Source organism: Leeuwenhoekiella nanhaiensis (assembly GCF_002744755.1).
Lineage (GTDB): Bacteria > Bacteroidota > Bacteroidia > Flavobacteriales > Flavobacteriaceae > Leeuwenhoekiella > Leeuwenhoekiella nanhaiensis.
This window is the reverse complement of sequence record NZ_KZ319289.1, coordinates 1-230,686: the sequence shown is the minus strand read 5'-3', so window position 1 is coordinate 230,686 and position 230,686 is coordinate 1. Positions and strand designations below refer to the sequence as shown.

General features: G+C 42.6%; 219 protein-coding genes and 1 pseudogene (1 of these 220 cut by a window edge). 88 read left to right on the top strand and 132 right to left on the bottom strand.

Annotated elements, in window-relative coordinates; all coding sequences use genetic code 11:
* The 5 genes from CJ305_RS07715 to CJ305_RS07695 form a co-directional block, all read right to left on the bottom strand.
* Positions 1-879, bottom strand: the 5' portion of a protein-coding gene (locus CJ305_RS07715; RefSeq protein ID WP_099645684.1) for a SusD/RagB family nutrient-binding outer membrane lipoprotein. It extends 549 nt beyond the left edge of the window; the window shows 879 of its 1,428 coding nt (coding positions 1-879); its start codon is at positions 877-879; its stop codon lies off the left edge, out of view.
* A gap of 12 nt (positions 880-891) precedes the next feature.
* The gene (locus CJ305_RS07710) at positions 892-4,392 is read right to left on the bottom strand and encodes a SusC/RagA family TonB-linked outer membrane protein (RefSeq protein ID WP_099645683.1); all 3,501 of its coding nucleotides are present in this window, start codon (positions 4,390-4,392) and stop codon (positions 892-894) included.
* An 81-nt stretch (positions 4,393-4,473) separates the two neighbouring features.
* A complete protein-coding gene (locus CJ305_RS07705; protein WP_099645682.1) occupies positions 4,474-5,409 on the bottom strand; it encodes a FecR family protein in 936 nt (311 codons plus the stop codon).
* A gap of 100 nt (positions 5,410-5,509) precedes the next feature.
* Positions 5,510-6,073, bottom strand: a complete 564-nt coding sequence (locus CJ305_RS07700; protein ID WP_099645681.1) for an RNA polymerase sigma-70 factor — start codon at positions 6,071-6,073, stop codon at positions 5,510-5,512.
* A 120-nt stretch (positions 6,074-6,193) separates the two neighbouring features.
* Complete coding sequence (locus CJ305_RS07695; RefSeq protein WP_099645680.1) at positions 6,194-7,033, bottom strand: SdiA-regulated domain-containing protein; 840 nt, start codon at positions 7,031-7,033, stop codon at positions 6,194-6,196.
* Between the two features lie 241 nt (positions 7,034-7,274).
* Here CJ305_RS07695 and CJ305_RS07690 point away from each other — a divergent pair, with 241 nt between their 5' ends.
* A complete protein-coding gene (locus CJ305_RS07690) occupies positions 7,275-8,492 on the top strand; it encodes an MFS transporter (protein WP_099645679.1) in 1,218 nt (405 codons plus the stop codon).
* Here the strand turns inward: CJ305_RS07690 and CJ305_RS07685 are convergent.
* Positions 8,482-11,778 (bottom strand): VCBS repeat-containing protein, encoded by a 3,297-nt coding sequence (locus CJ305_RS07685; RefSeq protein ID WP_099645678.1) that lies wholly within the window; start codon positions 11,776-11,778, stop codon positions 8,482-8,484. The two genes, CJ305_RS07690 and CJ305_RS07685, sit on opposite strands and share 11 nt — an antisense overlap.
* A 197-nt stretch (positions 11,779-11,975) precedes the next feature.
* On the opposite strand from CJ305_RS07685, the gene CJ305_RS07680 reads away from it, so the two are divergent.
* From CJ305_RS07680 to CJ305_RS07625, 12 genes are all read left to right on the top strand, one after another.
* Positions 11,976-14,681 (top strand): helix-turn-helix and ligand-binding sensor domain-containing protein, encoded by a 2,706-nt coding sequence (locus CJ305_RS07680; protein WP_099645677.1) that lies wholly within the window; start codon positions 11,976-11,978, stop codon positions 14,679-14,681.
* 225 nt (positions 14,682-14,906) lie between these two features.
* The gene (locus CJ305_RS07675) at positions 14,907-18,020 is read left to right on the top strand and encodes a SusC/RagA family TonB-linked outer membrane protein (RefSeq protein ID WP_099645676.1); all 3,114 of its coding nucleotides are present in this window, start codon (positions 14,907-14,909) and stop codon (positions 18,018-18,020) included.
* A gap of 11 nt (positions 18,021-18,031) precedes the next feature.
* Positions 18,032-19,453: a RagB/SusD family nutrient uptake outer membrane protein gene (locus CJ305_RS07670; protein ID WP_099645675.1), complete on the top strand. Its 1,422-nt coding sequence runs from the start codon at positions 18,032-18,034 to the stop codon at positions 19,451-19,453.
* The gene (locus CJ305_RS07665; RefSeq protein ID WP_394340046.1) at positions 19,453-20,829 is read left to right on the top strand and encodes a glucoamylase family protein; all 1,377 of its coding nucleotides are present in this window, start codon (positions 19,453-19,455) and stop codon (positions 20,827-20,829) included. Before CJ305_RS07670 ends, CJ305_RS07665 begins: the two co-directional genes overlap by 1 nt.
* Before the next feature lie 2 nt (positions 20,830-20,831).
* Positions 20,832-22,232, top strand: a complete 1,401-nt coding sequence (locus CJ305_RS07660) for a glucoamylase family protein (protein ID WP_099645674.1) — start codon at positions 20,832-20,834, stop codon at positions 22,230-22,232.
* A gap of 8 nt (positions 22,233-22,240) precedes the next feature.
* Positions 22,241-23,011: a carboxylesterase family protein gene (locus CJ305_RS07655; RefSeq protein ID WP_223248828.1), complete on the top strand. Its 771-nt coding sequence runs from the start codon at positions 22,241-22,243 to the stop codon at positions 23,009-23,011.
* 92 nt (positions 23,012-23,103) lie between these two features.
* Entirely contained in the window at positions 23,104-25,380 is a 2,277-nt protein-coding gene (gene bglX / locus CJ305_RS07650) for a beta-glucosidase BglX (RefSeq protein ID WP_099645672.1), read from the top strand.
* Between the two features lie 11 nt (positions 25,381-25,391).
* On the top strand, positions 25,392-26,297 hold the full coding sequence (locus tag CJ305_RS07645) for an alpha/beta hydrolase (protein ID WP_099645671.1): 906 nt from the start codon (positions 25,392-25,394) through the stop codon (positions 26,295-26,297).
* Positions 26,298-26,300: 3 nt separating this feature from the next.
* Positions 26,301-27,944 carry a sulfatase family protein gene (locus CJ305_RS07640; RefSeq protein WP_099645670.1) on the top strand — a complete coding sequence of 548 codons (1,644 nt, stop codon included), beginning with the start codon at positions 26,301-26,303 and terminating at the stop codon, positions 27,942-27,944.
* A gap of 78 nt (positions 27,945-28,022) precedes the next feature.
* A complete protein-coding gene (locus CJ305_RS07635; protein WP_099645669.1) occupies positions 28,023-28,862 on the top strand; it encodes an endonuclease/exonuclease/phosphatase family protein in 840 nt (279 codons plus the stop codon).
* Positions 28,863-29,073: 211 nt separating this feature from the next.
* A complete protein-coding gene (locus CJ305_RS07630; RefSeq protein WP_099645668.1) occupies positions 29,074-29,544 on the top strand; it encodes a hypothetical protein in 471 nt (156 codons plus the stop codon).
* Positions 29,545-29,628: 84 nt separating this feature from the next.
* Positions 29,629-32,004, top strand: a complete 2,376-nt coding sequence (locus tag CJ305_RS07625; protein WP_099645667.1) for a S9 family peptidase — start codon at positions 29,629-29,631, stop codon at positions 32,002-32,004.
* A 4-nt stretch (positions 32,005-32,008) separates the two neighbouring features.
* Here the strand turns inward: CJ305_RS07625 and CJ305_RS07620 are convergent, their stop codons facing one another.
* The gene (locus CJ305_RS07620) at positions 32,009-32,821 is read right to left on the bottom strand and encodes a DUF1206 domain-containing protein (protein ID WP_099645666.1); all 813 of its coding nucleotides are present in this window, start codon (positions 32,819-32,821) and stop codon (positions 32,009-32,011) included.
* Between the two features lie 116 nt (positions 32,822-32,937).
* The gene (locus tag CJ305_RS07615) at positions 32,938-33,762 is read right to left on the bottom strand and encodes a DUF6252 domain-containing protein (RefSeq protein WP_099645665.1); all 825 of its coding nucleotides are present in this window, start codon (positions 33,760-33,762) and stop codon (positions 32,938-32,940) included.
* Positions 33,763-33,937: 175 nt separating this feature from the next.
* Between CJ305_RS07615 and CJ305_RS07610 the strand changes: the two genes are divergently transcribed.
* The 8 genes from CJ305_RS07610 (at position 33,938) to CJ305_RS07575 (ending at position 40,089) form a co-directional block, all read left to right on the top strand.
* Positions 33,938-34,477, top strand: coding sequence for a 30S ribosomal protein S16 (locus CJ305_RS07610; RefSeq protein WP_099645664.1), 540 nt, complete (start codon positions 33,938-33,940; stop codon positions 34,475-34,477).
* A gap of 12 nt (positions 34,478-34,489) precedes the next feature.
* Positions 34,490-35,014, top strand: coding sequence for a ribosome maturation factor RimM (gene rimM, locus CJ305_RS07605; protein WP_099645663.1), 525 nt, complete (start codon positions 34,490-34,492; stop codon positions 35,012-35,014).
* 41 nt (positions 35,015-35,055) lie between these two features.
* Entirely contained in the window at positions 35,056-35,325 is a 270-nt protein-coding gene (locus CJ305_RS07600) for a hypothetical protein (RefSeq protein WP_099645662.1), read from the top strand.
* A gap of 203 nt (positions 35,326-35,528) precedes the next feature.
* Complete coding sequence (locus tag CJ305_RS07595) at positions 35,529-36,200, top strand: tRNA1(Val) (adenine(37)-N6)-methyltransferase (protein WP_099645897.1); 672 nt, start codon at positions 35,529-35,531, stop codon at positions 36,198-36,200.
* Between the two features lie 139 nt (positions 36,201-36,339).
* On the top strand, positions 36,340-37,518 hold the full coding sequence (locus tag CJ305_RS07590) for an acyl-CoA dehydrogenase family protein (RefSeq protein WP_099645661.1): 1,179 nt from the start codon (positions 36,340-36,342) through the stop codon (positions 37,516-37,518).
* Between the two features lie 78 nt (positions 37,519-37,596).
* Positions 37,597-38,373: a DUF3050 domain-containing protein gene (locus tag CJ305_RS07585; RefSeq protein WP_189319405.1), complete on the top strand. Its 777-nt coding sequence runs from the start codon at positions 37,597-37,599 to the stop codon at positions 38,371-38,373.
* A gap of 41 nt (positions 38,374-38,414) precedes the next feature.
* Complete coding sequence (locus tag CJ305_RS07580) at positions 38,415-39,311, top strand: metallophosphoesterase (RefSeq protein ID WP_099645659.1); 897 nt, start codon at positions 38,415-38,417, stop codon at positions 39,309-39,311.
* A gap of 22 nt (positions 39,312-39,333) precedes the next feature.
* Positions 39,334-40,089: an SGNH/GDSL hydrolase family protein gene (locus tag CJ305_RS07575; protein ID WP_099645658.1), complete on the top strand. Its 756-nt coding sequence runs from the start codon at positions 39,334-39,336 to the stop codon at positions 40,087-40,089.
* A gap of 23 nt (positions 40,090-40,112) precedes the next feature.
* Here CJ305_RS07575 and CJ305_RS07570 read toward each other — a convergent pair whose 3' ends face one another.
* The 7 genes from CJ305_RS07570 to trmB form a co-directional block, all read right to left on the bottom strand.
* Positions 40,113-40,433 carry a 2Fe-2S iron-sulfur cluster-binding protein gene (locus tag CJ305_RS07570; protein WP_099645657.1) on the bottom strand — a complete coding sequence of 107 codons (321 nt, stop codon included), beginning with the start codon at positions 40,431-40,433 and terminating at the stop codon, positions 40,113-40,115.
* Between the two features lie 121 nt (positions 40,434-40,554).
* Positions 40,555-41,469 carry a hydroxypyruvate isomerase family protein gene (locus CJ305_RS07565; protein WP_099645656.1) on the bottom strand — a complete coding sequence of 305 codons (915 nt, stop codon included), beginning with the start codon at positions 41,467-41,469 and terminating at the stop codon, positions 40,555-40,557.
* 117 nt (positions 41,470-41,586) lie between these two features.
* Positions 41,587-41,829: a NifU family protein gene (locus tag CJ305_RS07560; protein WP_099645655.1), complete on the bottom strand. Its 243-nt coding sequence runs from the start codon at positions 41,827-41,829 to the stop codon at positions 41,587-41,589.
* Positions 41,830-41,833: 4 nt separating this feature from the next.
* Positions 41,834-42,970, bottom strand: a complete 1,137-nt coding sequence (locus CJ305_RS07555; RefSeq protein WP_099645654.1) for an Mrp/NBP35 family ATP-binding protein — start codon at positions 42,968-42,970, stop codon at positions 41,834-41,836.
* A 114-nt stretch (positions 42,971-43,084) separates the two neighbouring features.
* Entirely contained in the window at positions 43,085-43,429 is a 345-nt protein-coding gene (locus CJ305_RS07550) for an MGMT family protein (protein WP_099645653.1), read from the bottom strand.
* Position 43,430: 1 nt separating this feature from the next.
* A complete protein-coding gene (locus tag CJ305_RS07545) occupies positions 43,431-44,048 on the bottom strand; it encodes a LysE family translocator (protein WP_099645652.1) in 618 nt (205 codons plus the stop codon).
* A 6-nt stretch (positions 44,049-44,054) separates the two neighbouring features.
* The gene (gene trmB, locus CJ305_RS07540; protein WP_099645651.1) at positions 44,055-44,729 is read right to left on the bottom strand and encodes a tRNA (guanosine(46)-N7)-methyltransferase TrmB; all 675 of its coding nucleotides are present in this window, start codon (positions 44,727-44,729) and stop codon (positions 44,055-44,057) included.
* Positions 44,730-45,202: 473 nt separating this feature from the next.
* Here trmB and CJ305_RS19780 point away from each other — a divergent pair.
* Positions 45,203-45,892: pseudogene (locus CJ305_RS19780) on the top strand (glycosyltransferase); the annotation flags it as partial.
* A gap of 87 nt (positions 45,893-45,979) precedes the next feature.
* Here the strand turns inward: CJ305_RS19780 and CJ305_RS07530 are convergent.
* The gene (locus CJ305_RS07530) at positions 45,980-47,065 is read right to left on the bottom strand and encodes a sensor histidine kinase (RefSeq protein ID WP_099645650.1); all 1,086 of its coding nucleotides are present in this window, start codon (positions 47,063-47,065) and stop codon (positions 45,980-45,982) included.
* Complete coding sequence (locus CJ305_RS07525; RefSeq protein WP_099645649.1) at positions 47,066-47,749, bottom strand: response regulator transcription factor; 684 nt, start codon at positions 47,747-47,749, stop codon at positions 47,066-47,068.
* Positions 47,750-47,910: 161 nt separating this feature from the next.
* Here CJ305_RS07525 and CJ305_RS07520 point away from each other — a divergent pair, with 161 nt between their 5' ends.
* A complete protein-coding gene (locus CJ305_RS07520) occupies positions 47,911-48,888 on the top strand; it encodes a LuxE/PaaK family acyltransferase (RefSeq protein ID WP_099645648.1) in 978 nt (325 codons plus the stop codon).
* A gap of 119 nt (positions 48,889-49,007) precedes the next feature.
* Here CJ305_RS07520 and CJ305_RS07515 read toward each other — a convergent pair whose 3' ends face one another.
* From CJ305_RS07515 to CJ305_RS07505, 3 genes are all read right to left on the bottom strand, one after another.
* Positions 49,008-49,421 carry a hypothetical protein gene (locus tag CJ305_RS07515; RefSeq protein WP_099645647.1) on the bottom strand — a complete coding sequence of 138 codons (414 nt, stop codon included), beginning with the start codon at positions 49,419-49,421 and terminating at the stop codon, positions 49,008-49,010.
* Positions 49,418-49,888 carry an Lrp/AsnC ligand binding domain-containing protein gene (locus tag CJ305_RS07510; RefSeq protein WP_099645646.1) on the bottom strand — a complete coding sequence of 157 codons (471 nt, stop codon included), beginning with the start codon at positions 49,886-49,888 and terminating at the stop codon, positions 49,418-49,420. The genes CJ305_RS07515 and CJ305_RS07510 overlap by 4 nt, the downstream gene beginning before the upstream one ends.
* A gap of 98 nt (positions 49,889-49,986) precedes the next feature.
* Positions 49,987-51,351 (bottom strand): saccharopine dehydrogenase family protein, encoded by a 1,365-nt coding sequence (locus CJ305_RS07505; protein ID WP_099645645.1) that lies wholly within the window; start codon positions 51,349-51,351, stop codon positions 49,987-49,989.
* 151 nt (positions 51,352-51,502) lie between these two features.
* Between CJ305_RS07505 and CJ305_RS07500 the strand changes: the two genes are divergently transcribed.
* Positions 51,503-51,889, top strand: coding sequence for a DUF423 domain-containing protein (locus CJ305_RS07500; RefSeq protein WP_099645644.1), 387 nt, complete (start codon positions 51,503-51,505; stop codon positions 51,887-51,889).
* A gap of 71 nt (positions 51,890-51,960) precedes the next feature.
* Positions 51,961-53,571, top strand: coding sequence for a phosphoenolpyruvate carboxykinase (ATP) (pckA, locus tag CJ305_RS07495; RefSeq protein WP_099645643.1), 1,611 nt, complete (start codon positions 51,961-51,963; stop codon positions 53,569-53,571).
* A gap of 74 nt (positions 53,572-53,645) precedes the next feature.
* On the opposite strand, the gene CJ305_RS07490 is transcribed toward pckA, so the two are convergent.
* Both CJ305_RS07490 and CJ305_RS07485 read right to left on the bottom strand, forming a co-directional pair.
* Positions 53,646-54,395 (bottom strand): uroporphyrinogen-III synthase, encoded by a 750-nt coding sequence (locus CJ305_RS07490; protein ID WP_099645896.1) that lies wholly within the window; start codon positions 54,393-54,395, stop codon positions 53,646-53,648.
* Between the two features lie 17 nt (positions 54,396-54,412).
* Positions 54,413-55,078, bottom strand: a complete 666-nt coding sequence (locus CJ305_RS07485) for a DUF4271 domain-containing protein (RefSeq protein ID WP_099645642.1) — start codon at positions 55,076-55,078, stop codon at positions 54,413-54,415.
* 105 nt (positions 55,079-55,183) lie between these two features.
* Here CJ305_RS07485 and CJ305_RS07480 point away from each other — a divergent pair, with 105 nt between their 5' ends.
* From CJ305_RS07480 to CJ305_RS07470, 3 genes are read left to right on the top strand one after another with little or no spacing between them, the layout of a single operon-like run.
* Positions 55,184-55,915, top strand: a complete 732-nt coding sequence (locus CJ305_RS07480; protein ID WP_099645641.1) for a polyprenol monophosphomannose synthase — start codon at positions 55,184-55,186, stop codon at positions 55,913-55,915.
* A 3-nt stretch (positions 55,916-55,918) separates the two neighbouring features.
* The gene (locus tag CJ305_RS07475; RefSeq protein WP_099645640.1) at positions 55,919-57,259 is read left to right on the top strand and encodes a dihydroorotase; all 1,341 of its coding nucleotides are present in this window, start codon (positions 55,919-55,921) and stop codon (positions 57,257-57,259) included.
* Entirely contained in the window at positions 57,259-57,735 is a 477-nt protein-coding gene (locus CJ305_RS07470; protein ID WP_099645639.1) for a DUF4296 domain-containing protein, read from the top strand. The genes CJ305_RS07475 and CJ305_RS07470 overlap by 1 nt, the downstream gene beginning before the upstream one ends.
* Here the strand turns inward: CJ305_RS07470 and CJ305_RS07465 are convergent.
* On the bottom strand, positions 57,725-58,729 hold the full coding sequence (locus CJ305_RS07465; protein WP_189319404.1) for an NAD-dependent epimerase/dehydratase family protein: 1,005 nt from the start codon (positions 58,727-58,729) through the stop codon (positions 57,725-57,727). The genes CJ305_RS07470 and CJ305_RS07465 overlap by 11 nt on opposite strands.
* A gap of 192 nt (positions 58,730-58,921) precedes the next feature.
* Here CJ305_RS07465 and tyrS point away from each other — a divergent pair, with 192 nt between their 5' ends.
* Positions 58,922-60,247, top strand: coding sequence for a tyrosine--tRNA ligase (gene tyrS / locus CJ305_RS07460; RefSeq protein ID WP_099645638.1), 1,326 nt, complete (start codon positions 58,922-58,924; stop codon positions 60,245-60,247).
* Between the two features lie 19 nt (positions 60,248-60,266).
* Here the strand turns inward: tyrS and CJ305_RS07455 are convergent, their stop codons facing one another.
* From CJ305_RS07455 to CJ305_RS07435, 5 genes are all read right to left on the bottom strand, one after another.
* Positions 60,267-60,566, bottom strand: coding sequence for a type II toxin-antitoxin system RelE/ParE family toxin (locus CJ305_RS07455; RefSeq protein ID WP_099645637.1), 300 nt, complete (start codon positions 60,564-60,566; stop codon positions 60,267-60,269).
* Positions 60,554-60,736 (bottom strand): hypothetical protein, encoded by a 183-nt coding sequence (locus tag CJ305_RS07450; RefSeq protein WP_099645636.1) that lies wholly within the window; start codon positions 60,734-60,736, stop codon positions 60,554-60,556. Before CJ305_RS07450 ends, CJ305_RS07455 begins: the two co-directional genes overlap by 13 nt.
* A 90-nt stretch (positions 60,737-60,826) precedes the next feature.
* Positions 60,827-61,537, bottom strand: a complete 711-nt coding sequence (locus tag CJ305_RS07445) for a zinc metallopeptidase (protein ID WP_099645635.1) — start codon at positions 61,535-61,537, stop codon at positions 60,827-60,829.
* Between the two features lie 282 nt (positions 61,538-61,819).
* Positions 61,820-65,308 carry a leucine--tRNA ligase gene (locus CJ305_RS07440; RefSeq protein WP_099645634.1) on the bottom strand — a complete coding sequence of 1,163 codons (3,489 nt, stop codon included), beginning with the start codon at positions 65,306-65,308 and terminating at the stop codon, positions 61,820-61,822.
* 85 nt (positions 65,309-65,393) lie between these two features.
* Positions 65,394-65,957, bottom strand: coding sequence for a hypothetical protein (locus CJ305_RS07435; protein WP_099645633.1), 564 nt, complete (start codon positions 65,955-65,957; stop codon positions 65,394-65,396).
* Positions 65,958-66,201: 244 nt separating this feature from the next.
* Between CJ305_RS07435 and CJ305_RS07430 the strand changes: the two genes are divergently transcribed.
* The 3 genes from CJ305_RS07430 to CJ305_RS07420 are packed head-to-tail and all read left to right on the top strand — an operon-like array spanning position 66,202 to position 68,237.
* Positions 66,202-67,080: a cell division protein FtsX gene (locus tag CJ305_RS07430; RefSeq protein ID WP_099645632.1), complete on the top strand. Its 879-nt coding sequence runs from the start codon at positions 66,202-66,204 to the stop codon at positions 67,078-67,080.
* A gap of 53 nt (positions 67,081-67,133) precedes the next feature.
* Complete coding sequence (locus tag CJ305_RS07425) at positions 67,134-67,439, top strand: DUF3098 domain-containing protein (RefSeq protein ID WP_099645631.1); 306 nt, start codon at positions 67,134-67,136, stop codon at positions 67,437-67,439.
* Entirely contained in the window at positions 67,440-68,237 is a 798-nt protein-coding gene (locus CJ305_RS07420) for an undecaprenyl-diphosphate phosphatase (protein ID WP_099645630.1), read from the top strand.
* Positions 68,238-68,254: 17 nt separating this feature from the next.
* On the opposite strand, the gene CJ305_RS07415 is transcribed toward CJ305_RS07420, so the two are convergent.
* Positions 68,255-70,495: an ATP-binding protein gene (locus tag CJ305_RS07415; RefSeq protein WP_099645629.1), complete on the bottom strand. Its 2,241-nt coding sequence runs from the start codon at positions 70,493-70,495 to the stop codon at positions 68,255-68,257.
* Between the two features lie 162 nt (positions 70,496-70,657).
* On the opposite strand from CJ305_RS07415, the gene truB reads away from it, so the two are divergent.
* Together truB and CJ305_RS07405 are read left to right on the top strand one after the other, a co-directional pair.
* Positions 70,658-71,365: a tRNA pseudouridine(55) synthase TruB gene (truB, locus tag CJ305_RS07410; RefSeq protein ID WP_099645628.1), complete on the top strand. Its 708-nt coding sequence runs from the start codon at positions 70,658-70,660 to the stop codon at positions 71,363-71,365.
* Positions 71,366-71,436: 71 nt separating this feature from the next.
* On the top strand, positions 71,437-72,174 hold the full coding sequence (locus CJ305_RS07405) for a hypothetical protein (protein ID WP_099645627.1): 738 nt from the start codon (positions 71,437-71,439) through the stop codon (positions 72,172-72,174).
* Here CJ305_RS07405 and CJ305_RS07400 read toward each other — a convergent pair.
* The gene (locus CJ305_RS07400) at positions 72,152-72,808 is read right to left on the bottom strand and encodes a thioredoxin family protein (RefSeq protein WP_223248827.1); all 657 of its coding nucleotides are present in this window, start codon (positions 72,806-72,808) and stop codon (positions 72,152-72,154) included. The genes CJ305_RS07405 and CJ305_RS07400 overlap by 23 nt on opposite strands.
* 75 nt (positions 72,809-72,883) lie before the next feature.
* Between CJ305_RS07400 and CJ305_RS07395 the strand changes: the two genes are divergently transcribed.
* Genes CJ305_RS07395 through CJ305_RS07385 form a run of 3 tightly spaced genes read left to right on the top strand, consistent with a single transcriptional unit; the run spans position 72,884 to position 74,668 of the window.
* The gene (locus tag CJ305_RS07395; protein WP_099645625.1) at positions 72,884-73,462 is read left to right on the top strand and encodes a DNA-3-methyladenine glycosylase I; all 579 of its coding nucleotides are present in this window, start codon (positions 72,884-72,886) and stop codon (positions 73,460-73,462) included.
* Positions 73,459-74,013, top strand: coding sequence for a hypothetical protein (locus CJ305_RS07390; RefSeq protein WP_099645624.1), 555 nt, complete (start codon positions 73,459-73,461; stop codon positions 74,011-74,013). The genes CJ305_RS07395 and CJ305_RS07390 overlap by 4 nt, the downstream gene beginning before the upstream one ends.
* The gene (locus CJ305_RS07385) at positions 73,994-74,668 is read left to right on the top strand and encodes a DUF2490 domain-containing protein (protein WP_099645623.1); all 675 of its coding nucleotides are present in this window, start codon (positions 73,994-73,996) and stop codon (positions 74,666-74,668) included. Before CJ305_RS07390 ends, CJ305_RS07385 begins: the two co-directional genes overlap by 20 nt.
* On the opposite strand, the gene CJ305_RS07380 is transcribed toward CJ305_RS07385, so the two are convergent.
* The 4 genes from CJ305_RS07380 to CJ305_RS07365 form a co-directional block, all read right to left on the bottom strand.
* Positions 74,665-75,096: a hypothetical protein gene (locus CJ305_RS07380; RefSeq protein WP_099645622.1), complete on the bottom strand. Its 432-nt coding sequence runs from the start codon at positions 75,094-75,096 to the stop codon at positions 74,665-74,667. The two genes, CJ305_RS07385 and CJ305_RS07380, sit on opposite strands and share 4 nt — an antisense overlap.
* Positions 75,097-75,141: 45 nt before the next feature.
* Positions 75,142-75,780 carry a leucyl/phenylalanyl-tRNA--protein transferase gene (gene aat / locus CJ305_RS07375; protein ID WP_099645621.1) on the bottom strand — a complete coding sequence of 213 codons (639 nt, stop codon included), beginning with the start codon at positions 75,778-75,780 and terminating at the stop codon, positions 75,142-75,144.
* 83 nt (positions 75,781-75,863) lie between these two features.
* Positions 75,864-76,238 (bottom strand): DUF3127 domain-containing protein, encoded by a 375-nt coding sequence (locus tag CJ305_RS07370; RefSeq protein WP_099645620.1) that lies wholly within the window; start codon positions 76,236-76,238, stop codon positions 75,864-75,866.
* A gap of 31 nt (positions 76,239-76,269) precedes the next feature.
* A complete protein-coding gene (locus CJ305_RS07365) occupies positions 76,270-77,151 on the bottom strand; it encodes a flavin reductase family protein (RefSeq protein ID WP_099645619.1) in 882 nt (293 codons plus the stop codon).
* A 97-nt stretch (positions 77,152-77,248) separates the two neighbouring features.
* Here CJ305_RS07365 and CJ305_RS07360 point away from each other — a divergent pair, with 97 nt between their 5' ends.
* From CJ305_RS07360 to CJ305_RS07345, 4 genes are all read left to right on the top strand, one after another.
* On the top strand, positions 77,249-77,851 hold the full coding sequence (locus CJ305_RS07360; protein ID WP_099645618.1) for a hypothetical protein: 603 nt from the start codon (positions 77,249-77,251) through the stop codon (positions 77,849-77,851).
* 74 nt (positions 77,852-77,925) lie between these two features.
* A complete protein-coding gene (locus CJ305_RS07355) occupies positions 77,926-79,077 on the top strand; it encodes a sensor histidine kinase (RefSeq protein WP_099645617.1) in 1,152 nt (383 codons plus the stop codon).
* Positions 79,077-79,664: an NUDIX domain-containing protein gene (locus CJ305_RS07350; RefSeq protein WP_099645616.1), complete on the top strand. Its 588-nt coding sequence runs from the start codon at positions 79,077-79,079 to the stop codon at positions 79,662-79,664. Before CJ305_RS07355 ends, CJ305_RS07350 begins: the two co-directional genes overlap by 1 nt.
* 33 nt (positions 79,665-79,697) lie before the next feature.
* Positions 79,698-80,051 carry a hypothetical protein gene (locus CJ305_RS07345; RefSeq protein WP_099645615.1) on the top strand — a complete coding sequence of 118 codons (354 nt, stop codon included), beginning with the start codon at positions 79,698-79,700 and terminating at the stop codon, positions 80,049-80,051.
* On the opposite strand, the gene CJ305_RS07340 is transcribed toward CJ305_RS07345, so the two are convergent.
* Together CJ305_RS07340 and greA are read right to left on the bottom strand one after the other, a co-directional pair.
* Positions 80,044-80,433, bottom strand: coding sequence for an HIT family protein (locus tag CJ305_RS07340; protein ID WP_099645614.1), 390 nt, complete (start codon positions 80,431-80,433; stop codon positions 80,044-80,046). The genes CJ305_RS07345 and CJ305_RS07340 overlap by 8 nt on opposite strands.
* A gap of 57 nt (positions 80,434-80,490) precedes the next feature.
* Positions 80,491-80,967 carry a transcription elongation factor GreA gene (gene greA, locus CJ305_RS07335; protein WP_099645613.1) on the bottom strand — a complete coding sequence of 159 codons (477 nt, stop codon included), beginning with the start codon at positions 80,965-80,967 and terminating at the stop codon, positions 80,491-80,493.
* A gap of 167 nt (positions 80,968-81,134) precedes the next feature.
* Between greA and CJ305_RS07330 the strand changes: the two genes are divergently transcribed.
* Positions 81,135-81,584, top strand: coding sequence for a Rieske (2Fe-2S) protein (locus CJ305_RS07330; RefSeq protein WP_189319403.1), 450 nt, complete (start codon positions 81,135-81,137; stop codon positions 81,582-81,584).
* A gap of 75 nt (positions 81,585-81,659) precedes the next feature.
* Here CJ305_RS07330 and CJ305_RS07325 read toward each other — a convergent pair whose 3' ends face one another.
* The 7 genes from CJ305_RS07325 to CJ305_RS07295 all read right to left on the bottom strand — a co-directional run bounded on the left by CJ305_RS07325 (position 81,660) and on the right by CJ305_RS07295 (position 88,590).
* Entirely contained in the window at positions 81,660-83,882 is a 2,223-nt protein-coding gene (locus CJ305_RS07325) for a TonB-dependent receptor (RefSeq protein WP_099645611.1), read from the bottom strand.
* 248 nt (positions 83,883-84,130) lie between these two features.
* A complete protein-coding gene (gene arfB / locus CJ305_RS07320) occupies positions 84,131-84,532 on the bottom strand; it encodes an alternative ribosome rescue aminoacyl-tRNA hydrolase ArfB (protein ID WP_099645610.1) in 402 nt (133 codons plus the stop codon).
* A complete protein-coding gene (locus CJ305_RS07315; protein WP_099645609.1) occupies positions 84,532-86,076 on the bottom strand; it encodes a DUF4301 family protein in 1,545 nt (514 codons plus the stop codon). The genes arfB and CJ305_RS07315 overlap by 1 nt, the downstream gene beginning before the upstream one ends.
* A complete protein-coding gene (locus CJ305_RS07310; RefSeq protein WP_099645608.1) occupies positions 86,073-86,633 on the bottom strand; it encodes an AAA family ATPase in 561 nt (186 codons plus the stop codon). The genes CJ305_RS07315 and CJ305_RS07310 overlap by 4 nt, the downstream gene beginning before the upstream one ends.
* On the bottom strand, positions 86,594-87,226 hold the full coding sequence (gene pnuC, locus CJ305_RS07305) for a nicotinamide riboside transporter PnuC (RefSeq protein WP_099645607.1): 633 nt from the start codon (positions 87,224-87,226) through the stop codon (positions 86,594-86,596). The genes CJ305_RS07310 and pnuC overlap by 40 nt, the downstream gene beginning before the upstream one ends.
* A 3-nt stretch (positions 87,227-87,229) precedes the next feature.
* Positions 87,230-87,961, bottom strand: coding sequence for a phosphoglycerol geranylgeranyltransferase (locus tag CJ305_RS07300; RefSeq protein WP_099645606.1), 732 nt, complete (start codon positions 87,959-87,961; stop codon positions 87,230-87,232).
* Entirely contained in the window at positions 87,958-88,590 is a 633-nt protein-coding gene (locus tag CJ305_RS07295; protein WP_099645605.1) for a 4'-phosphopantetheinyl transferase family protein, read from the bottom strand. Before CJ305_RS07295 ends, CJ305_RS07300 begins: the two co-directional genes overlap by 4 nt.
* Positions 88,591-88,647: 57 nt before the next feature.
* Here CJ305_RS07295 and ahcY point away from each other — a divergent pair, with 57 nt between their 5' ends.
* The gene (gene ahcY / locus CJ305_RS07290) at positions 88,648-89,964 is read left to right on the top strand and encodes an adenosylhomocysteinase (RefSeq protein ID WP_099645604.1); all 1,317 of its coding nucleotides are present in this window, start codon (positions 88,648-88,650) and stop codon (positions 89,962-89,964) included.
* Between the two features lie 61 nt (positions 89,965-90,025).
* On the opposite strand, the gene CJ305_RS07285 is transcribed toward ahcY, so the two are convergent.
* Positions 90,026-90,907 (bottom strand): hypothetical protein, encoded by an 882-nt coding sequence (locus tag CJ305_RS07285; protein ID WP_223248825.1) that lies wholly within the window; start codon positions 90,905-90,907, stop codon positions 90,026-90,028.
* A gap of 96 nt (positions 90,908-91,003) precedes the next feature.
* Here CJ305_RS07285 and CJ305_RS07280 point away from each other — a divergent pair, with 96 nt between their 5' ends.
* The gene (locus CJ305_RS07280; protein WP_223248824.1) at positions 91,004-91,288 is read left to right on the top strand and encodes a TM2 domain-containing protein; all 285 of its coding nucleotides are present in this window, start codon (positions 91,004-91,006) and stop codon (positions 91,286-91,288) included.
* A gap of 239 nt (positions 91,289-91,527) precedes the next feature.
* Here CJ305_RS07280 and rpmA read toward each other — a convergent pair whose 3' ends face one another.
* From rpmA to mutY, 8 genes are all read right to left on the bottom strand, one after another.
* A complete protein-coding gene (gene rpmA, locus CJ305_RS07275; RefSeq protein WP_099645602.1) occupies positions 91,528-91,791 on the bottom strand; it encodes a 50S ribosomal protein L27 in 264 nt (87 codons plus the stop codon).
* 34 nt (positions 91,792-91,825) lie between these two features.
* Positions 91,826-92,485, bottom strand: coding sequence for a 50S ribosomal protein L21 (gene rplU / locus CJ305_RS07270; RefSeq protein WP_099645893.1), 660 nt, complete (start codon positions 92,483-92,485; stop codon positions 91,826-91,828).
* Positions 92,486-92,585: 100 nt separating this feature from the next.
* On the bottom strand, positions 92,586-93,053 hold the full coding sequence (locus tag CJ305_RS07265; RefSeq protein ID WP_099645601.1) for a DUF4199 domain-containing protein: 468 nt from the start codon (positions 93,051-93,053) through the stop codon (positions 92,586-92,588).
* 115 nt (positions 93,054-93,168) lie between these two features.
* Positions 93,169-94,059, bottom strand: coding sequence for a DMT family transporter (locus CJ305_RS07260; protein WP_099645600.1), 891 nt, complete (start codon positions 94,057-94,059; stop codon positions 93,169-93,171).
* A gap of 61 nt (positions 94,060-94,120) precedes the next feature.
* Positions 94,121-94,687: a gliding motility lipoprotein GldD gene (gldD, locus tag CJ305_RS07255; protein ID WP_099645599.1), complete on the bottom strand. Its 567-nt coding sequence runs from the start codon at positions 94,685-94,687 to the stop codon at positions 94,121-94,123.
* A 16-nt stretch (positions 94,688-94,703) separates the two neighbouring features.
* Positions 94,704-96,032 (bottom strand): gliding motility-associated protein GldE, encoded by a 1,329-nt coding sequence (locus tag CJ305_RS07250; protein WP_099645598.1) that lies wholly within the window; start codon positions 96,030-96,032, stop codon positions 94,704-94,706.
* Positions 96,033-96,076: 44 nt separating this feature from the next.
* Positions 96,077-96,541: a single-stranded DNA-binding protein gene (ssb, locus tag CJ305_RS07245; protein WP_099645597.1), complete on the bottom strand. Its 465-nt coding sequence runs from the start codon at positions 96,539-96,541 to the stop codon at positions 96,077-96,079.
* Positions 96,542-96,633: 92 nt separating this feature from the next.
* Positions 96,634-97,719, bottom strand: coding sequence for an A/G-specific adenine glycosylase (mutY, locus tag CJ305_RS07240; RefSeq protein ID WP_099645596.1), 1,086 nt, complete (start codon positions 97,717-97,719; stop codon positions 96,634-96,636).
* A gap of 125 nt (positions 97,720-97,844) precedes the next feature.
* Between mutY and CJ305_RS07235 the strand changes: the two genes are divergently transcribed.
* The 3 genes from CJ305_RS07235 (at position 97,845) to CJ305_RS07225 (ending at position 100,631) form a co-directional block, all read left to right on the top strand.
* Complete coding sequence (locus CJ305_RS07235) at positions 97,845-98,141, top strand: HU family DNA-binding protein (protein WP_099645595.1); 297 nt, start codon at positions 97,845-97,847, stop codon at positions 98,139-98,141.
* 308 nt (positions 98,142-98,449) lie between these two features.
* Positions 98,450-99,988 carry an Rne/Rng family ribonuclease gene (locus CJ305_RS07230; RefSeq protein ID WP_099645594.1) on the top strand — a complete coding sequence of 513 codons (1,539 nt, stop codon included), beginning with the start codon at positions 98,450-98,452 and terminating at the stop codon, positions 99,986-99,988.
* Positions 99,989-100,148: 160 nt separating this feature from the next.
* Entirely contained in the window at positions 100,149-100,631 is a 483-nt protein-coding gene (locus CJ305_RS07225; protein WP_099645593.1) for a regulatory protein RecX, read from the top strand.
* Here the strand turns inward: CJ305_RS07225 and CJ305_RS07220 are convergent.
* From CJ305_RS07220 to CJ305_RS07210, 3 genes are all read right to left on the bottom strand, one after another.
* A complete protein-coding gene (locus tag CJ305_RS07220; protein WP_099645592.1) occupies positions 100,628-101,494 on the bottom strand; it encodes a cupin-like domain-containing protein in 867 nt (288 codons plus the stop codon). The two genes, CJ305_RS07225 and CJ305_RS07220, sit on opposite strands and share 4 nt — an antisense overlap.
* An 18-nt stretch (positions 101,495-101,512) precedes the next feature.
* On the bottom strand, positions 101,513-102,592 hold the full coding sequence (bioB, locus tag CJ305_RS07215) for a biotin synthase BioB (RefSeq protein ID WP_099645591.1): 1,080 nt from the start codon (positions 102,590-102,592) through the stop codon (positions 101,513-101,515).
* A 104-nt stretch (positions 102,593-102,696) separates the two neighbouring features.
* Entirely contained in the window at positions 102,697-103,881 is a 1,185-nt protein-coding gene (locus tag CJ305_RS07210; RefSeq protein ID WP_223248823.1) for a beta-ketoacyl synthase N-terminal-like domain-containing protein, read from the bottom strand.
* Positions 103,882-104,087: 206 nt separating this feature from the next.
* On the opposite strand from CJ305_RS07210, the gene CJ305_RS07205 reads away from it, so the two are divergent.
* Entirely contained in the window at positions 104,088-104,528 is a 441-nt protein-coding gene (locus tag CJ305_RS07205) for a cytochrome c oxidase assembly factor Coa1 family protein (protein WP_099645589.1), read from the top strand.
* Here the strand turns inward: CJ305_RS07205 and bioA are convergent.
* Genes bioA through CJ305_RS07185 form a run of 4 tightly spaced genes read right to left on the bottom strand, consistent with a single transcriptional unit; the run spans position 104,525 to position 108,131 of the window.
* The gene (gene bioA / locus CJ305_RS07200) at positions 104,525-105,790 is read right to left on the bottom strand and encodes an adenosylmethionine--8-amino-7-oxononanoate transaminase (RefSeq protein ID WP_099645588.1); all 1,266 of its coding nucleotides are present in this window, start codon (positions 105,788-105,790) and stop codon (positions 104,525-104,527) included. The two genes, CJ305_RS07205 and bioA, sit on opposite strands and share 4 nt — an antisense overlap.
* Before the next feature lie 52 nt (positions 105,791-105,842).
* Complete coding sequence (bioD, locus tag CJ305_RS07195) at positions 105,843-106,463, bottom strand: dethiobiotin synthase (RefSeq protein WP_099645587.1); 621 nt, start codon at positions 106,461-106,463, stop codon at positions 105,843-105,845.
* A complete protein-coding gene (locus CJ305_RS07190) occupies positions 106,456-106,872 on the bottom strand; it encodes a putative signal transducing protein (RefSeq protein ID WP_099645892.1) in 417 nt (138 codons plus the stop codon). Before CJ305_RS07190 ends, bioD begins: the two co-directional genes overlap by 8 nt.
* 26 nt (positions 106,873-106,898) lie before the next feature.
* Positions 106,899-108,131: an aminotransferase class I/II-fold pyridoxal phosphate-dependent enzyme gene (locus tag CJ305_RS07185; RefSeq protein WP_099645586.1), complete on the bottom strand. Its 1,233-nt coding sequence runs from the start codon at positions 108,129-108,131 to the stop codon at positions 106,899-106,901.
* 354 nt (positions 108,132-108,485) lie between these two features.
* On the opposite strand from CJ305_RS07185, the gene CJ305_RS07180 reads away from it, so the two are divergent.
* The 4 genes from CJ305_RS07180 to CJ305_RS07165 all read left to right on the top strand — a co-directional run bounded on the left by CJ305_RS07180 (position 108,486) and on the right by CJ305_RS07165 (position 111,757).
* Positions 108,486-109,001, top strand: coding sequence for a DUF2975 domain-containing protein (locus CJ305_RS07180; RefSeq protein ID WP_099645585.1), 516 nt, complete (start codon positions 108,486-108,488; stop codon positions 108,999-109,001).
* Positions 109,002-109,003: 2 nt separating this feature from the next.
* Positions 109,004-109,231, top strand: a complete 228-nt coding sequence (locus tag CJ305_RS07175) for a helix-turn-helix domain-containing protein (RefSeq protein ID WP_099645584.1) — start codon at positions 109,004-109,006, stop codon at positions 109,229-109,231.
* Between the two features lie 64 nt (positions 109,232-109,295).
* Positions 109,296-111,068, top strand: a complete 1,773-nt coding sequence (locus CJ305_RS07170) for a M61 family metallopeptidase (RefSeq protein WP_099645583.1) — start codon at positions 109,296-109,298, stop codon at positions 111,066-111,068.
* Entirely contained in the window at positions 111,050-111,757 is a 708-nt protein-coding gene (locus tag CJ305_RS07165; RefSeq protein WP_223248822.1) for a cyclase family protein, read from the top strand. The genes CJ305_RS07170 and CJ305_RS07165 overlap by 19 nt, the downstream gene beginning before the upstream one ends.
* Here the strand turns inward: CJ305_RS07165 and CJ305_RS07160 are convergent, their stop codons facing one another.
* From CJ305_RS07160 to CJ305_RS07135, 6 genes are all read right to left on the bottom strand, one after another.
* Positions 111,758-112,300, bottom strand: a complete 543-nt coding sequence (locus CJ305_RS07160) for a hypothetical protein (RefSeq protein ID WP_099645582.1) — start codon at positions 112,298-112,300, stop codon at positions 111,758-111,760.
* Between the two features lie 69 nt (positions 112,301-112,369).
* On the bottom strand, positions 112,370-112,648 hold the full coding sequence (locus CJ305_RS07155) for a F0F1 ATP synthase subunit delta/epsilon (RefSeq protein ID WP_099645581.1): 279 nt from the start codon (positions 112,646-112,648) through the stop codon (positions 112,370-112,372).
* Between the two features lie 73 nt (positions 112,649-112,721).
* Positions 112,722-114,230 (bottom strand): F0F1 ATP synthase subunit beta, encoded by a 1,509-nt coding sequence (atpD, locus tag CJ305_RS07150; protein WP_099645580.1) that lies wholly within the window; start codon positions 114,228-114,230, stop codon positions 112,722-112,724.
* A gap of 219 nt (positions 114,231-114,449) precedes the next feature.
* The gene (gene glmS / locus CJ305_RS07145) at positions 114,450-116,300 is read right to left on the bottom strand and encodes a glutamine--fructose-6-phosphate transaminase (isomerizing) (protein WP_099645579.1); all 1,851 of its coding nucleotides are present in this window, start codon (positions 116,298-116,300) and stop codon (positions 114,450-114,452) included.
* A gap of 3 nt (positions 116,301-116,303) precedes the next feature.
* Positions 116,304-117,902, bottom strand: a complete 1,599-nt coding sequence (locus CJ305_RS07140; protein WP_099645578.1) for a DUF4270 domain-containing protein — start codon at positions 117,900-117,902, stop codon at positions 116,304-116,306.
* 11 nt (positions 117,903-117,913) lie between these two features.
* A complete protein-coding gene (locus tag CJ305_RS07135) occupies positions 117,914-118,723 on the bottom strand; it encodes a glycogen/starch synthase (protein ID WP_099645577.1) in 810 nt (269 codons plus the stop codon).
* A gap of 107 nt (positions 118,724-118,830) precedes the next feature.
* Between CJ305_RS07135 and panC the strand changes: the two genes are divergently transcribed.
* From panC to radA, 5 genes are all read left to right on the top strand, one after another.
* Positions 118,831-119,679 (top strand): pantoate--beta-alanine ligase, encoded by an 849-nt coding sequence (gene panC, locus CJ305_RS07130; RefSeq protein WP_223248821.1) that lies wholly within the window; start codon positions 118,831-118,833, stop codon positions 119,677-119,679.
* Between the two features lie 18 nt (positions 119,680-119,697).
* Positions 119,698-120,048: an aspartate 1-decarboxylase gene (gene panD, locus CJ305_RS07125; protein WP_099645575.1), complete on the top strand. Its 351-nt coding sequence runs from the start codon at positions 119,698-119,700 to the stop codon at positions 120,046-120,048.
* Positions 120,049-120,065: 17 nt separating this feature from the next.
* Entirely contained in the window at positions 120,066-121,034 is a 969-nt protein-coding gene (locus CJ305_RS07120; protein ID WP_099645574.1) for a lysylphosphatidylglycerol synthase transmembrane domain-containing protein, read from the top strand.
* A 74-nt stretch (positions 121,035-121,108) separates the two neighbouring features.
* Positions 121,109-122,245 carry an alpha/beta hydrolase gene (locus tag CJ305_RS07115; RefSeq protein WP_099645573.1) on the top strand — a complete coding sequence of 379 codons (1,137 nt, stop codon included), beginning with the start codon at positions 121,109-121,111 and terminating at the stop codon, positions 122,243-122,245.
* On the top strand, positions 122,245-123,606 hold the full coding sequence (gene radA / locus CJ305_RS07110; protein ID WP_099645572.1) for a DNA repair protein RadA: 1,362 nt from the start codon (positions 122,245-122,247) through the stop codon (positions 123,604-123,606). The genes CJ305_RS07115 and radA overlap by 1 nt, the downstream gene beginning before the upstream one ends.
* Positions 123,607-123,665: 59 nt before the next feature.
* Here radA and CJ305_RS07105 read toward each other — a convergent pair whose 3' ends face one another.
* The 8 genes from CJ305_RS07105 to CJ305_RS07070 form a co-directional block, all read right to left on the bottom strand.
* Positions 123,666-124,082 carry a hypothetical protein gene (locus CJ305_RS07105; RefSeq protein ID WP_099645571.1) on the bottom strand — a complete coding sequence of 139 codons (417 nt, stop codon included), beginning with the start codon at positions 124,080-124,082 and terminating at the stop codon, positions 123,666-123,668.
* Positions 124,083-124,192: 110 nt separating this feature from the next.
* A complete protein-coding gene (locus CJ305_RS07100; RefSeq protein WP_099645570.1) occupies positions 124,193-124,939 on the bottom strand; it encodes a succinate dehydrogenase/fumarate reductase iron-sulfur subunit in 747 nt (248 codons plus the stop codon).
* Positions 124,940-124,965: 26 nt separating this feature from the next.
* Positions 124,966-125,337, bottom strand: coding sequence for a four helix bundle protein (locus CJ305_RS07095; RefSeq protein ID WP_099645569.1), 372 nt, complete (start codon positions 125,335-125,337; stop codon positions 124,966-124,968).
* A gap of 34 nt (positions 125,338-125,371) precedes the next feature.
* On the bottom strand, positions 125,372-127,375 hold the full coding sequence (locus CJ305_RS07090; RefSeq protein ID WP_099645568.1) for a fumarate reductase/succinate dehydrogenase flavoprotein subunit: 2,004 nt from the start codon (positions 127,373-127,375) through the stop codon (positions 125,372-125,374).
* Positions 127,376-127,378: 3 nt separating this feature from the next.
* The gene (locus tag CJ305_RS07085) at positions 127,379-128,035 is read right to left on the bottom strand and encodes a succinate dehydrogenase cytochrome b subunit (RefSeq protein WP_099645567.1); all 657 of its coding nucleotides are present in this window, start codon (positions 128,033-128,035) and stop codon (positions 127,379-127,381) included.
* A 248-nt stretch (positions 128,036-128,283) separates the two neighbouring features.
* A complete protein-coding gene (locus tag CJ305_RS07080; protein WP_099645566.1) occupies positions 128,284-128,673 on the bottom strand; it encodes a DUF2721 domain-containing protein in 390 nt (129 codons plus the stop codon).
* Between the two features lie 10 nt (positions 128,674-128,683).
* The gene (locus CJ305_RS07075) at positions 128,684-131,527 is read right to left on the bottom strand and encodes a WD40/YVTN/BNR-like repeat-containing protein (RefSeq protein WP_099645565.1); all 2,844 of its coding nucleotides are present in this window, start codon (positions 131,525-131,527) and stop codon (positions 128,684-128,686) included.
* Positions 131,528-131,656: 129 nt separating this feature from the next.
* The gene (locus CJ305_RS07070; protein WP_099645890.1) at positions 131,657-132,019 is read right to left on the bottom strand and encodes an endonuclease domain-containing protein; all 363 of its coding nucleotides are present in this window, start codon (positions 132,017-132,019) and stop codon (positions 131,657-131,659) included.
* 148 nt (positions 132,020-132,167) lie between these two features.
* On the opposite strand from CJ305_RS07070, the gene CJ305_RS07065 reads away from it, so the two are divergent.
* Complete coding sequence (locus CJ305_RS07065; protein WP_099645564.1) at positions 132,168-133,460, top strand: aminopeptidase P family protein; 1,293 nt, start codon at positions 132,168-132,170, stop codon at positions 133,458-133,460.
* A 111-nt stretch (positions 133,461-133,571) separates the two neighbouring features.
* On the opposite strand, the gene CJ305_RS07060 is transcribed toward CJ305_RS07065, so the two are convergent.
* The 12 genes from CJ305_RS07060 to uvrC all read right to left on the bottom strand — a co-directional run bounded on the left by CJ305_RS07060 (position 133,572) and on the right by uvrC (position 151,821).
* The gene (locus CJ305_RS07060; RefSeq protein WP_099645563.1) at positions 133,572-134,012 is read right to left on the bottom strand and encodes a hypothetical protein; all 441 of its coding nucleotides are present in this window, start codon (positions 134,010-134,012) and stop codon (positions 133,572-133,574) included.
* A gap of 118 nt (positions 134,013-134,130) precedes the next feature.
* Positions 134,131-135,783, bottom strand: a complete 1,653-nt coding sequence (locus tag CJ305_RS07055; protein ID WP_099645562.1) for an Ig-like domain-containing protein — start codon at positions 135,781-135,783, stop codon at positions 134,131-134,133.
* A 74-nt stretch (positions 135,784-135,857) separates the two neighbouring features.
* A complete protein-coding gene (locus tag CJ305_RS07050; RefSeq protein WP_099645561.1) occupies positions 135,858-137,576 on the bottom strand; it encodes a hypothetical protein in 1,719 nt (572 codons plus the stop codon).
* Positions 137,577-137,587: 11 nt separating this feature from the next.
* Positions 137,588-140,158, bottom strand: coding sequence for a TonB-dependent receptor (locus CJ305_RS07045; RefSeq protein ID WP_099645560.1), 2,571 nt, complete (start codon positions 140,156-140,158; stop codon positions 137,588-137,590).
* Positions 140,159-140,333: 175 nt separating this feature from the next.
* Positions 140,334-141,977 (bottom strand): glucose-6-phosphate isomerase, encoded by a 1,644-nt coding sequence (pgi, locus tag CJ305_RS07040; RefSeq protein ID WP_099645559.1) that lies wholly within the window; start codon positions 141,975-141,977, stop codon positions 140,334-140,336.
* 2 nt (positions 141,978-141,979) lie between these two features.
* Complete coding sequence (locus tag CJ305_RS07035; protein WP_223248820.1) at positions 141,980-143,218, bottom strand: M23 family metallopeptidase; 1,239 nt, start codon at positions 143,216-143,218, stop codon at positions 141,980-141,982.
* Positions 143,219-143,248: 30 nt separating this feature from the next.
* Complete coding sequence (locus CJ305_RS07030; protein ID WP_099645558.1) at positions 143,249-144,202, bottom strand: tryptophan 2,3-dioxygenase family protein; 954 nt, start codon at positions 144,200-144,202, stop codon at positions 143,249-143,251.
* Entirely contained in the window at positions 144,202-144,978 is a 777-nt protein-coding gene (locus tag CJ305_RS07025; protein ID WP_099645557.1) for a DUF3108 domain-containing protein, read from the bottom strand. Before CJ305_RS07025 ends, CJ305_RS07030 begins: the two co-directional genes overlap by 1 nt.
* A 150-nt stretch (positions 144,979-145,128) precedes the next feature.
* On the bottom strand, positions 145,129-146,289 hold the full coding sequence (hppD, locus tag CJ305_RS07020; protein ID WP_099645556.1) for a 4-hydroxyphenylpyruvate dioxygenase: 1,161 nt from the start codon (positions 146,287-146,289) through the stop codon (positions 145,129-145,131).
* A gap of 238 nt (positions 146,290-146,527) precedes the next feature.
* Positions 146,528-147,688 carry a homogentisate 1,2-dioxygenase gene (locus tag CJ305_RS07015; RefSeq protein ID WP_099645555.1) on the bottom strand — a complete coding sequence of 387 codons (1,161 nt, stop codon included), beginning with the start codon at positions 147,686-147,688 and terminating at the stop codon, positions 146,528-146,530.
* A 78-nt stretch (positions 147,689-147,766) separates the two neighbouring features.
* Positions 147,767-150,028: a patatin-like phospholipase family protein gene (locus CJ305_RS07010; protein ID WP_099645554.1), complete on the bottom strand. Its 2,262-nt coding sequence runs from the start codon at positions 150,026-150,028 to the stop codon at positions 147,767-147,769.
* The gene (gene uvrC / locus CJ305_RS07005; protein ID WP_099645553.1) at positions 150,025-151,821 is read right to left on the bottom strand and encodes an excinuclease ABC subunit UvrC; all 1,797 of its coding nucleotides are present in this window, start codon (positions 151,819-151,821) and stop codon (positions 150,025-150,027) included. Before uvrC ends, CJ305_RS07010 begins: the two co-directional genes overlap by 4 nt.
* Before the next feature lie 162 nt (positions 151,822-151,983).
* Between uvrC and CJ305_RS07000 the strand changes: the two genes are divergently transcribed.
* From CJ305_RS07000 to CJ305_RS06980, 5 genes are read left to right on the top strand one after another with little or no spacing between them, the layout of a single operon-like run.
* The gene (locus CJ305_RS07000; protein ID WP_099645888.1) at positions 151,984-152,409 is read left to right on the top strand and encodes an ATP-dependent zinc protease family protein; all 426 of its coding nucleotides are present in this window, start codon (positions 151,984-151,986) and stop codon (positions 152,407-152,409) included.
* Complete coding sequence (gene rimK, locus CJ305_RS06995; RefSeq protein WP_099645552.1) at positions 152,406-153,278, top strand: 30S ribosomal protein S6--L-glutamate ligase; 873 nt, start codon at positions 152,406-152,408, stop codon at positions 153,276-153,278. The genes CJ305_RS07000 and rimK overlap by 4 nt, the downstream gene beginning before the upstream one ends.
* A 3-nt stretch (positions 153,279-153,281) precedes the next feature.
* Positions 153,282-154,271, top strand: a complete 990-nt coding sequence (locus tag CJ305_RS06990) for a succinylglutamate desuccinylase/aspartoacylase family protein (RefSeq protein ID WP_099645551.1) — start codon at positions 153,282-153,284, stop codon at positions 154,269-154,271.
* Positions 154,261-154,824 carry a 5-formyltetrahydrofolate cyclo-ligase gene (locus tag CJ305_RS06985; RefSeq protein ID WP_099645550.1) on the top strand — a complete coding sequence of 188 codons (564 nt, stop codon included), beginning with the start codon at positions 154,261-154,263 and terminating at the stop codon, positions 154,822-154,824. Before CJ305_RS06990 ends, CJ305_RS06985 begins: the two co-directional genes overlap by 11 nt.
* Before the next feature lie 52 nt (positions 154,825-154,876).
* Entirely contained in the window at positions 154,877-156,019 is a 1,143-nt protein-coding gene (locus tag CJ305_RS06980; RefSeq protein ID WP_099645549.1) for an ATP-binding protein, read from the top strand.
* Here the strand turns inward: CJ305_RS06980 and CJ305_RS06975 are convergent.
* The 14 genes from CJ305_RS06975 to gdhA form a co-directional block, all read right to left on the bottom strand.
* The gene (locus tag CJ305_RS06975) at positions 156,009-156,635 is read right to left on the bottom strand and encodes a lipoprotein signal peptidase (RefSeq protein WP_099645548.1); all 627 of its coding nucleotides are present in this window, start codon (positions 156,633-156,635) and stop codon (positions 156,009-156,011) included. The genes CJ305_RS06980 and CJ305_RS06975 overlap by 11 nt on opposite strands.
* Before the next feature lie 116 nt (positions 156,636-156,751).
* A complete protein-coding gene (locus tag CJ305_RS06970; RefSeq protein WP_099645547.1) occupies positions 156,752-157,378 on the bottom strand; it encodes a hypothetical protein in 627 nt (208 codons plus the stop codon).
* Between the two features lie 69 nt (positions 157,379-157,447).
* Positions 157,448-157,831: a TraR/DksA family transcriptional regulator gene (locus CJ305_RS06965; protein WP_099645546.1), complete on the bottom strand. Its 384-nt coding sequence runs from the start codon at positions 157,829-157,831 to the stop codon at positions 157,448-157,450.
* A gap of 6 nt (positions 157,832-157,837) precedes the next feature.
* A complete protein-coding gene (gene ileS / locus CJ305_RS06960; protein WP_099645545.1) occupies positions 157,838-161,248 on the bottom strand; it encodes an isoleucine--tRNA ligase in 3,411 nt (1,136 codons plus the stop codon).
* Between the two features lie 373 nt (positions 161,249-161,621).
* Positions 161,622-163,322: a hypothetical protein gene (locus tag CJ305_RS06955; protein WP_143469356.1), complete on the bottom strand. Its 1,701-nt coding sequence runs from the start codon at positions 163,320-163,322 to the stop codon at positions 161,622-161,624.
* A 23-nt stretch (positions 163,323-163,345) separates the two neighbouring features.
* Positions 163,346-164,548: a DUF4249 domain-containing protein gene (locus tag CJ305_RS06950; protein WP_099645543.1), complete on the bottom strand. Its 1,203-nt coding sequence runs from the start codon at positions 164,546-164,548 to the stop codon at positions 163,346-163,348.
* A 9-nt stretch (positions 164,549-164,557) separates the two neighbouring features.
* A complete protein-coding gene (locus tag CJ305_RS06945) occupies positions 164,558-167,320 on the bottom strand; it encodes a TonB-dependent receptor (protein ID WP_099645542.1) in 2,763 nt (920 codons plus the stop codon).
* Positions 167,321-167,968: a hypothetical protein gene (locus CJ305_RS06940; protein WP_099645541.1), complete on the bottom strand. Its 648-nt coding sequence runs from the start codon at positions 167,966-167,968 to the stop codon at positions 167,321-167,323.
* Between the two features lie 565 nt (positions 167,969-168,533).
* Positions 168,534-169,091, bottom strand: coding sequence for a hypothetical protein (locus CJ305_RS06935; protein ID WP_099645540.1), 558 nt, complete (start codon positions 169,089-169,091; stop codon positions 168,534-168,536).
* Positions 169,082-170,881 (bottom strand): hypothetical protein, encoded by a 1,800-nt coding sequence (locus CJ305_RS19450; RefSeq protein WP_189319402.1) that lies wholly within the window; start codon positions 170,879-170,881, stop codon positions 169,082-169,084. Before CJ305_RS19450 ends, CJ305_RS06935 begins: the two co-directional genes overlap by 10 nt.
* Before the next feature lie 97 nt (positions 170,882-170,978).
* On the bottom strand, positions 170,979-173,384 hold the full coding sequence (locus CJ305_RS06925) for a TonB-dependent receptor (protein WP_099645539.1): 2,406 nt from the start codon (positions 173,382-173,384) through the stop codon (positions 170,979-170,981).
* 9 nt (positions 173,385-173,393) lie between these two features.
* On the bottom strand, positions 173,394-174,110 hold the full coding sequence (recO, locus tag CJ305_RS06920) for a DNA repair protein RecO (RefSeq protein ID WP_099645538.1): 717 nt from the start codon (positions 174,108-174,110) through the stop codon (positions 173,394-173,396).
* Positions 174,110-176,377, bottom strand: coding sequence for a type IX secretion system anionic LPS delivery protein PorZ (gene porZ / locus CJ305_RS06915; RefSeq protein WP_099645537.1), 2,268 nt, complete (start codon positions 176,375-176,377; stop codon positions 174,110-174,112). The genes recO and porZ overlap by 1 nt, the downstream gene beginning before the upstream one ends.
* A gap of 95 nt (positions 176,378-176,472) precedes the next feature.
* The gene (gdhA, locus tag CJ305_RS06910; protein WP_099645536.1) at positions 176,473-177,816 is read right to left on the bottom strand and encodes an NADP-specific glutamate dehydrogenase; all 1,344 of its coding nucleotides are present in this window, start codon (positions 177,814-177,816) and stop codon (positions 176,473-176,475) included.
* A gap of 209 nt (positions 177,817-178,025) precedes the next feature.
* Here gdhA and CJ305_RS06905 point away from each other — a divergent pair, with 209 nt between their 5' ends.
* Positions 178,026-178,832 carry a THC0290_0291 family protein gene (locus CJ305_RS06905; protein ID WP_099645535.1) on the top strand — a complete coding sequence of 269 codons (807 nt, stop codon included), beginning with the start codon at positions 178,026-178,028 and terminating at the stop codon, positions 178,830-178,832.
* 10 nt (positions 178,833-178,842) lie between these two features.
* On the opposite strand, the gene CJ305_RS06900 is transcribed toward CJ305_RS06905, so the two are convergent.
* Entirely contained in the window at positions 178,843-179,985 is a 1,143-nt protein-coding gene (locus tag CJ305_RS06900) for a cystathionine gamma-synthase (protein ID WP_099645534.1), read from the bottom strand.
* Between the two features lie 105 nt (positions 179,986-180,090).
* Between CJ305_RS06900 and CJ305_RS06895 the strand changes: the two genes are divergently transcribed.
* On the top strand, positions 180,091-180,849 hold the full coding sequence (locus CJ305_RS06895) for a DUF3298 and DUF4163 domain-containing protein (RefSeq protein WP_099645533.1): 759 nt from the start codon (positions 180,091-180,093) through the stop codon (positions 180,847-180,849).
* Here the strand turns inward: CJ305_RS06895 and CJ305_RS06890 are convergent.
* Positions 180,833-181,309, bottom strand: coding sequence for a DinB family protein (locus CJ305_RS06890; RefSeq protein ID WP_099645532.1), 477 nt, complete (start codon positions 181,307-181,309; stop codon positions 180,833-180,835). The genes CJ305_RS06895 and CJ305_RS06890 overlap by 17 nt on opposite strands.
* A gap of 174 nt (positions 181,310-181,483) precedes the next feature.
* Here CJ305_RS06890 and CJ305_RS06885 point away from each other — a divergent pair, with 174 nt between their 5' ends.
* Positions 181,484-181,837 (top strand): arsenate reductase family protein, encoded by a 354-nt coding sequence (locus CJ305_RS06885; RefSeq protein WP_189319401.1) that lies wholly within the window; start codon positions 181,484-181,486, stop codon positions 181,835-181,837.
* Positions 181,838-181,846: 9 nt separating this feature from the next.
* Entirely contained in the window at positions 181,847-182,746 is a 900-nt protein-coding gene (locus CJ305_RS06880; protein ID WP_099645531.1) for a DMT family transporter, read from the top strand.
* Here the strand turns inward: CJ305_RS06880 and CJ305_RS06875 are convergent.
* Positions 182,739-183,215, bottom strand: a complete 477-nt coding sequence (locus CJ305_RS06875; protein WP_099645530.1) for an acyl-CoA thioesterase — start codon at positions 183,213-183,215, stop codon at positions 182,739-182,741. The genes CJ305_RS06880 and CJ305_RS06875 overlap by 8 nt on opposite strands.
* A gap of 141 nt (positions 183,216-183,356) precedes the next feature.
* Here CJ305_RS06875 and CJ305_RS06870 point away from each other — a divergent pair, with 141 nt between their 5' ends.
* The 3 genes from CJ305_RS06870 to treF all read left to right on the top strand — a co-directional run bounded on the left by CJ305_RS06870 (position 183,357) and on the right by treF (position 186,596).
* On the top strand, positions 183,357-184,325 hold the full coding sequence (locus CJ305_RS06870) for a YheT family hydrolase (RefSeq protein WP_099645529.1): 969 nt from the start codon (positions 183,357-183,359) through the stop codon (positions 184,323-184,325).
* A gap of 55 nt (positions 184,326-184,380) precedes the next feature.
* Entirely contained in the window at positions 184,381-184,893 is a 513-nt protein-coding gene (locus CJ305_RS06865) for a plastocyanin/azurin family copper-binding protein (RefSeq protein WP_099645528.1), read from the top strand.
* Positions 184,894-184,982: 89 nt separating this feature from the next.
* Positions 184,983-186,596, top strand: coding sequence for an alpha,alpha-trehalase TreF (gene treF, locus CJ305_RS06860; RefSeq protein ID WP_099645527.1), 1,614 nt, complete (start codon positions 184,983-184,985; stop codon positions 186,594-186,596).
* A 62-nt stretch (positions 186,597-186,658) separates the two neighbouring features.
* On the opposite strand, the gene CJ305_RS06855 is transcribed toward treF, so the two are convergent.
* The 3 genes from CJ305_RS06855 to CJ305_RS06845 are packed head-to-tail and all read right to left on the bottom strand — an operon-like array spanning position 186,659 to position 189,914.
* A complete protein-coding gene (locus CJ305_RS06855) occupies positions 186,659-187,588 on the bottom strand; it encodes a hydroxypyruvate isomerase family protein (RefSeq protein ID WP_099645526.1) in 930 nt (309 codons plus the stop codon).
* Positions 187,588-188,226 carry a gluconate 2-dehydrogenase subunit 3 family protein gene (locus CJ305_RS06850; protein WP_099645525.1) on the bottom strand — a complete coding sequence of 213 codons (639 nt, stop codon included), beginning with the start codon at positions 188,224-188,226 and terminating at the stop codon, positions 187,588-187,590. Before CJ305_RS06850 ends, CJ305_RS06855 begins: the two co-directional genes overlap by 1 nt.
* Positions 188,227-188,228: 2 nt before the next feature.
* Complete coding sequence (locus CJ305_RS06845) at positions 188,229-189,914, bottom strand: GMC oxidoreductase (RefSeq protein ID WP_099645524.1); 1,686 nt, start codon at positions 189,912-189,914, stop codon at positions 188,229-188,231.
* Between the two features lie 191 nt (positions 189,915-190,105).
* Between CJ305_RS06845 and CJ305_RS06840 the strand changes: the two genes are divergently transcribed.
* The 6 genes from CJ305_RS06840 (at position 190,106) to CJ305_RS06815 (ending at position 196,177) form a co-directional block, all read left to right on the top strand.
* A complete protein-coding gene (locus CJ305_RS06840; RefSeq protein WP_099645523.1) occupies positions 190,106-191,083 on the top strand; it encodes a sugar phosphate isomerase/epimerase family protein in 978 nt (325 codons plus the stop codon).
* A 6-nt stretch (positions 191,084-191,089) separates the two neighbouring features.
* Positions 191,090-192,319, top strand: a complete 1,230-nt coding sequence (locus CJ305_RS06835) for a nucleoside permease (RefSeq protein WP_099645522.1) — start codon at positions 191,090-191,092, stop codon at positions 192,317-192,319.
* Positions 192,320-192,387: 68 nt separating this feature from the next.
* Positions 192,388-193,542, top strand: a complete 1,155-nt coding sequence (locus tag CJ305_RS06830) for a Gfo/Idh/MocA family protein (RefSeq protein WP_099645521.1) — start codon at positions 192,388-192,390, stop codon at positions 193,540-193,542.
* 25 nt (positions 193,543-193,567) lie between these two features.
* Positions 193,568-194,623: a sugar phosphate isomerase/epimerase family protein gene (locus CJ305_RS06825; RefSeq protein WP_099645520.1), complete on the top strand. Its 1,056-nt coding sequence runs from the start codon at positions 193,568-193,570 to the stop codon at positions 194,621-194,623.
* A 7-nt stretch (positions 194,624-194,630) separates the two neighbouring features.
* Positions 194,631-195,371, top strand: a complete 741-nt coding sequence (locus tag CJ305_RS06820) for a 3-keto-disaccharide hydrolase (protein WP_099645519.1) — start codon at positions 194,631-194,633, stop codon at positions 195,369-195,371.
* 2 nt (positions 195,372-195,373) lie between these two features.
* Entirely contained in the window at positions 195,374-196,177 is an 804-nt protein-coding gene (locus CJ305_RS06815) for a 3-keto-disaccharide hydrolase (RefSeq protein WP_099645518.1), read from the top strand.
* 77 nt (positions 196,178-196,254) lie between these two features.
* Here the strand turns inward: CJ305_RS06815 and CJ305_RS06810 are convergent, their stop codons facing one another.
* Positions 196,255-196,665 (bottom strand): hypothetical protein, encoded by a 411-nt coding sequence (locus CJ305_RS06810; protein WP_099645517.1) that lies wholly within the window; start codon positions 196,663-196,665, stop codon positions 196,255-196,257.
* Between the two features lie 79 nt (positions 196,666-196,744).
* Positions 196,745-197,836 (bottom strand): zinc metalloprotease, encoded by a 1,092-nt coding sequence (locus tag CJ305_RS06805; protein WP_099645516.1) that lies wholly within the window; start codon positions 197,834-197,836, stop codon positions 196,745-196,747.
* Positions 197,837-198,012: 176 nt separating this feature from the next.
* Between CJ305_RS06805 and CJ305_RS06800 the strand changes: the two genes are divergently transcribed.
* The 3 genes from CJ305_RS06800 to nadD are packed head-to-tail and all read left to right on the top strand — an operon-like array spanning position 198,013 to position 200,038.
* Positions 198,013-198,873, top strand: a complete 861-nt coding sequence (locus CJ305_RS06800; protein ID WP_099645515.1) for a YicC/YloC family endoribonuclease — start codon at positions 198,013-198,015, stop codon at positions 198,871-198,873.
* Positions 198,873-199,448, top strand: coding sequence for a guanylate kinase (gene gmk / locus CJ305_RS06795; RefSeq protein ID WP_099645514.1), 576 nt, complete (start codon positions 198,873-198,875; stop codon positions 199,446-199,448). Before CJ305_RS06800 ends, gmk begins: the two co-directional genes overlap by 1 nt.
* A 2-nt stretch (positions 199,449-199,450) precedes the next feature.
* Entirely contained in the window at positions 199,451-200,038 is a 588-nt protein-coding gene (gene nadD / locus CJ305_RS06790; protein ID WP_099645513.1) for a nicotinate (nicotinamide) nucleotide adenylyltransferase, read from the top strand.
* Here the strand turns inward: nadD and CJ305_RS06785 are convergent.
* The 3 genes from CJ305_RS06785 to CJ305_RS06775 form a co-directional block, all read right to left on the bottom strand.
* Entirely contained in the window at positions 200,035-200,631 is a 597-nt protein-coding gene (locus CJ305_RS06785) for a hypothetical protein (RefSeq protein ID WP_099645512.1), read from the bottom strand. The genes nadD and CJ305_RS06785 overlap by 4 nt on opposite strands.
* Positions 200,632-200,799: 168 nt before the next feature.
* Positions 200,800-201,294, bottom strand: a complete 495-nt coding sequence (gene lysM, locus CJ305_RS06780) for a peptidoglycan-binding protein LysM (RefSeq protein WP_099645511.1) — start codon at positions 201,292-201,294, stop codon at positions 200,800-200,802.
* Between the two features lie 214 nt (positions 201,295-201,508).
* On the bottom strand, positions 201,509-202,432 hold the full coding sequence (locus CJ305_RS06775; RefSeq protein ID WP_099645510.1) for a nicotinic acid mononucleotide adenyltransferase: 924 nt from the start codon (positions 202,430-202,432) through the stop codon (positions 201,509-201,511).
* A 287-nt stretch (positions 202,433-202,719) separates the two neighbouring features.
* On the opposite strand from CJ305_RS06775, the gene CJ305_RS06770 reads away from it, so the two are divergent.
* Positions 202,720-203,709, top strand: a complete 990-nt coding sequence (locus tag CJ305_RS06770) for an NAD(P)H-dependent glycerol-3-phosphate dehydrogenase (protein WP_099645509.1) — start codon at positions 202,720-202,722, stop codon at positions 203,707-203,709.
* Between the two features lie 2 nt (positions 203,710-203,711).
* On the opposite strand, the gene CJ305_RS06765 is transcribed toward CJ305_RS06770, so the two are convergent.
* From CJ305_RS06765 to CJ305_RS06740, 7 genes are all read right to left on the bottom strand, one after another.
* Positions 203,712-204,143, bottom strand: coding sequence for a DUF6036 family nucleotidyltransferase (locus CJ305_RS06765; RefSeq protein ID WP_223248819.1), 432 nt, complete (start codon positions 204,141-204,143; stop codon positions 203,712-203,714).
* A 44-nt stretch (positions 204,144-204,187) separates the two neighbouring features.
* Positions 204,188-204,373 (bottom strand): hypothetical protein, encoded by a 186-nt coding sequence (locus tag CJ305_RS06760; protein WP_099645507.1) that lies wholly within the window; start codon positions 204,371-204,373, stop codon positions 204,188-204,190.
* Positions 204,374-204,395: 22 nt separating this feature from the next.
* Complete coding sequence (locus CJ305_RS06755; protein ID WP_099645506.1) at positions 204,396-204,791, bottom strand: hypothetical protein; 396 nt, start codon at positions 204,789-204,791, stop codon at positions 204,396-204,398.
* A gap of 2 nt (positions 204,792-204,793) precedes the next feature.
* The gene (locus CJ305_RS19445; RefSeq protein WP_189319400.1) at positions 204,794-204,961 is read right to left on the bottom strand and encodes a hypothetical protein; all 168 of its coding nucleotides are present in this window, start codon (positions 204,959-204,961) and stop codon (positions 204,794-204,796) included.
* A gap of 46 nt (positions 204,962-205,007) precedes the next feature.
* Positions 205,008-206,024 carry a phenylalanine--tRNA ligase subunit alpha gene (gene pheS, locus CJ305_RS06750; RefSeq protein ID WP_099645505.1) on the bottom strand — a complete coding sequence of 339 codons (1,017 nt, stop codon included), beginning with the start codon at positions 206,022-206,024 and terminating at the stop codon, positions 205,008-205,010.
* 99 nt (positions 206,025-206,123) lie between these two features.
* Positions 206,124-206,822, bottom strand: a complete 699-nt coding sequence (locus CJ305_RS06745) for a hypothetical protein (protein WP_223248818.1) — start codon at positions 206,820-206,822, stop codon at positions 206,124-206,126.
* A gap of 10 nt (positions 206,823-206,832) precedes the next feature.
* The gene (locus CJ305_RS06740) at positions 206,833-207,189 is read right to left on the bottom strand and encodes a hypothetical protein (RefSeq protein ID WP_099645504.1); all 357 of its coding nucleotides are present in this window, start codon (positions 207,187-207,189) and stop codon (positions 206,833-206,835) included.
* Positions 207,190-207,303: 114 nt separating this feature from the next.
* On the opposite strand from CJ305_RS06740, the gene CJ305_RS06735 reads away from it, so the two are divergent.
* Positions 207,304-207,852, top strand: a complete 549-nt coding sequence (locus CJ305_RS06735) for a CvpA family protein (RefSeq protein WP_099645503.1) — start codon at positions 207,304-207,306, stop codon at positions 207,850-207,852.
* Positions 207,853-208,020: 168 nt separating this feature from the next.
* Here the strand turns inward: CJ305_RS06735 and CJ305_RS06730 are convergent, their stop codons facing one another.
* The 12 genes from CJ305_RS06730 to CJ305_RS06675 all read right to left on the bottom strand — a co-directional run bounded on the left by CJ305_RS06730 (position 208,021) and on the right by CJ305_RS06675 (position 221,078).
* Positions 208,021-209,619 carry a SulP family inorganic anion transporter gene (locus CJ305_RS06730; protein ID WP_099645502.1) on the bottom strand — a complete coding sequence of 533 codons (1,599 nt, stop codon included), beginning with the start codon at positions 209,617-209,619 and terminating at the stop codon, positions 208,021-208,023.
* A gap of 57 nt (positions 209,620-209,676) precedes the next feature.
* Positions 209,677-210,309: a carbonic anhydrase gene (locus CJ305_RS06725; protein ID WP_099645501.1), complete on the bottom strand. Its 633-nt coding sequence runs from the start codon at positions 210,307-210,309 to the stop codon at positions 209,677-209,679.
* A 106-nt stretch (positions 210,310-210,415) separates the two neighbouring features.
* Complete coding sequence (locus CJ305_RS06720; RefSeq protein WP_099645500.1) at positions 210,416-210,706, bottom strand: hypothetical protein; 291 nt, start codon at positions 210,704-210,706, stop codon at positions 210,416-210,418.
* Between the two features lie 72 nt (positions 210,707-210,778).
* Positions 210,779-211,507 carry an SH3 domain-containing protein gene (locus CJ305_RS06715; RefSeq protein WP_223248817.1) on the bottom strand — a complete coding sequence of 243 codons (729 nt, stop codon included), beginning with the start codon at positions 211,505-211,507 and terminating at the stop codon, positions 210,779-210,781.
* A 100-nt stretch (positions 211,508-211,607) separates the two neighbouring features.
* The gene (locus tag CJ305_RS06710) at positions 211,608-213,350 is read right to left on the bottom strand and encodes a BatD family protein (RefSeq protein WP_099645885.1); all 1,743 of its coding nucleotides are present in this window, start codon (positions 213,348-213,350) and stop codon (positions 211,608-211,610) included.
* Between the two features lie 29 nt (positions 213,351-213,379).
* Entirely contained in the window at positions 213,380-214,225 is an 846-nt protein-coding gene (locus CJ305_RS06705) for a tetratricopeptide repeat protein (protein ID WP_099645498.1), read from the bottom strand.
* A gap of 10 nt (positions 214,226-214,235) precedes the next feature.
* Positions 214,236-215,285, bottom strand: a complete 1,050-nt coding sequence (locus CJ305_RS06700) for a vWA domain-containing protein (protein ID WP_099645497.1) — start codon at positions 215,283-215,285, stop codon at positions 214,236-214,238.
* 104 nt (positions 215,286-215,389) lie between these two features.
* Complete coding sequence (locus CJ305_RS06695) at positions 215,390-216,394, bottom strand: vWA domain-containing protein (RefSeq protein ID WP_099645496.1); 1,005 nt, start codon at positions 216,392-216,394, stop codon at positions 215,390-215,392.
* Positions 216,384-218,069, bottom strand: coding sequence for a hypothetical protein (locus CJ305_RS06690; RefSeq protein WP_099645495.1), 1,686 nt, complete (start codon positions 218,067-218,069; stop codon positions 216,384-216,386). Before CJ305_RS06690 ends, CJ305_RS06695 begins: the two co-directional genes overlap by 11 nt.
* Before the next feature lie 7 nt (positions 218,070-218,076).
* A complete protein-coding gene (locus CJ305_RS06685) occupies positions 218,077-218,943 on the bottom strand; it encodes a DUF58 domain-containing protein (RefSeq protein WP_099645494.1) in 867 nt (288 codons plus the stop codon).
* A gap of 82 nt (positions 218,944-219,025) precedes the next feature.
* Complete coding sequence (locus CJ305_RS06680) at positions 219,026-220,030, bottom strand: AAA family ATPase (RefSeq protein ID WP_099645493.1); 1,005 nt, start codon at positions 220,028-220,030, stop codon at positions 219,026-219,028.
* A 208-nt stretch (positions 220,031-220,238) separates the two neighbouring features.
* Positions 220,239-221,078 carry a DUF4382 domain-containing protein gene (locus tag CJ305_RS06675; protein ID WP_223248816.1) on the bottom strand — a complete coding sequence of 280 codons (840 nt, stop codon included), beginning with the start codon at positions 221,076-221,078 and terminating at the stop codon, positions 220,239-220,241.
* A gap of 150 nt (positions 221,079-221,228) precedes the next feature.
* Between CJ305_RS06675 and CJ305_RS06670 the strand changes: the two genes are divergently transcribed.
* Genes CJ305_RS06670 through CJ305_RS06655 form a run of 4 tightly spaced genes read left to right on the top strand, consistent with a single transcriptional unit; the run spans position 221,229 to position 224,331 of the window.
* Positions 221,229-221,984: an SDR family NAD(P)-dependent oxidoreductase gene (locus CJ305_RS06670; RefSeq protein WP_099645491.1), complete on the top strand. Its 756-nt coding sequence runs from the start codon at positions 221,229-221,231 to the stop codon at positions 221,982-221,984.
* A gap of 53 nt (positions 221,985-222,037) precedes the next feature.
* Positions 222,038-222,427, top strand: a complete 390-nt coding sequence (locus tag CJ305_RS06665; RefSeq protein ID WP_099645490.1) for a four helix bundle protein — start codon at positions 222,038-222,040, stop codon at positions 222,425-222,427.
* Between the two features lie 36 nt (positions 222,428-222,463).
* On the top strand, positions 222,464-223,600 hold the full coding sequence (locus tag CJ305_RS06660) for an ATP-binding protein (protein WP_099645489.1): 1,137 nt from the start codon (positions 222,464-222,466) through the stop codon (positions 223,598-223,600).
* Positions 223,600-224,331: a metallophosphoesterase family protein gene (locus tag CJ305_RS06655; RefSeq protein WP_099645488.1), complete on the top strand. Its 732-nt coding sequence runs from the start codon at positions 223,600-223,602 to the stop codon at positions 224,329-224,331. Before CJ305_RS06660 ends, CJ305_RS06655 begins: the two co-directional genes overlap by 1 nt.
* A 50-nt stretch (positions 224,332-224,381) precedes the next feature.
* On the opposite strand, the gene CJ305_RS06650 is transcribed toward CJ305_RS06655, so the two are convergent.
* The gene (locus CJ305_RS06650; protein ID WP_099645487.1) at positions 224,382-224,984 is read right to left on the bottom strand and encodes a hypothetical protein; all 603 of its coding nucleotides are present in this window, start codon (positions 224,982-224,984) and stop codon (positions 224,382-224,384) included.
* Positions 224,985-225,303: 319 nt separating this feature from the next.
* Here CJ305_RS06650 and CJ305_RS06645 point away from each other — a divergent pair, with 319 nt between their 5' ends.
* The 3 genes from CJ305_RS06645 to CJ305_RS19595 all read left to right on the top strand — a co-directional run bounded on the left by CJ305_RS06645 (position 225,304) and on the right by CJ305_RS19595 (position 228,278).
* Positions 225,304-226,428: an SPFH domain-containing protein gene (locus tag CJ305_RS06645; RefSeq protein WP_099645486.1), complete on the top strand. Its 1,125-nt coding sequence runs from the start codon at positions 225,304-225,306 to the stop codon at positions 226,426-226,428.
* A gap of 18 nt (positions 226,429-226,446) precedes the next feature.
* Entirely contained in the window at positions 226,447-227,538 is a 1,092-nt protein-coding gene (locus CJ305_RS06640) for a TFIIB-type zinc ribbon-containing protein (RefSeq protein WP_099645485.1), read from the top strand.
* A gap of 92 nt (positions 227,539-227,630) precedes the next feature.
* Positions 227,631-228,278, top strand: a complete 648-nt coding sequence (locus tag CJ305_RS19595) for a collagen-like protein (RefSeq protein ID WP_143469354.1) — start codon at positions 227,631-227,633, stop codon at positions 228,276-228,278.
* A 79-nt stretch (positions 228,279-228,357) separates the two neighbouring features.
* Here the strand turns inward: CJ305_RS19595 and amaB are convergent, their stop codons facing one another.
* The gene (gene amaB, locus CJ305_RS06630; RefSeq protein ID WP_099645484.1) at positions 228,358-229,911 is read right to left on the bottom strand and encodes an L-piperidine-6-carboxylate dehydrogenase; all 1,554 of its coding nucleotides are present in this window, start codon (positions 229,909-229,911) and stop codon (positions 228,358-228,360) included.
* A 141-nt stretch (positions 229,912-230,052) separates the two neighbouring features.
* Positions 230,053-230,589: a 3-hydroxyanthranilate 3,4-dioxygenase gene (locus tag CJ305_RS06625; protein WP_099645483.1), complete on the bottom strand. Its 537-nt coding sequence runs from the start codon at positions 230,587-230,589 to the stop codon at positions 230,053-230,055.
* Positions 230,590-230,686: the final 97 nt, after the last annotated feature.

Genomic DNA, 230,686 nt, shown 5'->3' with positions numbered 1-230,686 from the left:
CGCTTCGGTTGCAAAAACCGGAAGTCTGGGGTCTTCAAATTCCTTGAGATGGTCAATAAAAAAGGCGTTATACACCCTAAACGTATTGAAATCCTGAGGTCTGCTCCATGGTGAAAGCAAGGGAGCTTCCCCTGAGATTTGTAAAACTGCGTGATCGTCATTCCCGGTAAAAACAGGGTATGTCGCCGGGTTATTTGCTATAGCAGCCAACTCAGTATAAGCTGATGCATTGCGATTTACCGTACGCAAAAGCAAACGCATATGAAGCGAGTTAGTAAACTTCTGCCATTTGGCCACATCATTGTGAAACAGTATATCACTCACGTAAGGCATAGCCTGATCGGTATCGTATAAACTATTTGCACGTTCCAGATCTTCCAGGATTTGGGTATAAATCGTTTCCTGCTCTGTAAATTCAGGAAACCAGTCTCCCTCTTCCGCGCTACCGGCTTCAAGCATCGGTACATCTCCAAAACAATCTGTAAGTATGGAAAAGGCATAGGCCTTTAGTGTAAGCGCAATTGCCTCGTAATTAGGCAGCTCATCCCGTACGGCTGCCTTTTCCATCTCTTTGATATTCGTGAGCTCAGAATAGTAGGTATTCCAGGTAGATCCTCCTATATTTTGTACAAAATCGTAGTAAAACACAGCATTGGTATTATCCTCATTTGGAATAAACATCTGCATAAGCTGCGCACCTATATTGCGATGTTGCAGGGCATTGTGCGTACTCAATTCATAGAGGATAGGGTTGAGGGCACTTCCCGCCGTGATTTGTTCAAGATTGTTAGGGTCTGTGTTTATTTCCTCAAAGTTGGTTGAGCAGGAAGAAAGCACACACACTAAAAATCCGGCTATTAAGAATTTTAAAGTTTTCATATCTGTATTTATTTAAAAGCCTACTTTAACATTAATACCAAATTCTGAAGGCGATGGCATCTGCCCTACTTCAGCACCGGGATGAAAATTGGTGCCACCGGCAAGCCCTGCCACTTCAGGATCATAGATGGGGAAGTCTGAAATCACTGCCAGGTTTCTGCCATACAGCGACACTGCCGCTTCACTTAAAAAGCTACCGGCCAGCAATTTTTTACTGAAGTTATACTCCAGAGTAACCTCGCGCAGTTTTACAAACGAAGCATCAAATGAATTGGCTTCGGTATTGGCCAGGGGATACATCTCATTATAATAATCTGCAATAGGGATTGCCGTGGTATTGGGACTATACGTGCCATCATCATTTAAAACCACACCTTTACCCACACGCACCCCTTCTTCACGACCGATGAGGGTATGTTTCAATTTACCCTGCTGGGTAAGTTTGTGATGCGTGTGCGAGTAGATAACCCCGCCATACTTACCATCAATAACTACATTTAATCTCAGATTTTTATACTGAAACGAGTTGATAAAGCCCGCTACCCACTTGGGTTGGGTGTCGCCTATAAAAATGATATCATCAGTCATAAGCGGGAATCCATCCGCATCAAAAATGATTTCGCCCTGCGGATTTCTTTCATATCCTCTTCCAAAAAGCGCTGCCGGTGAACCTCCTTCAACAGCAACCAGACGCGCACCAGATGAACTCAACATCTCAAACCTGCCTTCTTCTGCATTTTCGTGAAGCGACAATACCTTCCCTTCATTTTTAGACCAGTTGAGCGTAGTATTCCAGCTAAAAGATGGCGTGTTTATCACTTTAGCATTGAGTAACAGCTCAATCCCGCGGTTACGCACAGAACCGGCGTTGATTAAGGCGCTGCTGTACCCTGAAGAGTTGGGTAACGGCGAGCTAAAAATCTGGTTTTTTGAGGTGGTTTGATAAACAGCGGCGTCCAGTTTCAACCTGCTCTTAAACATGCGTATATCGAACCCCAGTTCGGTACTGGTCGTGATCTCCGGTTTAAAATCGGTGTTGTAAAGTGAATGTGGAGCCACGGCAGAACCGGGGAAATCGCTGCGACTAAAGTACTTACTGGTACTGTAGCGGTTGCCGTATTGCCCGGCACCTCCTACCTGCGCCACAGAACCTCTAAGCTTGAGAAAATCTATAGATTTAGGCAATTCTGCAAGTTCGCTTACCACAAACGACGCACTCGCTGAGGGAAAGAAGTAGGACATATTCTGTTTAGGAAGCATACTGTTCCAGTCATTACGCCCGGTAAAATCTACAAATAAGAAATCTTTCAGCCCCAGAGAAACCAGACTATACAGACTGTTTACTTTATTATAACCTTCAAACTTACTCGTAAAAAGCTGAGAGCCATTTACCAGATTGTACACCCCGGGAATTTCCAGACCTTCAGTCCAGGAATCCTGTCTTAAATATTCGTAATCCAGACTGTTTCCACCCACATTTGCTGTAAGGTCGAGATCCCCAAATTTATTGGTGTAGGTTAACAGGAAATCGGTATTGATTTCATTTTTAAACACATTGGTCTTGCGGTAATAACCCCGTGCATACCGGTTGATGTCATAGGGTCTGCGCTGATCCATATTTTTGTTGTACATATTCAGCGCTCCTCGAAGCATCAGGCTCAGGTTGGTATGCAACTCGATATCTATCTGAAAATTACCGGTTATCGCGTGTTGATTGAGGCTGTTTTCAATTTCGTAAGCCATCGCATAGGGGTTGTCGATAAAGCTGCTGTACGGCCGTATCATATCGATCTGTTCCTGACCCTCTTTCCAGATAGGACGGTACCAGTCGAGGTCCACATTGGGGTTTTGAAAAATCATAAAATAAGCGATGGAGTGGTTGTTGTAACCCTGACCCGGCAGGTTATCACTCATTCTTTTGGAATAGTTTACGATAGACGACAGGTTTATTCTTTTAGAAATCTGATGTTTGGCATTAACAGAAAGGGACATTTGCTCAAAACCGGTGTTTGGCATAATCCACTCATTCTTGGTGTGAGTAACCGAAGCACGCATCGATCCTTTTTCGCTTCCTCCCTGAAGAGCGATGTTGTTTGTGAGCGTAAGTCCTTTACGCCAAAAACCTTTGCGGTTGTCTTTATAAGGCCGCCAAAGCTGGCGTTCTGCCGATTGCCCTTCAAGCTCCGGATCGTACTGAAAATAAAATTGCCCATTAAAACGAGGTCCGAAGGCGCTGCTGCTTCCGGCAGTACTCCTTCCATCTTCTGAAGCGCCATAGGTATAATACAAACGGTCTTCGTAAGCTACCGGGTTGCCTTCAGAGTCTGTGGCAGGCTTTAAGTAACTGCCTCTACCACTACCCTGACCGTACTCGTATTGCCAGTCTGGCCAGCGGGTAATGACATCCATCTTAGCGTTTGACGTAATGGTAACCCCCAGACCGGTCTGCTTTTGGCCTTTTTTGGTTGTAATCAGAATAGCTCCGTTTGCAGCCTGATATCCATAAAGCGCAGATGCCGCAGGACCTTTTAATACTGAAATGCTCTCAATATCCTCTGGATTTAAATTGGCTATGGCATTACCAAAATCTACCGGTGTGTCTGTACTTGCAGACCCTCCCATATAGGCATTTGAAGCACCTGAACCCGGAAATTCATTTTGAACAGGGATACCGTCAATAACGATCAGTGCGCCATTATTACCGGGATCAAGAGAGCTGTTTCCTCTCAGAATTATTTGCTGGGAACCAATAGGACCTCCCAGACCGTTAATGGTAAGCCCGGGCACTTTACCGCGTAAGGCTTCAGACCAGTTATTGGGACGGGCATTTAAAAGCTCTTCGGAAGATACAGTCTGCTGGGCATAACCCAGTTTTTTCTCTTCCCGCTTAATCCCCAGAGCAGTCACTACCACCTCGTTCAAGGCATTTACATTTTCTTCCAGTGTAATGCTGAGGTCTTCTCCGGGTGATGCATTTACAGTTTTTGTAATAAAGCCCAGATAGGAAACTTCCAGAACTACAGCATTGCCCGCATTGATGGTAAATACTCCATCAAAATCTGTTGTAACTCCGGTTGATGAACCCTGAATTTTTACCGTAGCACCGGGTAGCGGAAGACCATCCTTGTCAAAAACCCGCCCTTTTATTTGCTGCTGGATTTCGTTACGTACTACCGTAATGGTGTGATTAATCTGGGTGAAAGAAAGACGGGTCTGTGCAGCGATCTTGTTGAGAACAAGGTCAAGGCTTTCGTTACGTACATTAAGATTTACCGCTTTGGTAGTCTCCAGAAGTTTGCTGTCAAAAACAAAGGTGAATTTGGTTTGTTTTTCAAGATTGGCAAAAACATCGGCCAGTTGCGTATTCTTAAAATTTGTGGTTACATATACAGATTTCAGATTTTGATTAGGGTTGGCCGAAGCCTGTAAAGTCACTATAGAAAAAAGGACAAGCGTCAAATACCTCAATTTCCAAAGGGTAAACGTTTGTAAAATTTGTAGTTTAGTTTTCATGTTGATAATGGCTATAATTTCAGTTGTAGTCTTATTTATTCCGGCCCACTTGTGTTGCAGCAGAAGTGGGTCTCTTTTGTTTTAGGGGGCGTTTTTCCGAATCATAAAGTGGTTTTGAGAGAGAGTATCTATTTTTAAGTGGTTAATAAGCGCTATACTTTGAAGGACCGTTTCTAAAGGTTCATCGTGAAATTTCCCTGTTATGCGAAGCTCCTTTATTGAAGGATCGGCAAAATCAATCTTTACGTCATACGAGTTTTCTAAAACTGTGGCTGTTTTGAGCAGACTTGTATTGTTTAGAACAATCGTTTTTTGCATCCACAGCATAATATCCTGAAGATTTCCGGTCGTTGTAACCGGACTATTTGCATTTTCAAAAACCAGCTCCTGGTTTTTAACCAGATACACTTTTGCGCCGGTGTTTGTATGTTCTACCTTAACCTTTCCACTGCGGACGCTGACCACAGGACTGGCCGGGTCATACGAGTTGATGTTAAAGCTGGTTCCCAATACGGTGGTTCGCACCGCTCCGGTTTTAATAGTAAAGGGGTGCTGCTCGTCACGGAAGACTTCAAAAAAGGCTTCACCGGTCAATTGAAGATTTCGGTTTTCATTAAAATTTACAGGATAGGTAAGGCTGGAATTGGCATTTAACCAAATTTTTGAACCGTCACTCATAACCAGACTGCGCTGTTCGCCCTTTCCTGTGGTAACACTTGTATATTCAACTGAAAAATACCGGAAGGCAAAAAAGCTTATGCAAAGCACAGCGGCTATACCCGAAACATAGGCAAGCACCTTGCTATTCAACAGACGCCGTTGATGCCTATGCGCATCAATAGCCTGATCAATTTGTTTCCGAATACGCTTTTTATGATCATCGCCCGGATCAATACGTCTGTGCTTCTGGTTTTGCTGAAGTCTGTTTACAAATTCTTCAAGCAGGTTTTCTTCGGCTTTGTTGAGTGATCCCTGCCGTTGTTTTTCCAGTAATTTCTGAAATTCTTTCTGTGTCAAAATTGAACCCTTTTATAGGTAAGTCACAGGAAGCGGGGTTTGCACGTAGCGCGTTTTGCGCATTTAATGATTTGTTTAAATACGGGGAATGGTGTTTACATTACTGAAACAATAAGGTAATAATCAGGGACAATTCACCTGCCGGAAGCGAAGTTCTCAGGTGTTTTAAAGCATCGCTAATGTGCTTCTCAACCGTGCGTATAGAAATATTGAGTTGCTGTGCAATTTCTGCATTGGGTACATCCTCAAAGCGGCTCAAAACAAACACCCTTTTGCATTTAGGCGGAAGTTTATCAATCTCATAATGAATTAAAGCTTCTACATCATCGCAAACCAGAAGCTGATCTGCCTTTGCTGGAACACAGAGCTCATTTAAAACCTCCTGATGCTCACGGGTAAATTTTAAGTCCCGCAAGTGATTGATGACTTTAAATTTTACAGCCCTTAGTAAATAGGCCTCGAGGTTGAAGATTTTCTGCGTTTTTGACTTTTCCCAGAGACTGATAAAAACTTCCTGAACAATATCTTCGCAAATACGCTCCTCAGCATAAATAGTATTGGCATAGCGGTAGAGTCGCTTCCAGTAACGCTCAAAAATCAGATCAAAGCCCAACTTTTGATGCTTATCTAAAAGCGCCAATAATTCCTGATCTGAATAATTCATAGGGATATTTGTTTACTCACGTACTTGGCAAATAAACCAAATAGCCTCTATTCCTGCCTTATTCCGGGTTTATGTTTTGGTTAAGAAAAGGTTTTGTAATGAACACAAAGCGCTAAAAGTCTATTCAGAAACCCTGATTTCGACTACGGTTGCCGGTTGCCCATGACCTTCATTGGAAATAAACAACCTGCCATCAGGACTAAAGGTAATGCCTTCAGGTTGGGGAAAGTGTTTTTCGTCCAAATCAATAACCCGTTTGATGTCACCTTTAATGCTTAAGATAAGTAGTTTGGGGTGCACACCTTCCAAAATATAAAACTCGCCGGTGCGCGGATGCACTGCTAAATCTGAAGGTCTGAATGTGCGTTCGGTCTTCTTTTCTTTATAGTCTTTGAGCGCGCGGTCAAGCATATCAATTTTAAAAAGCTGCTCAGGCTGCATTTTACGGGTATCCAGATCAAAACTATAAATACCTTTGACCTGATCATCGTTAGGATCTTCGTCTTTTGGGGCAAAAAGCAGTTGGTGATTTTGTGTATCTATCGCGAGGGTTTCTACGTTGTTTTTATGCGAAAGGGCAGACCGGTAGTTTTTTACTTTCGGGTTTTCGTCTAAATACTGCTGAATTTCAAACAGCATGCCATCACTGCGCATCGCAAAAGCGGTGTTTCCGTCCAAAGCAACGCCTTCAAAATCTCCGTTTTCACCAAAAGCAATCTCTCTTTCCAGTTTTTCAGCTTCCAAATCATAGAGGTAAAGCGTTGCGTGCTCATCTTCAACCATCAGAATCTGGTCATTTCCCGCCCAGCTTAGACCGGATACTTCATCCAAAACTCCCGGTAAATCCCAGGTTTTGACAATGGTATAGGGCTTCGGCTTTTCGGCTATAGATTGAAATGAAAGCATCATGCCCGCAAGGATTAATATTATGAAGATTGAAATATCTTGTATTCGTTTCATAGCTTATTATTTTGGTCCAAATCTTTTACCGGAAATCCCATTATAAACGGGTGATAAAATGAGCAAAACCTATGCCCTTTGAAAAACTAAACATCTAAAGTTTCTTTAAAATAAAGCTGCTAACCCACACCCATTCAAAAACAGATCACGCCTCTCAGGCTTAAACTCAGCTAATACCTTACGTAAAACCGGTTTAAACCGGTTCGGGTTTAGTACTTTTGCGCTCCAGAAAAAGTCCGTTTTGAAGAACCTGCTCCTCTTTCTCAAAAATCATTTTAAATCCGCGAGTTTTGGCTGGGTGCTTACTTTTTTATCCAGTTTTGGGCAGACGTTTTTAATCTCGCTTTACGTGCCCGAAGTACTCAAAACCTTCCGTATTTCTGAAGGTACTTTTGGCAGTATTTACGCTTTGGGAACCGTTATTGCCTCAGTAATTCTGATAACCGTAGGCCACACCATAGATCACAAACCGGTTAAAAAAGTAGTGTTTTTCAATATTATTGGACTCATACTTTCCTGCCTGTTACTTAGTTTTTCGCCCTACCACATCAGCCTGCTCATTTTAGCGATGATCGGGTTGCGGCTTACCGGACAGGGAATGATGAGTCACATCAGCCAGACGGTGATGTCGCGGTATTTTGGCGAAAACCGGGGTAAAGCCTTAAGCATTGCCTCGCTGGGCTTCCCAATGGGCGAAGCTATATTTCCCATAATTATTACTTCAATAATCCTTGCCTACGGCTTTGAGGTTGCGGCCCAGGCCAGCGCAGGTATGTTATTGATTTATCTGGGATTTCTGTGGTTTAAAGGCCTCAGTTATTTTGACCGAAAAGAACAGGTATCCAAACGACCTTCTTTTAAAGTACTGGCTAAAGATTTTGGCGGAATTCTTAAAGACAAACGCTTTATGATCCTGATGCCTTCTACCTTTGCCCTGGCATTTACCTCAACAGCGATTTTCTTTTACCAGTATGTTTTTGTGGAGGAAAAGGGCTGGTCGGTTTCGCTCTACGCGGCATTTTTTACCGGTTATGCCGCTACCCGGTTTGTGATGTCTATCGTAGGTGGACTATGGGTTGATCGGTTTACGGCCAAACGCCTCTACCGGTATTTTCTGATCCCACAGGCGGTTGGACTTTTGCCTTTTGCTTTTATGGACAGTATTGCCGGCGCGCTGATTTTTCTCATTCTCACCGGAGTGACTACCGGTCTGGCCGGGACTGTGAAATCTGCTGTACTGGCTGAAGTCTACGGCACCGAAAAACTGGGCGCAGTAAACAGCCTGTTCTCGATGTCTATGATCCTGAGCACCGCTTTGGCACCTTTGCTTATAGGCTATCTCATTGATCAGGGTGTGGCCTTCACGTATCTGATTTTGGTTCTTTTTGGCGTTGTGGTACTGGCAACCTTAAATGCGCAGCGGTTGAGAAAAATCCCGAAGAAGACGGTTAGCGTTTAGGTTTTTGCCAAAGTGCAATACTGTCGTTGTTTACGCTGAAAAGAAACCGCTCAGTACCCAACCGTTCTTTAATTTTTAGAAGATCGCGCACCTCACCATATACTTTTGCAGGCACGGGTGAATCCTGAAAACGACCCTTGCCGGTATTGAGCAACAGATTGCCGGTTGAAGCATCAAGCCTGCCTAACCTGAGATTCAGCTGGTAAAAATTTCCCCCGGTAATCAGATCGGTATAGCCGTCATTATTTACATCATCTGCCAGAATAGCGTGTATGCTCGAAGCCTGAGCTTCTGCCGGAAGTTGGTATTTCACAAAGCCTTTTTCGGTATTTATAAAATAACAACTGGCAAGCGTATTTACTTCAAGTTTCAGGGCTGAATTTAATTTTTCGGCTCCAAAAATATCTGTAACCGAAGCTTTTGCAAAGTCCTGAAAGGACAGGTACTTCTTATTGATCTGCGGAATCTGTTTGACGAGTTCATTCTTGCTATTAAAAGGCGTTTCGGTATCATTATGGAAATACGTCACCACCGGAAGCGTTGCGCCATTGCCACTAAAATCCTGCAAATAAAGCCTTATGGGTTGCTCAGCATCTGCCTGCCAAAGGGAGTTGAGGCCCCAGTTCCCCGCAATAATATCCGGGCGACCGTCATTATTGAGGTCGGCAATCTCGAGACAATTCCAAAAACCGGTGCTACCTGTGAGCTCCTCGTCCTTCAAAAGCTGAAATCCTTCCGGTTTGTTCCGGTAAATTTGTATTCCTGTCCAGTAACCGGCAGTAATCAGATCGGGTCTGTTGTCGCCGTCAACATCGGTCCATTTCGCATCCATCAGCTGACCGGCCTGCTGCAAAAATTCAGTCCTTTCCGCTTCCTGAAAATTACCTGTTCCATCATTTTTAAACAGATAGTGTTTTGGCGTAAAGCCAAATTTCCCCGGCACAGCAGCCGCTGCTACAAAAAGATCGGTGTCTCCATCCCCGTCATAATCTGCTGCCGCAATCGCCGAAGCATTCAGACTAATCCCTTTAAAATTGAGCGTGTCGCGGGTAAATTTTCCTTTGGTATTTCTAAAATACAACAAAGGTCTTGATATGTTATAGGCGTCAGCCTCATTACCGCCATAGCCTACAATCAGGTCTGCGTCTCCATCAGCATCGGTATCTGTTAGAACAGGCACAATTCCTTCAATACTCGAGAAGCGTTCCAGACCCGGTTGCGCATCCTGAGTAAAGCTTCCGTCCTCCTGTTGCAGATAGACTTTAGTGCTTTGACCTTTACCTCCTGCTATCACGAGATCTTTGAGGCCGTCCCCATTTATATCTGCACTAGACATTTTGGGTCCCTGATTGGTAAGCATAAAAGGAATGAGTGGTTCAAAATCAAAAGCATTAAACCAATTTTCCTGATGTTTAAAATCAACCGGACTTTTGCCGTTTACCAGTAAACCAGGATTTTTTCTGACTTTACGTGTGTAAAAATCCCCTGATGCTTCCCGCTGATCGAGCGTAAGCGTTTGGTTTGCTGCAACATCAGTCAACGTCTGATAGGTTTTATCGGGATACACCACAACAAGTGAGTCTAGTTTGGACTGAGATCCCAGGCCTAAATGCAGGCCGGGTGCTATACCCGAAATATATCCCCGGCTCAGAAAGTGCTCCTGACGCAGCTTCAAGTCTTGTGCGTAGGCAAAAACTTTAGCTCCTATTCCCAACGTATTTTTGTCTTTTCCCTTAAACTGTAATTTTAAATAGTGCGTGCCGTCTGCAGACGCGGTATTTATCAAAATTTCTGCAGATTCATTTACCTTGTTAATAACCAGGTCGAGATCGCCATCATTATCCAGGTCGCTGTAAACTGCCCCGCTACTAAACGAATTCGTTTTCTCATACCAATCGCCTGACATCTCCTCAAAGCCAATTCCGCTTTGGTTTTTATAGATGTAATCAGGTGTTTTCTTTTGAGGCAAACGGTCTACAAAACGTAAATCTTCGGGCTTCATATTTTCAGAAATAATTCCCGGACTGATATCGGTATTCAGAAAATTGACAAAATCCTTATCGTTTGTAGCGCCGTAAATTCCACTGGTGATAAAAATATCTTTGAGTCCATCGTTGTCAAGGTCGGCAATCAAACCCGCCCAGGACCAGTCGGTTGCCGCTACGCCGGCCATAAACGATAAATCTTTAAAATGCATCGTGCCATCATTGTAGTGCAATCCGTTTCTGATAAACTGGGGATGGTAATTCATATCCAGAAAAGACTTATACTGCCGGTAACCGATGTCACTCTCAGAGGTGATGCGGGTCTCGAGATCATCGGGCAACATATCCAGAGTTAAAATATCGAGATGAAGATCGTTATTGAGGTCTGCAATATCATTCCCCATCGAAAAATTTGAGGTATGCGGAAAAGCTTCCGGATGGGTTTGAAAATAATCTTTAAACGTACCATCCTGCTGATTGATGTAGAAGTAGTCGTTTTCAAAAAAATCATTGCTCACATACAAATCAGGCCAGCCGTCATCATTTACATCGCTTACGGCTACACCCAGACCAAAACCTATCGCGCTGCTGTAGATACCGGCGCTTTCGCTCACATCTACAAATTGCATTTCATCATTACGATATAAACGCCCACCCGCAAGACTATCACGCTCCAGTCGCTTTTTAGAATCCACATAAATAGATGAAGGGTCAACGGAATACTGCAGGATATAGGCATCCAGATCTCCGTCCAGATCATAATCAAAGAATGCAGCCTGATGGTTAAAGCCTATCAGGTCGAGCCCAAAAGCTGCTGCCTGCTCTTTAAATATTGGGATTCCCGAGTCATTCGCACCTTGATTTACGTACAGCAAATTGGTGCCACGCATACTCATATGCTTTCCCAGTCGGGAGACATAAATATCCAGAAGTCCGTCAGCATTGATATCTACGGTTGTAACCCCGGTAGACCAACCCTGGGAAGCTTCTATTCCAGACACAGCTGCAGTATTTTCAAATTGTAAATTACCCTTGTTAATGTAGAGGTGGTCTTCTTCCTGATTGCTTACGAAATAGAGATCTTCAAGTCCGTCATTGTTAAAATCCCCGGCAGCAACACCGCTACCGGTATAGAAATACAAATAATTGAGTGCGTTCCATTCCGGTTTATTGGTCAGCATATTCTTAAACGTAATCCCACTTTGTTCTGAAGAAAGACTTTTGAAACGGTAATTCAACTCCGGATCTTTAGAACACGAAAGAAGCAAAAACAAACAGAGGATGGTGCTTAGAAATTTCATAGGGAAAACATTCTTAAGGAAGACAAAATGCAAGTAACCCAATTTAAGGGAATTATATCATTTTTCAGGGGGTTAGAATAAAAAGCTAATCATACTGCACTGCTTTCCTGTAATTTTACGGTTGAAACTTGTAAAAGCATTAATTACCTTTCCATATGCTGTCAAAACATAAAATACATTGGGTATGCTGCTTTTTTTTGATCTTAACCACACTGGGTTATGGTCAGAATTTCTTTCCGCCGGTAACCAATTACAGCACCCGCGATTATAACGCAGCGAGTCAAAACTGGGGCCTCAGCACCAATAAAGATGGTGTATTGTTTGTCGCTAACAATGAAGGTTTACTGCGCTTTGACGGTCAGCGCTGGGAAGTCTTTACGCTGCCCAACCACACTACCATACGCTCTGTGTACTGCCAGGGTGATCGTGTCTATACGGGTTCTTACGAAGAATTTGGATACTGGACCACTACAGAAACCGGTGATTTGCAGTACACCTCACTTACGCATCTTATAGACGCAACTTTTGAGAATGAAGAGTTCTGGCAAATAGGCTCCATAGGAGACACGGTTTATTTCAGATCTTTCGGAAAATTCTATGATTATGATGGCAAAAAAATTGAAGCGCACGAGCCCGGTTTTGTAATAACCGCGATGGACCAGCACGATGATGACCTGTATTTGGGTTCTAATGGTGGAAAGTTATATCGCTTTAGAAATAACCAAATAGACACCTTAACCACTGCTACAGTTAATCCAAGCGCAATCATTGAACTCAGCAGTTTCAATGGAAAAATTCTTGCCGGAACCCGTAGAACCGGAATTTTTATTTTTGAAAATACGAGTTTAAAACCCTGGGGAAATGCTGCGCTCACACAGTTCCTGGAAACCAATGAACTCAATAAAATACAGCCGGTAAATGACGAACTTTTAATTCTTGGCACTGTAAAGGGCGGAATCGCCTACTACAACACCCGAACCGGAAATCTAAAGAATCATTTCAGACAAAACGGGCTGCAAAACAATACGGTGCTCTCCCTGCACAAAGCCGGTTCTAAAATCTGGATTGGGCTTGATAATGGCATTGACCTGGTTCTACCCGATACTGCGGTGCAGTACTTTCTTGATAATACGGGTGAGCTAGGCGCTGTTTATGATCTGGTTTTCTTTAATGGAGCCACCTATGCCGGTACAAATACGGGCGTTCATAAAATTACCGATGCAGGCATCCGTTTCATCCCAGGCTCTCAGGGTCAGGTGTGGAAGTTTACTACTATTAAAAACAGGCTTTTTATCAATCACAATCTCGGCTTATTTGAACTTAAAAACGATCAGCTTGATCTGGTTACGGGAAGCTCGGGAAGCTATGGTCTTGTCTCCATCCCAAAAACCAATCAATTCCTCAATTATACCTACAACGGCTTACGCCGGTTTCATTTTGAGCAAAATGAGTTCAAAATACTCCCTCTGGATGAAACCAAACCCGGACCGGTAGAAAAAGTTTTGTTTGAAAACAGTCAAAACTTCTGGGCGGCACATCCCTACAAAGGTTTTTACAGAGCAGCGCTTGACTTACCAAGACAGAAAATAACCAATTCTGAATCGTATGATGACCTCGGGGGCCTTTCAGCCTATAAAACACATATCTATGAAATAGAGGGGCAAATCGCTTTTTACAATGCGGGAGACTGGTACCGTTACAACAGTATTAACGACACGCTCGAGGACTTTAAAGACCTCAAAAATTATCAATCGTACGCCTTATTAAATGATCAGGATAACTTTTACTGGTTTAAAAATCGAAAAGGCAATGGCCTGATCTATACTGATTTTAAAAAGGACAGCCTGCATATCGTAGAACCCTTATTAGAAAGCCGCATAGTTAAAAACTACGAAACGGTTATTCAGCAAAACGACAGCATTTTTTACATCACCCTAAATGAAGGTTTTGGTCGTATCAATCTGAACCGTCTGCGGGCAGATCACGATCAGAGCAGCGTGCAACCCCCACTGCTTACCGGCCTTGAAACCGCAGATAACATACGATCAATTACTTCAAAAACATTTGAGATTGCCTACAAAGATGCCGTAAACCTCACGATAGCCGTTGCTGCACCTTCCCTGCATGATCCCAGCTTTGTTTATGAACTGTCTAATGGTATGAAAGGCACCTTAAGTAGAAACCTGTCCTTTCAGAATCTAACTGCGGGTAATTACACCCTAAATATCTGGTCTTTCAACAAGGGAGCCAAAAGTGAACAGCCTCTTACCTTAAACTTTACTGTTTTAAGACCCTGGTATTTATCAAACCTGATGCTCTGTGTGTATGTAATCTTATTGTTGGGCGTGGTTATGCTCATCGCTTATATAAACAGGCAAAAGCTTAACAAACACCGCAGAGAACTCGAACTCAAGCTCATTAAGGAGCAAGACCGAAAAAACCAGATCGCAGAGCGTAATAAGCTGTTGCAAGAAATTAACGCAAAGCGGAAAGAACTTGCGAATACTACCTATTTGGCTGCAAAACGAAATAGCAGCCTCATCGATATTAAAAATGAACTGGAAGAGGTAAAAGAAAAGGGGGGCAATCCCAAGAAGGTCTCAAACATTCAAAACAAGATCAATCACATCATTGACGCTAAAGATAACTGGAAAGTTTTTGAAACTACATTTAAAGAAATCAATGACGAATTCTTCCAAAAGCTACTGGAAGATCATCCCGGTTTGAGCTCTAAAGATTTGAAACTTTGTGCCTATTTAAAAATGAATCTGGCTACGAAAGAGATTGCTCCTTTAATGGCGATTTCGGTAAGAGGAGTTGAAATACACCGCTACCGTCTACGTAAAAAATTGGGATTAAAAAGCGGTAAGAATCTTTCAAAATTTCTTATCAAAAATTATTAATTTCTCATACATCAAAAGCTCATTTTTAGCTTTTAGACTTTCTCAATACTACATCAAACGTATTTCGCAAACGTTGTATATTTTTCTTTTTAAACACTAACTAACTGTTAATCAACAACTTTATTTCAATTAACAGTTTGATGTATTTTTTATGTAGTTCGATTGGATTTTTAGTCTCCTATATTCACACCAGAATTTTAAAAACCAATTCAAAAACTAATGTATATGAAGTGTAAAATTAGCTTTTTGCTTTTTCTGGGTCTGTTTTCATTCTCCCTTTCAGCTCAGGAAACCAAGACCATTACGGGTACTATTACAGACACCCGCAATGTGCCTTTACCCGGCGCCGAATTAAAGGTGGTTGATAAAGACACCTACACCGTAACCGATTTTGACGGTAACTTTTCTTTAGAAGCTAGCGTGGGTGACCAAATACGTATTACTTATTTGGGTTTCCAATCGCAAACGTTTTCTGTAACTAATGACGATGTATATACCCTCGCGTTGCAGGATCAAACCAGTGAACTGGACGAAGTCGTTGTCGTAGGTTATGGTAATCAAAAACGTTCTGATATCACCGGAGCTATTGTTTCGGTTGATAGTGAAGAAATCACCAAACAACCGGCCACTACTGCGATTCAATCCGTTCAGGGTAAGGTTGCCGGTGTGAACATTATTGCAAACGATGCGCCGGGTTCTACACCTACTGTATTGATGCGTGGTTTAGGCACTGCTGAAGGTGGGCGGTCTCCGCTTTATATTGTAGACGGTCAGCCACTAAGTGATATTCGCAGTATCAACCCAAACGATATTGAATCTATCGACTTCCTCAAAGGTGCTTCGTATGCAAACATTTATGGTATACGTGCTGCAAACGGGGTTATTCTAATTACTACCAAACGAGGTAAAAGTGGTAAGCCTGTATTTTCGTTTGAATCTTATTATGGAGCAAAGACCATCTTAAATCAGGTAAAAATGGCCAACGCAGACCAGTATATTCAATACTTCAATGAGGAAAGCGCCGCAAATGACGGCTTTTTACTTCAGGAAAATCAGCGTTATGACACAGACTGGTACGATGAATTGCTTCAAACCGGTCTCATCAATAACAACAGCTTCTCGGTTTCAGGAGCTTCAGATAATATCGATTACTTTTTGAGTTATAACCTTTTTGAAGAAAAAGGTATTCTAGACGGTCAAAAATTCCGTAGAGGAACTATACGTAGTAACAATACGTACCATTTATTCAATGACAATTTCAGAATTATTCAAAACCTGAATATTGCCTATACCAACGAAACTCCTAAACCTTTCGGAGCATTCAGTAGTGCTTACAGACAATCACCTCTGGTACCCGTACGATATGATAATGGTCTATTTGGACAGTCTTTCGTAAACGAAGCTACAGGTATAGTAACGTTTGAAAGTGAGCCCGGTCAGCGCGTAGGACGATTAAATACACACGCCAACCCGGTATCTCAGGTATTTTTTGAAGACACCTATATAAATACCACCAGTCTTCAGGGTCAAATAGCAGCAGAACTGGATATTACAGACGACCTGATGCTCACCACTCGTTTTGCGGCAACAAAATTCTACTCTACAAACCACAGTTTTTCAGACATCAGAGCCCAGTGGCTTAACGCAGACCCAAGAAGATCTGAAGCCACTTTTGACACAGAAAGAGATGACCCTAATGGAGACGGCATTGTTTCAACAGAATTCGCAAACAACTCCTACAGCGTAAGTCGCACCGAATCATACCGATGGAACGTGGAAGGCTTTTTGACTTACACTAAAGAAATTGACAAGCACAACATAAGCGCTACCGTAGGCTTAAGCCGTGAAAACTATCAGGGCGGTGAGTTTACCTCCTCACAGGGGTACGATGTTAGACCTGAGCGCAACCTGCGTAATTTCAACTTAAGAACAGATCGTTTATTTGACGATAGTGTAGGTGGTGATACATTCCAAAGTACCAATTTACAGTCGTATTTTGGTCGGGTTGAGTACAACTACGATTCCCGCTATTACCTTCGTGCTGTGTTACGCCGGGATGGAACCAGTGACTTTGTTACCGGTGATGATAACTTCTTTGGCTACTTTCCGGCATTCAGTTTAGGATGGACGCTTACTAATGAATCCTTTATGGAAGATAACGGGGTTCTGGATAATTTTAAACTATTTGCAGGTTGGGGTAAACTGGGAAATCAGGCCATTCCTTTCAACGTACAGTCAATCAATTCGGGTGACGGAAGCCGAAACACCAACTACGTTTTTGGCCCTGCTCAAAGCTTAATCATTGGTGCTGCATTGGGAACACCTGCTATTCCGTTATCCTGGGAGGTGACGGAAGAATTTGAAGTAGGTTTCGATTTTGCAATGCTTAACAGACGTCTTAGTGGTACCATTGACTACTACAACAGACTAAACACAAATGCTATTCTTAATGTTAGACCTATTCTCAATTCAGAATTCAGTTCTAATTTCTTCGATGAAGCGGCAGAAATCTCCAACTCCGGTTTTGAATTTTTAGTAAACTGGAGAGACCAGATTGGTTCTGATTTTTCATACAATATTGGCGTAAACTTTTCTACAAACGAAAACCGTGTTCAGAATGTAAAGCCTGCTTACGATGGCGCTATTGGTGGAAGTTTAGGAAATGGTCGTATTACCAAACGGCTTGCAGAAGGTCAACCCATTTTTGCATGGTGGATGTACGAGGCAGACGGGGTATGGCAAACTCAGGAAGAGATTGACAATAATACTTCGCTTGGAAATGCCAGACCCGGACACCTGCGCTATGTAGACCAAAATGAAGACGGTGTTATTGACGACCGCGATAAAAAGTACTTCGGTTCGTACATCCCAACTTATAACTACGGTGTGAATATTGGCGCAAACTACAAGAGCTTTGACCTAAGCGTTTCCGGTTTTGGAGTAGGCGGTAACAAAGTGTACAACGGACTATACAACACCCGTATTGGTGGTGAGAACATTTCTGCCGAACAGTTCAACAAACGATGGACCGGTCCCGGCTCAACAAATGTAAATCCCGGTGCAGAACGTGACGTAGAAGCTTCTTCATACTATCTGGAAGACGGTTCGTATTTCCGAATCAATAACATTACACTGGGATATACGCTGCCCGAATTGAGCAATTTTATCAATAGCGCCAGGGTATATGTAACTCTGCAAAACCCGTTTATGTTTACAAAATATACCGGTTTTACTCCTGAACTAAACCAGAATGGAGATCCTACGGGAACTACCGGTATTGAACTTTCTGCATACCCAAATACACGTTCGTTTATACTGGGCGCCAATTTCAAACTCTAAAAAATAAAGCGATGAATAAAACATTAAAACATATAATACTCACGCTTTTTGCAGGCTTTATGCTTGTTAACTGCGACAATTTTGTGGAAGAAGTAGAGGTTGTAGATCCTGTCGCTGAAGACAGTGATGACTTTGAACCTGTAGATTTCTTGACTGGTGTGTATGGAATGCATACTGACTTTTCCTATGCCTTTTCCTATTTAGGAATGACCGATATGATTTCTGATAATTCCGATAAGGGAAGTTCTCCTACAGACACCGGAACAGACAAACGGGAGCTTGACAATCTTAACCATACCACCTCATCGGTATCTGTACGGGCCATGTGGACCCAATGGTACAAAACTATTGGCCGTGCCAGACAGGCAATCGAACTCACCGAGCTCTATGAGGGACCGACAAGTGCTCCTAAAGAGCGCATCATTGCAGAAGCTAAATTTTTGCGTGCGCTCAATTACTTTTGGCTGGTACGCTCATTTGGTGACGTCCCTATTCAAAGTGTAGATCTGGTTGAACGCGCTCCGGTTGAAGAGGTATATGCCTATATTGAGCAGGATCTTACTGAAGCCATTGCTGACCTGCCTTTAAAAAATGACTATGCATCTTCAGATATAGGTCGTGCAACAAAAGGTTCAGCACAGGGGCTACTGGCTAAAGTTTACCTGTATCAGGGTAAATGGCAGCAGGCAGCAGATATGGCAAATAATCTAATTACGTCAAATCAATACGATCTGGAACCTGATTATGCTACCATCTGGAGAGAATCTACCGAAAACGGTCCCGAATCCGTTTTTGAAATTCAGGCTCGTGGTGAAATCCCACAACACGGGGTGCAGCAGTATTCTCAAACTCAGGGAGCTCGTGGTCCCAGCGGCTGGGGATGGGGCTTTAACTCTCCATCACAAAACCTGGAAGATGCTTTCAATGCCGAAGGTGATGCCATACGTCGTGATGCTACCATTATTTTTGCAGGCGAAACCTTATGGGATGGCAGAGTAGTAAGTACCAGTGTTGAAAACCCACGCTATAGCGAGAAGGCCTACTCTTCTGCAAATGCAGGGCAAAGTGACGGGGATAAAAACATCCGCGTTTTACGTTTTGCGGAAATTCTGCTTATACGTGCCGAAGCCTTAAACGAGCTGGGGCAATCTGCCGCTGCTCTAACTCCGTTAAACCGGGTGCGTAGCCGTGTAAATTTACCTGCTATTACCACTACAGATCAGGCTCAGCTTAGACGCGCCATCTGGAAAGAGCGTCGTCTGGAACTCGCGATGGAACACGACCGCTGGTTTGATCTTATTCGTACAGGACAAGCTAAAGAAGCCATGGCTGCAGACGGAAAAACATTTATAGAAGGTAAGCACGAGTTGTTCCCCATTCCTAATGATCAACTTGTTCAAACACCATCAATGAGACAAAACCCGGGATGGTAATGATAACAAAGCATATACGTTTATTTTTAGTTGGATTGATTCTTCTATCCCTGCCAGGATGTAAAGAATCGCAAACAGAGAATCAGAATCAGGAGGTCGCTAACGCGACTTCCGATTCGATTTCTGATGAAGTCCTATTAGATTCGGTACAAAAACAAACCATCAATTATTTTTGGGATGGCGCCAACCCAGACTCAGGTCTTGCTCCTGAGCGCATTCATATGGATGGTATTTACCCGTCTAATGATAAAAACGTGGTGACCATAGGAGGTACCGGTTTTGGTTTTATGGCCTTACTGGCAGGAGTCGAGCGGGGTTTTATCCCAAAAGATTCTGCATTTGTACGTTTTCAAAAAATGGTCAACTTTCTGGAGCAGGCAGATCGTTTTCACGGTGCCTGGCCACATTGGCTTGATGGCACTACCGGAAAGGTTAAACCTTTCAGCAAAAACGATGACGGAGGTGACCTGGTAGAAACCGCTTTTTTGGTACAGGGAATGTTAGCTGTAGCTGAGTACTATCGTGACGGTAATGAGGCCGAACAGGCTCTAGCAAACCAGATCGATACGCTTTGGCAGGAAGTAGAATGGGATTGGTACACGCAGGGCAAAGATGTGTTGTACTGGCACTGGTCTCCTAATGTAGGCTGGAAGATGGACTTCCCAGTAGGTGGTTACAATGAGGCTTTAATTATGTATGTTCTTGCGGCCGCATCGCCCACGCATCCCATTTCTAAAACTGTTTACGAAAAGGGCTGGGCACTTGACGGCGGTATTGCAAAAGACACCTCGATGTACGGCATGCGAACGGTGCTTAATCATTACGAGCATAACGACGAGGCCATTGTTGGCCCTTTATTCTGGGCACATTATTCCTATTTGGGATTAGACCCTAAAGGTCTCACAGATCAATATGGTGATTATTGGAAACTCAATGTAAACCACGCAAAAATTCAATATGAATATGCTGTCGAAAACCCCGAAAACTACAAGGGCTACGGTCCTGATTTATGGGGTCTGACATCCAGCTATTCTATAAAAGGTTATGCAGGTCACCGCCCCGGCGAAGACCTGGGCGTTATTTCCCCGACGGCCGCTTTATCTTCGATGCCTTACACCCCTAAAGAAAGTCAGGCATTTTTGCGTCATCTCTATACCGATCTTCCGCAATACATTGGGGAGTACGGTCCTTATGATGCATTCAGCTTACAGGACGACTGGTACCTACCGCGCTATCTGGCGATTGATCAGGGCCCCATTCCTGTAATGATTGAAAATTACCGAAGCGGCCTGCTCTGGGAGTTGTTTATGAAAAATGAAGATGTTCTCAACGGACTAAAAAAACTCGGATTTGAAACTCCGTATCTAAAATCTTAAAAATGATCAGGCACGTAATTTTAATTCTAAGTACCGTACTTGTTATGAGCTGTTCTAGTGACAGCCCAGACCCTGTAACTGAACCACAGGAGGAAAATCCTGATGGAGGCAATGGGGGCGAAAATCCGGACTCAGAACCCCAACTTACCGATGCCGAATTATTAGATCTTACGCAAAGCGAAACCTTTAAATACTTTTGGGATTATGCCAATACCGAATCTGGGGCCGCAAAAGAGCGCTACATTCCTGCAAATCCTACCCGGGATCAGCAAATAGTTGCTACCGGGGGTACCGGTTTTGGATTGATGGGAATTCTTGTAGGGATTGAACGCAATTTTGTTTCAAGAGCAGAAGGCTTTAACCGACTTTCAAAAATCATCAATTTCCTCGAAACAGCAGACCGCTTTCACGGCGCCTGGCCACATTGGATGAATGGTGCTACCGGAGATGTAATTCCTTTCAGTACGCTTGATGACGGGGCCGACCTGGTAGAAACTTCATTTGTAGCTCAGGGGCTTATCACCGTAGGCGAATATTTTAAAAACGGCTCTGCCGAAGAACAGGCTCTTGCTCAAAAAGCTTTTAAACTGATTGATGGCATAGAATGGAACTGGTTTACCAAAGGTGAAAATGTACTGTACTGGCATTGGAGCCCGGAGAATGAATTTGCGATCAACCTGAGACTGCAGGGTTACAATGAAACCTTGATCACTTATGTTATGGCAGCGGCTTCCAAAGACTATTCTATTGATCCTGAAGTTTACAATCAGGGTTGGGCGCAAAATGGCGGTATTAAATCTTCAGCAGTGGCCTATGGCTACCCACTTGAAGTAAGACACGCGGGCGAAGAGCAAACCGGTGGTCCCCTTTTTTGGGCACATTACTCCTATTTAGGTCTTAATCCATTTGGCTTATCTGATGCCTTTGTAAATTATGAGACCGCAACCGTTAATCACGCGTTGAGCAATTATGCATATTGCGTTGAGAATCCCAAGAACTGGCCGGGTTATGCTTCCAATCTCTGGGGTTTAACGGCCAGTTATACCATTAATTCAGATGGAAGTCTGGGATATACCGCCCACAGTCCGGGTAATGATACCGGTGTCATTACGCCAACAGCAGCATTGAGTTCGTTCCCCTACACTCCTGAAAAATCAATGGCTGCTTTGCGCAGATTTTATGAACTGAAGAATATTTTGCTGGGTCCGGCAGGCTTCTATGATGCCTTCAGCCCGGTTCAAAACTATGAAGTGGCCGAAGCCTATCTGGCGATTGATCAAGGTCCCATTCTCGTTATGATTGAAAATTACCGAAGCGGTCTGCTGTGGAAACTGTTTATGCAAAATGAGCGCGTACAGGCCGGTCTTGACAAACTTAATATTACCTACACTATTCCTCAATAACAATGAATATGCGTTTATCACTATTTGTCCTCATTCTTTTTACCTCAGCCACAATGCTGGCACAGGAAACTTTTGAACGTGCTGTTTACCACAAAGCTGATGACAGTTTGCAGTACCGTATACAGTATCCGGTCAATTACGACGCTGGAAAAAAGTATCCTTTAGTATTGTTTCTACACGGTGCAGGTGAGCGGGGTTCAGATAATGAAAGTCAGCTGGTACACGGCTCAAAAGTATTTGCAGATTCAGGTAACCGCAATGCGTTTCCGGCTATTGTAATTTTTCCGCAGTGTCCTAAAGATTCGTATTGGGCCAATGTTGATGTAGACCGAAGTACGTATCCTATCGGGATTACCTTTCACCCGGATCAAAAGCCTACACCGCATTTGCAAATGGCCGCAGATTTGGTCAATTCGTTTATTAAAGACGGAAAAGCAGATCCTTCACGAGTGTATATCTCGGGGCTCTCTATGGGCGGAATGGGCACTTACGAAATGGTGCAACGTCACCCGGAAACATTTGCTGCAGCAATCGCGATCTGCGGCGCCGGAAGCACTAGCGAAGTACCAAACTATGCTCTAAATACACCGTTTTGGGTTATTCATGGTGCCGAAGACAATGTGGTAAATCCCATTCATTCGCTAGAGCTGGCACAGGCTATGCTTGAAGCGGGAGCCAAACCCCGTGTTACTATTTATGAAGATGCCAATCACAACAGCTGGGACCCGGCTTTTGCCGAACCCGATTTTCTTTTGTGGCTTTTTAGTCACACCAAATAAAAACTGAAGTTAAAAGCCTGTAACGGGCAATTAAGTCAAAACCCACGACACTACTAAAACAAAGATTTTCGGTGGGTAACAAAATTCTAAATATGAAAAGTATTCGTTCCAGATTTCTAATTATAGGTCTGCTTTGTCTTGCCACTACCGCATTTGCCCAAAAAAGACAGGCTATTCCTGAAGTAGAAGCCCTTTTAAAAAAAATGACCCTTGAAGAAAAAATAGGTCAGCTTAACTTACTTACTCCCGGTGGTGGTGTCGCAACCGGCTCGGTGGTGAGTAAAAATGTAGAAGATAAAATCAAGGCCGGCAACGTGGGCGGTTTGTTTGGGGTTGCAGGTCCTGAAAAAATAAGACAGGCGCAGGAATTGGCGGTAAAAAATACCCGTCTGGGTATTCCGCTGCTTATAGGTTCTGATGTTATTCACGGGTATAAAACCACATTTCCTATTCCGTTAGGACTTTCAAGCAGCTGGGATATGGAGCTGATAAAGAAAACAGCTCAGATTGCTGCTCAGGAAGCCACTGCAGACGGCATCAACTGGAACTTTTCACCGATGGTAGACATAGCGCGTGACCCGCGCTGGGGCCGTATTGCCGAAGGTGCCGGGGAAGACCCGTATCTGGGTTCTCAAATCGCAAAAGCAATGGTGCAAGGTTACCAGCAGGAAGATCTTACCGCCGAAAATACGATGATTGCCACCGTAAAACACTTTGCACTCTATGGCGCTTCAGAAGGTGGCCGTGATTACAACACCACCGATATGAGCCGGGTAAAAATGTTTAATGACTACCTGCCTCCATATAAAGCCGCAATTGATGCAGGTGCCGAGAGTGTCATGAGTTCATTTAACGACGTTGATGGTGTGCCCGCAAGTGGAAACAAATGGTTACTCACTACACTACTTCGCGATCGCTGGGGCTTTGACGGTTTTGTAGTTTCAGATTATACTTCGGTGAACGAAATGATCGCGCACGGTATGGGCGATTTACAGGCCGTATCTGCGCTTTCCATCAATGCGGGGCTGGATATGGATATGGTAGGCGAAGGCTTTTTAACCACCCTTAAAAAGTCAGTTGAAGAAGGTAAGGTCACCGAAGAAACCATCACTCAGGCCTGTCGACGCATTCTGGAGGCCAAATACCGACTGGGTCTGTTTGAAGATCCCTATAAATATTCCGATTCTAAAAGACCGCAACGCGATATTCTAACCGATGCAAACAAGGCTATTGCCCGCGAAGCAGCACGTAAGTCTTTCGTTTTACTTAAGAATGAAAACAATACGCTTCCGCTAGCTAAAAATGCTAAAATCGCACTTGTTGGTCCGCTGGCAGACAGTAAAAACAATATGCTGGGTACCTGGGCACCTACCGGTAACCCTCAACTTTCAGTTTCTATCTTAACCGGATTCAAAAATGTAGCCCCACAGGCGGAGATTACCTATGCTAAAGGTGCCAACATCTCTAATGATTCCGCATTCGCGAAAAAAGTAAACGTCTTTGGTCCGCGAATTGAAATCTCAGAGGAAAGTCCGGAAGCTTTGTTGGAAGGAGCGCTAGCCGCTACAACTGAGGCCGATGTAATTGTTGCTGTGGTAGGTGAAGCCACCGAAATGAGTGGTGAAGCCGGAAGCCGCACCGACATCAGCATCCCTAACAGTCAAAAGCAATTAATACGCGAACTCGTAAAAACCGGAAAACCGGTAGTGCTTGTTTTGATGAGTGGCCGCCCTCTGGTCATCACCGAAGAAATGGACCTTCCCATAAGTATTTTACAGGTTTGGCATCCCGGTATTGAGGCCGGTAATGCCGTTGCCGATGTGGTTTTTGGAGATTACAATCCTTCAGGAAAACTTACCGCAAGCTGGCCGCGTAGCGTAGGACAAATCCCTGTATATCACAGTATGAAAAACACCGGCCGTCCTGCTCCTTCTGCTGAATTTGAGAAGTTTAAATCACAATATCTGGATTCGCCCAATGCGCCTTTGCTTCCGTTTGGTTATGGCTTAAGCTATACTTCTTTTGAGTATGGAAAACTTTCGTTAGCTAAAAAAGAAATCAATTTCGGTGAATCTCTGGAGGTACAGGTTGATGTGACCAACACCGGAGACCACGACGGTGAGGAAGTGGTGCAATTATACCTGCACGATGTAGTACGCAGCCTTACGCCACCGGTACGCACACTTAAAGGCTTTGAAAAAGTGTTTTTAAAGAAGGGAGAAACCAAAACGGTTACATTAACTTTAGAACCCGACGATCTCAAATTTTACAACGGAGCACTTGAGTTTGTAGCTGAGCCGGGCCAATTTGAAATCTTTGTGGGTGGAAACAGCAATGCTTCCCTTAAAGAAACCTTTACGCTTAACTAAAATTAGCCGGGATGATACGCCAAATCTGCATATTCGCGACACTTGTTTTTTCAGTCTTTACTCTGGGAGCCCAAAAAAAATACGTGGGTCAGGTCTATGCAGATTTGGTAAAATCTACACATACCTATGCCGATACCTTAAAGCTTGATTTTTATACGGCAACGCAAAATCGAAACGACAACTCACGTCCTTTGATTGTGCTGGTTCACGGTGGTGGTTTTTCGGGAGGGAAACGCGATAACGCTCAGGAAACCGAATTTTCACAAACTATGGCCACTAAGGGATACGCCGTAGCATCCATAAGCTATCACCTTACCCGCAAGGGCAAAGCGACGGGTTTTGGTTGTGATTGCCCGGCTTCCGAAAAACTGGAAACCTTTAAACAAACAACGTCCGATATTCTGGATGCGTTAGGTTATCTTAAATCAAATCCGGATTTTAGTTTTGATCCCGAAAAAATCATTCTTACCGGGAGCAGCGCCGGTGCAGAAGGTATTTTAAACACCGCGTATATGGCGCAGCATCCTGATTTTAAGGATTTGGGCAATTACCCGAAAATAGCTGCCGTGGTATCTTTTGCAGGAGCTGTGGTAGATGCCCGCTACCTTACTTCAGAAAATGCAGTTCCGGGTTTCTTTATTCACGGCGATGCAGATAATTTGGTCCCTTATTCCAGTGACCCGCATCATTTTTGTCCTTATGAAAGTCCGGGTTTTTTACCGCTTGACGGCGATGCGTTTATCGCAGCAAAGCTGAAAGAGCTCAATGCATCCTACACTTTGCTTAGCGCACCGGGAGGCAATCACGACTGGGCCGGTCTGGGTTATGAGTATACGACCGAAATAGCTGCGTTTTTAAATGCGGTAGTAAATGAACAACAGCTTATGCAGCACGAGGAATCTGTTGAAAAAAAATAGCCAATGAAAACCGCTTTTCCCATTTTACTCGTGATACTCGCATTCCTTTCCTGCAAGGAGGAAAACGAAAAAGCAGAGGTCGCTGAGGTACAGCCTAAAAAACCCAACATTATTTTCATTATGTCTGATGATCACGCGTTTCAGGCAATAAGTGCATACGGACATCCCGTGAGTCAGTTAGCTCCTACTCCTAACATTGATCGCATTGCCACTAACGGCATGCGTATGGATCGGGCCTATGTGACCAATTCTATTTGTGGCCCCAGCCGGGCGGTGATTTTGACCGGTAAACACAGCCACATCAATGGTTTTCGGCAAAACGGGGATCGCTTTGATGGCGACCAGCCTACCTTGCCCAAAAAGTTACAGGAACTGGGATACACCACCGCGATTCTGGGCAAATGGCATTTGCACGGCTATCCGCAGGGATTTGATTACTGGAATATTATTAAAGACCAGGGCAATTACTACAATCCGGACTTTATAAAAGAAGGGGACACAACTCGAGTCACGGGTTATGCTACAGACCTCATTACGCAAGATGCATTAAACTGGCTCGATACCCAGCGTGACACTACAAAGCCGTTCTTTATGATGGTGCATCACAAGGCACCGCACCGCAACTGGATGCCGGCATTAAGACACACAACAAAGTACGATTCGATTACTTTCCCCTTGCCAGACACCTATTTTACAGATCACGCCGGTTCGCAGGCTTCTCAGGAGCAATTGCAAACGGTTTATAAAGATATGTATGAAGGTCATGATCTGAAAATGACCAAAGAATTAGGCAGCCCTGAATTGGCTCATAATCCCTGGACTACCGATTTTGAACGGATGACCCCTCAACAGCGCGAGGCCTGGGATGCCGCTTACCAACCCAAAAACGATGCTTTTCATAAAGCCAATCTGCACGGCAAAGCACTTGATGAGTGGAAAGGTCAGCGCTATTTACGCGATTATATGGCGACTATTGCTGCTGTAGATGAAGGCGTAGGCCAAATTCTTGACTATCTCGAAGCTCATAATCTGGACGAAAACACTATTGTGGTTTATACTTCAGATCAGGGATTTTATCTGGGCGAAAAGGGATTTTTTGACAAGCGGTTTATGTATGAAGAGTCGTATCGCACTCCGCTTCTGGTACAATACCCCAAAGCAATCAAAGCCGGTAGCCACAGTGAAGCTCTGGTACAAAACCTGGATTTTGCGCAAACCTTTTTAGATTACGCTCAGGGTGATTCTCTAACTGTGGACATGCAGGGGCAATCACTTCGGCCGGTACTAGAACAAAGAATACCGGATACCGATTTTAGAGAGGTCTTGTACTATCATTATTACGATTTTCCCGCGTTTCATATGGTCAAAAAGCACTATGGCATAAGTACTAGGCGCTACAAACTGATGCATTTTTACGATGACATAGACGCATGGGAATTTTACGATTTACAAAGTGATCCGCAGGAAATTCAGAATAAAATTGATGACCCTGTATACTCTGAAATCATTGCAGGTTTGCACAAAAAGCTAGACTCAATTCAGGGAGCCTACGGTGTTACAGCAAAAGAATTTGAGCAGGCTCCACAAAAGCAGGTGGAGCAAGCCTATAAAAACTTTGAGCGTCTTCGCGGTACGCCGATGCAATAGCTTAATATGAACTTAACCCAAGATCGTAATGCCATTTTCCAGCTTTGACTTAATTTTCGATTTTAAAAACACCTAAATATGAAGTTTACAGCTCTCCTTCTTTTTGCACTTTTTGGCCTTAATCTTTTACCGGCTCAGGAACTCAGTCTAATGACCTACAACATCAGGATGGCTACAGAATCTGACGGGGACGACGCCTGGAGTAAGCGCAAGGAATTTCTGACCGCTCAGGTACTTTTTTATGCTCCCGATGTAATGGGCGTACAGGAAGCCTTACCCGAACAAATGCAGTATTTGGGCGAAAATCTTACCGGGTACAAACACGTGGGAGTTGGTCGTGAAGGTGAAAACAAAGGCGAATTTTCCGCGATTTTTTACAAAGCGGAAAAACTGGAACTCATAGCAAGTGATACCTTTTGGCTCTCAACTACGCCGAAAGAAATCTCTACCGGCTGGGACGCTGCGCTACCCCGAATTTGCACCTATGCCTTGTTTGAAATCAAAGAAACCGATGCCCGCTTTTATGTCTTCAATACGCATTTTGATCACGTAGGAGTTGAAGCCCGTAAATACAGCGCCCAATTAATACTTGACCAGATACGCGAAATCAACAGCCTGAATTATCCGGTTTTTGTCACCGGCGACTTTAATCTGGAACCCGACTCTGAACCTGTTGCAGTTTTGGAAACACAATTAAAAGACACCTTTAAAGCGAGCTTAAGCGGTTCTTTTGGACCGGAAGGCACTTTTAATGGTTTTGATTTTGACCAACCGGTAACCCGCCGCATCGACTATATTTTTGTGGGTAAAACGAGTCCGGTTAAAGTATTGAAACACGCCACACTAAGCGATTCTAAAAATCTGCACTACGCTTCAGACCATTTGCCGGTTTATACTTTAGTAGAAATTCAACCCTAAAAATGGAGATTACAGCATAAAAATTAAAAAAGTAATGCTATTTTTGTGCTTTATTCAGAAAACAATCCGGCGCTGCCGGTCCTTATAAAGAAGTTGTGTTGTCTTCCGGCAACGGAAGACTGGTTTTGTAGTGAAACCTTTGAGAAGCTTTTCCACCTTAGGCGGAGAGGCTTTTTTGTTTTTAACTATATTTAGGCTATTGTACAACTTAATGAGACGTAAACTTTACAAAATTCATTTTACCCTTTTTGTTCTGGCGCTTGCCAATTTTACAGCTAAAAATATCTTTGAGATTAGCCTTAATTATCAATTAGCGTATGCAATAATTTTAGGAGTTTACCTGTCAGGATTAATTTTATTCTTTTCATATATCCACCCTTTTAAAAAGGTTGCTATTTATTTTTCCGCTTACCTCTTAACACCGCTCTTGTTTCTCTCAATGTTTCTTTTTGGTGGAATTTTTCTTGGAATCATAAATTCTATTACGCTATATCCTGTCTATCCAAATAGAATTGAGTACCAAAATGAAGAATACACAGTTTATAAAAAATTTAATGGATTCTTAGGCAAATGCTGTACTTATGAAATTACAGAACGGCACTTTTTCATCTTTGAAGAGAAAATAAAAGACTCTATTCTAGAAGGCGAAGAGTTTGATGCGGAAAATTTTAATCCAAAATAAAAGCAGCTATTGAATTCGACTCAATTTTATTATTTAAGTATTCAGTAACTTTCCGCAAGTTGGCTAATTCTTTAATTTTTGTTTATGACTAAATCGTTCTGGAGCCTGGCGCTTCTTGTACTTTTTGCTTTCAATACTTCGGCTTTTGCCCAAACCTCAAGCCTTTCCGTAGAAAAAATAATGCAGGACCCGAAGTGGATGGGTACGTTCCCCGAAAATGTAAACTGGGATACGCAAAGCAAAAACATCTATTTTGACTACAACCCCGAAGGAAATCCTGCTGACAGTCTTTATAAAATAAACATCAGTGATCTGGATAAGATTAAAAAAGTAAGTCTGGCCGAGCGCAAAGCGATGCCGGGCCGATATGGTACCTGGAATTCCAATCAGACCAAAAAATTATATACTGAAGATGGTGCGCTTTGGGTTTACGAACTTAAGAACGACCGCTCCAAAGAACTTATTGATCTGGGAAGCCGCATTGGCAATTACACGTTTCTGGCAGACGAAAGTCAAATTGCTTTTGAATACGATAACAATGCCTATGTTTTGGATACCGAAACGGGAATGCTAAGCAAAATCACCAACATCAGGGAAGGCAAGGCTCCTGAGGACAGGTCCAAAAAACTATCGGAAAAAGACCAGTGGCTTAAAGATGAAAATTTAAGCCTGCTGCAAATTGTACGCGAACGGGAAGAGCAGGATTCGATCTCTAAAGCCTACCGCGAAATGACGGCAGATCCTAATCCCTATACCTTTTACGCCGGGGATGAGTCGGTTAGCGGATTGCAGGTGAGTCCGAAAGCCGATTTTGTAACGATTATGCTGATGCAGCGTGATCGGGGCGAAAGCACCAACGTACCCAATTATGTAGATGCCAGCGGCTATACGCAGGATTTACGGGCGCGCAGCAAAGTGGGTAAGGATAACACCGAAAATTCCCTTGCCATTTACAACGTTAAAAAAGACACGGTTTATAAGGTAGACACCTCAAAACTCCTTGGAATCACAGACCTGCCCGATTATACTAGCGATTATCCCGATCGCGAGTGGGAAGAAAAAGAACGCGATGTCATCATCTCGCAGGCTGTATTTTCAGACGACGGCAGCAAGGCTATTGTGAACATTCGATCTAAAGACAACAAAGACCGGTGGATTGCTTTACTCAATCTCGAAGACGGAAGCCTCGAAACCCTGGATCGCCAGCGTGACGAAGCCTGGATTGCCGGACCCGGAATCGGCTGGTCTTTTGGCGGCGGAACTCTGGGTTGGTTGCCTGATAATAAGCACATTTACTTTCAGTCTGAGGCCAGCGGCTATTCGCACCTCTACCTGCTTGACGTTACTACCGGAACCAAAAAAGCCCTGACCGAAGGGGAATACGAGGTTTTTGATCCGTTTTTGTCTAAGGATAAAAAATCCTGGTTTTTGACCACTTCAGAAGTAGATCCCGGCGAACGCCATTTCTACACCATGCCGGTTATGGGCGGAAAGATGGAAAAACTCACATCAATGCCCGGTAACAACGAAGTAAGCCTTTCACCAGACGAAAAGTATATGGCGATTCGTCATTCGTATAGCAACAAGCCATGGGAATTATATTTTAAGAAAACCGGTTCAAAAGCTGAAGCCCAACAACTTACCTCAGGCCAGTCTGAAGCTTTTAAAAGTTACAACTGGCGCGTACCGCAAAACATCAGATTTGAAGCTGAAGACGGAGCGATGGTTCCTGCAAGACTGTATGTTCCGGATGCTTCGGTAAAAAACAATGCTGCTGTGGTGTTTGTGCACGGAGCCGGCTATCTCCAAAACGCTCACAAATGGTGGTCCAGCTATTTCAGAGAATACATGTTCAACAATATGCTCACCGATTTGGGATATACGGTGATTGATATCGATTACCGCGCCAGCTCAGGTTATGGTCGCGATTGGAGGACCGGTATTTACCGTCATATGGGCGGAAAAGATTTGTCTGATCAGGTTGATGGCGTGAAATACCTTATCGAAAACTACGATATTGATCCTGATAAAGTGGGGATTTACGGTGGAAGCTACGGCGGTTTTATTACACTTATGGCCTTATTTACGGAAGCTGATACCTTTAAAGCCGGTGCTGCTTTGCGTTCGGTGACAGACTGGGCGCATTACAACCACGGCTATACATCAAATATTCTTAACGAACCCACTCACGACCCCATCGCGTACAAACGCTCCTCGCCTATTTATTTCGCCGAAGGCTTAAAAGGTGATTTACTCATTGAGCACGGAATGGTAGACACCAACGTACATTTTCAGGATGTCGTAAGGCTTACGCAACGCCTGATCGAATTAGGTAAAGACAACTGGGAGCTGGCAGTGTACCCGGTAGAAGATCACAGTTTTGTAGAGCCCAGCAGCTGGACCGATGAGTACAAACGTATTCTGAAGCTTTTTAATGAGAGTCTTTTGGGTATAGAATAAAAACCTATAACCCCGGGCTAGTGTCTGGGTTTTTTCTAAAGGTCTGGAGATTTCGATAGCGTACTTCAACAAAAACGTAGCATGAATAAGTAATGAAACCAAGGGCAATTACACCAAGCGTCCAGTTGCCAAATAAATATTCCATAACCGAGAAAGCGGCTTCTTTATTGGTGTCTTCCAGATCCCGATTGGTAAAAGCCGAATCCCACAATAAAAACGAAGCGATACCCAGCGTGATGCCACGGGAGGCATAACCTATCATTCCGCTGGTTAAAATCAGCTTTTTGTAAAACGGCTTTACGCTCTCAATCGCAATGGTTCTGGAAAACTTTCTGGAAATGGCGATGTAAAACTCATTCAAAGTGGCGCCCAGCATACCAACTGCTATCGCCATGACTGTGTACTTACCCAGATCGGTTTGGATAAGTTGCTGCATATCGGTCTCCTTGAGCCAGGATGATGTTTGCGGATTTAGAGCTACAAGCAACGCACTCACAGCCAGAAAGGCGTAAACCAAGCCCCCAAAACCGAAACCGATACGCTCTGCAATACCGGTAAGATCGTTTCCGAATTCGCGCTTATCTGCGATACTTTCATAAACCCGCCAAAACACATAGCCTGACAAGGCTACTGCCCACAAAATTAACAGAGCTCTGCCCGCAGCTTTCTCGGCCAGAAAATTCATCAGCGTAAAACTTCCCGTCTTAAATCCGCCCAAATTGAATGCGGCCATAGTAGTAAGAACTCCAATAGCCAAAAAAAGCACAGCCTTTGCAAAAAGACCTGCCCGGGCATAAAATAGAAATTTGGTATTCAAATGATTGTTGGGTGTAATGCAATTAAAAAGCTAAACTACTCAACCCGAATACAAAAGACTGATAAAGAAGTGTTATTTAAGAAAGGGAAACGTGTAAAAACCAAAAATAACAGGCCTTAATAATTGAAACCAAAGAAACCTTCGGTAACCTGAATGGTTCCTGCGCCCTGAGCGGTAAACTCAAAAGTTCCTCCTACCGATTTTTGATTGATGTTATTGGAAATAATCGTCACCGTACCCGACTGCACCTGAGGATTAAATGCTCCCGAAATATAAGACGCCTGGTAGGGGCTGTTCACATTAAAATCAGTCAGATCGTAAACTCCAGGTTGTATATTCCGTGGAAAACGCAAACGAACAATCACCGAGTTTGTACTGCCCACCCCGGTAATGATCCCGTTACCTTCAGAAGAATAGGTCACTTCGGGTCTAAACATGTTTCCCTGTATTTTGCAACCAAAAGCGCTTTCCACAACGGGTATTATAACTGGCGGGGGCGGCTCTTTAAAAAAGGGCACCTCGTAAAAATAACCACGTGTAAAATATACTTCGGTTGTATCTGCCGGTGCTACAGCCCTAAACCGAAACGAACCTGTATACAGGCTGTCATCAACCCGCTCTACCACAACTTCACCTTCCCCGTCAAAGCGGGTACTGTATTGTTTGCCGTCTGCCTCATAGAAATCTGCCATTGCCAAAGAACCTGCGCTCAGGTCAAAAACTCCGGTACCGTAAGCCGGTAACTTAAGGTCTACGCGCTCTCCGTTTAGACTTCCGGAGATGATCACCTCATTGGCATCGGTTAATTGAGCACGGGTGCCCGCAGCCTTAAAAAAAAGGGTGTCTTTAATACCTTGAAATGCGGGTGTATTGAAGGTGACATCATCTGCACACGACACCAACAACAGACTCAAAATAACGAAAAGAAAAGGCCTGATCATCAACAGTGTAATTAAGGGACTGCAAATTACTAATTTTACAAGCTTTAAACGCATTGATAAACAGAAAATTGTAGTATATTTGCGCCCTCAATAAAGACAGCAGTCTGCTTAACGTTAAGCAGAGGGCTTATTTTTAAATTATAACCGGGGTCGGGTACCCCAAAAATTAATTTTTATGCCAGTAAAAATCAGATTACAAAGACACGGTAAAAAAGGAAAACCTTTTTACTGGGTAGTAGCCGCAGACACGCGTGCTAAACGTGATGGTAAATTCTTAGAAAAACTAGGAACTTACAATCCAAACACCAATCCTGCGACTATTGACCTGGACGTAGATTCATCTGTAAAATGGTTGCAAAACGGGGCTCAGCCTACCGAAACTGCAAAACGTTTACTTTCTTACACTGGGGTATTGCTTAAAAATCACCTTGCCGGTGGTGTGCGTAAAGGCGCATTAACCGAAGAGCAGGCTGAAGAAAAGTTCAATGCCTGGGTTGAAGAAAAAGCATCTAAAATTGATGCTAAAAAAGAAAACCTTTCTAAGGAACAGGAAAAAGCACGTAAAGAGGCTTTAGCTGCTGAAAAAGCTGCTAATGAAGCTCGTATCGCTGCTGCTCAGCCTCAAGAGGAAGAAATAGAAGAAGCTCCAGAAGCTGAAGCTGCTACTGAAGAAGCTCCTGCTGCTGAAGAGAACAACGAAGAAGAAGCTAAGTAATACTCGCTCACGATGCGCAAAGAAGAATGTTTCTATCTGGGCAAAATCGTGCGAAAATTCAGCTTTAAAGGGGAGTTACTGGCTAAGCTAGATACAGACGAACCTGAGGTTTACGAAGAATTGGAATCAGTTTTTGTCGAATTTAATGGCAATCTGGTTCCTTTTTTTATTCGTAGTGCTCAACTGCACAAATCTACCCTGCTCCGCATCGATTTTGAAGACGTGAATACCGAAGAAGATGCAGACGATCTGGTCAATGCAGAACTCTATCTTCCGCTTTCTATGTTACCCAAACTCGAAGGCAATAAATTTTACTACCACGAGGTCATCGGCTTTACCGTAAAAGACGTGTACTATGGCGAAGTAGGTACCATTACCGGGATCAACGACAACACCGCACAGGCTTTATTTGAAATTGACCATCAGGGAAAAGAAGTCCTTATTCCTATAAATGATGACTTTATCAAAAAAGTAGATCGCAGTACCAAAACCATTACGCTTGATACGCCTGAAGGATTGATTGCTATTTATTTGTAACGTTTCAGCGTTCTGAGTACTTATAAGTAAAGTACCAGATTATGAATGGCAGTTTAGATCAATTTAAGGCCACGCTTCAAAGACGGCGTGAGCGCCAGGAAAAGCACAGCGGCCACCGCAGGGATGCTTCTGGGTACAAGATTGCCAACTCCGGTTTTAAATTTGATTCTAAAAAATTAAAACCTGCCGAACTGGAGAAATACAGGCAGACCCTAAAACTGCGGAAACAAAACCGAATTATAAAACAGTGGGTGATTTTTATTGCCATCTGTATTCTCCTAACGCTTATCGCTTTCATTTATAATCTATAAATTCCGCTATTGAATGAAGCGTGAGGGATAGCAGCGAAAAGCCCACAGTCCCGGCAAATGGGGACGAGGACTTGTAGCGAATAGCCCGCCTCTGCCGGCAGGCAGGCACGCCCAAATACCCAAACGACAAAATTTCTAAATCTATTTCTGTGTCAAAACCTTTCAAATTCAAACAATTTACGGTTAATCAGGATCGCTGTGCGATGAAGATTGGCACAGACGGGGTTCTACTGGGAGCCTGGGTGCCTGTACATCAAAACCCGTATTCTATACTCGATATCGGTACCGGAACGGGAGTCATCGCATTGATGCTCGCACAACGCTCAGATGCCGAAGTGATTGATGCTCTCGAACTGGATGAAGATGCTTACGAGCAGGCTGTTGACAATTTTGAAGCCTCACCCTGGGGTGATCGTCTGTTTTGTTATCACGCCCATCTCTATGAATTTGCTACCGAAATTGAAGACACCTACGACCTCATCGTATGCAATCCTCCCTATTTTGAGGGCAGTACTCAGTTAGAAGAACAACAGGGCTCAGCCCGTGAGCAGGCCCGTTTTGAAGACGCGATGCCTTTTGAACTTTTGGTCGCTTCTGTGAACCAGCTTCTGGAGGAAACAGGTGTTTTTTGCGTGATTATTCCGCAGATGCGGGAAGAGGAGTTCATAAGCCTGGCGGCGAAAGCAAATCTGTATCCTTTTAAGATCACAAGCATTCAGGGAAATCCTGAGGTTCCGGCTAAGCGCGTGCTTATCGCCTTTTCACGCAAGCCCGAAGCATCCCTAGAGAAAGACGATCTGATTATCGAAACTACACGGCATCAGTACACCGAAGCCTACCAAAACCTGGTCAGGGATTTTTACCTTAAAATGTAGCAAAATTACCCTGCCGAAATTTCCCTATTTGAGTAGCATAGGTTTTAGCATTTTTCTAAATTTAGCACACTTATAAGTGCCTTCATTACATCATTTTTAGTGAAAGCGCACAAAACTTTAGAGATTAACAACAGTGCTTATGAAACCTGATCTTTTTGAATCACCCGACTACTATAACATTGACGACCTGCTAACCGATGAACACAAACTCGTACGCAGCGCAGCACGCGACTGGGTAAAGCGGGAAGTATCGCCAATTATTGAAGAAGCGGCTCAAAAAGCAGAATTTCCTAAACAAATCATAGGTGGTCTGGCTGAAATAGGCGCTTTTGGTCCCTACATTCCTGAAGAATACGGTGGTGCCGGTCTAGACCAGATCGCGTATGGTCTCATCATGCAGGAAATTGAACGCGGAGACAGCGGGGTGCGCTCTACAGCTTCGGTACAGTCTTCTCTGGTGATGTATCCTATTTATAAATTTGGCTCTGAAGAGCAGCGTAAAAAATACTTACATAAACTCGCCAGCGGAGAATTTATGGGATGCTTTGGCCTCACCGAACCCGATCACGGCTCCAATCCCGGCGGGATGGTGACCAATTTTAAAGATGCCGGTGACCATTATGTCCTGAACGGTGCAAAAATGTGGATTTCCAATTCGCCCTTTGCCGACATCGCTGTGGTCTGGGCAAAAAGTGAAGAAGGCCGCATTCATGGTCTCATCGTTGAGCGTGGGATGGAAGGCTTTTCAACCCCCGAAACCCATAACAAATGGTCGTTGCGGGCAAGTGCTACCGGCGAACTCATTTTCGATAATGTAAAGGTCCCAAAAGAAAACCTGTTGCCCAACAAATCGGGACTGGGCGCTCCTTTAATGTGTTTAGATTCGGCACGCTTCGGGATTGCCTGGGGTGCAATAGGGGCTGCGATGGACTGCTATGATACCGCTCTGCGCTACGCGAAAGAGCGCCAGCAATTTGGGAAGCCCATTGGTGCCTTCCAGCTTCAGCAGAAAAAGCTGGCCGAAATGATTACCGAAATCACCAAGGCCCAACTCCTCGCCTGGCGACTGGGAACTTTACGTAATGAAGGCAAAGCTACTTCGGCTCAAATCTCAATGGCTAAACGCAACAATGTGGATATGGCTTTGAAAATTGCACGCGATGCCCGTCAAATCCTTGGCGGAATGGGCATTACCGGCGAGTACAGCATTATGCGTCATATGATGAATCTGGAAAGTGTGGTTACTTATGAAGGTACACACGACATCCACCTGCTGATTACCGGCCTGGACATTACCGGCCTAAATGCTTTTAAGTAATTGCTTCATAGATATTATCTAATTGAAATGTATAGGCGTATTGCTGACGTTTATTAATTTTGCAAAAAATTAATTGCGATGATACAGGATATTGAAAAAGCGATTGCTCCGTTTCAGGAGGAGCTTCTTAATCACAGCCTCTATAAAAAACTCAAAACTCCTGAAGATCTGAAGATTTTTATGCAGCATCATGTCTTTGCTGTATGGGATTTTATGTCGCTGCTTAAGTCATTGCAATACGATCTTACTAAAGTTTCAACGCCCTGGTATCCTTTGGGAAATCCCGAGGTGCGCTACCTCATCAACGAGATTGTTTTGGCTGAGGAAACCGACGTAAATATGGACGGAAAGCGCCAGAGTCATTTTGAGATGTATCTGGATGCTATGAAAAAGTCGGAAGCCTCTCTAGATCAGATCAATGCATTTTTAAACCACATCATACACGGCACCGATATATTTTTGGTAATCGCCGTCAGTGAAATTCCGGATAGCGTTAAAGAATTTTTGCGCTTTACCTTTGAAACCATTTCTGAAGGGAAACCGCATAAAATAGCTGCTGCCTTTACCTTTGGCCGTGAAGACCTCATCCCCGATATGTTTACTCAGATTATTGGAAACATCATCAAAAATTTCCCACAGGAAGATCTCACGCTATTTAAATACTACTTTGACCGTCATATAGAACTTGACGGCGACGAGCACGGCCCTATGGCTCTTAAAATGATTGAAGAACTTTGTGGTACTGACCTGATGAAGTGGGAAGAAGCCCGTCATACTGCGGTTACGGCACTTAAAAAGCGTATCATTTTGTGGAATGGCATCGAGAAGGAAATCAACTCTAAAATAACCGCATAAACCAGCTTATCGTATCTTTAAAGGATTGTATACGATAGCAAATGTCTTCAAGAAGCCGTTTTAACCGGGCGTTTCAGGATGCCAAAGTAATTCCGTTTAACGATACGGATAAGTTTATACTTTTTAGCGATTGCCATCGCGGGGACAACAGCGGTGCAGACGATTTTGCAAACAACCGCAACATCTACTTTCATGCCCTCCAGCAGTATTATAAAAACGGGTTTACCTATTGTGAACTGGGAGATGGCGATGAGCTTTGGGAAAATCTGCATTTTTCTACCCTATACGAGTCCCATCAAAATGTCTACGAACTGATGCGTAAGTTTTATCTGGAAAACAGACTGCATCTGGTCTGGGGCAACCACGATATGATTTACAAAAACCCGTCGCAGGTCAAAAAAAATCTGCATTCGCATTTTGATCGAAGAACAGGTGAGGAAAGACCGCTTTTTCCTGGGATTGAAGTACACGAGTCATTAATTCTGAAAAACGAACAAAGTGGGCAGGAACTCTTTTTGTGTCATGGGCATCAGGCAGACTGGATGAATTATGTGGGCTGGCGTTTTAACCGCTTTATGGTTAGGGTCCTGTGGCGGCCATTACAGGGAGCGGGTATTTCTGACCCTACCAGCCCGGCTAAAAATTATCTCGAACTCAAAAAAGTGGAACGCCGCACCAAAAAATGGATTATTGAGCGCAACAACCAGTTTACGATTACCGGTCATACACACCGGCCCCGTTTTCCAGAACCGGGTGATATTGCCTATTTTAATGACGGAAGCTGTGTACACCCCCGAAGCATTACCGGTCTGGAAATTGAAAACGGCTTTATCTCGCTCATCAAATGGCAAATAGCGACCACCGATGACGGGGTCCTTAAGATTGTTCGCATTTTGCTGGAAGGTCCGCAGAAACTCATCGATTATAAAACCAATTGAGCCCCCAACTCGTAGATTTAGTATGAAAGCTCTAGCATTTTACTTTTCACTTGCATTCCTGCTACTAGGTTGTGGCGCAGCAGACGACCCCATTACCTTTCAGGAGCCGGAATCAGAACTACCTTCCGAAAATCCTGAACCCAACCCATCTGATGCCGAACTAAGCGGAACGTATAATTATCTGGCTTTGGGAGATAGTTATACCATTGGTGAAAGCGTATGCGCGACCTGCAATTACCCGATGCAGCTTAAAGCCGCATTTGAAAATGAAACAGAAGCCGACCTGTCTGTCAAAATCATTGCCCGAACGGGTTGGCGTACCGAAAGCCTTATTCAAGCAATTAAAGGGGAAAACCCGGCACAAAATCAGGATTTGGTAACCCTGCTCATTGGAGTAAATAATCAGTATCAGGGTGGAAGCCTGGAAACCTATAAAACCGAGTTTAAAGAATTACTGGAAACAGCTGTGAAGCTGGCCAAAGGAGACCGGGATCGGGTTGTGGTACTTTCCATACCTGATTATGCGTTTACGCCTTTTGGCCAAAGCACTACAAACCCGGAAGAAATAACAGCCGAAATCAACGCGTTTAACGACGCAGCTAAAAGCATCACAATAGCTTCTGACGTGAGCTTTTTGAATATTACAGACATCACCCGAAAGGGTCTTGAAGACCCGGAACTGGTAGCTATAGACAACTTGCATCCTTCCGAAAAGGCTTATGCAGAATTTGTAGAACGCTTACTTCCTGTAGCACTAGAAATTCTTAAAACGAATTAGGCCGATACCCTTAAAGTTTTGGCTTAACTCTCGGGCGCCAGTTTTACTTCGAGGCCGTTAAGATCTGGAGTAATGGGAATCTGACAACCCAGACGGCTGTTATCTTCTACGTGAAAAGCTTCCGAAAGCATAGCTTCCTCATCGTAACCCATTTCATTCAGCTTATGATCGGAGAGTACATAGCACTGGCAGGAAGCGCACATCGCCATACCACCACAGGTACCTTCAACCGGAAGTTCGTACATCTTGCACACTTCCATAAGGTTTAAATTCATATCTGTTGGAGCTTCAAGCGCGTGAGCAACTCCTTCCCGGTCAATTACGGTGATTGTGATGTCTTGCATGACAAATACGATTATGCCCTTAGGCGATTAAGAGACTCCCCGATAAGGTAAGCCATTTCAGAGCGCAAAATTAAGAAAAACTACGGATTAAGCCCTTCTAAAGTCTAGTGATTTAATAGGATTAGTACTGTACATCGCAAATACGCACACCTTCCCGTAAAGCGGCGAGCTTATCGTCGTATGTAGGTATAAATTCCTGAGCCACATAACCGGTATAGCCAGTATCCAGAATGGCCTTCATAATGGCAGGGTAATTCAATTCCTGGCTGTCATTGATCTCGTTTCTGCCGGGTACACCTCCGGTATGGTAGTGCGCGATGTACTGGTTGTAATCCCTTATGGTACGTATCACATCCCCTTCCATAATTTGCATATGGTAAATATCATAAAGCAATTTAAAATGCTCTGAACCGATGCGTTCGCACAGTTGGGCTCCCCAGGCGGTATGATCGCATTGGTAATCTTTATGGTCAACCTTGCTGTTAAGCAATTCCATAATCAAAATGACGCCTTTTTCCTCGGCTTGCTTTACAAGTGGCTGAAGACCTTCAGCACAATTGGCGATTCCCTCTTCGTCAGACAACTCCCTTCGGTTTCCTGAAAAAACAATAACGTTTTTAATTCCTTTGGCCGCTGCCTTATCAATAAGCCCGGCATATTTAGCCTGAAGATCTGCGTGATTGGCAGGATCGTTAAATCCATTTTCAATATTCGCAAACGTATCTGTAGCTACCGAGCATTTGAGTCCATACTGCTCAACCGTATCCCACTCTTCGGGTTTGAGTAAGTCAATGCCTTTAAGCCCAATCGCTGCCGCTCCCTGTGCAAAACTCTCAAGTGGCATACTCCCATAGCACCAGTAGCAGGCCGCGTGGTTGATGTTACCTTTTAATGCTATTGCTTCCTCTCTCAAAAGCTCCTCTGGCTCTTCTTTAGTTTCGGTCTTACAGCTAAGTGCGGTAAGCCCAAGGCTTGCCCCTGATGTTGCCAATGCGATATTTTTTAAGGCAGTACGCCTTCCGTTAGAGTGACCCATAATCTGAATTTTAAACCTCTAAATATATTATTAAATGTTCATATTACGCTTAAAACAAGACAAAAAAAACTGCCCGGAAAAATACCGGACAGTTGTATAGATTATTGAATATGGGTCTTAAGCGGTAATATTAATCACCTCTTCTATTTGTGGCGCGTGTTTTTTAATGGTCATTTCAACGCCGCTTTTTAGAGTCATTTGATTAACGCTACATCCTACGCAAGCCCCTTCAAGCTGTACTTTAACGGTGCGCCCGTCTTCAATGGCCAGCAAAGCAATGTCACCCCCGTCACTTTGTAAAAAAGGACGTATTTCTTCGAGAGCTGCCTCTACCTTACCTTTTAATTCTAAATCTGTCATAGCATTATTTTTTAACTGCGGCACAACCCGCCATTGTGGTGATTTTAACCGCCTCGGTAGGTGGCAAATCGGTATTGCGTTTAACAAGCTGTTCTACGCTGTTGCGAGTCATTTCTTCAAAAGCTTCGGCTAATATAGTATTTTCCTGCAATGCAGCGGGTCTTCCCACATCACCGGCTTCGCGAATGCTTTGTACCAAAGGAATCTGCGCCAAAAGCGGCACATTTAAGTCTTCGGCCAGATTACGGGCGCCTTCTTTTCCGAAGATGAAATATTTATTATCTGGTAATTCTTCGGGAGTAAACCAGGCCATATTTTCAACAATTCCAAGAACCGGAACGTTTATACTTTCCTGCTGAAACATCGCCACACCTTTTTTGGCATCTGCCAAAGCTACATTCTGCGGCGTACTCACCACAACAGCACCGGTAATGGGCATCGCCTGTACGATACTCAGGTGAATGTCACCGGTACCTGGAGGCAGGTCAACCAGAAGAAAGTCAAGTTCACCCCAGGCTGCGTCAAAAATCATTTGATTTAAAGCTTTTGAAGCCATAGGTCCGCGCCATACCACTGCCTGATCGGGACGGGTAAAAAATCCTATTGAAAGCACTTTTACGCCGTAACTCTCCACAGGTTTCATTTTTTGCTTCCCGTCTACTTTAACAGAAAGAGGTTTCTCTTCCTGCACATCAAACATCATCGGGATAGATGGCCCGTAGATATCAGCATCAAGGATACCTACTTTAAAGCCCATTTTTTGCAGGCTTACAGCCAGGTTTGCGGTGATCGTAGATTTACCAACCCCACCTTTACCGGAAGCTACTGCAATAATATTTTGTATGCCGGGAATGGGCTTCCCTTTAATTTCGTTTTTCTGCTGCTTTTCAGGAGCGTCAACCCGTACGTTTACCTTTACTTTAGCCTTCTGATGCACTTCGGCATGAATGGCTTTCATAATCTCCACTTCGGTTTTCTTCTTGGCCTGCAGACTTGGGTTTTTTATAGTTACATCTACGATGACCTCATCGCCAAAAGTAACCACATTAGTCACGGCACCACTGCTCACCATATCCTCACCTTCACCGGGTACGCTGATGGTTTTTAAAGCTTCTAAAAGGGCTTGTTTTTCTAATTTCACAACTTCTTAATTAGATTAATTCTAAAATGCAAATATAGGCCGAAAACTTCAGAAACTAAAAGACTTCCTGGTCTTTACTGAAGGTATAAAATAAGTCTGGAAACGTGATAAATTTCAGGAAAAACCAAGCTCCGTCACAGGGTCCCAAAACTTGTCTTCAAAGTTTTGCAGTTTATCCTCTTTAACCTCGTGACCTTCACTCTCGAGTAACTGCTGCATCAGATTGGTCCCCGAAAAATGATGCTTGCCGGTAAGCAGGCCATTGCGATTAAGTACCCGGTGCGCAGGCACATCGTCGCGGTTTACCGAACCATTTAGCGCATAACCCACCATACGCGAACTGCGGGCTGCCCCCAGATAACGTGCAATCGCTCCGTAAGAAGTCACCCTGCCGTACGGAATACGCTTTGTCACCTCATAAACCCGGTTAAAAAAGTTAAGTGTTTCGGGCTTTGGCATATTACATTCTGAATAAGGTGATGAGCACCAGAATAATCATAAGCCCCGCCATAAAATAATTAGAATATTTAGCGAAGTTGCGCGGCTCGTGCTGAATACGGTTAAATCCTACCACGTAGACATACAGGGAGGTAAAAGTGCCCGCCGCTGCGGCCAGTACAAACAGGCCCACTTCTAGAATACCTGCCTGTCCTTTGCTCGTGATGTTTAAAGCTGCACTAATGGCACAAAAATACGGTAGCGGCAATACATTTATGGTTGCCACGAAAACACCCTTCCAGAAACTGCGCCTTCCGCTATGCTTAGGAATTTTTACTTCTTTGACTTTATTTTTTTTGGCCTTGATAAAGAAATACACCGCGAGAATACCAAAAATCACAATCCCGGTTCGAAACAGTGTATTGCGCACGGCTTCATTGCTAAAGATATAACGAGCCAGCAATACTGCAAAAAACGCCTGAATCATCACTACTACCGAAGCTCCTATGGCCACCAATACCCCATTGCGCATACCCCGATGCACGCAGGTTTTTGCGACAGACATATTGACCAGTCCAGGGGGCAATACGCCCAGCAAGGCCGCAAAATAGGTGATAAAGAAAAGTTTGGTTATTTCCAAAGGCGGTTAATTGATCTTAAACTTGATATAGGTAATCGCTTTATCCTGTTCAAGATACTGTTTTTCGTAAAAAGTCTGAATGCCAACCACTTCTTTTGGTGCCATGTGATTGCTGTAAATATCATGATGCGCATAAAGCACCTCGTGACCCAGACCGTGAAGCAATCCCAGCGTGTAGCCGTGCATGAACTCAGAGTCGGTTTTGAGATGCATAAGCCCGTCTGGCTTAAGAATGGTTTTGTAGCGCTCCAGAAATTCGAAGTTCGTCATTCGATGTTTGGTGCGCTTGTATTTGATTTGAGGATCGGGAAAGGTGATCCAGATTTCAGAAACCTCGTTTGCCGCAAAAGCCTGATCTACCAATTCAATCTGCGTGCGTAGAAAACCCGCATTATCAATTTGCTCTTCCAAAGCGGTTTTGGCTCCGCGCCAAAAACGGGCACCTTTGATGTCAATGCCTAAAAAGTTTTTATCGGGAAATCGCTGCGCCAGGCCCACCGTATATTCTCCTTTTCCGCATCCCAACTCGAGAACCAGAGGTTTGTCGCTTTTAAAGAAATCACGGTTCCAGTTGCCTTTAAGTTTGAAGTTCCCATTGGTGATCTCTTCGCGGGTAGGTTGAACCACGTTGCTAAACGTTTCATTTTCCCTGAAACGCTTCAGTTTATTTTTGCTTCCCAAAGCCTTAGTATTAAAATTTAAAACGGCCTCAAATATACGGGTACTCCTGCAAATGCCGTTATTAAGCTAAAGCTATTCTCACGGATATTCAGTCTGTATCGTTTTTAGGACTGAAAAATATTCGGCTAGACCGGCTTTTAATCCCTTAAAATTTAGAATTCGGTTAAAAACGCTCTATATTTTAATGGTTTGATAATCTAGCGGAAACATTTAAGTATCAGTGAAGTTTCATTTTTGTACCTGTGAAAACTCAAAAAAACATACTCGTTGCACCGCTTAACTGGGGACTGGGTCACGCCACGCGCTGTATCCTGCTCATCTACGCTTTACTCGAAGATGGTTTTAACGTCATTCTGGGTAGTGATGGCGCAGCTTTGCAGTTATTGCAAAAAGAGTTTCCACAGCTTCAAAGCATCGAGTTGCCGTCTTACGATATCAAATATGCCAAAAACGGGAAAAGCTTTAAATGGAAAATGCTTTTACGCAGTCCAAAAGTCCTAAAGGCGATTCGAAAAGAGCGCGAGCAACTCAAAGTATTGGTCAAAAATGGGCAGGTAGATGGCGTGCTGTCAGACAATAGACTGGGATTATATCATACTGATATACCTACGGTCTTTATGACGCACCAGCTTCAGGTGTTGAGCGGAAAAACAACCCGAATTACTTCTGCCCTACATAGAAATTACATCCGAAAATTTGATGAATGCTGGGTGCCAGATTTTGATGGAAAACTCAATCTGAGTGGAAAGCTGGGACACCCAAAAAACTTCGACATTCCCGTAAAATACATTGGCGCTTTATCCCGTCTTGAAAAAGAGGAAGCAACTTCTTCTTACGATGTTATGGTCTTGCTTAGCGGACCCGAACCGCAACGCACCGAACTGGAAGAAATTTTACTTCATGAGCTGAAACATTACAACGGGCAGGTTCTTTTTGTACGTGGCGTTGTTGAATCAGAACAACGCGTAGAACGCCAGGGGCAGATCAAGCTCGTTAATTTTATGGAGACTCAGGATTTGCAAAAAGCCATTTGTGCCAGCGACATCATCATAAGCCGTTCGGGCTATACTACGATTATGGACTTGCTGAAATTGGGCAAAAAAGCCTTCTTCATTCCCACACCCGGGCAAACCGAACAGGAATATCTGGCGCGCAGACTTGAGGCTAAAGGCATCATTCCGTTTGCAGAGCAGGAACGCTTCAGTCTAAAAGATTTAAGCAAAGTAAAGCTGTATTCCGGTTTTGGAAATCTATTCCCCGCCTACCACGTCGACAACGGGCTTTTTAGGGAGCTCTTCGGCCTTTTCAAGGGTGAACGAAAACTCAGACCCTACTCCAAAGTCGCTTTCAACATAAATCTTTTCGTCATGGGCTTCAATAATATGTTTGACGATAGAAAGACCGAGTCCTGAACCACCCTCACGACGCGAACCACTCTTATCAACCCGGTAAAAGCGCTCAAACAAACGCGGAATGTGTTCTGAGGCGATACCTTCACCATTGTCTGTAACCCTTACAATTACTTTATTCTGAATCAGGTTCTCAATAGTTACTTCGGTGGTGCCGTCCTGTTTTCCGTATTTGATGGAGTTTACAATGAGATTAGTAAGCAACTGCTGTATGCGTTCGCGGTCTGCATTAACCATTACCGGCTTATTGTCTGCCCGCTCAAAAGCGAGTGTGATATTCTTTTTTGAGGCTTTCATCTCCAGCAACTCAAAGGTATGCTGCACGAGCTCTACCATATCAAAATATTCATAGCGCAGGTTAAGGTCGCCAACCTCCAGCTTAGCGATCATATCCAGATCGCTTACCAGGTAAACCAGACGCTCTACAGCAGCTGCGGCACGCTTGAGGTATTTTTTAAGAATGGTTTTATCTTTCATCGCCCCATCCAGCAGCGTAAGAATATAACCCTGAGTAGTAAAAAGAGGCGTTTTGAGTTCATGAGCCACGTTGCCCATAAACTCCTTCCGGTATTCCTCTCTTATTTTTAAGGATTCTATTTCCAGCTTTTTACTGGCTGCAAATCGTTCTACCTCCTTAGTAAGTGTAGACATATCTGTAGTGATTTGCCCGCGTTTAAGCGTCGTCACATCAAGCAGGGAGACGTCATCATAGATTTTTTTGACGCGTTTGTAAATAAAACGCTCAACCCGCACCTGAATCAGAAAAACAGACAGCACAAAACATACGGGGATAAAGCACAGCAGAAAAACCCAGTCAAATGCATCGTTTATATAGAAAAAAACGCTCACAAAGAGCGTTAGACAGACCGTTATATACATCGATGAGAAAATCGCAAAACGGTATGATTTTTTAAAACTGGCTGCCATTTACACTACAAATTTATAGCCTACTCCTTTAATGGTTTTAAACTTTTTGTTGCCTATTTTTTCGCGCAGCTTACGTATGTGAACGTCAATGGTTCTGCCGCCTACCACAACTTCATTACCCCAAACCTTGTCCAGAATATCCTCGCGCTTAAACACCTTACCGGGTTTTGAAGCCAGCAGCGAGAGCAATTCAAACTCCTTGCGGGGCAAGATCATCTCTTTCTTGTCTTTGATGATTTTATATTCTTCGCGGTTGATGATAAGGTCTCCAATTTTTAAGGAAGCGTCAGTCTCTTCCTCTTCCTTAAGTCTACGCAGCAAAGCCTTTACTTTACTCACTAAAACTTTAGGCTTTATGGGCTTGGTGATGTAATCATCTGCCCCGGCATCGTAGCCGGCTACCTGAGAATAATCTTCGCCACGAGCCGTTAAAAAGGTAATGATGGTTTCTTCCTGGCCGGGTAGCTTCCGTATTTGTTCGCAGGCTTCAATCCCATCCATCTCGGGCATCATCACGTCAAGAATGATCAGATGTGGGTTGTGCTTTTTGGTCATTTTAACACCTTCCTTGCCATTTGAAGCGGTAAGCACCTGGTAACCCTCGTTGCTCAGGTTGTAACCTATGATCTCCAGGATATCCGGTTCATCGTCAACGAGCAAAATCTTTATCTCTTTTTTCTTCATCAGTATAAAAGATTTAATGTAGCCGTAAAGATAAGTTTTAAATCGGGCTGCACGCGGCTTGTAAAATTTGGTAACATTAAAATAAAATAACAGTTTGTTTAAAAATAATAAATGTTCGAATGCTTTTCAATTTAAATACCTTTGCAGTCCTATTTTAGCCTATGCTGCCCCAACGCATTTTTGACATAAAAACCCCTGCGCAATTTAATCTGGCTGCGCTTCAATCCTTCCAGTATCAATGGGAGCACAACCCGGTTTACCGTCAGTTTTGCGAGCATCTCAACGTCAAACCGGAAGCGGTTACGCGGCCGGAAGATATTCCGTTTTTACCTATTCAGTTTTTTAAAGAATTTACCATTACGGCTTCAGAAAACCCGGTACAAACTATTTTTACCAGCAGTGGCACCACCGGCAGCATCACCAGTAAACATCATGTGGTTGATCTCAAACTTTACGAGCAAAGCTTTCGCGAAAGCTTTAAACTGCATTACGGCGATGTAAAAGATTATACCATTCTTGCCCTGCTGCCTGCATACCTGGAGCGCACCGGTTCTTCGCTTATTTATATGGTTGACCGGCTTATTCAGGACAGTAACAAGCCCAATAGCGGATTTTACCTCAATAATTATGAAGCTTTAAGCGAAAAGCTTAGCGTTTTAGACGCCGCCGGCGAAAAAGTGCTGCTTATAGGAGTCTCTTTTGCACTGCTTGATCTGGTGGAGCAATATGATTTTAAGCTGAAGCATAGCATTGTTATGGAAACCGGAGGGATGAAAGGCCGCCGAAAAGAACTCATACGCGAAGAATTACACGCCATTTTGAAGGAAGGTTTTGGTGTAGATGCCATACACAGTGAGTATGGGATGACCGAGCTGCTTTCTCAGGGCTACTCTGCCGGAAACGGGATTTTTACCCTGCCTCCCTGGATGCAGATTTATATGCGCGATACCGAAGATGCGCTGCAACTGGTTGAACCCGGAAAAACCGGCGGCATAAACGTGATCGACCTTGCCAATCACTACTCCTGCCCCTTTATCGCTACGCAGGATTTAGGAAAAAAAACAGACGATACTCACTTCGAAATCCTGGGTCGTTTTGACGCTTCAGACGTGCGCGGCTGCAATCTGATGGTGCTGTAAAAAATTTTGAAAAATCGTGTAAGTAAAAAAGTATATAACCGACTTAATGAGTGTTCATAATTGGTTGGTTAGTTAAGTTGGAAAACCCGGATGCTTTTGGTTAGGAAGCACCGGGTTTTTTAGTTTTTAAAAATGGGCATTACCTCATTTTCGATAAATGCATTTAATTCTTCAAAGGGTTTTTCGCTCCAGTAACCGACTTCGATTCCAGATTTATAATTATGAATAGAAATTTGAGGTGTCTCAGGATCTAACCCAATTACGAGCGCAAAATTTTTAAATAAAAAGTGAGCATAGCTGTCTTTAGTATTAGCTATATTCATAATTCCCGAACATTTCCCTGTAGGCCTTACTGCCTTATAAAATCGCAAGCAGTGGAAAATTAAAGGATACTTGATGGATAGAAATTGATAAAAATCAGACCCAAAACCTTCGTATCGAAGCTTAAATTCTTCAAATGATTCTTCCTCTACCTCAACACACTCGTAATCGAACAAGTTTTGAATCTCTTCAGGAGTTAAGCTTTCAATCATACCTGAATCTGCCTTTCGATCTGCTGATTCAGTGAAATAAAAGTTTCTGTACGGGAAACCCCATCAATCGCCTGAATTTTCTTGTTGAGCAGGTGCATCAAATGCTCGTTATTTTTACACAGAATCTTGATAAAAATAGACCAGTTACCGGTGGTGTAATGGCATTCTATAACTTCTGGAATTTCTTCGAGTTGCTTTACCGCTTTGGGGTTGCTCACCGCGCGGTCCAGGTAAATGCCAATAAACGCCATCGTGTTGTAGCCTAATATTTTCGGATCGATGATAAAACGCGAACCCGTGATGAGTTTGGCCTTTTCAAGCTTGCGCAGGCGTTGATGAATTGCCGCTCCCGATATTCCTACTTTACGGGCGATTTCCAGAATGGGCTTACGGGCATCGGTCATCAGCTCACGCAAAATGATTTTATCAATACCGTCTATCGCGATTTCTTCGTTTACAACTTTCATCTGATGATTTTAAATTGATATTTGAAACTAAAATAGACAATAAACTAACTAAATAACATCTTAAGACCCAAAAACACTTCAGTCATTAAGCCATAAACCTACTGATGATGCGGATTGTAACCTAAATACGGAACCTCGTATTCTTTAAAATGAATCCCGTATTGGGTGAGTTCGTCAAGAATGGGTTCGTAAACTTCACGGTCAATAGGCAGTTGTACACCGGGTTTGGTGATTTTCCCATCCAAAATTTTAAGCGCCGCAATGCCCACCGGTAAACCCACCGTTTTAGCCATAGCGGTGTAGGTTTGATTTTCACCCTCCAGAACCATTGTAGCATCTATCTGTTTTTTCTCTCCGTTGAGTTCGTACCCAAACTTGTGGTACATCACGATCATGTCTTTATCCTCGGGAGCGAGCGTCCACTGGTCTTCGAGAATGCGCTGCAGGCATTGCGCGGGGCTCGCATTCTTCAATCCCAACTGTTTATGATCGTTAAACAGATCGAGTTCGAGCAATTTATCCCACAACAAATCGTCCTGGTCTATCTTCAGGCCATGTCTTAGTTTCAGCTCAACGGAATCGGTAGGTGAATACGGCAGAAAAAGATTGGTAAACTCGCGGTACGACATGGTTTCGGTATCCTGAAGCGTGTAGCTGTCATCCGTCATCCCAAGTTGAACAAACAGATTCCAGGCACGTGAGAAACCAACCCGTCGAATGGTGCCGCGGTATAAAGTCAAAATAGCATCCAGCCCATAAATGCTTCGGTATTTAAGCGAATTGCGATTGGCATAGGCTTCAAATCTCCCGTAGCCTTCCACATCCAGAAATTCGGTGCGTCTAAACAGACGGTGATACGGGATGTATTTGTAGGTTCCTTCCTGAATAAATTCCGCAGCGCCACCCTGCCCCGCAAGCACTACATTTCGCGGGTTCCAGGTAAATTTGTAATTCCACAGGTTGGTATCGCTTTGGGGAGCGACCAGACCGCCACAAAAAGATTCAAAAAGTAACATCCTGCCACCGGCATCGCGTATGCGGTCTATCACCTGCATCGCGCTCATATGATCAATACCCGGGTCAAGACCTATCTCATTCATAAAAATTAGGCCTTTGGCTTTTACCTCGGCATCCAAACTCAGCATCGCATCACTTATATAGGAAGCGGTAACCATGTTTTTACCAAATTTCAGGCAATCGCGGGCAACCTCAATGTGCAGGGCCGCGGGCAACATACTAATGACCAGATGCGCTTCCAGAATAAACTGTTGCCGTGCTGCCGCATCGTCAATATTGAGCTCTACCGCCTCGGTATTGGGGTGTGACGCGCAGGCTTTAGTCGCCTGTTGCAAATCGCGATCTGCTACTACCAGGTGTAATTGCTGCTCCTGAGATTTATGGGAAAGGTATTTTATGAGTTGGGCGGTTGACTTTCCGGCACCGATTATTAAGATTTTTCGCATAGGAATGTAGTATTTTTGCCAAAGTTTAATTTACACAATTGCACTGCATAAAATGGATGTTTCATAAGCATTCTGTGAAGCTTTAAATCAGGTTTTTGAATAAGTATCTTCAGTAGTATTCAGCTGCAATTGCATTAACGCTTTGTGATACATGAAAAAGAATATGCTCATTACCGGTTCTATCTTAGGTCTTCTTGCTGTCATCTTTGGTGCCTTTGGTGCTCACGGACTAAAAGAAAGCCTAACTCCCGAGGCTCTAAACTCGTTTGAAACCGGTGTGCGCTACCAGATGTATCACGCCCTACTCATGCTTCTTGCGGCTGCAAGCTTTTCACTATCGCAGAAAGCTTTAAAAGCACTTTTTTACCTGTTGCTAAGTGGTATTTTGCTCTTCAGCGGTTCCATCTATTTGCTCACCACAAGACCACTTACCGGTATCGATATTAGTGCTATTGCATGGGTGACTCCCATAGGCGGAGCCTTGCTAATTGCGGGCTGGGCATTACTGGTGTTCAACTTTATCAGATTCACAAAATAATTAGTTAAAATTAGAAAATTGAATTTATTATTACCGTAGTTTTGCGGTGTATTTATCAAAAATTCAATTTTATGGCTTTATCTGCCCTATTTACGAAAACGATTTCGTTGTCGCAATACGGAATCAAAAATGCAACAATCGCTTATCAACTTGACCCCGAAGAGCTACACGCTATTTGTGTAGAAAATGGTCAGGGAACAACCACCTCAACCGGTGCACTTGCGATCAATACCGGTACTTTTACCGGAAGGTCTCCAAAAGACCGATTTATCGTCATTGATGAGCATACCCGGGATCAGGTTTGGTGGGGAGAAATCAACATCCCATTTGATAAGACCAAATTTGAGCAGCTGCGTAAGCGGATGCTCACCTACCTTTCAGACCGAAATCTTTTTGTGCGCGACGCATTTGCCTGCGCTGATGCCCGTTACCGCATAGGTATTCGTGTAATCAACGAGAATGCCTGGTCAAATTTATTTGCTTATAATATGTTTCTGCGTCCTACCGAAGCAGAACTCGATAACTTCAAAGAAGACTGGCTCATTCTTAATGCTCCCGGATTTAAAGCAAATCCTGAGCTTGACGGCACGCGTCAGGAAAATTTTGCCATCATCAGCTTTGAAGAGAAGACCGTTTTGATAGGCGGTACCGGCTATACAGGCGAAATCAAAAAAAGTATCTTTTCGGTACTTAACTTTCTATTGCCGGTAACACAGGAAACCCTACCCATGCACTGCTCGGCTAATGTGGGTGAAAATGGGGAAACCGCGGTCTTTTTCGGACTTTCGGGCACCGGAAAAACCACACTGAGCGCAGATCCCGATCGCAAGCTTATAGGCGATGACGAGCACGGCTGGACACCAGACAATACCATATTCAATTTCGAAGGCGGTTGTTATGCCAAAGTGATAAACCTTTCTGAAGAGCAGGAACCAGACATATTTAATGCGATTACAGCCGGTGCCCTGCTTGAAAATGTAGTGTTAGATGCTGATGGCGAAGTAGATTTTAGCGACACGTCAATCACACAAAATACACGGGTCAGTTATCCCATTCACCACATCAGCAACATTCAGTCACCTTCAATCGGTAAAAACCCAAAGAATATCTTTTTCCTGACTGCCGATGCCTTTGGCGTTCTGCCTCCTATTTCCAAATTGACTCCGGGACAGGCTGCTTATCATTTTATAAGCGGTTACACCGCAAAAGTGGCAGGTACCGAAGCCGGAGTCAACGAACCCGTGCCTTCGTTTTCAGCTTGTTTTGGCGCTCCCTTTATGCCGCTCCATCCTACCGTTTATGCTGAAATGCTCAGCGATAAGATGAAAGAAGCCGGTGTAAATGTTTGGCTCATCAATACCGGCTGGACCGGCGGGCCTTACGGAATAGGCAAGCGTATGGCTTTAAAATATACCCGGGCGATGATTAATGCCGCTTTGAGCGGAGCTTTAGGCGAAGTAACCCACGAGAATTATCACATTCACTCCGTTTTTGGAGTTGCGCAGCCTCGCACCTGCCCAGGAGTTCCTAATAGTGTTTTGAGTCCGCGACAAACCTGGAATAACGATGAGGGTTATTATAAAACAGCCCACAAACTCGCTGCAGCATTTAAGAATAACTTTAAAAAATTTGAAGCTTACGCCAGTGAAGAGATTATGGCAGGGCAACCACCCTTGGGCTAGACAGCGTAGACAAACAAAAAAAAGACCGTTCAGAAATTCTGAACGGTCTTTTTTATTTTAGGATGTTGAGTTCCCTATTTTTTATTGTTTACCTCGTCTATATACTTTTCTAAAGCCATAGTCATGGAAGGCGTTTCTGGTGTAGGGGCCATAATGTTTACTTTAAGACCGGCTTCTTCAACGGCACGAACGGTAGAATTCCCAAAAACCGCGATCCGAGTATCGTTTTGCTTAAAGTCCGGGAAATTTTCAAATAAAGATTTGATACCACTTGGACTAAAGAAAACCAGAATATCATAAGTCACATCTTTAAGGTGCGACAAATCACTGGTAACGGTTCGGTAAAAAATACCCCGTTCCCAATTCAGATTCAATTCTTCAAGTACTTTAGGAACTTCGGGTTTTAATATGTCTGAAGATGGAAGCAAAAACTTCTCATTCTTATACTTCTTAAGCGTAGGCCCAAGTTCTGTAAAGGTGCGTTTCCCTACATAGATTTTTCGCTTGCGATACACCACATATTTTTGCAGGTAATAGGCCACGGCCTCACTCTGACAGAAATACTTCAGGGTATCGGGCACTTTATAGCGCATTTCTTCTGCAATCCTGAAAAAATTGTCTACCGCATTACGGCTGGTAAGTATAATCGCCGTGTATTTATTCAGGTCTATTTTTTGATGTCTAACTTCTTTGCCTGAGACCCCTTCGACGTGGATGAAAGGAATAAAATCAACTTTTACCTTTTTCTTTTCCTGTAACTCAAAGTAGGGAGAATTTTCAACCTTTGGTTCTGGTTGTGAAACCAAAATAGTTTTCACTTTCATAGACATTCTAATAGTTTTTAGCGCACCATTTCACTAAATAGCTTATATAAAATGAAGTAGGGTGCGATTTCAAGAGCGCAAAGGTACAAAATAAAATAAAACAGGTTATTTAAAATCAACTTTTCATACCTCCGCAACGTATTGAAAAGACTGATTAAGTTAAGTATTAAAAACACACTTATAATGATTTGAAGAACCAAAAGAGAAGGTTCCAGGGCATAAACAAAAAGTGCATTTATGGGGATTAATAAAAGGGCAAAATAACTGCGGTAACTCAGCTTGTAAAACTGATAGGCATTAAGATGATCTTCGCCTTTAAAAAGAACGCCCAGAGTACGCTCTGTAAAAAACTTAAGCGACACAAAAACGACATATACTAAAGCGATCCTGATGTACCCCACCAGCGGACTTACTGAATTAAGCATTTCATATTTCTGAGCCACCAGAAAAAGAAAAAGCGACACAGATAAGAATTGTATAGTAAATAAGATCAGATTAAACGGGTGCTCAAACTGAATGTCTTTACTGGATTTAAGCAGGTATTTCTCGTTGAGAGGCAGTTCGCTGAAATCTACAAATTTTGATTCGTAGGCCACTCGGGCAGCAGCAATCAGCACCAGGCAACCCACCAATACCAGGGTGATCCAATCGTTACTTACTAAGCTTCGCTCTATTGCCTGCACGTCGCGTTTTTTGAGAGGTTAAAATTAGCATAAAACACAGAGTTTGGCCTCAGACCTCCATTATTAATATTCAAAATAAGTACATTTGCGCTTAAATCACTTTAGATGGCAAGTTCGCTCGTCATAATCCCCACCTATAACGAAGCAGAAAATATTGAGAAGCTGGTGCGCAACATATTTGCGCAACAAAGAGCTTTTGAAGTTTTGGTAGTTGACGACAACTCACCAGATGGTACCGCGACTTTAGTTAAAAGTCTGCAGCAAGAGTTTATAGATCGCTTACACCTTTTAGAACGACCCGGTAAAAATGGCCTGGGTACGGCCTATATTGCCGGCTTTAAGTGGGCATTAGAGCGCAAGTACTCGTATATATTTGAAATGGATGCAGATTTCTCCCACGCCCCTAATGATTTAGTACGGCTTTACAATGCCTGTGCCAAGGGAGATGCAGATCTGGCAATTGGTTCGCGCTATATAACCGGTGTGAATGTAGTCAACTGGCCTATGGGTAGGGTCTTGATGTCTTATATCGCATCTAAATATGTGCGGTTTATAACAGGAATGGATGTGGCCGATACAACAGCCGGATTTATATGTTATAAACGCAGGGTTTTGGAAAAAATCAATCTGGATAAAATCAAATTTGTGGGCTATGCCTTTCAGATTGAAATGAAATTTAAAGCCTATCTTCTGGGTTTTAAGATTACCGAAGTTCCTGTTATTTTTGTAGACCGTACTAAAGGTACCAGCAAAATGAGCAGCAGCATTTTTAGCGAAGCGGTTTTTGGAGTAATTACTATGAAAATGAAAAGTCTTTTTAAACGTTACGATATCTAAGAAATGGAAAAAGTTTTAATAAAAGATGCACATATCGTAAATGAAGGAAGCATCACGCATGGGGATGTTTATATTGAAGATGGCATCATCAAAGAAATTAACAGCAGCATCAGTGTAAAATCACCCGATGTGCACATTTTTGATGCTGAAGGGCGGCATTTGTTACCCGGGGTGATTGATGACCAGGTGCATTTTAGAGAGCCTGGGCTTACCCATAAGGCAGATATAGGTTCAGAATCTGCAGCAGCAGTAGCCGGGGGCATCACTTCTTTTATTGAAATGCCTAATACCAATCCGCAGACCACGACTATAGAGAAGCTGGAGGAGAAGTTTGCCATCGCGGCAAAAAGCTCCTATGCTAACTATTCATTTATGTTTGGGGGTACAAACGATAACCTCGACGAAATCAAGAGGCTCGATAAAAAAGCCTGCGCCGGTCTGAAATTATTTCTAGGAAGCTCCACCGGAAATATGCTGGTAGATGACGAGCACGTACTGCGTGAAATCTTCAAAAGCACAGACCTAGTGATCTCGGTGCATTGCGAAGATGAAGAAACCATACGTAAGAATATGGAAATCTACACCGGTCGCTACGGTGATGACATTCCTATCAATATGCACCCCATTATTCGCAGTGAGGAAGCCTGTTACCTGTCTTCTTCAAAAGCCATTGCTCTGGCAAAAGAAACCGGTGCACGTTTACACGTTTTCCATCTTTCTACCGCGAAAGAGATGGAACTGTTTACCAATAAAATTCCACTGAAAGACAAAAAAATCACGGCTGAGGTATGCATTCACCATCTTTGGTTTTCTGATGCAGATTACGATGAGAAAGGAACTTTAATTAAATGGAATCCTGCTGTTAAGACACAGAGCGATCAGGATGCGCTTTGGGAAGCTCTACTCGATGGCCGTCTGGATGTGATTGCCACAGATCACGCCCCTCATACGCTTAAAGAGAAGCAAAATGTATACACCAAAGCTCCCAGTGGCGGGCCACTGGTTCAGCACGCGCTTCCGGCGATGTTAGAGATGTATCACGAAGAAAAAATAAGCCTGGAGAAAATCGTCGAAAAAATGTGCCATAACCCGGCCATCCTTTTTGATGTGGAAAAACGCGGTTTTATAAGACCCGGCTATCATGCAGATTTGGTTCTGGTTGACCTTAACAATCCGTGGACGGTGACTAAAGAAAACATTTTGTATAAATGCAAATGGTCTCCTTTTGAAGGAAGCACCTTTAAATCGCGTATTTCGCACACCTTTGTAAACGGAAAACTGGCTTACAAAAACTTTAAGGTATACGATGAGCGTTACGGCCAGCGTTTAACTTTTGACCGATAATGCGCAAACTAAGTCTCCTGATACTCGTTTTCTTATCTATTTTGTCCTGCACAAATGTGGAGCGGCCCGAAAAGCCCGACGCATTTATTGATGAAAACAAAATGATCGATATTCTTTACGATATCAGCATCATACGCTCTCTAAAAACCTATAACATCAACGAGATGCGTACCTTAGACATCAGGCCCGAGAGTTACATCTACGAAAAGTACGATATAGACAGCACCCAGCTTGCCGAGAACATCAGCTACTACGCGGTTGACTTTAATGAATATGCTGAACTTTGGGAAAAAGTGCGCGAGCGTCTTGCTGCCAAACAGGAAGAAGTGGAGGCCGAAATTGCCAAAGGCGACAGTCTACAGCGTGTAAAATCAAAACCCATTCCTGATTCTTTAAAATCAAGAGAATTGCAGAATAAGGATAGACCAAAAGCTCTTCAGGTAAATGATTCTCTCGTGGAGCCGGTTAGCGGTTAAGGTGACGGGCTACCCGCTTCAACGTTTCAGAAAGCGGTGTGTATTCAAAATTCAATTCCTCTTTCAGCTTTGCTGAATTGTAAACACTTTCTGAATACGCAGACCGCGCGGTGCTTCTAAAGAGTTTTCGTCTTTTACCAAATAAACCGGCCAGCCAGTCTAACCGCCAGGCCAGTTCGAGTTGCCATTTTTTGAGCATTTTTGAAGGCGGCTGCACCCCAAGAGCTTCAGCAATTTTTTGAAAAAGATCCTCAAATTTCAGGTTATAGCCTACTAAAATGTAACGCTGGTTTTTGATTTCGCTTTGCATAAGCTGAAGCAAAGCTTTTACCACATCCTGTACATCTACAAAACCGGAAGCTCCGGGAACATTATAACGCAATCCTTTTTTCACCTGCCTGAAAAACGCTCCGCTACCTGAACTGTAAAAACCTTCTCCTAAAATCACTCCGGGATTGACGATCACCGCATCAAGGCCTTCCTCTGTACCGCGCCATACCTCAAGTTCTGAGGCAAATTTAGAAATGCTGTAAACGCTGTTGTCTTTATTGGCTTCCCAATGCGTTTCTTCGGTAATTGCTTTTTTAGACTCACCTAGTGCCGCCACCGAACTCACATAGCCGAATTTCTTGACCCCAAACTCCAGACTCAGATTGACCATATTTGCGGTACCTTCCACATTGATTTTCTGAAGCCGGTTAAAGCGCTTTGGGTTAAACGAAATGAGCGCAGCGCAATGATACACATAGTCCACGCCCTGAAAAGCTTCAGTCAGCGCAGGAATATCAGTCACGTCTGCTTCCACCCACTCAATGGTTTCAAAAGCAGCAGGAGTTGCCTGAACCTGCTCATTTTTCCACCGAAACAAATCGGCTACCGCATCGATACTTTTAGGAGTTCTGTAGGTGGCACGTATATTTTTTTCGCCTTGCGCGATCAATGCATACAACAGATGCGAACCCACTAAACCGGTACCTCCCGTGACTAAAATCATAGCGGCTAAGTTAACGATATTCTTGCGTTCTTGCCGTGATGCTTTGGGCATTATATTTATCTTTGCAGCCTTAAAATAGTCACGAGATGACTGGCTGCAGCTGTTTCAAAAAGATATTTTTTATCATCGATAGGAATCAGGCAGCATTAAGAACAAACTTTTAAATCGCGTGTAACGCGAAAACTAGCAATTATGATTACCAATTTTGTTGAAGAACTGCAATGGCGTGGGATGATTCACGATGTGATGCCCGGTACCGAAGAACACCTTATGGAACAAATGCGATCTGCTTATGTAGGTATTGATCCAACTGCAGATTCGCTTCATATAGGTCACCTCGTAGGCGTTATGATGCTGAAACATTTTCAGGCAAGCGGCCACAGACCTATAGCTCTTGTAGGTGGTGCGACCGGGATGATAGGTGATCCTTCGGGCAAATCTGATGAACGCAATCTGCTTGATGAAGAAACCCTGCGTCATAATCAGGAAGCCATAAAAGAGCAGTTATCGCGCTTTCTTGATTTTGACTCTGATGAAGAAAACGCAGCCATCCTGGTGAACAACTACGACTGGATGAAGGACTTCAGCTTTCTGAGTTTTATACGCGATGTGGGTAAACACATCACGGTAAACTATATGATGGCTAAAGATTCGGTTAAAAAACGTTTGTCTGCTGAGTCTGCCGAAGGAATGAGTTTTACCGAGTTTACCTATCAACTTGTTCAGGGTTATGACTTTTTACACCTCTACCGCGAGAAAGATTTAACATTGCAAATGGGCGGAAGTGACCAGTGGGGGAACATCACCACCGGGACCGAATTGGTGCGTAGAATAGGCGGCGGCAAGGCTTATGCTATGACCTGCCCGCTGATTACCAAAGCTGACGGGACCAAATTCGGAAAAACTGCCGGTGGCAATATCTGGTTAGATGCCGAACGCACCTCGCCTTATAAATTTTACCAGTATTGGCTGAACACCAGCGATGAAGATGCGGCTAAATACATTAAGATTTTCACCTTTTTAGGAAAAGAGGAAATCGAAAATCTGATTGCCGAGCATCAGGAAGCGCCACATCAGCGTGCCCTGCAAAAACGCCTGGCCGAAGAAGTGACCATAAGCACACACGGTTTAGAAAACTACGAGAATGCGGTTAAAGCTTCAGAGATTCTCTTCGGAAAATCTACAGCTGCAAACCTTAAGGCACTTAATGAAAAAACCTTTTTAGATATTTTTGAAGGGGTTCCGCAAGCGGAAGTAAGGCGCGGTGAGATTGAAGCCGGTCTGGATATCGTAGCCGCTTTGGCCGAAAAAACTGGTTTTCTGCAATCTAACGGGGAAGCGAGACGTGCCCTGAAACAGAACTCCATTTCAGTGAATCAGGACAAGGTAGCAGACGGCTATACCATTACTACTGAAGATTTGATCAACCACCGCTTTGTATTGTTACAGCGCGGAAAGAAAAATTACTTTGTGATCCGGGTAGTAGATGAAGATAGCGGAATTAAAAAGGGCGATTAAACCACACTTTAATCGCCCTTTATTCTAAGTATCTTCTTTTTAAATCCCTCGAACTATGGTGAATGGTTAGAATATCTATTCGGGAGGATGTAACGATTTTATAGATTATTCGATAATTACCTTCAATGAGCTCCCTTAAATCGTCTCGATCCAATTCAACAAGTTTTTTACCTGAATATGGTAATTTCTTAAGAATTCGCGTACGACTCACGATCTTAAAAATCTGAAATCGAGCATATTTGACTGAATCTTTGGAAATATAATCGGCAATATCCTCTAAATCAGTCCGGCTTTGATAGGTCCAATTTATTTGAACCAACTCTCCATATTTTTGAGTAATTCATCTTCAGAAATCACTTCATTCCGTTCAGATTGTAATTCTGCCTTTTCAATTTTTTCAATTAATATAAGGCGATCTACCAATTCATCAATGCTAAATGATTCCGGAAACATATCCAAATGTTTTTTAAGGGCTACTTTAGTCAACATAATCGTTTCTTTAAGATCATAAGTTACGTAAAAAACCCATTCAGCAGAGGCTGTCGAATGGGTTTCATTTTTTAAAAGAATTTAAAATCCCTAGCGTCGGCTTCCCAAAATCTGAAGCGCAAAGTACAGCAAGGTTGCCAGCGAACCAATCGCTGCAACCACATAGGTACGGGCAGCCCATTTAAGTGCATCTTTAGCACCATCGTGTTCCTGTCTTGTCAACATATTTGCCGATTCTAACCAGGCCAGGGCGCGGTTACTGGCGTCGTATTCCACCGGCAGGGTAATAAATGCGAAAATCGTACCCATCGCAAACAATCCAAGTCCAATGAGTGCCACAGTCATTCCCAGACCGCTACCTATAATGGACATCAGCACCACACCTCCAATGATTACAAACATTGACATACGTGAAGCCACACTGACCACAGGCACGAGCTTAGAACGCATCGTTAACCAACTGTAGGCTTTAGCATGTTGCACAGCGTGACCGCATTCGTGGGCGGCTACTGCAGCGGCAGCGGCGTTACGCTCATTATAAACAGGCTCACTCAGGTTTACGGTTTTATTCGCAGGGTTATAATGGTCTGTCAACTGACCCTGCACTGAAATGACCTTGACGTCATTAATTCCATTATCACTAAGCATTTTACGGGCAATCTCAGCACCGCTCATCCCATTTTGCAAGTGTATTTGTGAATACTCTTTAAACTTACTTTTCAATTTGTTACTAACAGCCCAACTTACCAATGCGATAAGCCCCACCAAAATGTAGTAACCCATATATCCTCCTGTTATCATCTTTTTTAAAATTTAGTGTATTAAAACTAAAGAATATTCAGCAATAAATACACCGAAAATCACTTCTGCCGTTTTGGCTGTCGCTTCGAGTAATTTTTGAGAGCCACAAGGTCGAAAAAATTGTATCGAGAAGCCCGGTGAACTAGAAACATCCTAACTAAGCAGACTTCTCGATACAAATGAAATCCAGCTGAGGCTGGTTTTCATTTACTCGAAGTGACAATTTGTACTTCTTCTAACAACCACCTCCTATTTCCAATTCCCCATTGCGGGTTAAGGGCCTTAGCCTACAAAATTCACGATCTTACCGGGCACAACGATGACCTTTTTAGGTTCGCGGCCACCCAGATACTCCTGCGTTTTCTCGTGTGCACGTACAGCTTTTTCGATTTCTTCTTTAGAAAGATCAAGCGGAAGCTCCATCGTAAAACGCATCTTTCCGTTAAAGGAGATGGGGTATTCCTTACTGCTTTCTACCAAATGCTTTTGATCAAACTTCGGAAACGCCGCGGTTGCTATCGAACCTTCGTGACCCAGCAAACTCCACAATTCTTCTGCGATGTGTGGCGCGTAGGGCGAAATCAATACAGCCAATGGCTCCAGTACCTCGCGGTTGTTGCATTTTAAAGCTGAAAGTTCATTGACCGCAATCATAAAGGTTGATACCGAAGTATTGAAACTGAAGTTCTCAATATCTTCCTGTACTTTCTTGATGGTTTTGTGCAGGGTTTTCATAGCCTCTTTAGAAGCCGGCTCGTCTGAAACTTCAAAGTCCCCTAAATTCCCGGCTTTATCTACCTGATGGTACAGCTTCCAGAGTTTCTTCAGGAAGTTGTGTACACCCGTGATCCCTGCAGTATTCCAGGGTTTTGCCTGCTCTAACGGACCTAAAAACATCTCGTACATACGCAAAGTATCGGCGCCGTACTCCTCACAAATATCATCGGGATTAACCACGTTGTATTTGGATTTGGACATTTTTTCGACTTCGCGGCTAACTAAAAAAATATCATTTTTCTCTTGACTAACCTCAAACTCACCGAATTCAAAAATATCACCGTTTTCGAGAATGAAATATGACTCTTTAAACTCACTATATCTGTTATCCTTTAAGAAAGCTTCTAAATCTAATTCATTAGTAGTTCCTTTAAGTAACGAGACATCAACATGACTTTTCTGAATTTGACGGAAATTAAATTCACCACTTATTTCTTCACCAAATTTATCTTTTACTTTAAGCTTAAATTTTTCATTCAACTCATTAAAAAAATCAGAGTAATTAGAATTGCTCTTTAAATCTGAATATTGTTGATTAGAAATAAAGACGGGATTACTCTTAACATATTCCAAAAGTCCCTCGATAGGATTTCCGTCATGCTCATATTCATATTCGAAATAAGCTTTAAACACAAAAGCACTTTCCCCCAAAATCATCCCCTGATTGATCAGCTTTTTAAAGGGTTCTTCAACCGGGGCATACCCGCGGTCTTTAAGGAATTTCACCCAAAAACGGCTGTACAATAAGTGCCCGGTAGCGTGCTCGCTACCGCCAATATAGAGGTCCACATTTTGCCAGTAGTCCATCGCTTCTTTTGAGGCAAAAGCCTCATCGCGCAGGGCTTTCTCCATATATCTGAAGAAATACCAGCTGCTTCCGGCCCAACCCGGCATCGTATTCAATTCTAAAGGAAAAACCGTCTGGTGATCTATTTTGTCATTGCTCACCACCTTATTTTGATTGGTATCCCAGGCCCAAACATCGGCACGACCTAATGGCGGTTCACCTTCTTCGGTGGGTAAATATTTTTCTACTTCCGGCAGATGAATCGGTAAATGTGCAGCATCAATCATTTGAGGCATTCCGTCTACATAATAGACCGGGAAAGGTTCGCCCCAGTAGCGCTGACGGCTAAAGACCGCGTCGCGCAAACGGTAATTGACTTTGCCTTTACCGGCACCCAATTTTTCAAGCTCCTCAATCGCTTTGGGAAGCGCTTCCTTGTACGAAAGCCCGTTTAAGAAGTCAGAATCTTTAAGCGGAGTTGCGTCCTTTTCGGGGTAAGCCTGCTCACTGATATCAACGCCTTCAAATATATTTTTAATCGGAATGTTAAAATGCTTCGCAAAATCCCAGTCACGCTGATCGCCGCAAGGCACTGCCATCACCGCACCTGTACCGTAGCCTGCCAAAACATAATCGCCAATCCAGATTGGGATAGGCTCTTTTGTAAACGGATGCTCAGCATACGCCCCGGTAAAAGCTCCCGAAATGGTTTTTACATCGGCCATACGCTCGCGCTCACTCCGCTTGGCAGTAGCTTCGATATAGGCATCCACCTCAGCTTTTTGCTCAGGCGTGGTGATTTCCTTTACAAGATCTAATTCAGGCGCCAGGGTCATAAAGGTCACTCCAAAAATCGTATCGGGGCGGGTGGTGAATACAGAAATACGCTCCCCTCCTAAATCCTCCCCCAGGGGGAGGACTTTCTCACGCCGCTCAATTTCAACCGTTATCGCTTCAACAACCTTTTCAACATTGTTCAACACTTCATCATTAGAGAATCTCAGAACTTTAAAGCCTTTTTTCTGTTCCAGTAACAATTGACGTTCTGCATCTTTATTCATTTGATATTGGTGCACATCCCCATCTACCTCTATAATAAGTTGAGCCGAAAGACAAACAAAGTCAACAATATATTGATCAATTGGATGTTGCTGTCTAAATTTAAATCCGGTTTTTTTACCACGAAGTTTGCTCCACAATAAAGCCTCGGCTTTTGTAGGTTTATCACGCATTTCCTGAGCGCGTTCTAAAAGAATCGGGATCAATTCGGGCTTTCCGGTCATAAAACCGGCGTGGCTTACCCCCCCTCCTTGGGAGGGGGCAGGGGGGAGGATTCTGAATTCTACAGAAGCTCCTTTTGAACGGCCAATCCAGTTGGTTTGTGAATCTTTAAGCGGCTGGGGCCAATCTATGTCCTGCAAACCGTCTAGTAAACGCTGGGCATAGGCGCTGATGCGCATACTCCACTGTGTCATTTTCTTGCGCACGACGGGATGCCCGCCACGTTCGGAAACGCCGTTAACGATCTCGTCGTTTGCCAAAACCGTCCCCAATGCCGGACACCAGTTCACTTCGGTCTCAGCAAGGTAAGTAAGACGGTATTTTAATAAGATTTCCTGTTTCGCTTTCGCGGAAGCAGTATTCCAATCCTCGGCGCTAAACACCTCAACATCATCATCACAAACCGCATTAACCGAAGCATTACCATCGGCTTCAAACCTGGCGATCAGCGTATCGATGTGTTCGGCTTTGTTGGTGTCGTTGTTATACCAGCTTTCAAAAAGCTGAATAAAAATCCATTGCGTCCACTTATAGTATTCCGGGTTTGAGGTGCGTACCTCCCGGCTCCAGTCAAACGAAAAGCCTATTTTATCGAGTTGCTCGCGGTAACGGGCAATATTGGTTTCGGTAGTGATTGCCGGGTGTTGTCCGGTTTGAATCGCATACTGCTCAGCAGGAAGCCCAAACGAGTCATACCCCTGCGGATGCAGCACATTAAAACCCTGATGACGCTTGTAACGCGCATAAATATCACTGGCAATATATCCCAGCGGGTGCCCCACGTGCAGACCTGCCCCCGATGGATAGGGAAACATATCCAGTACATAATATTTGGGCTTATCGCTGTTGTTTTGGGCTTCAAAAGTTTTGTGTTCTTTCCAAAACTGTTGCCATTTTTTCTCTATCGCGTTAAAATCGTAGTTCATCATGAATTGGTTTTCCAGACCTCACAAGTTTTAAAATCCTGTGAGGTCTTTTAAGAAGCGGCAAATTTACGATTATTAAACTCGTTTACTCAAGTTTTACGACCGTGGTTTGAAGGGTATTAATATCAACTTTAGCTACAAATTCCTTTTTCTGAGTATCCAGGGGGTTTTGAATATCAAGTGACCATAATTCGATTTGATATACGCCATCTGTTATCTTTTTTATATCTGCGTTTGGAAATTGATCTTTAGAGCGAACCTCTTGATACCTCTTAATTCTAGGATTTTCATTAAATAATTCTAGTGCAGCCTCTAAATCCGCACGCTCCTTTTGAAATTGTTCCTCATAAGATTTTCTTGGATTTTTAAACCCACGATTTTTTAATTGCTCCCATACGGAATCATTATGAGCCTCTATATATTCTATTTCAGATTTATACTCAGCATCTTCGTCTTCGACCTCCCAAAGAACATCGCCTGTTTTATGGATGATTTTCACAGGTAAGCCACGTGCTGCAAATTCGTGAGCTTTAGCGTTTACCAGATTACCTATCGTAAACATGGTCCAGATTTCCAGTGAATCGGTAGTTTTCTGAGCGAATGTGTTAAAACAAAAAAGCATCAGGATTCCAAGTGTACTGTTTTTCATTGATATCGAATACTTGAAAAAACCACATCAAAAAAGATGCCCTTCACAGACTTCAAATAAGTTGTATAGACTATTATTATGATTGAATTCCGGAAAATTTCAATCTTTATAATCAAAAAGAAATTCATTTAAATGCTTTTAAGTTTCTCAAAGCTCTTCATACAAAAAAGCTTAAGCTTACGTTTAAGAAGCACGAACTTTAGTATTTTTGCCCCTTAGTGTTCTAAAAACAGTAACGAGTAATATGGCCTCATCTTTTGAAAAATTTCAGCGTCGCAGATTAATTTCCTCCTATTTTTCGGTGGTATTAAGTATCGCGCTGGTTCTGTTTTTATTGGGTGTGTTAGGCCTTTTGGTGCTCAATTCTAAAAAAGTAGCCGACCACTTTAAAGAGCAGATCGCTCTTACCATTTACCTGAAAGACGAGGCAAAAGACGTTGAAATCAAACAGCTTGAAAAGAGCCTGACACTTGCCGAGTACACCAAATCAACCCGATTTGTATCAAAAGAAGAAGCTGCTGAAGAGCACAGCAAAGAAATTGGCGAGAATTTTATGGATTTCCTGGGCTACAATCCCCTGCAAAACTCCATTGACGTATACCTGAAAGCAGATTTTGTGGATGCCAACCGGGTTAAAGAAATCGCAGACGAACTCACCGCTAAGGATTTTGTTGACGAGGTCAATTACGATCAGCCGCTTATCTCTTTGCTTAACGACAACATCAAAAAAATAAGCCTGTGGATTGTGATTATCAGTGGAGTTTTTACCCTGATTGCAGTTTTGCTGATCAACAGCGCGATCCGGCTTTCGGTATATTCTAAACGATTTACCATTAAAACCATGCAAATGGTGGGAGCTACTAAAGGTTTTATTCGTCGACCATTTATCTGGTTAAGTATGAAACTGGGTATGGTAGGCGCGGTAATTGCTCTTGCAGGGATGGCGGCCGTATTGTATTACCTCAACCAAACTTTCCCGGAACTGGAATTGCTGGCAGATCCGGTAATTTTAGCTATTTTATTTGTGAGCGTATTTGCAGCAAGCATTGTGATTACCTGGTTCAGCACCTTTTTAGCCACACAACGCTTCCTGAATTTAAGAACAGACGAACTCTATTATTAGACAAGAGATTTTAGACAAAAACTCTTTAACCATTAACTTTTAACCCCTTCAAAATGGGAGAACAAAAGCGGAAAAAACAAAACGAACTGCATCGCAGCAGTTTCATCTTTAAAAAGAAAAACTATCAGGTGATGCTCATAGGCCTGGGCGTGATTGCCCTGGGCTTTATCCTGATGTCTGGCGGTGGCAGTGACGATCCTAATGTATTTAACCCCGAGATCTACAACTGGAGACGCATACGTTTGGCTCCGGCTTTGGTATTGATTGGTTTTGGGATCGAAGTGTATGCGATTTTATTAAACCCCGATGCCAAAAAAGAATCTTCTCAAACATTTCCGAAAGATAAAGGCACCAAGTAAATGGATATAATCGACGCGATAATACTGGGTATTATACAAGGTCTCACCGAGTTTTTACCGGTATCTTCAAGTGGTCATCTGGAGCTGGGGAAAGCCATTTTAGGGGACAGCACCCTGCCCGAAGAAAGCCTTTTGTTTACCGTAGTCCTACACTTCGCAACAGCACTAAGCACGCTGGTCGTCTTTAGAAAAGACATTTTTGACATTGTAAAAGGGCTTTTTCAGTTCAAATGGAATGAAGAAACTCAATTTTCGGCAAAAATTGTGCTTTCTATGATTCCCGCGGTTATCATTGGGTTGTTTTTTGAGGAGCAATTAGAATCGCTTTTTGGCGGAAATATTCTGTTTGTAGGAATGATGCTTATGATCACCGCCTTATTGCTTTGGCTTGCCGATAAAGCCAAAGACACCCAAAAACCTGTAAGTTTTCAAAACGCCTTTACCATAGGCGTGGCACAGGCAATCGCGATGCTTCCCGGCATTTCCCGAAGCGGCGCAACGATTTCCACTTCGGTTTTATTAGGAAATGACAAATCAAAAGCAGCACGTTTCTCATTCCTGATGGTGGTTCCACTGATTTTTGGGAAGATTGCCAAAGACCTTTTAAGCGGCGACATCACGACCGAATCGGGCAACTTTACCGCGCTTTCTGTTGGTTTTGTTGCGGCATTTGTAAGCGGACTTGTAGCCTGTACCTGGATGATCAAATTGGTTAAGAAAAGTAAATTATCCTGGTTTGCGATTTACTGCCTTATTGTAGGTGTTATCGCGGTTGCTTTCGGCTACTTTAACCCTTAAAAAACAGAAACGGCAAACTACCTTTTAGAAACACCTGATTTAAGATGATCAATCAGAGTGGTTCTGAATACATTAAAAGGGTAGGGTTTAAGAATAGCCCCGTTGAGACCGTTGGCCTCCAAGTCCCGGTTTATTTCTGAAATCTCAGTGGCCGTAAGTGCTAAAATCACTATATCCTGATTAAATTTTCGGATTTCCCGGGTCGCCTCAAAACCATTCATTCCGGGCATATTGATATCCATAAGAATGAGATCAAAATGTTCTTCCCTAACCTTATCAATAGCCTCAAGACCCGAGCTTGCTGTCGTAGCGGTAAAGCCTAAATTTTGGACGTTCTTAATTGTTACAAGCTGATTAATCAGGTTGTCATCTACAATCAGGATATGCTTTTCGCCTAAAATTTCTGCATCGGCATCTTCAGAAGCCAATTTAGTACCAGAAGCGCCCTGTTTAGCCGGATTAGTCGCGTCAAACACAATTTTAAAAGAGAAAACAGAGCCTTCACCCACCTCACTCTGCAACTGGATTGTTGAGTTCATACTGGCCAGCAACCTGCTTACGATAGTCAGACCGAGGCCGGTACCTTGAAAACTGCTTTCCTGCTGAATCTGACTGAATTCTTCAAATATTTCCTGTTGTTTTTCTTTAGGAATACCTATGCCATCGTCTTCAATCTCAAAAGCCAGCGTAACCGTGTTGCGCCCGCTATCCACAAGTTTTACGCGTATGTGCACCTGACCTCGCTGTGTAAATTTGAGGGCATTGCCTACCAGATTGATAAGTATCTGCGACAATTTTGTGCGGTCACCAAAGATTATTCTCGGAATTTTCGGGTCAACATTCAGAATGAGTTCATTGCGTTGTTGTTTAATCACAAACTCTAATGACTCCGTCAATTCTTCAAGAAACTCACGAATAACAATGGGAGTAAGCTCAATTTTAAGTTTAGAATCGGAGTCCATTTTATTGAGAACCAAAACATCATTTACCAGATTGAGCAGGTAATCTGCAGAGAATTTAAGCGATTGCAGTTCACTTTTGTGTCCTGTAAGTTTTTTATCTCTGTTCAATGCATCAGTAAGACCAATAATACCGTATAAAGGAGTACGCAATTCGTGACTCACAGTAGAGAGAAATTTAGTCTTTGCACTGGCCAGCTTTTCAGATTTCTGTTTTTCTTCTAAATATTTGGTATTGCGCTCCTGTAACTCAGCAACCAATTTTTTCCGTTTGCGGTATGAAACACTTTGTATAATTAAAAATGTTCCTAAAATAAGTGATGCCAAAATAAATGCGATAAGGTAAATGCGGTTTACTTTAGCCTGTTGACCCATCAATTTATTTTGAAAATCCTTTGCCGCAATTTGTTGTTCTGCAGTAGTATTGCGTAAACGTGCCTGTAAGACACTAAGAGCTTCCTTGCTCTGTTGTGTATTGAGTGTCTGAGAAGACTGGTTTAATTCCCGAAACGTCTCGTAAGCACTTTTATAATTCTCCTGACGCGCAAAATTTTCTATCATTCCCTCATAACCCATATAAATTGCGCCGGGATATCCGTGAGGAAGGGCTACTGCAATGCTTTGTTCAAAAGCAGTAATAGCCTCTTTATTCCTGCCCTGCAAATCATAAACCCTGCCCAGAATACCATAATACGCCGCCTTGTAATACGTGTTTGTCTGCTCAAGAAATTTATGCATACTATCTAAATAAATCAAAGCACCCTTAGGATTTCGCTTTCGCAGCACTTCAAGCTGAGCTAAATGCATTAAAGATTCACTATACAGGTCTAAATAATCTGTATTTGCCGAAAGTCTTCGTGCATTGTCAAAATGCCGCTCTGCGACTTCCAGATTATTACCGTAAAGCGCCAGATTGGCCTCGTTAAGTTCTGCTACAAGTTTGACATAAATGCGACCGGTTTTATCCTGAAGCGACCTGATTTTTTCAAACCAATCCCGGGCATTCTTGAAATCGCCTAATGTGAGATAGCTGGTAGATAAAATATAGGTTAGTAGCGCCTGACTTTCAATATCCTTAATTTTCTTTGCAAGTGGTAACGCCGATTTGGCTTCAAAAACAGCAGTACTAATATTTCCCCTGTAAACCTCCCGCTTAAGTTTTACGGTAAGGGAGTCGAGATATACCTCAACTTCATTTTTTGTGGAGTCCTGAGATATTTGCGGCAGTTTAGGATTCCTCTGAGAAAAAAGGATTTGAGATGTAATCAGGAAAAGTAAAAAAAAATAAAATGGCTTCATAGCCGCAGAGGGTTAACAAGGTTAAGTTACAAAATATCAACACATTACACCTTATAATATACAGATAACGCAAATTAATTTTTGTGTTCTGGGTTTGAATGTATCACATTTGCATTTTGAACAAAGCTTACACGTGTAACGCTTCGTTTTTAAAGATTGTATATGAAAATTCAAAACCCCGAATATTTTAAAGAAGGTCAGGTCCTTTTATTTGACAAACCGCTCAATTGGACTTCGTTTCAGCTGGTGAACAAAGTGCGCTGGCTCATACGTAAAACCTACAAGATCAAAAAGATTAAAGTAGGTCACGCCGGCACGCTAGATCCTTTAGCTACCGGTTTGCTCATCATCTGCACCGGAAAATTCACCAAACGTATTGAAGAATTTATGGGGCAGGAAAAAGAATACACCGGCACCATAGTACTGGGCGCCACCACCCCTTCTTACGATCTGGAAACCGAAATTGACGCGACATTTCCCACAGACCATCTCAGCGACGAGGCAATTCATGCGGCCACAGCTCAGTTTACGGGAAGCATTATGCAGCAACCACCGGTTTTTTCAGCATTAAAAAAAGACGGAAAACGCCTGTATGAGTTTGCTCGAGCCGGTGAGGAAGTTGACATACCTAGCCGGGAAGTGCAGGTTTCGGCTTTTGAAATCACACGAATCGCGCTTCCGGAAGTTGATTTTCGCATCAGCTGCAGTAAAGGGACGTACATCCGCTCCCTGGCACATGATTTTGGTAAAGCTTTAAATACCGGCGGGCATCTTTCCGCTTTGCGAAGAACAAAAATTGGGGATTTTGAAGTAAGTAACGCCACGAGTCTGGAAGCTTTTGAAGCCGCTTTAGACGCTTCTGTTTTGTAAAGGCAATTCGGGCACGGCTCTTGCGTTTTGTTTAACAGCAAACCACCACCGCTTTTTGTATTTTTACTGCCATGAAAATGACCTCTCAGGATAAAGCCATGTTGATCACCTTTAGCGGTGCGGCTTTTCTTTTTGTGGTATTTCTGTTTCTTACGATAAAGCCTTACGACACTTCGCAGGTAGAAGAATTTATTCCCATTCCCATCATTCAGGATGAGCCTAAAGAGGAACCAACGCCTGAAGAAATCGAGCAGGAAAAACAATTGCAGTCTCAGCAAATCACCAATCAGGCGCAGAGCAGCAACCGGGAAATTCAGGAGGCCAACAGGTATTTTAGCCAGCAAAATCAGGTTAATGACGCATTAAAAACAGATTCTGAAACGCTGGAACCATCAGAAGATACAGACGGTGAAGATGAAAACTTTCCCGATTACCGGGAGCGTATTGCACTCTTACGCCAGAAACGAAGAGAACAGCAATCTGCCGGGGATTCTAAAACTGCTGAAAAAATTTCAAAAGTAAGTACCTCGAGTTACCGCCGCAGTACGGTGACCTATCAGCTTAAGGACCGCAATGCGATTCAAATTCCCAATCCGGTGTACACCTGTGATGCTACCGGAAAAGTGGTAATCAATATTGAGGTTAACGGCAGTGGCGGAATTATAAAAGCCTATTTCAACAAAAGCGCTTCAAGCACGTCTAACGGCTGTCTGGTTGATCAGGCGCTTGAGTATGCTGAGAATGCTATTTTCAACAAAAGCGACCGTGCCACACAGCTAGGTTCGATTACATTCGAGTTTCAAGGTTAAGTACACGCAAAATTTCAATCAATTCACTCAAAATCGCCTGATTTTTATCTTTATTATACCAAACTTGTAATGATTCTCTAAATTCCGCAGTGATCTCACCATGTTCGGCTTTAAAATCTTCTACCAACTTCTTTGCAGCCGACGAGCGCGAACCCCACGAAGCTAAAACTTCTTTGGTTTGCGGATCCTGAATGATCAATTTTGGAATTGCCTTAGCTCCGTTTGATAAAAACGCGTCCATTAATTGAGGATGATCGTCCCGCAATACCACTCTAAAGTCAATATTGGGTTGGATTTCAGCTATTTTTTGCATCACGGCAGTTGCGGGGGGCGCGTCACCACACCAGCTTTCGGTTAGCAACAGCCAGTTAAGCGGGCGGTCAAAACCACTGATGAGATCCTGTTCTGCCTCAGTCAGTTTAAAGGTTTTATCCCAGCGTTTCATACGGCGGTCGTTGAGCAGGGTGTAATTAGACAAAGCTTCGGTTTGCGTATGGCCGGTGCTGGTAAAGGATTGGGCGTGCGAGCCCACCAGTACCCGGTAATCTGCGTAGGTCATTCCGGCTTTAAAAGATTGGGTGACCAAATCCTGACGTTCTAAAGTAGTAATTTGCATAGACCAGAAGTCGGGCATTTTTTAACAAACTTACAGCCTGATGCAGGCTTTCAGCAAATAGATTGAATATCTTTAAGGTCTAAATGCAGGACTATGAATAAGCACAGGTGTGGCTGGTGTGCAGGTGATGCGCTGTACGAAGCCTATCACGATACCGAATGGGGCGTGCCAGTTTATGACGACGCTACTATTTTTGAGTTTTTAATCCTGGAAACTTTTCAGGCGGGACTCAGCTGGATCACCATTTTGCGCAAGCGCGAAAACTTTCGCGAAGCGCTGGATGATTTTGACTACAAAAAGATCGCTAATTACGGGGATGAAAAATTAGAAGAACTGCTCAACAATCCCGGAATCATTCGCAATAAACTGAAGGTTTACGCCACCGTGAGTAATGCCAAAGCCTTTATGAAAATTCAGGAAGAGTTCGGTTCGTTTTCCAAATACATCTGGAGTTTTGTAGATGACAAACCTGTTCAAAACGAGGTTGAATATTATAAAGAAGCCCCCGCAACCACCAGTATTAGTGATGCTTTAGCAAAAGACCTTAAAAAAAGAGGATTTAAATTTACCGGCTCAACAGTCGTGTATGCACATATGCAGGCCACCGGAATGGTAAATGATCACGAAGTAAATTGTTTCCGATACGAAGAAGTAAAAGCAATGAGTTTATGAAATATCCCATTTTAGCTTTATTTATTACGCTTTCCTGCCTTGCTCATGCCCAGAACCTCAAGCAGGAGTTTGAACAGGGCATAGAGGCCAAAGGGATGCCTGAAGCTGCAATCACCTATTTACAAAGTCTGGAAGGAACTAAAAAGCGACTTCAGTATTACCGCGAGCAGGACGGCGAGCGGCAGAGCTTTGAAGCCAAGTTTAAACTTAACGGGGAAAAATACAGCGTAGAGTTTGACCAGACCGGAATGCTCGAGGACATCGAAATCATACGAACTCAAAAAGAAATGGGCGCTACGCTCACAGCTGTAAAAAACTATCTTGAGACCAGTTTTGAGCGGCATCGTATTGAAAAAATACAGGCGCATTATGAACCGAAAACTGTATTTAACACCGCCAATCCCGGAATACCCGATGCCTGGGAACTTATTGTAGCTACAAAAAACACAGAAAACAAGCTGGAGCGTTTTGAGATGACATTTGACGCTGATGGTAACTTTTTAAAATCCCGTAAAATAGTACGCCGGTCTTATGAATTCCTTCTTTTCTAAACTATTCGTACTATTCTTGCTGCCTTTGGGTCTATTTGCTCAAGACACGCGCTATATGAGTCAGCACGAGATTGCACTCAATTACAGTCCGCCATCTCGCTGGAGCTATAATTTTGAAGTGACCAATCGCAGTACCTTTCCGGAGGAAGACAAACCCTACTCGGTACAGCATCTGGAGTTTTCGCACTTTACGACTTATGAGAGCGGGTTTTACGGCAGTGTGAGTTTGGGACTGCGCTATCGCAACCGGGACTGGTTGGAGCCGGGTCGTAGTAACGAGGTGCGACTTACGCAGCAGTATAATTATGCCCGTACGTATAATCAATACCGCCTGGGGCATCGGCTTCGGGTAGAGCAACGTTTTTATGAAAACGAAACGGTTTACCGGGCTCGCTATCGTCTCAATCTGGACTTTCCGTTGCAGGGATTACGGCTTGATGATGGCGAATTTTACGCCGCCATAGGTCTCGAGACCCTGTACAGCATTTCAGCGCTGGAAAAACCCGATCTTAATCAAAGGCTCACCCTAACTTTGGGAAATCAAATCAGCGGTACGCTTAAGCTTCAAATCGCGGCTGAATACCGAAAGGAAGATTTAACACTAGATCAGGAAAATCGGGTGTTTTTCTATACCGCGGCAAAGATTAAGCTTTAACGGAGTTCTTCCCTGATGTTGTATTCTACCTTTTCTAAGGTACGCAGGGGAAGATCATCAGGATCGTACGCTTGACTGATATCTTCAATCATAGACTCTTCTTCCACACAAGTCTCACCCGGTTCGAGACGCTGACAGGGAGTTTTACCCTCGAACGGAATCATAGTGTAGAAGATTTCAGCCTCTTTTTGAGTTGACTTTAGTGTTTTTATAGGAGCTCCCAAAATAGTAAAATCATTGGGATTGGTGTAGGTAATTCTATACCTAAGCATTTCTTTGTTACTATCTGTATCATAGCTGTGTTCAAAATAATCCACTTCAATTTCAACATCCTGGGTGGCAACAAATGTCTCCTCAGATTCATCTTGCGGATCGCAGGAAACAAACGCGATTAAACAAAACGTACACAGTATTAATCTCAGCCCCATAAACTAATTAATTAGGTAAGCGACTAAAATACACTTTTAGATTTATTACTCAAGATATTCCAAAAACTTTTCCCGTGGAATTTCACGTGCGCCCAGGCTATCCAAATGCTCGTTATAGACCTGACAGTCTATGAGTTTGTAATTGAGATTTTGAAGTTTTCGCGCCAGCGTAATCAAAGCGACTTTACTGGCATTGCTCACGCGACTAAACATACTTTCGCCACAAAACACTTTTTTATCTGCCAGGTTGATCCCATACAAACCGCCCACCAGGGTATCATCCTGCCACACCTCAACCGATTCTGCAAGACCTTCCTCGTGAAGCTTGATATAGGCTTCAACCATCTGATTTGTAATCCAGGTGCCGTGTTGCCCGTCTCGTTTAATACGCTTGCAATTTAGAATCACATCGGCAAAACCAGTATTGTAAGTAACTGTGAAATGTCCCTGGTTAAATACATTCCGCATAGATTTTGAAACATGCACTTCTTCAGGGAAAAGCACCATACGCGGGTCTGGCGACCACCAGAGTACAGGCTGCCCGTCATTATACCACGGAAAAATCCCTTTGGCATAGGCATCTTTGAGTCGGTTTAACGACAAATCTGCACCTACTGCAAGCAGGCCGTCTTCATCTGCATGGCGGTAATCTGGGAAAGCTTGATCTGATGTTATATAGACGATAATGCTAGATTTAGAGGGTACAAAACTGAAACCCCCGAAACTTAGTAAAAGTATCGGGGGTTTCGGTTTGTTTTAACGCGATTTTAGAACGGTAAATCGTCGTGATCGTCATCATCAAAGTCTGATGCCGGCTCAAACTGATCTGCCGGTGGTACCGGAGGCACACTCCCTGCAGGTGCAGATTGATCTACATTTTCAATACGCCAGCCGTTAAGACTGTTGAAATATTTGGTTTCGCCCTGCGGACTCACCCACTCGCGACCGCGCAGGTTGATACTGATTTTTACGTTTTGTCCCGGCTTAAAGTTGTTGAGCAAATCGGTTTTATCCTGCACAAACTCAACCATTATGGTTTGTGGATATTGTTCTTCGGTAATTACAACTATTTCCCGCTTTTTGAAGCCGCTACCAAAGGTTTGAACGTCTCCTATAAGTTTTACTTTTCCTTGTACTTCCATTTTCTACTGTTCTTCTTTAAATTTTAATGTCTTAAGCCAAAATCAATTTCCAGGCTTCCTGTATTTTATTATCGCTGATCAATTCCTGTATTTTACTATGCAGGGCAGGGCTGTTTTTAGCTGCTGCCAAATCTTTAAGTTCGGCTTCCGTTTCTAAAAAAGCCTGAATTTCTTCCGCTTGCGGTAACACATCAACATTGCCCAGACGTCCCAAATCGTTTCCGGTGAGGATGCTGCTGGTTCTAAAGGCTTCCGGAATCTGATCAACACCAACCCCTAAGTTACGCAAAGGTTTTGGCACTTCAAACATCCCGTCAATCGCACGGGTGTACCAGTTGCCTCCCATTCGGGCTACCAGATCAATCTTATGATCGTCAATAGTACCCGCTTCGGTGAGAATGTTTTCGTGCAAATGCATACGCACCACCTCGCAAATCACCAGGTTTCCGGCGCCGCCCTGATCTCCCATAGCGACAACTTCTTTCACTTTACATTCGAGCTGTACCGGCGATTCTTTCACCCGAAAGGGCTTCACCGCTTCAGACTGTACCTTGGTAAAACCGGCTTTTATAAACTCGTCAACACCCGCATCATATTCGGTACTGGCCAATGAAATTTGCTGCACCATCGCATAATTTACAATATTAATCACGACCTCTTTGGTCTCCAAAATATTGTCTAAGGTATGCTTGGTCGTATTGTCTCTGCCGCGACGCACGGGCGAAAACACCACGATAGGCGGATTAGAACTAAACACGTTAAAAAAGCTGTACGGTGCAAGATTAGGCCTGCCCTCAGCATCCAGAGTGCTGGCAAAAGCGATAGGCCGCGGACTCACAGCCCCCGCAAGAATACCGTAAACCGTCGCATTATCGCTGGCGGCCGGATCAAGTGTTTGAGTCTTAAATTGCATCCCGCAAAGGTAGGCATACGCAGGTACACTTAAAACCGTTTTACAGACAATAATTCTTTTAGAAATGCTTTATATTTAAACTTCGCCACTTTTATAAATGAGAAATCCAATTGTCCTATTTATTACTCTAATCTTTTTTTTAAGCTGCGCTGAAAATAGACCAAATAAGGAAAATAAAGTAGTTGAAAAATCAATTCAAACCTTTTTTAGCTTTAGGATGGAGGGCCAAAGCTTAGTTGAATTTGACTTAGATACAATTAAAACCACTAAAGAGCTTATAAGAATATTAAATGAAATTGACTGCCTAAAAGAAAAACCCGTTTTAAAAATAGAAACAGACTATAAAATCAATAGAATACAGCCATTTCAAATTTGCGAATTCATACTTGATTACAAACTAAAAAATATAATATACGTTAATACAGACAGCATAACCGTAAATTACGATTTAGTATTGCCGATAGATAGTTTGGAAATCACTCTTAAAAATCATTTGTTAAACCCAAACAACAATGAAAATTATCCTTCTCAACTAGAAAAAAAGATGATAAGTATTCATATTGACAGCACAAAAAATATAAGTGATACAAAAAACCTCTTTTTAAATATTATCGATAAAGTAAATAGACTTGATTCTATACCTGATTTTATCTTTATGATAGAAGACAATGGCATTTTGCCAGAATATACTGAAGAATAAGGAACTTGGTTATTATTTAATCATTTTGCTTAAGTTCTAGCAAACGAATTCACAGCTTTCTAAGACCTCAGTTTATGAAGTTTAACCGAGATCAGCGCTTTGTTCGCTGGTTTATCATTTTTGCAGCAGTTGTCATCACGGCGCTGATTTTATGGAATGTCTCGCTGTTTTTTGATCAGTTGAAACAGGCCGAAAGGGATCGTATGGAAATCTGGGCTTCCTCTATGGAGGCCTTTAACACCGAAGACATCAACCAGTATTACGCGCTGAGCCAGAAAATCAACAGCCGTAACCAGTATATCCCCATTATCATTACTGATTATAAGGACAGCATTGTAAACAGCATCAACATTCCGGAAGGTGTTTTAGACAATCCGCAGCGCTCTCAGGAAATGCTTCGGGAAATGGCCGCCGAAAATGAACCCATACGCATAGACATTCTGGGTGGTGAACTTTGGTACGCCTATTATGGGCATTCGCCGGTAATCAACCAACTGAAATATTTTCCTGTGGTGTTGGTGATTATTATTATTCTGTTTATCGCCGTTATTTACTTCTTTTACGCGACTTCAAAAGCTTCCGAACAAAACCTGCTATGGGCAGGGATGGCTAAAGAGACCGCCCATCAGATTGGGACACCTCTGTCTTCGCTGGTAGGGTGGACTGAAATTTTAAAGACCGAAAATGTAAACCCCGAGTATATCGAGGAAATCAATAAAGACATTGCCCGGCTTGAAACCATAACCGGAAGGTTTTCTAAAATTGGAAGCGTCCCGAAACTGGAAGCAAAAAACATCATTACGGTAACTCAGGAAGCTTTTGAATACCTGTCTAAACGCAGTTCTAAACTGATCGATTTCCAAATTGACGTGCCGCAGGGGCAGCTCTTTGTGATGCTTAATGAAGAGCTTTTTGCCTGGAGCATAGAGAATCTCGTCAAAAATGCAATCGATGCGATGAAGGGAAAAGGTACACTTACCTTAATCATCAAAAGAGATACACGCTATGCTAAAATTCTCATCAAAGACACCGGTAAAGGTATCCCCAAGATGAATTTCTCAACCATCTTTGAACCCGGTTATACCACAAAAACCCGGGGCTGGGGATTGGGGCTTTCACTCACTAAGCGCATCATCGAAGAATATCATGACGGGCAGGTAAAAGTTTTACATAGCGAACTCAATAAAGGAACGACCTTTCAAATTGCCCTTAAACTCATCAATTAATGAACGACCGCCTTCGAAATATGAACGTGAGTATACTTTCAGACAACTGGTATACCCTCAAGAAAGTAGATTTTGAATATTTAAACAATCAGAATGTCTGGGAAAAGCAATCGCGAGAGGCCTACGATCGCGGGAACGGAGCCGTGGTTTTGCTTTACAATACCGATAAAAAAAGCGTGATTCTTACCCGGCAGTTTAGAATGCCCACCTACCTCAACAAGAACCCGGACGGGATGATGATTGAAGCCTGTGCCGGTCTTCTTGATGAAAACGACCCCAAAACAGCAATTATCAAAGAAATTGAAGAAGAAACCGGTTACCGCATCACCGAAGTTGAAAAGGTTTTTGAATCCTATATGTCTCCCGGCTCTGTAACCGAAATTCTTCATTTTTTTATAGCTACCTATTCTAAAGACCAAAAGTTTTCTAAAGGTGGTGGTTCTGAAGATGAAACCGAAAATATTGAGGTGCTTGAATACGATTTTCAGGAAGCATTACGGCTGTTCAAAACAGGCGAAATTAAAGACGCAAAAACAATCATGCTTTTACAATATGCCCAAATAAATCTGGGAGATCTGCTCAAATAATTTATTTTCGCAGTACCAACCTAAGCTTGATTTATGGCCGAGAACTACGTGAAATTTGGGGAATCAAAACTGCGCAATAACTGTCCTAAATGCTATGCTCAGGACGGATTGATGTTTAGTTTCTACAATAAAATTGAAGACACTAAATTGTATACCCGTGCTACCAAAGAGGTGAAAGGAGAGCTTAATTGCAGCCACTGTGAGTCTCAGATTTATCCTGCTTTATGGACCGATGAGATAGACCGAATCTATCTCTATAACCTGAAACGTGTAGGCAACCCGGAAACCTATCAACGCTTCAAACCGCTTGCTATTTATATTTTGGCAGGAGTTGTTCTTGCAGGTGCTGCGGCAGCCTTTGGTATTTATTATTTAAAGACTAAATAGCCGCGTTGATTTCCTGAGCCAAAGCCGCCAATTCTTCAGAAGACATGGCCGTTTTATTCAGAAAACGAGCATCTTCCATTGTAGTGAGCGGGATCAAATGCACGTGAACGTGTGGAACTTCAAGCCCTATAACCGAGACGCCAATACGTTTGCAATCCACAACTTTTTCCAATCCCAAAGCAACCTTTCGGCTAAAAGCCATAAGCTCCATATAATCGGTTTCGGGCAGGTCAAAGAGTTTGTTTACCTCCTTTTTTGGAATACAAAGCGTGTGACCTTTAGCATTGGGATTGATATCCAGAATAGCGATATGGTTATCGTCTTCTGCTACAATGTGTCCCGGGATTTCCCGATTGATTATTTTGGTGAATATGGAAGCCATTCTAAGTTAGATGTATGTGGTTAAAAGTATTTTGTATTTCTACTTTCTAATTTCCAATCAGTCTCTACTGATTTCCAGAATATCAAATTTCATCGTACCATTAGGAACGCTAACTTCTGCGACTTCCCCTTCTTTCTTACCTAAAAGTCCTTTACCTATAGGAGAATCTACTGAAATTTTTCCGCTTTTCAGGTCGGCTTCACTTTGTGCAACCAGCTTATAGGTCATCACGGCTCCATTTGTCTGGTTCTTGATTTTTACGGTAGAATGCACCAAAACTTTAGAGGTATCTAATTGAGATTCATCTATAATACGTGCATTCGCGACGATCTCCTCCATTTTAGAAATACGCATCTCCAGCATTCCCTGAGCTTCTTTAGCCGCATCATATTCAGCATTTTCACTTAAATCTCCTTTATCGCGTGCATCGGCTATGGCCTGTGATGCTTTAGGACGCTCAACATCTTTAAGCTGATTGAGCTCATCCTTTAATTTTTTTAATCCTTCCGCAGTATAGTATGATACTTTACTCATAACTTCGTTTCTTTATGCACAATGTATGTGGTGTATTTTCGTTTTTTGGGTGTGTTTAATCCAAAATGGAAAAGGCCAGAGGTATAAACACAAAAAATCCCATTATAAACGGGATTTGTAGTGCTAATATACGAAATTATTAATTCTTAGTTCTAAAATCTCACAAATTGACAATGTCGCTTTCTTCGGTTTACCTAAAAAAAATTGGTTGTATTCTGGGTTTAGCACTCGTACTGATCTCCTGTAGTTCTGATGATGCACGCATCAATAACCCCAATCTTACGCCTATTGCTTTTAATGTAAGTTTAAATACCAACTTACCGGAATATAGCAATCTGCAGTTCCCCGGCAATGCGGTTTATGTAGCCAATGTAGGAATTCAGGGCATTTTTGTCATCAATACCGGAACGGGTATACGCGCCTGGGAGGCTGCAGATCCCAATCATGTGCCTAATCAATGTTCGGCAATGGTTTTAAATGGGGTCGAAGTAACCTGCTCCTGTGAAGACAATACCTATAATTTGTACACCGGTCAGGATAAGGCTCAGAACCTGCCTTATACCCTGCTTCCGTATCGGGTTGCACAGGAAGGAAGTTTGATCAGTATTTCGAATTAGGTTTACAGCCCAAAACATAAAAAAACTGCCCGAAGATATACCCCAGGCAGCTCTTAATTTCTCAATCATAAAGTTTTAAAATCGAACGCTGGCACCTACTAAAAAGTTGATTTTTGCCTGCGGATAGTAGCCTGTCCCTTCAATAGTTGTCACGGTTCCGGGATTTGTAAAATCATCATCATACGTGAAAAAATATCCGTTTGACACGTATTCTTCACTTAAGAAGTTGTTGACCAACAAGGTTAGCGTAACTGATTTTGCAAAGCCTAACGCCCCCAATTCGTACTGCGCATTGAAGTCATTTACAAAATAAGCATCCAGCTTTGAGCTTTCTGCATCGATGTTACCTAAATACTGTTCGCCAACATATTTAGACAATAATGACAGGCGTAAACCTTCAACCGGAAAGTAATCAAAACGGTTTGCGGCAACCACATTGGGAGAATACGAGATATTGGTATTACCCAAATTCTGAAGTTCACCATCCCGCTCAAAGAAGAAATCCCGATTTTTATTGGTACTCAACGCAATATTAGGTGTTGTAGCCAGCATACCCGGTATGATCTCAAGGCCTGCCTCAATCTCCAGACCCAGTCTATAGCTTGATCCGCTGTTTTGACGAATAGGCGCACCCACATCATCAATAGCACCGGTAAGTACAAGCTGATTGCGGTAATCCATGTAATAGGCATTAGCATAAACCCGCGCGCGATCTGTGGTATAGCGGTAGCCCAATTCAAAATCATTAAGACTTTCAGGTACGGGATTCCCGTTTTCAAAATCGGTACGATTGGGTTCGCGATTGGCCCGTGCGTACGACGCATAAATACGACTAAACTCATCTAAGGTGATAGTCACACCGGCTTTGGGATTAAAAAACGAATAGTTCTCATCGATTATAAAATCTGCTCGATCATTATCTATCCCGTCTGTCTCATAGCTTATAAAACGTCCCTGCACATCTCCAAAGACACTCCATGTATCGTCAATTCTCCAGGTAGCTTTGGCAAATGTGGTAAACTCGTTTTTATCTGCGGTACCAAAGTAATAGCGGTATCCGGCTTCTTCAGTCTGTGAAAAATAGCGTGCCCAGACAATTTCGCCGTAGTGATCTCCACTATATAAACTACCAAAAATCCCCGCGTCAAAATCGATGTTTTCGTCTGAATAATTGGTGGTCAAATTAGCCACATAATAACGGTTATCTAACCAGCGACGGCGTATTAAATCGGTATCGGTTTGTAGCTCGCCGTCTACCTCATAAGGTTCCCAGCCTAAAGCTTCAAATGTAGCATCGTTAGAAAAGTTTACATTTTCATAATACCAGGAGTCTACATATTCCTCATAAAATCCGCGACCCAAGGTATAGTTCAACGCCAGGTTTGTAGACCAGCCGCCATCGTATTTCTGGTTCCATAATAATTGTATGTGATCCTGCTTGTAATTATCAACCTGATTGTTGTAAAAGCCTTCAAAATTGCCTTCATCATCATACTGAAATCCTATGGGGTTAAACCTGCGATTTGTCGCCAGGGTTTCGGCATCAATGCCGTTCCAGGACTGGTAGGTAATCTCATGACCACCAAAAACGATGGCTTTAAGCAGGGTATTTTCATCCCGGTAAGACCCTTGCAGGAAATAGGATTTCAGATCAGAACTGGCTCGATCTACATAGCCGTCTGATTTTATGGCCGAAAGCCTTCCGGAGAAACTAAAATGATCACTAATGAGGCCGGTACCGAATTTTACATTAGCCCGGCTGGTGTTAAACGAGCCGGCCGAAGCATTAACTTCAGCATAGGCTTTATCATCTGCTGCATCGGTCAGGATGTTTAAACTGGCACCAAATGCTCCTGCACCGTTGGTAGAAGTCCCCACCCCGCGTTGCAACTGCACGCTCTGAATAGAACTGCTAAAATCCTGAAGGTTTACGAAAAAACTTCCCAGACTTTCTGCGTCATTATACGGAATCCCGTTAATGGTGACATTAATCCCCTGATTACCGGTTCCCCGTACCCGGAATCCTGTGTAACCTATGCCGGCACCGGCATCTGAGGTGGTAACCACACTGGGCAGGTAGTTGAGCAAAATGGGCAAATCCTGCCCCAGATTGCGCTCCTCGATTTCCTGTTTAGAAAGGTTGCTGTAGGTGATGGGAGAGTCGGCATCAACCCTGATAGATTGCACCAGAACTTCGTCCAGTTTGTTGACTTCGGTCGTGTCTATGACCGGTTTTTGTTGTGCGAGTGCGCCAAAAGTTGTTAGGCTGGCAGCACAGGCGAATAAAAGAGTTTTCATCCGTAAAATTATTTTTACGAATAAAAGGGGCAATTATTCCGTGTTACTATTAGTTAATAAATGCAATGTTGCTTAAAATTTAACCGATCGTCACCGGCATTTTAAGCGTTTCCCTTGGCAGCATTATCCGCCCAGGTTCATTGGGTATGATCTCAGCTCGCTTTCCGGTCACCCGGAAGTTTAAGCACCCCTTTGAGATTAGGCGGCAAATGTAAGGCAATAAATTCTTCTTAAAAAAATAAACCACCTCAAAAATCAGGTGGTTTACGGTTTGCCTTTTTCTGGGCGTTTTGTTTTTTAGATTCGAGTCTCCGCTTTTTGGAAGCTAAAGTAGGTCGGGTCTTTTTTCGTTTTTTAGGTTTAACCAAAGCTTTCTCCAGCAGCTGGACCAAATTTTTAAAAACTTCGCCCTTGTTTTTATGCTGACTTCGGCTTTGATCGTAGGACAATACCAACTGGTTCTCTGTAGTGAGTTTAGAAGCCAAACGTTGGCGTAATCGCTCTTTTTGCTCCTCTGTAAAAACAGCCGAAGCTTCCAGGTCCCAGTGCAGCATCACCTTGGTGGATGTTTTATTGACATGCTGACCCCCGGGACCGCTACTACGCACCGCTTTAAACTCACATTCAGACTGCAGGACTTCCTTATTCATTAAGACTGCGCCTGATGAGCCGGTTTTAATAGGTCATTAACGGTTTTTACAGGGTTGAAGGTTTCCAGCGGCACTTCAACAAACAAGGTATTCCAGCGGGCCATTGCACCGTTCCACAATCCCGGAAGTTCGAGAGCTTTAATCTCATTGCTGCCATCAGTTTTATAAGCGATAAAAGCCAAATCCGGATTTACGTAGTCGAGCAGGTTGTATTTTTCGCCCTTATAATTACGCACCCCGGCAACGATATCAACCGGATTGAAATGCGTGGACTGCTTGAAAATTTCCTGCTGATCTGCATCTTTTTCATTCACCTGTGCGCTTTCAATGATCTGAAGAGCCACTTTACCGCTTTCATCTTCCACCCAAAATGGTCCGCCGCCGGGCTCGCCCTCGTTTTTTACCATTCCGCAAACGCGAATAGGGCGATCAAGCAATTCGGCCAAATAGGTTTTCTTTTCGCTTTGCGAAAAAGACCCGTAGTCCTTGTCAATACGTGTACTAAAATCTTCTTTCAGGAAGGTGACCAACTCATCAAGCTGTGCATCGGTGATGTTATCCTCAGCCAGAAGTTTGGCGTATTTAAAGACCTGCTCCTGCTTCTCGAGCAGCAAGCCGGCCAAAATACGTTTGGATCGTGCCAGCGCCTGAATTTGGTCCTGCACCAAAACGTTGTCAATGTTTTTGATAAAGATCAAATCGGCATCCACATCGTTGAGATTTTCAATAAGCGCCCCGTGACCGCCCGGTCTAAATAATAATTCACCGTTTTCCTGACGGTACAATTTATTATCCATCGTAACCGCAACCGTATCGGTTTCCGGTTTTTGAAAGGAATAACTTACGTCGAAATTAACGCCTGTAGTATTGCTTACCGAAGCATGAATGGTATCGTATTCCTTCCGGAAAGCTTCTTCGTGCTCCGGAGAAACCGTAAAATGCAGGGATGCGTGATCATTTTTAGCCGCATAGGCCGCTGCCTCGTGCAAGTGCTCTTCAAAAGCAGTTGCCTTATAACAACCGTAATAGTGAAAGGGTATTAAACCTTTGGGCAAACTACCGTAATCTTCACCGTCTGCGGCCATCATAGTTTTGATAAAGGCATATTTTTTGGCGTTTTTATCCTCTAAAACCTCTTTATCAAGCTTATCCATAATATGATGGTAAAACGGAAAGTTTTCGTAGCCATCAAAAAAAGCTTTCATATGCTTATCCCCGGTACGTTCTAAAAAGGCGTCTATAGATTCTTTTTCAGGATTGTATTCTTCCAGAAACTGATAGATTTTTTTAAACATACGGCTGGCTGCGCCAGATGCTGGGGTGAATTTCAATAAATCGAGTTCCTGCTTTTTACGTTCATAAGCGTCAAGGTATTGCAATTCGGCATCGTCTGAAAGTTTAAAAATACCATCAGAAACGGTAGCCGGCGCCACGAGTTTGACATTAGGCACCCCATTGACAAAAAGTTCGATCTGCGATTTGACCTGGTCTAGCGTCAAGCCGTGATTTTTAATTTCGTTGATTTCCTGGTCTGTAAAGTTCAATTGAGTCTGGTGTTTAGTTGATTGGTAATTTGTTTTATGCGCTCCTCCAGATTGCCTTTGACGAGCATATAAGGCCGGTTGTGTTGAATTAAAGCCTGTTCAAAAAGCCTGAACATCTCTTCACGCTGGCCGGGTCGATCTCTTAGATCATCTGCCTGCCAGGGCACATCTATATAAGTAAGAATATACAGATCATATCTGGAAGTCAAAGCGGCCTCCCGCACGCGCTCTTCACACCAACCGTCAAAATAAGCCTCACTGTAAACCATTGTTTCCAAGAGGTCTGTATCACAAAATACTATTTTTTCTTCAGAATTAACAGCGGTGTTTTCCAATTTTCGCTGTCCTAACGCGATGGGAAAGATATCCTGAGGCTCACAAATCTTTTGCTCTTTATCCCATTTTTGCTGAAGGTACTCGCGTGCAAATTCGGGTACCCAGGTGCCGTTATAGTGTTCTGAAAGTTTTCGGGAAAGCGTGGTCTTGCCGGTACTCTCCGGACCGAAGAGTACGACTTTTAAGCAATTACCGGGTTGTTGTTCAGGTATTTTTTCCAAGAGATATAGCCGTAAATAGCAAGTACAGTAAAAATAAGGTATTGTAAACTGGTAAATGTGAAACCTTTGTAAAAATACAGCGGTACCGAAATTACATCTCCAAGTATCCAATAGATCCAATTTTCAAGCTTGCGGCGGGCCATAAGCCACATTCCTACAAAGAAAATAGCGGTGGTAAGCGTATCTACATAAGCCGTCCAGTCATTCCACTTATCAAAAGCCGTATACACGATAAAGACAAAAATGATGGTGGCTATAAAAATTAATGCTGAAATCTGATGCTCTTTAGCAGTGGTCGAAGTAATGGGCGTCACGTGCTCTGCATCTACCTTACGCGTCCAGATATACCAGCCGTAAACACTCATCGAAAAATAATAGGCGTTGATCATCATATCTCCCAGCAAACCCCATTTAGCCAGTAAATACACGTAAATGGCGGTGCTGATCATCCCCGTGGGATACACCCAGATGTTGTTTTGCTTCGAAAACCAAACCGACAATAAACCGAAAACAACACCAACTAGCTCAAGTACAATGGAAGAGGTTTCATAATCAGAGTACTGCCCAAACAGGAAATCGAGTGTTTCAGCCATAGCTTAAATTCTGAAGTTTCCGTTTTCAAAAGCGGTGCCTACGACAACAAGATCTGCCCCAGCCTCGTAAGCGATTTCCAGTTGTTCCCGGGTTCTGATACCACCGCCTACAATAAGCGGAATATGGATCGCTTCCTTCACTGCTTTTATAATTTCGGCAGAAACGGGGTTTTTAGCTCCGCTTCCGGCTTCAAGATAAATTAATTTTTTACCGGAATACTGTCCTGCAAGCGCAACGGCTACAATATGGTCAGGATCATCCTGTGTGAGCGGTTGCGTTTTGCTCACCCGCTGCACTGCGGTCTCGGTACCTCCATCAATCAGAATATAACCGGTAGGAATAATTTCTAAGGCTGAATTCTTCAGCTTATCAACCGATTTGATTTGTTGCCGAATGAGATACTCAGGGTTTTCGCCCGAAATCAAACTCAAAAAAAGAAGCGCATCTGCTTCGGCGGTTATCTGATTATGGTCTCCCGGAAAAAGAACCACAGGCAAACCGGAATGTTTTTTAAGCTCCCGTACCGCAAGCTGCGCTTGTGCTGCGGTTGCCGTGCTTCCGCCTACAAAAAGGTGTGTGGTGTGATCAGGAAGCGCTTCAATATGCTTTTCCAGATCCTGAACCCTAAGTTCTTCCGGGTCAAAAAGAATCGCAAAGCAAGGCTGCCCAAGTCTTGCTGCCTGCTCAATTTGTGAGTAGATAACACTTCCGCTATGCGTAAAATTGCTGATCATAGCGCCAGGGCGTAAACGCAGGTAAAACCTTCAAACTCGAGAAAATCGATCGCATAATTGCTTTTCTTCCCTTTGTAATTAATGGTCGCAGAAGATTTTGCATCATCAAAATCAAAATCTTCCACATAGATGTGCTTCAAAAAACTGATTCCCTTAACTCCATAAATTTTATACAGGGATTCTTTGGCACCCCAAACAATCGTAAGCTTTCGGATTAAGGCATCGTCATTGGCCAAGGTATGGTATTCCTTAAGCGGCGTAAAGCGTGAGGCGATACGCAGAATTTTATCGCGCTGCATCTCAATATCAATACCTACCTCAGTATCGTCGCTGACGATTATCGCCGTAAAATTATAGGAATGGGTGATTGAGATGTATTTGCCGTCCTGAAGATGGGGTTTCCCATTATCGGTGTAGAATAAATCCTGATCAGTATAGCCCGCCTCGTGCAACAGGTGTCTGATGCTTAAAAAACCCCTTCTATGCAGCTCCGATTTCATGCTCTCTAAACGAGCCCTGCAATGCGGAGTCAGATTGACATTTTTTTCCAATTCCTCAACAGACTCCTCTACCTTCCAGATGTAAACCTGAGTAGTGGGATTTGGCGTTATTGTTTTGAAAAGTGGCACGTTAAGTAGTGGATATTACGTATTTTTGCAAAAAATAAGAATTGTAAATATAAGACTATGTCAACGAAAACAGTGCAGTACGTTCCTTATAAAGTCAGAGATATTTCTTTGGCCGCATGGGGAAGAAAAGAAATAGAATTGGCCGAAGCTGAGATGCCGGGCCTTATGGCTTTACGTGAAGAATACGGTGCAGAGCAGCCCCTTAAAGGTGCGCGTATTGCCGGTTGTTTGCATATGACCATACAAACCGCAGTTTTAATCGAAACTTTGGTGGCTTTAGGAGCTGATGTTACCTGGAGCTCTTGTAATATCTTTTCTACTCAGGATCATGCAGCAGCAGCAATCGCAGCAGCAGGCATCCCGGTTTATGCGTGGAAAGGAATGAATGAAGAAGAATTTAACTGGTGTATTGAACAAACCCTGTTTTTTGGTGAAGACCGTAAGCCGCTGAATATGATTCTTGACGACGGTGGCGATTTAACCAATATGGTGCTTGATCAATATCCGGAATTAGGTCCCGGCATTAAAGGTCTTTCTGAAGAAACCACAACCGGAGTTCACCGTCTGTACGAGCGTATGAAAAAAGGCACACTTCCTATGCCTGCCATCAACGTTAATGACAGTGTAACCAAGTCTAAATTCGATAATAAATTTGGTTGTCGCGAAAGTGCTGTTGATGCCGTGCGTCGCGCAACAGATGTGATGCTTGCCGGTAAGCGCGTAGTAGTATGCGGTTATGGTGATGTAGGTAAAGGTACCGCTGCTTCTTTTAAAGGTGCGGGCTCTATAGTTACCGTTACCGAAATTGATCCTATTTGTGCCCTACAGGCTGCTATGGACGGTTTTGAAGTTAAAAGACTGGAAACCGTGGTTGCCAATGCAGATATCGTAATTACCACAACCGGTAATAAAGATATCGTACGCGGGGAGCACTTTAAAGCTATGAAAGACAAAACCATAGTATGCAACATCGGCCACTTTGATAACGAGATTCAGGTTACCTGGTTAAATGAAAATTATGGTGACACTAAAGATGAGATCAAGCCTCAGGTAGATAAATATACCGTTGACGGTAAAGACATTATTTTGCTAGCGGAAGGGCGCTTGGTAAACCTAGGTTGCGCAACCGGCCACCCAAGTTTTGTAATGAGTAACTCCTTTACAAACCAGACCTTGGCACAGATTGAGTTGTGGAAAAACAGTGACAATTATAAGAATGAAGTTTATATGCTACCAAAGCATTTAGATGAAAAAGTTGCTGCTTTACACTTAGAGAAAATAGGTGTAGAATTGACCAAACTTAATGAAGATCAGGCCGAATACATAGGCGTTGAAGTAGAAGGGCCATTTAAGCCGGAATACTACAGATACTAGTTTAAGATCTGAGATTTTAGACTTTAAATATTTGATAAAACCCTCGCAGTGATGCGGGGGTTTATTTTTTTACAATAGTCATCTGCGCTTTTTCGCCCTTTTTAAGGTTTGTTATGGTACGAACCAAGTTGCGTGTGTCTTCTACCTCCAGCCGCACCGTATTAGGTGCAGAAGTGCCTTCACTCACCGCCTCAACGCGAATAAGCGTCTGAGGTTTTGCCAGACGCACTTCCAGTATTTTTTTGTCGTGTAAAACCGTATAATTTTCCAAAACGGGTTTATCATCAATATATAAATTAACCTGATCACCGTCTTCCTTTCCGGCATCGTAAATCACGAGCTTGATCTTTTGATCTCGTGTATAAATATTCAGGTTTTCGTTTTTGGCGATGATATTACGTGTAAGCGTATCCAGCACCTTAGCAACCTTGATGTTTTTCTTTATAGAATCTGAAAATTTACGAGAGCGTTGTACGACTTTATCTATTTTCTCTACCCGCTTTCTGACCTGATCACCTGAATTTACAATAATCGTCCCATCAAGACATGATGATCCATCGGCATATAAACCTTTAAAATCCCCGCTAAAAGCTTTCACTCGATCCAGATTATTGACCTTACCCTCAAAATTGACAAAACAAAAATCATTTTGAACAACCGGAGATTTGGTGTAAACAATATCGTATTCATTAAAGGTTAAAAGGTTTTTGCTTTCATTATAATAACCCGTGATATTAGATTTTGTTTCATGCTTCCCGGCGAAGTCGGTTAGCGAATACCCCTGTATGGAGTCGTTAACGCGATCAAACAAAACCTTATAACTAATAAAGGAAGTATCGTTTAATTTTATCACACCAAAAAACTCATATTCCTGAGCTTTTACATTATTGGCAAACGTTAAACATATCAAAAACAAGAATACACGGAATATAGGATATCTCAAAATTGCGTACTTTTTAAGTAATTTAATCAAATCTTCAACCTTATGAATTTCAAAATTATTCTTTCACTGGCATTTCTGCTAATGATTTCTACAACTATGTTCGCAGGTTTTCCTGTAGAACGTGTAACAAAGGCCAATACTGAATTAAGTGTTGGTTCTGACACTGCAAGCGAACTTGTTTCTCCGGCTGCTGTAGCTGCAGATCGTCAGACAGTAGCGATCTTACTTTGGTTATTCTTAGGAGCATTTGCTGCTCACAGATGGTACTTAGGAAGTCCTATTTTATGGAATATCATCTTTATCTTGACCGCAGGATTCTTTATCGTAGGTTGGGTCATAGACGGTATCGACATCATTACCGGAAACTATCCCGGCCTATAATTAGAAGAAAACCTTCTAAATTGAACCCTGCACTTGCAGGGTTTTTTTATGACCGAAAACTAATCGGCATCACTAAACGACCTCCAACCAAGCCCCGAAACATCGTTAGAAACAAATTCTTGTTTTCGAGACATCCTGATCGCTATCCGGACTTGGCATTAATTCTTTTGGCTGCGCCAAAAAAAAAACACCTGCTTCATCTGAAACAGGTGTTTTTCGTTCTTTTAGACTTAAGATTCTTAAGCTTCTGCAGCAGGAACTACAGATACGTAAGACTTATTGTCTTTCTTTTTGGTAAACTTCACGATACCGTCCACTTTAGCGTGAAGGGTGTGATCTTTACCACCGTAAACATTCTCACCTGGGTGATGTGTGTTTCCACGTTGTCTTACGATAATGTTACCGGCAACAGCAGCCTGACCACCAAATATCTTAACACCTAGACGTTTCGATTCTGATTCTCTACCGTTCTTAGAACTACCTACTCCTTTTTTGTGAGCCATCTTATTCTAGTTTTAAGGTTATACTTTAACAGGATTATTTTTCGATCCCGCCGTCTAATTTCTCTTGTAATTCTTTAAGCTCATCCCACTTACCTTCAGCAGCTAAAGCAGCTTGCTTTGGCCAGGTGTCTGTAACGATGTGGCTTAATCTTGAGCTAGCCTCAGTAAGAACCTCGCTCAATTTTTCCGGAGTTGAGGCTGCAACTTTTGCAAAGGTATCAATACCTGCTGCTACTAATGCTTCTGCGGCTTTAGGCCCTGCTCCTTCGATCTTTTTAAGATCATCTCCTTTTGATGAAGCTTTTGCTTTCTTTTCTGCCTTTGGGGCTTCAGCTTTTGCTTCTTCTTTTTTTTCGGCTTTAGGAGCTGCTTTTTTACCTCCTTTTAAAGAAATATCACCAATTACGATCTCAGTAAGAGATTGACGATGACCGTTTTTCTTTTTATAGCCTTTACGTCTTTTCTTTTTGAAAACAATTACTTTGTCTCCTTTTAAGTGACGTGAAATCTTTGCTCCAACAAGAGCTCCTTCTATAGCCGGGGCGCCTAAAGTAATGTTGTCACCATCTCCTGTAAGAAGAACTTTATCGAAAGAAACTTCGTCTCCTTCTTCTCCTGACAGACGGTTTACAAATACCTTCTGATCTTTCGCAACTTTAAATTGCTGCCCTGCTATCTCTACAATTGCGTACATAGCGTTGTGTTTATAAAATAAGTTAAAATCCAAACCTTCCGGTTTAAGAGGGCGCAAATATACAGCTATTTACTTATAATACAAACCTATAAATAGAAAATCAGGAGATGTTTTTTGTAGACTTCTTTTTGGGGTTCCAGCTTTGCTTAAATAATTGCATAAAGCTGAGTGTGAGCACCGCACTGGTTGCAAAACCCATAATGGCCACAACAAAAACCACACTACCCAGACTGGTATTGTAAGTGGTCTCCCAACGGCCGATCATCTTATCTAGAAAATCAGGGTTGAGATTGGCTGCGTATAACGCAAAAAATGCAGTAAATAAAATAGTGGAAACAAAACCGGTAACAATACCTACTGCAAAGCCATCGCCGTATTCAAAATCTTTTCCTTTACTGAGCTTATAATATTTTATGGCCTCATAAATACCAAAGCCGGTTATGACCCCATTAAATAAACTGTACAAAGGATTGGTATGGAGGCCGAATAACGCCAGCACTAAAAAATAGGCGATTAAACCAGCAGTGATGGCAATTCCGAAACGAATGGGTAGGGCTACTTTTAACATGTTTTTAGTTTTCCACTAAAGTTCTATAATTAGCTTCTTTTTTTAACTAAAATCGTGTTAAATTAACAATTTGATCAACCGGATCTATTAGCAAAAACAGGCCTTTCCAATTTTTTTAAGCCCTTGCTTCTCTTTTTTTAGAACGATTCACAAGATACACTCCACCCAAAATAACCAGAGCTCCTACTCCGTGCACCCGGGTAAATTGCTCCCCATCGAGTATACCCCAAAAAATACCAACCACCGGAATCAAATAGGTAACCGAAGTTGAAAAAACCGGCGATGATATCTGGATGAGTCGGTTAAACAGAATTTTTGCTATACCGGTTCCTACAACCGAAAGCAAAGCCACGTAGAGCACCGCTTCAAAAACCCTATCATCCGAAAAATCCTGTTCAGGCAAGCCGGCAAAAAAACCTACTAGGAGCGCCGGTAAAATCATCACGGCAAAATTACCAACGGCGATAGCTTTTGAAGACACGTCCTGAAGTTTAGCCTTTATAATATTAGCATTGGCACCATAACATAAGGCTGCAAAAATCACCAGACCGGCAAACCAATAATTTTGATCAGGATTAACCGATGCACCATTAAAAATAAGTAGTGCAGCCCCTGCAAGGCCAACCAGAACTCCCGCGAGTTGAAGTCCCGAAAAGCGCACTTTAAAGGCGAAATAGCCTATCAAAATTGTAAAAAGCGGCACCAGCGAATTGAGCACCGAAACAATACTGCTGTCAATCTGCGTTTCAGCAAACGAAAATAAAAATACCGGCAAAAAGGTACCGCACAAAGCACTTAAAGCGACCCAAGGCCATTGGGCACGGGTTATGGTTTTTAACGAGTTAAAACCGATAGCAAAAAGAAAAGCGGTAGAAAAAATAATGCGAATGGCACCAAGTTGAAACGGACTAAAGCCTTCCAGCGACTTTTTGATCAGGATATACGAGCTCCCCCAAACCAGTGAAAGAATAATCAGATACAGCCACTTTTTTTGATCGTTTTGCATTGCGCAAAACTAGCCTTTTTAAACCGGCTGCGTCGGTTTGAAATATAATTTTAAGATAGGATTACTCCTCGTCTTTCCAGCGTAAGCTCTCCATCAAATGCCTGATATCAGTCTTGAGATAAGCGGCTGCGGGGAGAATGCTGTCGTAGTTTGGCGTAACGTTGAAGTAGATAGAGCCGGTGATGAAATGCGAAGTGCTGTCGGTAACGTAAAATTGAGATTGTGAGGCCGCATTACCCGTTACATCATAAAACATCCCATAAACCCGGTACTCGGGATTGATGTATTTTTCTTCTATGATATTGTCTGCCTTCACAACGTGCTCGTAGGTAAGTTTCTGAGCATCGGTAAGCAATTGTCTGATGTTTCCATCTACTTTGCGATAAGTAAGGTATAAGGCACCATCAAGGCCGGGATATTCTAAAACCGCCGAGCAATCTTCCTTATATTTTACCCGGGCCTCTGCGTTTTTCATAAATCCATACGGGCAATCGTCACCCAAATACTCTACATACTCAGGAGCATTATAATCCAGAGCTAAAAATCCGTTAGGTTTGGGCAACACCTCTTCTTTGCACGACCAGCACAGGATGCTTAATGCCAAAATGAAGAAGCTATACTTTTTCAACTGAAAGGAATTTAATTTAATCAAGATCCCGGATGGTAAGCTTGACCTGCTTGATGCGTTTTTGATCGATGACTTCAATGGTAAACGCGTAGTGTTCAAAGTTTATTATTTCATTTTTGCGCGGGAAACCTTTAGATATCTCCAAAATAAAACCGGCAAGGGTTTCGGCTTCCCCTTTATTGTCTTCAAAAGACTGCGGATCTTCCAGGCGAATTACTTTGTAAAAATCCTTCAGCGAAGTCTTTCCTTCAAAAATATAGTTGTTGTCATCCAGCTTAGAGAACACAATATCTTCATCATCAAACTCATCACTGATGTCGCCAACAATCTCTTCAATAATATCTTCCAGCGAAATCAATCCGCTGGTGCCGCCATATTCATCCACAACAATAGCCAGGTGATTGCGCTTGTCTTTAAACTCGTTAAGCAAATCATCAAGCTTTTTATTTTCGGGCACAAAATAGGGATCACGCAAGAGGCTGATCCAGTCAAATTCTTCTTCATCAATATGCGGTAAGAGATCCTTGACGTACAAAATACCGGTGATGTTATCTATATTTTCATCAAAAACCGGAATACGCGAGTATCCGTTTTCAATCACTAACGGAATGATTTCAGCATACGACCACTCCATATTCAATGCAAAAATATCCATACGGGGCTTCATCACCTGTTTGGTATCGGTATTACCAAAGCTTACGATTCCGCGTAGGATTTTTTGCTCCTCAACCGAAGTATCTTCTTCACTGGTTAGCTCAAGCGCCTGCCCAAGCTGATCTATGCTGATGTTCCCTTTTTGTTTACCAAAGCGATCTTGCAAAAATAAAGTCACAGCACGCATAGGAGTACTTAATGGCGAAATGATAAAGTCTAAAACCACCATTGGGTAAGCCATTTGACCCGAAAATGCCACTTTATTACGACTGGCGTAAACCTTTGGCAGGATTTCGCCAAACATCAAAATGAGAAAGGTAATCGCTACAACTTCCACAAAAAACCGAAGGTTAATAAACCCAATTTGCACAGACTCGAGACCCGCGAACAGCGTTTCGCCCAGACTGGCAAAAATGAGTACGATGGCGATATTGATAAAGTTGTTGGCCACAAGTATGGTAGCCAGCAGTTTTTTAGGCTTTTCGAGCAGGCGAACAACAAGTTGATCTTTTCGGGTTTGTTTCTCAGGGTCGAGCTCCAGATCGGCAGCCGTAAGAGAGAAAAAAGCTACTTCGGTACCGCTTATTAAGGCTGAGCAGACCAGAAGTATTAGGACGGCAATGATCTCAACAACAGTTGTAGCCGAAAAACTATTTTGAACTAATACTAAACTTGGGGGGTCAGGATCCAATGCTTAACTGTTTTATCTCGTGAACTCTAATTTCCAAAACTGGATTAGAATGGCAAATCATCTTCATCATCGTCTTCATAGCCCGGTGAAACTGCCGGTGCAGAAGGAGCGGCAGATCGTGTTTGTGCAGCCTGCGGCTGGCTGTTGCCTTGTTGTGGCATACCACTGGCATCTTTAGGCGTAAGAAATGTAAAATCGGTACACTGTATTTCGGTGCTGTACCGCTCATTACCGGTCTCATCCTGCCATTTTCGGGTCTTGATACGACCTTCTATATAAACTTTGTCACCTTTTTTCAGGTACTTCTCACAAATCTCAGCACCTTTATTACGTACCACAATATTATGCCACTCGGTATTGTTAACGCGTTCTCCGGTCGTACGGTTGGTATAGGTTTCGTTAGTCGCCAGCGGAAAACGGCCTATTGCACCGCCTCCTTCAAAATAGTGCATCTTCACATCATCTCCCGTGTGGCCTATAAGCATAACTTTATTTAACGTACCTGACATAATCTGTAATTTTAAAGCTCAAAAGTAACTAAAATTAAGCAGTCGCTCAACTATAGTTTAGCGTTTTGAAAACCGCAGAACAGCTAAGCGCATCACAAATAGCGCTTATAATCAAAGTCTTCCATAAAACGGTCTATAACACGGGGCACTGCATACGTCTCAAAAACTTCGAAAGAACTGGTTTGCAGACCTGAAACGTCTTTAATCTTCAACAGCCAAAAATGCACGTGAAGTTTCTGATGCGATAGTTTATGAATTATGGCTTCAGGAGTTAACGCAACCAGACTTTCTACATCTAAATCGTCAACCAAAACAGCTGACGAAACACCCGGTAATTTTAGATTTTTTAAGCTTTCGCGAAAGCGTGACTCCTTCAAGGGCTTTTCGGTTTCCAGAAGCGGAAATTCAAAAAGTCCGCGCCAAATCCCTTTTTTATCGCGTTGGCTTAAGATCGTTTCGCCCGAAGGTCCCAAAACAATCAGATAATTAAAGTACCGGTCCCGCACCTTGGTTTTACCCTGCTTTACCGGCAGTTCATTTATTTTCCCACTGGCATAGGCGGCACAGTCTTGCTGAAACGGACAGTGCAGGCAATACGGATTTTTGGGCTTGCATTGTGTCGCACCAAACTCCATCACCGCCTGATTAAAGGTTGCAGGATCTTTAGGATCTATCAATTGCTGAGCAAGCGCCTTAAACTCCTTTTTTCCGGGAGTACTATCTATAGGAGTATCAATACCAAAAACACGGGAAAGCACCCGGTAGACATTACCATCAACTACAGCCTCGGCCTCATCAAAACAAATGGATGCGATCGCACTAGCCGTATAGTCACCTATTCCTTTCAGTTTTTTGATTTCGGCATAAGTATTAGGAAACTCGCTGTTAAAGTCAAAAGCAACCTTTTTTGCGGTAGCATGTAGATTTCGCGCACGTGAATAATAACCCAATCCCTGCCACAATTTTAACACATCATCTTCGGGGGCATTTGCAAGCGCTTTGATATCCGGATAGGCTTCCACAAACTTAAAATAGTAGGGCATGCCCTGTTCAACCCGGGTCTGCTGCAGGATAATTTCAGACAACCAGATGCGATAGGGGTCCTGAGTCTTACGCCACGGGAGTTCGCGCTTGTTTTGTAAATACCAGTCTATGAGTTTTTTAGAAAAATTGAACACCAGAAATACCTTTTCTTCAAATTAACCGTTTATCTAGTTATATTTTAATCTTTTACGTTTGAAATATTGATTTTTTAATGTGTATATTTGCACCCTTAAATTTTAACCCCCTAAAATAATACGTAATGACAAAAGCAGATATTGTTGCGAAAATTTCTGAGAAATTAGGAATTGAGAAAAATGATGTACAGGCTACTGTAGAGACTTTTATGGATGAAGTTAAGAACTCGCTTGAAGGTGGTGATAATGTATATCTGAGAGGTTTTGGTAGTTTTATTATTAAAACTCGCGCTGAGAAAACCGGTCGCAACATCTCAAAGAACACTACAATTAAGATACCTGCACATAATATTCCTGCATTTAAGCCTGCTAAGGTTTTTGTAGAAGGTGTTAAGTCTAATGTATCTGTAGACGAAAACTAACTATTAATTTTAAACTGAGCTCTTATGCCAAGTGGTAAGAAAAGAAAAAGACACAAGGTAGCAACGCACAAACGTAAAAAACGTCGTCGCGCTAACCGTCACAAGAAGAAAAAGTAGTCTAGCACTACTTTTTCTTTTAATATACCCCTTGAGGGTATAGCATACGTTCATTGACATCTGGAGATTATAATTGAGCTGAGCAATTCTGCGTCAGCCATAAACTCCTGCCGGTACACAAAATCCTGTGAAAAATAATAATGTTTAATCTTTTGTCCCGTACCTACGGGGCGGATATAATTTAATGAAGCGTGAATAATGAATTAATAATTCGATCCAGTTCCACTTCAGTTGATTTTGCCCTTTTAAAAGATGGTAAACTAATAGAATTACATAAGGATGAAGAAGATAACCAGTTTAGTGTAGGTGATATTTTTATTGCCAAAATACGCAAGACGGTTTCAGGTCTTAACGCTGCGTTTGTCAACGTAGGTTATGAGAAAGATGGTTTTTTACACTATCACGATCTCGGGCCACAACTTCCTACCCTTTTGAAATTTGTAAAACGTGTAAGCACAGGTAAACTCAAGGATTACTCCTTAAAAAAATTTCCTGCAGAAAAGGATATTGATAAAAACGGAAAGATAGCAGATGCTTTAAAATCCAATCAATCTATCCTTGTGCAAGTAGTAAAAGAACCTATTTCTACCAAAGGCCCCAGAATAAGCAGTGAGCTTTCTATTGCCGGAAGATATGTGGTTCTTGTTCCTTTTTCAGACCGAATCTCGATCTCACAAAAAATCGAGTCGCGCGAAGAAAAAGCAAGGCTTAAACGCCTTATGCAGAGCATACGTCCCAAAGGTTTTGGGGTAATCGTACGCACTGTAGCTGAAGGAAAACTGGTTGCAGAACTAGACAAAGATCTACAAAACCTGGTGGACCGTTGGACCGCCATGTGTAAAAAATTACACAATGCTCATTTACCCAGCAAAGTACTGGGCGAGATGAACCGCGCCTCTTCTATGTTAAGAGACCTGTTTAATGACTCGTACACCAATATTTGTGTGGACGATGAGACATTGTATTACCAAATCAAAGAATACCTGCAAGAGATTGCACCTAATAAAGAAAATATCGTAAAACTCTATCAAAATTCGGTTCCCATCTATGAAAAACATGGGATTGAGCGTCAAATAAAGACTTCATTTGGCAAGACTGTTTCGATGAGCCGCGGTGCTTATCTAGTGATTGAACACACCGAAGCACTACACGTCATCGATGTAAACAGTGGTAACAGGTCTAACAAGGCCAAAAGCCAGGAAGAAACGGCCCTCGAGGTCAATTTAATCGCTGCCACCGAGATCGCCAGACAATTGCGTCTGCGGGATATGGGTGGTATCATTGTGATAGACTTTATCGATATGGGTAAAGCCGAAAATCGTAAGAAGCTCTTCAATCACCTGCGTGATGAGATGAGCGACGACCGCGCCAAACATAAAATCTTACCTCCAAGTAAATTTGGTCTCATCCAGATCACACGCCAGCGTGTGCGCCCTGAGATGAATATCAAAACCCGAGAGAAAGATCCTAATGGCGATGGTGAGATTGAGGCTCCCATAAGTGTTGTCAATCGCATACAGGCAGATTTGATCAAACTATTCAAAAAAGACTATAAAAAGATCACGTTACACACGCATCCCTTTATAGCGGCCTTCCTGACAAAAGGCTTCCCTTCAGCACGTTCTAAATGGTTTATAGAACACAAAAAATGGGTTAAAATAATGCCCAGAGATGCTTACACGTATCTCGAGTACCGCTTTACTGACAAAGACGGGAAAGAAATTAGATAAACTGAAACAACCCCCATCGTGAAAACGGTGGGGGTTTTTTATTGTTCCCTCATTGCCCTGACGGGCATTTCTCCCAAAGGGAGAAAATTTACAAGCTTTCAATTAGATAAGTCTATAGTGGATTAAAAAGACAGTAAATTTGAATTTTGACCCTTGAATTTTGAATCAACACTCCGTAAAAACCTATACTGTAGAAGAAGCCAAGCGAAAGCTGGAAAAGTACTGCGCCTATCAGGATCGTTGTCACAAAGAAGTGCGCGATAAACTGGTAGAAATGCGTATGATGCCGGAAGCGGTTGATGCCGTACTCTATCACTTACTACAGCACAAGTTTCTGGATGAAGAGCGCTTTGCACGTAGTTTTGCACGGGGAAAATTTCGTCATAAAAAATGGGGCAAAAACCGAATTAAGCAAGAACTGAAACAACGCGAAATAGGCGATTACCTCATCAAAAAAGCCTTTACCGAAATCCCGGAAAGTGAATACCTCAACACCTTTGACGAACTCGCTCAGAAACGTTTTGACCAACTCACCGGCGAAACAGACAAATACAAAAAGCGCAAAAAACTAGCCGATTATATGGCTTACAGAGGCTGGCCCGGAGACTGGATTTATGAAAAAGCGAAAGAGTTGATTCCTTAAGCCGTTAATCCATGTTTTTTATGGGTCTCTGCAATGGCACGCTCATTTTTCTCGTCAATCCACGCCTGACCTTTACGGCGACGCATCAGGTTATCAAAATGACGCATCACAAAAACGTTATACACCGCCTGTAAGAGGTGTTTAGGCTTGCGCGGCAATGCACGCAGGCTCATACTAAAACCAGGCGTTACATACTTCATATAATGCCAATACCCTTCGGGCATATAAAGCGTCTCGCCGTGGTTGAGTTCGCAGATAAAACCTTCGGCTTTTTTCAGTATTGGGAATTTCTCGTAATCGGGATGATCAAAGTCAATATCCTCGCGGGTAATAAGCGAATGCGGTACTTTATAGAGATTTTCGGTCTGGTCTGGAGCAAAAAGGATGCACTGCTTTTTTCCGTGGAAATGAAAATGCAAAATATTGGCCCAGTCGATGTCATGGTGCATAAACACTTTAGAGTTTTCACCCCCAAAGAACACCATCGGGATTTGCTTCAACAAACGCAAACCTATTTTCGGAAACTTAAAATCCTTCTTTAACGAAGGCACTTCCTTCATAATATTATACAGAAAGATGCGGTAATTGGTAGGCTCGCGCTTAAGCAAATCAATATAATCTGCCATTTTCATTTTGGCGTGCGCCTGGTTAAAACCGTCTTCGTGAGTCACCGGTCTGTCATCATACAAAGGCACTTCGCGGTCGCCGGCAACCTCTTTAATATAATCCAGATGCCATTTATCATAGGCCGGCCAATCTTCAATAAGATTCTCGATAACCACCGGTTTTTGAGGCCTGACGTAATCCCGTACAAACTCCTTTTTAGTGATGGTTTTTACCCTATGTATCTGTTTAAGCTTCAAGTATTCAAATAAATTAAATTAAGCCTTGGCTTTTGCCTTAGCCTCTTCATTTCGTGGAATGGTATGCCCAGGTCTTGACCATTTTGGTTTTTCGCCTTTTGGCAAGTGCTTAGAATCTACCGCTTCTACGGTTTCAGGCTGTGCTTTCTTTACAAAAGGAGCCTGCGGGTTAAGCCCCAGCAGTTTAAACATTTCCATATCCTCGTTCACATCGGGGTTAGGTGTGGTTAACAATTTATCCCCTGCAAAAATGGAATTTGCCCCGGCAAAGAAACACATCGCCTGCCCTTCTCTGCTCATTTGTGTACGACCGGCACTTAGTCGTACCTGAGTCTGTGGCATTACAATACGCGTGGTAGCCACCATACGCACCATCTCCCAGATTGAAATGGGTTCAATATCTTCCATAGGTGTACCTTCAACCGCAACCAGAGCATTAATGGGCACGCTTTCGGGCTGAGGATCTAAAGTCGCCAAAGCCACGAGCATACCTGCGCGATCTTCAACCTTTTCGCCCATACCAATAATCCCCCCGCTACACACGGTAACGTTGGTCTTACGCACATTGCCTATCGTGTCCAGACGATCCTGAAACGCACGGGTAGAAATCACATCTTTATAGTAATCTTCAGAAGTATCGAGGTTGTGGTTGTAGGCATACAAACCGGCCTCAGCAAGACGCTGCGCCTGATTTTCGGTAATCATACCCAGCGTACAGCACACTTCCATATCGAGCTTGTTTATGGTACGCACCATTTCTAAAACCTGATCAAATTCTTCCCCATCTTTTACATTTCGCCAGGCCGCACCCATACATACGCGTGAACTGCCGGCAGCTTTTGCGCGTAAAGCCTGAGCTTTTACCTGCTGCACACCCATCAAATCATTGCCTTCAATATTCGTGTGGTAACGGGCAGCCTGCGGGCAATACCCACAATCTTCGGGACAGCCCCCTGTTTTTATAGAAAGCAGGGTAGAAACCTGAACGGTATTGGGGTCGTGATGTTGACGGTGTACCGTTGCCGCTTCATAAAGCAGCTCCATCAAAGGTTTGTTGTAGATATCGAGGATTTCCTCGCGGGTCCAATCGTGTTTCATGGGTCTGTTTTTAAATCTTTAATGCCTTAAAAAGTCCTGGTAATTTTTCGGGCAGCAGGAGATGGCTCAAAAATACTAAATCTGTTGTTTATAAAGTTAAAAAACTAGGCCCTCGTTACCAAAATACTCACGGCATTGCCACCAAATCCTACAGCATTTACGAGTATATTTTTCAATTCTTTGGGTTTAGCCTGCGGCGAAAAAAACGGCGCTTCCTCCCATTTTTGGGTCTGAAGCATCTGAATTGCAGTATCTAAACTGAGTAGTCCGCTTGCACCGAAAGTATGCCCTATTTTCCATTTATTGGTTGTTAATAACGGAAGCTTGTCTCCAAATAGTTTTTGAATCGCTTTATATTCCGATTGATCACCCAGAATGGTCCCCGGCGCGTGCATCACAACCGCATCTATATTCTTAGGCATTTCCGCGAAGGCGGAAATCCCATCATTCTCAGCTCCCCCAAACGCGCTTTCAACCGCCATTCTCATGGACTTTTGAAAGCAGGTGGCTTCGGCAGAAACCGAAACCGCGTGTTGTAAAGCTTCGGTGGCATAACCCACGCCGGTTATATAAGCCAGAGCATTTTCGCGGGTCCCTTTTTCCATACAAATAGAAGCCGCGCCTTCCCCTAAAACCATAGTATTTTCGGTCTTTTCCAAATCAAAAGCCAGACACGGAAAATCAGCATCTTCTCTGGCACGGCTGTAGGTTTTGAGCGCTTGCATCTGTGCAATCGTAAAAGGCGTTAAGGCCGCCTCGCTACCGCCCACCAAAAATTTATCGCACATCCCGGCCTGCAACCAGGCGACACCATTAAGCAACGCATGTAAGGCGGTTGAGCAGGTAATGGAATGGGAAATTTCGGGTCCGTCGTTTTGTAAATCCTGCGCCACCCAGGATGCAATATTGCCTAAAGTTGTAGAAGGCGACGCTAAAGTTTCGGCTTTGCCGGTTTTAGCAAAAGCATCGTAATACTGCTCAAAAAGTTGGGTAGCACCGCGTGACGAACCGATATTGATCCCGAAAGCATCACCTTTTTTCCATCCGGCTTGCCGCGTTGCTAATCGCGAAACGTAAATTGCATAGAGAACTGAGGCATCTAATGCCTGAAAATTCCGGTTTTCGTTACGCAAGGCTTTGATTTTAGCTTTTAAGCTTTCCGGAAGGCGGCCCACCCAGTCAAGGAGCTCCTGATCAAAAGACAACGAATGTTTTTGATTGAATACCTCTGAATTGTTTTCGCCAAAGGCGGAAACAGAAGCGCTACCGGTAATTGCAATAGGTTGCATCACAACAAAATTTAGAGTGCAAAAATAGTATTTACACATCGGAGCGCATTGAAAAAGTACTTTTCAATTAAAACCATTAGTTTAGTAGTATCAATGATGATCTGGGGGTAAGGCGACCAGGAGTTCGTTGAAAACAAATTTTCAATTTCAAGGCAAGCCACAGAATATGAAACCCATTGGCGGCGCCAATTAAAAATCAAAAAGTCATGAACGAACTTGAAAATGAACCCCGTAGTTGGTGGTCTAAAAACTGGAAATGGGTAGTCCCACTTGGCGGTTGTTTTACGATAATTGTACTGGGAATACTACTTTTAGGCACCGCTATTTTTGGTTTTTTTAGCTCTGTAAAATCCAGTTCCGGTAGCGAAGAGGCTTTGCAACTTGCACAGCAAAACCCTAAGGTTATCGAGATTTTAGGCGAACCTATTGAAGAAGATGGGATAGGCAGCTTTTCGGTAAATATCAATAACGGACTTAAAACAAGTGAAGTTACCCTACCTATTAAAGGTCCGAAAGGCGAAGCCATGCTGCACGTCAAAAGCCGGGGTTCAGATGACAATACGGTTTATGAAATCTTTGAAATTCAGGTTGATGAAACCGGAGAGCTTATTGATTTAAAGGATTCTGTTGAAAACAACGATTTTTAGAAGTTATCCAACACCTTCCTAATCGCAGCATAAACCCGATCCATTTGCTCTCGGGTGGTGACATAGGGAGCCAATATATAAATGGTCGCGCCCAATGGCCTTAAGTAGACCCCTTCGGCCATACAGAACTCATAAATCTGGTAGCGCAGATTGCCATACCGCTCCATTTCCAAATTTAATTCTAGAGCGAAAATAATACCCTGCTGACGCGTAACCCGTACTTTGGGATGCCCTTCTAGTTCACGGGCAAATTTCTGATGCCAACCGGTTATCGCCTTGATATTTTTCTGTATTTCGTCTGATTGTAACAATTCGATACCCGCAATGGCAGTCGCGCAGGCGATGGGATTTGCCGAATAGGTATGCGCATGAAACAAGCCTTTACCCAAATCATCATCATAGAACGCATCGTAAATCTTCTGCGTGCAGGTAGTGATTCCCATAGGAACAAGTCCGGCAGTAAGCGCTTTGGAAAGACACATCACATCAGGTTTAGTAGAGATATGATCTGACGCAAAAAAGCTTCCGGTTTTCCCAAAGCCGGTCATCACCTCATCGGCAATCGTGATGATGCCAAGCTCTTTACATTTTTCAAGTATAGGCTCCAGATGTCGAGCCTGATACATTTTCATTCCGGCGGCGCCCTGTACCAAAGGCTCATAGATAAATCCCGCCAGCGGACTTTCCTCATGAAAGCCTTCAATAGCTTTCAAAATTTGCGGAATGTTTTCGCCGTCAGGCAGTGCAATGCGCTTTACATCAATAAAAAACTCCTCAAACGGACCGTTATAAACCGAGAGTCCGCTTACAGACATCGCACCCAGTGTATCGCCGTGAAAACCTTCTTCAAAGGCTAAAAGCGTTTTGCGATTCTGCCCCTTGTTGTGATGGTATTGCAAAGCCATTTTAATCCCGATCTCGGTAGCTGTAGAACCGTTGTCGTTAAACATCAGCTTTTGCTGATTTGCAGGTAAAATGGCCATCAGTTTTTCAGACAGTTCAACCGCCGGCTCGTGCGTAAATCCGCTAAAAATAATCTGGTCGAGCTGCTGCATTTGTTTATGCGCGCGCTCAATAATAAAATCATTGCAGTGCCCGTACATCGCCGTGTACCAGGAAGAAATCGCATCTACATAATCCTTGCCCTCCTCATCGTACAATAAAGCGCCCTTTGCCCGAACGATGGGCTTGGCTTCCGGGTGCAATTTATGCTGGGTAAGCGGGTGCCAAATGTGTTTTTGGTCGCGTTTAGTTAGATTCAAAACTCAAAGTTTAAAATTTAAAAATTTGTACAAGCCTGCACACTGCTATTGCCTACTGCAAACTGTCTTTCAAAGAATCAGCATATTCTTTAACCACCATTCGGTCAAAATAAGGCTCCTCATCAATGCGACCCAGAACCGGAACGCCGCTCATCTTTTTGATGACCGACTCGGTGGTGGGGTGTTCTGCTCCGCTAAAAAGGATTCCAAAGACTGTTTTTCCGGCCTGTTTCAGCTTATCGATCGTGAGCAGGGTATGGTTAATACTGCCCAAATAATGCCGCGAAACCACAATCACGCGGTCTTCGGCATCGATTAAATCGAGAATGGTTTCTGTATCGTTTATGGGAACCAACAAACCGCCTGCTCCTTCTATTACCAGATGATTTTTGGTTTTTGGCCTTTTGATTTCCGCGGCTTTGATGTGCACTCCGTCGATTTCGGCCGCGGCGTGCGGACTCATAGGCGTATTCAGACTAAAGGCATTGGGGTGAAACTGCGTCTTTGTGTTAGAAACGAAATCTTTAACCTTATGCGTATCTGAATGTTCCAGATCACCAGCCTGAATGGGTTTCCAGTAATCAGCTTCCAAAGCTTCAGTTACGATGGCCGAGGCTACTGTTTTGCCTACTTCGGTAGAAATTCCGGTGATAAAATACGTGTGTTTAGCCATTTAAATTGAATTGATTTTTACAGTTTTCACAGCGGTATTCATACTTGGTATAGATTGGTAAAACCGAAACAAGCAACGTCACCAAAAACGAGGCGAAAGCCTTAAAACTGTTGACCGTGGTGTAATACTTCACCTGCGTACTGTTGCACTCCGGGCAATGCAGGGCTTTACCTTCATCATCAACAGAATATTCGGCAACGCTTTCTAAAATGGTTTTGGCCCGCATCACATCTTCGGTCCAGACGGCCAGTTTCACACCTCCTATCGCATTGCTGATCAAAGGGTCGGTATCAATGGTGTACTCATCCTGTAAAAAAGCTTCGATCCCGTCTGCCTCCAACCTGCCTTTGATGATTTGCGCTTCTGTAGAATAGGTAAACTGCGCGATTACTTTGAGTTCCGATTTCATAGTTGCAAAAGTACAATGCAACGGCTTCAATCGGCATCGGCAGCAGGTAAGTTTTTAAGGAAATTTGCCAGAAGCTCAAGCACGATTTGTATTTCGCTTTGCGAATTGTAGCTGTGCAGGCAAAAACGCAGGCGCTCTTGCCCTAAAGGTACCGTGGGCGAAAGAATGGCCTTGACATCAAAACCTTCTTCTTTAAGCTTTCGCGAAATGGCCTTAACCCGATTATTCCCTGCGATAATTGCCGACTGAATAGCCGAATCACTAGTGATAAAATAGGCCTGAAGGTGCTGCTTTTTGATCTCCTCCCGGAAGTATTCGATGTTTTTACGCAGGTTTTTTAAAGCGGAATTCGATTTTTCTGCCTCATACGCCGCGTGTTGGTAAGCTGCTAAAATAGTCGCAACCGAATGTGGCGGAAGGCCTGTGGTGTAAATTAAGCTGCGAGCAAAATTAACCAGATAAGACTTGAGCTCGTCAGAGCCCAAAATCGCTGCCCCGTGGCAACCCATCGCTTTTCCAAAGGTTACCAGCCTCGCAACTCGGTGCCCGAGTGCCAAATGATCAACCAATCCCATTCCAAACACGCCGAGGGCGTGAGCTTCATCAACTACAAAATAAGCCTTATACTTTTCACTTAAAGCTGCCATTGCATTAAGATCGGGACTATCCCCATCCATAGAAAAAACCGATTCGGTGACGATGTAGATAGCTTCGGGGTTATGCTGAACCCGCTCCACTTCGACAGGCTCAGTGTGACACACTCGACTTCTCGACTGCGCTCGAAGTGACAGTTTTGACTCCAAATCTGCCAGATCGTTGTGCCTGAATTTATAAGCTTTTGCGTGACTCATCTGAATACCGTCACGGATGCTGGCGTGAATGAATTCGTCATAAAAAATCACATCACCCCGCTGGGGCACACTGCTGAAAAAACCCACATTGGCATCATAACCTGAATTAAAAATCAAAGCCGCCTCAACCTGATGCGTTTGGGCAATGAAGTCTTCGGTAAGTTCGTAGAGTTTATGATTCCCAGAAAGCAAACGCGACCCGGTTGCCCCGTTGTACTCCAGGTTATGTTCTTTAAGAATTTCGCCGGTGCGTGCGAAAATCGCTTTGTTTTTAGCAAAACCCAGATAATCGTTTGAAGAAAAATCTATGGCCTCCCCCAACCCCTCAAATGGAAGGGAGCTTAAACTGCGTAAAGCATTCGCTTCACTTCGCAGCTTGAGTTTATTTTCTAGTTTTTTGGGTAGCATCGGGCAAAGATACATTCCTCCCCCGGCCCATCCAAAGGAGGGAAGAAAATGCGCTCGATAGCTCTCTCTTTATAGACCTCACAGGTTTCAAAAACCTGTGAGGTCTACAGCCTCCGCTTTGAAGGGGAGGTTTGGAGGGGATGTTTTGAAACCTGTGAGGTCTGTTAGATCTTTTTACAAAAAATTATTGTTTTTCAATAATTAGTTTATATTTGTTATCGTAAAACGATAATATTTAAATTATGAAAACTAAAAATGTAATTCTTATTGTAGCCGTATCGGTTGTATCTATTTTAACCATTATGGCTTTTATAGCAGATAAGGTTGTCATTGGTGTAACCCATCATTAAAATTATGAATCTAAACACCTTCTTTAAGCGCCTTATTGATCTGGCTTTTTACCTGATGGTACCGATTGTGGTATTCTTTCCGGGAACCATCCTGTATGTGTTGATGTTCCCGGAACAGACGATAATTAACCTAAACATACCCTACGCCGAAAATGGGTTTAGCGGCAAGGCCCTGTTGTTTAGTATGGGATTCTTCGCCTTGTTCCTGTTGTTTTTTGCCGGACTTTATCAACTGCGCAAGTTTGCCGGTTTGTTACTTAAAAATAAGCTGTTTTCGCAGGAAGTGGTCAAACGCACCCACAAAACCGGAACCTTCTTTACGGCCTGCGCTCTGGGTTCTCTGATTTTTATAGGTCTGAATGCGCTATTTTCTTACGAGGGTAAAATCAGCGTGACTTTTGGAACGTCGAATTTTAGTTTACTCCTGTTCTTACTCATTGTAGGCGTATTGTTCTTACTGCTGAGCGATGCTTTTGCCAGAGCTTTAAAGCTTAAAGAAGAAAACGATTTAACCGTCTAGCTATGCCCATCATCATCAATTTAGATCAGGTATTGGCAGACCGCAAGATGAAAAGCAAAGAGCTCGCAGAAATCGTAGGCATCACCGAAGCCAACCTTTCGATTTTAAAATCAGGTAAAGCCAAAGCCGTACGATTTTCAACGCTGGAAGCGATTTGTGAAGCATTAGAATGTCAGCCGGGAGATATTTTGGCTTTTTCCTCCACTAATTCCTTCGAAGAAGGGCAATAGAAACAGGCCGGGTTTCAGCAGCGATTTGTATTTGTTTGAGTATTTTTAGCACAAATATATTTTTATGAAACTCTGGATTGCCTTCCTGTTTTTAAGCCTTACGCTTCAGGCTCAAACCAATTTTTACGAAATCTCTTTTGACAACGCCGTGCACCACGAAGCTGTGGTACAGGTGACTTTTCCGCATATCAAATCAAACACCCTGCGCGTGAGGATGAGCCGGTCTTCTCCGGGGCGCTATGCGATTCACGAGTTCGCAAAAAACGTTTACGGTCTAAAAGCCACAAACGGAGCCGGAGAGCTGCTTGAAGTCAAACGCGACGATCCCTATAGCTGGATCATCAGCAATACAGACGGAACCATCAAGGTTGAATATACGTTGTTTGCAAACCGGGGCGGCGGTACCTATTCTCAGGTAGACGGTACCCACGCCCACCTGAATATGCCGGCAACCTTTATGTATGCCAAAGACTTACAGGAACGCCCCATCAAAATCACATTCAACGCCCGCGAGGACTTGGGTTGGAAGGTGGCCACCCAGCTTAAACACGAGGAAGGCACTACGTTTTACGCGCCTAATCTGTATTATTTTATGGACAGCCCCACCGAAATAAGCAACTTTAAAGAGCGAGAATTTGAGGTGGACGGACAAACGGTAAAATTTATATTGCACGACCCGGGTACTGAAGCTGAATTTGATGAGTACTGGGAAAAGGTTCAGAAAATTGTTTTAGAGGAAAAAGCGGTTTTTGGCGAATTGCCTAACTACGACTACGGCACCTATGCGTTTCTCGCGTGCTATATGCCGAATGTTTCCGGTGACGGGATGGAGCATCGCAATAGCACCATTCTAACCGACACGGAGACTTTAGCCAATGGCGGTATGACCGGAAATATCGGTACCGTTTCACACGAATATTTCCACAGCTGGAATGTAGAGCGCATTCGCCCCGCAGACTTAGAACCTTTTCATTTTGATAAAGCCAATATGAGCAACAGTCTTTGGTTTGCCGAAGGTTTTACCAGCTATTATACCAATCTGATTTTGGAACGCGCCGGAATCATCAGTGCCGAAGACTATGTGAAAAGCCTTAACGGCACCTTTAATTACGTGTGGAATTCGCCTGCGCTTCAATACTTCAATCCTATTGAAATGAGTAATCAGGCGCCGTTTGTGGATGCTGCAACCTCAGTAGATCCGGTTAACCGGGAGAATATGTTTATCTCTTATTATTCTTACGGAAGCGTTTTAGGCCTGGCTCTGGATTTAAGCTTACGCGAAAAGAGTCTTAATCTGGATGACTTTATGCAATTGATGTGGAAGCGTTTCGGTAAAACCGAAGTAGCCTATACGGTTGAAGATATCGAGAATACCCTGGCCGATTATGCCGGGAATGCTTTCGCCCAAAACTTTTTCAGCAACTACATCTACGACAGCAAGATGCCCGATTATGAAAAGCTGCTTGCTTCCGCAGGGCTTAAACTCTCTAGAGCTACAGAGAAGCCCTATTTCGGCGCTACATTCGCTGAAACTTCTAATGGCCTCGAGATCGCAAGAAACACCTTTAAGGGCAGTCCGGCTTATAAAGCGGAGCTCGATAAAGGCGATGTGATCACTGCCGTTGACGGTATTGAAATGACCTCAAACGAAGCCTTTAACCAGTTGCTTGACAGCAAGAATATTGACGATATGCTTGAGGTGAGTTTCCTGCGTTTCGGCAATGAATTGAAAACTACTGTAAGGCTCAGCGCTGATCCTACCTATTCTATTAGTCTGGATGAAAAAGCTAACAAGGAAGCTGTAAAATTTCGCGAAGCGTGGTTGGCAAAGAAATAATAGACCTCAGTCAGGAAATTTATGGCGGTATGCCAGTGTACAAAAGTCTGTCACCAGTTTCTATGCACGTGTATGCTACTCACGAAGAATGGGATGGCGACGAGAAACCTGCAACTCAAACACCCAGCGTGCATCAGATCACAATGAGTGAGCATACCGGCACGCACGTTGATGCACTCAACCATATGGATCGAAAAAATGTTGGCGAGTCTATAGATAAAATGCCTTTATCAATGTTCTACACCGAAGCAATCTGTCTGGATTTTTCGCATAAAGGATTGCAGGAACTTATTACTACCGAAGAACTCCAGCAGGCGTGTGAAACGGCTAATTTGAGTATAAAATCAGGCGATACGGTACTCATTTACACAGACCATTACCGAAAACATTTTAATACCGAAAACTGGCCCAAAGGTCCTGGACTTACAGCTGAAGCAGCTCGATATCTTGGTGAATTGAAGATTGCAGCCTTTGGTGTAGAAACCATGTCACCGGGAGTTCCAAAAATTTCTAATACCGAAGTTCATAAAATATGCGGCGAATTGGGCTTCACGCATTATGAAAATATGATTAACCTATACAAATTGGTTGATCGCGGAAGGTTTCAGTTTATTGCACTTCCTTTAAAAATAAGAGGGGGCACAGGATCCCCTGTAAGAGCTGTGGCGGTGTTTGATCAAGAAAACTAATTACTCCATCTTCGTTTCTAAGAGTACCGGATTTCTGGGATCAGAAGCATCCAGTATCTCAAGATCCAGAATTTCCGAGATATAACGTGCTTCTGCAAGGGCTTCTTCATAATCGAAAAATTTTTCAAATTGAACGTGACGTTTATTGGTAAACCAAATATTTAACTCAAAAATATCTTTCGTGTTTTTAAATATTCCAATTCGTTTTAAATCTGAAAAACTATGCCAGCTGCCCCAGTGAAAAGGTCCTATATAAAACTCAATTTTATATCGCTTTTTTGACAGATCAAAAATGATCAGCTTTCGCTTCATAAGATTTATTCCTAATCCAAAAGCAATTACGCTGAAAAATATAAAACTTGACATACCCTTTCCCCATTTAGCTACCTGTTTATCTTTCGTCCAATCGACATCCAATTCAAAGTTTATTACAATTGTAAAATACACCAGAACAAACCCGAGGGTAAAGAAAAGAGCGGCAATGATCTTTATGATTAAATGCCTGTCATACTGCTTAATTATTTTTACATCATTCGCTTCCACAAGGTCTAAAATAAAAAAAGCGCTTAATTCAGAAGAATTAGGCGCTTTTAAATTTATGATTATTTCAGCTTAATCAGCCAAAACAATTACTTTATTATCCTTCATTTCAACAGTGCCCGATTTAATCGCCAGAGTGATTTCATCGGCTTCCTTTCCGGCAGAAAAGTATTTTCTGGACTTATCAGAAAGCTTGGCTCCTTTAACCTTAACTACACCTTCGTCTAAAAGTGAAACGATAGCTGCGTGATTGTCGAGGAGTTGAAATGCTCCGTCAGTACCGGGAACGGTTACTGAAGTAGCCTCTCCACTATACAAAGTTGCTTCCGGACTTACTATTTCTAAATGCATATTATTTACAGTTTACAGTTTGCAGTTGCAGTTTGCAGTACCTTATACTGAGACTGATAACTGCGCACTTGTTTTAAGCTTCCGCAAGCATTTTCTCTCCGGCTTCGATAGCTTCTTCAATAGTACCTTTAAGGTTGAAAGCTGCTTCAGGAAGGTGATCAAGCTCACCATCCATAATCATATTAAAGCCTTTGATGGTTTCTTTGATATCAACCAATACTCCAGGAATACCGGTAAACTGCTCTGCTACGTGGAACGGCTGAGATAAGAAACGTTGTACACGACGTGCGCGACCTACTGCCATCTTATCTTCTTCAGATAATTCTTCCATACCAAGGATGGCGATAATATCCTGAAGTTCTTTATAACGCTGTAACAACTCTTTTACGCGTTGTGCACAGTTATAATGATCTGCACCCAATATTTCTTTGGTCAGGATTCGAGAAGTAGAATCTAGCGGGTCAACCGCAGGATAAATACCAAGCTCAGCAATCTTACGAGAAAGTACGGTTGTCGCATCAAGGTGGGCAAAGGTTGTAGCCGGTGCCGGGTCAGTAAGGTCATCTGCAGGTACATATACTGCCTGTACCGAAGTAATAGAACCTTTTTTAGTTGAGGTAATACGCTCCTGCATCGCACCCATTTCGGTTGCAAGAGTAGGCTGATAACCTACCGCAGATGGCATACGACCTAAAAGAGCCGATACCTCAGAACCTGCCTGAGTAAAACGGAAAATATTATCTACGAAGAAAAGAACATCTTTACCCTGACCGTCTCCTGCCCCATCACGGAAATACTCAGCAATGGTAAGACCGGAAAGCGCCACACGAGCACGAGCTCCGGGTGGTTCGTTCATCTGACCGAATACGAAAGTCGCTTTAGACTCTTTCATAGCAGCTTTATCTACTTTAGAAAGATCCCATCCGCCTTCTTCCATGGAGTGCATAAAGTCTTTACCATATTTGATAATACCAGACTCCAGCATCTCACGAAGTAAATCATTACCCTCACGAGTACGCTCACCTACACCAGCGAATACAGAAAGACCACCGTGGCCTTTTGCGATATTGTTAATCAACTCCTGAATCAATACCGTTTTACCTACACCGGCACCACCAAAAAGACCAATTTTACCCCCTTTTGCGTAAGGCTCAATCAAGTCGATTACTTTGATACCTGTAAATAAAACTTCAGTAGAAGTTGATAAATCTTCAAATTTTGGCGCCTCGCGGTGAATAGGAAGACCATTAGCTCCAGACTTTGGAAGATCACCTATACCATCGATAGCATCACCAATTACATTAAATAGACGCCCGTAAACTTCATCTCCAATAGGCATTTGAATTGGCGCTCCGGTAGCAACTACCTCAGTACCTCTGCTCAAACCATCGGCAGAATCCATTGCGATCGTTCTTACGGTATTTTCACCTACGTGAGACTGTACTTCAAGAACTAAAAGGCTTCCGTCTGCTTTAGTAATTTCAAGCGAATCATAAATTTTAGGCAGATCTGCATTGTTTGCAAACTCTACATCTACAACAGGGCCTATAATTTGGGCAACTTTACCTGTAACTTTTGACATTCTTAACTATTTAATGTTTAGCGAAATATGTAGCCGAAAAAAATGAAATTCGTAAAAATTAATCTGCTTTTTTTCGTCGTGCAAAGATAGTTTTTAATCTTTAAAAACCTAAAAGACTTTCAGTGAATTTATAAGCCAAAAAAGTTACCCGGAAAAACCCACTTACTAAAACAAAAAAAGACCATCACTGATGGTCTTTTGTATTCTAAATGAGTCCTTTTACTCTACCGTAACGCTCTTGGCAAGATTACGGGGCTGATCTACATTTTTACCCAGCATTACTGCAATATGATAAGACAGTAACTGCAATGGTATTGTAGTAAGCAACGGTGACATCGAGTCCATCACCTCCGGCACTTCAATCACATGATCTGCCAGTTCCTTTACCGTAACGTCTCCTTTAGTCACAATCGCGATAATTTTACCTTTTCGGCTTTTGATCTCCTGAATATTACTTACAATCTTATCGTAATGGCCACGACGGGTTGCAATAACCACTACCGGCATCTGCTCGTCAATAAGCGCGATAGGACCGTGCTTCATTTCGGCAGCGGGGTAACCTTCTGCGTGGATGTAGGAGATCTCTTTGAGTTTAAGCGCTCCTTCTAATGCTACCGGAAAATTAAATCCACGGCCTAAGTACAGGCAATTGGAAGCATCTTTATAAACCTCAGCAATCTTTTTAACGTGCTCGTTATTCTTAAGTGCTTCTTCTACTTTTTCAGGAATCAGGCGCAGCTCTTCGAGGTGCATATGAAAATCTGAAGTAGAAATCTTGCCTTTGGCCTTGGCTATTTTCAGCCCTAAAAGGGTTAAAACAGTTATCTGAGTCGTGAATGCTTTGGTTGAAGCCACTCCGATCTCAGGACCCGCGTGGGTGTAGGCCCCGGCGTGTGCTTCTCTAGAGATAGATGAACCGACCACGTTGCATACTCCAAAAACAAAAGCTCCGTTTTCTTTTGCCAGTTTCATAGCAGCCATGGTATCTGCAGTTTCTCCACTTTGAGAAATCGCGATAACCACGTCATCTTTATCAATTACCGGATTACGGTATCTAAACTCTGAAGCATATTCTACCTCAACCGGAACGCGTACCAGTTCTTCAATGATGTATTCGGCTACAAGACCTGCGTGCCACGAAGTACCGCAAGCCAGAATAACCAGACGTTTTGCATTTAAAAATTTATCGATATGATCGTCAACACCGGCCATTTTGATAATGCCTTTGTGCTCACGCATACGCCCACGGAACGTATCACGTATCGCCTGAGGCTGCTCGTAAATTTCCTTAAGCATAAAATGCGGGTAACCGCCTTTTTCAATTTGCTCTAAATTCAGTTTTAATTCCTGAATGTAGGGCTGACTCACCAACGCATCATCCTGAATGTTGAAGACCTTCACCTCCCGACCACGACGCACAATAGCCATCTCACCGTCTTCAAGATAAAGGGCATTCTGGGTATATTCAATAAATGGTGAAGCATCTGAAGCGATGAAAAATTCGTCTTCACCAATTCCTATCGCCAGCGGGCTACCCAAACGGGCGACCACAATTTCGTTTGGCTTTTTCTTATCAAAAACAGCAATGGCATAAGCGCCCACCGTTTCATTTAATGCGATTTGTACGGCCTTGCCCAGCTTTACATTTTGTTTAAGCTGAACATCTTCAATAAGATTAACCAATACTTCAGTATCGGTTTCTGAGGTAAAGGTGTAACCACGCTTGGTAAGCTCTTTTTTGATCGCATCGTAATTCTCAATGATCCCGTTATGAATGATCACCAGGTCACCGGAGTTGGAATAATGCGGATGTGAATTGACGTCATTAGGAACACCGTGGGTTGCCCAACGCGTGTGACCTATTCCCAAAGTACCTTCGGTAATACCGGCCTGTTCTGCCTTTTTTCTTAAATCTTCAACTTTGCCTTTAGTTTTGCAAAGCGAAATAGCTTCTCCATCATAAATCGCAATACCTGCACTATCATAGCCTCTATATTCCAGTCTTTGCAAACCCTTGAGAACTATGAGATATGCCTGTCTGTGACCTATATAACCTACAATTCCACACATAAACTATTGATTTGAAACTTCAGCAGAAAAAATTCTAAGCTTGATTTTTTGCGCCTCGGGCACATTAGCTCCCGTACCGTATAAGACTGTACCCTGTTGAGAGATGATTGATGTAAAAGGTAAGCGGTTTGGCCTGTCTTCATTCGTGGTATTTTCAATCATACCTGTCCCCGTAAAAATCAAATTTTGACTTACTACGATTCCTAATTTGGTCGCCGGGTTTTCGTTATCAGGATTCAATAATCCTTTAACATGCTCTGTTATTCGGATTTTATAACTCCTGTCTCCGTTATCAAGTTCCCTCAAGGGACCTAAATGTGAGGTACCAACAGCCGTAACAACACCCTGACCACTAATCGCTGCATCTGCATTAAAATCTGCCAATGGCTGATTGGTCTCGAGATTATAGATATAAATGCGCGGTGCAAGTTGAACCGCTGCGCCTGCAGTTGCCTGAACAAAATCATCATTCACAAAAAACTCCAGATTGGCCTCACGTACAAGACGCTCTTTTGCACGCTCGGTCTCCAAAATATCTGAAATACCGTCGCCATCAGAATCAGGCCCTGCAAATAGTTCGATCACAGCCATACTGCCCTGACCTCCTTTTAATAAAAGGTTGTCATCGCCTTCGGTTGTATTAATTGTGCCAACTTCTGCTTCAATTTCTGCTTTAAAATCATTTTGATAACCAATTACCGATGTACCGTCAAAAGTCAAACGGATGGAAGATTGCTGGCGATTATCGGTTTCACCGGAAGTGTATTTAATGGTAATCCCTGAATTAGCACGGTCGAATAAGAAGTAAGTTCCGCTGCCGTCTATAGCTTCCGCTTTTAAATAGATTCCTCTAAAGTAATTTCTGAAGCTGTTTGCATTGAAAAGCACATCGCTACCTTCCTGATCAAAAATTGCCTGTTTCCAAAAAGTTTTAGTATCCTCATCTGTTTGCTTCAAACGCAGTCGTGGGCTTACCAAAGTGGTATCTACAACACCGGTGGCACTTGCACCAACATTTGTTACAGCCTCATCAGAAGGAACGAAATCAGCTACCTCAAAAAGCATTTCACTTTCAATCCCTGAAAATTGCTGGAGATCATTAGAGTAATAGACAGCGTTCTCTGTAAAGTCAGGCGGTGCAGTTTCACTTAAAAAATAACCGGAACGGTATGCCGTCAGTTTGATAGGATTATCACCATAAACCGAATCTAAAGTATATTCCGTGACATTTTCAGCAGTAATGCTAGAGCTGCTGAAATATGTGATATCTACAATAACTGTATCAATAACAGGATCAGCTCCAAAGCTGGGGTTGTAACCACTTAAACCTACCTGAGTCAGGTAAGATGCTGTTGTGTTTCCGTAAAGTGTGTCTTGATAAAAACCAAGAGCACCAGCAGAAAGACCATTAGTCTGAACACCGGTTCCGATAAAAAATGGACGGTTATAGGCGACTACATCTAATTCTGAGCTTTCGGAGGTAAAATTGGAGGCATTTACAAGGCCATTGCCTACTTCCTGAAAATCATCCTGACAAGAAACCAATATAAAAATAAACATTAGAGAGCCTAATGTTTTAGACAGCAGGGTATTCAATTTCATTCGTTTGTTTTTTAATCTAACACTTTAGTCGTGTAGAATTCTTCATAAGCCTGGGCAAACTCCTCTTTTTTCTTGTAGGGAAGCACCGGGATTTTTGTTACGTTTAAATACTTGGTCAGCTCTTCGCTTAGATCTGCAGAACCAATGATTGCAGCATCTGAATTTTTAACAGCTACTTTCATAATGTTCTCGTAAGTAGGCTTCTCTAATTCTGCAATGTCATCTTTGTTGATCCCATCGAAAGCGATCTTGTCTATAAGCTGCTCATTTAACGTGTCATCAAAACCCGTATTGTAAACCGAAGTCACAATCTTGCTTTGTTTGAAGAGGGGCTCACTTGCATAATATTGCTTCAGGTATAACGGAAGCAACGATGCCAGCCAGCCATGAACGTGAATGATATCTGGTGCCCAGTTGAGTTTTTTAACCGTCTCTACCACGCCTTTGGCAAAAAAGATCGCACGCTCATCATTGTCAGGAAATAAATTTCCATCCTCATCTGTAAACGTTGCCTTACGCTTAAAATACTCCTCATTATCTATAAAGTATACCTGAATACGCTCTTTAGGTATCGAGGCTACTTTAATGATAAGCGGCATGTCAAAATCATTTATGACCAGGTTCATTCCTGAAAGCCGAATCACCTCGTGTAATTGGTGACGTCTTTCATTAATATTGCCGTATCGGGGCATAAAAATACGTATTTGCCCTCCTTTGCTGTTTACCATTTGTGGTACTTCAAAAGACATCGATGCGATCTCAGTCTCGGGTAAATACGGTATAACTTCAGATGATACGTACAATATCCTCTTATCTTTCATAAATGTGCTTCTAAGTTTCTGTTACGGCTAAAAAACACGCAAAATTACTAAAATTTATGCAGATTGCCAGTAATATAGTAATTTTGCCGCCTGTTAAATTAGTCCGGATGCACGTATATACACATAGACCGCAAATTTCTGCGGCTGTTGCAAACATTAAAAAAAAAGGCCTTAAAATAGGTTTTGTACCTACGATGGGAGCCTTGCATCGCGGGCATGCGAGCCTTTTTGATTTCGCCCAAAAAAACTGCGACGTGGTTGTGGTAAGCATTTTTGTAAACCCTACGCAGTTTAATAATCCTCAGGATCTGGAAACCTATCCCAGAGATTTACAGGCTGATTTAGCGTTTTTAGAAGGTATAAATCCTGAGATTCTTGTTTTTGCACCAGGCACTACAACGATATACGGCGCAAATGTAAAGTCGCTTGATTTTGATTTTGCCGGATTGGATTCTGTTATGGAGGGCGCTTTCAGACCCGGGCATTTTGAAGGTGTAGCAACTGTTCTTAAGTATCTGTTTGAAATTGTTCAGCCTGATCTGGCCTTTTTTGGCGAAAAAGACTATCAACAATTACAAATCATTAAAAGACTGGTTGAGCTTGAAAAACTTCCGGTTGAAATTATAGGCTGCCCCATTAGCCGCCACGAGGACGGCCTTGCAGAAAGCTCCCGCAATCAGCGCCTTTCTAAACAACATCGGGAAGCCGCGCCGTTTATCTACAAAACATTAATGCAAGCTAAAGCGCTGTTTAACGACAAAAGCACGAGTGAAGTTGAAGCTTTTGTTGAAAATGAATTTAAGGATCACGCGCTTTTCAATTTGGAATACTTTGAAATCGCCAACGCCAGCAGCCTTGCTCACGCTTCAGAAAAGAAAGAAAACGAGCACTACCGCGCGTTTATCGCTGCTTTTGCAGATGATGTGCGTCTTATTGACAACATCGCCCTAAATTAAAAACCCTATTTTTACACCATGTTAGTTAACGTTGTAAAGTCAAAAATTCACCGCGTAAAAGTAACCGGTGCCGAGTTGCACTATATAGGCAGCATTACCATTGATGAAGATCTTATGGACTCTGCAGGCATTATTGAAGGAGAGCGCGTTCAGATTGTAAACGTCACAAACGGAGAGCGTCTGGAAACCTATGCAATTCCCGGACCCCGTAAAAGCGGGGAGGTCACCCTTAATGGCGCTGCAGCTCGTAAAGTTGCCAAAGGTGATACGCTTATCTTAATTGTCTACGCCTTTATGGAACTCGAGGAAGCCAAAGCCTTTAAACCTTCTTTGGTGTTTCCGGATGAAGAGACCAATTTGCTGAAATAACCTGACTCCTTTTTAAATTGAGTAAAAAATCCCTGATTAAGCTTTTAAAAATCATCATCCCGCTGGGGATTGGGGTTTTTCTCATTTACTATTCCTTAAGTTCGGCCACTCCTGAGGAACGCGCCACACTTTGGGAAAATATCAAATTGGCTAATCCATGGTATGTTTTGCTCTCTCTGGTTTTTGGAGTTTTAAGCCATCTTTCCAGAGCTTACCGCTGGAAGTATTTGCTGGAGCCTATGGGCTATAAAACCGGACTGGCAAACCGATTTATGGCAGTTATGGCCGCCTATCTTGCCAATCTGGGTATTCCACGTAGCGGAGAGTTCTTGAGAGGCGCCTTGATGACGACTTATGAAGAAGTACCTTTTGAAAAGGCATTTGGCACCATCATTTCTGAGCGTCTTGCAGACTTTATTATGCTGCTTTTACTTGTGGCTCTTGCAATAGGATTACAAACCGATTTGCTGCTGGAATATTTCGCAGAGCAAAACATCAATCCGCTGTATACCCTGATTTTTCTGGTTGCCGTTGTTGCGATGATTTTTGTTGGTTTCAAAATTATTAAACGCGCAAAAAGTGGTTTCCTGTTAAAAATCAAAAGCTTCGCCGCCGGCCTCGTAGAAGGGATGCTTAGCGTCTTACAAATGAAGCATAAATGGGCATTTATCACTCACACCTTATTCATTTGGCTGATGTATGTGGCTATGTTTTGGGTGATCAAGTTCACCATTCCCGAAATCGCTGTTGCGCCTTTTAGCGTGATTCTCGCGGCATTTATCATTGGTTCGTTTTCCATTTCGGTGACTAATGGCGGTATTGGGGTTTATCCTATAGCCATTGGGGCTTTGTTCGTATTCTTTGGTTTTACCAAGCAGGGAGGCGAGGCTTTTGGCTGGATTATCTGGGGTTCTCAAACGCTTCTGGTTATTGTATTTGGAGCACTTTCTTTTCTTTTGCTTCCGCTACTTAACCGCAACCGTTAATTCTTTCACCCTAAAACTTAAGAGGTAGCTTCGGTTTTTATACCTAAATTCACAGTACCTAAAATCTACCTCAAATGAAAACTATTACCTACTTCCTGCTGTTTCTGGTATTCAGCAGTCAGGCACAAGTGCTTTATGAAAGTGTGCCTTCTAACTCGCTCAGCGAGCCCCGTAACATTAAAATTCAGCTTCCGCGCAATTACGAAACCAACCAGGACAAGAGCTATCCGGTTATCGTGGTTATGGACGGGGATTACCTCTTTGAGCCTGTTGCCGGTAGCGTTGATTATTACAGTTATTGGGAAGATATGCCACAGGCCATAGTGGTAGGCATTATGCAGCCCGATCGTATGAGCGACACCTATTACAGTGACGAGAACTTTTTGCCCGCCGAAACCGGAGCTGCCTTTTTTGAGTTTGTGGGGATGGACCTTTTTCCATGGCTCAGCAAGAAATATCACCTCGCGCCTTTTAACGTAGTTGTGGGACACGATGTTACGGCCGCTTTCAGCAATTATTATTTGATGAAAAGTCCGCCGCTTTTTAGCGCATACATTTCTTTAAGCCCCGATCTCGCTCCTGAAATGACTAACCGACTGCTTCCCGTTTTTCAGAATACTGAAAATCAACTCTTTTACTATCAGGCAACCGGTAGTGAAGATATTGAAAGCCTTCGCGAAAGCACCCTAGCCTTTGATCAGGAATTGAAAGCTATAGAGAATGACAGGTTTCATTATTACTTTGACGATTTTGAGAATGCCTCGCATTACTCATTAGCCGGCAGGGCAATACCCAATGCCCTTGAAAAAGTGTTTTCGGTATACAGACCCATTAGCAAAAAAGAGTTTAATGACGTACTCTTAAAAAGCGACTCCCCTTACGATTATCTGGTTTCTAAATACGAGACGATTGAGAATCTTTTCGGCTTAAAAGACCAGATCCGCATTAATGATTTTATCGCAGTAGCAGCAGCTCTTGATAAAAAGGCAGACTGGGAAGGTTTTGAAAATCTGGGAAAACTTGCACGCAAAGAATACCCCGAGACCATTTTGGGTGCTTATTATCTGGGGCGTGCTCTTGAAGGTCAGGGCGAGCCTAAAAAGGCCCTGCGCACCTACGAAGGAGCTTTGGTGCTTAAAGATGTGGCAAATATTAATAAAGACTTACTGATGATGCGTGCGCAGCGCATTAAAGATGATTTTGGATATTAATGGCAAAAGTAAAAACGACCTTTTTCTGTCAAAACTGTGGTGCTCAGTATGCCAAATGGCAGGGGCAATGCAATTCTTGTAAGGAGTGGAATACCATTGCAGAAGAAGTAGTACAAAAAGCAGAAAAAACCAGCTGGAAGGCCGAGACACCTACGGCAAAACGTGTGGCTAAACCCCAGCGCATTCAGGAGATTGACACCACCCGCGACGCGAGGCTCAATACCAAAAACAACGAGCTGAATCGGGTGCTGGGCGGCGGCCTTGTGCCCGGTTCGCTAACCTTACTGGGCGGAGAACCGGGTATTGGTAAAAGCACACTCATGCTTCAGATTGCGTTGATGTTGCCTTATAAAACGCTGTATGTTTCTGGGGAAGAAAGTGCTCAGCAAATAAAAATGCGAGCCGAGCGCATCAATGCTGAAGCCGAAAATTGTTTTATTCTGACGGAAACCAAAACGCAGAATATCTTTAAGCAGATCGAAGCCGTAGAGCCCGATATTGTTATTATTGATTCCATTCAAACCCTGCACAGCGATTATATTGAGAGCGGCGCCGGAAGCATTTCGCAAATACGTGAAACCACTACCGAACTTATCAAATTTGCGAAAGAAACTGCTACTCCGGTTATATTAATCGGTCATATTACAAAAGACGGGAATATCGCCGGACCGAAAATTCTGGAGCATATGGTGGATACGGTACTGCAGTTTGAAGGCGACCGCAATCACGTGTACCGCATTCTAAGAGCGCACAAAAACCGTTTTGGGTCAACTAATGAATTGGGTATTTATGAGATGCAGGGCAGCGGCTTGCGGGAAGTCTCCAATCCGTCTGAGATTTTAATCTCAAAGAATGATGAGGAGTTGAGCGGAACAGCCATAGCTGCCACCTTAGAGGGGATGCGCCCGTTGATGATCGAGATACAGGCTTTGGTGAGTACCGCGGTCTACGGCACGCCACAGCGCAGCGCAACGGGTTATAATGCCAAGCGGCTCAATATGATTCTCGCGGTGCTTGAAAAACGTGCGGGATTCAGACTTGGGGCGAAAGATGTCTTCTTAAATATCACCGGAGGAATTTCGGTTGACGATACCGCAATTGATCTGGCCGTAGTGGCTGCAATTCTCTCTAGCAATGAAGATATTGCTGTCGCAAAAGACATTTGCTTTGCAGCAGAAATCGGCCTTGCGGGAGAAATACGGCCTGTTACCCGCGTAGAGCAACGCATTCTGGAAGCTGAAAAATTGGGCTTCGGTACGATTATGATTTCGAAATACTGTAAAATTCCGAAAAACAACTACGGCATCAACATCGTGAAAGTCGCGAAGATGAATGATGTGGTAGAGTGGTTGTTTGGGTAGACTCTAATCATACTTAAGATTAAGGCATCTAATGCAGTTTTGGGATGACTTACAGAAAGCTATTCCCTATCTATTTTTGAAACACGCTCTAAAAAGACACTTTTGGGCAAATAATATTCACCGCTCGGTTCGGAAATAACTTCTAGTTGGAGTTTATCTGAGTCTAAACTTATTAGTTTCAATTGACCAGAAGTGTTACTAAAAGAGCTTCTGAATGTGCCCTCAAAAGTATTCGGCCCACTTTGGCGCAAATAGATATTTGGCGCTTCGGTGGAATCATTGCAGTCTACTTTATTCCCTTTTTGAAATACAGCACAATATGAACCCAAAAGATCCAATTTTGATTCTGTCGATAAAATTAACTCCAATGAATTTTCATCGTTATCCGAATCCCAAACCCAGGTGCCCGACACATCCTGAGAAAAAGAGCTAAACGCAGATATCACTAATAAAAGGCTGAAAACTGTTTTTTTCATTTGATTAAAAATAATAACACCTAACCTGTTTAAAGATAGTTAAAACAAAAGACCTCACAGGTTTTAAAAACCTGTGAGGTCAATTTTATAATTTCCGCTTTGCGAAAAAATTATCCTTTGCTTACTGCGCTTAAGTATTCGCGATTCATACGGGCGATGTTTTCTAAAGAAATACCTTTAGGACATTCGATCTCGCAAGCCCCGGTATTAGTACAATTACCAAAACCTTCCAAGTCCATCTGACGCACCATATTTTGAACACGCTCAGTCGCTTCTACCTCTCCCTGTGGAAGCAAGGCAAACTGAGATACCTTAGCTGATGTAAACAACATAGCCGAAGCATTCTTACAAGCCGCCACACAAGCTCCACAACCTATACAAGTAGCAGCATAAAATGAGTCGTCTGCATTTTGTTTTTCGATGGGGATTGCGTTTGCATCAACAGTGTTTCCTGAAGTATTAACTGAGATATACCCACCCGCTTGTTGAATGCGGTCAAAAGCAGAACGATCTACAATCAAATCCTGAATCACCGGAAATGCTGTTGCTCTAAAAGGCTCGATGGTAATAGTGTCTCCATCATTAAATTTACGCATATGCAACTGGCAGGTAGTTACCAGACGGTCCGGACCGTGTGGCTCCCCGTTGATTTGTAGCGAACAGCTACCGCAAATTCCCTCACGACAATCGTGATCAAATTCAACCGGCACTTCACCTTTATTAATCAAATCTTCATTAAGCACGTCTAGCATTTCAAGAAAAGACATATCTCCGTCAATCCCATCAATCTGATAGGTTTTCATCGCTCCTTTTGCCTTAGCGCTTTCCTGACGCCATATTTTTAACGTAAGTTTCATAAACGTTATTTGTTAATTGTTAAATGTTAATTGGATGCGCGTTTCAAATAATTGATATAACCATTCAAAACCGCTAAACAATCATACACCTGCTTTTTATATTTATCTAAAACTTCCTGATCTATATAACCCTCGTCAAAAGCAGTTATAAACTGATCAAGCAATTCGTGCAAAGAGCCACGTGAGGTTCTACAAAACTGTATATTCTCCTTGTGGTGAAACCTTCCGTAGCCTTCTGCAATATTATGTGTTACTGATCTTGAAGCTCTTCTCATCTGAGCAATCAATTCAAATTTTTCATGATCCGGGAATGTTTTCAAAAGTCTACTGATGTCATTTCGAAGTTTTCTTGCCATTTTCCAGCAATTTAAATCTTCAAAACTTTTGATATCACTCATCCCCAATTAACCATTAACACATAACTTTTAACTTCTATTTGTACGAACGGGTCTTAACTTCAATGTTTTCAAAAACCAATTCCTCCTTATGAAGTTTAGCTTCTCTAGGGTTTTCATTGTATTCCCAGGCAGAAACAAAACTGAAATTCTCATCATCACGCAATGCTTCCCCTTCCGGAGTTTGATATTCCTCTCTAAAGTGACCTCCGCAAGACTCGTTACGCGTTAATGCGTCTTTAGCAAACAATTCTCCTAATTCAAGGAAATCTGCTACCCTTCCGGCTTTCTCAAGCTCCGCATTTTTAGAATCCATCGTTCCGGGTACTTTTACATTTTCCCAAAAATCCTTGCGCAACTCAGCAATCTCATCCATCGCCTCCTGTAATTCTTTCGCATTACGAGACATTCCGCATTTATTCCACATGATTTTACCCAATTTTTTGTGGTAATAATCAACGGAATGCGTGCCTTTACCACTCATCAACTTCGTCATACGATCGCGTACATCTTTCTCAGCCTGATCAAACTCGGGAGAATCTGTTGGGATTTTACCGGTACGAATGTCTTTTGAAAGGTAATCTCCTATCGTGTAAGGCAATACAAAATACCCGTCAGCCAAACCTTGCATTAGAGCAGAAGCTCCAAGACGGTTAGCTCCGTGATCAGAGAAATTAGCTTCACCGGCGGCATAACAACCAGGGATGGTAGTCTGTAAGTTATAATCTACCCAAAGACCTCCCATAGTGTAGTGCACCGCAGGGTAAATCATCATTGGGGTTTTATACGGATCTTCATCAACGATCTTCTCGTACATCTGGAAGAGGTTTCCGTATTTGTTTTCTACAACCTTTTTACCGTAATCGTAAACCTCCTGATCGGTAGGATTTTGATTTCCGTTAATCAAAGCTTCTTCTTTTCCGTAGCGGATGATCGCACTCTTGAAATCAAGGTATACAGCTTCTCCTGTTTTGTTTACCCCAAAACCGGCATCGCAACGCTCTTTTGCAGCTCTGGAAGCCACATCACGAGGCACCAGGTTACCAAACGCAGGATAACGACGCTCCAGGTAGTAATCGCGGTCTTCCTCTTTAATTTCGGTAGGTTTTAATTTACCGGCACGTATCGCTTCAGCATCTTCTTTTTTAGCCGGAACCCAAATACGCCCATCATTACGCAGCGATTCAGACATCAAGGTCAGTTTAGACTGATGATCTCCAGAAACCGGAATACAGGTAGGGTGAATCTGCGTGTAGCAGGGGTTTGCGAAGTATGCGCCACGACGGTGCGCTCTCCACGCTGCCATTACGTTACTTCCCATCGCATTGGTAGAAAGGAAGAATACGTTACCGTAACCACCACTGGCTAAAACCACGGCGTGAGCCGAATGTCTTTCGATCGCACCGGTTACCAGGTCACGGGCAATAATCCCACGCGCCTTACCATCTACCAGCACCAAATCTAACATCTCGTGACGGTTAAACGGCTGAATCTTGCCCCGGTTAATCTGACGGTTCATTGCAGAATAGGCTCCTAAAAGCAACTGCTGACCGGTTTGTCCTTTCGCATAAAAAGTTCTGGAAACCAAAACCCCACCAAAAGAACGGTTGTCTAACAAACCACCGTATTCACGGGCAAAAGGAACCCCTTGTGCCACACACTGGTCAATAATATTTGAAGAAACTTCAGCAAGGCGATACACGTTTGCTTCGCGCGAACGGTAATCACCCCCTTTTATCGTATCGTAGAATAAACGATAGTTTGAATCCCCGTCTCCCTGATAGTTTTTTGCCGCGTTGATACCTCCCTGTGCTGCAATAGAGTGTGCACGACGTGGAGAATCCTGATAGCAAAATGTTTTAACGTTGTAGCCCAGTTCTGCCAGTGTAGCAGCAGCACTACCTCCCGCAAGACCCGTCCCAACTACAATAACATCAATGTTACGCTTGTTTGCCGGGTTGACGAGATTAATATCGTTTTTATGTTTAGTCCACTTTTGAGCAAGTGGTCCGTCTGGTATATTTGATTTTAATTCTGACATGGTCTAGTGATTAAAATGGTGAAACAACGCGATGAAAATAAAACCTGCAGGAATGGCGATTGCATAAACCTTGGCAAACTTCTTTAAGCCGGTCGCGTATTTGTTATTAAAGCCCACGGATTGAAACGAAGATGCAAAACCGTGAAACAGGTGCAAAGCCAGAAACACAAATGAAATCACGTAAAAACCGGTACGAAGCGGATCGTGAAATTTCTCTACCAACTCCCCGTAATAGCGGGTAGCATCTTCCGGATTCGATTCTACGTATTTGTGAACCATTTCCGGGAACCAAAAGTCATAAAAGTGCAGTCCTAAAAATGCAAGCACCACAAGACCGGTATAGATCATATTGCGACTTACCCAGCTGGAGTTTGCATTGCCTTTATAACTCACGTAATTGATACTACGCGCGGAACGGTTGCGGGCTTCCAGAATAAAACCCATCACAAAGTGAAAAATGACTCCAAAAATCAGAACGGGCTGTAAGATAGCCTGTACCAAAAAATTGGTTCCCATAAAATGAGACCAGGAGTTAAAGGTTTCCGGACTAAAAGTCGAGGTTACATTGATTGTAAAATGCTGACCTAAAAACAATACAAGGAACAAACCTGAAAGTGCCATGGCTACTTTTCGGGCGATAGAAGAGGAAATGATTCCCATTTATTTACGTTTTTAATTTAGTGATGCAAAAATACGGCTCAGCGCTTGTTTTCACAAACTTTGAGACCGCTTTTGGAATGGTTTTAAATAACCTGACAATTGTTCAAGATTTCTTCCGAAAACCTTTGAAATATAGGCTTCTCGTTAAACAGAGAATCTTAAAAGATTCTAAAAATCACTGCTGACAATCAATCTATTGAGATTCATTTAGCCGAAAGATTTAGCATTGAATTTGCGCGCAAGGAGCATTAATCTTCCATATCATTGAGTTGTATTCCCAAAGCTTTGGTACTTAATTGCACTTCTATAAACGAAAGACTTAAAGAAATCATCAATGCAACCAGACTTATCCCGAAAACCAGGTTGGCTACTATTTTCATTTCGATATAAATCAAAAACATCGTCACTACGGCCAAAATAAAGCTGATGATCGCCATTGCCTGCATCGCCTTGATAATTCCCAAACGTTTACGCAGTTGCTTGATTTGCTTTTTTACCGGACTTGAAGAATGATTTTGATACTGCTTATGCAAATCGCGAATAAGCGCTGCAATGGCCAGATAGCGGGCGTTATAGGCCAACATCGTTAAAGAAATGGCCGGAAACAACAAAGCCGGGATGCTCAGGTTTAATTCCATTGGGTTTGGGTTAGTCCTCTTCCGGACTGTTAGCGGCAGCCTGCGCAGCATCTCTGCGGCGGTTGCCTTCTTTCACTTCAAGACTGGTGGTTTTAGAATTTCCGTCCAACTTAACCTCAAGGATATATTTCCCTGGGGGTAGGTAATACAAGCTGTTATCGGCTTTCTTCATTTTAAGGTCTTTATTTGCTTTTTCGAGTTGGTTTTTACCGCTTTCGGTTATACTCAAATCGTAAGGCACATAATTAAAGCCTTTATCTACCGCTGCTTCCCAAGACTTAAGTGTTTTTCCGGATTCAGACTGAATGTTTAACGTTGCAGTTCCTGTAACCGGCGCATAAAAACCGATTTGAATTTCAGGCGTATAGGCCTCTCTCCAGGCGCTCCAGCTTCGGCCCCAATTGGTCGAAAAATCTACATCTTCTATTTTGAAAAGCTGTAAAGCTTCGGTCTTAGCGGGATCAAAACTTTGAATATCATTTAAACTGGAAATAAAAATCGAGCGGCCGTGTGTCCCCACCACAAGATCGTTTGCTTCGGTCTGCACCACCATATCGTGTACTGCCACGGCGGGCATACTTCCTTTAAATAACGCCCAGGATTTTCCGCTATCAAAGGAAACATAAGAAGCCTCATCAGTACCCAAATACAGGATATTTTCTTTTACGGGATCTTCAATAATTACGTTTACAGGAGAATCAGGCAGGTTAGCACTGATATCTTTCCAGGTTTTACCAAAATCTTCACTCACATAAACATAAGGTTTAAAATCGTCGTAACGATAACCGTTCAGGCTTGCATATACGCGGCTCTTTTTATGTTTGGAAGCCAAAACCGTACTAACCCACAATTCCTGCGGAAGCGTTTGAGAGATGACATCCCAGCTTCTACCGCCATCCTGAGTAACCTGAATGATTCCGTCGTCACTACCGGTGTAAATCAATCCAAACTGAAAAGGAGATTCAGTGATGGTGGTTAAAGTTCCGTAGGGCACATTGCCTTTTTTACCGCCGGTGGTCAGATCTGGCGAAATGGCTGTCCAGTCTTTCCCCTGATTCATAGAACGCATCAGTTTGTTTCCGCCCAAATACAAAATATCCTGATTGTGCGAGGAAAGCAAAATTGGCGTTTCCCAGTTGAAGCGATAAGGCTCTTCACCTAATGTATGACTGGGCCTTATGAATTCGCGGTCACCGGTTTCCAGATTGATGCGGTTATAATACCCAAACTGCGAACCCACGTAGATGATATCGCTGTTTCTGCGGTCTATTTGCACCTGCATCCCGTCACCGCCGCCTACACGCTCGTACGGATACTTACCTTCGGCCTCCCATTCTTTTGAAGCTTCATAGGTGCTGGGGCCTTTCCAGGTACCATTATCCTGAAGACCACCGTACACATTGTAGGGTTTTTCATAGTCTACATTAATTGCGTAAAACTGACCCAAGGGCATCGAATTCAGCTTAGACCAGGTTTTTCCGCCATCGTAAGACATATTGAGACCTCCATCATTTCCGTTAATGAGGTGATTCGGCATTTTAGGGTCAATCCACACCACGTGATGATCTACGTGCAGATTGGGTTCATCAATATAACTGAATGTTTTTCCGCCGTCTGTAGATTTTACGATAGGTACGCCTACCATATAAAATTCATCGGGATTTTGTGGGTTTACCGTCATTTCTGCGAAAACATAACCGTAAGAAAAGAAAAAGTCATCAATATACCCTTCATGGGTTCGGTTCCAGGTTTTACCGCCATCGGTGGTTTTAAAGACTTCAGCCCCTATCACCTCACCTTCTTCCTCGGGCGCATTGCGATCGTAGGTGTATTTAAAGAAATCGATTGGTTTGAGTTCGTCATTCTTAACCAGGTCTTTAACCTTCTGCACATCGTATTCTCTGGGGAAACGTTTGATTTGCAGGTAATCTTTCAGCTTTGCTTCTTCAAGTGCCAAAAATTCGGCTTTGGTCATTTCCTGAAATTGCTCAGGCTCCAACTCGTCTTTCTTTTTAGCTTCTTTCTTTTCACCCGCATCCCTATAATTCTGATTGTCGTGAACCGCATAAACGGTATTGGCATCCACTACGGCAAGCCCTATACGCCCGGTGCCCTCGCCCTGCGGAAATGCGGTATCTACGGTTACTAACTGCCAGGTATTACCCGCATCTGTAGATTTATAAATGCCTGAATTAACCCCAGCACCTCTGAAATTCCACGCGGCACGCTCGCGATCCCAGGAAGCCGCGTATAGCACTGAAGGATTTTCGGGCGCAGCAACAAGACTGATGATCCCGGCCTGATCGCTTACGAAAAGTGTTTTGGTCCAGGTGTCGCCGCCATTGGTAGTTTTGAATACGCCGCGTTCTTCGTTGGGCGAATACAAATGCCCCAAAGCCGCTACGACTACCACGTCCGGATTGCTTTCATCTAAAATAATATCGCTGATGTGATGCGAATCAAGAAGCCCTTTTTGCTCCCAGGTTTTCCCATTATCGGTACTTTTTAAAATTCCGATCCCGGCATAGGAAGAGCGGGAAGAAATGGTCTCACCGGTTCCTACCCAGATGATGTTCTCGTCCCAGTTTATGGCAATATCTCCCACATTTTGGGTGGGCGCTGCATCAAAAACCGACTCAAACGTAATTCCATTATTGACGGTGTGCCAGACTCCCCCGGTGGCGTAGCCCACATAAAACTCGGCGCTGTTTTGTGGATTGACATCAATGTCAACCACCCGGCCACTCATAATCGTAGGGCCTACATTTTTAAACGGAATATTTTTTACGATAGATTCCTGAGCAAAGCCTATAAGGGAAAACAGAAAAGAAAAAACAAGAAGAAACGGACGCATACTAAAGTGTGTAAAATTAAGAAGCCCTAAAATACCCTTTTTATGAGGAATGACCTAACCTCAAAATCTAAAACATCCCACCCCGGCCTCCCTTTCCCGAATGGCTCGGGAGGGAGGTTGGAGGGGATGTTAACTGCGCTCTTCAATTTCCAACTTGATGGCTGCTATCACACTATTTATATCCTTAAAGACCTGATCATTTGTAAACCGTAAAATTTTAACGCCATACTGCTCTATTTTAGCTGAACGCTCAGCATCCTCCAGAAATTGAGTGTCGTGAACAGAACCGTCCACCTCAATTGCAAGTCCAAGCTCGTGACAATAGAAATCAACAATAAAATCCAATAAAGGGATTTGTCTGTGAAATTCCACCCCCAGCTTTTTTCTCCTGATTGCCTCCCACAATAGCTTTTCAGCTTCGGTCTGACCCTTCCTCAAAGCCCTGGCAAGCTCTTTTAAATCTGATCGGTATGGGATGATTTTATTTGACATAATTAAATTTAGGAAAATTGCTTTTACATCCCTCCCAACCCTCCCTTCAAAGGGAGGGCCCGAAAACGTAAAGCCTCCCCTTTGAAGGGGAGGTTGGAGGGGATGTTCCTCGAATTTCCTGTACCTTTGAAAAAATTCAAATTCAATTATGAAATACGACCCTATAGACCGCAACTTATTTATCAAAAACCGTAAAAATTTTATGGAGGCTATGCAGCCAAATAGTCTTGCGGTGTTTAACAGTAACGACATTTACCCAATAGGTGCAGATAGCACGATGCCTTTTCAGCAGAACCGCGATTTGTTCTTTTTAAGCGGAGTAGATCAGGAGGAAAGTATCCTGGTGTTATTTCCTGATTGCCCGAAAGAAAAGCATCGCGAAATCCTGTTCTTAAAGGAAACCAATGACCATATTGCTGTCTGGGAAGGTGAAAAGCTTACCAAAGAGCATGCGTATGAAGTGAGCGGTGTAAAAACCGTTTACTGGCTTAAGGAATGGGATAAAATTTTCTACGAACTGATGACTCAGGCCGAAACGCTTTACATCAACACCAATGAGCATTACCGTGCTAATGTGGAGACCGAAACCCGCGAGGCGCGTTTCAACAAAACCGTAAAAGAGCAGTATCCCGCTCATCGCGTGGCAAAAAGCAATCCTATTTTGCAGCGCTTACGCTCGGTTAAAGATCCTATTGAACTCGACATTATGCAGCAGGCCTGTAACATCACCGAAAAAGGGTTTAAGCGCGTGCTTCAGTTTGTTAAACCCGGCGTAATGGAATATGAGATTGAAGCCGAATTTATGCACGAGTTCCTCAGAAATCGCTCCAGAGGTTTTGCCTATACGCCTATTGTCGCGAGCGGAAACAACGCGAATGTTTTGCATTACGTAGTCAATAATTCTGAATGCAAAGCAGGAGAATTGATCTTACTGGATATAGGTGCAGAATATGCCAATTACAGTAGCGATATGACCCGAACCATCCCGGTAAGCGGAAGGTTTTCAGAGCGCCAAAAAGAAGTTTACAATGCCGTGCTGCGTGTAAAAAAGGAAGCGACCAAGATGTTAGTACCCGGAGCGCTCTGGGGACCCTATCACGAAGAAGTGGGTAAACTGATGACTTCGGAATTAGTAGGTCTTGGGCTTCTTGATAAAGCTGATGTTCAAAACGAAAACAAAGACTGGCCGGCTTACAAAAAGTATTTTATGCACGGCACTTCACACCATATTGGTCTGGACACCCACGATTACGGATTGCTGCACGAACCCATGCAAGCCAATAATGTGTTTACGGTAGAGCCGGGTATTTATCTGCCCGATGAAGGTTTTGGTATTCGTCTGGAAGATGATGTAGTGATTCAGGAAAGTGGCGAACCTTTTAATCTGATGCGCAACATTCCGCTTGAGGTTGAAGAAATCGAAGACTGGATGAAACGTTAGACGTTAGACGTTAGACGTTAGACGTTAGACAAAATTAAAAACCCTATAAATAGTGCGCTAGTCATAGGGTTTTTTTATCTAAATAATTGGGTCTAAAATCTCACCTCTATTTTAAAACCAGTTAGACCAAGGAATGCGTGTTAGCATTACAATCAATGCAAGGGTATAAAAAATAGCCAGTAATTTAAACTTGGGCTTTGAGGTCAGTTTCTTTTTGTGTTTGCTGTAGCCAATCGTTATGAATACTACGGTTACAATCATCGCGAGCGGATGCTCCACAACGTACAACCTCAGATTAGGATCTTTCATTGCAGCGCTCATCCCTTCAGAAGCGATGGCTTTAGCGCCTAATGGTGAAACAAAGTAAAGCACGATTCCTATCAGCAACTGAATATGCGTAACAATCAATGTAAAAAGTGCTAGGCGAAAATCACGGGCGCCAAATTCTTTATTTCCAAAATAGGAAACAATCACATTTATAGTCGTTATAGTCAGTACGATGAGCACAAGATAGGCCCAATAGGAGTGTACAAATTGTATGGTGTTATACATGATTTAGTTTTTGGTTTTCAAAGATAACTTTTTGAGGTGAAACCCATGCTTTTAAAAACAGTGGAAAGCAAAAAACCCTTCCGTTTCAGGAAGGGTTTTTAAACTTTTCAGACATCAATTACTGCCAGGTATTCTCAGCAGGTGTGCCGCCCCATATCAAGGTTATCAAATACGGATTGTCAATAAATGGGTTACGATTGCCCTGAGCACCTTGAATTACGTTATTGCGCTGCTTTTCGAATTCAGACACCGGATCTTCGCGGTTCCATTTTAGAAACAAATCAAGGTTACCTACTCTATTAAAGTCTTCTCCATAACGAATATTTAGGTAGAGCACCATACGCGCTACATCTCCCTTCCACTCATCACCGGGATACCAGGAATTGTCGTTAACCAACTTGTAAATACCGCTTCCATCTACAAACGGATAATTGAGACGCAATGAGTTTATCGCATCATCTGTGGAACGTAAATGGTGTAAATCAGTCACCGCATCTTCGGTAGATAACAGGGATTGCGGGAAAACATGTTCCGTATTAAAGGTTTGTGGCGAATATGAATTTGCACTAGATGACCACTCCCTGCGATCGCGACTTTCACCTGTATACATCAGGATTACATTAGCAGAGTTTGACGGGTCTTCATCTGCGTCGTAAAGGTAATCGTGACGATCTGTATATTCTAAAATAGTTGTGTGATTATATCTGGTGAAAAATCTCAAAATATCAAAGTTCTCTTGAGTTGCTGATCTAAACGGAATATTCTCGTAATAGCTTTTCAATTCAGATGGAATTGTAAATGACTGCTGATCTGTGTAAACCTGCACATGAATAATTCCCTCCGAGCAAGAAGCATTAGGCTGATCATCATCACACAGAGAATAAGTTATTTCATCCATTCCATTAAAACCAGCCGGAGCAGTGTAGGAGATTGTCTGATCTTCATTTAATACAACACTTCCTGAACCGGAATAGCTTAAGCTTGTAACAGCAGCATCGTCTAGAAGATTGTCATTTTCTAAAAACCGAGATAGGGTTATAGTACTTGAACCTGCTTTCGCTATAAACTCATCGTTTACTGCTGTTGGATTCCCTTCATCAGTAACCGTAATTACTATATTTGCTGTCATACAATTAGGCGTGGCATCGTCATCGCACAGGCTATATGTAAAGGTATCTTCTCCCGTAAAACCATTTGGAGCAGTATAAGTTATTGAAGCATCTTCATTTAAAACAGCAGTACCTTCCAAACCGGTAATATCTATCGAAGAAACTTTTGCATTATCTAAAAGTTCGTCATTATCTGTAAAGTTTTTTAGAACTAGAGAACTGTTCTCCTCAACCTCATAACTATCATCAACAGCTACAGGCTCTGCTCCCGTAACCGTAATTGTGACTTTAGCGCTTGAGCAATTTGCAGGTAATTCAGCATCACAAAGTGTATATTCAAAACTGTCTTCTCCTACATAATTTACTGGAGGTGTATAACTGTAAGAATCATCACTATTCTTTTTAATAGATCCACCTTCTACTGAAGATGCATCAAATTCTGTTATTCTACCATAATCGTAGATCACATCATTTTCAAGCAAATTTGAAATTCTTAGCACTTCATTCTCTCCGGTAGTATAAGTATCATCAACTGCCTCTGGCGCTTTAACTTCTGCTTCCGGCTCCTGGCTTTGAGGGCTTTCATCACTACTACAACCCAACAAACCAATTAACATAAAGCCTAAAGCTATTTTGGAGTATTTCAATTCAACTTTTTTCATAATACAATTTTAATATAGAAAAGAAAACCTCCCACATGGCTGCAGGAGGTTTTTAAAATTTAATGCACTAAAGATTAACCTTGATATTTCCAAGAACCATCCTCAGTCTTTATTAAAGCATAATTAGCATTAACTGTAGAACCGTTATAAATGCTTACAACAAGCTGGTATTTCTGACCAACTTCTGCGTTAGGCGCAACGATATCAACTAAAATTATGTTGAATGCTTCTAACAATTCTGCGTCATCCCAGCTGAATGTATTAAAGTTACCATACTGACTCAAATTCGCAGTTTCAGAAGGATATTTTGCTCCAAGCTGATCAGCAACGTAATCATAATCACTTGCGGCAAGAACATAAACTATAGTATTATCTGGCAGCCATTCTCCATCTTCTTTACCAAATTGAAGTTTGGTTTCAATAACTTCAGGCAAGTATTTAAACGAGCCGTTAATAAACTCAAACCTTCCATATTTAGTGACCGTACGACTACCATTGTAATATCTAAACGCTACTGATTTATAATCACCAGGTTGAGCATAAGGAAATAACTGATCTAAATATAAGCCAATAAAATAACCTGCATCTTCTAAATCTCCGAAGTTGGAAAAACGTTGACCAAATTCATTTTGATACAAGCTACTGTCTAACTCTAGAGGCCTATTCCATTCGCCTTCTGTTAATGAAAAAACTCTTGTTACGTCCGCAACAATTATTGTCGGCTCATTATCTTCGACAAAATTCCCAGAATCTTTTATAAGTGAAATATTGGCTTCACGTGTAGCACCTCCAGGAAACTCTGCATAAGTAATATTGAATTTTGAACCATCTACAGCACTTGGGAATTGATCTTTCAAAACAACATTGAATGCTTCAAGAATAGCTTCTGGACGCCAGTAATTACCACTTGTTTCACGTATATCAAAACTACTAAAACGCGCAGCATTCGCCGCCGGACCAGGATAATCCGATGCCAATTCCACACCTATTAAATCATAATCAGACTCACTAAGAGTGTAAGATGTAGCCAATGAAGACTCTACGACATACTCACCATCTACAAAACGCACCCCTACATTCCTATTCACGTCTGAACCATCATAGGCATTATAAGAAACATTGTAGACCTTAGTCTCATCATTACCAAAATTTTCATCAATTATTAAACCTATAGCCTCAACAATTTGATCTAAACTCCAAGCACTACTACTATTATTTTGAATATTGAAATTACCAAACCTCGCTAAGTTTGAGGCTTGAGCAGGATATTCATCCTCAAGTTCAGTAGCCGCAAAACTATAATCTGCATCAACAAGTTCATATTCTATAACTTCTGCTTGAACTCTATAACTAAGTTCTACTAAATCCCCTTCAAGAGACTGCGAAAACTCATCCTCAAGAAAACCTTGAACAGAAGCAAAGTTTGGAAAATAATCAGTTTCCAACCCGGCTGCAGAATAATCTGCTTCTACAACAGTATAAAACGAAGGCTCGAGGGTGTCATTTACCATAAATGTAACTTCAACTAAAGATCCGTTCCCCAGAATAGGAAATTGTTGCTCTAATAAAGCAGGAATAAGTGCTCTTGCTTCATCTTCATCATTGAAGTAATTATCATCTAATTTAAGATCGCTATAGTCATCCTCAGTTAACGTATAAGGAACTGCATTCCCATCATTGTTGAATTCTGGCGCATTAGCCTCCAATTCTTCATTGATATCTTCTAGAGGCTCACAACCTACTGTTGCCAGGCTCAACAGGGCAAAAACCCATAAATAAATAAAATTTTTCATTTTCAATATTTTTAGAAATTAATTTTTGCACCTACAGTATACGTTCGCCCAGGGCCGTAGTATACAAGAGCCGTCTCTGCAACAGAACCAGAACCGTTCTGTGAATCTGAAAGATATTCTGTATCTAAAACGTTAAACACATTAGCGTTGATCTGAGCATTAAAACCTCCAAATTCAAAACGATGCGTCAAACCTAAATCCAGTAATCCATAAGCTGGCATCTCCCAGGTTTGTGGTCCTCTCTCATCACGCCCTAGTGGATTATAATCTGAGAAATAATCCCCAGCATAGTTAAAGTTGGCACGTATATTAGTAGATGGTAATATCGCGTAATCTGCGCCTACTGCAAAAGTAGTTTGAGCAGAGTTACCTACTTTCAATCCATCAATCAAAACATTTACTAAAACAGGTTCGCCCTCATCATCAACCAATTGATTCTGGTCTTCATCAAAAATAGGCACATCCTCAACATCGTTATCCCATTTCCAATCTCCTACGGAAAGCATACCGGTCAACGTTAATGCATCAACAGGACGATATTGCATTTCCAATTCGATACCCTGGTGTAATGCATCAATACCTAAGATGTTAGCGGTAAATTGATTATCATTAGGGTCAGTAAATCTTCTGGTAAATGTTCTATCCATCCATTTAGTGCGATATACGTTTAAGTCAGCTCTAAAGTTACTTCCTCTAAACCCATAACCCAATTCTGCACTAAAGATTTTCTGATTCTCGGCATCAGCGTTCACATCATTTTGAAAATTCTGGAATACGGCATCATTAAATGGTGCTCTTTCAAAATACCCAATATTTGCAAACACGTTATTTTCAGTGTCCAATCTATAATTAACACCACCCTTGGTACTGAAAGCCGGGAAATTAATCCAGTCAGTTTCACGTTGAGGATCGCTGTCTAAATAGTTAAAAAAGTCTTTACGCTTATATGCTGTATTAGAACCTGCTACAGATACTACTGCAGAAAGGGCGTCTTTATCATATTCAGCCTGAGCAAAGAAACCTGCCCAATTCGTATATCCAAAATCATAGTAGCTAAATTTATCACCTTCGCGAACTAACTTATTCGGATCGTTTTCATCATTATCATCAATATAATATAGTCCTCCAAGGAGATCTGTCACTTCCTGATAATGCTCTCCTTTATAAATACGTAAGTCTATACCTCCAGTGAAATCAATAAAATCTGAAATTTCTGTATTGAATTGGGATAAAGCACCAAGCCAATTGTGGTTATTTCGAGATGCTCTCAAGATTGTTTCAGATCCATTAATACCTGCTGCCTGGTTATCTGCAGCAATAGCATCAAGATCTACCGGTCCATATAATCCGTCTCGATAAGGAGAATTGGTGCCAAATTGAAATTTATTGTCACCAGACCAGCCACCGCCACCACCGGTACCAAATGAATAGTAAACAGCAGAAGAAAGAGAAGATTTATCATTAATTGTCCAATAGTGGTTTAATGACATTTGTGGCTTGTGATAAAAGTTATCTTCGATGCTTACAAACTGACCATTTCTATAACCCCAGTCAACATTAGTTTTAATTCCAGAAGGACTTCTTCTGTAATCATCTATCAAAAGACGATTTTGACGCTGACCGTGACGTTGTGGCGCTCCAAATGCGGTAAAAGATAATTCGTGATTTTCATTAATCTTTTTAGCCACATTCACAAAATATGAATAGGCATCGAATGGAGTTCCATCAACAAAGCCATTACCAGAAGTTCTGGACAAACTTACTGTCGCCGCCCAATCGCTGTCTAAAAGACCAGTTGAAAGTGTAAAACCATATTTAGTATACCCATCGTTACCGGTAGTCATCATTACATTTCCACCTTTTGCAATGTCAGTTGATTTAGTAACAATATTTACTGTACCTCCAATTGAAGGTAAAGCAATCATTGCAGCTCCAAGACCTCTTTGAACCTGCATTGAACTTGCAACATCAGAAAGACCAGCCCAGTTACTCCAGTATACTCGACCGTTTTCCATATCGTTTACAGGAATACCGTTAATCATTACCGCAACGTTCTCCGAGTTAAAACCACGTATACGCAATTCTGCATCTCCAAAACCACCTCCTCCTCGTGTGGCATAAACACCGGGGGTTGTTTTTAAAATCTCAGGAAATTCCTGATTACCCAATTGATTCTCGATAGTTTCAGCTTTAATTGTAGAAACTGCAACAGGTGTTTTACGATCTATAGCTAAAGAGTAAGAACGAACAATTACTTCATCTAAAGCATTATCATCCATAGCTAACTCAATGGTACCTAAATCAATAACTTTTTGACCCGAGAGGTCAAATGGAATAACCTTAGGAGCGAAGCCCACATAAGAAACACGTACAGAACCCGTGTTTTCTACTACCTGAATGGTAAACATACCATCAAAGTCTGTTGAAACACCGTTTGTGGTGCCTTCAATAACAACGTTAACTCCGGGTAGGGGTGTACCATTCTCACCATCTACTACAGTTCCACGAATAGTCCCTTGAGCCTGTGCCGCAGCAGTAAGCAAAAGAAACACAAGTGTAAGTAAACTTGTAATTTTTTTCATTGTGCTTGTTTAAGTTTAGATTTTGCGCAAAAGTCTTATAAAAGACCCATTTAAATATTAAGAGAACGTTAAGGATTATTTTCTCTTTTTTAACTTCTGCTAAAAATAACGCAACAAACAACTCGCTAAAAGCCAGTTCGTTGAATTAAATCTAAAACTTATCAACACCCGTTAATTAACTCTTAAAAGCTTTAATCAACTGCGTGGTTGAAGCATCGTGAGCAGCTACCTGATCTGAATTGAGGTCGTTCAGTACATTTTTGGCGAGTTGTTTACCTAATTCTACACCCCATTGATCGTAACTGTAGATATTCCAAAGGATACCTTCTGTGAAGATCTTGTGTTCGTACAAGGCAATTAAAGCTCCCAAACTTTCAGGAGTTAGCTTGTCAATCAAAAGTGTGGTCGTAGGCTTGTTTCCATCAAATACTTTAAACGGAACCAGTTTTTCAATGGCATCTGAATCCATCCCTGAAGATTGAAGTTCTTCGCGAGCCTCTGCTTCGGTTTTACCATTCATAAGTGCTTCGGTCTGCGCAAAAAAGTTTGCCATCAACTTATTGTGATGATCGGTATCGCCGTGAAGGGAATGTTTATACCCAATAAAATGGGTCGGGATAATTTTGGTTCCCTGGTGTATGAGTTGGAAAAAGGCGTGTTGTGAATTGGTTCCCGGTTCACCCCAAACGATTTGACCAGTTTGATAATCTACGTGTTTCCCATTACGGTCAACGCTTTTCCCGTTACTTTCCATGATTGCTTGCTGCAAATAGGCCGGAAAACGGTGTAAATACTGGGTATATGGAATAATCGCTTCACTTTCGGCACCAAAGAAGTTGTTGTACCAAACCGTAGTAAGCGCCATCATCACCGGAATGTTTTCGCCCAAATTAGCATTTTTAAAATGCCCATCGGCTTTGTGAGCTCCTGCAAGCATACTTTCAAAATTGCTGTATCCTACTGCCAGAGCTATAGAAAGGCCAACAGAACTCCATAGTGAAAAACGACCGCCAACCCAGTCCCACATCGTGAACACATTATTCGGGTCTATACCAAAGTCTTTCACCGCTTCCTCATTTGTAGAAACCGCAACAAAATGTTTAGCCACCGCTTCCCCTTCACTTGCTGCGCCCGCAACCTTATCTAAAAACCATTTACGAGCGGTATTGGCGTTAGAAAGGGTTTCCTGCGTAGTAAAGGTTTTTGAGACGATTACAAAAAGAGTAGTCTCCGGATTCAAAGATTTCAATGATTCGTGCACATGATCGCCATCTACGTTAGAGATAAAATGCACGTTGAGATGATTGTGGTAATAGGCCAATGCTTCGGCAACCATCACTGGGCCCAGATCTGAACCTCCAATACCAATATTCACCACATCGGTAATAGCTTTGCCGGTATACCCTTTATGGCTTCCGCTGATAACCGTATCGCAAAAACCTTTTATTTTTTCTTTTACGTCATTAACCTCAGGAATCACATCTTCACCATCAATGCTTACGTGCGCATCTTTAGGCTGACGTAAAGCAGTGTGCATCACCGCACGGCCTTCGGTCTCGTTAATTTCGGCTCCGCCAAAATAGGCTGCGCGTGCTTCTTCCAGATTCATTTCTTCAGCCAAATCAAGCAGTAACGATTTGGTTTCTGCAGTCATTCGGTTTTTGCTGTAGTCAACTAAAAAATCATCCCATTTTAAGGTGAACGCTTCCGCACGGCCGGCATCGGCAAACAAATTTTTCATTTGAAGATCTTTTACCTTTTCAAAATGAGCTTGAAGGGCCTTCCAGGCTTTGGTCTGTGTGGGATTGATTTTTTTCATGTCTAAATTGATTTATCGAAGGTTATTTCATCTAGTTGCGCTCGTAAAGGAGCTATGTGTTCAAAATATTCAGGCTGCAGTTCTTCTGCCAGGGGCTCTGAAGTAGGTAAATCAATATTGAATGGATCTACCTGCTTGCCATTTTTCCAAAAACGGTAGCAAACGTGAGGTCCGCTGGTGTTTCCGGTCATACCAATATAACCAATTACTTCTCCCTGGCGCACATACTCACCACGATTTACAGCTCGTTTACTCATGTGCAAATATTGGGTCTCATAGGTGCCGTTATGGCGGAGTTTCACATAATTACCGTTACCACCCCGATACTCTGAAGCGATCACGGTACCGTCTGAAGTCGCCATAATAGGCGTGCCAACCGGCGCGGCAAAATCGGTACCCTTATGTGGACGTATGCGGTTACCGTAGTAGGCAATTCTACGTTTCAAGTTGTAGCGCGAAGAAATACGCCCAAACTTAAGCGGACTCTTTAAAAAAGCACGTCTTAAATTATCGGCCTGCTCGTCGTAATAGTCAGGCTTTCCTTTTAGACTATCACTTATAAAACCGAAAGCATAAATGGGTTTACCCTTATGTTCAAACCAGCTGGCTTTGATCTTCCCAAAACCTGCCGGAATGGTGTCATTGATATATTTTTCTGTATAAATGACTTTAAACTTATCGCCGGGCTGAAGCTTGAAGAAGTCAATAGTCCAGGCATAAATGTCTGCCATTCCGTAAGCAACCAGAATATTCAAACCTAGATCATCAAAGGTGGTTGAAAGGTTGTCTTCAATAACTCCGTATGCGATACGTTCTTTTACGGTAACCGGTCTCTTTTTGGCCAAAGCCTGCACGACCTCATCTTTAAAATCAAGCACTACATAGTCAATCTTGTTTTGCTCGTAGATAAAGACCTGAGCCTGGCCGGTTGAATCTTTACTTTTTAAAAGCGTGTAGGGTTTACCTACAACGATCTTTCGGGTATCAAATACCGAAGCAACCGAATCTGTAATCTGCTGAATAGTCCCGTAATCAATTCCGTTTTCAAAAAGAATCTGCCCAAAACTATCACCGGGTTGAATGGTATCTGACACAACCTCGTAATCTTCAAGTATATAACCAAATTTTTTGGTTTTTGGTTTTTTGACCTCCTGTACAACGGGTTCTTTTTCTTTTGTTTCATCGTCGGCGCAGCCTATTAGGGTAAGCATAGCCATAAGTATGAGACTTAATTTTTTCAATTTTGGGCTTTTGATAGTTAAGGATTACGATTAAATGTTTTTACCCCAATCTGTGCGCTCTTGTTCAGACCACAAATCAGGAAAAAATATACGTTTTTGATATTTGGGATGCATGTATTTGACCCAGTCACTACCACCTGTGGCTTCCAGGGGCTCTTTGCCCTGATTTAAATAATGTACCGCAGTATGATAATGAGACATTACCCATTTAATATTTACCGTATGGTCATAATGACGCATCGCCGCTACCAGCGTTGCATCCTTTTGATCTTCGGCGGGCAACATTTTAAACTTTGACCACAAATTTAAGTTTTTGTAAGCTTTTAAGAAACGTATAAAGTCTTCCTTATATTTCAATTCAAAGTCTTTTAACGTGTACGTTTTCTCTCCGGTAGTGTAGTCTTTACCGGCAGCCTGCCAATACAGGTGCTCTATTACCTCATCGTAATACAATGGGTCCTGCTCATCTTTTGCTTTAAAGCTTTCGCGAAAGCGGGCATCAATAAGGTTTATATATTCTGTGGAAGCAAATTCTATCAGACGGTACTGGGCGCTCTGAAAACCACTTGCCGGACTCAGCGTTCTCCTGAATTTAAGATATTGCTCCATCTGCATCCCTTCGCGCATAATGGTAAAGGAAGTAGTAAGCATATCAAAATACCGACTGATGCGCTGTAGTTTTTCACTGAAATGCGCAACATTTAATTCCTGAGTATAAGCGACCTGCTCAATTTCCCAGAGAATCATTTTAAAAAGCAGTTCGTTGATTTGATGGTACATAATAAACACCATCTCATCAGGAACAAGCGTGCGCTGGTTTTGCAAACTGAGCAGTGTATCAACCTGAATGTAATCCCAGTAGTTAATGGGTTTACTGTGAACAAAACCTTCCAGCTGATGATCCAGGTTTTGGCCCATCGCATCAAACTTATTTTGTAGGGCTTCTAATTGTTCTTGAGTTTCAGGACTGCTTGTATGCGTCATTAATCTTGTATAATGTAGAATGGATGCTTAAGACCTTTGTACGCTTCAATGTCTGCTTTTAAAGAGCCTACCGCTAAATCTGCTTTGATTTGCAAAGGTATTTTATTTTGATCATCACTTATCCAAACCGTTAGACTTTCTTTCTCTTTAAATACACGTCCCGCCTGTACGTAGGGTCTAAAGATTAGGCTGTTTACCTTTCCAAATTTGGTTTTGATCACCTCACGCCCCAAAAACTTCAGCTTAAACTTAAAGTTCTCTTGATCAAAAAACATATTGATCACGGTCTCGTCACCCTCTTTCAGGTTTTTAGTGTCAATTGAATTGCGCAGATAGTAAAAACTGCTCACCATATCGTGAATGGAAGGCTCTGTCTTATACGTCGTGGTATTGTTGTGTTTTTTATCGTTTACCGTAGCTACGCGCGCCTGCTGATCAAAGTCGATAACCTTGTCTTTAGTATGACCGCCTTCATCAATTTTCCGAATAAAGCGATACGGTAGCGTGCTTTGTTTGTCGATATAGGTTTCGTAGTAGTCTTCTACACCAAAAAATAATTTGGTCATCCCGGTAGTGACTCCCTTTCCTTTTACGTGATAGACCGGCTTACCTTTATAGGTGTCGTTCACAACTCCCAAAGTTGCTTCTCCTGCCTTCCACCAGCCGCTATAGCTGATGCGAAAACGAAACCATTCTCCATCCTGAAATGCAGGTTCCTGAGCATAGGTAAAAGAAGCTGCCATAAGCAACATTAAAAGTATATATATCTTTCTCATAGTTCTTAGTTTGAAGCGTATACCTATGCTTTTACAAGAGTTGTTCCAAAAGTAGCCAAAAGTGTATTATTCACAGGTTATGCTATCATTAAAATGAAAAATCCCCGTTTGTACAACAGGGATTTAGCTTCAATAGTATATCTAAAACGGTTAAAGTGTTCCGCGTTGCGCCTGCTCGCGCTCAATAGACTCAAAAAGGGCTTTAAAGTTACCGGCACCAAAACCTTTCGCGCCCATACGCTGTATGATTTCAAAAAATAAGGTTGGGCGATCTTGTAGCGGCTTGGTGAATATCTGAAGCAAATAACCTTCTTCATCAGCATCTACCAGAATAGAAAGTTCCTGAAGTTTGGTTAAATCTTCTTTCATCGTATCCATATGCGCACCGAGTCTGCGTGGGATGTCATCATAATAGGCTTGTGGAGGTGGCGGCAAAAACTCAACGCCTCGGGCTCTTAGTGCTGAAACGGTCTTGACAATATCATCTGTTGCTACAGCCAGGTGTTGCACCCCGGGACCTTCGTAAAAGTCTAAATACTCTTCAATCTGTGATTTTTTAATGCCCTCTGCCGGTTCGTTAATGGGGAATTTAATACGCCCGTTACCGTTGCTCATCACTTTACTCATCAAAGCCGAATATTCGGTGGTGATTTGCTTATCGTCAAAGGTTAGGAAGTTAACAAAGCCCATGACTTCTTCATACCACTTCACCCAGGTGTTCATCTCGCCCCAGCCCACATTACCTACCATATGATCAATATATTTTAAACCGGTAGGCTCCGGGTTGTAATCAGATTCCCATTTTCTATACCCGGGCATAAACTGACCCTTATAGTTTTTGCGCTCTACAAACATGTGTACGGTCTCCCCATAGGTGTAAATCCCCGAACGTACGACTTCGCCGTGCTCATCGGTTTCTACTTTAGGTTCCATAAAGGGTTTTGCTCCGCGTTTTGTGGTTTCTTCGAAAGCGCTGCGCGCATCTTCCACCCAAAGGGCAACTACTTTTACGCCGTCGCCATGTTTTACGATATGATCATTAATCGGCGAGTCGCTGTTAAGCGGCGAAGTAAGCACCAGGCGAATTTTATCCTGCTTCAATACATAACTCACACGATCTTTTTGACCGGTTTCTAACCCGCTGTAAGCAAAAGACTGAAAACCAAAAGCGGTTTTGTAAAAGTGCGCCGCCTGCTTGGCATTACCCACATAAAATTCTACATAATCAGTGCCCAGAAGCGGTAAAAAATCCTGCGCTCCTTCAAATATTTTTTCTAGACCGTAGTCTACTGATTTTAGTTCCTTACCCATTTTTTATTCGGTATTTCTGATTTCTTGTTTAGTATTTGTTGAAGAGTGGAAGTGTCAAATAGTTTTAAAACTTTGTATTTCCACTTTCGTATTTCGTATTTAATTTGAATTGCTAATCAACCTAGCCCTGATTGCAGCGGCATCCTTTTTACCGGTTGCTGAGTGATTTGCCAGCGGCAAATTGTATCGAAGCACCGGGAAAAAGATACAGCGGAAAGCAGGAAACAGCTCCTAAAAATTAATGTGGAAGCCAGGATTTATAATAGCTTTCATCAGCAATAGGCATCGCGTCTTCACAAATCTGTAAAGGCTTAAACGTGTCTACCATGACGGCCAATTCTTCGGTTTCGGTCTTGCCAATGCTGCGCTCAGTCGCTCCAGGGTGTGGCCCGTGCGGAATGCCGGCAGGATGCAGCGAAATGTGCCCCGCCTCAATATCATTACGGCTCATAAAATCGCCGTCTACATAATACAAAACCTCATCGCTGTCAATATTGCTGTGGTTGTACGGCGCCGGAATACTCTGCGGATGGTAATCGTATTTGCGCGGACAGAAACTGCACACCACAAATGCACTGGTCTCAAAAGTCTGGTGCACCGGTGGCGGTTGGTGAATGCGCCCGGTAATAGGCTCAAAATCGTGAATGGAAAATGCGTAGGGATAATTGTAGCCGTCATAACCCACCACGTCAAACGGATGCGTGGCATAAATCATCTCAAACAGATCGTCCTGCTTCTTGATTTTCATCAGGAAATCGCCGGTCTCGTTATTTGTTTCTAACTCGTAAGGCCGTCTCAAATCACGCTCACAAAACGGCGAGTGCTCGAGTAGTTGACCAAACCAGTTGCGGTAGCGTTTTGGGGTATAAATGGGGTGGCGAGATTCTACAATAAACAGGCGGTTGTCGCTGTCGTCAAAATCCATCTTATAGATTGTGCCGCGCGGTACCACAATATAATCCCCGTATTTGAAATCGAGATTTCCCAGGTGACTGCGGAATTTCCCACTACCGCGATGCACAAACAGGAGTTCGTCTGCATCGCTGTTTTTGTAAAAATAGTCCTGAGTTTTATTTTGCGGAGCCGCCAAAATAATGGTGCAGTCGCTATTGGTCAAAACAGGCTTACGGCTATCCAGATAATCAGCTTCGGGCTTAATCTCAAAACCTCTGAAGCGGTAGGATTGAATGTGGTTTGCCTTGGCAATTTTGGGCTTTACATTTTTGCTTCCTTTAATCTCCTTAACCTGAGTGGGGCGCTGCTCGTGATACATATTGCAGTACATCCCGTCAAAACCGATGGTGCCAAAAAGCTGCTCGTAATACAGGCTGCCATCGGGTTTTCTAAATTGGGTATGCCGCTTATGCGGAATCTTACCGAGTTGATGATAAAAAGGCATAGTTTATATTTTTCTTCGAAAACGTTATCGTTATTTACAAATATCGTAAAACCGGAAGCGTTTTGGGCTAATTTTTTCTTAAAACCAAAAACCTAAACTGAAGTTCCAAAACACCCTATCGATCTCAGGAGAATACGACAGTTTCGTCTGCAAAGGTCCTACAAGACTTTCTAATCCGTAGCCCAGGAAATACCCGGTATTGTTAGGCGCAGAAAACCAGTTTCCGCTGGTGAAAAGGTCGTTTTCAATATTTGCTATGTTACCGCCAAAATTAAGATGATGCTTTTTATAAAAATTGTAATCAAACGTAATCTCAGATTTCACCAGACCATCACCGGTAAGACTCACATAATCATAGCCATAAAAAGAGACTATGTTATTGATGAAATCATTTCCCCAGCCGCCCAGAACATAGTCTAACGTATTTACGCCTGTACCGCCTATTTTAAAACCACCTTCTACACCCAGCACCATCGCAAAACGCGAACTCAGGCTTGCTGCGTATTTAAGCTGGGCACTCCCCATTGAAAATTCGTCAAAATTGTTGTTGTAATCTGATGAAAACAAATACAGATTGAAGTCTCCATTAAAATACCAGCCGGAAGTTGGAAAATATTTATCATCAAAGGTGTCAAGCAATAAATTACCGTAAGCGCTAAAATAATGGCTGTTATCAAAATAGACTTTGCTGTCGGGATTTTCCGCTAAACGCACGCTTTCGGTATCTATTTCTAAAAATTTATGCTCCAGGCCTATGCGCAATGCAAATTGCTTTTGAAACAGGGTTTGCAAATATATTTGGTTGGTTATATCCATATAATCAACCGTAAGGCTGTTGAAACTCTCTAGAGGGAGGTCACTCAACTGCTCCACAAAACGGGCATCTACCCGCGTTTCAAAACTGTTATATCTGGACTTCAGACCAAAACCCAGATAAAAACCGTTGTCGCTGTAATAATCAAAATCATAGCGAATGTTATCACCCAAACCGACACTCAGCGAAGCGATATCGTTTTTAAAAAGCGCCCGTTTCTTGGTAATATTTATGAGTGCTGCACTCTTATAAATATCGTCATAGTGCAAGCCCGCTTTGAGAGAGGTGGTTGATTCGCTCTCGGCAAGGTTAAGCACCAAATGATACTGACCGCTGTCGTATTTTTCCAGACGGTGGTTGATGCGCTCAAAGTTATTAGTAGCGGCAAGGTTATTTATACCTTCAAAGAGCTTATCGTAGGTGATCTCAGCAGGTAATTTGACTTTGAGTTTCCCTAAAATGTAACTGCGCGTATAATAGGTATTACCATTAATCGCAACACTGCGAATGCTCAGGGTATCGCCCTGTTTGAGTAAAGCCGGTGGCTTATGGTAAAGCGTATCTTGCAGGGCGGCTAGTTTTTTAAGCTCGTCGCCAAATTCGCGGGCTTTGCTAGTTCCTGCTTTGATAATACTGTCACCCTTTTCAAAATCCATCACCGTGTATTCTTCGATGTTGGGTTTGATGTAGATGTCTGTAAGTTCAGTTTTATCTTTCATCGCATTGATAGTGCGGTAATTATTTATTTGCATCAGCATCTCAGGCGCGCTTTTGAGCTCTTCCTTATCCCGGAGATCATCCTGCACATCTACGCCAATAATGAAATTAGCTCCCCGCCGTCGCAATTCTTCTACCGGATAGTTGTTAACCACGCCCCCATCAATAAGCAACTGCCCATCAAGAATCACCGGACTAAACAACGACGGCAAAGCCCCGCTTGCTGAGATCGCTTCCGCAAGGCAACCCTTATCCATAATGATCGCTTCCCCCTTTTCCGCATCGGTTGCTACGCAAAAGAATGGAATATCAAGCATGGTAAAATCATCAACTTCCTCAACGTGATGGGTAAGCCTGATAAATAGGTTATACACGTTCTGACCTTTTGATAAAGCAGAAGGAAAAGAGACTTTGAAATGATCAAAGGGAAGGCTTAAAGCAAATTTTTCGGCATCGGTACGTTCCTGTAACGATCGTGCACTACGCGGTATATCATCCTGAATGAGTTTTTCAAAATTAACCACCTTGAAAATGGAGTCTAACTGCTGCGCGTTGTAACCGGCAGCATACAGTCCGCCCACGATAGCGCCCATACTGGTACCGCCTATGTAGTCGATTTTGATGCCGGCTTCTTCCAGCTCTTTAAGCACACCGATGTGCGCGAGGCCTTTGGCACCGCCCCCGCTAAGCACCAGGCCTACTTTTAAATCCTTGCCTGAGGGAACTTTACTAAAATCCACGCCTGTTGTGTCCTGAGCATAAGAAGTCAGTGTTAAAAGAAGCAGGACTAAGGCAGTGTATTTTTTCATTCCGTTTGTTGATAATGCTCGTATATAATTTTGGCCTTTGCCGGGCCTATAACCTCTGCAAGGGCTTTTTCTGAAGCGGCCTTGACTTTACTTACCGATCTAAAGTGCCGCAGTAACTCCACCACGGTTTTTTCACCAATACCGCTAATGGTTTCCAGCTCGGTATTTAAGGCATTGCTGCTGCGCTTGTTTCTATGAAAAGTAATCCCAAACCGGTGGGCTTCATTTCGCAGTTGCTGAATCACTTTTAGAGTTTCACTCTTTTTATCCAAATAAAGCGGAATCGAATCTCCCGGATAGAACAATTCTTCCAACCGCTTTGCAATCCCGATTATGGCAATTTTACCGCGTAATCCTAAACTTTCTAAGGCCTTAACTCCTGATGAAAGCTGACCTTTACCACCATCTACAATAATGAGCTGTGGCAGGGGTTCGTCTTCATTAAGCAGGCGGCGATAGCGTCTAAAAACCACCTCTTCCATAGACGCGAAATCATCGGGTCCCGTTACCGTCTTAATATTAAATTTACGATAATCTTTCTTGCTGGGTTTTCCATCTTTAAAAACCACACAGGCCGCAACCGGATTAGTCCCCTGAATATTGGAGTTATCAAAACATTCAATATGCCGCGGCTCAACCGAAAGTCTCAAATCGGCCTTCATCTGCGCCATAAGCCGGTTAACATGACGATCAGGATCTACGATTTTAGTTTGTTTAAAACGCTCCATCCTGAAATATTTAGCATTGCGCTCAGAAAGCTCTACAATACGCTTCTTATCGCCCAGTTTGGGTACGGTAACTTTAAATTTTTCGCCCAGATCAACTTCAAATGGCGTGTAAATCTCCGGAGACTGCGAGTTGAAGCGCTGCCTGATTTCGATAATACCGATCTCGAGCAATTCCTGATCAGATTCGTCGAGTTTTTTCTTGAGCTCGAGCGTGTGGGAGCGTATGATCGCTCCGTGTGAGAGCTGTAAAAAGTTTACGTAACCGTAACCTTCATCAGACACAATACTAAACACATCTACATTGTTGATAGACGGGTTGACCACGGTGCTTTTAGCCTGATACCCTTCCAGAATATCTATTTTATCTTTGATGCGCTGGGCATCTTCAAACTCCATCGCATCTGCGTGTTCTTTCATTTTAGAGCGGAAACGGTGCAACGAGTCTTTAAAATTTCCCTTAACGATATCCCGAATGGCTTCAATATTATCATGATAGGTTTCCGCTGAAATCTTATCCTCACAAGGACCCAGACAATTGCCCAAATGATACTCGAGACAGACTTTATATTTGCCCGACTCTATTTTCTCTTTTGAAAGGTCGTAATTACAGGTACGCAAGGGATACAGCCCTTTGATGAGATCAAGCAGGGTATGTACGGTTTTCATACTCGTATACGGCCCGTAATATTCACTGCCGTCTTTAATCATCCGCCGCGTAGGAAACACTCTGGGAAAACGCTCGTTTTTGATGCAAATCCACGGATAACTTTTGTCGTCCTTAAGCATGACGTTATAGCGCGGCTGGTAATTTTTGATCATATTATTTTCGAGCAGCAAGGCATCGGTCTCGCTTTCTACCACAATATGTTTAATCTGCACAATCTTGCGCACCAGCATATGGGTGCGGGCGTTGTCGTGCTTTTTATTAAAGTACGACGACACGCGTTTTTTCAAATTTTTGGCTTTGCCTACGTAGAGCAGCTTGCCCTTTTTGTCATAGTATTGATAGACCCCTGGGCTGGAGGGTAAAGTCTTAAGCTGAATTTCTAAATCTGGGGTTTCCATACCACTCAAAATTACAGCTTATTGGTCGCTAAAAAAAGAAATACCCGTCAGCCGCAAACCAAATTTTGGCCGGGTCTCTTCCAAAATCACCATTAAGAATTTTGAATTGTTTTAAGATCAGCTTTCATGCAAATCAAACATGCTTTTTGTATTTTGCAAACCATGGAAAAGAAGGTTATAGGTCGTACCGATCAGGCAGACTTCCCTGCGCTGGGATTATCAGATATCGATATTAAAATCGATACCGGTGCGTATACCTCTTCAATACACTGCAATCACATACGCGAAGAAGACAACATTCTGTGCTGTACTTTTTTAGACCCTAAACATCCCGAATATAACGGGAAAGAAATGCGCTTTGAATCTTATGATATTACGGCTGTTAAAAGCAGTAACGGCGAGATTCAATACCGCTATGTGGTACAAAGCAACATCAGGCTTTTCAATAAAGTTCACAAAATATCACTTACACTGAGCTCCCGCGAAGACATGCGTTTTCCGGTTTTGATAGGTCGTAAATTTCTGACCAAAAAATTTGTAGTAGACACCGAGCTTACCGATGTTTCCTACTCACAAAAGCAACTATGAACATAAAAATCCTTTCCAGAAACTCTGGATTATATTCTACAGCCCGCCTGGTCGAGGCTGCCAAGAAGCGTAAACACGATGTCGAGGTAATTGATCCCTTGAAGTGTGATCTCATTATTGAAAAGAAAAAACCTTCGGTTTATTATAAAGGCAGGTATCTTTCTGAAACAGATGCCATTGTACCTCGTATTGGTGCTTCTATCACCTACTACGGTACTGCCGTGGTACGCCAGTTTGAGATGATGGGTTGTTTTACCACAACCGAATCTCAGGCGCTGGTGCGCAGCCGCGATAAATTGCGCAGTCTGCAAATACTTTCCCGTGCGCGTCTGGGTCTTCCCAAAACCGTATTTACCAACTACAGTAGAGATGTAGCCGAGGTTATAGATCACGTAGGAGGAGCTCCTCTCATTATCAAACTTCTTGAAGGTACACAAGGGTTGGGAGTTGTTCTCGCAGAGACTAAAAATGCGGCTGAATCTGTTATCGAAGCCTTTAACGGTCTCGAAGCGCGCGTAATCGTTCAGGAGTTTATTAAGGAGGCGAAAGGTGCCGACATTAGAGCGTTTGTAATTGACGGTCAGGTTGTAGGTGCAATGAAACGTCAGGGTAAGGAAGGTGAATTCAGATCAAACTTACACCGTGGCGGAACTGCGGAAGTAATTCAACTTAGCGATGATGAGGAAAATGCGGCAATTAAAGCCGCTAAAGCGATGGGGCTTGGTGTCGCAGGGGTTGATATGCTGCAAAGTGCGCGCGGACCACTTATTCTTGAGGTAAATTCGTCTCCCGGTCTGGAAGGCATTGAGAAGGCCACCGGAAAAGATATTGCCAAAAGTGTTATTCGCTACATCGAACGCGGAGTATAGCCTATGACGGGATTTGACGAGAAAAATGTGTTGCATATTTTGGGCGAAAAAATTCCGCCCGGAGCTAAACGCACGCTCAATTTTAATCTGGCCAAACTCTACACCACCACTTCTGTTGAAGTGCCTATAATCATTCAGCGGTCAAAGAAACCGGGGCCCTGCATCCTGATTACTGCCGGGATTCATGGCGATGAAATCAACGGAGTGGAAATCGTACGTCAGGTGATTTCGAAAAAAATAAACAAACCGGCTCGCGGCACTATCGTTTGCATTCCGGTAATCAATGTTTTTGGTTTTTTAAATATGGACCGGGCGTTTCCCGATGGGCGGGACCTCAACCGGGTTTTTCCCGGAACGCGTAACGGCTCACTCGCCAGTCGCTTTGCCTATCAGTTTACCAATAAGATTTTACCCATTGCTGATTTTTGCCTCGATTTTCACACGGGTGGCGGCAGCCGTTTTAACGTAGCTCAAATACGGGTAGACCCTGAAAAGGAAGAGTTGCTGAAATACGCGCAGATCTTTGGCGCTCCCTTTATTGTGTATTCAAAGAATATCACCAAATCCTATCGCTCAACCTGCGAAAAGATGAATATTCCCATTCTCCTTTTTGAAGGCGGAAAATCTCAGATTAGCGATAAAGATATTGCCCGCGCGGGAGTACACGGCGTAATACGCATACTGCATCACTTTAAAATGCTTTCAAAGGAACATCAGCCGCCGGAAGCAGACGGTAAAAAGGTGGTGACCATAAAAAGCAGCACCTGGTTACGGGCCAAATACAGCGGTCTCTTACATTTAAAGATTACCTGCGGTGATTTCGTAGAAAAGAATGAAGTGATTGCAACCATTACAGACCCCTACGGTTCGTTCAGACATAAAGTAAAGGCCCCAAACGACGGCTACATCATCAATACTAACGAAGCCTCATTGGTTTATCAAGGGGACGCCATCTTTCACTTATCAACAGCATTGGCAGAAGATGAAGAGTAAGGCCGAATTCAGAAAAAAGTATAAAGATTTACGCAGGCTACTTACGCCTGAAGAGCGGGAAGAAGCCAGTTTGCAAATCGCAAACAGATTGCTTTCGCTTGATATCTGGCAACACGAGTTTTACCATATCTTTTTACCTATAGTGAAGCTGGGAGAAGTCAATACCGAGTATATTCTCAATATTTTAAGCGGAAAGGACAAAAATATAGTGCTTTCTAAAAGTGATTTTGAGCAGCTCAGTATGAGGCATTATCTGCTCACTGATAATCTGGTTATAAAACCCAACGAATGGGGAATCCCTGAACCTCAAAATGGTCTGGAACTACAAGCCGAACAACTGGATGTCATTTTCATTCCACTGTTAGCCTGCGATCAAAAAGGAAATCGCCTGGGTTATGGTAAAGGTTTTTATGATCGATTTTTGGCAGCGTGCAAGCCTGAAGCCTTAAAAATCGGATTGAATTTTTTTGAGCCTGAAGTCGCATTACCTCATAATTCTGAAGACATAGCATTAACACACTGCATAACACCTCTTAATACCTATAGGTTTTAACAGAAGACTTATATTTTTGTTATCTTCAATCAAATTTTAATTTCCAAGCAGGATGTCAAAATCGCCTAATACCGGATTTTTCTCTTTTTTATCTAAATCTGAAGTTGAATCTCCCAAAGAGAAACAGGACAGCTTTTATTACGAGCAGGTCGCCAAAGTTGCCGAAGCAGGGGGTTGGAGTATCAATTTTATAGAAAAGAAAACCTGGTTTGATAAACAACTTCAGGATATTCTGGAAACACCGGAAAACTACCGGCCGTCTCTTAAGCACGGGCTTCACTTTTTTGATATGGAATTTCACGGTCTTGTTATCAAAACATTCCAGCAGCTGGGAGAAGGGGAGGCTGAATTTGACGGAATCTTAAAAATGGTTACGTATACCAATAAACCGTTTTGGGCACATTGCATAGCCAAGCCTATTAAAAACTCCAGAGGTCGCGTTACGGGTATTAAAGGAATCATGATTAACATCAATGAGAAAAAAGAGCGTGAACTGATGCTTCAAAAATCTATTGAAGTGGTAGAAGCAAACAATTCGCGCCTGTTCACTTTTGCGAATTATGTGTCGCATAACATCAAATCGCACGTAAACAACCTAGAACTTACCAGCCAGTTAGTTGACACCAATAAACTTCCGCAAGATCAAAAAGAACTTTTTGCCAATTACAAAGAGATCGCTGCCAGCTTAAACAGAACGGTATCGAGACTCAAAGAAGTTGTTTCCATACAAAACAAAGCTGCAGACCCATTGGTGTCTATAAGCCTGGAAGAAGCATTTGATCGGAGTAAGGAAGAATTGCGCCCACTCATTGAACTGGAAGAAGCTTATCTATACTCTGATTTCTCAGAAACACCGGTGATCAAGTACAATCCGGAGTTTTTACACAATATTTTCTGTACGCTGATTAAGAACGGAATCCTTAACAAAAGTCCAGATCGCAAACCCGAAATCAAAGCCTATTGTCTGGAAAACAAAAAGAAATTGTCTCTGATTATTGAAGACAATGGCAAGGGTTACGATTTGCAGGGCAATACCGATAAGATTTTTCAAATGTCTTCTAACGAGACCAGCAATTCAGACACCAGTCAGAATGTAGGCTTGTTTATCGTAAAAAATGAAGTTGAGGCTTTAGGAGGAAAAATTGACGTCACCAGCAAGCCCGGTTACGGCACCAAGTTTATCATTATGCTGTAGGCTCCTGCGCTTCCTGCTTATCCTTTGCAAATGCACGTTTATTAAATACCAGAAGCAAGCCAACACCGGTACTTATAGCCATATCGGCAATATTAAAGACCGCGTTGAAAAACGTAAAATACTTACCACCCCAGATAGGTAGCCACTCGGGCAAATAGCCTTTCCACATCGGGAAATAGAGCATATCTACCACCCTGCCATAGAATAAGGGTGCATAGCCACCGTATTCGGGCATAAAAGTCGCGAGTTGACCTGCACTGCCGTCAAATATTACTCCGTAAAATACAGAGTCGATTATGTTACCAAAAGCACCAGCAAAAATGAGCGCGATGCCGGTGATTAAAATTCTGGAAGCTCCCTTCTTCACACTGTCATACAACCAGTAACCTATAAGCGGCAGTATTCCTATTCTGAAAAGCGTTAGAATAATTTTACCATAGTTTCCGGGGATTTGAGCTCCCCAGGCCATACCTTCATTTTCTACAAATAAAATACGGAACCAGTCAAAAACAACTACTTCATCATGAAGCTGAAAATGGGTTTTAATATACAGTTTACTGATTTGGTCTATCAGCAAGATCAGGACGATAATCCCTATAGCTTTTTTTAGTGACATCTGCTTTTTTTAATAGCCGAACCCGGATTTGAGATCACAGGCTCCTTAATTTTTAATACCCACACCGCGCTTCTACTGGGTTAGTGAAGTGCTAAAGGCGGGTAAAAATACTCAAATTATTCAGATTGACTTACGCTTATATCGCCGTCAATGGTTTTCAGGTTAAGCAGATGGCTTCCGGCACTGGTTTCTTTAGTATTTACAATACCGTTACGGCTTTCGGCCAGCACACGCGTATCACTCACTGCTGCCGTAATGCTTCCGCGCAGCGTATTGACAATTCCGCTTCCGCGAAAATCATTCAGTATACAACCTCCTCCAGATAAATTGAGATTGATTTGATCAAAAGCACCCGTCAATTGTACCGAGGCGAGATCAGAATCTACCCAAACTTCTTTATTCAGAGGCATTTCAATATACAACACCACCGAAAGCACTTTGTGCGCCGCCAGCTTGTCGTCTATATTTTTAAAACCGTAAGTGCGCCCGGTTTCTATATGCCAAAGACCGTTTTCTACTTTGGTATCCAACTTAAGCGTTTCAAAAGTTTCGCCTTCCACTTCAGCATTTACGCTAAACCCGGAACCCTCAACCGCCTTAATAAACACCTCAAAAACCTGATCAGAATCTATAAAAATACCTTTAACAGCTTGCGAATCGAGCGTATTGAGCATACGTTTCTGGGCAAAACCGCTAAGGCCTTGCAAAAAAATGAATACCCAAAAAATTTCTTTTAATCGCATAGCACTTTAATCTAACAAAAAACGCTCCAGAACATTCTGAAGCGTTTTGTTTTAAGCCTGTACAGCGTATTATTTCTGCATATTCTTAGCCTCAATACTCAAGGTAGCGTGAGGTACTAACTTTAGACGTTCTTTATTGATCAGTTTACCGGTTACGCGGCAAATTCCGTAAGTCTTGTTTTGAATACGCGTCAATGCGTTTTTAAGATCGCGTATAAACTTTTCCTGACGGATGGCCAAAGCAGAGTTTGCTTCTTTACTCATAGTCTCGCTACCTTCTTCAAAAGCTTTAAATGTAGGTGAGGTATCATCTGTACCGTTATTACCGTCATTCATATAAGCACTCTTAATAAGGTCAAGATCTTTCTGAGCCTTATCAATCTTTTGTTGAATCAACACTCTGAACTCTTCAAGTTCGGCATCGCTGTAACGTTCTTTAATGTCTGCCGCCATAATTGTTTACTGTTTTTTAATAGCCAATATTGTTTCTACATCATCAAAAGCAATGGCTATTCCGTTAGTAACCTGCTCTGCAACGTCGAGTTTTGCGGTGAGCGTTTCCATTTTTATATAGTCTAAGTTCTCGTTAACGGCTTTCTCGACCTTTCCGTCACGCTGTAATTGTACTTCAATCTTGTCTGTAACCTCAAAACCACTGTCTTTTCGCAGGTTTTGAATACGATTAACCAGTTCACGGGCAATACCCTCATTTTTCAACTCTTCGGTTAAGGTAACATCAAGTGCAACAGTTAATCCACCGCCGCTCGCAACCAGCCAACCTTCAATGTCTTGAGAGGTGATTTCCACGTCTTCGGGCGCCAAAATAACACTTTTTCCATTAATGTCCACCGAGAATTTTCCTTCATTTTCAAGGCTTGCGATATCCTTGGCACTCATCGCAGTGATAGCGTTAGCTACCAGCTTCATGTCTTTTCCAAAACGAGGTCCAAGAACCTTAAAATTGGGTTTAATATTCTTTACCAGGATACCCGAAGCATCGTCAATCAGTTCAATTTGCTTCACATTTACCTCAGATTTTATCAAATCCTGTACCGAAAGTATCTCTGCACGCTGCCCTTCGTCTAAAACAGGGATCATAATGCGCTGCAGAGGCTGTCTTACTTTTATTTTTTCTTTTGCGCGAAGCGAAAGCGTCAACGACGAAATCGTCTGTGCTTTTTGCATTTTACGCTCCAGACTGCGGTCTATTTGCGAAGCATCACTCACCGGAAAATCAGCAAGATGCACACTTTCTGAAGTTTCACGCCCGGTTAGACCATTTAAATCTTTATACAAACGGTCCATATAAAAGGGAGCTACCGGAGCACCCAGTTTTGCAACCGTGATCAGGCAGGTATATAAGGTTTGATATGCCGAAATCTTATCGTGAGCATATTCCCCTTTCCAGTAACGGCGACGGCTTAAGCGTACAAACCAGTTACTCAGGTTTTCCTGTACAAAGTCTGAAATGGCACGGGTTGCTTTGGTTGGCTCATAATCGGCATAAAACGCGTCAACCTCAGCGATAAGCGTGTTGAGCTCAGATAAAATCCAACGGTCAATCTCCGGTCTTTCATTCCAGTCGATTTCTTTTTCAGCAAAGTTGAATTGATCCAGGTTGGCATATAGCGCAAAAAACGAATAGGTATTGTACAACGTACCGAAGAATTTGCGCTGCACCTCAGTTATTCCATCTAAATCAAACTTGAGGTTATCCCAGGGGTTTGCATTGCTGATCATATACCAGCGGGTCGCATCAGGACCAAAGGTATTAAGCGTGGTAAACGGATCTACCGCATTACCCAAACGCTTCGACATTTTTTGTCCGTTTTTGTCTAACACGAGTCCGTTTGAAACCACGTTTTTATACGCCACATCGTCAAACGTCATTGTGGCTATGGCGTGCAGGGTGTAGAACCAACCGCGGGTCTGGTCAACGCCTTCCGCGATAAAATCGGCCTTGCGCCAGGTTTCTTCAACCTTCTCTTTATTTTCAAACGGGTAATGCCATTGTGCATACGGCATGCTTCCGCTGTCAAACCAAACGTCAATCAAATCTGCCTCGCGACGCATAGGTTTTCCGCTTTGCGAAACCAGTTTGATTTCATCTACCACATTTTTATGCAGGTCGATCAAATCGTAATTGGCATCACTCATATCGCCCGGCACAAAATCTGCAAACGGATCGCTGTCCATCACACCTGCTTTTACCGCTTCGGTGATTTTTTCTTTTAGTTCGGCAACCGAACCAATAATGATTTCCTCTTTGCCATCCTCGGTTCTCCAGATGGGCAATGGGATTCCCCAATACCGTGAACGCGATAAGTTCCAGTCGTTGGCATTAGCAAGCCAATTGCCAAAACGGCCTTCTCCGGTGGCTTTGGGTTTCCAGTTGATACCCAGGTTGAGTTCGTGCATACGATCACGCACATCGGTTACCTTAATAAACCAGGAATCTAACGGATAGTATAAAATAGGCTTATCGGTACGCCAGCAGTTGGGATAACTGTGCACGTACTTCTCCACCTTAAAAGCTTTGTTTTCTTCCTTGAGCTTGATCGCGATTTCGACATCAACGCTCTTTTCGGGAGCTTCGCCTTCATCGTAATACTCATTCTTAACGTATTTGCCACCAAACTCCTTCAACTCAGGACGAAAACGCCCTTGCAAGTCAACAAGCGGTACGAGATTACCGTTTTCATCTTTAACCAACATAGGGGGTACAGGCGGTTCTGCCTGCTTGGCAACCAGCGCATCATCTGCACCAAAGGTAGGTGAGGTGTGTACGATACCAGTACCGTCTTCGGTAGTTACAAAGTCTCCGGCAATCACCCGAAATGCATCCTGCGGATTGTCATGCGGCTGTACATAATCAATCACCGGCTCGTAACGCAACTCAAGCAGTTCGCTTCCTTTACATTCGGCCACGATTTGATAGGGTATCTTTTTGTCTTTTTCGCTGAAATTGGTAAAATCTTCTTCACTTTCGGCAACAAAGAATTTTTTAGAAAATTGTTTCCCTACAAGCGCTTTTGCGATCACCACCTGAATAGGCTCGAAGGTATACTGGTTGAAGGTTTTGACTAAAACGTAGTCAATCTTTTTACCAACAGTCAAAGCCGTGTTTGAAGGCAGGGTCCATGGAGTGGTCGTCCAGGCCATCAGGTATTTTGTTCCTTCAAAAGTCGCTAAAGGAGAGGCTTTATACGTCTCGTCCTCAACTACTTTAAATTGCGCCGTTACCGTAGTATCGGTCACATCCTGATAGGTGCCGGGCTGGTTGAGTTCGTGCGAACTTAAGCCGGTACCGGCTTTAGGAGAATAGGGTTGTATGGTATAGCCTTTGTAAATAAGGCCTTTATCGTAAATGTTTTTAAGTAGCCACCACACCGTTTCCATATACTTGGGTTTGTAGGTGATGTAGGGATCTTCCATATCTACCCAGTAGCCCATCTGCTCGGTAAGGTTGTTCCATACATCGGTATAGCGCATGACCGCATTTTTACAGGCTTCGTTGTATTCTGAAACGCTTATTTTCTTGCCGATGTCTTCTTTGGTGATGCCGAGTTCTTTCTCAACACCCAGCTCTACCGGAAGTCCGTGGGTATCCCAACCGGCCTTACGTTTTACCTGCTTTCCTTTTTGGGTTTGAAAACGGCAGAAAATATCTTTTATCGCACGTGCCATCACATGGTGAATACCGGGCATCCCGTTTGCTGAAGGCGGACCTTCAAAAAAGATATAGGGCTCATTACCTTCGCGGGTTGAGATACTCTTTTCAAAGATGTGGTTCTCCTGCCAGTAGCTCAGGATTTCTTCGGCTACTTTAGGGAGGTCAAGTCCTTTATATTCAGGAAACTTTGTGCTCATGGTCTGCGTTTTCTAATAAGTGTGCAAAATTAGGGAATTTTGGTTAGAAAACAGGTGGTTAAAGCCTCTCCAAACTTGAACACTTTCAAATAGTAGGGTTGTATATATATAGTAACAATTTATTCTAATCCAGAATTAGCTAAAAAATATATCAGGCTTCATCATTTGTAATGTAGGATACTTTAAGAGATAGGACTTTCTACAGGAATGCGATGCTTGCTTTAAGCTCTCAAACACATCTCAACTTCGGTGCGTTTTTGTCTACAAATAAAAGTCCTAACAAATATTCTTAAAGACTCCTTTAGGTTCGATAGATAGCGAAATGTCAAAAAAATTTACAGAAATTACTTCTAACAAGATGCTCAACCAGAAATCAATTAGTTACTTCAAAAAATGATTTAACAAATACGGGCTGTCCAGAACCCGTAAAACCCGATACTACCACTTCAAACATTCCTGTAACATCAGAAGTATAACAATTTAAAATTTTTGAATTATTTTGAAAGAAGATTAACGGCTTCCATAACAGTTGGTATCTATAGTCAGGGATGTTGGACAAAGTCTGATTCTGATCATTATCATATCGTTGATGGAAATAATTCTTCTGTATAGCTACCGCATTAATGGATTTTGCTTGTGCAACCTGTGACATATATTGTCTTTTAAAGTCTGCATTAAATGAACGAATATCCAGAACACCCGAAAAACGCTGTGGACCAATATAATATTCTTCCGGCACTACGGTAATGCTTTCTATATTCCTCGCTGGATAGTTATATAGAAAATTGTTATCGGTTACGAAGATGCCATCAACCAAGAGTAATGTTTGATATTCTTCATTTCCTTTTATAAAATTGCTGGTTTCTACTTTGAATACCGGCTTCCCATTCCTCGTACGTACAGCCCCACCCTGTATTATCTCCGTAAAAGTTTCTTTTAATGTATCAAAACGAGTGAAATCTGCTAGTGTAAACGTCTTTCCGGCATCAATGTAAAAAGGCCTTTTTTTTGGGGTTTCAATTATGGTGTCAGGCTTAAATTGATAATAGGCGTTTTCTATTTGATTAGCTACACTCCGCCTTTCAATAAGATTTTTAAGGTCACGATCAATGCCTATAGATTGAAAAGTCAAATCTGAATACTCTGGTCTGGGATCTTCAAAAATTTCAAAATCATAAACATTTTCTATACCTATTGCTTCTCCCATGGTCTGACGGCTGGTTGGTAATTCCTCCAAAACCCATGTAAATCTACCTGCATCATCGGTCAATGCAAATTCTGGTGTCCTGTCTGCATCTAAAAAAGAAAGTACCACCGTCTTGTTCTCTTTCTCTCCGTTTTTGTCCGGAAGATTTAATTTACCCGATACCAAAGCTCCCCTCAGTTCAGGTGCCAAAAAACCATCGGTATTTAAATTCTGATTAAAATTCCAGTTTAGCTCCACTGATGATTGCATTTTTATAAAGTCCAAACTATCTATTTTTTTTACAGACAATGCATAGCTTCCACTTAATGCATCTTTACCTTGAGTCTTTAGCTCAATTTTTAAAGGCTGGCGAGGCTTAAGAATATTTTTATTTAAGGCAATGGAGAGATAGGGCGAAGTCATTTCCAGAAAGGAAATATTTTCAAGATATTCCGGGTAGTCGGAATATGGCTTATCTGCTTTACGCCTACGATACGGATTAATCAGGATTAAATCTTTTTCAAAGAAATGCTGCTTACCAAAATTAAGCATCCATCGAGTATATGCGATTAATTTGTAATGTCCGGTTTCTAAGCTGGTACCCAAAAAAATATCTCCGCTCCCTCTGCCTTTATTTAAAGCTATCTTTTGAAAATTTACCTCCTCACCAGTATCATCAACCAAAGTCACATATAAAATTTTACTAAGTGGCGAAGGGCGCGAAGAGGATCCTAAAAAAGAAAATGCGCTTATGTAGACCGTTTCACCTGAAAGAAAAACAGCCCCATTAGTCTGCAAATTGACTTCTTCCGACTCAAGCTTATTGTAATCAATTTTCTCTTGACCCCAAACCACTGAACTAACCAAAGTCATTAAGAGTTGGAGCAATACGCTAAGATTTATATATGATCTCATTCTATCCAAAAATCTGGTTTGATGTTGGTGCCATGAACGGTACAATCCATGCACCTTGTAGGTACTACTCTGTAGACACCTCCTCCTTCAGGATGATCAGGTTCTGGTATTATCATATCTTCTAAAAACTTTACAGACCCGCGTTCAAGTAGTCTTCCTAGCTCATCTGATAAAGGGCGGGTAGGATCACAATTTCCAGCAAAACTACCTTTTATCTTTTCATCCTCTTCACTAGGAAAAAAGTCCTCATAGTCAAAAAAAATACGCTTTTCTGCTAAACTGACAACGCTAAAAAAGCCTATAACCTTATTATCTCGATTTCCAACTTCATATAAATTGCCCTCTAAAAATCCCGGTTGATTTTGCACGAATACATTAGAAGATTGGCTAAGCTCTTTTAGTGTGGAATAAAATCGAAAAGTTGCATTGCTCACTACATATTGACTCACGTTGATACTATACCGATGAGCAATATTTGGGTTTTCTTGACTAAGGAAACGTAATTCAAAATCCCGAACCCTTTTGTCTTGAAGCCCCTCGGTAGAAGCTACAAGTATGCTGTTACCTATATTTGTGTTATAACATATTTTCTCCTCTTTTTGCTTAGGAACCAATTCAAAAACATAGGTGGAATTGTCAATTTTTGTATAAGTAAGATCCTCATTGACCTGATTTGGTGAAATTATTTTATAAGTCTCGGTATATTGATATAAATAAAAACCATTTTCCGCCGAACTCTGACCATCAACCGTAATGAGCACACCAGTCTCCCCATCTCTATTCTGTGTTCGTTTAGCATCTACATTATCTATCTCTGAAGTCCCAATAATCTGTTCTTCTTCAGAACGATAATTCTGACCATCCTGTGTTGTAATATCAAGCATATACTTTACTCCGGGTTGAGCTGCAAATGGACTATTGGATAAGTAGTTGCCTTCCGAAACTTCGCTAAAGATAAAGCTACTACCATCATCGCCAACGACCTTTACATTGGCATTTTCTTCAAACTCAGGAATGCTCTGTTCTAAAGTAAAAGAACGCGTTAATTTTACTTTCTGTCTTATTAACTTATTGCTGATGAGAGCTTCTACAACCAAAATTCCTTGAGAAGTATCTGCCTCCAAAGGGATCTCTTCTATACATCCCAAACTGAAAAGAACAAAAGCACACAGTAAATACTTTAAATTTTTCAATCTCATCTTCCCGTATTAAAATTTAAAATTATAAGTAATCGTAGGTACCGGCACTGAAAATATAGAGCTCTGATAAGCTTTTACTTCACCAGCGTCAGTCACAAAATAAACGGCATAGGGATTATTTCGTCCAAGTACATTATATACTGAAATATTTATAAAGCTGTGCCCCAACTTATTTTTCTTATGATTCCCTTCTATATTAACACCAAGGTCAAGACGGTAATAATCTGGAATCCTGAATTGATTGCGATCGCTATAAACCACATATTCAGCATTATTATAGATGTATTTCCCAATAGGGAAAGTTACGGGTCTACCAGTTTGATATACTATGTTCCCCGAAAAGCTAAAACGTTTGGTTAACCTATAGTTCGTTATTAAACTTATATCATGAGGCTTGTCATAATTGGTTGGGAAATATTCTCCTTCATTAATTCGATTCTCTCCAAAAAGACTGTCAAATTGCTGCAGGGATCGGGAAAAAGTATAACTAAGATAGCCATTAAAATCCCCTGCTTCCTTTCTTATAAGAAATTCGACACCATAAGATCTACCATTTCCCTGTAAGGCTTCGGTTTCTATATATTCATTAAAGAACAAAGAGGCCCCGGTTTTAAAATCAATTAGATTCGTAGAGGTTTTGTAGTAACCTTCTAAGCTTAATTCAAGCAAAGGCGCATCAAAGTTTTTGTAAAATCCAAGCGAAACTTGCTGAGATCGCTGCGGTTCTATGTTTCTATCGGATAAAGTATAAATGTCAATTGGTGAAGCAGCAGTGTTATTTGAAAGCGTGTGTATATATTGAAGAGTATTGTTATAGCTCGCTTTTACAGAAAAGGTACGACTCAACAGATATCTTGAAGAAATACGGAACTCTGGTCCTCCATAGGTCTGGGCGAATTCTCCACTCTCATATTCGATAACATCAGAAACGGTCTCATCGCTCTTAGGCAGGCCTTCTTCATAAATACGCTGTGTTGCAGGACCTACAAGATTGAACATACTTAAGCGCAAACCTGCTTCCACCAGCAACTTTTCATTAATTTCAAATTCATCAGAAAAATAAATGGCCGACTCAAACCCTTTTTTATTATCAAGTGTAATCGGCTGTAGGTTACTTTTACTTAATGGGTCTAAGCTTCCAGGATTTATAGAATATAGTTTGGTATTTAGACCATAACGTAAATTATGTCGTTCACTAGATTTTGAGATCATATCAAAACGTAAAGCGCTTTCGGCGATAGCATAATCCTGCGCAAATGCATTTTGATTCTGAGAATCGTAGTCTATTTCAAAATTGTAACGGCTGTGACTAAGGAGCGCCTCACCCCGACTTTTTTCGCTCAGACGAAAGGCATAACTCACATTAGCCATAATATTTTGATAAGCATAAACAGAGTCGGAGTTAATGCTAAAACGATCTTGGCTTGTGTAGGCTGAAGCTTTAAATCTTCCATAACGACCTAATTTGTGGTCATACTTAAGGGAAATATCATAAAAAGAAGCGCTACTGTTATCCAACGATTCCTCATCTAGTGCGCGAAGAATGTAATCAGAGTATGTAGCCCTTCCCCCAACCATTATTCCCGATTTTTCTTTAACAACTGGAATCTGTAACATTAAACTACTTGTTACTGGCCCTATTGAAGCCTCCCCATTGAAATCTGTGGTGGTAGGTGTTTTTGACTCAATATCAAAAACTGATGCCAATCGCCCCCCAAATCTAGCTGGCATGTGACCCTTAAAAATCTCAACACTTTCCGTAGTAAAGGGATTAAGCGCAGAAAAAATACCAAAGAAATGAGAAGGATTGTAGATTACGCCACCATCCAATAAAAACAAATTCTGGTCGCTTCGGCTTCCCCGAACATTGTAGCCCGAGGCACTTTCACCAACTGTGGAAATTCCAGGTAGCGTCGCGGCTATCTTAAGTACATCTCTTTCGCCCAGCACCAAAGGGATGTTTTTATTTTCTTCTACATTATATTTTTCTGAGCCTGCTGTTGCATCCTCCACATTGGCATTAGCACCGGAATTAAGTAATACCTCTCCCAATTGCTGGTAATTTTCACTCAGACTTAAATTCAATTCACCACCACTATACACAATTACTTTTTGTACAAGCGTTTGCATACCCAATAAACTTGACTTAACAGTGTGCTCTCCCTGCGGTAGGTTTATTTCATAATACCCATTCTCATCAGTGCTCGTGCCAATACCGAGATCTTCAACAAGAATAGAGAGATCCTGAAGGGGGTTGCCACTATCCTGATTAATTGCTATCCCAGAAACCGTGTAAGACTGCTTGGTACGACCGAGAACTTCTTTGCCGATACGAACGGTATTAACAAATCGTGTATCCTCTATTTTTTGACTATCATAAAAAAATGGGTCTGCTCGAGGTTGTTCTAATGCTAAAACTTGAATACTATCTTTTTGTTTTGAAAAAAAACCTTCTGGCAGGGAGCTATATATTAAATTGTTTTTGGTTATGATGACCCTCCTGTCCTGAGTTATGAAAAAATTTAGGGGCGTATCTTCCAAAATACCGGAAAGCACATTATACAGAGTTCCTTTAAAATCTCCGGTCACAGTCACACCTTCTATCCAAGAATCTGCATAAAAAAAAGAAACTTCTACCTGTGATTCAATAGATTCAAAAATATCAAATAGAGACTGCTCTTTGGATGTTACATGTACCATTTCTGTTGCTGTTTGCGCTTCCAGTACTTGCAGAAAAAATATATAGACTAAAAGAGATAGAAGTTTCTTCATTTAAGAGTGTATCGAAATATTTTTATAAATGATTTGTAGAAGTCGAGAATAATAAGCTGCAACATCTACTTTTGATAAATTTCGACTTTCTTTATGCCCCTGAACAATAACTTCGCTTAGCTGTGGAAAAAGTTGCTTCAGAATTTTATAACTTTTCAAATTGTAATATTTTCCATCGTACTTAAGGTAATAAATAGGTTTTCGATCATTGAATTCTGAATACTCGTATACTTTATTATTTTTATCATTGCGATTTTTTCTAAGTTTTCTATAAAGACCTAAATCCAAATCTTCAAATTGAACAAGCTGCTCGTAAAAACCTTTTAATTCTTCCCAGTCAATATGCACAAAAAATCTATCCTCCAAGCGAAAACATTCAACTTGCTGTTGCAATGGCTGTACTAAAACATTTCTGGAAGCCATCGGCAGACGCATCAAGATAAGATCGTCATAAACATTATAATTGATTGACACTCTGAAATACCATTGACCATCATAAAGTATTGACCCATCAATGTAATCAAAATAAAGCCTTGGAGTGAATTCATTTATACTTCTGTACTTTGAAGTGTATACGGTGCCTTTATAAAGATTAGTATTTTCAGGACCTATATTCGAATCAAAAAGTTCGTAATAGGTGCTTTCCAATGAAGATTTTTGAGCTAAACCAAGAGCAACATTAAGAAATAATAAGAATATGATCGAGTTATAGAAATTCAACAGGTCAAGTATTAGTATAACAGGAATTTAGAAAAAACACCTCTAAATAAAGAATGGAGCGTTGTTAAAGTTTTTGACAAGTGTAAGTTAAACAGGATTTTAAGCGAAAGGTTATCTATCATTAAACTTAGACATATCCTTCCGACGAAAACATTTTCAACAAAATAATCGCACTATTAAAAAGTATTAAGTGCTAGGCTGATTCTAAATTAATCAAAATTAACTAGCGTAATCTAAATAATTCTCAAAACCCAACCTTCAAGGCCAGGATAAAATTCCTTCCGGGAGCTGAGATTCCTGAAGAATAAGGTCGATAGCGCTGGTCCGTAATATTCTCTAAAGCGGCGGTGGCTTTCCAGTTTTTGGCAATTTGGTATTCGCTATACAGATTCAAGGTATACCAACGCGGCGAATAGGAGCTTAAATGAATAAACGCGCAGCTTGTATTTTAGGAAAAATTTTCGTCAGAATCGAATTTAATTGTTCAATGCTTCTATTCTATCCAAATGTTTCCAATTGCATAAAATTCCCAGTAATTTTTATATTGCTTTTTATAAACTACTAAGTCTCCTGAATATTTCGTTTCTATATAAAACATCGCGTACATCTCCGAGCTATCTATAACAGGTAATGAAATAAAAATCAAGTCATTTTCCTCAGATTCATTGAAATCAAGATTAGGACTAATTATCGACCATTTCGATATTTTATGCGAAACTTTCTCCTTCTCAAGTAAATAGTCTTGTGAATAAATTTCATTGAAATCAATTATATCGTTCGTTTTGCTTAAATGTAAAGGTTTTATCAGCCCTAAATGAAATTCATCAGTAATTTTATACCATTTGTCTGAATTATATGATGTAACTTCTAAAATTTGATTACTAATTTTAAAATCTTTTAAAATATAATCTTGAATAATTTTATTGGATACATTTACCACTAAAGAGTCTACATAATGGCTTCCCGAGGCATTGTTCTGTGCTCTACACGAAGTAACAACTATAAACGAGACTAAAAGTAAAAAACAGAGGTTTCTATAATTTATTGACATACACTACCTTTTGCTTTTGATGTAAATGAATTTTGCGCATCACCTTCTGCAACATTCGCGTCAAATACATTTTTTTGAAAGTCTGTACTTAATGATTGGTAAGCTGGACTTGCTAACATAGCTCCCGACCAAGATAGATAATCATAATAATTAGGATTAATTTGATTATTATCCCAATTTGCCAACGAATTTGAAATAGCATTTACAAATTCTTGCGACATAAGGTTATGCTGTGCCTTATCACTACTAAACCCACTAGCTTCTAAGAGTTTTCTCAAAGATGATGATAAATCCGAAAATGGTTGATCTTGGTATTTATATGATAAATAAGCATGTAACGATTCATGAATTATTGTTCTTGCAATAGCAAGGTCAGTAGCATTATTTATCAAACCTTTGTCTAAAGTAATACGAAAATTTATAATGTACGGATTATTTGGATCTCTTTCAGGTGTTGTCATTGCATTTCTTTTTTGGCCAGCACTATTCAAAGGCAGATATGCAGCGTCAAAAATCAAATTATACTTATTGGAACTATTAAAAATATCTAGAATATGTCCTGCTAGGTTAAGTTGTTCAACTACACTCTGATCCATATCTCCTAAATCCAGGTATGTCTTATCAATAATTAATTTTGAAATAATGCCAGGAGCACATTTCTCTACATCTTTCGTTATAATTATACCTTCTTCCCAGAAAACCTTACCATCATCCATCAAAACCCCTATCGCCTCTTGGGCAAAGTTTTTGGCTTCAATGCCCCATAAATTCTGGTCTAAAAAATTAATTATCTGAAAAGGTAAAAGCCTTAGATTAACATTATTTTGGGTATTCTGCAACCATTCCGCTTGGGTGGAATTGAGATTCAATTCAGTAGCAAGTGTCGCTATCATAGACTCATTAGGAGCAATAATTTCTTGCCAATAAGGATCAGGCTCTAAAGTACTTACTGGTTCATTAGAACCGTCATCAACTGATGGAGTTGACGTAGGAGAAGGAGTTGAAGTTCCACCACCCGATCCGCCACCGCCACCGCCACCGCTATAGGTTGGAATGTACATCCCTCCAGATGATGGGAAATCGCTATTACTTCCGCCACCACCGCCACCATCTGAACTGCTTATCTCAGCAACTACTGTAACTTCTGTACACAAACCCGGGCCAAAAAAGTCCTCGTATCCATCAAGACCATATTCCAATATATACTCAAATTGTGCTGCTGCACAACTCCCTTTATTTGTTGAATTTCGCTTTGTATTTAAAGCATAAGAAGTTTTTATTTTTTCTCCAAACTCATAATAGGAACTGGATTTAAACGCTCCAGTTAAATCATGAAAAAAGATATAGCCATTGAAATACTCTAGACTGGGTTTACCCACATAGGCCAAAGTAACAATTTGCGAAACCAATGTGTCATTGATTGTTGCCGAGGCGATAAAACTTTTAATACGTTTTGTACTGTTAAAATGAACAGGTGTATATAGGACATCTAAATTCATTTCGGGATTGAATTCAGTAGGGAAAGAGCTTTCCCAATCAATACTGAAATTCAAATCACTACCTGTACTAGACTTTGAACTATTTGAAGACTGAAAAAGTTTATTTATGGATGTTTTCGATTTAAAATTAATCTTTACATCTTGAAGGTCAGGAACTTTCAATCCACTCTCAGAAATATCATTTACCACTGCAGTTTCTGTAGAAATAAATTCTTCGTTTTTTTCACAAGAGAAAAATCCTAAAACAAAAACCAGAAAAAAGACCCAGACTAAAACGTAAAACTGTTTCATAACACTTATTTAAAATTATTTGTAGCAATCTAAATAACCTTAACTAATTACAGGGGGGGGGTAAACACCCTTTTTTCGCAGAAAGAGAAAATTTTTTCTAAAACCCAACCTTCAACGCCAAGATAAAATTCCTTCCGGGAGCTGATATTCCTGAAGAATACGGGCGGTAGCGCTGATCAGTAATATTTTCTAAAGCGGCGGTGGCTTTCCAGTTTTTGGCGATCTGGTATTCGCTGTACAGGTTAAGTGTGTACCAACGCGGCGAATAGGGGTTCCCATTAGCGTCAAGTGCGTACAAATAGGCATTGCCTACCTGAGACGGGGCGAGTTCATCAAAATCAAACTGCCCGTTGTAAACTGCAGAAGCATCAAACTTCCAGCGCTTCATGCGGTAAATGAGGTGGGTGTTCCCAAAAGTGGGCGCAGCGTGACGCAATGGAGCCTCGCTGCCATCATCTTCTTCCTGACTGCCATCGGTAATATTGATTTGGGAGGTAAGTTTCAGATTTTTGGTAAAGAGATATTCCAAACCGGCTTCCAGACCATAAACTTCTGCACTTGCCGCATTTTGTATGGCTTGCACCGTGCTGGGCTCACCCTGATAGTCAATCGTGGTTTCGCCATTCAGATTAAAATCGCGGCGCACTAGCGCATTATTCAATTTGGTGTAATAGGTTGCGAAGTCTAAACGCAATTTTTCGCCCAGACGTAAACCGGCGCCAATCTCCACATTATAGGCATATTCCGCTTTTAAATCGGGGTTGGGGACAACAACAGAACCGGGCTCGCTGTCAAAGATTTTCCCAATATCGTCAATATTGGGTGCGCGAAAAGCGGTACCCAGATTGAGGCGTAAATTTAGGGTTTCATTGGTCTGCCAGTTTAAGCCTGCAGAACCCGTGACATTCCCAAAATTCAAATCGGCTTCCTCGAACGGAAAATCATAAAACGCATCGTCAAAAGTAGCGTTTACTAAAATTTGATTGTAGCGCAATCCGGTTTGCAGTGTAAGCGCTTCGGCTATATCGAACTGGCCGCTCACATAAGCGGCAAACGACTGCCAACTCGAATCATCGGGATACCTGCTGGCCGTTGGCGTTTCTGATCCGTTAGTACTATCGGTCTGCTTGCCGTACGAACCAATTCTGTTTAAAACATATTCTAAACCGTAAAACAGGCGATGCTCTCGTAGTTTTTTAGTAAAATCTGCACTCAATGAATAGGCATTTACCTGCTCCTGAGTGGTAAATAAATCGGTTTTTCCGAAATCGCGGTCGTTTCGGCTTTCTTCAAAATACTGAATGGCGGCATTTAATCGGGCTTCATCGTAAAAATCACCATTTCCCTTTTTGTCAATCTGAAAATTCCCCATAAACCAGGTTTGTGGTCCGTAATACCACTCGGCTGCCCGCAACTGACCATCGCGCTTACGGGTAAGGCGGTCGTAACGTGCATAATCTGAGGTCGTGCTGTAATGTAATCCCAGATTAAAATCCCAAACCGCATTAGGCATAAAACGCACTTTTTGAGTCAGGTTCAACAGGTCAAAACCGGTGGGCACCTGCACCAGAGGATTTTCATTTTCAACGACTTCATCCACACCGTTTTGGGTAACCACATATTCCGGTCTCAGGTAGTCGTCGGGCCCGTGACTACCCATTCTAAGATCATCGAAATCAGAATAACTGATGCTGCTTAAAAAAGCCCATTTCTTCCGGCCGATATTGAACTCAACGTGACCCGTTTTTTCGTTGTTTGCCGTGGCATAACGCGTTAATGCCTGCCCGCTGAAACTGGTTGTTTCCTCAAAAGAAAACGCAGGTCTTTTAGTGTAAAAATTCATCACCCCGCCTACCGCATCACTCCCGTAAATTACTGAGCCCGGACCCAGAATAACTTCGGTTTGATCTACGGTAAGCGGATCAATATTGATTACATTCTGAAGATTTCCGCTGCGAAAAATCGCCGTATTCATTCGCACTCCGTCTACCGTAATCAGCAGGCGATTGGTTGAAAACCCGCGTATCATCGGGCTGCCGCCACCCAACTGACTTTTTTGAACGAACACCTGCCCGCTTTGGTCTAATAAATCGGCGGCGGTCTGCGGATTTTTCAGTTCTACATCTTCAGCGTCAAGCGAAATGATTTTCTGAGCCACTTCGCGTTCTTTTTGCTCAAACTTAGATACCGAAAGCACCACCTCGTTCAGCAGGTTTTCGTCATCTGCAAGATAAACCACATTCCCGGCTGCAATGAGGGCAGCTTTTGTCGTTTTTTTGGTAAGGTGCGATACGTGCGAAATAAAAATGGTTTCCCCATTGGTAAATGCCGAAACGTCTACAAAACCCGCTGCGTCAGAAACTGCAGAATGGCTTTTTTCGGTATTGTAAAGGCTGGCATTTTCAATAGGTTCACCGGTTTGAAGATCAAAAATGCGTACTTGCTGGGCAAAAATGCCGAAACTGAAAGAGGTAAAAAAAAGAAGCGTAAAAAGAATCCGCATAGTGGATTTTTAGTTGAACAAGCTGCTTAAAACCGCCAGAGACTTTGGTTTTCTAAAGCCGTGCAAATGTAATTCATAATACGCCAGCAGCATATTTACAAAGCTCGTTCTTCGTTTTTGGTTCAATTTAATCTCAGATAGAGCATCAAAATTTGTACCCAACAAAGCTTTAAGAGTGTCTAAATTTTCTTCGGAAATGCTATAGCGGCTCTCTGTGGTTTCAAAAATGCCGGTCTCGAGATTGAAGTATTCGTATTCAGTAGTAGAAGTGTCGGGGTAAAAACCAAGGTATTTGGTCAATTCCAGCAAAAACAACAAATGAAAATTAGCCGAATGCCCGTGCAGGTCGAGCCATAAGAAAGCGTGCTCCAAAAACGCGTATAACGGCCGGTTTGTTTCTTCTTCCTGAATGGAGTTGCGCAGCATTTCGGAAAGAAACAATACAATGCTCGACTTCAGAATATCGGTGTGCAAACTCACGTAAGGCTGTATGACTTTGGCCTCCCTGATACCCTCTAGCGTGCCCTTGTCTTTGTGCACCGCCACAAGCTCTAACTGCATCGCAGGCTGAAACATCGCGGTGCGCAATTTTCCTTTTTTCGATTTAAGAATACCGCGTAATAAATAGGATTTAAGCCCCGCCTCCTGGGTATAACATTTCACAATAAGGTCTGCCTCCCCGTATTTAAGAGCTGAAATCACCAATGCCTTTGTCGTTACCAGCATCAGCGTATAATCATTAGTTTGACCACTTTCGTCTCCACCGCATCTTCCGCGGTAATCAAAATAAAATACACCCCTGAAGCTACCCTATTGCCTCCAAAAACCGCCGTATCCCACTGAATGCTTCCACCCTCAGAAACGGCTTCGTGCACCAAATTACCGTTGAGATCGGTAATCTTCACATTGGCGCGTTCGGTTAAGCCGTCTACAGTTACCTGCCCGGTAAACTGCGGCCTTACCGGATTAGGAAAAACACGAGCTTCCTCGAGGGTTTCATTAGGTGCCACCGCAAAACCGGAATAAGAAACCAGTCCCAGCGGAGTTGCAAAATAGACTTCGCCACTTTCGTCATCTATCGTGATGTCCTGAATATTATTAGAGGGGAGCGGAGAATTTGATGTATTGAATTGTAATAAGGTTTCCTGACCATTGGCGCTGAAGTAAAATACACCGCTGGAAATGGTTCCCACCCACTTGTTGTTATTGCCATCAACGGCTATAGAACGAATAACCTGATCGTTGAGCAGCTCGACCGCCACACCGTTTTCTTCTATGATTATGGGTCGTGCCTGCAAATCAGGATTTTCAAAGATTTGTCCCGGTGAAAAAAGCACCCGTAAGCCCTGAGCGGTCCCTATCCAGAGACTTCCGTTAGCATCAACAGCAAGCGCCTGCACCGCATTTGAAGGTAAATTTGAACGCTCGGCATCCAGCCGTGCAAACCGATTGGCATCCGGATCATAAGCAATGAGACCGCGGTTTGAAGAGCCAAAATACACATTTTGCTGCCTGCCTATAACGAGTTCGGTGTAGCCTTCAACCATCGGGAAATCGGGAATTAGCTCAGCAATGGAGAAACCCTGAATCTTGTCTCCGGTTTTTCGTGCCAGGGCATTTTCAACCTGGCTGTTGGTCATCCACAGCGTTCCTTCCCGGTCAAAAGCAGCGCCGTTGATACGCACATCGGTTGGGTTGACCGGAATATCACTCAGGCCGGTATTGGTTTCATCAAAAATTTTTACCGCTACTTCTTCGACCACTTCAAGCAAACCCTGATTGTACGAACTTAAAAATACCTGCGAAAAGTCTTCCGGATTGTAGGTGATGTTAGTCAAATTATTAGCGCCCAAAAGTTCGTCATACGGTATATTTTGCCAGCCATTTTCAGAAGTCAAATGCGAAGCGCCGCGCTGTTTTAAGGGAAACGGATTATAATTTGCGGAATAATCCCCGTAAACTACCCAAAGCTGACCCGGTGCCGCTTCAATACTGAAAGGATCGTTGCGTAATGGGCCGTCCGGCAAAATTTGTAAAGGAGCGGAAGCATTTGATGGAACAAGCAACATTCCGCTTTGCGAAGTCCCGGCATAAACCTGACCGTCGCTAAAAAGTCCCGAAGTATAAAGCCCAGGAAATTCAGAAAATAGCGGAATGGTCGCACTTCGCACTCCATTTTGATCGTAGACCAAAATACCATCAGCAAGGCTAATACTCAGATGAGTGCCGTTACTTTGAAAATCAACCGGAAGTGCCGGAAGCGTTTCAAGGGTTGCAAAACCGGTATCATCGAATTCCTGAAGGCTTCGGTCTGTTTTTACTCCCACCAGCTTTTCGCCCAAAACCTGTATCCCTAGCCAACCTGCGGCGTCGAGACGTTCCCAATTGCGAAAATCAATCAAATTTGCGTTTGAGGCATTAGCGCGTTGTAAACCGGCCGTAGGCGAGGCGGCATAAATAAATCCATCAAAAATGGCGGTTTGTGCGATAGGAATGCGAGACCCGTTAGGACCTATAAAATAAGAGTCGTCAAATTCCAGACGTTGCAAATCAAATAAGGAAATACCAAAGCCGCTTGCTATGTAGAGTGTGTTTTCAAATTCCTGAAAGCCGTTGATGATTTTCTCCTGAGGAAGGATTACCGGTTTATCACGTATGGCGACCAGCGTTCGTACGTTTCCATCAGGGAGAACCAGATCCAGAAGTCCCGAAGCATAACCCACAAAGAGAATATCCTGAGCATCCGAATAATGCAAAGCGCTTATCTGCTCGCCCGTAAGCCCATGAATGGTGGAATAGGTTGTGATTTCATCGGCATTAAGGTCGTAACTAAAAACCGAGTTTTGAGCCGCGGCAAAAACCCGCTCACCACCCTGAGTCACCGCCGTGATCGAACTATAGGAAAAATAACCGGTCCAGGAATCTGAATAATCCTGAGCTCTGGCCAGAGTCACCAGTACCAAACAAAGAAATGTGAGCAATTTAGGTTTCATAACCGGTTTTGAAGCAAGCTAAAAGTACAATTTCTGACATAAAAAAACCCCGGGTGCATTTCCCGGGGCTATTTGATTTATGAGCAAGAGTCTGTTTATACGATTCCCTGTGCCAGCATAGCATCTGCCACTTTAACGAAACCGGCAATATTTGCTCCTTTTACATAGTCAACAAAACCGTCTTCCTGCTTCCCATACTCCACACATGATTTGTGAATATCGTACATAATCTCGTGAAGCTTTTTATCAACTTCCTCTGCAGACCAGTTGTAGCGGATGCTGTTTTGAGACATCTCAAGACCTGATGTTGCCACTCCACCAGCGTTAGAAGCTTTACCTGGAGAGAACAAAATTTTAGCTTTAAGAAACACCTCAATAGCTTCGGGAGTACAAGGCATATTGGCTCCTTCTCCTACGCTCATCACGCCGTTTTTAACCAGAAGTTCTGCATCTTCCTTATCCAACTCATTTTGAGTGGCACAAGGCAGAGCAATATCGCATTTTATACCCCACGGCGCTTTGCCTTCGTGGTATTCTGCATCAGGATATTTATCTAAATATTCTTTGATACGACCGCGACGCTCATTTTTGATTTCCATGATGAAAGCCAGTTTTTCTTTACCTATTCCGGCTTCGTCATAAATAAATCCGTCTGAATCAGAAAGGGTCACCACCTTAGCATCAAGCTGTGTGGCTTTTTCGGCAGCATACTGCGCCACGTTACCCGATCCTGAAATCACGATGGTTTTACCTGAAATCTTCTCACCGATATTATTCAACATATACTTGGTGAAGTACACGTTACCGTAACCGGTTGCTTCCGGACGAATTTTAGAACCGCCATAAGACAATCCTTTTCCGGTTAAAACGCCGGTAAATTCATTGCGAATGCGCTTGTACTGACCAAACATATAGCCAATCTCACGACCACCAACACCTATGTCACCCGCAGGTACGTCGGTATTAGGACCTATATGGCGGTACAATTCCGTCATAAAGCTTTGGCAAAAGCGCATTACTTCTGCATCGCTCTTTCCTCTGGGGTTGAAATCTGAACCTCCTTTACCTCCGCCCATAGGCAATGAGGTAAGGCTGTTTTTAAAAACCTGTTCAAAACCTAAAAACTTTAAAATACTCAGGTTTACCGAAGGGTGAAAACGCAAACCACCTTTATAGGGACCTATCGCCGAGTTGAACTCTATGCGATACCCTTTGTTGACCTGAGTTTCGCCATTATCATCTACCCAGGGAACTCTGAACAGAATAGCACGCTCTGGCTCAACCATGCGTTCTAAAAGTTTTTTGCCCTGATATTTAGGATTGTTTTCTATAAATGGAATAACCGTCTCTGCGACCTCCTGAACCGCCTGAATGAATTCGGGTTCATTAGGATTTGCCTTTTCAACAGAGTCGACAAACTTTTTTATGCTATCTGTCATTTTTAAGTTTTTTTAGAAATTATAATTTTTAAGGCTCTAATTCTGCACAAATATATGATATCGTCAAAAATGACCTTCATATTTTTGGATATTCTTAATATTGAAAATCCATTTTTATCAAATTTCAAATAAAAAATAGACGATAAACACAATTTTAGGTTAAATTGCAAGTTTTCCTATATTTGTGCACGAATATTTCCCCAAACCTAATGAATACCAAAATCTTACTTGTGGTATTGTCCTTTTGGCTTTTCATGCCAATCTCCGGTAAAGCACAATTGGGCTTTTCACATGAGGTGGGGATTATTGCCGGACCCTTATTGTTTCAATCTGACTTTGGACTGCGAAATGATTATGATACCAACATCAACAATCAGGGTGTGGGTGTTGGGATTGTGCATTATATGAACTTTGCTTATCGCGCTGACTGTAACTGCTACTCACGCGACACCTATTTTAATGATCACTTTAAGCTGCGTTCTGAAGCCGATTTGCATTATACTGAATTTACCCATGAGGGTTATGAGTCTGAGAAACAATCTTTAGGAGGTTTACAATTACGCTCCCACACCGGAAGCTCCTTGGTTTTTGAGCTGGGGATGCAACTGGAGTACTTTCCGCTGAGCATTAGAGATTTTCAGGCAGGGGCTTATAAAGTAGCACCTTATATCTCCTTAGGAGCACATTACGTGGGCTACCAGCCTAAATATAAATCGAGCCTTGATACTCCCGGGGCACTACCCGAGGATATTTATTTTAATCCATTTCTGGTAGGAGATGGAGAGTTAGGCGGTTTAGATGACAGCCCCGGCAATACCTGGGCGATAACAAGCAGTGTAGGTATACGTTATAAATTGAATGTTTTAAGCGACATCAACCTGGAGTTGCGCTATCACCGGTATTTTTCAAACTGGGTAGATGGTCTCAATCCTGACCCCCAATTTTATCCTCCGAATAAATACGACGACTCTATCGTATGGCTCAATGTAGGCTATATCTACTACCTCAACTTCTGATAAACTGCTCTTAACCTAAAGCCTGCTTTAAATCTTCTAAAAGATCTTCTGCATCTTCAATACCTACACTCAGACGAATGAGTGAATCTTTAATTCCGGTTTTTTGACGTTCTTCTTTAGGAATACTGGCGTGTGTCATACTTGCCGGATGGCCCGCAAGACTTTCAACCCCACCTAAACTTTCAGCAAGGGTAAATACTTTTAACTTTTCAACAACCTCAACCGCTCCCTGAAGCGAATCATTTTTAGTTGTAAAAGAAACCATTCCCCCAAAATCTTTCATTTGCTTTTTAGCCACATCGTGATTGGGATGATCTTCAAAACCGGGCCAGTAGACCTTGTCAACTTTGGGATGGCTCTTTAAGAAGTGTGCGACGGCTTTGCCATTCTCACAATGTCTTTGCAGACGCACGTGTAAGGTTTTAATTCCGCGAAGCGCAAGAAAACTATCCTGTGGGCCACAAACGGCACCGCTTGCATTTTGAATAAAATACAATTTATCTGCCAATTCCTTATCCCGAACAACCAGACCTCCCATCACCAGGTCGCTATGACCGCCCAGGTATTTAGTCACACTGTGCATCACGATATCTGCACCTAAATCTAAAGGCTGCTGCAAATAGGGTGTTGCAAAGGTATTATCAACCGCAAGGAGCAGATTGTGTGCTTTAGCCACTTTAGAGACGGCTTCAATATCTATAATATTCATCATCGGGTTAGTAGGAGTCTCTACCCAAATGAGTTTGGTTTTATCGGTTATTGCAGCTTCAATTTTTGAAGTATCCTGCATAGCTACAAAATGGAATTTCAGACCAAAATCTTCAAAAATTTTGGTAAACAAACGATACGAACCTCCGTATAAGTCGTTAGTTGAAATGATTTCGTCTCCCGGTTTAAACAGTTTCAACACTGCATCAATAGCGGCAAGACCCGAACCAAAAGCAAGACCAAACTCGCCGTTTTCAATACTAGCCAATGCATCTTCAAGAGCTTTACGCGTGGGGTTTCCGCTACGCGAATACTCAAAACCTTTATGCCCACCCGGAGTCGTCTGGCTGTAGGTTGAAGTTTGATATATAGGAGGCATTACACTTCCGTAAGCGGGATCTGTATTGTGTTGTCCTCCGTGAATGGTTTTGGTATTGAATTTCATATCCTCTAAAATTTCAGTATCTAGCACGTAAATGTAGGAAGCCCAAGCTCCATTCCCAAAATTGGGTGTACCTTTATTTTATGTTTAACACGAAATAAATCTGGTTTGAAAAAAGTAAGTCTGATCCTGAGTTTTTTTATGATTTTAGTTGCCTGTAAGAAAGAAGAGGCCAAGCTAACCTATGATTTAAAGGTTATCAAAACCGAAAATTTGGCTCTTTGCGATACCGGTTTGTGTCCGGATATCTCCATTGACCGGGTAACCATGGGCGGCGGTGCTTTTGCAGACACCATCAATAAGGCTGTAGACCAACACCTCGTTGATTTACTTATTATGGACCCTGACGAAGCTAAAAAATCACATACCCTGGATGAGGCGCTTGAAAATTTTGTACAGAATTACCGGGTTTATCGAAATGATTTCCCTGACGCCATTCCCGAATATGAGGTAAACAGCACCTGTTCTATTGGTTTTGACAACGGCAAGATACTCTGCCTGACTTTTGATGATTACACGTATTACGGGGGTGCTCACGGATACGGCAGCACCCATTTTCTTAATTTTGACAAAGATTTACAACAGGTTCTTAGCCCCGAAATGCTCTTTCAGGATCTAGAAGGTTTTAAGCGTTTAGCTGAAAAACGTTTCAGAAGTCAATACCAGCTGCAGCCTGAGGAAGATTTAAGCGAAACCGGTTATTTCTTTGCCGAAGACACCTTTACGTTGCCTCAAAACATCGGTTTTAAAAACGAGCAACTCATTCTGCTCTACAATCCGTATGAAATTGCCTCTTACGCAGACGGGCAACTGATCCTGAAGTTTGATCTTGCTGAGGTTAAAGACTTTCTTAAACCAAACCTATAGCGTGGCGTAAAGCCAGTACAGACCCCAAGTGGATGCCTTCGTGAAAGTTATTGTAGGCAATAGCCTCGTCAACATTAGTCAGCGTGCTGTCCATAGACGTGGTGATGCTGTTGTAGGTTTTAAACGTACCGGCTTCGTAATCTTTTTTGGTTTGATCTAGCGTGCTAAAAAGCAGTTCCCTGATTTCATCAACTTCGGCCTGAGTGACATCGCCTTCGGGCTTTGTGCCTTTTCTGTAGGCATTTATGATTGCATCTGAAACCAAAGCCGGAACCTCTGAAAATTTATACACCAAAATCTGCTGGGTAGCCACAAGATGCGCGATATTCCAAAAGATATTGTTGTTATAACCTTCGGGTATTTTATTGAGATCTTCTAGAGAAATGTTTTCCAGGTAATTTTTAAGGATCGCACGGGTTTTATAGGTGTTTGTAAGGGTGAAATCGAGAATTGGAGTCATAGTTTTAATTTGGAAAAATCTACCTCGGGACAAGCCTTCGGGGTCGTTGTTGGGAACCATTTTTAAATTTTAAGACAAGCCTCAGACATTATACCTTTGGCTACGCCGATAAAAGTACCGTTTTAGCCCAAAATGCGATTACTTTGCAGAGCAGAAATTCTAAAAAATTGAGTTTTGAAAAAAATATATTACCTCTCAACCTGTGATACCTGTACCCGTATTATGAAGGAAATCGAATTGCCTTCGGCCTTTATACAGCAGGACATTAAAACAGACCCGCTTACCGAAGAACAACTTGACGAGCTTTACAACCTTAGCGGAAGCTACGAAGCGCTTTTCAACAAACGCGCCCGTCTCTACCGCGAGCGCGGCCTCAACAATGAGCCGCTTGATGAAGAGAAGTATGCCGAATTGATTCTGGAGCATTATACCTTTCTCAAAAGACCGGTAATTGTAAACAACGATCAGATTTTTATAGGTAACAGTAAAAAAACGGTTGAAGCGGCCAAAGAAGCCATCCACAATTAAGCCCCGGCTATGAGCAAACGCACGCTGGCGCTCGTCGCAGCAACCCTGGCCGGAACGATCTACGGTATCAACCACACGCTGGCCAAAGGCGTTATGCCTCAGTTTATAAGTCCGTTTGGGTTTATTTTACTTAGGGTTTTGGGAGCTTCGGTCCTGTTCTGGATTGTAAGTCTGTTTACCAAATCGGAAAAAATTGACCGCAGCGATTACTGGCGCCTGCTGGGCTGCGCCTTTTTTGGCATGTTTATCAATATGCTAGCCTTTTTTACCGGTTTACAGCTTTCTACACCGGTTAACAGTTCGGTCATCATCACGCTCAGCCCCGTAATTTTGCTGGTGCTTTCGGCGCTATTTCTAAAAGAAAAAATTTCCGCTTTAAAGATTCTGGGTATCGCGATTGGTATGCTTGGGGCTTTGGTTTTGGTACTTTTTGGCGCTTCAACCCAGCAAAACGCACCAAATATTCCACTGGGGAATATTATGTTTTTGATCAACAGTTCGGCTTATGCCGTGTATCTGGTTTTGATTAAACCACTCACCAAAAAGTACAACACGGTCACGATGATGAAGTGGTTGTTTCTAACCGGTGTCTTCTTAAACCTTCCGTTTACCTATGGCGATTTTGCCGCGGTAGACTGGTTAAATCTACCAGCCTGGGCAATCTGGGTTATGATATTTGTGGTGGTAGGGACTACGTTTTCAACCTATTTCCTCAATCTGTATGCCTTGCGAACGCTAAAAGCTTCTACAGTAGGTGCCTTTATTTATCTGCAACCGCTTATTGCTGTGCTCTTTGCTGTTCTTACAGGCGCAGACCGAATCACTCCGGTACGTTTAATCGCCGGTCTGATGATTTTTACAGGCGTTTACCTTTCGACACGCACAAAAAAGACCGCCAAAACTAGCTAAGATCCTGTGGCTTTTTGCCGTATTTACGGGTATCTTCTTTGGTAAGGGTTCTAAAATCTTCGGTATGCTCTAAGGAAGATAGGTTTTTGAACAGCTCTTCCGGAAGTGCGGTAAGTTTACGTTCCTTAAGATCAATCCAGGCGCCCATCATTTCGCAGCTTGCAAAATTTCGACCTTTTTGATCGTAAAAATTGTGTACAAATTCAAAATACATTCCATCTTCAGCGAGGCCTTTTAATTGCAAAGACACCTTTACAGGCTTACCCGCAAACACTTCCTTGAAATAATACATATGCTCGTAAAACACAACGGGCCCTATGTTATGCTTAGCCATTTCCTCCTGTCCAAAACCGTTTTCCATTAAAAAAGCCATACGAGTATGACTCATAAAATTGATGTAAGCACTGTTGGCCAGATGGCGGTTAGCATCTATATCACTCCAGCGTATTTCAAATTCTTTGGTGTACATAAGCTCAATTTAGATTGCAAAATTACATAATATCTTGTGCGCGCATAAGACTTTACAAAAACCTTAATAGTCGAGAAAACCTCCCAATTGTGATATTTAGGGTATCTTCGACAGCAAAATCAAGCCTTTATTAGCCCTGAAATGCCTGTTGTTAAATCTACCTATAAAGCTCCTGCTCCCTTTAAGAATGCGCATTTCAACACGATTTTTGCTGCAAAGATCAGAACGGTAACCGGTCTTCGCTACGAGCGCGAACGCATTAACCTGCAAGACGGGGACTTTCTGGACATTGACTGGAGTTTTTCGCAGGGCGAAAGCAAAGCAAAACAGGTGGTATTGCTTTTTCACGGTCTTGAAGGCCATGCTAAAAGGCCCTATATGGCAGGCACCACAAAAATTCTAAATGCTCACGGCTTTGACTGTGCTGCTGTTAACCTTAGAGGCTGCAGCGGCGAGACTAACCTGCATCTGCGTTCGTACCATTCGGGCGCTACAGATGATGTTGCAGATGTGGTTGCTTTTGTAGAATCTGCTAAAGATTACGATCAAATTTTTTTATGTGGTTTTAGTCTGGGCGGAAATTTGGTCCTGAAATACCTGGGCGAAAACCGAAGCCGGCCGGAAAGCATCAGGGCGGGAGTCGCCGTTTCAACCCCGGTAGATCTGTATGATTCGCTGGAAGCTTTACAACAAAAACAAAACTGGGTGTACCGCTGGTCTTTTCTTAAAGGATTGCGCGACAAATACCGTCAAAAGCTGGGGCGTTATCCTGAAGAACTCAGCAAACAGGATTACAAAAACATCAAATCTCTACGGCTCTTTGACGAACTTTATACGGCGCCTGCCAACGGTTTTAAAGATGCGATGGATTATTATACCCAAAGCAGCAGCAAGCAGTTTTTAGAAGATATTAAAGTTCCCACCTTGATTTTAAACGCCAAAGACGACTCCTTTCTCAACGCGAGTTGCTATCCGGTTGAAGCTGCTCAAAACAATAGCCAGCTCTTCCTGGAAATGCCCAAAACAGGTGGACACGTTGGCTTTATGCTTTTTGAGCGCCACACCTACTGTGAGAAACGCAGCCTGCAATTTATTCAAGAGCATACATAATATTGTACTGCGCTAAAATCTTATGTATATTAGTCCTCCAATTAAAATTTTAAAAATGAAACTATTAAAAATAACCCTTGCACTTCTTTTCGCTGTATCACTAAGCGCTTGTGGTGACGACAAAAAGAAAGAAGAAAAAGAAACCGTTACCATTGGTGCCAAAAGCTCTGACACTGAAAAGAAAACCGATGAAAACGTAACCGAGATTGTATTACTGGCAGACGATATGATGAAGTTCAATATGAACGAGATTAAAGTTCCTGCAGGTAAAAAAGTAAGACTTACGCTAAGACACGTAGGTAAACAAGCTGTTGAAGTAATGGGTCACAATTTCGTGTTGCTTACTCAGGGAACCGAAATTCCTGCTTTTGGAGCTAAAGCTTCTGCCGCACGCGACAACGGTTACATCCCTGCAGATACAGACGCTGTGATTGTACATACTAAAATGCTGGGCGGTGGCCAGTCTGACACTATTGAGTTTGACCCTCCTGCTCCCGGAACCTACGACTTCATTTGTAGCTTTCCCGGTCACTACAGTGTGATGAAAGGTAAATTTATAGTAGAGTAATTTTAACATCTACTTCTAACACACATTAAGGCCCAAAAATTATCTTTGCCGATCAATTTTTGGGCTTTTTTGGCTTTAAAAACAAACCCATGAAAACCCTGTATTCTCAAATTCTCGCTGCCTTAGTGATCCTATCCCTATCCTCGTGTAAAGAAGAAAACAAGTCTGAATCTGTTGATCAACAGACTTTTGATTTTCCGAAGAAAAATGAAAATCCCATTGACCGCTATGGCGATTTGCTGGTTGATGTACAAATGCAAAGTGTTTTTGAAGATGGAAAAACCTTTGTAGACTGCGAGCCCCTGTTTCCTGCTGACACCATTTTGGCCAGATATCAAAGCGCTTCAAAAGAAACAGAATTTGATCTGAAAGCTTTTGTGCTTGAACATTTTAATCTGCCCGAATCGCCTACTGCCAGTTTTACTTCAGATACCACACGCACCACAGCAGAGCACATCAAAGCCCTTTGGCCTTACCTGAAACGTGATGCAGACGCTCAGGAAAACGGGTCGCGCATTGCATTACCCAATCCCTATATTGTGCCGGGAGGTCGTTTTAGAGAGGTTTACTATTGGGATTCGTTTTTTATTATGCTGGGGCTGAAAGAATCCGGAGAGATTAAACTCATTGAAAATATCCTGGACAATTTTGCCTACCAGATTAATACCATTGGTTTTATCCCTAACGGAAACCGCACCTATTACCTCAACCGTTCACAACCGCCGTTTTTCGCAGAAATGGTGCGCCTCTACGCCTCAACCGGAACCGAAAAAGACATCTACCTGAAGTATTTGGAACCTCTGGAAAAAGAATACGCATTTTGGATGAAAGGCGCTGAAAATTTAGCCGAAGGTGAAGCCGCAGCGCGCGTAGTTAAAATGCCTGATGGTTCTGTTTTAAACCGGTTTTACAGCAATCGCGCCGAGCCTCGTGCCGAAAGTTACCGGGAAGATATTCTTACAGCTGAAGAAGCAACAGGCAAGTCTCCTGAAGCAGTGTACCTCAACATCACAGCCGCTTGCGAAAGCGGGTGGGATTTTAGCAGCAGATGGTTTTCTAATCCCGATGAGCTGGCCACTATTCAAACTACCGAAATTATTCCGGTAGATTTAAATGCGCTGCTGTATAATATGGAAGAAATTCTTGCTGTGGCGCGACGCTTTAACGATGATCCGGAAGGCGCTCAGAAGATGGTTGAAGCCGCTTCTGCCCGTAAAGACGCTATTGATGCCTATCTGTGGAATGCAGATCAAAAGACGTATACCGATTATAATTTCAAGTCTCAGAGTCCTTCTGAAACACTTTCACTTGCGATGGTATATCCGTTGTACTTCAAAGCCGCTTCACCGGCTCAGGCTGAGCAGGTCGCAGGGGTTCTACAGCGCGACTTTTTAAAGCCTGGCGGTCTGGTGACCACGCTTAATAACAATGGTCAGCAGTGGGACAGCCCTAACGGCTGGCCTCCGCATCAGTGGATGGCGGTAAGAGGTTTACAAACCTACGGACTGAACGATTTGGCAGGGCAAATCAGTGACCGCTGGATTCAGCTCAATGAACGCGTGTACAAACGTACCGGCAAAATGCTTGAAAAATATAATGTGGTTGATACTACCCTGGTTGCGGGTGGTGGTGAATATCCCAATCAGGATGGTTTTGGCTGGACCAACGGGGTCTACCTAGATCTTAAAAAAGACTCTGAATAAACACTCACAAAAAAGGCTGATTTTAAATAATCAGCCTTTTTTAATTACGAATATTCGGTATGCTAAAAATCATCGCAGGTCACGTATGCGTCTATAACTGCCTGCTCTCCCGCAGCACCGGGCATTGAGTTGCCGTGCTCCATACCCACGATTCCAGTAAAGCCTTTATCGTGCAGGTGTCTAAATACATTCAGATAATTGATTTCGCCGGTGGTAGGTTCTTTTCTTCCGGGGTTATCACCTACTTGAAAATACCCGATTTCATCCCAGCAGGCATCAATATTCGGGATTAAATTGCCTTCCTGAATTTGCTGATGGTAGATATCAAAAAGTATCTTACAGGCCGGGCTGTCAACCGCTTTACAAATCATATAGGCCTGTGGACTTTCTTTCAAAAACAAACCGGGATGATTAAAGAAATTAAGCGGCTCAAGTACCATGGTCAGGTTTTCCTTCTCCAGGATTGCGGACGCCTGCTTCAAGCTTTCAATCACATTGGCAGTTTGATAATTGGCGTCAAGTCTTTGATCTACATAACCGGGTACGACGGTCATCCATTTGGCATTGACCCGTTTTGCAACTTCTACAGATTGTTTGATATCCTCAAGAAATTCAGCCCGCTTATCAAGATTTCCGCTGGTCAGGTTACCTTCGGTCCAGTAGATTTTATGCGCCACAAAAACACCCATTTGCAAGCCACGCTTTTGCATGGTATCGGCCATTTTTTGCTGCAATTCAACGGGACGGTTGCGCATCTCATTATCTTCAAAAGCCGTAAAACCCTGATCAGCCATAAAATTAAGCTGATCTACAGGATCATCACCTGCCATGTTTTTAAACATTCCTAAATGTGGGGCGTAGTTGAGATTAAACTCATGCAAAGGCTCCCGGTTTCCCGCTCCTGCAGCGTTTAAGGCAAACAGCCCCGTTCCGCCTAAAGCGAAAAAAGAGCCACTTAAGGCTCCTTTTTGTATAAATGATCTGCGTTTCATTATAAGGACATCGTTTTACCGCCTCCGGCTTCCTCAAGAGGCAGGCAGCCTTGATAAACTCCTGGAATGGGATCGTACCAAAGTACATTTTCACCTACTTCCTCGCTGTTCTTCCAGGCCCAGATTCCTAAATCACGTACAGCTGAAAGATATGCGTACGAACCAGCGTGAGCGTCAAAATCAACCTCAGGAGCTTCAGGGTCCTGTGTGGCTGATACTACTTTTACGTAGGCATCACGCGTTTCTTTATCAGCGCCTAAATATTTAGCAACTGCTTTTTCAAAATCTTCATGCTCGCCATCTTCTAAATTCTTATCGAAATTTTCTTTAAAGCTTAGGGCAAACGCGTTTGCACCAGACTCAAATTCCTTTTTCTGACCTTCCTCTGCAACTTCACTCATATAGGAATCAATAAATTGAGCTATATTCAAATCAGAAGCTCCCGGAGTATCGGTTTTTGGTAAAATTACATCCAGAATATGGGTTAGTGCCATTCCGTTTGTCGCATTTAGAAAAACAGGTTGCCACTCATTCTTAGGTTCACTTTTACAGCTTTGCAATAAATTGAAAGCGGCAGGAGCTACCATCACGTAACCTGCTCCCAGGCCAATATTTTTAAGGACTTGTCTTCTATTCATAACTATGCAAATTTTCCGTTCTTAAGTTGTTCTGCGGCGTGCTTCGCTGCACGGGCGGTAAATGCCATATACGTAAGCGACGGGTTCACGCAACTTGCAGAAGTCATGAATGCACCGTCTGTAACATAAACGTTAGGCACGGTGTGCACCTGGTTGTTTCCGTTAAGCACTGAAGTCTTGGGATCTCTTCCCATACGGGCAGTTCCCATCTCGTGAATACCCAAGCCTGGAGCTCCAGGGCTATCGTAGGTACTTACATTTTTATAACCGGCTTTGGTAAGCATTTCTGCAGCTTGCGCCTTCATATCTTTACGCATCTCCCACTCGTTTTCTTTCCACTCCGCGTCAAAAGTTACTGTAGGAAGACCCCATTTATCGAGTTTATCGTAATCCAAAGTCATTTTGTTTTCGTGATACGGTAAACATTCTCCAAAAGCAGTGAGACCAATGGTCCACTTACCGGGTTCTGATATAGCCTTTTTAAGGTCTGCACCATAAGACATTTCAGAAATAGCCTCAGTCCAGTCACCACGGCTTGCACCTCCCTGATACCCGTATCCGCGTTTAAAGTTAGGCTGTTCAGTCTCACCTCCTAAATTTCTAAAACGTGGAATGTATAAACCGTTTGCGCGACGACCCTTGTAATATTTATCATCAAAACCATCTACTACGGCAGAAGCACCTACTCTAAAGTGGTGGTCCATAATATTGTGACCCAATTCACCGCTGTCATTTCCTAAACCATTAGGAAAACGATCTGATTTGGATTGCATCAAAATGGAAGCGGAAGCAATTGCAGAAGCACACAAGAAAATTACCTTAGCGTTAAAAGTCATTTCTTCCTTGGTTTCGGCATCAATCACCTTAACTCCGGTAGCCAGCTTGGTAGTATCATCATAAATAACCTCACTTACAATACTGAAAGGTCTCAGCGTCATATTTCCGGTGCGCTCAGCAGCCGGCAAGGTAGAAGAGTTACTGCTAAAATAAGCTCCAAACGGACAACCGCGCATACAACGGTTACGGTATTGGCAGGCAGAACGACCCTCATACGTTTTTTCTGTAGAAGTAATATGAGCAGTACGACCAATAGTAAGTAAACGGTCTTTGTAGTTCTGCGCCATATTTTTCTTGAGGTGCTCTTCCACACAATTCAGTTCCATAGGCGGTCCAAATTTACCATCCGGTAATTGAGGAAGACCCAGATTTTCACCGCTTACACCAATATATTCTTCAACCTTGTCATACCAGGGCGCAATATCTGCATAACGCACAGGCCAGTCTACGGCAACACCTTCTTTTTGATTTGCTTCAAAATCGATATCGCTTAGACGGTAACTTTGACGCCCCCACATGATAGAACGACCTCCTACGTGATAGCCGCGCATCCAGTCGAAACGCTTGGTTTCATTATAAGGGTGTTCTAAATCATTAACGAAGAAATGGCTGTGCGCACGGTCTATAGTATAACCGGTACGTGCCTGTTTAAATTGCTTGGCTTTTTCTTCTTCGGTAGGCCGGCCCTTAAACTTAAAATCCCAGGGATCCATATTCATTGTAGGGTAATCTTCAATGTGTTTTACCATACGGCCCCGCTCAAGAACTAAGGTTTTAAGACCCTGTTCACACAATTCTTTGGCAGCCCAGCCACCACTGATTCCTGTACCCACCACAATGGCATCGTACATTTCTTCTGGTTTAATACTACTCACGCTTTATTTAGTTTTTGATAATATAATCTAGCCTATGCTATCAAATATATAAATTTTAAGTTATTTTTTGGTAAACCAAAAAAAGTATAATTTAGGGAACTAATAGGTTTTAGTCGCTTCTTGAGCGATTTTCGACCCTATTCTCAAACACCTAATTGACTAATCTAATGACAAGTAAACTCTACGCAGCCCTGCTATTCCTTTTTATACTGGCAGGCTGTAAAAATGAAAAAAAAGCTGAAAATCCGGCTGAATCACCTACTGAAACCGCTCAAACCGAACCTTTTTTCAATATTTCACTGGCTCAATGGTCGCTGCACCGGGCATTTCAAAGCGGGGATTTAAGCCCTATGGATTTTGCCAAAAAGGCAAATGAAATGGGTTTTGAGGGCATCGAATATGTAAGCCAGCTTTACAATGCCGAAATGGAAAAATACGAGAGTGCTCAGGTTGCACTAGATTCCATTTTACCCAAACTCAAAGCCAGTAGTGAGCAATACGGCGTACAAAATGTTTTAATCATGGTTGATGGCGAGGGCAATCTGGCTTCAGAAGATGAAACAGAGCGCAATACCGCTGTTGATGATCATAAAAAATGGGTAGATGCTGCAGCTTATTTGGGTTGTCACGCCATTCGCGTAAACCTTATTGGCCCTAAAGACAAAGAGCTTTTTAAACAAAGTGCCATTGATGGACTGGGCAAATTGGCCGAATACGGCGCTTCCAAAAATATTGAAGTGATTGTTGAAAATCACGGTGGCTACTCCTCTGACGCTGCTTTTTTAATGGAAATTATCAATGCGATCAACAAGCCTAATTGTGGAACGTTACCTGATTTTGGAAATTTCTGTATGGAGCGTGAAAACGGCGAAATGTGGGGTGCTCCCTGCGTGAAGGAATATCCACGTTATCAGGGTATCGAAGAGTTGATGCCAAAAGCACTTGCGGTTAGTGCAAAATCCTATGACTTTAATGAGAAAGGCGAGGAAACCTCGATGGATTATTCTAAAATTCTCCAGATCGTTAAAGATGCGGGCTACACCGGATTTATAGGTGTAGAATATGAAGGAGATGACCTTAGCGAAGAAGAAGGCATTAAACACACCAAAGAATTACTACTTAAATCTGCTCAAGAGCTTAACTAATTATTTATGAAACCATACGTTCGATTTCAACTGTCACTAATGATGTTCCTCGAGTTTTTTATCTGGGGAGGCTGGTTTGTGACATTAGGAACATTTTTAGGAAACAACCTGGAAGCCACCGGAGCACAAAGTGCGATGGCTTTTTCAACACAATCGTGGGGTGCCATCATCGCGCCTTTTATTATAGGTCTTATTGCCGATAAATTTTTTAATGCAGAGCGCATCTTAGGTGTTTTGCACCTGGCCGGTGCATTCTTGATGTACCAAATGAGTCAAACCACAGACTTCGCGGCCTTCTACCCCTACGTTTTGGGTTATATGATTGCTTATATGCCAACTCTGGCGCTGGTAAACTCGGTTGCATTCAGACAGATGAAAAACCCTTCCAAAGATTTTGGGTGGATCCGCGTTTTTGGAACCATAGGCTGGATTGTTGCCGGTTTTGCCATAAGCCTTTTAGGCTGGGATTCTCAGGAAGGAATTCAGGAAGGACTGCTAAGCAACACGTTTACAATGACCGCGATTGCTTCGGCGATTCTTGGAGTGTTCAGCTTCCTGCTGCCTAAAACCCCGCCCGTTAAATCAGATAAAGAACAATCTCTTATTGAGAAAACAGGACTTAGTTCAATCACGATGTTGAAGAACAAAAACTTCCTGATTTTCTTTATTTCTTCGATCCTGATCTGTATTCCGCTTGCGTTTTACTACCAAAACACCAATCCATTTTTAACCGAATTGAAAATGGAAAACCCAACCCTCAAGCAGTCGATAGGTCAGATTTCCGAAGTATTGTTTATGCTGTTGCTACCTGTATTCCTGCTACGTTTCGGCATTAAAAAAACCCTACTTTTCGGAATGATCGCCTGGGTGCTTCGGTATTTGCTGTTCGCCTTTGGTAACGCTGACGAGTTGTCGTTTATGTTAATAATAGGTATCGCTCTTCACGGTATTTGCTACGATTTCTTTTTCGTTTCGGGCCAAATTTATACCGACTCAAAAGCAGGCTCAGATAACAAAAGTGCCGCACAGGGACTCATCACGCTGGCTACCTATGGCGTAGGGATGCTGATTGGTTTCTGGGTTGCAGGCCAGATTACAGATACGTATCTTATTGGCGAGTTGCACGATTGGAGAACGATCTGGGTGTACCCCGCAGGTTTTGCCGCGCTGGTATTCCTGTTCTTCCTGATCGCATTTAAAAATGAAAAAATAGAATATAAAGGAGAAAAAGTATAACTCTTAAAAGGCACTTAACGTAAACTATTAGGTGCCTTTTCAATTTCTCTGACCAAAAAACAACTACAATGAAAAAACTGAAAATGGGAATGGTAGGCGGCGGTAAAGGCTCGTTTATAGGCGATGTGCACCGCAGGGCTTCCCGTATAGACGGAATGGTTGACCTCGTGTGTGGCGCTTTTAGCAGCGACCCACAACGCAGCCTTGAGTCTGCCGAAGAACTGGGTGTAGCTCCTGAGCGGGCTTACAAGAGTTTTGAGGAGATGATCACCAAAGAAAAAGAACTTCCCGAAGGCGAGCGTATGGATTTTGTTTCTATCGTAACGCCAAACCATATGCACTTTCCTCCGGCAAAACTGGCGCTTGAAAACGGGTTTCACGTGATTTGCGATAAACCGGTAACCCTAACGCTTGATGAGGCTTTTGACCTGCAAAAAGTGGTCAAAAAAAGCGGAAAAGTGTTCGCCCTTACCCACAACTACACCGGCTATCCTATGGTTAAACAGGCCCGCTTGATGATTCAAAACGGAGAGCTGGGCGAAATTCGCAAAGTGGTGGTTCAATACCTGCAAGGCTGGCTGTCGACTGCGGTTGAGGAGACCGAAAACAAACAGGCTTCCTGGCGGGTTGATCCTAAAAAATCAGGAATAGGGGGTGCTCTTGGAGATATTGGTACGCATGCCGAAAACCTTACCGAATACATCACTGGTAAAAAAATTGAGAAAGTGGCGGCAGACCTCAGCAGTTTTGGCGCGGGGCGCGTGCTGGATGATGACGGCAATATCTTGCTGCGTCTGGAGGGTAATACTAAAGGCTGTATGACCATTTCGCAAATTGCAACCGGTGAAGAAAACAACCTGGGCATACGCGTATACGGAAGCAAAGGAAGTATTGCCTGGTATCAGGAAAATCCGAATGAACTAACGGCTTACTGGCTTGATAAACCAAAACAGATTTATACGCCCGGCGGCAACGGCACCTACGAAGAATCTACAGCTTACACCCGCGTTCCTCCCGGTCATCCGGAAGGCTATCTGGAAGGTTTTGCCACTATTTACAGAAGCTTCGTAAAAGAAGTGGTCTCAGTAATGGAGGGTAACGCCATTTCAGAGCGACCCGATTTTCCTACCATCCACGACGGTTTAAGAGGCATGCAGTTTATTTATGCTTCGGTAGCCTCAAATGATAATAACGCAGCCTGGGTGAGTCTAAAAGAAGACTAAAATCCTAATTTAAAATTAAACAACTATGAAAACCATAAAAGGACCGGCCGTATTTCTGGCTCAGTTCATGGACGATAAAGAACCTTTCAATTCTCTGGATGGCCTGTGCAAATGGGCCAGTGATTTAGGGTATAAGGGCATACAGATCCCTACTTGGGAGAGCCGACTGATAGACCTTAAAAAAGCAGCAGAAAGCAAGACCTATTGCGACGAACTCAAAGGAAAAGTAAACAGCTACGGTCTGGAGATTACCGAACTGTGTACGCACCTGCAAGGCCAACTCGTAGCTGTTCATCCCGCATACGACGAGATGTTTGACAACTTTGCACCGGATGGCTATAAAAACAACCCTAAAAAAAGACAGGAATGGGCAGTAGATCAGCTCCTAAGCGCAGCAAAAGCAAGTAGAAATCTGGGTATAGATGTGCACGGCACGTTTAGCGGTGCCTTACTTTGGCATACCTGGCATCCATGGCCGCAACGCCCACCGGGGCTTGTAGAACTGGGCTTTAAAGAGCTGGCCAATCGCTGGACGCCAATTCTCAATGCCTTTGATGAGCAGGGTGTTGATGTGTGTTATGAAGTACATCCGGGAGAAGACATTCACGATGGGGTGACTTTTGAGCGTTTCCGTGAAGCCACCGGAAATCACAAACGAGCCAATATTCTGTACGATCCCAGTCACTTTGTACTGCAGCAGCTGGATTATATAGAATACATTGACAATTACCACGAGTTTATCAAAATGTTTCACGTTAAGGATTCTGAATTCAATCCTACCGGAAAAAAAGGAGCTTTTGGAGGCTATGGCGACTGGATTGACCGCGCAGGCCGTTATCGCTCGCCGGGTGATGGCCAGATAGATTTTAAAACCATTTTTACCAAACTAACCGAATACGGATGCGATGTCTGGGCCGTGATGGAATGGGAGTGCTGCATTAAATCTCCCGAGCAGGGAGCTCGTGAAGGCGCACCGTTTATCGCCAGTCATATTATTGAAGCTACTCAAAAGAAATTTGATGATTTCGCAGGGGCGAAAACCGATGAAGCTAAACTGAAACGCATACTTGGAATAAACTAAACAACTCATGAAAAAACTCATTTATCTTTCTGCCTTTACACTATTGGCGCTTACTGCCTGTAAGGAAAAAGCAGAGAAAACCGAAGAACCGGTTGCCGAAGAAACTGTAGAAACTCCACAACCCGAAAACGAATGGATTACCCTTTTTGACGGAAGCAATCTCGACAGCTGGCACGCCTATAATGGCGAAGCTCCCACACAGTGGAAAATAGAAGGAGAAAATCTGGTTTTTACTCCCGCTGAAAATCAGCAGGGGAGTCAAAATCTGGTTACTAACGAGACCTTTGAAAATTTTGAACTAAGCCTCGACTGGAAAATATCGGAAGGTGGAAACAGCGGGATTATGTGGGCTGTTCAGGAGAATGATTCCTTAAGCGAACCCTATCTGACCGGACCGGAAATCCAAATTCTGGATGACGAGCGTCATCCTGATGCTAAAGCAGGCACCACGCACCGCGCAGGAGCACTTTATGATATGATCGCTGCTCCTGAAGGCGTTGTAAAACCCGCCGGTGAGTGGAACAGCTACGTCATCACCATAGATTATGAAAACAACAAAGGTGTTGTGGTTTTGAATGACACCGAAGTGGTAAGCTTTCCGGTGAGTGGCCCTGAATGGGATGCTATGGTTGCAGAATCTAAGTTTGCAGACTGGCCTCTTTTTGGCAAATCTCAAACCGGACACATCGCGCTGCAGGATCACGGCAATATGGTTACATTCCGGGATATTAAAATCAAAAAACTTTAATTATGAATACCAAATTTATCCTTCCGCTTCTGGCTACAGGTTTACTTTTTTCCTGTAATACTTCCACAGAAAAAAGCGCAGATGAAACCGCACCGGCAACAGATACCACAGCAGTAGTTGAAGAAGCTCCTATTACAGATCCTGCCGCAACCGAAGTATGGGAACCGGAACCTGAAGTGGTCACTTTTAACGAAGCGGGGGTACCTTCTGACGCGATCGTATTGTTTAATGGTGAAAATCTGAACGCCTGGGAAAGCACTAAAGATTCTATCGTAAATGCGCCCTGGCTGGTGAACAGCGACGGCTCAATGACTGTTGCTGGCGGAACCGGGGATATCCAGACCAAAGAAAGCTTTGGCGACATCCAATTGCACGTAGAATGGCGTGCACCACAAGTTGTTGAAGGAGAAGGACAGGGACGCGGTAACAGTGGTATTTTTCTTCAGAATCGTTATGAAGTACAGGTTTTAGACAGTTACGATAACCGCACCTATTCAAACGGGCAGGCGACTGCGATTTATAAGCAAAGTATTCCGCTGGTAAATGCTACAAAAGCTCCCAGCGAATGGCAGGCTTATGACATTATTTACCATCAGCCGGAATTTGATGCCGATGGGAACAAAACCAAATCTGCAACCGTAACGGTAATGCATAATGGTGTTTTGGTACAGGATCACGTAGAAATACAGGGCACGACCGAATATATTGGGAAACCTAAAAATGAGGCTCACGGTGAGGCTCCTTTAAAATTACAGGATCATGGGAATCCTGTAAGCTACCGTAATATTTGGGTACGTAAGCTGTAACCGGCAAAACCTAAAAAACAAAAACCCCACACGATGACGTGCGGGGTTTTCTTTTTTAACGCATTTCTATTTTAGGTCTATTCTGCCAATAGCAGTAATCTGCCCACTAAAGGCGTCACCCGTGCCGGTGGATTTCCGCGGTCAAAAGAGGCGCTGCGGCTATAGGTGCCGCCTACAACAAGAATTTTAACCGGTACTGCTGCATCACGGTCAGCCGCGTCAGAAGCATTCTCAATATCATCTGCAGTTGTAGCGACAAAAGTTTGTGCCAGACGATTGAGTTCGCTTACCTGTGCAGTTGTAAGCTCTTTGGTAGTTCTATCGCTTCCGTCACGGGAATGCTCAGAGATCAGGGTATTTCCTTCTATACGTACGTGATGATAGACCCCGCGGGAAGCAGCCTCATAGTCAATGCTACTGTAATTAAATTGCTCCTCACAACCTTTCGCAGCAAAGAGAACCATAAAAAACCCAAGTATATAATTCATAAGTTTTATTTTAAGATCAAGGTAAAAAAAAGGTGCTCTTGAAGAGCACCTTTTCAGATAGTTTTAAGATGTTTTTGGCTTAGTTCAAAAACGCAGCGCGAGGTCCTCCGCTTGCAAAAAGAGCACGCATACGCACCTTTTGACCTTCAGAGAACATATACATACACGCATCATTCACGTAATCCATATAGTTCATCGTCATATCGTTTGAACGGCAATTTACAGTTGGATACGATGGGCAACCGTAGTTAGGGCCGTCTGATGATGGAGTATCTGCAACAAAATCATCCTGTCTGCAACGACCATCTCCCCAAATATGACGCAGGTTTAAGTAGTGGCCTACCTCGTGAGTTGTAGTACGACCTTCGTCAAAAGGAGCAGCTACAAAACCAGTGCTTCCAAAATACTGAGGACCAACTACAACACCATCTGTAGAAGCAGGTCCTCCGGGGAACTGCGCATAACCCAATATTCCACCACCTATATTACATACCCAGATGTTAAGGTGCGTAGAAGGACTTACTACATCGGAACCTCCGTTTGAAGAAAACTTCATTTCGTCACGCGTACCCCAGGAAGTACGAGTAGAAGACACACGAATGGTTTGTGCCAAAGTAAAATTGATATCAGAGTCTGCAACTACACCTGCAAACTCAGAAGGAACCTGGCTTACATCAGAGTTGGTAGCATTAAAGTCATCGTTTAGAACAGCAATCTGAGATGCTATTTGAGCATCGCTAATGTTTTCCTGACTGTTGCTGTAAATAACGTGTACTACTACGGGTATGTTGATTACACCAAGACCATCATCAACAGGAGGAGTCGTACCGCCGCCGTCTCCACCACCGGAACCGGGTTTTCCTTTCCCATTAGAAGATTTAGCCGCGATAAAAGCTCTGGAGTTTTTTTCAATGTTATACATTTTATCGTATAATTTATCATCCTCATCCAGTTGCCTGTTAAGATTTGCCATTGTAAAACACACCTTAGGACTTTTTCCTACACTTGATTTACCGTTAGTAAAATCGTCGGTATATAAATAAAAGTCACTCATGTCTACAGCAACTTCCTGATCTACACTTTTTTGAACTTCGTTAGACTCCTCAACGTTGTCTGCACAGGATAACATGGTTACACATGCTATTCCAAAAGCTAGTGCTGCTTTTTTCATAAAATATTTGTTATTAGGGTTAATGTTGCGGTGAATTTATAAATACTTAACAATAATAACGGTCATTATTTAAAATAATTTAATTCAAAGCTTAAAATTTTAACAATCATGCCTGGATAATTTCAGGGTTTCCAAGCCCGCGCTGATTTGCTATATTTGCCGTCTAATGTAGCCTCATGATTAAATCAATGACCGGCTTTGGGAAATCTGTAACCCAATTGCCTTCCAAAAAAATTACTATTGAGATTAAATCGCTCAACAGTAAAAATCAGGATCTCAATGCGCGAATCCCTTCGTTCTACCGTGAAAAAGAATTGGAATTACGCAATCTAATAGCCCAAAGACTTGAGCGCGGTAAGATTGACTTCAGTCTTTATGTGGAATTGAATGGCGAAGAAACCTCTACCGCAATCAATGCAGATGTCGTTAAACAGTACATCAAGCAGTTGCGTGAGGTTACTCCCGATGCCGATGCGGTTGAGCTCTTAAAAATGGCTATACGACTTCCCGATGCGCTTAAGACCGAAAAGGATGAGATCGACGAAGCTGAATATAAGGCGATTTTAAAGGGTGTTGAAGAAGCATTGCAAAGCATCGACAACTATAGAGCTGATGAAGGTCAGGTTTTAAAGGAAGATTTTGAACTACGCATCAATAACATTTCCAAATATCTCGACGAGGTTAAGAAATTAGACCCCGAACGTGTGGAAGGTGTACGTGAGCGCCTCAACAAGGCCGTTGCAGACCTTAAAACAACGGTTGATGAGAACCGTTTTGAACAGGAACTTACCTACTACCTGGAGAAATATGACATCACCGAAGAAAAAGTACGCCTGCGTAATCACCTGGAGTATTTTTCTAAAAGCCTTAACTCTCCAGACTCTAACGGAAAAAAACTGGCTTTCATAAGTCAGGAAATGGGTCGTGAGATCAATACCATAGGCTCTAAATCAAATTACGCGCCTATGCAGCAGGTTGTAGTGCGTATGAAAGACGAACTCGAAAAGATCAAAGAACAACTCTTAAACGTACTCTAATGGAAGGTTCAGGCAAACTCATTGTTTTTTCGGCGCCTAGCGGAAGTGGTAAAACAACCATTGTGCGCTGGCTTTTGGCCAAAGAAGAACTCAATCTGGAGTTTAGTATATCGGCTGCATCACGCGAACCCAGACCAAACGAGAAAGATGGAGTAGATTATTATTTTTTATCACTAAAGGAATTTAAAAGACGCATTAAAGCCGATGAATTTCTCGAATGGGAAGAAGTATACCGCGATAACTTTTACGGCACGCTAAAAAGTGAAGTTGAACGCATCTGGAAGCAGGGCAAACACGTGATTTTTGATATTGACGTAGTTGGCGGTCTGGACATCAAAAAACTATATCCTGAACGTACGCTGGCGGTTTTTGTGAAACCTCCCAGTATCGAAGAATTAAAAATCAGGCTTAAAAAGCGCAAGACTGAAAGTGAAGACCGCATCAATATGCGCGTTGCCAAGGCGAGTATTGAACTGGCAACGGCTCCGCAGTTTGACCATATCATCGAGAACAACGATCTGGATACCGCGTTAGAGGAGGCCTATGCCCTGGTACGCAATTTTGTAAAGGAGTAGCTATGAAGATAGGTCTGTATTTTGGCACTTTCAATCCGGTGCATATAGGGCATCTCATCATTGCAAACCACTTTGCCGAATACAGCGATCTTGATAAAATCTGGATGGTGATTACACCCCATAATCCATTTAAAAAGAAAAAAACACTCTTAGACAACCATCATCGTTATCAACTGGTGCTTGAAGCCGTAGAAGACTATCCTAAAATTGAAGCGAGCACCATCGAGTTTAATCTACCTCAGCCCAATTATACTTCAAACACCCTGGCGCATTTGCAGGAAAAATATCCTGATTATGAATTTAGCCTGATTATGGGTGAAGATAATCTGCGTACACTGCATAAGTGGAAAAACTACGAGATACTTCTTGAAAACCACGCGATCTATGTGTACCCGCGTATAGCAGAGCAGGCTAATCCAGATCGTCATAAGCTTTTAGAGCATAATAATATACATATCGTAGATGCTCCTGTGGTAGAAATCTCAGCTACTTTTATTCGTAAAGCAATAAAGGCCGGCAAAAATTGCCAGCCTTTATTACCACCATCGGTATGGCGGTATATTGACGAGATGAACTTCTACCGCTCTTAAGTTTGTTGTAAGCAACCCAATAAGAAGGCGTGTACGTACATTGCCCAGTTCTTACCTCCAAATGACTCTCCTTCGGCCCAGGCGGTTTCTTTACCTTTTGGCCCCTGTACCACTGCGTGAGCAGCAAAGCAAAACTCCCAGCTGAACGAATCCTGATAGATTGTATATTCTACAGTATCAATGTTGTTTTCGTGCGAGGCTGCATATTCAAACTTTCCAACCTTAGGGTTGCCTGTTTTGGTCACCGGAAATGTTGGATTTTCACAATCAGGACTTAAGCTCAAATGCGTTTCCTGCAAAGACCAACCCTCAAGGGTTTGGTAAGTAAGCGTCCAGCTACCATCCTGATTTACATTTATAGTTACCTGGCCCACTACCTCATTTTGACCTGCAATTAAATCTCTAGAAAAGCAAGCTTCTTCGGGTTCTTCTTCTGCACCTGAAAGGGAAGCTTTAAAGTCGGCAACGGTATAAGCAGCAACAACTGCATCGTCAGGCTCATTAAGTGTTTCAGTGTCGTCTGAACAGTTTATAAATAAAAGTGAAGTCAGGACTATAGCTCCTGCCTTCGTAAATAGGTTTTTAAATATCATAGCAAATTGGTTTTATACTTGTATTTACGAGCTATGTGGCACTGTGGTTTTCTTAACAAATAGCCGTATTATATAGCCTTCTGAGTGCAAACGCCTTAACCTGAAAGTTTAACATAAAAAAAACTCTGAGGTCTTAGTCTCAGAGTTTTTCAATACCATTTCAAGGTGTTAGTCAAGCTTGGGAATGCGCAGCATTTGCCCCGGATAAATTTTGTCCGGATCTTTAAGCATAGGCTTATTGGCCTCAAAAATCACCGGATATTTCATCGCGTTTCCATAGAATTTTTTGGCAATCTTACTCAGGGTGTCTCCAGATTCAACCGTGTGAAATTGCGCTTCAGGTTCTTTGTGCTCCACATCCATACGGTCGTCAACCTGAGCGATGCCTTCCACATTACCCACCACAAGAACTACTTTTTCCTTAGTCGTTTGATCTTTAGCCTTTCCGCTTACAACCACTGTTTCACCATTAATATCAACCTGTAGATTTTCTACTTCAAGACCTAAATCCTGAATGGTTTCTTTTAATGAGGCTTCCGCTTTGCGATTTGCAGCTTCTGCGGCAGCTGCTGCTTCCGCTTTCTTTTCGGCAGCTTCTTCAGCTGTACTTTTACCTATGCCTATTTTGGCTCCGGCATTTTTAATAAATGAAAATAATCCCATAATTTTTAAATTCTTTCCGGTTTCCCGGGATTAGTTAGTCTTAAATGAATTGAAAATTACAAAATCAACACTTAAGACCGGGCCAAGACTTCGGTAAAACTATGTGAATATTTAAGCTCCCGAAGTTCCATTTATCGTATCTAATGCTACTTAAAACACAAAATCGCCCTGCCATTTACACGACAGGACGATTTCAACTAACCAACCAAAAAATCTACTTACTCTTTGCTTTTTGCAATTGCTTTATACCTTGCTCAATCACACTTTGCTTTAATCTGCTCTTGCCTTCTTCAGGCGTTTTATAGGGCATATATCCTTTTCCTCTAAAGCGGTATTCGCTTCCCGATGCTGGGTGATACAGGGAGATTGTGCTATCATCCAGAATTGATAATTCAAAGAATTCATTTTCAAAATAGTCATAATCCAGCGTAAGCGTCTTTAAGAGCGCGTTTCCGGCAACATTTTGCACATCGTAAATTCCGGTATAATCCCAATACAGATTACCTACTGAAGTCCCTCTGGCATCCTGCGAACTCTGAAAGTTTCCACCCCCATTAGCCGGATAAAAGCTCAGAAAGTTTTCTGCATCAAACTCATTTGACACGCCACTTGCCGAAGTATAAATCTTTTCCCAGGCAGCATATTCCTGCAAGAAGAAATGGATGTTATCGTAAAAAATACGGTCGTAATCAAAGTTAGAACGCTGATAGCCTTTTAAGAAAAAGGAAGTCTGCGTAGGCCTGTGATAGAGTTCAATTGTATTTCTATTAACCGGGATTACTTCAAAAGAATAAAAACCATCTATATCGTGACTAATATCCAGATCGTAATCAAAAATATCATAGTACCCCACTTCAATACCATAACCCGCACCCTGATTACCTATACCGGCAAGGTTATTATTTGCCCAGACATCGCCGCTCAAAAATGAAAGCGTAAAGGCCTTCTCCATAAACGGAATGTTGCCGTTACCTTGTGTCTGGTTGATGTCTACGTACCAAAGTTCGTAGTCACTGAGTACTACAGATAAAGGTACTGCCGGTTCTATAATTTCATCTTCAATATAAATATCGCTCACACACGAAGTAAATACACTAAAAAACAGAGCCAGGCCTCCAAGTAATTGTATTGCTTTCATAATTGTTCTTCTTTAAGTTATTACCTCTGAAATCTTCTTTGCGCTTAGCGCGAAAGTCTTTCAGCTTAACTAATTCTTAGCCTTGACGTCTTGCCTGAATTGTATTAACAGATATTCAAAGGCTGTGCCAAAAAATTAAAGCGATGTTTTTCAAGATTTTAGGTACGCTTTAAAATCTGTACATTTAGGGAGAAGAAATTCCTTAAAAATCACAGGTATAAAATTGATTTTAAGGAAGGTACTTCGTTTGTAATCTACACCTCTTTTGAGGTAAATCTTTACGCGTTATGGCCTTAAAATTTGGTGTTATTGGAGGAGGTAGCTGGGCTACCGCCATTGTAAAAATGCTTTCTGAAAATCTGGATGAGGTAGGCTGGTATATGCGCAGCGTTTATGCCCTGGAGCATCTTAAAAAAGAACAACACAACCCCAATTACCTGAGTGCTGTGGAGTTTGACACCACCCGGCTCAAACTGAGCAATGATATCAATACCATTATTGATTATGCGGACTATTTGATTTTTGCTATACCTTCTGCATTTGTGGGCAAAGAACTTGAAAAAGTAAGCAGCCATTTTAAAAACAAAATTGTTTTCTCGGCTATAAAAGGTATCGTCCCTGAAAGCGGAAAAATTGTTGGCGTGCACTTTCACGACGCTTATGAAATACCCTACGAAAATATTGGTGTCATCACCGGGCCTTGCCACGCAGAAGAAGTTGCCCTCGAGCGGCTTTCGTATTTGACCATCGCCTGTGCAGATGAGGAGCACGCAAAAGTTATGGCCAAACATCTGGGCAGCGACTACATCAACACGACAATCACTGATGATACCATAGGCACCGAATATGCCGCGATGCTTAAAAACATTTACGCCATTGCTGCCGGAATCGCCCATGGTTTGGGGTATGGAGATAATTTTCAGAGCGTATTGATGAGTAATGCCATACGCGAGATGAAAAAATTCATCAAAAAAGTACACAAGATGAAACGCAACATCAACGATTCTGCCTACCTGGGAGACTTGCTGGTGACCGGGTATTCGGTATTTAGCCGCAACCGTATGTTTGGAAATATGATAGGTAAAGGTTACACCGTAAAAAGCGCGCAGATGGAAATGAGTATGGTGGCCGAAGGGTATTATGCAGCCGAAAGCGCCTATAAAATCAAGGAGAAAACCGGAGCCAAAACCCCTATAATAGATGCCGTTTACGAGGTTTTATACAAAAGGAAAGATCCTAAAAAGACTTTTAAAAAGTTAACGGAAAAATTGGATTGAAATCAATCTTTATCCTTGATTCTTCGCAGTTCCTGTATGTCTAACAAATCTTTAGGCCTTCCGGATTTCACTTTGCTGGTAATTAAATCTTTAAATGCCAAAACCCTCCAGTTGAGTTCAAAATCATTTTCAGAAGTAGCAACTATAGAATCTTCATAAGCCTCATCAAAAGATTTATTGACTGAAAAATTCGTGATTAGCTCAAGATTTAAAGATTCTGGAGAAAACTTTACCGAAATATTTTGCTGTTGCTTTTTTACAGCCTCCGGAAAATCTTCCAGATCGTATCCCATTTCATTAAAAACCTGAACTAAATTTTTAAAATTAGTCTCAGAAGTTTCTATCCAAAAATCGACATCGGCCGAATGCCTCTGGTAGCCGTGGAAATTTACCGCTCCGCCTCCCACCATTATCAGCCTGACTCTTTTACTCATACATAGCCTTAAGAAATCATGTATTTCATAATCCCATAAATTATTCATTTTGATTTCTTTTCTAAAATGAAATTAGACGGATTTGGCTGTCGTCTCTGCGCCACAGGAAATTGGTTTACATCACTGCAAAGTTTTAAAAAAGAATAAAAACGTTGCGAAGGACTCAACTTAAGAAATGCTTGCTCCTGTAAGGCTTTACTTTCCGCTTTTGTAGTGAATGTGATATTCATATCACTAAAGTTAAGAAATAAACTAGGATGCCAGCACCCCTTCTTTGGGCATCACCGGAATTGGCCCTGCGGTTTCATCAGAAATGGATGAAGCTTCAAAGACAAATTTCTTTTCAAAAAGGGTTCCCCCCAGAAAATAGGTGACTGCAAATTCATTAGTCAACTCGAGCACACTATCTTCTATAAATTCGATTTTAGCGTAGCCCTTAGCCGGAAGCAGTTGCAGTTTATGCCGCATCTGGCTGGTTACTTTTTGATCGTTATAACCGTTAGAAACAACAAGAACCAGTTCCAGTGGTTCGTTGAGATCGTTAATGATATAGGCATTCCAGTCATTAGTGCGGTGGGTTTCATTAAACTCCTTTACAGCAGCTACATAAACGCCATCGCTTTTTGGAATATCGATATCCTTTCGCATAATTAATCTGTTTTAACCTTCCACATTATCCATAATGCCAGTATCGCTATGGCCATAATGACCAGAAAAACGCTACCAATCATAATTTTAATAACACCAATTGCAAAAGTCAACACGGCAATTACCACTGCGACAAAAATGAGGAAACCTATAATGCCATACTTTTTCATAACCGGAATTTTAAGAATACATCCGGTACAAAAGTCGCTTTAAAAGCTATAGGGCACTCTTAAATTGTTCCAAAAACCTTAGGTCATTTTCGCTCAGTAGGCGAATATCTGATATCTGATGCAGTAGCAGTGCAATACGATCTATCCCCATACCAAAGGCAAAACCGCTGTATTCTTTAGGGTCTATACCGCAATTGGTTAATACATTAGGGTCTACCATTCCGCAGCCCATAATCTCAAGCCATCCGGTTCCTTTGGTCATACGGTAATCGGTTTCGGTCTCAAGCCCCCAGTACACATCTACCTCGGCACTGGGCTCTGTAAACGGAAAGTACGAAGGACGCAGGCGTATCTTACTCTTCCCGAACATTTCGGTAGTAAAATGCTGTAGGGTTTGCTTTAAATCTGCAAACGAAACATCCTTATCTATGTACAAACCTTCTACCTGATGGAAGAAGCAATGTGAGCGTGCAGAGATCGCCTCATTACGAAATACACGACCCGGTGAAATGGTACGTATAGGCGGCTTATTGGCTTCCATATATCGCACCTGAACTGATGAGGTGTGCGTACGCAATAAAATATCGGGATCTGTCTGAATAAAAAAGGTATCCTGCATATCGCGTGCGGGATGGTATTCGGGCAGATTAAGCGCGGTAAAATTGTGCCAGTCATCCTCTATCTCAGGCCCTTCCGACACATTAAAACCTATTCGGGCAAAAATGTCTATGATTTGATTTTTAACGATCGATATAGGATGTCTTGAACCCAATGAAACAATATCGCCGGGACGTGTAAGATCACCGTAAACCCCTTTTTCCTCAACGGTTTCCAAATCGGTTTTTAAAGCATCTATACGCTCCTGAACAACGGCTTTGAGTTTATTTATGGTCTGACCAAACTCTTTTTTCTGCTCGTTTGGGATGTTTTTAAATTCTGCAAAAAACTCATTAAACAGACCCTTCTTTCCCAAATACTTAATGCGGAAAGCTTCCACCTCATCTAATGAATTTGTGGTAAAGCTTTTTGCTTCGGCAATGCGCTCTTTTATTTTATCTAACATAGTTTAAGAGTTCAATCTAATGCCCTTTCTTCAGCATCAGAGCTGAAGTGGATAGTGACTTATTTATAAAATGTCCTTAGGACTTTTGAAGGCACAAATTTAGGAAATCCCTTCGGCTTGTGCTTTGTTGTCCAGAAAAATATAGTTGAGAATGCAAAACACGGCCATTCCGCCCAGAAGATGCCACAGCCAGTGCGTTCCCATCCAGAAGATATCAAACTCAAGACGCTGATCTATAAACCGAAAACCAATGGCACAGCCAAAGATAAAAAAGCCTGAAAAAGCCCACGCAGCGTGTTTCCAGTTGGTTTTGCTTAAATAGCCTACAACCGGTATTAGAATGGAAAGCGCGTTAATAAGATAACCCAGGTTATGTTCAATATTTTCGGGGACCGGTAAATAGCGTAAACCTATAAAAGCCGCTCCAATAGCGACGATAAACACTATGCGCTGAGGCCAGGTCTCTTTCCACTTAAAAATAAAATAGAGAACAGCCAGAAAACTCAGTCCGCGTATAGGCACCCAGTCTAACAACAGCCATAGCTCTGCACTGCGCAGACCGTGATAAAGCGTACCGCCCACATACCCTACAAAAATGAGCGGGATTGTGATCATTAAAAACCAGTGCCGTTTTGGTTTTTTGTAAATCTTCAAAAAGAAATACAGGACGATAAACAGAAAAATAAAATTGCTGTAGGTGTTAAAAGGCTCCACAGGAAATCTGCCGGCAACCGTCTCTTTGTAGATAGGCCCGGAATCGTTAGGAAACGTATTCTGTAACAGATTGAATAGCAGCAAGTCTATCGGATTAATGAATCAATTCTTTCTCTAAAAAATAGGTCACAATAGCCTCTTTCATAAGCACCGATTGCTCTCCCGCTTTTAAAGCAGGCAGTTGCTCAAGCATTTCATAATGAGGCCACCCATCTTCGTCCTGATAATCAAAACGGTAAAAGCCAAATGGCTCTAGCAAGCGGCAAATGGCGATATGCATTAAATTGACCTTATCATCTTTTTTAAAACGTTTGCCCGGTTGTCCCAGCTCCTGCACGCCTATCAAATAGATTATTGCGTCCAGGTCTAGCTGCTCACCGTCTGCAAAACGCGCTGATAATTTGTGCACTATCTGCTCCCAGCGTTCTTTAAGTTGTTCATCTCGTGCCATGCCGCAAATATAATCAAGAAGCCCTAGTATTGACTATCCTTAATGCAGTTAAGCCCGGGTTTCGCAAAATTTTAGCATATTTCCTGACTTTAGAAAAAATGTATCTTTAAACCCATGAACTATTTAGATATTATTCTGGGCGTTATACTGCTCATAGGTCTTTATAAAGGCATCAAAAACGGATTGCTTATTGAAATCGCATCTTTACTCGCTTTGGTTTTGGGTGTTTACGGTGCTATTCACTTTTCATTTTATGCTGCAGATTATTTAAATGACCGCACAGACTGGGAGCCTGCAACGCTTAATCTCATTGCCTTTGCGATCACCTTTTTAGTCATTGTGCTTATCATTACGCTGGCGGGTAAATTACTTACCAAACTGGCCAGCATCATCATGTTAGGAATTCTAAATAAACTATTGGGCGGAGCCTTCGGGCTTTTAAAAACAGCTTTTATATTGAGCGTCTTGCTGATGTTTATTTCTTCAATAACGGAACGCTTTAATCTCATCGACGAGGAAACCAAAGAATCATCGGTTTTATATCCCATTGTAAAACCTTTAGCTCCCGCAATCTTGCCTAATGTTTTAAACGAACTCGAAAAACTTCGGGACGAAAAGGAAAACAGGGAACCAATCGAAGTGGACGCAACGGAAACCCTGTAAACTACCTCGGAGCAAGCGCAAGAGGTATTCAAAAGAAACAAAATCCTGATTTGGAGCCGTCCTAGTGACTATCGGGCCGACTTGTCGAATCCCTTTGACGACGCCAAAAAAAATCCGTCAGATTGCGAGGAATCTAACGGATTATAAAATGAACATTTTCTAGAAAAATTAACCGGTTGTACGGTATTCTTCAATCTTGACTTCTTTAAAAAATGCCTCGTAACTCTCGGGGTTTTCAACAGTTCCGCGCTCTGAGATAATCTTAACGTTGATGTTTTTGTCTTTGGCCCTAAAGCGGAAATCATCCAGAATTTCAATAATATCGTGATCCAGATAGCGGGTTTTGCACACATCTATTTCCAGATACGAGTTGGGCTCCAGTTTATCAAGCTCTTTCAAAATCGCGCCCTTGTTGATAAAGGTAACTTCTTCGGCCAGGGTCATTTTCACGACTTTTATTCCAGTTTCCTTTTCATCACGAATGTGCAGAAAGTGCGAATTCTGATAGTTTTTGATGAGAATAACTACAATACCTACAGCCAGACCCATACTGATACCTATGAGCAAATCGGTAAAGACAATGCCCAAAACTGTAATCATAAACGGTACCCATTGCTTCCAACCTAAAGAAAACATCCGTTTAAAGGTAGCCGGTTTTGCCAGTTTATAACCTACCAAAAACAGGATCGCAGCTAAAACCGAAAGTGGGATCAGGTTTAAAATATTTGGCACTAAAATCACCGAGATCAACAATAGAAAACCGTGCAAAATAGCAGCCATCTTGGTTTGTCCGCCCGACTGAATATTAGCCGAACTGCGCACTATAACCTGAGTCACGGGAAGACCACCTATTAAACCGGAAATGATGTTACCGGTTCCCTGCGCAAACAACTCCCGGTTAGTAGGGGTGGTGCGTTTTCGGGGATCAAGCTTGTCTGTAGCCTCTACACAAAGCAAAGTCTCCAGACTGGCAACTAATGCGAGCGTAAAGGCAGTAACCCAAACCGCCGGTTGTCCAATTATGGAAAAGTTGGGAAAGGTAAACTGCCTGATAAAATCATCAAAATTCTGCGGCACCGGTACCGAAACCAAATGCGCTGCTTCAATACCCAAAGACTCTGAACCCTGAGTAACCAGATAATAGATGATTCCGGCAGCGACAGCCACCAGAGGGCCCTGAATCAGTTTAAAAATCTTTCCTTTTTTGCTGAGTACAGATTCCCATAAAATCAAGATCCCCATACCAATACAGGCGATGAGTGTCGCTCCCGGACTGATGTTACCCACAATGTTTCCCAGTTCTGAAAAGGTATTCTCGCCATCTACCTGAAAAAAGCTCCAGTCGCCTTCAGGATCTGCATCATAGCCAAAGAAATGTGGTATTTGCTTCAGAATGATGATGATACCGATACCAGTAAGCATTCCTTTAATTACCGAAGAAGGAAAGTAATATCCTATAATTCCGGCTCTCAGTACTCCAAACAGCAACTGAATCACCCCGCCCAGCACCACGGCCACCAATAGGTTTTCATAGCCTCCTAAAGTTGTAATTGCCGCAAGAACAATTGCGGTAAGTCCGGCTGCCGGCCCACTAACACCCAGGCTTGAGCCACTTATTGCGCCCACCACGATACCGCCTACGATACCCGCTATGAGCCCCGAAAATAACGGGGCGCCACTCGCCAGCGCAATTCCCAGACAGAGCGGTATGGCCACAAAGAAGACCACTACCGCTGCAGGGAAATCATTTTTTAAATGTTTAAACATGATGTTTTGGTTTTAAGGTTGTTTTAAATCTGTAAGGTCAGGACTGATTGCCGCTCATTAAAGGGCGTCCAGTCTGTATATTTCCATGATATTCTGAAGAATCTTCTCAAAGTCAATATTGAGGTCTATCAACTTGCCTGAATGAATGTCAAACACCCAGCCGTGAACCGTGAGTTTACGCGTGCGAATGGCTTTCTGAACATCTGCGGTTTTAATCACATTAACACACTGCTCCTGAACGTTGAGCTCCACAAACTTTTTATAACGCGCTTCTTCATCTTTGATGCTATTAAGCTCATCTTTATGAATGCGGTACACGTCACGTATATTTCGCAACCATGGGTTCAACAAGCCCAGATCTGCAGATTGCATAGCGGCTTTTACACCCCCGCAGTAGTAATGCCCGCAGACCACCACGTGATCTACTTTAAGATGTTCAACGGCATAATTAATTACAGACATCGAACTCAGGTCTGAATTGGGCACCATATTAGCAATATTGCGATGTACAAACACATCGCCGGGTCCCATACCCATGAGTTCTTCTGAAGTTACACGGCTATCGCTGCAGCCTATGTACAGAATCTTGGGCGATTGTCCTTCTGATAGCTTTTTAAAATAATCGGGCTCCGCTTTTAAGCGTTGTGCCACCCATTCTTTGTTATTTTCAAAGATTTGCTGAATATCCATAGATAAAATTGGTTTGTGGTTGCGAAATACTAATTATGAGCATGTAAGAGTCAGGAATCCCAGGCTTTGTTTTAAAGCTGCCGGTATTCAGGATCTAAGAAGGAAATTAGTCTTTTTTTGGAGGCGGCGAAATCAAATCGAGATAAATAAGGCTGAGTACCTCATCTCGTGAAGCTACCGCGGCCCGAAGGTTTTCGGCAGGTATAGCTTCAAAATCAAAAAGATGGGTGTTTTTTTTGAAGGTGTCTTTTAAATCTAAGAGATTGGAACAACTGTGCTCCCCATCTATACCATCTATCATACAGAGGTCGTCATGGGTTTCCATAGCGCGCACAAAGGCCGGACTGTTCAAAAAAAACAGAAACAGCGCGAGCAGAAAAATACAGTTGCCTTTCAAAAGTGAAAATTTTGTTAACAACTATAAATTTATAAAAGTTATAGCAAATTAGTACTGATAAAGTTTTTAAATCTATAAAATTTTAAGATCTGAAGCAGGAATCCATCCCTCTTTACCATCTGCCAGCTGAATACGGGCCCAATTGACATCCTGTTCAAGCACTCTGACCTTTGTCCCTTCGTGAAGTACAAAACTACTTTCCCCTGCCAGGTTTGGGGCATTTTTTATTTCGGCCTCCGGCGAAAAAACAATGGCAAAGTTTCGGTTTTGAGCATCAGCCTGAGCCTGAAAGGCCATGGTAAGACTCAACAAACCCAGCCCCAAAGCCAAAAATGAAACCGTAAAAAACCCTCGTTTCAGGGAAGTTGAAGTACTAAAATAATAAACCAGAAAACACAGGGTAAAAACGCCCAAAAGCACTACGGTTAAAATCGCCCAGCCGTTGAGACTGAATAATCCAAGCACTGCACGATACCATTTTTTAAAGGTATTTTGAGGTAAAGGAGTTATCGCGTCTACTGTCATATTCTGCGCGAACTCCAGATTGTTTTTTATTTCCTGATCATTGGGCTTCAGTTGGAGCGCTTTCTCATAATTGTAAATACTGGGCGCTATGCGATTGAGCTTGTAATTGGCATTCCCAAGATTGTAATATACGGCTGCAGACTCATAACCTGCGTCCAAAACTTTTTCGTAGTTCTTAATGGCCTCCTCGTAATTATTTTGCGCATACTGCGAATTACCGGTCTCAAAAAGCTGTTCTGGTGTTTGTGCCTGTAACCCAAATAGGGTTAAAAGCATAACAAATACAGGCAGTATTCTAATCCTATCTAAGCTAATGCCTGATGTTTTCGGTCTAAAAAATTCTATATTCTTAATCATTTTATAGCGATTTTAAAACCTACAATTGCTTATCAATATCTGAAATAACCTGTGAAGCCTGCTCATAATCGTGCTGCATCGCATCGCTGCTTGCCGGGGTGTAACGGGCAAATTCACAACTTTCTAAGAGTTTAAGAAAGCTTGCCGTAGTTTCAACCGTTACGCCGCGTTCCTTCAACAACTGGCTGATGCGTTCTTTACTCATCTCACTGGTTTGAATATTGAGCTTGGCCTTAAGGTAGTTGTGCAGGCACTTTTCAAGAGCCAGATAGAACGCAGTCTGGTCGCCCAAATTCTTTTTGGCATCGCTTAGGTATTTACGCGCCAACTTATCTGCCTTGCGCAACCTGTTGCCCTTAATGTCATTTTGATATTCGCGTCTCTTACGACCAAAGAATATCAGCAACGGAATCAATAAAGCCGGCGTGCCCAGCATACTCCAAAACAGGGTAGTACCAAAAAAGCTTTCCCGGTTTCTGGGAATAAGGTTAGCATCAGACTTGATATAACTAAATTGCTTTTGCGCTTCAACCGGCACTTTATTGTTATTTTGCGCAAGAGTAGCGGGACCATTCTCCACATCAATGATAATTTCATCACTGCTCAGGGTCTTGTATTGCTCGGTGGCAGGATCGAAATAGGAGAAATTTATAGACGGAATAGGATAATTCCCTTTTTGCTGAGGCACGATGGTATAACGCTGTGCATTTTTACCACTCATCCCATTAACAGAAACCCGAACGTCCTGCTCGTTTTCGGGCTCGTAAACTTCCAGGGAACTGGGTAATTTAGGCTTAGGCAGATTAAACAGTTTCAGGTTGCCATTACCTTTGGCACTTATCGTAAGGTCTAAAGCTTCCTGCGCATCCAATTTGGTTTTGCTGGCTGTAACGTCAAAGTCAAAAGTTCCTACGGCTCCGGTAAAGCTTTCGGGCTTGCCTGCTTCAGGAAGCGGCTTGACCTTAACTTTTCGTGTAGGCGCGGTAACCTTAATCTGCGCGGGACGCAGAATGCGCATCCCAAATATATCACGGCGATTGGTAGGCGCTTCCACATTGATATTAAGCGCAAGCGGCTCTATGGTCAGTTCGCCGGTTTTTTGAGGATACAACAGCGTACGTCTTAAAATCACATAGCGATAGGGCTTACCGTTGTAGCTGCCATCGTAAATTTTAAACTGCTTTTCATCAATACTTTGATTCCAGAAGTCTGAAAATTTTGGAGCCTCAACCTCATTCCAGCCGGTTACCGATGTTTCGCGGGAAACATACAGTTTGTAAACAACAGTAAAAGCCTCATTGAGATAGGGATCAGATTTGGAAACCTCAGCCACCAAATGCACATTTTCTGCCGCTGCAACCGCCGGATCATTTGGGTCTTTGGGTACATCAACGGCTCCTGTCACGGTAATCTCTACCGGAAGCGTTTTATACGTTGTACCCTCAATATCAATCTCGGCCTGGCCAATTTTTAATTTTCCGGTGGCATTAGGCTGTAAGAAGTAGGAGAAGGTCTTCGAAAAACTAGCCCTCCCGTTTACCCATTGTTTGCTGATGCTTTGGTTAGGACCGCCCACGACGGTAAAACCCTGAAAACCAGGTGGTCTGAAATTATCCCCGTCCTGGTTCATCTCAAAATCTACACGCAGACGCTCATTGACTCCAAGCGTCTCCTTGCTCACCCGGGCATCAAATTTTACCTGAGACCAGGCGGTAAATCCTGTGAAAATCAGGATCAGCAAAAGTTTTATCTGCATCTTCATCATCATTGCTGCTTTTACCTTAAACGTAATTACCAGTCTTTATCTGTTTTTACTTTAGCGCCTTTAACTTTCTCGGCGTTAATTTTTTCCTGCACTTTGTTCTCCTCATTCTTCATGGCTTCGAGTAAGCTTTTTACCTGCTGGGGTGAAAGCTGTCCCTGACCGGGCTGAGGCTTAGGCTGCTCTTTAGGTTTATCCCCGTTTTCTCCCTGATCTTTTTGATCGCCTTCTCCATCTTTAGGTTTTCCTTTATCTTCTTCCTTATCCTCGCCTTTGTCGCTCTCTTTGTCTCCGTCACCCTCTTTAGGCTTACCATCATCGCTTTCCTTGTCATCGCCTTCTCCATTCTGATCTTTTTGATCCTGATTTTGGTCCTGATTCTCATCATCCTTATTATCGTCACCGCCGCCACCGTTTTTCTCTTCTTCTTTTTTGGCCAGGGCCAAATTGTAACGGGTCTCGTCATCTGTGGGATCGTTGCGCAAGGCATTCTTATAGGCTTCAACAGCCTTTTTATAATCTTTTTGTTGGTAGAACGCATTGCCCAGGTTGTGATAGGCTTTATGTTTCTCGGCTTTGGTAGTGGCTACTTCAGCTGCCTGAAGGTAGCGCGTCATACCTTCATCGTACTTTTTGTTTCGGTAGTAGTTGTTACCCATATTGTATTTTGCCGCCACATTGGCCGGGTCTTTAGCGATGGCTTTTCGATAGGAGGTTTCGGCAGCAGAAAATTCTTCAGACACAAACTCCTCATTACCTTCAGCAACAAAATCCTGAGCTTCCAGAATTGCAGGGTTGGGCTTTTCGCTTTGCGCGAAAAGACTACCGCTCATCAATACTGCAAAAATTGCTATTAGTTTAATCGCTCTCTTCATCTTCAAAATCCTATTTGTCTTTTTTATTTTCGTTAAATAAGTTGAGTTTACGTACCCAGGCGGTTTTACGCTCAAGCAGAAACACATCCAGAAATAACAAGAATAATGCCGCGCCTACAAACCACTGAAACTGGTCTTTAAAGTCGGCAAATTGCTTGGCCTCAAACTCTTTTTTATCCATTTGCCCAAAGGCGGTGCTCATCTTGTCAACCACTTCCTGAGTGCTGTTGCCATTGATGTATTCTCCATTCGCCTCATTGGCGATTTCCTTCAAGGTTTCGGGATTTAACTTGGTAATCACAGTCTCGCCTTCCTGATCTTTTTTGTAGGACTGCACCACACCGTTACGCTTTATTGGAATGCGCTCTCCGGCTTCGGTACCTACGCCTATGGTAAAAATGCGAATGCCTTCCTCCTGTGCAGATTCTGCAATCCCGGCGGCATTGCCCGCATGATCTTCTCCGTCTGAAATGATTACCAAAACCCGGTTAGTCTGCTCGTCATCGTCGTAATAGGTTTTGGCCAACTCAATAGCGTCTTTGATTGCCGTTCCCTGACTCGAAAGCATATCGGTATTCATCGCGTTGAGGAACATTTTTGCACTGCTGTAATCGGTGGTGATGGGCAACTGGGGATACGCGCTACCGGCATAGGCAATAATTCCCACGCGGTCGCTTCCCAGATTGTTGATGATTTGGGTTACCAGCTGCTTTGCTTTTTCCATACGGCTGGGCGCAATATCTTCGGCATCCATACTTTTAGACACGTCAACAGCAAATACCACATCAACTCCCTCGCGTTTTACCGTCTCGAGCTTGGTGCCTATCTTGGGATTTACCAATGCAACCGCCATCAGGGCAATAGCCAGGCAAATCAAAACCAGTTTGAAAACCGGCTTAAAAACCGAGCGCTGCGGCGTAAGGGCACCCAGCAACTCGCGGTTAGCCACAAAGCGTTTTTGCGCGTTGCGTTTCCAGAGGCTTACTGCCAGAAACAGCAGTACCACCGCCGGAATGGCAAGCAAGGCCCAAAACCATATTTTTTCTTCCAATAAATACATAGAAACTTATCTATTGTTATTATTTATTTTTTTGAATCTGCTTCGATACCAAATTCAGCTTGTTACAACATTTGAATTTCACTCAGCAGCCCTTATAAAATCTTCTAAACAAAACTCCTGAAAACCGTGTAGCGCAATAGCAATTCAAACAAAAGCAACAGCCCTGCCAAAATCACCAGCGGACGGTACTTTTCTTCATAATTGGTGTACTTAAATTCTTCCACATCAGTCTTTTCAAGCTTGTTGATTTCGGCATAAATCTGCTCCAGTTTTTCATTATCAGTCGCCCGAAAGTAGAGTCCGCCGGTCTCATCTGCAATGGTTTTAAGCAGCTCTTCATCTATCTCAACCGGGATTCTGCCGTAAATAAAACTTCCGTCAGCACGCATATTGGTAGGCGAAAGCGCAGTTCCATTCGTACCCAGACCTATGGTATAGACCTTAATACCGTATTCCTGCGCAAGCTCGCTGGCAATGGCAGGTTCAATAAAACCGGCGTTATTCACCCCATCGGTCATCAAAATGATCACCTTGCTTTTGGCCTTACTGTCTTTTAATCGGTTAACGGAAGTTGCCAGACCCATCCCGATGGCCGTACCGCCTTCAATGATGCTGTTATACTGTACATCTTCGAGCGAACTCAACACAATGGCCTTGTCGCTGGTGATGGGTGTACGCGTGTAGCTTTCGCCCGCATATTCCACCAGACCAATACGGTCGTTGGGGCGCTGGCGGATGAATTCTGCAGCCACATCCTTTAATGCATCAAGCCGGTTAGGGCGTAAATCACGTGCAAGCATACTCGCCGAAACGTCAATCGCAATCACGATATCTATACCTCGAGTGGTTTTTGTACGGGTAGATACATCAACATTGCGCGGGCGCGCCAGAGCGGTTATGAGACAGGCTAAAGCGAGTAATCGCAAAATAAATAGAACGGGGCGCAGCTTTGCCAGCAAACCACTTCCTGCTTTAAAACCTTTGAGGCTAGAAAGTTTTACCTGTGCCGTGAGTTTATTTCGTTTCAGGAAATACCAAACCGCAGCAATTGGCAAAGCCAAAAGCAGCCAGAAAAATTCAGGATTTTGAAATTCAAAATTACTTAACATTAGTAGGTACTGTTTTTTGAAGTTCTACTGAATTGATGATGCGTTGCGCCATCTGAGCGGCATACTGATCGTCTTCACGCCAGGCTACCAGCACCTGCTGAAGCACTCCCGGAGTTGTGAAAAGCAGGAGTTCATATTCACCGGCATCAAAGTTTTTCTTATTTAAGGTCTGCGGGAACTCACCCGAGCCAAAGACACGCAAACCTTCCGTCCCTTCAGGGGTGGTGTATTTTTCGGTTTTAACAATCAGATTCTTAGCGCCGCTGGCTTCAAGAGTGCTAATCATTCCCTGAACCGCGCCATCCAAATTGGCTTCTTCCTTGCTGTTAAAACGCGCATTGTTAACGACCACGTAAAACTGATCAATAAGGCTTCCGTAGGCAAATGAATTCATATTAACCTGCATCGCAATGGAATCGGGAAGAGGCACTACGGTGCGCTCCAACACGCGGGGCGTGCTTACGATAATGGGTGGATAGCCGTACTCACTGCGCACCCAGTCGCCTTCCAGTAAATCTTTAGAAGGATGACCTATGAAGTTGTCTTTTACAAAATCAAAGCCTTTGGTGGCGATTAAAATTCCTGTAGAGATTACCAGAATGGCAAAGACTCCCAGCACGCCGGTAAGAATCAATTTGCGCTTGCGACGCTTGGCCAAAGCCTCGCGGTAGGCAGCATGGCGCATCAGTTCTTCTTCGGTAGGCTCGGGAATTGATTCTTTAGTTTCCTTAACAATTTCTTCAGCCACAATACGGTCTGCCTGTGCCTGGCCTTCACCGGGTGCAGTACGGGCGAATTTGGTAAGATCGGCACGCTTTAAGATCTGATCAAGTTTGAGGATAGTCTCTTTGCTCAGGTCAATTTTACCCTTCTGCTTCTCTTCAAGCAGGCGTTCAATAAGTTCGCCCGAGGTACTTTCCATCGAACGATCATAGACTTCCTCATCCAGATAATGCCGTACGATATCGGTAAGTTTGGAATAATAGGCTTTTGAAACCTCCTGATCAGAAAGTCCGCGAACCGGAGTTTTGTATTCCTCATCAAGCGCTTTTAGTGAAACCATTGCCTGCTCAAAAGGAGGCAGTTTGCGCTCGGCTTCCGCTTTTTTGCGATTGCGTCTAATGATGAAAAACAGGAAAACACCAATTACAATAGCAAGTATTAAAAAGTACAACAAATACTCCCAGATTTTACTGGTAGCACGTTCTACCTCTACTATTTCCTTAATATCATAAAGACCCTGTTTGGTGGTGTCTATAGCAACATTATTAACCTCAACCCGAATCGAATCAGTATAAAAAGGCTGCTGATTGATGCTGATTACCTGTCGCGGAATAGTATAACTTCCGCTGTCAAACTGGGTAAGCCCGTAGCGTTTGATCAGGTTCATTTTGGCTCCCGCAAATGAGGTGTCTGTTTTGTAGGTTTCGATTAACTCGAGCGGAACAAAGCTTTGACCTTCGGGAAACATAACGAGGTCTGTAGAGTCTGCCTCTACATTTACAGTATAGGTGATTTGCTCGCCAATGAGAATGTCTGTGCTGTCAACCGCAGCTTTTACCTGCTGCGCCTGTAAATCACTTCCGCTTAAAACAAGCAATATAAAAAGTCCCAAATAGGAAAATCTGGTCTTCAGGTTGCCAAAAATTAGGGTTGTTTTAGGCTTATCGTTCATCGTATATCTATCCTCTTCTTTTAAAATAACCTAGTAATTTTTTTACATAACTTTCATCGGTACGCACATCGATAACGCCTGCCCCGCTGCGGGTAAAGCTTTCTTTAAAATAGCCTACGCGGTCGCGGTAATATTTGGCGTAGTTGTCGCGCACTTTTCGCGAAGTGGTATTGACCAAAAGCAACTCGCCGGTTTCTTCATCTTCCATCTGCACCACACCCAAACTAGGGATTTCTTCTTCCCGGCGATCGTAAATGCGAATGCCGGTAATGTCGTGACGCTTGGCGGCAATTTTCATCGTATCGTTATAATCGTCTGCGATAAAGTCTGAAAGCACAAAAACAATGGCTTTCTTCTTCATCACGCTCGATAAAAACTTAAGCGCCTGAGCCACATCGGTGCGCTTACTTTTCGGCTTAAATTCAAGCAGTTCGCGAATGATGCGCAATACGTGTGACTTTCCCTTTTTAGGCGGAATGTAGAGCTCGATGCCGTCTGAGAACAAAATCAAACCGATTTTATCATTGTTTTGTAGTGCCGAAAAGGCAAGCGTCGCTGCGATTTCGGTTACAATTTCCGATTTAAACTGCTGGTCTGTACCGAAAAATTCGGAGCCGCTCACATCTGCAATAAGCATCATGGTGAGTTCGCGCTCCTCTTCAAAAACCTTTACAAAGGGCTCGCTGTAGCGGGCGGTGACATTCCAGTCTATATTACGCACATCATCGCCAAACTGATACTGCCGCACTTCACTAAAGGTCATACCCCGTCCCTTAAAGGTAGAATGGTATTCCCCTCCAAAAATATGATCAGACAGTCGCCTGGTCTTGATCTCTATCTTGCGTACTTTTTTTAAAAGTTCTTTAGTATCCATAATTCAGCAATCAGCAGGCAGTAGCAGCAGGCAGTTTATCGCGATATGCTGTATAAACTGAAAACTGAGACTGCGGTCTGGTTTAAGGTACTTCGATCTCGTTTACGATCTTGTTGATGATTTCTTCGGTGGTGACGTTTTCGGCCTCTGCCTCGTAGGTGATCCCGATACGGTGGCGCAACACGTCGTGTACGATGGCACGTACATCTTCCGGAATTACATAGCCGCGGCCTTTGATAAATGCATAGCATTTTGCTGCTGTAGCCAGATTGATACTACCCCGTGGAGACGAACCGAAACTGATAAGAGGTTTTAGATCGGCCAGTTTGTAGTTTTCAGGATAACGGGTAGCGAAGATGATGTCCAAAATATATTTTTCGATCTTTTCGTCCATATAAACCTCACGCACCGCTTCCTGAGCACGTAAAATCTGCTCTATAGAAACCACCGGATTCACCTTCTCATATGCACCTTTTAGATTTTGGCGAATGATGAGTTGTTCTTCGGCGTGTTTGGGATAGTCAATAACGGTTTTCAACATAAAACGGTCAACCTGAGCTTCGGGCAGTGGATAGGTACCTTCCTGCTCCACCGGGTTTTGAGTTGCCATTACCAGGAACGGAGCGTCCAGTTTAAACGTCTCGTCACCAATGGTCACCTGCTTTTCCTGCATCGCCTCAAGCAGGGCACTCTGAACCTTTGCCGGAGCACGGTTGATCTCATCTGCCAGTACAAAGTTGGCAAAGATGGGTCCTTTTTTAATGCTGAAATCATTCAGCTTCATATTGTAAATGAGTGTTCCCACAACGTCTGCCGGAAGCAAATCGGGCGTAAACTGAATACGGCTAAAACTCCCGTGAACAGCCTGTGAAAGCGTGTTGATCGCCAGCGTTTTTGCAAGACCGGGAACCCCTTCAAGCAGAATATGTCCCCGACCCAAAAGGCCTATCAAAAGTCTTTCGACCATATGTTTTTGACCTACGATGACCTTATTCATCTCCATCGTCAGGATTTTTACAAAAGCACTTTCTCTTTCAATCTTTTCATTGATGGCTCCAATATCAACAGATGCGCCGGTATTTTCCATAATTTATATGCTATTAATGTATATTTTACATTCTAAAGGTTAACTTTTCTTCAAAACGATTGCGTTAAGCTATCGTTAAAACCCCAGCCAGAGCACGCATTAGAAACCACTTAGCTGCAGTGCTTCTAATGACTGGTTTTAAAATAAAGTGTTGCAAAAAAAAAAGCAATCTTCTCAGATTGCTTTTCAAATATACAGTATTTAAGACTTATTCTTCAACTACGACAACCGCACCAACACTGGTTGTTTGTCCGTTTTCAACAACAACGTCTTCCACAATAAAGGTGGTGATAACACCTTCCGTAATCTCAGCTCTTACGGTTAAATCATAAGTTCCTTCAGGCAGACCTACTAATTCAAAGTCTCCATCAGCGTTAGTAGAAGTGGTAACTTCAGTTGTTCCAACTAAGGTACTTACCGTTGCTGGAATCACAACATCTCCGGTTGTAAATACACTACCCGAAACGGCTCCGGTTGCCTCTATCGCAGTCGCGCGAATAACCGGTTTAAGACTGTAACCACCATTACCCTGAGTTACGATTGATTTGTCAACATCAAAGTCAAGAACTACGGTGTAAAATACACCAGCCTCAAGGGTTTGATTGAATTGTACTTTTAAACCTGATTGTTGTGCACTTGGGGTTTGCAATGGATACGTTTCACCATCAACAACCACTGTATTATCTGAACCTAAGATAAGTCTGATTTGGTTAATCGCTCCGGCAGGAATGTCTTCGTCGGCAAGTAACGCGTAAGTACCTCCGGTTAGCTCAAGAAGGTCATAAATTTCCGGATCTACCAGTAGTTCATACTCATCTCTTTCGAAATCATCATCGTCTGTAGCATCATCTATATCGTCAAGATCTTCATTGTACTTTACAACCACAGCTTCAACATCTATATAAACGTGATCGTAATCACCGGGACCGTCTACCAGTCGCACAGACATTCCCGCGGTACCGCGGTCTGAAGAGTTAGAATCATCACTACACGAAGTAAATGCTATAAATGCTACAAAGAGCATACTTAATTTGAATATTGTTTTCATTGTTTGATTATTAAGATTAGATTTCCCAAAGATGATGTGCTTCGGGCTCATTATCAAATCCTTTAACGGCAATTAACGAAGTTTAGTATTGCTTTAAGGAATGCCGCGTAGGTAAAACCTTATTTTCATACGACCAAAAAAAATCAAATTATGAAAGGAAAAACAGCATTTATAACCGGCGCCACCAGCGGGATTGGCAAGGCAACGGCCACGCATTTTGCAGCTAACGGCATTAACCTCATTCTTTGCGGAAGAAGGCAGGATCGCCTCGACGCGCTTCAGGCAGCTTTAAGGAGACACGTTAAGGTTCATACTCTTAATTTTGATGTACGCAATAAAGAAGCGGTACAGCAAGCCATAGCCGGTTTACCCGAAGATTTTCAGCAAATAGACATTCTCATCAATAACGCCGGTAATGCTCACGGCCTTGATCCCATTCAGGACGGAAGTACCGAGGATTGGGATGCCATGCTCGACATCAACGTAAAAGGTTTGCTTTATGTGAGCGATGCCATCATCCCCAAAATGATCAGGGCAAACAGCGGCCATATCATCAATATTGGTTCAACCGCCGGGAAAGAGGTTTACCCCAAAGGCAACGTGTATTGCGCAAGTAAGCACGCTGTAGATGCCATCAATCAGGGGATGCGACTCGACCTGAATGGCTACAACATACGTGTGGGCGCCGTAAACCCGGGAATGGTAGAAACCGAATTCAGTGAAGTGCGTTTTAAAGGGGACGCTGATAAAGCAGGCAAGGTGTACCAGGGCTTTAAACCCTTACAGGCCGAAGACGTTGCAGACATCATCCATTTTGTCGTGACCAGACCCTATCACGTAAACATCGCAGATCTCGTGGTTATGAGTGTTGACCAGGCTTCGAGTACGGTGGTGAATAAGAAGTAACTATTATTATTTTTATTGTTATTATTATTTACTTTTTGATAAGGTACTGAATAATGGCGCATTATAATTCATTTGAAGATCTCGAGGTTTTTAAAAAAGCCCGTGAAGTTTCACAAAAAGTTTGGGTGATTATTCAAACCACAGAATTGAGACACGATTTTGAACTCAGAAATCAAATAAATGCTTCTTCAGGGTCGGTGATGGATAATATTGCTGAAGGATTCGGAAGAGGAGGTAACAAGGAATTTATTCATTTCTTAGGTATTGCCAGAGGCTCGTGTTGCGAAGTCAAATCGCAATTATTAAGATGTTTAGATCGAGGGTATCTTGATGAAAATTCCTTTTATAAGTTTAATGAGGAAACTCAGGATTTAATAGATCAATTGAGTAAATTTTCAAACTACCTTAAACATTCTGATAAACGCGGAAATAAATTTGATTAACCGAATAGCAATAAAAATAATAATTGCAATAAGCCAATGATCAACAAACGCCTTCTTATTAAAAACCTGCTCGCGCACAATGACGAGAACAGTTTTTATGACAAGAAGCGTAAAGTGGATATCAGCAACAAAGAGGGCAAAGCCAAATTTTTAAAGCACATCTGTGCACTTTCAAACTCCAATCCTAAAAACAACAGCTATATCGTCATTGGGGTTGAGGACGAAAGCAATGAGATTGTGGGGGTTCCGTTTTTTGATGACAGCAAGATTCAGAACCTGATTAACGCGTATCTCGATAATCCGCCTATTGTTTCTTACGAAAACATTCCGTTTCCACATCTGCCAGCAGATTTGGTTGTGGGTTTGGTGACCATTAGAGCTCTAAACAAGCTTACAGCGCTCAAAAAAAACATCTGGAAATATTGGGGAGGAACGGTTTTCTACCGGGACGGAAGCATTTCTATGCCGAAGTCTTTTAAAAGCGAAATCTTAGACGTTAACAGCGAAATCGTAGCTACTATTGAAAAACATTCGCACAACAGCATTGAGCATACACTTAATGGAGTTATTGACTTTATAAATGTGCGCCACGCCGATCTGCACACCCAATACAAGGTTTTTAAAGAACAGTTTGTAGTCTGCTGGGCCGGAAACAAAAAGGAAGTAAAGGGAGAAACCTACTTTAGCCGGGTAGATATTGAACTCATCAACGAGCAGGTGCGTATTTTTTATTCGGCACTCGACGAAGTCTCAATCACGATGACAGAAGATTCGTTTACCATCTTAGAATATGTGTTGTTGGGGCTTCAGGGCAACTACAAATACTATCCGCTTGAAGAATTGACGCTTCATTTTAACGAAAACGGCTCCTATTCTATTGACAGCGATCTGGTTTTTGAACCTCCGAAATACGACAAAAAATTGTTGCACCACATCTACAATAACAACAATACTATACTAAATAAAGTCTTGGCGGGAATTGAACTGAATAAAGGGGAAACTGCAGATTTGTATAACCTGCCTGCAACATATTTGCTATGTTACCTAAACGGTTTTGAACCGGCTCTCGAAAAACTGGAAAGTATACGGCCATTTCTGCGTAAGTTTGACAGTAAATTATATCAATCCTATAAAGAAAACATACGCATTCTGCGTAAAGTAAAATACAATTAATGGCACGTACACTGGCTATTGGTGACATACACGGCGGACTCAAAGGCTTAAAACAGGTTTTAGAACGGGCAGCAGTACAATCCGATGATTTGCTCGTCTTTTTGGGCGACTATGTTGACGGGTGGAGCGACAGCGCACAGACCATAGATTTTTTGATCGACCTTAAAACCAGGCAAAACTGCATCTTTATTAGAGGGAATCATGACGAGCTCGTTTCAGACTGGCTTAAAACCCATAAAACCAATGAAACCTGGCTCAATCACGGCGGAATAAGCAGTATAAAATCGTATCAATCCTATTCTGAAGCACAGCGGAAGGAGCACCTGGAGTTTTACGAGGCTCTTGAGAATTATCACATAGATGTAGCCAATCGTATGTATGTGCACGCGGGTTTTCAAAACCACAATGGACCCGAGTATGAGCATCACAGCACGGCTTTTTACTGGGATCGTACCTTTTGGGAAATGGCAGTAGGTCTCGACAAAAGCCTAAAGCCAGATGATCTGGAGTATCCCAAGCGCCTTACGCATCACCGAGAGATTTTCATAGGTCACACTCCCGTTACCCGAATCAACCGAGACGTGCCCACTCAAATGGCTAATGTGTGGAATGTAGATACGGGTGCGGCTTTCTACGGAAAACTTTCCGTCATTGATGTGGATACCAAAGAATTTTGGCAAAGTGACCCGCTTTACAAATTGTATCCTGATGAAGATGGCAGAAACGCATAAAAAAAACCGAAGCATAAAACTTCGGTTTTTTCAGTTAGTCAATTATGCGACTAGGCTACCACCTTATGCTTGTTTTGCCACTCGCGCAATTCTTCCCATTTTCCTTCATAGGCCAAGCGAGCCTGATCAGGCCAGGTAGCCGGTTGATGCGCATCTGTTGCACGCCCGCTACCGGTAAGAATTTCACGGCATCGTTCAGCTGAAGTAGTTGACAGTTCTTTCCAGGTATTTATACCATTTTGTTTTAATAACGAAGCAATTTCTATGTTTATGCCTTCAACGATAGTCAGATCATCCTGAATCACATCCTGACCATATGCAGCTTTGGCTTCTTCTGACCGAAAGTTATTCGGGGTTTCCGTAGTTCCGCTGGCAATATTCTGAACCGCATTCAGTTTAGATTTTGAACTGGCCAATTCAGATTCTACATTGCTCAAACGGGTTTGTAGATTTGATATGGTATTCTCTAGTTCTTTACGCTTCTCAAGAGAAGTATTGAGTTCGCGATTCTTCGCTTCATATTTGTTTTCCCAGGCTTCTAATTCCTTCTTTGAATCAGGTGATTTTTTAGTGGCATATCCCATAAGATACCCAATCACAATACCTAAAATTCCGGCTAATACCGGGCCTGCAATCATCCAATTTATTTCCATGATTATTATGTTTGTTTAGTTAATAAATGTAAAGCTAACAGGATGATCTCTTAAAATTTCAGTACACCGGGTTAAACAAAACCCAAATCAACCCGTTGATAATCAGTTAATTTTAAGATAAATAATCGTTTTATAATTCTATTGCAAACTTTAAAAATCCTAGTTCGCAAGCCAATCCCCTCCTCTCTGACAAGGCATAAAATTGAAACGCATACTCTTAAAACAGCAAAGGGTATATCAAAAAAAATTGAGTAGTTTGAAACAAATTCCGAATTCTAACAACTAATAACCAAATTCAATAACCGGTAAAACATCAATTATGGGACTATTTGACAAAATCAAAGAAAAACTCAGCCACGAATTTATAGACATCATCGAGTGGCTCGATTATACGGAAGACACCATTGCCCACCGGTTTGAGCGGTATCAAAACGAAATTAAAAACAACGCAAAACTCATCGTACGTGAGGGTCAGACTGCTGTTTTTGTCAATGAAGGGCAGCTTGCAGACGTATTTGGGCCCGGTACCTATACACTTAACACACAAAACCTTCCGATTTTAACGACACTTAAAGGCTGGAAATACGGTTTTGACAGTCCGTTTAAGGCCGAAGTTTATTTTGTAAACACCCATCTGTTTACCGACGAAAAGTGGGGAACTAAAAACCCCATTACGCTGAGCGACGAGCGCTTTGGTTTGGTAGAAATACGCGCGTTTGGTACTTATGCCTTCCGCATTGGCGATGCCGGAAAATTCATTAAAGATATCGTGGGCACCGATGCCAACTTTACCAATTTCGAAATCAACGAGCACCTAAAAAGCCTCATTGCCACTCGCTTTACCGATACCGTGGGCGAAGCCAAATTGCCTATTGAATTGTACGCGGCAAACACAACTGAGCTTTCAGAAACCTGTAAAGAGGTTATGCAGCCCGAGTTTAGCAGCGTGGGGATTTCACTCGAAAAATTCTTTATCGAAAACGTGTCGATGCCCGAAGAGCTCAAAAAGGAAATCTTTGAGTACAGTCGTATCGATAAACTGGATTTGGATAAGCTTACCAAGTTTAAAACCGCAAAAGCTATCGAAGCAGCGGCAAACAATGAAGGAGGCACGGCCGGCGCCGGAATGGGAATGGGAATGGGCTTTGCCCTCGCCCAGCAAATGGGTGCAGCAATGGCAAAACCTCAGGCGCATCAACCCGCAACTCAGGCCGCAACGCCACCCCCTATGCCTGCAGCCACGCAGTATTATTTCGCCCTTAACAACCAGCAGCAGGGCCCGGTAAGCTTTGAGCAATTGCAGTCTTTATTTGCGTCACGTACCATAAATCGTAATTCGCTGATCTGGAAACAGGGTATGAGCGAATGGAAAGCCCTGCAGGAGTTAGACGAATTGAAGCCCTTTTTAGGTGGAAACACACCACCTCCATTACCGGCTCAATAATTTGACAACAACCACACGGTGAGCGATTCTGTCATTCAAAAATCGGAACTTAAAAAAGCCTGTAAAAACTGTGGTGCCGAGCTTACCTACAAGCCCGGCACTACCCAGATTACCTGTGACTATTGCGGTCACCAAGAAGAACTCAACCTGAGTCTAGATACTCTAAAAGAATTACCCTTGCGCGAGTATCTGCGCGAAATGGGAGCTCAGGCCAATTCAGTAGAAATAAGCCTGCTGCATTGCAAAAACTGTGGTGCAAATCAGCATGTAGAAGAAAATTACAAGTCCCTGCACTGCGTGTATTGCGGCACTCCGCTCATTCGGGAAGATGCGGTAACCGAGCAATGGATTCTTCCGGGAGGGGTATTGCCTTTTCAGCTCACGCAACAGGAAGCACTCGTGCGCTTTAAAAAATGGGTAAAAGGCCTGTGGTGGGCGCCTAATGATTTACAAAAAGCCAGCCTTGATCCGCAGTTTACAAAAGGTTTGTATTTGCCATACTGGACTTTTGACGCACAGCTTTACGGCCGATATACCGGATCGAGAGGCGATTATTATTATGAAACCGAAACTTACCGCGATTCTAAAGGCCGAAGACAAACCCGTCGCGTACGTAAGACCCGCTGGTCTCCGGTCTCCGGAAACATACAGGGTTTTATAGACGACACCCTGATCAATGCGTCAAAACAACACACCGGTAAAGTGCCGCGTGGCGTAAGCCGTTGGGACTTAAAAAAGCTACAGCCTTTTGAAAGCGGTTTCCTCTCCGGTTTTGTTACCGAAAAATATACCATCCCCTTAAATCAGGGGCATCTGGAAGCTCAGGACGAAATGCGAAATATAGCCACGGTCTGGGCAAGACGTGATATTGGCGGCGACGAGCAGCGCGTTAACCAGCTCAATATTCAGCTTGAGGAGGAAACCTTTAAACACATTCTGCTTCCGGTGTACATAAGCGCCTATCGTTATAAAAACAAGGAATACAGCTTTTTTGTAAATGGCGAAAACGGAAGCATTTCAGGCAAGCGCCCGTATTCCTTTTGGAAAATATTTTTTGCGGTATTGGCGGGACTTTTGGTATTTGCAGCCCTTTATCTTTTCAGTAATTAAATCTGAAAAGGTTCAATTAAATAAAAAAATAAGTTTTTGTGTTAACCTTAGCCCGGATGTGATCATAAAGAGTAAAACTTAAATACTCTATTATGAAAACAAGCAACACACACATGAAACTGGCCACTAAACTTATGCTGGCCTTAGTACTCACTATCGGATTGCACTCCTGCTCTCCGGAAGATGGAGAAATCGGGCCGCAGGGGCCTCAAGGAGAACAAGGTCCTGCGGGACCGGCCGGCCCTCAAGGTACTCAGGGACCCGCAGGTCAGGATGGCGCTGATGGTCAGGACGGTGAAGATGGCAATGCCGAAGTCTATTACAGCGACTGGATTCCTGCAGCATTTACCGGTTCATCAGCTACTGTAAAATTTATGGGTATTGATTTTCCCGCATCTTTGCCCAGTGCCACAAGCATAAAAAACACGCACGTCGTTCTGGTTTACTTTACAGGATATGGTGATGGCAATGTGTATTTATTACCGGTACTCAATTTCAGGGGGGCTCAGTTTACCGCCGGTTTTGGTAGCGGTTCTGGAGCATCAGCAGATATTAATATCACCGCCCGATCAACCTCAAGCTCACCTTTGAGCGAGTTTGCCATAAGCCCCGATCGCGGTAACCGTTTTCGTTACGTAATTATTCCACCAACGGTGAATGTCAAGTCTAAAGAAGGAAAGAATAAGCTTGATTATTCTGATTACGAAGCTGTAAAACGCTATTTTGATATAACCGACTAGGTTTAAATACGAGGTCTATAAGCAAAACAGGCTGTCTTAAAACCAAGACAGCCTGTTTTGCTTATAGTATTTCAAAATCTTACAAATCAAACTTAATCCCCTGCGCCAGCGGAAGCTCAGTCGTATAATTAATGGTATTGGTTTGTCGGCGCATATACACCTTCCAGGCATCGCTACCGCTCTCGCGGCCACCTCCGGTTTCTTTTTCACCACCAAAAGCACCGCCAATTTCGGCTCCGCTGGTACCTATATTTACATTAGCGATACCGCAGTCACTACCGGCAACACTCAAAAAGCGCTCGGCTTCACGTAGATTGTTAGTCATTATCGCTGAAGACAGTCCCTGACGCACGCCGTTTTGCAGGGCGATGGCATTTCCCACATCTCCGCTGTATTTCATCAGGTATAAAACAGGTGCAAAAGTCTCGTGCTGCACAATCTCAAAATGGTTTTCTGCTTCGGCGATAGCAGGTTTAACGTAGCAACCGCTTTCGTAGCCTTCGCCTTCAAGGACTCCGCCTTCCACGATGATTTTTCCGCCTTCTTCAACAACTTTTTCTAAGGCTTTTTGATAGTTCTTAACCGCGTCGGTATCAATTAAGGGTCCTACGTGGTTTTTTTCGTCCAGCGGATTCCCAATACGCAATTGACCATAGGCATCAACAATCGCATTTTTAACTTTATCGTAAATACTTTCGTGAATGATTAACCTGCGGGTAGACGTACAGCGCTGCCCGGCAGTTCCAACCGCTCCAAACACCGCCCCGATTACCGTCATCTTTAAATCAGAATCTGGAGTGACGATGATCGCATTGTTTCCGCCCAACTCCAACAAGGATTTGCCCAGACGGGCACCCACCGTTTGCGCGACCTGTTTTCCCATTCGGGTAGAACCTGTGGCGGAGATTAAAGGTACGCGCTCGTCCTGAGTCATCAGCTCGCCCACTTTATAATCCCCATTTATTAAGCACGAAATACCTTCAGGCAGGTTGTTTTTAGCAAAAACACGAGCGGCTATTTTTTGACAGGCGATTCCGGTAAGCGGTGTTTTTTCGGAAGGTTTCCAGATACACACATCGCCACAAACCCAGGCCAAAGCCGTATTCCAGGACCATACAGCTACCGGAAAGTTAAATGCCGAAATAATACCCACAATCCCAAGCGGGTGGTATTGCTCGTACATACGATGCCCGGGGCGCTCGCTGTGCATGGTCAAACCATGAAGCTGACGCGATAGTCCCACCGCAAAATCGCAGATATCAATCATCTCCTGCACTTCGCCCAGACCTTCCTGATAACTCTTACCCATCTCGTAGGAAACCAATTTTCCCAAAGGTTCTTTTAGGCGACGCAACTCTTCATTAAACTGGCGCACCACCTCACCGCGTTGGGGAGCCGGCATTTGACGCCAAACCTTAAAAGCTTCCTGAGCAGTTTGCACCACCTGCTCGTATTCCTCAGGAGTGGTCTGGGTGACGCTGGCAATGTGCGAACCATCAACCGGAGAAACAGAGTCTAAAAGGCTTCCGCCATTCATAGATTTTGTACCGGTAGAAGTGCCCGGATTTTGAGCTTCTATAGCTAAAGCTTTTAATGCTTCAGAGATTGCTGTATTTGCTAGAGTTTCGGCCATTATTTTGTGCTTTTCGTATTAATTAAGTTTCAATTCTACGAAGTTAGTAAATCAAAAGAGGTAATTAAAGCATTTATTGACAGATTCATAAACCAAAAATGCACCTCCTTAAGGTGCATTGGCTCATTATTGAAAGTAAACTTAATCCTGCACAAATCGAGGGTCTGCTTCCATCACCGTACCGCAATTGTCGCAGGTGCGCAGTTCTTTGCTTCCGTAAAATTCTTTAAAGTGCTTTAAAAAATCTTTTTCGATATCATTTAGTGGAAAATAAACCTCATACAGTTTGTTGTTGCAATTGTCGCAAAACCACAAGAGACCGTCTTTACCTTCCAGATCAGCGCGTTTACGCTCTACCACCAGACCTATAGAACCCGGCTTGCGTACAGGAGAATGCGGCACTTTTGCCGGATGCAGATACATATCGCCCGGGCCCAGCTTCATCGTACGCTTCTCACCATCTTCCTGTATATGCACTTCAATCTCTCCTTCAAGCTGGTAAAACAGCTCTTCGGTCTCATTGTAGTGATAGTCTTTACGGGCGTTGGGGCCGGCAACAGCCATCACGATATAATCATCGGCGTCTTTATACAGATTTTTATTTCCTACCGGCGGCTTCAGTAATTCACGGTTTTCTTCTACCCAACGGGTAAGATTAAAAGGTTTTGCAATTGGCATAATCAAATTCTTTTAGGCTTAAAAATACGATTTTCCCAAAGATGCTTTGGCAGCAAAGAAACCGGAAAAAAGAAAATCCCTTCACACATGAGCTGCG

Excerpts from the sequence above, each read along its gene's own strand:
- CJ305_RS07710 (WP_099645683.1), bottom strand. The coding sequence starts at position 4,392 with ATGAAAACTAAACTACAAATTTTACAAACGTTTACCCTTTGGAAATTG.
- CJ305_RS07700 (WP_099645681.1), bottom strand. The coding sequence starts at position 6,073 with ATGAATTATTCAGATCAGGAATTATTGGCGCTTTTAGATAAGCATCAA.
- CJ305_RS07695 (WP_099645680.1), bottom strand. The coding sequence starts at position 7,033 with ATGAAACGAATACAAGATATTTCAATCTTCATAATATTAATCCTTGCG.
- CJ305_RS07685 (WP_099645678.1), bottom strand. The coding sequence starts at position 11,778 with ATGAAATTTCTAAGCACCATCCTCTGTTTGTTTTTGCTTCTTTCGTGT.
- CJ305_RS07675 (WP_099645676.1), top strand. The coding sequence starts at position 14,907 with ATGAAGTGTAAAATTAGCTTTTTGCTTTTTCTGGGTCTGTTTTCATTC.
- CJ305_RS07670 (WP_099645675.1), top strand. The coding sequence starts at position 18,032 with ATGAATAAAACATTAAAACATATAATACTCACGCTTTTTGCAGGCTTT.
- CJ305_RS07665 (WP_394340046.1), top strand. The coding sequence starts at position 19,453 with ATGATAACAAAGCATATACGTTTATTTTTAGTTGGATTGATTCTTCTA.
- CJ305_RS07660 (WP_099645674.1), top strand. The coding sequence starts at position 20,832 with ATGATCAGGCACGTAATTTTAATTCTAAGTACCGTACTTGTTATGAGC.
- CJ305_RS07655 (WP_223248828.1), top strand. The coding sequence starts at position 22,241 with ATGCGTTTATCACTATTTGTCCTCATTCTTTTTACCTCAGCCACAATG.
- bglX (WP_099645672.1), top strand. The coding sequence starts at position 23,104 with ATGAAAAGTATTCGTTCCAGATTTCTAATTATAGGTCTGCTTTGTCTT.
- CJ305_RS07645 (WP_099645671.1), top strand. The coding sequence starts at position 25,392 with ATGATACGCCAAATCTGCATATTCGCGACACTTGTTTTTTCAGTCTTT.
- CJ305_RS07640 (WP_099645670.1), top strand. The coding sequence starts at position 26,301 with ATGAAAACCGCTTTTCCCATTTTACTCGTGATACTCGCATTCCTTTCC.
- CJ305_RS07635 (WP_099645669.1), top strand. The coding sequence starts at position 28,023 with ATGAAGTTTACAGCTCTCCTTCTTTTTGCACTTTTTGGCCTTAATCTT.
- CJ305_RS07630 (WP_099645668.1), top strand. The coding sequence starts at position 29,074 with ATGAGACGTAAACTTTACAAAATTCATTTTACCCTTTTTGTTCTGGCG.
- CJ305_RS07625 (WP_099645667.1), top strand. The coding sequence starts at position 29,629 with ATGACTAAATCGTTCTGGAGCCTGGCGCTTCTTGTACTTTTTGCTTTC.
- CJ305_RS07615 (WP_099645665.1), bottom strand. The coding sequence starts at position 33,762 with ATGATCAGGCCTTTTCTTTTCGTTATTTTGAGTCTGTTGTTGGTGTCG.
- CJ305_RS07610 (WP_099645664.1), top strand. The coding sequence starts at position 33,938 with ATGCCAGTAAAAATCAGATTACAAAGACACGGTAAAAAAGGAAAACCT.
- rimM (WP_099645663.1), top strand. The coding sequence starts at position 34,490 with ATGCGCAAAGAAGAATGTTTCTATCTGGGCAAAATCGTGCGAAAATTC.
- CJ305_RS07600 (WP_099645662.1), top strand. The coding sequence starts at position 35,056 with ATGAATGGCAGTTTAGATCAATTTAAGGCCACGCTTCAAAGACGGCGT.
- CJ305_RS07595 (WP_099645897.1), top strand. The coding sequence starts at position 35,529 with ATGAAGATTGGCACAGACGGGGTTCTACTGGGAGCCTGGGTGCCTGTA.
- CJ305_RS07590 (WP_099645661.1), top strand. The coding sequence starts at position 36,340 with ATGAAACCTGATCTTTTTGAATCACCCGACTACTATAACATTGACGAC.
- CJ305_RS07585 (WP_189319405.1), top strand. The coding sequence starts at position 37,597 with ATGATACAGGATATTGAAAAAGCGATTGCTCCGTTTCAGGAGGAGCTT.
- CJ305_RS07580 (WP_099645659.1), top strand. The coding sequence starts at position 38,415 with ATGTCTTCAAGAAGCCGTTTTAACCGGGCGTTTCAGGATGCCAAAGTA.
- CJ305_RS07575 (WP_099645658.1), top strand. The coding sequence starts at position 39,334 with ATGAAAGCTCTAGCATTTTACTTTTCACTTGCATTCCTGCTACTAGGT.
- CJ305_RS07570 (WP_099645657.1), bottom strand. The coding sequence starts at position 40,433 with ATGCAAGACATCACAATCACCGTAATTGACCGGGAAGGAGTTGCTCAC.
- CJ305_RS07565 (WP_099645656.1), bottom strand. The coding sequence starts at position 41,469 with ATGGGTCACTCTAACGGAAGGCGTACTGCCTTAAAAAATATCGCATTG.
- CJ305_RS07560 (WP_099645655.1), bottom strand. The coding sequence starts at position 41,829 with ATGACAGATTTAGAATTAAAAGGTAAGGTAGAGGCAGCTCTCGAAGAA.
- CJ305_RS07550 (WP_099645653.1), bottom strand. The coding sequence starts at position 43,429 with ATGCCAAAGCCCGAAACACTTAACTTTTTTAACCGGGTTTATGAGGTG.
- CJ305_RS07530 (WP_099645650.1), bottom strand. The coding sequence starts at position 47,065 with ATGGCAGCCAGTTTTAAAAAATCATACCGTTTTGCGATTTTCTCATCG.
- CJ305_RS07525 (WP_099645649.1), bottom strand. The coding sequence starts at position 47,749 with ATGAAGAAAAAAGAGATAAAGATTTTGCTCGTTGACGATGAACCGGAT.
- CJ305_RS07520 (WP_099645648.1), top strand. The coding sequence starts at position 47,911 with ATGCTGCCCCAACGCATTTTTGACATAAAAACCCCTGCGCAATTTAAT.
- CJ305_RS07515 (WP_099645647.1), bottom strand. The coding sequence starts at position 49,421 with ATGATTGAAAGCTTAACTCCTGAAGAGATTCAAAACTTGTTCGATTAC.
- CJ305_RS07510 (WP_099645646.1), bottom strand. The coding sequence starts at position 49,888 with ATGAAAGTTGTAAACGAAGAAATCGCGATAGACGGTATTGATAAAATC.
- CJ305_RS07505 (WP_099645645.1), bottom strand. The coding sequence starts at position 51,351 with ATGCGAAAAATCTTAATAATCGGTGCCGGAAAGTCAACCGCCCAACTC.
- CJ305_RS07500 (WP_099645644.1), top strand. The coding sequence starts at position 51,503 with ATGAAAAAGAATATGCTCATTACCGGTTCTATCTTAGGTCTTCTTGCT.
- pckA (WP_099645643.1), top strand. The coding sequence starts at position 51,961 with ATGGCTTTATCTGCCCTATTTACGAAAACGATTTCGTTGTCGCAATAC.
- CJ305_RS07490 (WP_099645896.1), bottom strand. The coding sequence starts at position 54,395 with ATGAAAGTGAAAACTATTTTGGTTTCACAACCAGAACCAAAGGTTGAA.
- CJ305_RS07480 (WP_099645641.1), top strand. The coding sequence starts at position 55,184 with ATGGCAAGTTCGCTCGTCATAATCCCCACCTATAACGAAGCAGAAAAT.
- CJ305_RS07475 (WP_099645640.1), top strand. The coding sequence starts at position 55,919 with ATGGAAAAAGTTTTAATAAAAGATGCACATATCGTAAATGAAGGAAGC.
- CJ305_RS07470 (WP_099645639.1), top strand. The coding sequence starts at position 57,259 with ATGCGCAAACTAAGTCTCCTGATACTCGTTTTCTTATCTATTTTGTCC.
- CJ305_RS07465 (WP_189319404.1), bottom strand. The coding sequence starts at position 58,729 with ATGATTTTAGTCACGGGAGGTACCGGTTTAGTGGGTTCGCATCTGTTG.
- tyrS (WP_099645638.1), top strand. The coding sequence starts at position 58,922 with ATGATTACCAATTTTGTTGAAGAACTGCAATGGCGTGGGATGATTCAC.
- CJ305_RS07450 (WP_099645636.1), bottom strand. The coding sequence starts at position 60,736 with ATGTTGACTAAAGTAGCCCTTAAAAAACATTTGGATATGTTTCCGGAA.
- CJ305_RS07445 (WP_099645635.1), bottom strand. The coding sequence starts at position 61,537 with ATGATAACAGGAGGATATATGGGTTACTACATTTTGGTGGGGCTTATC.
- CJ305_RS07440 (WP_099645634.1), bottom strand. The coding sequence starts at position 65,308 with ATGAACTACGATTTTAACGCGATAGAGAAAAAATGGCAACAGTTTTGG.
- CJ305_RS07435 (WP_099645633.1), bottom strand. The coding sequence starts at position 65,957 with ATGAAAAACAGTACACTTGGAATCCTGATGCTTTTTTGTTTTAACACA.
- CJ305_RS07430 (WP_099645632.1), top strand. The coding sequence starts at position 66,202 with ATGGCCTCATCTTTTGAAAAATTTCAGCGTCGCAGATTAATTTCCTCC.
- CJ305_RS07425 (WP_099645631.1), top strand. The coding sequence starts at position 67,134 with ATGGGAGAACAAAAGCGGAAAAAACAAAACGAACTGCATCGCAGCAGT.
- CJ305_RS07420 (WP_099645630.1), top strand. The coding sequence starts at position 67,440 with ATGGATATAATCGACGCGATAATACTGGGTATTATACAAGGTCTCACC.
- CJ305_RS07415 (WP_099645629.1), bottom strand. The coding sequence starts at position 70,495 with ATGAAGCCATTTTATTTTTTTTTACTTTTCCTGATTACATCTCAAATC.
- truB (WP_099645628.1), top strand. The coding sequence starts at position 70,658 with ATGAAAATTCAAAACCCCGAATATTTTAAAGAAGGTCAGGTCCTTTTA.
- CJ305_RS07405 (WP_099645627.1), top strand. The coding sequence starts at position 71,437 with ATGAAAATGACCTCTCAGGATAAAGCCATGTTGATCACCTTTAGCGGT.
- CJ305_RS07400 (WP_223248827.1), bottom strand. The coding sequence starts at position 72,808 with ATGCCCGACTTCTGGTCTATGCAAATTACTACTTTAGAACGTCAGGAT.
- CJ305_RS07395 (WP_099645625.1), top strand. The coding sequence starts at position 72,884 with ATGAATAAGCACAGGTGTGGCTGGTGTGCAGGTGATGCGCTGTACGAA.
- CJ305_RS07390 (WP_099645624.1), top strand. The coding sequence starts at position 73,459 with ATGAAATATCCCATTTTAGCTTTATTTATTACGCTTTCCTGCCTTGCT.
- CJ305_RS07385 (WP_099645623.1), top strand. The coding sequence starts at position 73,994 with ATGAATTCCTTCTTTTCTAAACTATTCGTACTATTCTTGCTGCCTTTG.
- CJ305_RS07380 (WP_099645622.1), bottom strand. The coding sequence starts at position 75,096 with ATGGGGCTGAGATTAATACTGTGTACGTTTTGTTTAATCGCGTTTGTT.
- CJ305_RS07370 (WP_099645620.1), bottom strand. The coding sequence starts at position 76,238 with ATGGAAGTACAAGGAAAAGTAAAACTTATAGGAGACGTTCAAACCTTT.
- CJ305_RS07365 (WP_099645619.1), bottom strand. The coding sequence starts at position 77,151 with ATGCAATTTAAGACTCAAACACTTGATCCGGCCGCCAGCGATAATGCG.
- CJ305_RS07360 (WP_099645618.1), top strand. The coding sequence starts at position 77,249 with ATGAGAAATCCAATTGTCCTATTTATTACTCTAATCTTTTTTTTAAGC.
- CJ305_RS07355 (WP_099645617.1), top strand. The coding sequence starts at position 77,926 with ATGAAGTTTAACCGAGATCAGCGCTTTGTTCGCTGGTTTATCATTTTT.
- CJ305_RS07350 (WP_099645616.1), top strand. The coding sequence starts at position 79,077 with ATGAACGACCGCCTTCGAAATATGAACGTGAGTATACTTTCAGACAAC.
- CJ305_RS07345 (WP_099645615.1), top strand. The coding sequence starts at position 79,698 with ATGGCCGAGAACTACGTGAAATTTGGGGAATCAAAACTGCGCAATAAC.
- CJ305_RS07340 (WP_099645614.1), bottom strand. The coding sequence starts at position 80,433 with ATGGCTTCCATATTCACCAAAATAATCAATCGGGAAATCCCGGGACAC.
- greA (WP_099645613.1), bottom strand. The coding sequence starts at position 80,967 with ATGAGTAAAGTATCATACTATACTGCGGAAGGATTAAAAAAATTAAAG.
- CJ305_RS07325 (WP_099645611.1), bottom strand. The coding sequence starts at position 83,882 with ATGAAAACTCTTTTATTCGCCTGTGCTGCCAGCCTAACAACTTTTGGC.
- arfB (WP_099645610.1), bottom strand. The coding sequence starts at position 84,532 with ATGAATAAGGAAGTCCTGCAGTCTGAATGTGAGTTTAAAGCGGTGCGT.
- pnuC (WP_099645607.1), bottom strand. The coding sequence starts at position 87,226 with ATGGCTGAAACACTCGATTTCCTGTTTGGGCAGTACTCTGATTATGAA.
- CJ305_RS07300 (WP_099645606.1), bottom strand. The coding sequence starts at position 87,961 with ATGATCAGCAATTTTACGCATAGCGGAAGTGTTATCTACTCACAAATT.
- ahcY (WP_099645604.1), top strand. The coding sequence starts at position 88,648 with ATGTCAACGAAAACAGTGCAGTACGTTCCTTATAAAGTCAGAGATATT.
- CJ305_RS07280 (WP_223248824.1), top strand. The coding sequence starts at position 91,004 with ATGTTCGCAGGTTTTCCTGTAGAACGTGTAACAAAGGCCAATACTGAA.
- rpmA (WP_099645602.1), bottom strand. The coding sequence starts at position 91,791 with ATGGCTCACAAAAAAGGAGTAGGTAGTTCTAAGAACGGTAGAGAATCA.
- rplU (WP_099645893.1), bottom strand. The coding sequence starts at position 92,485 with ATGTACGCAATTGTAGAGATAGCAGGGCAGCAATTTAAAGTTGCGAAA.
- CJ305_RS07265 (WP_099645601.1), bottom strand. The coding sequence starts at position 93,053 with ATGTTAAAAGTAGCCCTACCCATTCGTTTCGGAATTGCCATCACTGCT.
- CJ305_RS07260 (WP_099645600.1), bottom strand. The coding sequence starts at position 94,059 with ATGCAAAACGATCAAAAAAAGTGGCTGTATCTGATTATTCTTTCACTG.
- ssb (WP_099645597.1), bottom strand. The coding sequence starts at position 96,541 with ATGTCAGGTACGTTAAATAAAGTTATGCTTATAGGCCACACGGGAGAT.
- CJ305_RS07235 (WP_099645595.1), top strand. The coding sequence starts at position 97,845 with ATGACAAAAGCAGATATTGTTGCGAAAATTTCTGAGAAATTAGGAATT.
- bioB (WP_099645591.1), bottom strand. The coding sequence starts at position 102,592 with ATGAAACACGATTGGACCCGCGAGGAAATCCTCGATATCTACAACAAA.
- CJ305_RS07210 (WP_223248823.1), bottom strand. The coding sequence starts at position 103,881 with ATGCAACCTATTGCAATTACCGGTAGCGCTTCTGTTTCCGCCTTTGGC.
- CJ305_RS07205 (WP_099645589.1), top strand. The coding sequence starts at position 104,088 with ATGAACGAACTTGAAAATGAACCCCGTAGTTGGTGGTCTAAAAACTGG.
- bioD (WP_099645587.1), bottom strand. The coding sequence starts at position 106,463 with ATGGCTAAACACACGTATTTTATCACCGGAATTTCTACCGAAGTAGGC.
- CJ305_RS07190 (WP_099645892.1), bottom strand. The coding sequence starts at position 106,872 with ATGAAATCGGAACTCAAAGTAATCGCGCAGTTTACCTATTCTACAGAA.
- CJ305_RS07185 (WP_099645586.1), bottom strand. The coding sequence starts at position 108,131 with ATGCTACCCAAAAAACTAGAAAATAAACTCAAGCTGCGAAGTGAAGCG.
- CJ305_RS07180 (WP_099645585.1), top strand. The coding sequence starts at position 108,486 with ATGAATCTAAACACCTTCTTTAAGCGCCTTATTGATCTGGCTTTTTAC.
- CJ305_RS07175 (WP_099645584.1), top strand. The coding sequence starts at position 109,004 with ATGCCCATCATCATCAATTTAGATCAGGTATTGGCAGACCGCAAGATG.
- CJ305_RS07170 (WP_099645583.1), top strand. The coding sequence starts at position 109,296 with ATGAAACTCTGGATTGCCTTCCTGTTTTTAAGCCTTACGCTTCAGGCT.
- CJ305_RS07155 (WP_099645581.1), bottom strand. The coding sequence starts at position 112,648 with ATGCATTTAGAAATAGTAAGTCCGGAAGCAACTTTGTATAGTGGAGAG.
- atpD (WP_099645580.1), bottom strand. The coding sequence starts at position 114,230 with ATGTCAAAAGTTACAGGTAAAGTTGCCCAAATTATAGGCCCTGTTGTA.
- glmS (WP_099645579.1), bottom strand. The coding sequence starts at position 116,300 with ATGTGTGGAATTGTAGGTTATATAGGTCACAGACAGGCATATCTCATA.
- CJ305_RS07140 (WP_099645578.1), bottom strand. The coding sequence starts at position 117,902 with ATGAAATTGAATACCCTGCTGTCTAAAACATTAGGCTCTCTAATGTTT.
- CJ305_RS07135 (WP_099645577.1), bottom strand. The coding sequence starts at position 118,723 with ATGAAAGATAAGAGGATATTGTACGTATCATCTGAAGTTATACCGTAT.
- panC (WP_223248821.1), top strand. The coding sequence starts at position 118,831 with ATGCACGTATATACACATAGACCGCAAATTTCTGCGGCTGTTGCAAAC.
- panD (WP_099645575.1), top strand. The coding sequence starts at position 119,698 with ATGTTAGTTAACGTTGTAAAGTCAAAAATTCACCGCGTAAAAGTAACC.
- CJ305_RS07115 (WP_099645573.1), top strand. The coding sequence starts at position 121,109 with ATGAAAACTATTACCTACTTCCTGCTGTTTCTGGTATTCAGCAGTCAG.
- radA (WP_099645572.1), top strand. The coding sequence starts at position 122,245 with ATGGCAAAAGTAAAAACGACCTTTTTCTGTCAAAACTGTGGTGCTCAG.
- CJ305_RS07105 (WP_099645571.1), bottom strand. The coding sequence starts at position 124,082 with ATGAAAAAAACAGTTTTCAGCCTTTTATTAGTGATATCTGCGTTTAGC.
- CJ305_RS07100 (WP_099645570.1), bottom strand. The coding sequence starts at position 124,939 with ATGAAACTTACGTTAAAAATATGGCGTCAGGAAAGCGCTAAGGCAAAA.
- CJ305_RS07095 (WP_099645569.1), bottom strand. The coding sequence starts at position 125,337 with ATGAGTGATATCAAAAGTTTTGAAGATTTAAATTGCTGGAAAATGGCA.
- CJ305_RS07090 (WP_099645568.1), bottom strand. The coding sequence starts at position 127,375 with ATGTCAGAATTAAAATCAAATATACCAGACGGACCACTTGCTCAAAAG.
- CJ305_RS07085 (WP_099645567.1), bottom strand. The coding sequence starts at position 128,035 with ATGGGAATCATTTCCTCTTCTATCGCCCGAAAAGTAGCCATGGCACTT.
- CJ305_RS07080 (WP_099645566.1), bottom strand. The coding sequence starts at position 128,673 with ATGGAATTAAACCTGAGCATCCCGGCTTTGTTGTTTCCGGCCATTTCT.
- CJ305_RS07075 (WP_099645565.1), bottom strand. The coding sequence starts at position 131,527 with ATGCGTCCGTTTCTTCTTGTTTTTTCTTTTCTGTTTTCCCTTATAGGC.
- CJ305_RS07070 (WP_099645890.1), bottom strand. The coding sequence starts at position 132,019 with ATGTCAAATAAAATCATCCCATACCGATCAGATTTAAAAGAGCTTGCC.
- CJ305_RS07065 (WP_099645564.1), top strand. The coding sequence starts at position 132,168 with ATGAAATACGACCCTATAGACCGCAACTTATTTATCAAAAACCGTAAA.
- CJ305_RS07060 (WP_099645563.1), bottom strand. The coding sequence starts at position 134,012 with ATGTATAACACCATACAATTTGTACACTCCTATTGGGCCTATCTTGTG.
- CJ305_RS07055 (WP_099645562.1), bottom strand. The coding sequence starts at position 135,783 with ATGAAAAAAGTTGAATTGAAATACTCCAAAATAGCTTTAGGCTTTATG.
- CJ305_RS07050 (WP_099645561.1), bottom strand. The coding sequence starts at position 137,576 with ATGAAAAATTTTATTTATTTATGGGTTTTTGCCCTGTTGAGCCTGGCA.
- CJ305_RS07045 (WP_099645560.1), bottom strand. The coding sequence starts at position 140,158 with ATGAAAAAAATTACAAGTTTACTTACACTTGTGTTTCTTTTGCTTACT.
- pgi (WP_099645559.1), bottom strand. The coding sequence starts at position 141,977 with ATGAAAAAAATCAATCCCACACAGACCAAAGCCTGGAAGGCCCTTCAA.
- CJ305_RS07030 (WP_099645558.1), bottom strand. The coding sequence starts at position 144,202 with ATGACGCATACAAGCAGTCCTGAAACTCAAGAACAATTAGAAGCCCTA.
- CJ305_RS07025 (WP_099645557.1), bottom strand. The coding sequence starts at position 144,978 with ATGAGAAAGATATATATACTTTTAATGTTGCTTATGGCAGCTTCTTTT.
- hppD (WP_099645556.1), bottom strand. The coding sequence starts at position 146,289 with ATGGGTAAGGAACTAAAATCAGTAGACTACGGTCTAGAAAAAATATTT.
- CJ305_RS07015 (WP_099645555.1), bottom strand. The coding sequence starts at position 147,688 with ATGCCTTTTTATCATCAACTCGGTAAGATTCCGCATAAGCGGCATACC.
- CJ305_RS07010 (WP_099645554.1), bottom strand. The coding sequence starts at position 150,028 with ATGAAAAAATACACTGCCTTAGTCCTGCTTCTTTTAACACTGACTTCT.
- uvrC (WP_099645553.1), bottom strand. The coding sequence starts at position 151,821 with ATGGAAACCCCAGATTTAGAAATTCAGCTTAAGACTTTACCCTCCAGC.
- CJ305_RS07000 (WP_099645888.1), top strand. The coding sequence starts at position 151,984 with ATGGAAAAGAAGGTTATAGGTCGTACCGATCAGGCAGACTTCCCTGCG.
- rimK (WP_099645552.1), top strand. The coding sequence starts at position 152,406 with ATGAACATAAAAATCCTTTCCAGAAACTCTGGATTATATTCTACAGCC.
- CJ305_RS06990 (WP_099645551.1), top strand. The coding sequence starts at position 153,282 with ATGACGGGATTTGACGAGAAAAATGTGTTGCATATTTTGGGCGAAAAA.
- CJ305_RS06985 (WP_099645550.1), top strand. The coding sequence starts at position 154,261 with ATGAAGAGTAAGGCCGAATTCAGAAAAAAGTATAAAGATTTACGCAGG.
- CJ305_RS06980 (WP_099645549.1), top strand. The coding sequence starts at position 154,877 with ATGTCAAAATCGCCTAATACCGGATTTTTCTCTTTTTTATCTAAATCT.
- CJ305_RS06975 (WP_099645548.1), bottom strand. The coding sequence starts at position 156,635 with ATGTCACTAAAAAAAGCTATAGGGATTATCGTCCTGATCTTGCTGATA.
- CJ305_RS06970 (WP_099645547.1), bottom strand. The coding sequence starts at position 157,378 with ATGCGATTAAAAGAAATTTTTTGGGTATTCATTTTTTTGCAAGGCCTT.
- CJ305_RS06965 (WP_099645546.1), bottom strand. The coding sequence starts at position 157,831 with ATGGCGGCAGACATTAAAGAACGTTACAGCGATGCCGAACTTGAAGAG.
- ileS (WP_099645545.1), bottom strand. The coding sequence starts at position 161,248 with ATGAGCACAAAGTTTCCTGAATATAAAGGACTTGACCTCCCTAAAGTA.
- CJ305_RS06950 (WP_099645543.1), bottom strand. The coding sequence starts at position 164,548 with ATGAGATTGAAAAATTTAAAGTATTTACTGTGTGCTTTTGTTCTTTTC.
- CJ305_RS06945 (WP_099645542.1), bottom strand. The coding sequence starts at position 167,320 with ATGAAGAAACTTCTATCTCTTTTAGTCTATATATTTTTTCTGCAAGTA.
- CJ305_RS06935 (WP_099645540.1), bottom strand. The coding sequence starts at position 169,091 with ATGTCAATAAATTATAGAAACCTCTGTTTTTTACTTTTAGTCTCGTTT.
- CJ305_RS19450 (WP_189319402.1), bottom strand. The coding sequence starts at position 170,881 with ATGAAACAGTTTTACGTTTTAGTCTGGGTCTTTTTTCTGGTTTTTGTT.
- CJ305_RS06925 (WP_099645539.1), bottom strand. The coding sequence starts at position 173,384 with ATGCGGATTCTTTTTACGCTTCTTTTTTTTACCTCTTTCAGTTTCGGC.
- recO (WP_099645538.1), bottom strand. The coding sequence starts at position 174,110 with ATGCTGGTAACGACAAAGGCATTGGTGATTTCAGCTCTTAAATACGGG.
- porZ (WP_099645537.1), bottom strand. The coding sequence starts at position 176,377 with ATGAAACCTAAATTGCTCACATTTCTTTGTTTGGTACTGGTGACTCTG.
- gdhA (WP_099645536.1), bottom strand. The coding sequence starts at position 177,816 with ATGACAGATAGCATAAAAAAGTTTGTCGACTCTGTTGAAAAGGCAAAT.
- CJ305_RS06905 (WP_099645535.1), top strand. The coding sequence starts at position 178,026 with ATGAATACCAAAATCTTACTTGTGGTATTGTCCTTTTGGCTTTTCATG.
- CJ305_RS06900 (WP_099645534.1), bottom strand. The coding sequence starts at position 179,985 with ATGAAATTCAATACCAAAACCATTCACGGAGGACAACACAATACAGAT.
- CJ305_RS06890 (WP_099645532.1), bottom strand. The coding sequence starts at position 181,309 with ATGACTCCAATTCTCGATTTCACCCTTACAAACACCTATAAAACCCGT.
- CJ305_RS06880 (WP_099645531.1), top strand. The coding sequence starts at position 181,847 with ATGAGCAAACGCACGCTGGCGCTCGTCGCAGCAACCCTGGCCGGAACG.
- CJ305_RS06875 (WP_099645530.1), bottom strand. The coding sequence starts at position 183,215 with ATGTACACCAAAGAATTTGAAATACGCTGGAGTGATATAGATGCTAAC.
- CJ305_RS06870 (WP_099645529.1), top strand. The coding sequence starts at position 183,357 with ATGCCTGTTGTTAAATCTACCTATAAAGCTCCTGCTCCCTTTAAGAAT.
- CJ305_RS06865 (WP_099645528.1), top strand. The coding sequence starts at position 184,381 with ATGAAACTATTAAAAATAACCCTTGCACTTCTTTTCGCTGTATCACTA.
- treF (WP_099645527.1), top strand. The coding sequence starts at position 184,983 with ATGAAAACCCTGTATTCTCAAATTCTCGCTGCCTTAGTGATCCTATCC.
- CJ305_RS06855 (WP_099645526.1), bottom strand. The coding sequence starts at position 187,588 with ATGAAACGCAGATCATTTATACAAAAAGGAGCCTTAAGTGGCTCTTTT.
- CJ305_RS06850 (WP_099645525.1), bottom strand. The coding sequence starts at position 188,226 with ATGAATAGAAGACAAGTCCTTAAAAATATTGGCCTGGGAGCAGGTTAC.
- CJ305_RS06845 (WP_099645524.1), bottom strand. The coding sequence starts at position 189,914 with ATGTACGATGCCATTGTGGTGGGTACAGGAATCAGTGGTGGCTGGGCT.
- CJ305_RS06840 (WP_099645523.1), top strand. The coding sequence starts at position 190,106 with ATGACAAGTAAACTCTACGCAGCCCTGCTATTCCTTTTTATACTGGCA.
- CJ305_RS06835 (WP_099645522.1), top strand. The coding sequence starts at position 191,090 with ATGAAACCATACGTTCGATTTCAACTGTCACTAATGATGTTCCTCGAG.
- CJ305_RS06830 (WP_099645521.1), top strand. The coding sequence starts at position 192,388 with ATGAAAAAACTGAAAATGGGAATGGTAGGCGGCGGTAAAGGCTCGTTT.
- CJ305_RS06825 (WP_099645520.1), top strand. The coding sequence starts at position 193,568 with ATGAAAACCATAAAAGGACCGGCCGTATTTCTGGCTCAGTTCATGGAC.
- CJ305_RS06820 (WP_099645519.1), top strand. The coding sequence starts at position 194,631 with ATGAAAAAACTCATTTATCTTTCTGCCTTTACACTATTGGCGCTTACT.
- CJ305_RS06815 (WP_099645518.1), top strand. The coding sequence starts at position 195,374 with ATGAATACCAAATTTATCCTTCCGCTTCTGGCTACAGGTTTACTTTTT.
- CJ305_RS06810 (WP_099645517.1), bottom strand. The coding sequence starts at position 196,665 with ATGAATTATATACTTGGGTTTTTTATGGTTCTCTTTGCTGCGAAAGGT.
- CJ305_RS06805 (WP_099645516.1), bottom strand. The coding sequence starts at position 197,836 with ATGAAAAAAGCAGCACTAGCTTTTGGAATAGCATGTGTAACCATGTTA.
- CJ305_RS06800 (WP_099645515.1), top strand. The coding sequence starts at position 198,013 with ATGATTAAATCAATGACCGGCTTTGGGAAATCTGTAACCCAATTGCCT.
- gmk (WP_099645514.1), top strand. The coding sequence starts at position 198,873 with ATGGAAGGTTCAGGCAAACTCATTGTTTTTTCGGCGCCTAGCGGAAGT.
- nadD (WP_099645513.1), top strand. The coding sequence starts at position 199,451 with ATGAAGATAGGTCTGTATTTTGGCACTTTCAATCCGGTGCATATAGGG.
- CJ305_RS06785 (WP_099645512.1), bottom strand. The coding sequence starts at position 200,631 with ATGATATTTAAAAACCTATTTACGAAGGCAGGAGCTATAGTCCTGACT.
- lysM (WP_099645511.1), bottom strand. The coding sequence starts at position 201,294 with ATGGGATTATTTTCATTTATTAAAAATGCCGGAGCCAAAATAGGCATA.
- CJ305_RS06775 (WP_099645510.1), bottom strand. The coding sequence starts at position 202,432 with ATGAAAGCAATACAATTACTTGGAGGCCTGGCTCTGTTTTTTAGTGTA.
- CJ305_RS06770 (WP_099645509.1), top strand. The coding sequence starts at position 202,720 with ATGGCCTTAAAATTTGGTGTTATTGGAGGAGGTAGCTGGGCTACCGCC.
- CJ305_RS06765 (WP_223248819.1), bottom strand. The coding sequence starts at position 204,143 with ATGAGTAAAAGAGTCAGGCTGATAATGGTGGGAGGCGGAGCGGTAAAT.
- CJ305_RS06760 (WP_099645507.1), bottom strand. The coding sequence starts at position 204,373 with ATGAATATCACATTCACTACAAAAGCGGAAAGTAAAGCCTTACAGGAG.
- CJ305_RS06755 (WP_099645506.1), bottom strand. The coding sequence starts at position 204,791 with ATGCGAAAGGATATCGATATTCCAAAAAGCGATGGCGTTTATGTAGCT.
- CJ305_RS19445 (WP_189319400.1), bottom strand. The coding sequence starts at position 204,961 with ATGAAAAAGTATGGCATTATAGGTTTCCTCATTTTTGTCGCAGTGGTA.
- pheS (WP_099645505.1), bottom strand. The coding sequence starts at position 206,024 with ATGTTAGATAAAATAAAAGAGCGCATTGCCGAAGCAAAAAGCTTTACC.
- CJ305_RS06740 (WP_099645504.1), bottom strand. The coding sequence starts at position 207,189 with ATGGCACGAGATGAACAACTTAAAGAACGCTGGGAGCAGATAGTGCAC.
- CJ305_RS06735 (WP_099645503.1), top strand. The coding sequence starts at position 207,304 with ATGAACTATTTAGATATTATTCTGGGCGTTATACTGCTCATAGGTCTT.
- CJ305_RS06730 (WP_099645502.1), bottom strand. The coding sequence starts at position 209,619 with ATGTTTAAACATTTAAAAAATGATTTCCCTGCAGCGGTAGTGGTCTTC.
- CJ305_RS06725 (WP_099645501.1), bottom strand. The coding sequence starts at position 210,309 with ATGGATATTCAGCAAATCTTTGAAAATAACAAAGAATGGGTGGCACAA.
- CJ305_RS06715 (WP_223248817.1), bottom strand. The coding sequence starts at position 211,507 with ATGCTTTTAACCCTATTTGGGTTACAGGCACAAACACCAGAACAGCTT.
- CJ305_RS06710 (WP_099645885.1), bottom strand. The coding sequence starts at position 213,350 with ATGAAGATGCAGATAAAACTTTTGCTGATCCTGATTTTCACAGGATTT.
- CJ305_RS06705 (WP_099645498.1), bottom strand. The coding sequence starts at position 214,225 with ATGAAGAGAGCGATTAAACTAATAGCAATTTTTGCAGTATTGATGAGC.
- CJ305_RS06700 (WP_099645497.1), bottom strand. The coding sequence starts at position 215,285 with ATGTATTTATTGGAAGAAAAAATATGGTTTTGGGCCTTGCTTGCCATT.
- CJ305_RS06695 (WP_099645496.1), bottom strand. The coding sequence starts at position 216,394 with ATGTTAAGTAATTTTGAATTTCAAAATCCTGAATTTTTCTGGCTGCTT.
- CJ305_RS06690 (WP_099645495.1), bottom strand. The coding sequence starts at position 218,069 with ATGAACGATAAGCCTAAAACAACCCTAATTTTTGGCAACCTGAAGACC.
- CJ305_RS06685 (WP_099645494.1), bottom strand. The coding sequence starts at position 218,943 with ATGGATACTAAAGAACTTTTAAAAAAAGTACGCAAGATAGAGATCAAG.
- CJ305_RS06680 (WP_099645493.1), bottom strand. The coding sequence starts at position 220,030 with ATGGAAAATACCGGCGCATCTGTTGATATTGGAGCCATCAATGAAAAG.
- CJ305_RS06675 (WP_223248816.1), bottom strand. The coding sequence starts at position 221,078 with ATGAAAACAATATTCAAATTAAGTATGCTCTTTGTAGCATTTATAGCA.
- CJ305_RS06670 (WP_099645491.1), top strand. The coding sequence starts at position 221,229 with ATGAAAGGAAAAACAGCATTTATAACCGGCGCCACCAGCGGGATTGGC.
- CJ305_RS06665 (WP_099645490.1), top strand. The coding sequence starts at position 222,038 with ATGGCGCATTATAATTCATTTGAAGATCTCGAGGTTTTTAAAAAAGCC.
- CJ305_RS06660 (WP_099645489.1), top strand. The coding sequence starts at position 222,464 with ATGATCAACAAACGCCTTCTTATTAAAAACCTGCTCGCGCACAATGAC.
- CJ305_RS06655 (WP_099645488.1), top strand. The coding sequence starts at position 223,600 with ATGGCACGTACACTGGCTATTGGTGACATACACGGCGGACTCAAAGGC.
- CJ305_RS06650 (WP_099645487.1), bottom strand. The coding sequence starts at position 224,984 with ATGGAAATAAATTGGATGATTGCAGGCCCGGTATTAGCCGGAATTTTA.
- CJ305_RS06645 (WP_099645486.1), top strand. The coding sequence starts at position 225,304 with ATGGGACTATTTGACAAAATCAAAGAAAAACTCAGCCACGAATTTATA.
- CJ305_RS19595 (WP_143469354.1), top strand. The coding sequence starts at position 227,631 with ATGAAAACAAGCAACACACACATGAAACTGGCCACTAAACTTATGCTG.
- amaB (WP_099645484.1), bottom strand. The coding sequence starts at position 229,911 with ATGGCCGAAACTCTAGCAAATACAGCAATCTCTGAAGCATTAAAAGCT.
- CJ305_RS06625 (WP_099645483.1), bottom strand. The coding sequence starts at position 230,589 with ATGCCAATTGCAAAACCTTTTAATCTTACCCGTTGGGTAGAAGAAAAC.